We start from the raw sequence: 229352 nt of genomic DNA on the forward strand, positions 1-229352 counted from the left end.
CGACGTAGCGGTGCGTCGGCGGGTCGACGAGCTCGACGTCCACGCCGTCGGAGATCGTCGAGCTGCCTGAGCGGACGTCGCCCCCGATGTAGTCGGTCGCGTAGTAGACGTTGCGCCAGAGCACCGGTCCGATGCCCGCGCGGTCGTCGGTGAGGCCGGCGAGCAACCCGTCGCTGAACAGGGCGGGGAACGCCCACCGGTAGAGCTTGCCCAGGGGCGAGCCGAAGGTGACCACGCCGATCGCCGGCTCCTGCCCGGCCCGGCCCGACGTCCGGCCCACCGCGGCGGCGGCGATGACGCTGCCCTGCGAGTGCGCGCTCACCACGACGCGGCCTCCGTTGTCGTGCAGCCGCCAGATCCGACGGGTCAGCTCCGGCACGGCCCGCTCGGCGTACGCCGGGGGCGCGAAGGGGTGGAACGCCCGCGGGAAGAACGTCCCGACGTCGAAGAGCGAGCCGAGGACCCGGCGCCAGCGCTCGTTGCGCCACGCGAGGGTGAGCACCAGGACGTACAGCGGCGGGAACGCCACCGCGACCTTGGTGCCGATGCCGACGAAGAACATCGGCGGCTCCCGGTGCTGGAGCAGCACCTGGTTGAGGAAGAGCACGAGCCCGACCACGGCGCACACCGTGAGCGCAATGAACAGGATGGCGACGGCACGCGAGTGGTCGCCGACGAAGCGCATCGTCGCGACCTTGTGCACCCACGGCGTCGGCCGGCCCTGCCGCTGCCGGCCGCGGACGCCGAACAGCGGGGGGTCGAACGCCGACCGCCACCACGCGGCCTCGGTGCCCGCGGCGGCGTCCACCTCGATCTCCGGGATACCGGCCCGGGCGTAGCGGTCGCGCAGGTCCGCCTCGACCGCCGGCGCGTTCGCCCTGGTCCGGACGCGGAGCACGACGAGGAAGGCGGCGCCGAACAGGACCACGAGCACGATGAGCCCCAGCGACAGGATCGACGCGAGCGACCCGATGGCCATCGGGACGTAGACGGCGTCAGCCACGACCCTCGTGCCCGGGCCCGGTGCGAACGCCCACTCGATCGTGCCGACGAGGTCCGCGACGTAGACGATCGCCGACAGCAGCACCGTGTTCGCCACCACCATCGCGATGGTGTTCATGACGAAGGGCCCCGCCCACGGGAAGGTGCTGAGGCGAGGCACCGGCCGGCCGGCCCGGCGCAGCTTCCGTGACTGCCACAGGCGGTAGGACCAGGCGAGCGACTGCTGCACGGCCAGGGGGACCAGCAGGACCAGGCTCACGCCCCAGACCACGTTGAGCGACGGGCGTGCACCCGGCAGCATCCCGACCGGACCCGGGTCGGCCGGCAGGCTGACCGCGGCGATGCCCGCCAGGACGAGGGCGGCCGTGGTGAGGGTCAGTGCGATCCAGCCGAGGTCGGGCTGCGCGTCGTCGAACGCCAGCATCCCCAGGAGCACCAGCAGCGCGGCGGCGGCGGCGACGGTGGCGACCTGCCCGTACGAGCCGGCGGCCGTGCCGACCCCGAGGTCCGCCGTCGACCAGCCCAGCATCAGGGCGACGACGCCGAGGCAGGCCGTGAGATGGATCCGGGAGAGGAACCGGTGCCACTCGAGGCCAGCCCAGAAGTCGGCGGCGCGCAGCCCTCCGTCGAGCGCCGCGGCGCACCGCACCGACGGAGCGGGCAGCGCGGTGCTCGTGACGTCGGGTGCACCGGGTTCCGCACTGATCGGCGTGGGCGGCACCACGCTCTCGTACGACGACCGGGAGTGCCGCGCGAGGACCGCGAACACCGCTGCCACCAGGACCGCGGCGAGGGCGCCGAGGACGATGCGGTTGCCGGGGCGGTCGACCGCCGTCCACGTCTCGACGGTCTGGGCCCACCAGGACGTGATGCCGCCCTGCACCCCGTCGGTCGCGGCGGCCGGGTCGGGGCCGGGAAGCGGCTCGGTCCGGCCCCACTGGTAGGCGAGGACGTCGAGGGCGAGGTAGGTGACCATCGCGGCGGTGCTCAGCGTCAGGGCCAGCGCGGTCAGCCGCGCGAACCACCGGAACACCCACAGCGTGGCCGGTCGCTCGACCTCCTCCTCGCCGGACGTCACCCAGCGGCGGGCCATCCACCCGGCCATGTTGGCGAGCATCGACGGCAGCAGGAGCGCCCAGAGCGCCCGCATCCGGCTGCGCGAGGTCAGCCCGCCCCAGGAGTACGCCTCGCGGTGACGGTCCCCGGCGTCGGTGGTGCGATAGAAGCCCGCGACGCGGTCGCCAGCGATGCGGGTGGGCGTCTGGTCGCCGAGCAGCGACTCGGGGCTGGTCCCGCCCACGCCGTGCACGCGGATCTCGGTGAGCCCGCCCAGCTCGACGGCTGCGGGCACGAGCCCGCCGGATCCCGAACCTGTGGACATCGGTGCCTCCGGGTGCCTCGATCACGCGCTTGCTGGGGAAGGGGGTGTCGCAGGGTGCGCAGATACGCGCCGGTCAGCCTGGTGGTGACGTCGAGGCCCACCGCGCCTCGTCCGTCCCCCACACGCTCGGCGGGTGGTCCCACTGCGTGCCGAGCCCGGCGACCCCGAGCGGCGAGCGTGCGTACCGGAGCCGGCCGTACGGCGAGTCCGTCTCGACGAGCCAGCGGTCGGGGTCCTCGGACCCTGCGGGCGTGGGGACGTCGCTGGTCGCCGCGCTCAGCAGCCACGCCGCCGTCCCGGTCAGGGAGGCGCGCACGTGACGACCCGCGCCGGTAGCTGCCCGGTCCGTCAGCCCGCGGAGCACGGCGGCGGCGACGAGGTAACCGGTCCCGTGGTCGAGTGCCTGCGCGGGCAGCGCACCCGGGCGCCCGTCGGCAGCGCGAAGGAGGTCGGCGATCCCGCACCGCGCCTGCACGAGGCTGTCGAACCCCCGCCGGCCGGCCCAGGTGCCCTCCCAGGCCCAGGCGTCGAGCTCGACGACGACGAGGTCCGGCCGGCGCTCGTGCAGAGCGGCGACGCCGAGACCGTGGCGGTCGAGGGCGCCGGGTCGGTAGCCCATGACCACGACGTCGGCGCCGTCCAGCAGCTCGTCGAACGTCGACCGGTCCGCGGGGTCGTCGAGCGCGAGCCGGGTGGACCGCTTGCCGAAGCCGGTGTCGAGGTGGGTACCGACCTCCTCCGGGAGCCAGGGCGGGTCGACCCGGAGCACGTCGGCCCCGAGCAGCGCGAGGCTCCGGGTGGCCACGGGTCCGGCGAGCACCCGCGTCAGGTCGAGCACCCGGATCCCGTCGGCGGGCCGGCTGGGGCGACGTGCCGGCAGGGACCTCCCGGTCCCCGTGGGCCGGCTGGTGACCAGGGGCTCGTCGGACGGTGCCGGGGGTGCGACGGCGACCGCGAGGCCGTCCGCGGCGTAGGCGCGCTCCTGCACCTCGACCGCCGGGAGCTCGGCGACGACCGCGGACAGCCGGTCCACGAGGGACGTCTCGTCGCCCGTGTCGGGGATGCCGAGCGCGGCCAGAAGCCGGTCGCGGTGGTGCGGGTAGTTGGCGTGCGTGCGGACCCACCCGTCCTGCGCCCGCCAGAAGCCCGACAGCGGCGCGAACAGCGGGATCGGTCGTCCGTCGACCCGCAGGTGACGCTCGCTGGTGAACGCGACCGCCACGGCGCCCTCGTCGACCCGGACCTCCGGCAGCGGGCGTCCGGTCCGTGCCGCCAGCAGCTCGGCCGCGGCCAGCGAGCAGACGCCCACGGTCGCGCGCGCGAGCTCGCGCACCGGCAGCGGTGACGCCAGACCGGGAGCGCCGACGAACGTGACGTGACCTGCGAGGTCGGCCGCCCCGCCGAGCGCCTTCCACGCGTGCGTCGTGGCGGCATCCATGTCAACCGTCCGTGCGCTCGGGCCGAGTCTCCTCCGACCGGACGTGGAACGCGGCCACGAGCCGGGCGACGAGGACAGCGAGGAACACCTGACCGACGAGCGCCTCGAACGTGGCGATGCTGCGCCCGGGGAACATGGCCGCGGTGTAGTCGCCGTACCCGAGCGTGGTCAGGGTCGTGTAGGAGAAGTACTGGAACGAGCGCGAGTTCGCCGCCTCGCCCGACGCGAAGAACGGGCCGGGCGTGACGGCGTCCAGCACACCGAACAGGCTGGCGAAGAACATCCCGATGATCAGGTACGCGCTCAGGGCACCGGCCAGCGACTGCACGGTGACGGCGCTCCGCCGCAGGATCCGGTCGAGGATCACGACGAGGGCGGTCATGAGGATCACGCAGACGACCGCGTCCAGGACGCCGTCCGCGGCGGCGCGGGGGAGCGCCACCAGCGCGACGACGCTGACCACGGCCGAGACGACGAGCACGATGCGGACGAAGCGCTTCTGGTGCGGCATCGGCCTCGACGTGCGGACCGCCAGCCCGAGGGTGAACAGGTAGAGCACGAAGACGACGACCTCGACCCACAGGTCCGAGCTCAGCGCGAACGCGACGTAGGCCGTGACCAGCAGCGACAGGACGATCCCGAAGTCGTCGGTGCCCGTCCGGCGAGCGAGGAACGAGCGGCGCCGGGGTGGGACCGCCGTGCCTGGCTCGTCCGGTTCTGTCACGTTCCGGAGGCTAGCAGCGCAGCTCTCAGCCGATCGTCACCAGGTCCCGCACGTCGTCGTCCGGCAGGACGTCCGCGACGGCGGTGACCTCGAGCTCGTCGAGGCCGGCGTACCCGTGGTGCACGTTGAGGAACGCGGTGTCCGACGCGTCGCGGCCCGTCGCGATCCGCACCAGGCTCGTGCGCGGCGCCAGGGTGGTCGCGTCCACCACGTACCACTGACCGTCCAGGTTGGCCTCGGCCACGGCGTGGAAGTCCATCGGGGACAGCCCCGGCGCGTAGACGGAGACCAGCCGGGCGGGCACGTCCAGGGCGCGCAGCAACGCGATGACCAGGTGTGCGTAGTCGCGGCACACGCCCTTGCGGCCCAGCAGCGTCTGCACGGCCCCGTCCGTGGGCAGGCTCGATCCCGGCACGTACGACAGCCGGGACCCCACCCAGGAGCTCACCGCGGAGAGCAGGTCGTACCCGCCCAGGCCGGCGAACTCGGCGTACGCGGTCGGCCCGAGCGTGTCGGACTCGCAGTAGCGGCTCGGCCGCAGGTAGCGCAGCAGGTCCGCCTCGTCGGAGGCGACCGGGGTCGCGCGGCCGTCGACCGACGCCGAGTAGTCGAGGACCAGCCGGCCGACCTCCGCCTGCACCACGTGCAGGCGGGTGCCGTGGTGGTCCGGGACCTCGCGCACCGGGACCGGGGAGCCGTCCAGGGTGACGCGCAGCGACTCCTGGGCCGAGAACTGCGTGGACACGGCGAGCTCGAAGGCGAGGGTGGCCGGTGAGGTGACGTCGAGGGACAGGTGGGCGGTCAGGTCGCGATGCACGCGCTCATCGTGGTGCACGAGCGCTCTGCTCGCCTCCGGGCGCTACCAGGCCGAACGCACGTAGTCCTTGAGGAAGCAGCCGAACAGGTCCTCGCCCGCCTCGCCGCGCACGATCGGGTCGTACACGCGAGCGGCCCCGTCGACCAGGTCGAGCGGCGCGTGGAAGCCCTCCTCGGCCAGGCGGACCTTGGTCGGGTGGGGGCGCTCGTCGGTGATCCAGCCCGTGTCGACGCTGGTCATGAGGATGCCGTCGGTGGCCAGCTCGGTGGCGCTGGTCCGGGTCAGCATGTTCAGCGCGGCCTTGGCCATGTTGGTGTGCGGGTGCCCGGGACCCTTGTAGCCCCGGGAGAAGACGCCCTCCATCGCGGACACGTTCACCACGTACGCCCGGCCGGCCGCGGTCGCCCTCATGGCTCCTCGCAGGCGGCTGACCAGGATGAACGGCGCGGTCTGGTTGCACAGCTGGACCTCGAGCAGCTCCATCGGGTCCACCTGGTCGACCGTGTGCACCCAGCTGTTGGTCTCGGCGGTGTCCGGGACGAGCCCGCCCGCGTCGATCGCGGTCCCGGCGACGAGCCGCTCGAGCGAGGCGTGCTCGGCGGTGAGCGCGAGAGAGGCGACGCCCCCGCCCGCTGCACCTGCCGAGATGCTCGTCAGCTCGGTGACGGAGCCGGCGAGGGCCACGGGGTGCGCGCTGCTGGTCCGGCCGAACGTCGTGATCTGCGGCAGCGGGCGGTCGGGCAGGGGCTCCAGCTCCGCGTCGGCCAGGTGCGTGTACGCGCCGGGGGAGCGGCGGACGGTCTGCGCCGCGTTGTTGATGAGGATGTCGAGCGGCCCCTGCGCCGCGACCGAGTCCGCGAGCGCGACCACCTGGGCGGGGTCGCGCAGGTCGATCCCGACGATGCTCAGCCGGTCCAGCCAGTCGGCGCTGTCGGGCATCGCGGCGAACCGGCGGGCGGCGTCGCGGGGGAAGCGCGTCGTGATCGTCGTCGTCGCCCCGTCCCGCAGGAGGCGCAGCGCGATGTACATGCCGATCTTGGCCCGCCCGCCCGTGAGCAGGGCGCGCCTGCCGGTCAGGTCCGTGCGGGCGTCGCGCTTGGCGTGGTTCAGTCGCGCGCAGGTGGGGCAGAGCTGGTGGTAGAACGCGTCGACCTCGACGTACGGCTCCTTGCAGATGTAGCAGGGGCGGGCCCGCAGGAGCGTCCCCGCGGTGGCGCCCTGCGCGCTGGAGACCAGCGGGATGCCCTGGGTCTCGTCGTCGATCCGGCCGGGGCTGCCCGTGGCCGTCGCGTGGATGACCGAGCGGTCGGCGGCGCTGATGGCGTCGCGCTTCTCGGCGCGGCGCTGCTTCTTGGCCGCCTTGAACAACGCCGACGTCGCCCGGCGGGCCAGGGCCAGGTGCGGGTGGTCGGACGGGAGCCGGCTGATCTGGTCCGCGACCCGGAGGAACACGTCGAGCTCGGCGGGGTCGACGCCGTCGGGCGTCACGGGCGTCACGGGCGTCGTGCTGAGGGCAGTCATCGTGCGGGTCCTAGCTGGTCGTCCGGGGTGGCCGACGGGCAGGGGAGCACGAGAGCCGGGCGCGGGGGGAACGGTTGATCCTACCCGTCGGCCGTCGGGACCTTCCTGGGTCCGTGGCCTCGGGTGCCCCCGAGGAGCTCGCGCAGGCGGTCGTGCCGCGCGGTGCAGGCGGGACCGAGCCCGGCGAGCGTCCGGTGCGTGCACGACGGTCGCGTCGTGCCAGGTCACGACTCGGACCCGACGCGCGGGACATACCGGGACGCATCGCGCTACGTTCGGTCCGCAGGTGCGTACCGGGGGAGGGTAGGCCGGCTCCGGACGGATCAAACTGGAGGAGCACACGTGAGCGCGACGTCCGACCCGTTCGGCCCGATCCACGGCCGGCCCAGCTTCCGCGAGCACATCGACCGCGGCACGTTCCCCGCCCACGGGCTCGAGCCCGACGAGGCCTACGAGCTGCTCCACACCGGCCTGATGCTCGACGGCCGGGAGACGCTCAACCTGGCGTCCTTCGTGACCACGTGGATGGAGCCGCAGGCCGAGAAGCTCATCCACGACTCGCTGCGCAAGAACCACATCGACCACGAGGAGTACCCGGCGGCCTCCCTGATCGAGGAAGCCTGCGTGCACATGCTGGGCGACCTGTTCAACGCCCCCGATTCCACGGCCGTCGTCGGGGTCGCGACGATCGGGTCGTCGGAGGCGATCATGCTCGGCCTGCTCGCGCACAAGCGCGCGTGGCGGGACCGTCGGCGGGACGCGGGGCTGTCGACCGACCGCCCCAACGTGGTGTTCGGCGCGGAGACCCACGTCGTGTGGGACAAGTTCGCCAACTACTTCGACGTCGAGATGCGCAAGATCCCGATGAAGGCGGACCGGTTCGTGCTCAGCGCCGACGACGTCGAGGCGCACATCGACGAGAACACCATCGCGGTGGGTGCGGTGCTCGGCACCACGCACATCGGTGAGGCGGACCCGATCGAGGAGATCAACGACCTCCTCGTCCGGGTCAAGGCGGAGAAGGGCTGGGACATCCCGCTGCACGTCGACGGTGCCAGCGGGGCGTTCATCGCGCCGTTCGCCGAGCCGGACCTGCGCTGGGACTTCCGGCTCGAGCAGGTGGCGTCGATCAACGTGTCCGGCCACAAGTACGGCCTGGTGTACCCGGGCGTCGGGTGGCTGATCTTCCGGGACGCCTCCCGGCTGCCCGAGGACCTGGTGTTCAGCGTCAACTACCTCGGCGGCGCCCAGCCCACGTACACGTTCAACTTCTCGCGCGGCTCGGCCATGATCCAGGCGCAGATGTACAACTTCCTGCGGCTGGGGCGCAGCGGCTACACCTCCATCGTCGAGACGATGCTGGCCAACGCCCGGTTCCTCAACGAGAGCCTGGAGACGAGCGGCCGGTTCGAGATCCTCAACCCCGGGCTGGCGGAGCCCGTGGTCACCTTCTCGATCAAGGGCGACCCCGGGTTCGACGTCTACCACCTGTCGGCGCGGCTGCGGGAGGACGGGTGGATCGTTCCGGCGTACAGCCTGCCGCCCGACGCCGACGCGGTGCACCTGATGCGCGTCGTGGTGCGCCTCGACCTCAGCCGCATGATGATCGAGCAGCTTCTGCGCGACCTGATGAACGCCTGGGACGCGCTCGTCGCCGAGCAGCCCGTGCAGCGGCCGTCGGCCAAGCCGGACCTGTGGACGTCCCCGGCGCACGCCGCCGCGAAGAGCAAGGCGCGCACCGGCCTCCAGCAGTGACGGCGACCGTCCCGGACGTCCCGGCGGGCTGGCGGGTGCTGCGCACCCGCGGCCCGCTGGGGTTCGTCACGCATGCCGTGCTCGTCCGCCCGGACGGCAGCGAGGTGGAGTGGAGCTCCCGGCGGCACCGCAAGGGGCTCGGTCTGCGGCTCGCCGGCGTCCGGGCGGAGGGCGGCCGCGCCAGCGCCATGAGCTGGTGGATCGGGAGCCTGTTCGCCGTCGGGTCGCTCTGCTTCGCCCTCGGGTCGGTGCCGCTGTACGTCGACGCGCTCGACCCGGCCGTGGTGGCCGGCACGTTCTTCGTCGGGTCGATCTTCTTCACGTCGGCCGCCTACCTGCAGTTCCACGAGACGCTGCGGGCTCCCGGCGGGGTGCTCGCCGAGTCGGCGCGTCCGGGGCGGCTCGCGTCGCTGGTGGGCTGGAAGCCCCGGCGGATCGACTTCTGGGCGGTGCTGGTCCAGCTGGTGGGGACGGTCTTCTTCAACATCAGCACGTTCTCGGCCACGCAGGCGGACCTGACGCTCGCACAGGAGAGGCACCTCATCTGGGCGCCGGACGTCTACGGGTCGATCTGCTTCCTGGTGGCCAGCTGGTTCGCGTACGCCGAGGTGAACCGTGGGGTGCTGCCCCGCTCGGACCGCTCGGTCGGGTGGCGCATCGCGGCGCTGAACATGCTCGGCTCGATCGCGTTCGGCGTCTCGGCGGTCGCCGCCCGGTACGTGCCGTCGACGGACCAGGCGGCCAACCTGGAGCTGGTCAACCTGGGCACGTTCCTCGGTGCGGTGTGCTTCCTGCTCGGTGCCGTGCTGCTGCCCGTGGAGTCGGCGAGGGAGCGATCGTCGGCCTGACCCCGCAGACTGCGTCCGTGGAGGACGACCCGATCGCGCGGCTGCTCGCCGACCCGCCGGACCTGCCCGTGCGGGACGGGCTGCCCGACGTCGTCCGTGCCGTGCGCGCGCGGGGGGCCGTGGTCGTCCAGGCGCCGCCGGGCACGGGCAAGACCACGCTCGTCCCGCCGGCGGTCGCGGCGGCGGTGCGCGGACGCGTCGTGGTCACCCAGCCGCGACGGATCGCCGCGCGCGCCGCTGCCCGGCGGCTCGCCCACCTGCTCGGTGAGCCGGTCGGCCGGTCCGTGGGGTTCTCCATCCGGGGCGAGAGCCTGACCGGCCCCGCGACGCGGGTCGAGGTGGTGACCACGGGGGTGCTGCTGCGGCGCCTGCAGCGCGACCCGGAGCTGCCGGGCGTCGGTGCGGTGATCCTCGACGAGGTCCACGAGCGCCACCTCGTCGACGACCTCGGGCTGGCGCTCCTCGTCGACGTGCGCGCCCATCTCCGCGACGACCTCGCCGTCGTCGCGATGTCCGCGACGGTCGAGGCCGAGCGCACCGCCGCGCTCCTCGGCGGCGCCGAGCCGGCGCCCGTCGTGGCGGTCCCGGGCGCCCTGTTCCCGGTCGAGACCGTCTGGTGCCCCGCGCCCGCACGCATCGCCCGTACCGACGAGCGGGGCGTGACACCGCCGTTCCTCGACCACGTGGCGGCGACGGTCCGGCGCGCCCTGGTCGAGCGCCCCGGCGACGTCCTGGTGTTCGTGCCGGGCGCCGGTGAGGTCGACGGCGTGGTGCGGCGGCTCGGCGGCCTCGACGGCGACGTGGACGTCCGTCCCCTGCACGGGCGCCTGCCACCCCACGTGCAGGACCTCGCCCTGGCGGCGGGTGCCCGGCGGCGGGTCGTGGTGTCGACGGCGGTCGCCGAGTCGTCGCTCACGGTGCCGGGCGTCCGGCTCGTGGTCGACGCGGGCCTCTCGCGCGAGCCGCGCACCGACCACCGCCGCGGGCTCGCGGGTCTGGTGACCGTGGGGGTCAGCCGGGCGTCCGCGGAGCAGCGCGCGGGCCGCGCCGGGCGCGAGGGGCCCGGGGCGGTGTACCGGTGCTGGTCGGCGCACGACCACGCGCGCCTCGTCGCGCACCCGCAGCCGGAGATCCTCACGGCCGACCTCACGGCTTTCGCGCTCGAGCTGGCGTGCTGGGGGAGCCCGGACGGGGTCGGGCTCGCCCTCCTCGACCGGCCGCCCGTGGCCGCGATGGCGGTCGCGCGCGAGACCCTCGCCGCCCTCGGTGCCGTGGACCCCGACGGGCACCCGACCGCGCGCGGTCGCGCCGTGTCCGCCGTCCCGGCCGACCCCCGGCTCGCCCGGGGGCTGCTCGACGGGGCTGCGCTGGTGGGTGGGCGACGCGCCGCCGAGGTGGTCGCCCTGCTGTCCGACGACGTGCGGGCGCCCGGTGGGGACCTCGTCGCGGCTCTGCGGGGGCTGCGCCGCGGGGGACCCGGGTCCGGACCGTGGCAGGCGCAGGTGAGCCGGCTGCGGGCGTCGGTCCCGCCGGACGGTGTGCCGGAGCACCTCGGGGACGACCTCGCCGTCGGGCTCGTCGTGGCCCTGGCCCACCCCGACCGCATCGCCCGGCTCCGCCCCGGTGGCTCGACGTACCTCATGACGTCGGGGACGGGAGCGGTGCTGCCACCCGGGTCCGGCCTGACGGGCCTGCCGTGGCTCGCGGTCGCCGACGCCGACCGCGGTGCCGGCCGCCGTGACGCCACGATCCGGTCGGCCGCGCCGATCGACCTCGACCTGGCCATCGAGGCCGCGCCGGCGCTCCTCGGAGAGGACGAGGTCGTCGCCTGGACGGACGGCACGGTGGTCGCGCGCCGCGTGCGACGGCTCGGCGCGATCGAGCTCACGTCCGTGCCGCTCGTCGACCCGCCCCCCGAGCTCGTCGTGGCGGCGCTGCGCGACGGTCTGGCACGCGACGGGCTGGCGCTGCTGCGCTGGACCGACGCCGCCACAGCCCTCCGGCAGCGGATGGCCTTCCTGCACCGCGCGCTGGGTGCACCGTGGCCGGACGTCTCCGACGACGCCCTGCTCGTCGGCCTGCACGACTGGCTGGGCCCGGACCTCGCCCGGGTCCGCGGTGCCTGGGACCTGAGCCGTGTGGACGTCGTGCAGGCGCTGCGCCGGCTGCTGCCCTGGCCCGACGCGACCCGGCTCGACGCCCTCGCACCCGAGCGCCTCACGGTGCCCAGCGGGTCGAGCGTCCGGGTCGACTACGCCGGCGACCAGCCGGTGCTGCCGGTCCGCGTGCAGGAGGTGTTCGGATGGCGCACGACGCCGCGGCTGGCCGACGGGCGGGTCCCGCTGCTGCTGCACCTGCTCTCGCCCGCCGGTCGACCGGCGGCGGTCACCGCCGACCTGGCGTCCTTCTGGAGCACCGGCTACCCGGCGGTCCGGGCGGAGCTGCGGGGCCGGTACCCCAAGCACGCCTGGCCGGACGACCCGCTGGGAGCCGCTCCGGTGCGGGGGGTGCGGCGGTAGGTCAGTCGGCCCGGCCCGCCGCGTCGCACGGGGGCGTGACGTCGAGGCCGACCTCCTTCATCTGGGCGTCGACCATGCGCAGCGTCCGCTCCATGGCGACCGGCTGCAGCTTGCCCACCTGGTCGCCGTGCGGGTGGTCGAAGAAGCCGAGCAGGAGCAGCAGCAGCGTGATCACGACGGTGACGCTGCCCATGAGCAGACCCTGGGTCACGACACCCTCGGCCGAGTCCGCGAAGAACAGCACGTAGACGAAGATCACCGCGGAGATCACGAACAGGACGAGCCACAGCGGCAGCGGGATGAGGCCCTCGGCGCCGTGGACGCGGTCGATGCGCGCCTGCTCCCGGTCCGCCGTCTGGTCCATCCACCGGTCGTACGCCGACTGCTCCACGGGGGTCTGCGGGTCTGTGGCGTCGATCGTCCGGAACAGCGCCGGACCCCACGGGTTGAACGCGTCGTTGAGCGTCCCGTCCTGCATCTGCGGCCACTCGACGGAGAGCACGGCCCGGGCGTAGCAGACCAGCTCGCCGGTGAGGTCGTCGCGGACGTCCGCGGGCAGGAACTGGGCCGTCTGGACCTGCTGCGCGATGAGGACGGCCTCCGTCTCCGCGCCGGCCCGCGCCTGGTCGTAGGACTGGAACGCCAGGAAGATGATGAAACCGAGCAGCACCGAGAAGCCCGTGGCCAGCACCCCGAACACGCCGGACGCTCGGTCGCCGTCGCTGAAGTAGCTGCCGGCGGGCGCCCGCCGGCGCACCAGGAGCATCGCGCCGACGGTGAGTGCGGTGACTCCGAGCGTGATCAGCGCTCCCAGGACGATGTTCATGCGGCAGGGCTCGCGAGGTGGCGGAGTCGGGGCACAGGGCCAACATAGGGCCACACCGGACCCTCCCGTGCGGCACCATGGCGGCATGCCCGATGCCACGTCGTCGCCCGGGGGTCTGCTCCGCCAGACCTGGTGGCGGGCGCGTGACTACGCCGCGGTCCTGGCGTGGCAGGCCGCGGGCATCCTCTCCAGCGTCGACCCGGACGACCTGCGCAACCCTGACCGCCCGGTCGGGCCGCCGGTGGTGCTGGTACCCGGGGTGTACGAGTCGTGGCACTTCCTGCTCCCGCTCGCGACGCTCCTGCACGACCACGGCGTGCGGGTGCACGTGCTGCCCGACCTGGGCAACAACCGCCGACCGGTCCAGCAGGGCGCGACCGTGCTCGGTCGCTACGTCGCGCTGCACGACCTGCGGGACGTGGTGGTCGTCGCGCACAGCAAGGGTGGGCTGATCGGCAAGCTCGCGATGCTGCGCGAGGACCCCGACGGGCGCATCGCCTCGATGGTCGCGGTCAACACGCCGTTCGCGGGGTCCGCCTATGCCCGCTGGTTCGTCGCCCCGGCGGTCAGGGCGTTCATCCCGAGCGACGCCACCATCGTCGCGCTCGGCGCCGAGCGGGACGTGAACCGCCGGATCACGTCCGTGTACAGCCGCTGGGACCCGCACATCCCCGGTGGTAGCGCGCTCGAGGGCGCCGAGGAGGTGGTGCTCGACATGCCCGGGCACTTCCGGCCGCTGGCCGACCCGAGGCTCCACGAGCTCCTGATCCGGCGGCTCGTCAGCTCCGAGGGAGCTGCAGGACCCGCGTGAGGCCGGGGGAGTCGGGGTCGTCGACGATGTCGATGCCGTCGAGCCAGGACCCGATGACGTGCGACAGCTCGCCGGGGTGGCTGAAGTTGATGGCGTGCGCGGCGCCCTCGATGAGCGCGACCGTCGTGTGGTCGCTCGCCAGCCGGCTCACCTCCCGGACACGGACCGGCGGCGGCATCAAGGGGTCCTTGCTGCCGATCACGGCGAGCGTCGGCACGGGTGACTTCACGAGCCGCTCGAGGGAGGGGAAGCGGGTCATCTCGCTGAACAGGTGGAACGTGTTGACCGGCCCGAACCGCAGGTAGTCGGGCACCGCGACCTTCGCCATCCGGCGGTTCTCCCGGGCGCCGTCGATCGCCAGCTGCCGGACGGCGCGGCCCAGACCCTGGTTGTGGACGCCGCCGGCGGGCGAGACCAGCACGATGCGGTCCACCCGCTCGGGCGCGGCGTGCGCGACCTCCAGGCTGATCGGGCAGCCCATCGAGTTGCCCACCAGGACGACCTTGTCGAGGCCGAGCCCGTCGAGGATCTTCAGCAGCGCGAGAGCCAGCGCCGGGATGCCGAGCGTGTACTCCCAGTTATCGCTCTTGCCGTAGCCCGGCAGGTCGGGAACGAGGTTGGTCGCGCGGCGGGCGAGCAGCCGGGCCGTCGGCATGAGGTAGGCCCCGGAGATGGCGAACCCGTGTACGTGCACGATCGGGAGGGCGCCGTCGACCGGGTCGCTCTCGCGGTAGAACACCTTGTGGCCGTCGACCTCGACCGTGCCCTCGGTCCATCCGGCGCTGCTCTCCACCATGCGACAGATCGTGGCAGAGCGGCACCCCGTTGGCGAGCAGGTCGGCCGACGACGCAGGAGCGGCACCCCGGTGGGGGGTGCCGCTCCTGCGGGTGCTCAGTGCCAGGTCAGCGCAGCCAGCCGAACCGCTGCACCAGCGGCAGCCGCCCCCACCGGCTGCCGAGGCCCCAGGTGTCACCGGCGAGCAGCGTCGCGCAGACGACGAGGACGAGCGCGTAGATCACGTGGTAGTCCATGACCGGGTTGGTCGAGCCCTGCAGGAGCGGCCACTCGGCCACCCACATCGACATCATGAGCAGCGACCCGGCGACGGCCGAGACCCGCAGGCCGATGCCGAGCATGACCGCGACGCCGACACCGAGCAGGCAGAGCATGAAGAGCCAGTCGGTGACGGGTCCGGCCATCGAGGCGAAGACGTCCTTGAACGGGCCGACCGTGCCGAACTGCAGGAAGCCCTGGCTCGGCGTGCCGCCGTTGATCCACGACAGGCTCGGGTCGCCCTCGGCCACCGCCGCCCCGGTGCTGTAGTGCAGGCCGAACGTCTTGTCGAGGAACGCCCACAGGAAGATGAACCCCGTGGCAAGCCTCGTGACGGCGAGCCAGCGACGGCCGGTCGAGGACGTGACCAGGTCCTGCTCGACCAGCGTCGCAGGCTGCGTCGAGGTGCTGACCTCGGGATGGGTGGTGGACATGATGGGTGCTCTCCTCCGTGGCGGTCCTGTGAAGGACCTGTGCTGAACCGTTCCGACGGCTCCACACTGCCCCCGCTCGCAGGTGGGCCCCAGGGTCGAAGGTCCCGGACGTGTCAGGACAGCGGGACCGACCAGCGCAGGTGGGTGCCGCCCTCCGGCAGCGCGCTCACGACGACAGTGCCGTCCCGGCGCGCGGCACGGTTCTCGAGGTTGGCCAGGCCGCTCCGGCGCGACACGTCGGCAGGGAGCCCGATGCCGTCGTCCTGCACCTCGACCACCAGGTCCGTCCCGACCTCGACCCGAACCACCACGTCGTGCGCGCGGGCGTGCCGGGCGACGTTCGCCAGCGCCTCGCGGACCACGGCGACCGCGTCCTCCACCACGTCCTCCGGCACCGTGGCGGTCACCCCGTCGGTGCGCAGGCGCGGCAGGAAGCCGAGCGCCTGGCGCGCACCGACCACCTCGGCGTCGATCCGGTTCCGCAGGCCGGTGCCCGCTCCGCCGCCGGAGCGGGCACCGAGCCGGAAGATCGTCGTCCGCACGTCCTTGATGGTCTCGTCGAGGTCGTCGACCGCGGACTCCAGCCGGCGGGCGACCTCGGGTCGCACGGTCTCCTGCGCGGCGCCCTGCACGTCGAGCCCGATGGCGAACAGGCGCTGGATCACCATGTCGTGCAGGTCGCGGGCGATCCGCTCGCGGTCCTCGAGCACCGCCAGCCGCGCCCTGTCGGCCTGAGCGCCCGCGACGTCGAGGGCGAGCGCCAGCTGCTCGCCGAACCCGGCCATGCTGGGCAGGTCGAGCCGCGGTGCGTCGCCCGCGGGCCAGGACACCGCGAGCGCCCCGACCCAGCGCTCGCCGCTGCGCAGCGGCAGGGCGAGCGCCCACGTGCCGTCCGCCAGCTCGCGCAGCACCGGCCAGACGCCCGCGAGCTCCTCCGCGAGCTCGGGCGACAGCTCGTCGCTGTCCCCGAACAGCGTCGCGGTGCTCGCACCCGCGCTCTGCACGACCCTGTCCAGCACCGCGGCCAGCGCCTCGTCGCGGGGCAGGTCGCCCGTGAGCAACGACGTCGAGGCGGCGGCCGTCTCCAGCCACAGCTCGTGCTGGCGCGCCTGGTGGTAGGCGCGGGCATGACCGACCGCCACGCCCGCCGCCGCGGCGAGCGCCACCGCGACCTGCTCGTCGCGCGCGGTGAAGTCGACCGGGAGCCCGTGCGGGCCGCCCACCTTGTCGGTGAGGTAGAGGTTGCCGAACACCGCGCCGCGAGCGCGCACCGGGACGCCCAGGAAGGTCTGCATCGGCGGGTGGTTCGCAGGGAAGCCCACCGACGACGGGTGCTCCGCGATGTTGTGCAGGCGCAGCACGTCCGGGGACGTCGAGAGGTGGCCGAGCACGCCCCGCCCCTCGGGCAGGTGGCCGATGCGGAGGGCGGTCTCGGCGTCGATGCCCTGGTAGACGAACTCCTGCAGGCCACCGCGCTCCCCGAGCACGCCGAGGGCTCCGTACCGGGCGCCCGTCAGGCTGCACCCCGCCGCCACGAACCGCTCCAGGACCGTCGCCATGTCCAGGTCGGTGGTCATCGCGACGACGGCGTCCATCATCGCGCCGAGTCCGTCGTCGGGCTCGGTTCCTGAGTCCAGGGAGTCGGTCCGCATGCTCGGAGCATAGGTCGGGATCAGGGCCTTTCGGCCCTGGGTGCCGGCGCGGGCGAGGCGTTCCCTGGAGGTGATGCAGGACCGAGTCACGAGGAGGTGGGGACGGTGCGCGCACTGGTGGTGTACGAGTCGTCGTTCGGGAACACGGGTCAGGTGGCGGAGGCCGTCTGGGAGGGCATGCGCCGGCGTCTGCCGGACGTGGCGCTCCTCGACGTCGCGTCGGCCCCGCACCGGCTGCCGCCGGAGCTGGAGCTGCTCGTCGTCGGGGCCCCGACGCAGGCGTTCGGCATGAGCCGGCCGAGCACGCGCGAGGACGCGCTGCGGACCGCGGGCAGGGAGCCGGTCGGCCCGACGATCGGCGTCCGGGAGTGGCTCAGAGAGCTGGCACCCCCCGAGCGCCCCGTGCACGCGGCCACCTTCGACACCCGGATCCACACGCCGCACGTGCCCGGCTCGGCGGCCGTGGGGGCCTGGCGGGTGCTGCGGCGCGAGGGCTTCCAGGTCTCCGCCGAGGCGGAGAGCTTCTGGGTCCTGGGGATCCGCGGGCCGCTGCGCGACGGCGAGCTGGACCGCGCGCGCTCCTGGGGAGTCGGCCTGGCCGGCCTGGTGCTCGAGCCGGTGCGCTGACCGGGCTACTCGGGGTGCAGGCGGTTCTGCTCGGTGATGAACAGGGCCGCCTGCGTGCGTCCGCGCACCTCGATCTTGGCCAGCAGGCTCGAGATGTAGTTCTTCACGGTCTTCTCCGCGAGGAACATCCGGTCGGCGATCTCCCGGTTGCTCAGCCCTTCCCCGATGAGGTCGAGCACCGCGCTCTCCTGCGTGGTCAGCAGGTCCAGCCGGGGGTCGCGCTGGTGGGACTCCTGCACCCGTGCCAGGACCCGCGCCGTGGTCCCGGGGTCGAGCAGCGAACGGCCCGACGCCACGAGCCGGATGGAGTCGAGCAGCTGCGAGCCGCGGATCTCCTTGAGCACGTAGCCCGCAGCGCCCGCGGTGATCGCCGCCAGCAGGGCCTCGTCGTCCTCGTAGGAGGTGAGCATGAGGCAGCGGACGCCCGGTGCGAGCGCGGCGAGCTCGCGGCAGACCTCGACGCCGCTGCCGTCGGGCAGGCGCACGTCGAGGAGCGCGACGTCGGGCTCCGCGCGGGGGATGCGGACGAGGGCCTCCTGCGCGGTCGCTGCCTCGCCGACGACGGTGATGTCCGGCGTCGACTCGAGCAGGCGCAGGAGCCCCTGGCGGACGACCTCGTGGTCGTCGAGCAGGAACACCCGGATCTGTGGCATGGCGCCACTGTGCCCCATCATCGCGGTGCGTGGCGGTCGAGAAACGCGTACACCTCGGCATCCTCCACACCGGGGAACGCGCCGGTGGGCAGCGGCGACAGCACGTGGGCGTGCACCGCGGCGCTCGGCCACGCGTGCGGCGCCCAGCGTGCGGCCAGGCTCGGGTCCGGCTGCCGGCAGCACGTCGGGTCCGGGCAGCGGGACTCGCGCCGCCGGGTGGTGTCCCGGCCGCGGAACCACTTCGCCGCACCGAACGGGACGCCGACGGTGATCGAGAAGCCCCCGGCCGACGTCGACCCGGTCTGCGTCGTGCACCAGAACGTGCCCTCGGGCGTGTCGGTGTACTGGTAGTACTCGGTCGCGCGGTCGCGCCGGGTGAACGCCGACCGGGCGGCCCACTCGCGGCAGACGACCTGACCCTCGATCGCGCCGGTGCCGTCGGTGGGGAAGCGGACCGCGTCGTTGCTGTAGCCCTTGAACAGGGTCCCGTCGTCGCCCACGCGCAGGAAGTGCAGCCGGATGTCGAGGTGCTCCGTCAGCAGGTTCGTCAACCGTTGCGCGGCGGCCTCGTGCGTGACGCCGAACGAGTCGCGGAAGTCCTCGACGGCCAGCTCCTTGCGGCGCTTGGCGGCGCTCAGGTGCGCGACGGCCGCGGTCCGCGGCATGAGGCACGCGGCGGCGAAGTAGGTGATCTCGACCCGCTGACGCAGGAAGTCGGCGTAGCTGCGGGGCGTCGAGTGCGCGAGCACGCGGTGGGCGATCGCCTGGAGCGCCAGGGAGCGCAGGCCGTGCCCGCCGGGGATGGACGCCGGCGGCAGGTAGATGCGGCCGTTGGCCAGGTCGGTGACCGTGCGTGTGGAGTGGGGCAGGTCGTCGACGTGGATCAGCGTGAAGCCGAGGTCCGCGGCCATCGACGCGACCGCGCTGTGGGTGAGAGCGCCGGTGGAGTAGCCGGCGCGACGCACGAGGTCCTCGGCGGCCGTCTCGATCTCGGGCAGGTGGTTGTTGCGCTCGCGCATCCACAGGCGCAGGGCCGTCGTGGCCCGACGTGCCTCCTCCGGCGTGGCGATGGCCGCGTCGTCCCGGCGGGCGAGCTCGCGGTGCAGGCCGACGAGCGCCTCCAGGGCCTCGGTCGACAGGTTCTTCGCCGGCCGCACGGTAGGCAGCCCCAGCGCCGCGTACGTCGCGGTGCCCTGCGCGCGGTCGAGGTCGATCTCGAGCGCGGCTCGGCGGGACGGCGGGGCGGCGTCGAGGAGGTCGGTCGTCGTCGTGCCCAGCGCGGCCGCCAGGGACTGCAGGAGGCTCAGCCGCGGCTCCCGCCGGCCGTTCTCCACCAGCGACAGCTGGCTCGCGGTCGAGCCGACCAGCTGCCCGAGCTCGTCGAGCGTGAGGCCCTTCTCGGTGCGCGCGTGCCGGATCCGGCGTCCGAGCAGGAGCATCTCGCTGCCCGCGACGGCCGGCTCGCGCGGGTCGGTCGGCAGGTCGATGACAGGGCGCGGGGCATCGGTGGCCATGCAGTTGACCGTAGGCCAAGAACGGATGTTCTTGCATGCACGGTGACCTTGAGGTTGGCCCGGACGAGCCCGGAGAGTGGAAGGAGGCGGGAATTCCTCGTCAGCCCTGCGAACAGGAGCCTCTCCATGACGAGCTACGTCTCTCGGTTCCGTGACGGTGACAAGGACCAGAAGGACCTGCTGGGGGGCAAGGGCGCCAACCTCGCGGAGATGACCAACCTCGACCTGCCGGTGCCGCCGGGGTTCACCATCACCACCGCGGCGTGCCGTGCGTACATGCGCGACGGGCACGTCCCGCCGGAGCTGCGCGTCGAGGTGACGCTCGCCGTCCGGGAGATCGAGGACACGATCGGCCGGCGGCTGGGCGACTTCCACGAGCCGCTGCTGGTCTCGGTCCGCTCAGGCGCCAAGTTCTCGATGCCCGGGATGATGGAGACGGTCCTGAACATCGGGCTCAACGACGCGTCCGTGAAGGGGCTGACGGAGTTCTCGGGCGACGAGCGCTTCGCCTGGGACTCCTACCGGCGGCTCATCCAGATGTTCGGCAAGACCGTGCTCGGGATCGACGGGGACCTGTTCGCCACGGCGCTCGACGAGCGCAAGAGCGCGGTGGGCGCCGCGACCGACGTCGAGCTGTCGGCCCAGGACCTGCGCGTGCTGGTGCAGACGTTCAAGGAGATCGTCGTCGAGCAGACGGGTCGCGAGTTCTCGCAGCACCCGCGCGAGCAGCTCGACATGGCGATCGAGGCGGTCCTCGACTCGTGGAACACCGACCGCGCGCGGCTGTACCGGCGTCGCGAGCGGATCCCGCACGACCTCGGGACCGCCGTCAACGTCGTGAGCATGGTGTTCGGCAACCTCGGCGAGACGTCGGGGACGGGGGTCTGCTTCACGCGCGACCCGTCGACGGGGGAGACGGGCGTCTACGGCGACTACCTGCCGAACGCGCAGGGCGAGGACGTCGTCGCGGGCATCCGCAACACGCTGCCGCTGGCCGAGCTCGAGGTGCTCGACCCGGTCTCGTTCGACGCGCTCCGGCACGCCATGCGCCGGCTCGAGACGCACTACCGGGACCTGTGCGACATCGAGTTCACCATCGAGCGCGGCAAGCTGTGGCTGCTGCAGACGCGGGTGGGCAAGCGGACGGCGGTGGCGGCGTTCCGGATCGCGACCGAGCTGGTCGACGAGAGCCTCATCACGATGGACGAGGCGATCACCCGCTGCACCGGCGACAAGCTCAGCCAGCTGCTCTTCCCGCAGTTCGACGCCGGCGCCTCCCGGCAGCTCCTCACCCGGGCGATGCCCGCGTCACCCGGGGCGGCGGTGGGGGAGATCGTCCTGGACAACGCCCAGGCCCTCGAGCGCACCGCGGCCGGTGCGCGCGTGATCCTGGTCCGCCGGGAGACCAACCCGGACGACCTGCAGGGCATGATCGTCGCCGACGGCGTGCTCACGGCCCGCGGCGGCAAGACGTCGCACGCCGCGGTCGTGGCCCGCGGGATGGGGACCTGCGCGGTCGTGGGCGCGGAGGACCTCGACGTCGACGTGGCACGCGGCGAGATCCGGGTGCGTGGCGAGGTGCTGCGCGCGGGGGACACCATCGCGATCGACGGCGCCACCGGCGAGGTCTTCCGCGGCGAGGTCCCGGTGGTGGACTCCCCGGTGATGGTCTACGTCGCGGACGGCCTGGACGCCGGTCTCGCAGCCGCCGCCGACCCCGAGGCGCGCGCGCTGGTCACGGCCGTCGACCGTGTGCTTCGGCACGCCGACCACGTGCGCCGCATGCACGTGCGGACCAACGCGGACTCCGCCGACGACGCGCGCCGGGCCCGCGCCCGCGGCGCCGAGGGCGTGGGGCTGTGCCGCACCGAGCACCAGTTCCTCGGGGACCGTCGCCAGCACATCGAGCGCCTCGTGCTGGCGGACACCGACGACGCCCGGCGCGAGGCGCTGGAGGCGTTGCTGCCGCTGCAGCGCGACGACTTCGCGGGTCTGCTGGAGGCCATGGACGGCCTGCCGACCACCATCCGGCTCATCGACCCGCCGCTGCACGAGTTCCTGCCGGACCGCACCGAGCTGGCCGTGAAGGTCGCCGTGGCGGCGGAACCCGACCCGCAGGACGTGGCGCTCCTCGCCGCGGTCGAGCGGATGCACGAGCAGAACCCGATGCTCGGCCTGCGCGGGGTCCGGCTCGGGCTCACGCTGCCCGGGCTGTTCGCCCTCCAGGTCCGCGCGATCGCGGAGGCGACCGTGCAGCTGCGCCAGGCCGGGATGGACCCGAGGCCGGAGATCATGGTGCCGCTGGTCGGTTCCGTGCGGGAGCTGCAGCTGGTGCGCGAGGAGGCGGAGCGCGTGCTCGAGGAGGTCGGCGCATCGTCCGGGACGGCGCTCGAGATCCCCATCGGCTGCATGATCGAGCTGCCGCGCGCCGCGCTCACCGCGCACCGCATCGCCGAGGAGGCCGACTTCTTCTCCTTCGGCACCAACGACCTGACGCAGACCACGTGGGGGTTCTCGCGCGACGACGTCGAGCGCGCGTTCTTCGCGGACTACCTGCAGAACGGGGTGCTCACCATCTCCCCGTTCGAGACCCTCGACGCCGACGGGGTCGGGGCGCTGGTCCGCGCGGGCGCCGAGGGCGGCCGGTCGACCAAGCCGGGGCTGCACCTCGGCGTGTGCGGCGAGCACGGGGGAGACCCCGAGTCGATCCACTTCTTCCACGACGTGGGGCTGGACTACGTGTCCTGCTCGCCGTTCCGCGTCCCGATCGCGCGGCTGGAGGCCGGTCGGGCGGCCGTGGGCGCCAAGCGCTGACACGGCCGCCCGAGCGACGCACTACGGCGTGACGGTCAGCGGCGTGCCGCCGGACGTCAGCCGCCAGTCCGGGTTGGTCGACGAGAACACCGTCGGGTCCACCACCTGGTTGTCGGTCACCCAGTCGATGAGCAGCTGCCGGATCTCGACCTGCCGGTTGTAGACGACCGGGGCCGCCGTGACGCCCGGGAAGTTGCCCCCGCCGGACTGCCGGTAGTTGTTGATCGCGACGACGAACTCCTGGGCGTCGGTCACGGGGACGCCGCCGTAGGCGAGCCCGACGACGCGGCTGCCGACGGGCCGGGCCAGGTCGATGTCGTAGGTCAGCGGCTGGTCCAGCCCGCCCATGACGTCGTAGTTGTAGTCGGGCGTGCCGTTCGGCGCCGTCGGCGTCACCGCGTTGGTGAGGTCGGCGGCCGCGTACGTGCCAGGGGCCGGGGCGGCCTTGAAGTACTCCGCCGACTTCTCCAGGTACGCCTTGACCTGCGCGCCCGTGAGCTTGATGCCCGCGAGCGTGTTGTCGTAGATGTACAGGCCGGCGATGTCCCGGACGGACACGTCGCCCTGCGGGATGGCGGCGTCCTTGTTGAACGGTGCCGCGATCGACAGCACCGGCAGGTCGGCGTCGGCGCCCGTGAGCTCCGCCTTGACCGCCCCTGCCTGCACGTAGTTGATGAAGTCGAGCACCGCGGTGTCCTCGTACCGCGCGGTCGCCGCCGACATCGCCTCGGTCGAGGTGCCGATGACACCGTTGACGTAGTCGACGACGGTCTGCTGCTCGTCGGCGAGCAGGTCGACGATCTTCGGGTCCTCCGGCACGGTGCTGGCGTCGAGCACGGACGCGTCGACGGACTGCACCGTCCACCGGCCGCGGCTGAACGACAGGTCGATGTCGAACACCGAGAGCCGCTGACCCCACTTCAGGGGCTCGGACAGCACGACGGGCTTGCCCGTGGCCGTGTTGGTGACCACGCGCTCGACGATCTCCTGGTGCGCGTGCCCGACGAGGATCGCGTCGATGCCGGGGACCTGCTCAGCCACGAGGGTGGCGGCGTTCTCCGGGAACGGGAGCGCGTCGCCGTAGGACGACGAGGTGTCGGCGCCCGAGTGGGCGGAGACGACGACGACGTCGGCACCCCGGCGCCTCATCTCGGGCACGTACCGGGCGGCCTGCTCCACCAGCCCGCCGAAGCTCAGCTGCCCCTCGACGTTGGCCTTGTCCCAGATCGCGATCCCGGGGTTGGTCAGACCAAGGATGCCGACGTTGACCGGCTTGCCGTTCGGCGTCCTGACCTTCGTGATGACGTACGGCTGGAAGGCCGGCCGGCCGGTGCTGTCGTTCGTGGCGTTCGCCGCCAGCAGCGGGAAGTCGAGCTGCTCCTCGAACGTGCGCAGGTACGGGATGCCGTAGTTGAACTCATGGTTGCCCAGCGCGGCGGCGTCGTAGCCGATCGCGTTCATCGCCGTGGCCATGGGGTGCTCGACGCGCTTCGAGATGGGCTGGATCTTCGCGTAGTAGTAGGCCAGCGACGTGCCCTGGATGGTGTCCCCGGCGTCGAGGAGCAGGGTGTTGCGGTCACCTCGGTCGGCCCGCACCTGGTCGACCAGGGTCGAGATCTTCGCCAGTCCCACGTCGTTGTGTGCGCTGTCGTCGTACTCGGCGTCCTTGAAGTAGTCCCAGTTCAGGGCGTTGCCGTGCAGGTCCGTGGTGCCCATGACGGTGAGCCGGAAGTCGGTGGCGTGCCCGTGCCCCTGGCCGTGACCACGCCCCTCGTCCGCCGTCGCCGGCGCGGCGAGCGCCACGGCGAGGAGCGTCGCTGTGACGACCGTCCCTGCCCTGAGCCTGCCGCGCTGCAGGTTGCTGAAGCTCATGTCCGAGGTCTCCTGTGCTGTCGGTTCTGCACCGGGTTGCGGTGCGCCGCGCACGGTACCCCGCCGCGGTGACACGGGACACATCGGGCGACCCCGCCGACCCGCGTGGCCTCGGCGTTCACGTCATGTTCACGACGATGTGACCTGGGGCACAGACAGATCGGGTGGACAGGGTCAAATCGCCCTGCTTAGCCTGGTCCGCATCACACAGGGCGGCGACGCCTTGCGAGACCGGTTCTCCGGCGCCTCGCAGTCGCCGCCCTTTTGCGTACCCGGCGTCAACGTCGCCGTCGCACCGGTGGGTCGAGCCCTGGCCCACCCTGCCATCCGACGGACGACAGACTGGGGGCCGAGCCGTGGCTACGACGTTCGACAGGCTCGTGACTGAACCGCGACGCACCGAGATCAGGATCCGACCCGGCAGATCGGCTCAGAACGAGTCTGCCCCGAGCCCCTCCCTGATGCTGCTGGTGCTGCTCGCCTGCGCCGGCGTCATCATCTACGCCGCCTTCCTGCTGAACCCGGCCAACCGGGGCGACTGGCTGCCGTACACGCTGGTGATCGTCGCCGAGACGGTCCTGGTGACGCACGCGCTGCTGGCGATGTGGACCGTGCTGTCCAGCGGGCACAACCCCCGGGGCTTCTCGTTCAACCTCGCCCAGGACCGGCTCTACGACGTGGGAGAGATCCTGCGCACGAACACCGAGAAGGCGCCGCAGGAGTGGCGCATGTTCCTCGACGAGTGGCCGATCACCGTCGACGTCTTCATCACCACCTACGGCGAGGACCTCGCCACCATCCGGCGCACCGCCACCGCGGCCGTCGCGATGCACGGCCAGCACGAGACCTGGATCCTCGACGACGGCCGGTCGAACGAGGTGCGGGACCTGGCGGCGGAGGTCGGTGCCCGGTACGTGCGGCGGCTGTCGAGCAACGGCGCCAAGGCGGGGAACATCAACCACGCGCTCACCCTGGCCAAGGGCGACCTCTTCGTCATCCTCGACGCGGACTTCGTGCCCAAGCCGGAGTTCCTGCGCGAGACCGTCCCGTTCTTCGCCAGCGACGACGTCGCCTTCGTCCAGACCCCGCAGGTGTACGGCAACCTCGACTCGGTGATCTCGAAGGGCGCCGGCTACATGCAGTCGGTGTTCTACCGCTTCATCCAGCCGGGCCGGAACCGCTTCAACGCCGCCTTCTCGGTGGGCACGAACGTCGTCTACCGCCGGGCGGCCGTCGACTCGATCGGCGGCATCTACTCGGACTCCAAGTCCGAGGACGTGTGGACGTCGCTCATGCTGCACGAGAAGGGCTGGCGGACGGTCTACATCCCGACGGAGCTCGCCGTCGGGGACACCCCCGAGACCGTCGAGGCCTACACCAAGCAGCAGCTGCGCTGGGCGACCGGCGGCTTCGAGATCATGCTCACGCACAACCCGTTCTCGCGGAAGCGCACCCTCACGATGGATCAGAGGCTGCAGTACCAGGTGACCGCGACGCACTACCTCACCGGGATCGCGCCCCTGCTGCTCATCCTGGTGCCGCCGTTGCAGATCTACTTCAACCTCACGCCGATGAACCTGACGATCACGCCGCTGACGTGGGTCCTGTACTACTCGGGCTTCTACGTCCTGCAGATCGTGCTGGCGTTCTACACGCTCGGCTCGTTCCGCTGGCAGGTCCTCCTGCTCGCGGCGGTGTCGTTCCCGATCTACACGCGGGCCCTGGTCAACGCCATCTTCCGGCGCGACCAGAAGTGGCACGTGACCGGCCAGAAGGGTGCCTACCGCTCGCCGTTCGCCTTCATGATGCCGCAGGTCCTGTTCTTCCAGTTCCTGCTCATCACCACGGTCGTCGGGGTCTGGAAGGACCTCGGCAACGGCTACCCGAGCCTCGCGCTCGCCTGGAACGCCACCAACACCCTCATCCTCGGCAGCTTCGTCCTGACGGCCTGGAGGGAAGGCCACCGCGGCCGCCTGGCCGCCCGGTCGGCACGGAAGTCAGCGCGTGCCGACGCTGCCCCCGCACGTCCCGCCGCTCTCGCGACCGCACCCACCGGAGGTGTCGCATGACCTGGGCCAGCCGCATCCGACTGCTCGTGGGCACCCTGCTGGTGCTCGTCCTGGCCGCCGTGGCCACCTACAACCTCAACGAGAGCCGAGGGGTCGCCGCGAGCGACTCCGCGCAGATCCTCGCCAAGACCTACGAGGTCGGCACGCCCTACGCGGGTCTGGTCGTCGACCAGATGGTCGACGTGGGCGACCCCGTGACGAAGGGCGAGCCGCTGTTCGTCATCGAGTCCGCGAGCCTGCAGTACGACATCACCAACGGGTTCGCCAAGCCGGCGACCGAGGCCACGCAGGTCGACGACCAGGGCCGTCTGGTGGTCCTGGCGGCCGGCGACGGGACGGTCACCACGATCACCTCCGAGCGCGGCACCTTCGTCCAGCCGGCCACCAACCTGGCGACCGTCCAGCGCGCGGACACGCTCTACGTCCAGGCGGAGTACACGCTGACGGCGAACGAGTACGCCCGCGTCTCGGAGGACGCGACCGCGGTCGTCGAGCTGCCGAACCACAGCACGATCCGCGCGTTCGTGTCCGAGGTGAAGGTCGAGACGGTCGCCGGCGAGGCGCAGGCGGTCGTGACCCTCACCGGTGACGCGCTGGACGACGGTGCCCAGAACGGGCTCGTCTCGGCCGGCACCCCCGTCACGGCGGAGCTGCAGCTGCGCAACGACGGCGTCGTGACGCGCACCGCGGACACCGTGAAGACCTACCTGGGAGGACTGTTCGGATGACGGCACGTGTGACTGGACCCACGGCGGCCGTGCGGCCGCCTCCGACCACCCGGCGGCGCTGGTTCGTCGTCACGGGGGCCGCGGCCCTCGTGCTGGTCCTCGGCCTGGCCGTCGTGCTGTGGGCGCCCTGGTCCGCGGACGACGCCGCGTCGCAGGACACCGGTGCGGGCTCCGCCCCGGCGGCCGACGTCAGCGGCCCGCAGGACGCCACGCCCCCGGAGGTGGACCCGGTGGCGCTCGTCGGTGCCGTCCCGGCCGAGCAGGTCGCCAAGATCGACCCGGTGCGCCTGGCTCCCGGCGTGGTCCCGCCGACCAACCGCTGGTACAGCGGTCTGGTGTTCGGCGACGAGCCGCAGCCCGTGTTCGCCGAGCCGCTCTCGTTCGCCCTGACGGACTCGGGGTTCACGCTCGGGCTCCCGACGGCCACGGTGAGCGCGAAGGCGATCGTCGCCCCGCACGTGCCGGCCGTGACCGTGGACGCCGGCGCTGCCTCGGCGCAGGTCAGCGCCGCGGACCCCGTGAGCGTGACCGTCGACCTGCTCGACGCGTCCGGTGCCGTGCTCGGCCACGTGGTGCTCGCGGAGGGCTCGCCCTTCGTCAGCTTCACGGCCGCGCAGGACGTGACGCTGGCCTCGGCCGTGACGGGCGGCTCCTTCGCCGCGTCGTCGGACGGCGCCTCCCTGGCGGATGCCGGCACCTCCCAGTGGGGTCTCGTCGGCGGCACGTCCGACGGCGGGTCGACCACGCTCGGCGCGGGGGAGTCGGCGAGCTGGTACGCGCTGCCCCCGAAGGCGTCCGCCGCGGCGAAGGAGGCCCTCGCCACGGCGGCGGCCGACCCGGTCACCGGCGTCGACGTGACGTACGGGGTGGGCGACGACGTCGCCCGCACGACGCTCACCTACAGGACGGCCGGCGGCTCGCCCACGGCGTACGTGACCATGCCGCACCACCGCGCCGGCGAGCAGCCTGACCGCGAGGACTGCGAGCTCGGGTCCTACCCGAGCGTCTACGGCGACCTGGAGCTCTGCGCCGGGTCGCACCTGAGCTCGTACGCGCCGACCCTCCCGCCGGCCGGGGCGCTGGACCTCGGGGGCATCTCCCAGGAGCAGCGCTCCGCGATCGTCGCGGCGCTCGAGGCGGACGTCGCGGCCACCCCGGCGTTCCCGTCGGACACCTACTTCGGCGGGAAGTCGCTGCATCGCGCCGCGTCGCTCGTGGTGCTCGGCGAGCAGCTCGGGGTGCCTGACGCGGTCGCCGACCTGCGGGCGACGACCGTCGACGCCCTCGTCGAGTGGACGGAGCCGGACGGGTGCACCCAGCGCGACGCCCGGTGCTTCGTCTACGACGAGACCGCCCGCTCGGCCATCGGGCTCACGCCGTCCTTCGGGTCGGACGAGCTCAACGACCACCACTTCCACTACGGCTACCTGCTGGCCGCGGCGGGGCTGCTCGCCACGGACGACCCGGCGCTGGCGGAGCAGCTCGCTCCCGTGATGAACCTGCTCGGCCAGGACATCGCGGCGGCCGAGCCGTCGTCCGAGCTGCCGCAGCTGCGGTCGTTCGACCCGTACACCGGTCACTCGTGGGCCTCCGGGACGTCCCCGTTCGCGGACGGGAACAACCAGGAGTCCTCCTCGGAGGCGGTCACCGCCTGGAACGGCCTCGGGCTGTGGGCGCAGGCGTCGGACCAGCCGGAGCTGGTGACCCAGGCCACCTGGCTGGCGTCGACCGAGGCGCTGACCGCCCGGACCTACTGGACGGCGCCCGACCTCGAGCAGTTCGACGGGTTCGAGCACACGATGGTCTCCCTGAACTGGGGCGGCAAGCGTGACTACGCCACCTGGTTCAGCCCGGAGCCGAGCGCGATCCTCGGCATCCAGCTCATCCCGATGGGGCCGGTGCAGGTCTCGCTGGCGCAGGATGTGGACCCTGCGCAGATCGTCGCCTCCGTCGAGGAGGCGACGCCCGGCGGGTACGGCGTCCAGTTCGGCGGCTACCTGCTGGCGTACCGGGCACTGGCCGGGGCCGACGACGCGGCCGCGGCCTGGCAGGAGGCGACGAGCCTGCCCGACGTCGCGATCGACGACGGCAGCTCGCGTGCCTCGATGCTCGCGTTCATCGCGGCGGCGCAGGCGAACGCCGACGACTGACCGCACCACCGCACGGCGCCCGCTTCCCGGACCAGGGAGGCGGGCGCCGTCGTGCGTCGGGGACCCTGCAGTCGTACACGAAAGTGTCTCCTGTGACCTTCCACTTGACTTTCACCGCGCCGCGTCCGACGCTGAGCGCATTAGTGACACGAGTCACCTAGGGGCGCCCTCATCGTCGAGGGCGGTCCTCCAGGGCGTCTCGTGATCGACACCGGCCAGCGCGCAGAGGTCATGCCGTAGCCAGCTCACTGCAGGGTGTCACCACCTTGCACGCACCCACCGTCGGCTGACGTCGGTCAGCCCGGGCAGGCACGGCCGAGCGCAGCGCTGCGCACGACCCGCCGGCCCGCTCGTCCAGATCGGTCGTCCCCGGACGGCCGCGCCACCGTGCCCCGGGCGTGTGGCGGTCGACCCCCCGGTCGGCTGCGCGCCCCATCCCGAACGGAGACAGCCGGATGTCTGGCCACGCTCAACCGCTCCCGCCCCGTCCCATCCCCGACCGCCGCAGGCTGGTGGCGATGATCGCCGTCGGTGCCCTGCTCGCCTACCTGGTCCAGGCGATCGCCCTGCCCGTGCCCCGCGCGGAGGCGGTGACCGTGGGTTCAGGCAGCTACGCGGAGGGCACGCCGACCGGCGGTGCCGTGCCGACGGAGTGCAACAACACCCCGATCACCAACCCGCGGGCGCACGTGACGTCGAACTTCCCGGCCGGTGCGATCCCGACGAACGACTGGTGGACCTCGCTGCTGTGGCGCAAGTTCAACTGCGCGTCCATCTCCGAGAACCTCATGGCGCACCCGCTCGCGTTCCACGCGTACACGAACGGGCTCGGGGTCAGCTACCCGACCACGGCGAGCATCTCCGGCACGGCCACCGGCGTGGGGGAGTACCACTACAACTACGCCGAGGACTTCCGGCTCGGGATCGCAGGTCTCGACGCGGACGGCAAGGTCGACGGCTACTCCGACTGGACCGTCAGCGAGCTGTGGACCAACGGCAGCAGCAGCCTGCGCACCACCTTCGGCCACGGCCTGCCCTTCGTGTACGCCACGAAGACCGGCGGCAACGCGACCCTCACGGGTGCGGCTGCCCCGACCGTGTGGAGCAACGGCAGCGCGGCGATCGGCTACACGATCAACGGCCACGACTACGCCGCGTTCGGCCCGAGCGGGTCGACGTGGTCGGTCTCGGGGAACACCATCAGCTCGTCGCTGGCCGGCGGGTCGTTCTTCTCCGTCGCGGTCCTGCCCACCACGCCCAGCAGCAGCAACGCCGACCGTGCCGCCGCGCTGAGCGCCTACGCGCCGTACGCGCACAACCACGTGACCGGCACCAAGGTCTCCTGGTCCTACAACGAGTCCACCGCCAAGATGACCGCGACCTACGCGTTCACCACGACGGCACGCCAGGGTTCCGGCACGGGCACGGTGTACGCGCTCTACCCGCACCAGCGCGACAACCTCACCGGCGCGACGCTGAGCAGCTACTCCTACGTCTCACCCCGAGGACCGATGCGGGTGGTGGTCGGCAGCTCGCAGTTCCAGACGGTCTCGACGTTCAACGGCGTCCTGCCCCAGCTGGCGAACACCGGGTTCCCCGCCGGGTCCGCGGACGCCACGCAGCTGAACGGGTACATCTCCCAGGTGGCCTCGGGCGACCCGTTCGCCGGCTTCGGTGAGGACACCTACTGGACCGGCAAGGCGTTCGGCCGTGCCGCCCAGGTCGCCCACATGGCGAACCTCACCGGCAACACCTCCGCCCGGGACAGCCTCGTCGGCGCCATGAAGACCCGGCTGACGGACTGGATGACCGCCTCTCCGGGCGAGACCACCCGGTCGTTCTGGTACAACCCGTCGTGGGGCACCCTGATCGGCTACCCCGCGTCCTACGGCTCGGACACCGACCTCAACGACCACCACTTCCACTACGGGTACTACGTCGTCGGGGCCGCCACGGTCGCCCAGTTCGACCCCGCATGGGCGGCGGACTCCGCCTACGGCGGCATGGTCAACACCGTCATCAAGGACGCGGCCAACTGGGACCGCAGCGACACCCGGTTCCCGTTCCTGCGCGACTTCGACATCTACGCGGGTCACGACTGGGCCGCCGGGCACGGTGCGTTCGGTGCCGGCAACAACCAGGAGTCGTCGTCGGAGGGCATGAACTTCGCCAGCGGCCTCATCCAGTGGGGTCAGGTGACCGGCAACAAGACGGTCCGTGACCTGGGCATCTACCTGTACACGACGCAGGCGTCCGCCATCGAGAACTACTGGTTCGACACCGACGACGAGGCGTTCCCGGCGGCGTTCGGGCACTCGACGGTCGGCATGGTCTGGGGCGACGGCGGCTCCTACTCCACGTGGTTCAGCGCGGAGCCGGAGATGATCCAGGGCATCAACCTGCTGCCCAGCACGGCGGGTCACCTGTACCTGGGCTACAACCCGTCGTACATCACCCGGAACATCGCGGAGCTCGAACGGAACAACGGCGGCCCGGCGACCGTGTGGAAGGACATCATCTGGGAGTTCCAGGCGCTGGCCGACGCCCCGACGGCGCTCTCGCAGTTCCGCTCGCAGGCCGGCTCCTACGCGGTCGAGGAGGGGGAGTCGCGGGCGCACACGTTCTACTGGCTGAAGAACCTGTCGGGTCTCGGCACCGTCGACCGGTCCGTCACGGCGAACACCCCGCTGCACGCGGTGTTCGTGAAGAACGGCGTCCGCACCTACCAGGCGGCCAACATGAGCGGGTCGGCGATCACCGTCACGTTCTCCAACGGCGTCACGCTCGCCGTGCCCGCGCGGTCGGTGGCCAGCTCGAACACCACGGCGCCGACGGACACCACGGCTCCCTCGACCCCGGCGTACCTGACGGCGTCGGGCACGACCGCGACGTCCACCAACCTGTCGTGGACGGCGTCGACCGACAACGTCGGCGTCACCGGGTACGAGGTGCTCCGCAACGGGTCGGTCGTCGGCACGGCCTCCGGCACCACCTACGCAGCGTCGGGGCTGTCGGCGTCGACGACGTACTCCTTCACGGTCCGGGCGCTCGACGCGGCGGGCAACCGCTCGTCCAGCAGCACCGCGGCGTCGGTCACCACGTCGGCGGCCGGCGGTGACACGACCGCACCGTCGACCCCGGCCGGCCTGGCGGCGTCCGGCACCACGTCGTCGGCGACCACCCTGGCGTGGTCGGCGTCCACCGACAACGTCGCGGTCACGGGGTACGAGGTGCTGCGCGGGGGCACGGTGATCGGCTCGACCGCGAGCCGGACGTACACGGCGAGCGGCCTGTCGCCGTCCACCGCCTACTCGTTCACCGTGCGGGCGTACGACGCGGCGGGCAACCGCTCGGCCGTCAGCAGCGCGGTCTCCGTCACCACGACCTCCGGGTCGACGGGCACCGACGCTGCCTCGCGGATCCAGGCGGAGGCCTACTCCGGCATGGCCGGTGTCGCCAAGGAGACGACGTCGGACACGGACGGAGGGCAGAACGTCGCCTGGATCGCGAACGGCGACCACATCCGGTTCGACAACGTCACCTTCGGGAACATCCCGAAGGGCACGTTCAGCGCGCGGGTCGCGTCGGGTGCTGCCGGCGGGATCAGCGGGCTGGTCAACGTGCGGCTCGACAGCCTCACGGGCCCGTCCATCGGCAGCTTCGCCATCGGCAACACCGGCGGCTGGCAGAGCTGGCGGACGGTCCCGGCGAACATCCAGGCCACGACCGGGACGCACACGGTCTACCTGACGTTCGACTCCGGCCAGCCGGCGGACTTCCTGAACATCAACTGGTTCACGTTCAGCTAGGCACCGACGGTCGTCCGACCCCCGGCCCGGCAGCGTCCCCTCGCTGCCGGGCCGGGGTGCGTCACGTCGAGTCGCGGGCGACGACGTGGAAGATGTCGCTCGGCTGGTCCGGCGGCTCGGCCGACTCGTCGAGCGCTGCCAGGACCGCGTCCGCGAGGTAGCGGGCCTGCGCGTCGACGGCCTGCCAGACCGTCGTGAGCGCCGGTGCGGCGAGCCGTGCGGCAGGGATGTCGTCGACCCCGATGACGGCGACGTCCTGCGGGGTGCGCAAGCCTTCGGCGCGCAGCCCCGACAGGACGGCGAGCGCGACCTCGTCGTTGTAGGCGGCGACGGCGGTCACGGGCTCGGGGCCGGCACGCCAGCCCCGGACGGCGGCGGCGGCCGACGCCACGTCGAGGTCGACGGCCTGGACCTGCGGTGCGGGCAGGCCGAGCTGCTCGCACCCCTGCACCACGCCGGCCAGACGACGGTCGGCGAAGGCGGCCAGGCGGTCGTCGCTCGGCGCCGCGTACGCCACGACCCGGTGGCCGCGCTCGGCCAGGTGCTCCACCTGGAGCCGGCCGATCCGCGTCTGCGGGACGGAGAACGTGCCGGGGTGGGTGATCTCGTCGAGCGCGCTGCCGACCACCTGGATGCCGGCCTGGCGCATCGCGCGCTCGTCGTCGGGGGCGAACGGGGCGAGGCCGAGCACGACGCGGGGTGTGACCGCCCGCCACAGCTCGGACAGCGGCCGCGGACCCCGGGACTGGTGGACCAGCACGGACAGGCCGCGGTCCGCCAGGCGCGTGGTCAGGTGGTCGAGCAGGGTGTCGATGACCGGGCCGATGGTCCAGTCGGGCAGCACGCACAGCACGAGGTCGCTGCGTCCGGAGCGCAGGGTGCGGGCCGCCGCAGACGGCGTGTACCCCAGGCGCGCGGCGGCGTCGCGGACCCGCTGCCGGGTGGACTCCGGGATGGTGACGCCGGTCTTGCCGTTGAGCACGTAGCTGACCGTGGTGCGCGAGACGCCGCTCTCCCGTGCCACATCGGCACTCGTCAACCGTGGCACGGTCCCTCGCCTCCCCGTCGCAGCTTCGCCACACCCTAGTCCGCAGCCGTCGCGCTCCGGTTGACGCGGGTCGGCGGGCGGGTGAGTCTGCGAGGGTGACGGACCGACGTGGGGCTCACCCGGAGAGCACCCCGTCGGGGCGCGCCGTCGCCGGCGCCCGGCTGCCCGGCACGACCGATGCGCAGTGGGCCGTCCTGACGGCGCGCTTCGACGAGCACTTCGGGCGGCTGGAGCGCCTCGTCGAGGAGGTGTACGGACCGGGGGAGGACACGACCCGCGAGCTGGCCCTGCTCGCGGGACAGCTGGCGACGAGCTGGCAGGAGCGCCCGGCGGACCTGCACGCGCTCGACGCCGCGCGCGAGGCCGACCCGACGTGGTTCACCTCCCAGCGGATGCTCGGCGGCGTCCTGTACGTGGACCGGTACGCCGGCGACCTGGCGGGTGTCCGGAGCCGGATCCCGTACTTCGAGGAGCTCGGCCTGACGTACCTGCACCTCATGCCGCTGTTCGAGGCGCCGCAGGAGAACTCGGACGGCGGCTACGCGGTGTCCAGCTACCGCGCGGTCGACGCGTCGCTGGGCACGATGACCGAGCTGGCGGACCTGGCTGCCGAGCTGCGGCGGCACGGCATCGCCCTGGTGCTCGACTTCATCTTCAACCACACGTCGGACGAGCACGCCTGGGCACGCGCGGCGCGAGCCGGGGACCCCGAGCACGAGGCGTTCTACTGGATCTTCCCCGACCGCACGATGCCGGACGCGTACGAGCGCACCGTCCGGGAGATCTTCCCCGACGACCACCCGGGCTCGTTCGTCCCGGTCCCGACACCCGACGGGTCCGCCGAGCGGTGGGTGTGGGCCACGTTCCACTCGTTCCAGTGGGACCTCAACTACGCCAACCCGGCGGTCTTCCGGGCGATGGCGGCCGAGCTGCTGTTCCTCGCGAACCAGGGCGTCGACATCCTGCGGATGGACGCGGTGGCGTTCATCTGGAAGCAGCTGGGCACGCCGTGCGAGTCGCTGCCGCAGGCGCACCTGCTGCTGCAGGCGTTCAACGCGGTCTGCCGGATCGCCGCGCCGGCCGTCCTGTTCAAGTCGGAGGCGATCGTCCACCCGGACGAGGTGGTCGAGTACATCTCCGTCGACGAGTGCCAGCTCTCCTACGACCCGCTGCAGATGGCGCTGATCTGGAGCTCGCTGGCCACCCGGGACGGCCGTCTGCTGCAGCAGGCCCTCGAGCGGCGGCACGGGCTGCCCGCCGGGACGTCGTGGGTCAGCTATGTGCGCAGCCACGACGACATCGGCTGGACGTTCGCCGACGAGGACGCCGCCGAGCTCGGCATCGACGCCGCCGCGCACCGCCGGTTCCTCAACCGGTTCTACGTCGACCGGTTCCCCGGCTCGTTCGCCCGTGGCGTGCCCTTCCAGGACAACCCGCGCACGGGGGACTGCCGGATCGCGGGCACGACGGCGTCGCTCGCCGGGCTGGAGGCGGGGGACGCGGGGGCCGTCGACCGGATCGTGCTGGCGCACGCGGTCGTGCTGTCGACCGGCGGGATGCCGCTGCTGTACCTCGGCGACGAGGTCGGTCAGCTCAACGACTACGGCGCCCTGGACGAGCCGGGCCACGGTGAGGACACCCGGTGGGTGAACCGGCCGCGGTACCCGGCGGCCAGGTACGCGCAGCGCGACGACCCGACCACCGACGCCGGCCGGGTCTTCGCGCGCCTGCGCCACCTCCTCGAGGTGCGCCGCCGCACGCCCGAGCTGGCGGGGAACGCGCTCGTCACGTTCGACACCCACAACCCCCACCTGGTGGCCTACCAGCGCCCCGGCCCCGGCACCCTGGTCCTGGTCGTCGTCAACCTGGCCGACGACCCCCAGCACGTGGACGCCACGACGCTGTCGGGCCTGCCCGCGTCGGCCGAGGACCTGATCGCCGGCGCCGTCGTCGACCTGCGCGGCGGTCTCCTGGTGCCCGCGCACGGCGTGCTGTGGCTCCGGGTCGAACGAGAAGGAGGAACACGTGAGTGACACCGGACCGCGCGGCGTGATCGACCCCCGGTACGGCGACGCGTCGGCCACCGCGCCGCCGTGGACCGAGATCGAGCGACGACTGACGGAGGCGCAGCTCTACTGGATCGTCTCCGTGCGCGTCGACGGGCGCCCGCACACGGTCCCGCTGGTGGGCGTCTGGCACGACGGCTCGTTCGCCTTCTGCACCGGCCCGCGCGAGCAGAAGGTCCGCAACCTCGACGCCGACCCGCACGTCGCGGTGACCACGGGCAGCACGGGCGCGGGCGGCTGGGACAGCGGGGTCGAGCTCGTCGTCGAGGGCACCGCGGCGCGCGTCACCGACCGCGGCGCGCTGCAGTCGCTGGCGGACGCCTGGTACGCCAAGTACGGGGACGACTGGGCGTTCGACGTACGCGAGGACCGCTTCGTCGAGCGCGGCGACACGGGTGGCGGCTCGGACGGCGCCTGGGTGTACCGGGTGGAGCCCACCACGGTCCTCGCCTTCGGCGGCAGCCACGGCCAGACGGCGTACCGGTTCTGACCTGGGCAGGACGCCCTACAGGCCGAACACCTCCGTGGGTCGACCGCGGACCAGGTCGACCACGGCCTCGGCCGCCTCGTCCTCGTCCAGCCGGTGCTCGGCCACCAGCCCCGCCAGGTACCCGGCGTCGAGCCGGCGTGCCATGTCGTGCCGTGCAGGGATCGAGCAGATGGCCCGGGTGTCGTCGATGAACCCGCTGGTCCGCGAGAGGCCGGCGGTCTCGGAGACGGCGGACCGCCACCGGCGGATCGCGTCCGGCGCGTCGAGGAACCACCACGGCGCCCCGACGTACACGGACGGGTAGAACCCGGCCAGCGGAGCGAGCTCGCGGGAGAACACCGCCTCGTCGAGCGTGAACAGGACGAGCGTCAGGTTCGGGTGGGTGCCGTACCGGTCGAGCAGGGGCCGCAGGGCATCCGTGAACGCACCGGGCAGCGGCAGGTCGTGACCGGTGTCCGGCCCGAACCGCGCGCCGGTCGGCCGGTGGTGGCCGCGCCGCACGCCCGGGTGCAGCGTCATGGTGAGGCCGTCCTCGGTCGCCATCCGGGCCATCTCGAGCAGCATGTGCCGCCGCAGCGCCGTCGCCTCGTCCTGCGTGACGGTGCCGGCCAGCGCCGCGCGGTAGATGCGCTCGGCCTCGACCGTGCCGAGGGGCTCGGTGCCGACGTCCTCGTGGCTGTGGTCGGTGGACACGCCGCCGTGGCGGCGGAAGTGCGTGCGCCGGTCCTCCATCGCGGCCACCCAGCCCGCGTAGCACCCGGTGTCGACGCCCGCGACGGCGCCCAGGTGCAGCACGTCCCGGGCCCAGTCGGCACGGCCGGCCTCGAGGTACCTGTCGGGCCGGAACGTCGGCACGACCCGCCCCCGGAACGTCGGGTCGTCCCGCAGGGCCGCGTGCGCGGCCAGGTCGTCGGCGGGGTCGTCCGTGGTGGCGAGTACGTCGATCCGGAACCGGTCGAACAGTGCCCGTGGCCGGAACGCGGGGTGTGCGAGCCGGTCGGCGATCGCGTCGAACAGCTCGTCGGCGGTGTCGGGTCCGGGTCGCAGGTCGAGCCCGAACACCTCGACCAACGCGCTCTCCAGCCAGTACTTCACGGGGGTGCCGCGGTACGCGGACCAGTTCTCGCACAGCAGCCGCCAGCCCTCGCGGGCGGCGTCGGGGGAGAGCGGCCCCTGGCCGACCCCGAGCCGGTCGAGCGACACCCCGGACGCGTGCAGCAGCCGCGTGACGTAGTGGTCCGGCGTCACCAGCAGGGTCGTCGGGTCCGGGAACGGCTGGTCCTCGACGAGCAGCCGTGCCTCCACGTGCCCGTGCGGGGAGAGGATCGGCAGGTTGCGCACCTCGTCGTAGAGGCGGCGGGCGATCGACCGCAGCTCCGGTGCGGCCGGCAGCAGCCGGTCGGGGTGCAGGCGCAGCGCCTGCCCGGTGAGCGTCGGCATGCCTCAGCCCTCCCGGGCGGCGCGGCGGGCGGCGGTCTCGGCGACGATCGCCCGGAAGCGCGTCTCGGTCAGCGGGTAGAAGACCATGATGAGGACCCCGACGAGGATGAAGGCGGCCGGGACGAAGCCGGCGATGTACCGGATGCCGTCCTGCGTGGCCTGGCTCTGGACCTCCTGCTGCGCCACGTAGCCGACGAATCCGAGGCCGTACGCCGCGGCCGCACCGCCGACGGCCTGCCCGACCTTGCGGGTGAAGGAGAAGACCGCGTAGGTGGTCCCCTCGGTCCGCACGCCGGTCCGCCACTCGCCGTACTCGACCGTGTCGGCCTCGAGCGCCCACATCAGCGTGTTCACGGCCGCCAGACCGACTCCGTACAGGCCGAAGAAGGCGATCGCCAGACCGGGCATGCTCGACGGCGTCAGTGCGATGCCGACCGCTGCGACGATGGCCAGGGCGCTGCTGGCCACGTAGGCCGGCTTCTTGCCGACGGCCCGCACGATCCGGGGGATGAAGCCGGCGACCACGAACATCACGCCGGTGCTCACGACGGTCAGGATGATGAAGTAGTTGGCGTCGCCGAGCACGTCGCGGGCGTAGTACGCCTGCACGGTCTGCAGCGTGAACATGCCGACCAGGAACGACAGCGCGCTGAGGCACAGCATGAGCAGCGGACGGTTGCCCCGCAGCGTCGCCAGGCTCTGCTTGAGCGTCACGTGGGCGACGTCACGGACCACGCGCTCCTTCGAGGTGGAGAACAGGAGCATGTAGAGACCGAAGCCGATCACCACGAACAGCAGGGTGGTCAGCGTCAGGGACTGCTGCAGGTTGTCGGAGCTCTTGATCTGCGGCGCGACGATGAAGGCGAGCGCGATGATGGTCGCCGCCGTGCCCATCGACCGGAAGCTCGCCAGGCGGGCGCGCTCCACCGGCTCCTGCGTCATGGCCGACGCCAGCGAGCCGTAGGGGATGTTCACCAGGCTGTAGGCCAGCCCGAGCAGCGCGTACGTGGCGTAGGCGTAGATCAGCTTGCCCGTGCCGCCCAGCCCGCCGGGGACCGTGAAGGTGGCCACCGAGAGCAGGAGCAGCGGCAGCGAGCCGAACAGGAAGAACGGCCGGAACTTGCCCCACCGGGTCATCGTCTTGTCGACCTGCCGGCCCGCCCAGATGTCGGCGAACGCGTCCCAGACGCGCACGACGAGGAACAGCGTCCCCGCGGCGGCGGCCGAGATCCCGACGACGTCGGTGTAGTAGAGCAGCAGGAACATCGACGTCATGGAGAACGCCAGGTTGTTGCCCGCGTCCCCGGCGGCGTAGCCGAGGTAGGAGCGGAACCGGAGCTTCGGGGCGGCGCTGGTGCTCGGGGTGGTGATCGGGTCGGACACAGCGACGGTGCTGGTCATGTCGACTCCTCGGTCGGGCCGCGCGGCGGCGGGGGTGGGGGTGGTCACGGCTTGGAGGTCCAGCGGCGGCGCAGCACGTGCGCGGCGGCCTTCGGGCGGCGGTCCCGGGTGAAGACGCCCTTCTTGTTGCCGTCGACCCGGAACACGCTCGTGGACGACGTGGCGAAGTCCGCGAAGTTCCAGACCTGCTCACCGACGACGGCGTCGACCGCGTCGAACACGCGGTGGTTCATGTCCAGGTACTCGACCTGGTACTCCTCGGACCACGGCTGCGGGGTCACGGAGTGCACGCCCGCCACGGTGTCGGCGCCGTACTCGGTGATGATGATCGGCTTGCCGTCCGTCGCCCACTGCTGCAGCTCGGCCAGCCACGCGGCCTCGGCGGCGACCAGGTCGCCGGTGTTGACGTACCAGCCGTAGTAGCGGTTGAGCATGAGCACGTCGCCCAGCTCGGAGACCTGGCACTTCCCGTGCGGCGCGAGCATCACGTTGACGAAGCCGACGGGGCGCGTGGGGTCCAGCTCACGCGTGAGCGCGAACAGCGGCTCGAAGTAGGCGCGCGCCGCGTCGGTGTCCGACTCGGGCTCGTTGGCGATCGACCACAGCACGACGCTCGGGTGGTTCTTGTCCCGGGTGATCAGCTCACGGATCGCCTGCCGGTGCGCCGCCTGGCTGACGTCGTTCACGGTCTCGGGGGAGAAGGTCGTGTAGCTCTGCCCGCCGAAGATCCCGCCCGCGAGGCCCATGTTCTGCCCCACGGCCGCGACCTCGTCGATGACGACGATGCCCTTGCGGTCCGCGTAGTCGTAGACCTCCTCCGCGTACGGGTAGTGCGCCGTGCGGAACGAGTTCGCGCCGACCCAGTCGAGCAGCTCGAAGTCGTGGACCAGGAACGCGTCGTCGTGGCCCTTGCCCCGCACCGCGGTGTCCTCGTGCTTGCCGAAGCCCTGGAAGTAGAACGGCTCACCGTTGATGAGGAACTGCGTGCCGCGCACCTCGACGGTCCGGACGCCGACGCTCTGGTGGTAGCTGTCGAACGAGGTCCCGGACGCGTCGAGCAGCTCGACCTCCGCGTCGTACAGGTACCCGGCGCCCGGCTCCCACCGGTGCACGTCCGGCACGGTCAGCTCGCCGCTCGGCCCGTCGGCGGTCGTGACGGTCCGGCCGTCGGCGTCCCGCAACGTCACCCGCACCGCATGCTCGGCGGCTCCGGCGACGGTCACGTCGTAGGCGACGACGCCCGTGGTGCCCTGCAGGTCGGTCACGACGACCACGTCGTCGACGTAGGTCGTCGGCGTCGCGTAGAGCCAGACCGACCGGTGCAGGCCGGCGAAGTTGAAGAAGTCGTGGAAGTACTGCTGCCGGCGTCCCTGCGGGGTGTCGTGCACGATGCCCGGGGGGATGGTCTGGAAGGTCAGCTCGTTGTTGACCACCACCGTGACGCGGACCTCGTCGCCGGGGGAGACGAGGTCGGTGACGTCGGCCTCGAACGGCGTGTAGCCGCCCTCGTGCCGAGCGACCTCGGCGTCTCCGACCCACACGACCGCGGCGTGCGTCGCGGAGTCGAACCGGAGCGACACCCGCTGCCCGGCCCACCCCCGCGGTACCCGCACGGTGGTCTGGTACCAGGCGTCGCCGACGTGGTCCCGTCCGGTGGTCCCCACGAGCACGTCGTTGTAGCTCGCGGGGACCGGCATGGCCTGCGCCGCGGTCAGCGGGGCGGCGTGCCAGCCCTCGCGCCGACCGGCGCCCGTCGCGTCGAGGCGGAAGTCCCACAAGCCGTTCAGGGTCTTGCGCTCGCGGCTCGCGGTGTCCTGGGGACGAAGCATCGGTGCTCTCCTCTCATCTCCGGCGACGCCTCTGCGCAGTGGCCGGTAGAACCATTGAGGACTGGTGATCACGCCACGACAAGCGGTTGCCACGACTTGTCGCGGTGCCTAGCGTTCGAGGGGTGGTGGACGAGCACCGGGTGCCGACGATCTACGACGTGGCCACGGCCTGCGGCGTCGCCCCGTCGACCGTGTCCCGGGCGTTCTCCCGGCCCGGTCGTGTGAACGCCGAGACGGCGGCGCGCATCCGGCGGGTCGCCGAGGAGATGGGATACCGGGCCAACCCGCTCGCCCGGGCGCTGCCGACCGGAAGGACGTCGCTGCTCGCGCTCGTCGTCTCCGACGTGACCAACCCGTTCTACTTCGAGATCATCCGCGGGGCCGAGCTGGCCGCGAACGCGGCCGACTACACGTTGCTCGTGGCGGACGTGTACGAGTCGGCGGTGGTGGAGCGCAAGGCGCTCGAGCGGGCGCTGCCGCTGGTCGAGGGTGTGGTGCTCGGCACGTCGCGCATGTCCGACTCGGCGATCCGCGTGATGGCGCAGCAGCGGCCGACCGTCGTCCTCAACCGCGTGCTGACCGGGATCCCGAGCGTCATCACGGACAACGCCCGCGGGACACGGCGTGCGATGGAGCACCTGGTGTCGCTCGAGCACCGGAGCATCGGCTACGTCGCAGGACCGGAGGCGTCCTGGGCGGACGGGATGCGCTGGCGGGCCATGCGCGAGGCCGCGGACACGCTGGACGTGCGGGTGCAGAGGTTCGGGCCGGTCGCGCCGACGCTCGCCGGCGGGACCGAGGCGGCGGCTGCCGTCGCCGGCTCCGCCGTGACCGCGGCGGTGGCCTACAACGACCTCGTCGCGATCGGTCTCATGCGCGGGCTGACGGCGAGCGGCCTGCGGGTGCCGCGAGACGTCAGCGTCGTGGGCTTCGACGACATCTTCGGCGCCGAGCTGTGCTCACCCATGCTGACCACGGTGGCTGCGCCGCTGACCGCGCTCGGCCGGTACGCGGTGCAGACGTTGCTGGCCGGGATGGCGTCACGGACACCGCCGCAGGTGCGCCCTGCGCTGCTGCCCGCCGAGCTGGTGGTCCGGGAGTCGACCGCGGTGCGTGCACGACGACGACGGCGGCCTGAGGCAGCCGAGGACAAGTGATGGCAACCGATTGCCATCCACCCCGCTCCAAGCGCTGAATGGTCGAGGACCGACGAGGGTCCGACGACCAGGAGGTGGCGCGGTGCACGACGGAACGAGCTGGGAACGCACGCAGGTACCGGCACCGGTGCGCATCGTGCACCTGGGGCTCGGTGCCTTCGCCCGCGCCCACCTGCTCTGCTACACCCAGTGCGCCAACGAGTCGGGTACCGCTGAGCAGTGGGGCGTGGCAGCGTTCACGGGCCGGTCGGCCGCGGCGGCCGACGCGCTCGCCCGGCAGGACGGCCGGTACACGCTGCTGGTCCGTTCGCCCTCGGGTGACGCCCCGACCACGGTCGACGCGCTGGTGGCCGTCCACGACGGCGCTGACGAGGACGCGTGGCGGGAGTACTTCCGTCGGCCCGAGGTCGGCGTCGTCACCCTGACGGTCACCGAGGCCGGCTACCGACGCTCGTCGACCGGTGGGCTCGACCTGCGCGACGCCGAGGTCGTCGGCGACCTGCGCCGGCTCCGCGCCGGGGACCGCGCCCTGACCGCACCCGGACGTCTCGTCGACGGGCTGCGGGCGCGGCGCTCGGCCGGCACCGGCCCGATCGCCGTCGTGAGCCTGGACAACCTGCCCGAGAACGGGCTCGTCGCCCGTCGGGTCACCCTGGAGCTCGCCGCCGCCGTCGACAGGACGCTCGCCGGCTGGATCGAGCAGCACGTGTCCTTCGTGTCGACGATGGTCGACCGCATCACGCCGGCCGCCACCGAGGCCGACCGGGCGGTCGTCCGCACGCTCACCGGCCGCGAGGACCGGTCGCCGGTGGTCACCGAGCCCTTCCGCGAGTGGGTCCTGACGGGCGAGTTCCCGGCCGGGCGTCCGCCGTGGGAGGCCGCCGGCGCACGGTTCGTCGACGACCTGGAGCCGTACGAGCGCCGCAAGCTCTGGCTGCTCAACGCCGGTCACTCCCTGCTGGCCTACGCGGGCCTGGCACGAGGGCTGACCACCGTGGCCGAGGCGTTCGCGGACCCGACCTGCCGGGCCGAGCTGGAGCAGCTCTGGACGGAGGCCGCCGAGGTGCTCGAGCTCCCGGTGGACGACGCGACCGAGGCGCTCCGTGCGAGGTTCGCCAACGCCCGCATCGAGCACCGGCTCACGCAGATCGCCGCCGACGGGTCGGCCAAGCTCCCGGTCCGCATCATCGCCGTCGCCCAGGCCCGTGCCGCCGCAGGGCTGCCGGTCGGGCGGGCGGGGGCGGGCGTCGTCGCCGCGTGGATCGACCACCTCGACCCGACCGCCGCCGACGCCGGTTCCACCCGCCTGGTCGCGCGGCTGCGCGGTCAGGGCAGCTCGTCGCGGGCCGCGCTGGCGCTCGACACCATCGCCCCGCGGCTGGCCCGCAAGGACGTCTTCGCCCGGCACGTGGCCGAGCGCCTCGCCGTCCGCCGTCCCGTCCGACCCACCCCGAGCAGTCCCACCCGACCCACCCAGGCAGGAGCCCGACCATGAAGATCGTCGCCGCTGACGTCGTCGTCACCAGCCCGAACCGCAACTTCGTCACCCTGAAGCTCACGACCGACGAGGGGCTGACCGGGCTCGGTGACGCCACCCTGAACGGCCGGGAGCTGGCCGTGGTCAGCTACCTGCGGGACCACGTCGTGCCCCTGCTCATCGGTCGCGACGCGTCCCGCATCGAGGACACGTGGCAGTTCCTGTACCGCAGCGGCTACTGGCGCCGCGGCCCGGTCACGATGGCCGCGATCGCGGCGGTCGACATGGCGCTGTGGGACATCAAGGGCAAGGCCGCCGAGATGCCGGTCTACCAGCTGCTCGGCGGAGCCAGCCGGGACGGGCTCATGGCGTACGGCCACGCGTCCGGGGCCTCGCTGCCCGAGCTCTTCGACTCGATCCGGCAGCACCAGGAGCAGGGCTACCGCTCGATCCGGGTGCAGACGGGCGTGCCCGGGCTGAACAAGATCTACGGGATCGCGTCGCAGTCCGGCCCCGTCGACGCGGGTGCCGAGCGCTACGACCACGAGCCCGCGCAGCGCGGTGCCCTGCCGGCCGAGGAGGACTGGGACACGCGCTCCTACCTGCGGCACATCCCTACCGTGTTCGAGGCGGTCCGCCACGAGTTCGGGCCGGACCTGCCGCTGCTGCACGACGGCCACCACCGGATGACCCCGATCCAGGCGGCGAGGCTCGGCAAGTCCCTCGAGCCGTACGACCTGTTCTGGCTCGAGGACTGCACCCCCGCCGAGAACCAGGAGGCGCTGCGGCTGGTGCGTCAGCACACGACCACCCCGCTGGCGATCGGCGAGGTCTTCAACACCGTGTGGGACTTCCAGTCGCTCATCAAGGAGCAGCTCATCGACTACGTCCGGGCCGCGGCCACGCACTTCGGCGGGATCAGCCCGCTGCGCAAGGTCATGGACTACGCCGCGCAGTACCAGGTCAAGTCAGGGTTCCACGGGCCGACGGACATCTCGCCGGTCGGTCTGGCTGCCCAGATGCACGTCGGCCTCGCGATCCACAACTTCGGGATCCAGGAATACATGCAGCACGGTGCCAAGACCGACGCCGTGTTCCAGCAGTCGTTCACCTTCGACGACGGCTACCTGCACCCCGGCGACAAGCCGGGCCTGGGCGTCGACCTCGACGTCGACGAGGCGGGGAAGTACCCCTACGAGGTCGCGTACCTGCCGTTCAACCGGCTGGCCGACGGCACGGTCCACGACTGGTGATCCCCGTCGTCGTGATGGGCGTCTCCGGCTGCGGCAAGTCGACCGTGGGCGCGCTGCTCGCCGACCGGCTCGCGGTCCCGTTCCTCGACGCCGACAGCCTCCACCCCGCCGCGAACCTCCGGAAGATGGCGCGCGGCGCACCCCTGGACGACGACGACCGGTGGCCCTGGCTGCACCAGGTCGGCAGAGCGCTCGCCGCGCATCCCGGCGGTGCGGTCGTGGCGTGCTCGGCGCTGCGGCGGGCCTACCGCGACGTGCTCCGCGATGCCGTCCCCGGCGTGCGGTTCGTGCACCTGGCGGGCACCCGCGAGCAGCTCGCGGCCCGGATGCGTGCCCGCGAGGGCCACTTCATGCCGGTGTCGCTGCTCGACACCCAGCTGGCGACCCTCGAGCAGCTGGACGACGACGAGACCGGGACCGTCCTGGACTGCACCCTCGACCCGGCGACCCTGGCCGGGGCCGCGCAGGCTTGGCTGGCGCGACCGGCCGGCCTTGTGGGCGTTCTGCGCACAGGAGTAGACACGAGGTGACCCGAGGGGTGGCGGCCGTCGCTCCTCGCTCGTGACGAGAGGTACCACCCATGGCTCTCACCCGGGTCGCTGCGGTCCAGGCCGCGCCGGTGCTCATGGACCGGCAGGCGTGCCTCGAGAAGGCGGTGCGACTGATCGCGCAGGCCGCCGCCGAGGGCGCCCACCTCGTGGTCTTCCCCGAGGTGTTCATCCCCGGCACGCCGATCTGGATGGACTCCCGCCCCATCTGGGACGGCGACGAGGAGTGGTTCGCCCTCCTGCTCGACCAGGCGGTCGTCGTCCCGGGGCCGGTGACCGAGGCGCTGGGCGCCGCCGCGGCCGAGGCCGGCGTCTACGTGGTCGTCAACGTCGAGGAGCGCGAGCCCCACGGCTCGACCGTCTACAACACGACGCTCTACCTCGGACCCGACGGCACCCTGCTCGCCACGCACCGCAAGCTCATGCCGACCGGCTCGGAGCGCACGGTCTGGGGGATGGGTGACGGGTCTACCCTGCCCGTCGTCGACACGCCGTTCGGTCGGCTCAGCGGGCTGACGTGCTGGGAGAACTACATGCCCCTGGCGCGCTTCTACCTCTACGCCCAGGGTGTCGACATCTGGACCGCTCCCACGCTGGCCGGCGGTGACGGCTGGGTGGCGACGCTGCGCCACATCGCGCGCGAGGGCCGCTGCTACGTGATCGGCGTGAACCCGTGCACGCACGTCGACCAGATCCCGGCCGACTTCCCCCGCCGCGACGAGGTGTGGACCGTCAAGGACGGCGACGGCGGCTGGGTCGAACCCGGGAACAGCGTGATCGTCGGTCCGAACGGCGAGCTGCTCGCCGGCCCGGCCCGGCACGAGGAGACCATCCTCACCGCGGACATCGACCTCGCCCAGGTCCGCGCCGCGCGCCGCCTCTTCGACCCTGCGGGGCACTACCACCGTCCCGACATCTTCCGGCTCACCGTCGACACCCGGCCGCGACCTGCCGTGACGGTCGCCGACGGCTGACGGACTCCCCATGACGCGCGATCCGCTCCTAGCCTCGGAGGATGGACCCCATCCCGCAGCTGACCGTCGAGGTGCTGGGCGTCGACGACGTGCCCGCGTCGATCACGTGGCAGGCGGTCACCCTGATGCGCAGCGAGTGGCCGTCGCTGTTCGCCGGCAGCCTGCAGTGGATCGACCGGCCGTTCGAGGCGGACGTCGACCCGGTGCACGTCGTCGTCCGGCACCAGGGGGTGCTCGTCTCGCACGCCGTCGTGCTGCGGGTGCCCGGCGACGTGCACGGCACGGGCTGCAGGTCGGGGGCGTCGCCAGCGTCCTCACGTCACCGCCGTTTCGTGGCCAGGGCCACGCGACCGCGGTGCTGCAGGCAGCGAACCGGGTGCTCGACGAGCGGGGCTTCGACGTCGCCGGCCTGTTCTGCGACCCGCCGCTGGAGCCGTTCTACCTCCGGCTCGGGTGGATCACCTGCCCGGGCGGAACGGTCGAGGACGGTGATGCGGAGCTCAGCACCGACCTGCGCATGATGCGCTTCCTCAGCGACGCGGGACGACGTGCGGAGCAGTCGTTGCGGGACGAGACCTTGCGGGTGCGGTGGTCCTGGTAGGGCCTGGACCGCTCGCGTGGCCGCCGGCGCCGGGAGAGGCTGGACACCGGCAGACGGCCGAGCACGAGCGAACGACGAACCTGTCGAGGAGGCCACATGGAGTACCGCCCGCTGGGCAAGACCGGCCTGACCGTCTCGGAGATCGGCTACGGCGCGTGGGGGATCGGCGCCTCGCAGTGGGTCGGCGCTCGTGAGGACGAGTCCGTCGCCGCGCTGCACCGCGCGATCGAGCTCGGCGTCAACTTCGTCGACACCGCCCGCGGCTACGGCGAGAGCGAGCGCATCGTCGGCAGCGTCCTGCGTGACCACCCCGAGGTGCACGTCGCCACGAAGGTCCCGCCGAAGAACGGGGTCTGGCCGGCACCCGGCGGACTGCACCCCGACGAGACGTTCCCCGGCGACCACATCCGGAGCAGCCTCGAGACCAGTCTCGCCGCCTCCGGCCTGGAGGCGTTCGACGTCCTGCAGTTCCACGTCTGGAGCGACGAGTGGGTCGGCAAGGGCGACTGGTTCGAGACGATCAGCGACCTGCGGCAAGAGGGGAAGATCCGCTTCTTCGGCGTGTCCGTCAACGACTACCAGCCCGAGAACGCGCTCGAGCTCGTCCGCAGCGGCACGGTCGACACGGTCCAGGTCATCGACAACGTCTGGCACCAGCAGCCGCAGGAGCACCTCCTGCCGGCCTGCGCCGAGCACGGTGTCGGCGTCATCGTCCGGGTCGCCCTCGACGAGGGCGGACTCACCGGACGCATCACCGCGGGGTCCACGTTCCCCGAGGGCGACTTCCGCACCCGCTTCTTCGGCGGCGACCGACCGGCGCAGGTCGAGCAGCACGTGGCTGCGCTGGTGCAGGACCTGCAGATCGACGCCGACGAGCTGGCTGACGTCGCGCTGCGCTACGTCCTCGACCAGCCGGCCGTCTCCACCGTGATCGCCGGCATGCGCACCGTCCGTAACGTGGAGCGGAACGCGGCGACGAGCGACGGCCGGCGGCTGACCGCGGCACAGCACGAGGTGATCCGGCGGCACCGCTGGGAGCGGAACTTCTACCAGGCCCCCACCGGGTAGTGCGTCGGGTGGTACGAGTCGTCGCGCGCGACCCCGCCCTCGTGCAGGCTGGTGCCATGGACGCAGATCCGCAGGTCACCCGGCCGTCCGTCGGGACGCCGGCGGTGTCGACCGCGGGTGGGTTCCTCGCCTGCGGGATCGGCCGATGACCACGGCGGCGCAGGTGACGCGACCGCAGGCGCTCGCGTGGCGGACGGGCCGGCACCTGCTCGACCCGGTCGGCGCGTCGTCGGTGCAGGACGTGGTGCGCCGACTGACGGCGATCCCCGCCGAGTCCGACACGGAGCTCGCCGTCCGGACCCGGCAGCGCAGCTCCCGTCCGGGGGAGGTCGCCGAGGCGCTCCGGGACGGCCGGCTCCTGCGGACGTTCGCCTTCCGCGGAGCCGTGCACCTGCTGACGCCCGAGGAGGGTGGCATCTACCTCAGGCTGCGCGGTGCCGGCCGGCAGTGGGAGCTGCCGAGCTGGCAGGAGTTCTACGGGCTCGCGCCGCAGGACTGGCCGGCGTTCCGGGAGACCGTCCGAGACGCCCTCGGCGGCCACCCGCTGACGCGAGCCGAGCTCGGAGAGGCCCTCGCCGCCCGGCCCCGGTACGCGCACCTCCGCGCGGTCTTCGCGACGGACCCGTGGACGCTGCTCAAGGCGCTCGCGTGGCAGGGCGACCTGACGTTCGGCCCGTCGCGGGACGGGGAGCCGACGTTCCAGCTCCTCGCCCACAACCCGCGCTGGGCCGGGCTCCCTGACCTGGACGACGCGGGCCGGCTGGCGATCGAGGCCTACGTGCGGGCGTACGGCCCGACGACCGCCGACCACGTGCAGTACTGGCTGGGCGCCGGCCTGAGCGCGGGACGTCGACGGATCCAGGGATGGCTCGCGGAGCTGCTGCGTGACCGCCTCGCGCCTGTCGTGGTCGACGGCACGGCGTCACTCGTGCTGGCCGAGGACGTCGACGAGCTCGTCGGGACCGAGCCGACGGGCGTCGTCCGGCTGCTGCCCGCGTACGACCAGTGGGTGCTCGGCCCCGGGACGGCCGACCCCACGATCGTGCCGCCCGCGCAGCGAGCAGCCGTCAGCCGCGGAGCGAACGTCGTAATCGCGGGGGGAGTCGTGGTCGGGACGTGGTCGGTGCGTCACGACCGGCTCGCGGTGACCTTCTTCGACGACGCGCCGCGGCCCGCGCCGGACGCGCTCGACGAGGGGATCGACCGGCTCGGTGCGAGCCTGGACCGTCCGCTGGTCGACAGCACGGTCGCGTAGACGACGGGGATCCGACCGACGCCCGGAATCGCGATTGCACGCTCACGTCGCGACTCGGTAGCGTCGGCGCCACCCGACCGCAGGAGGTGAGACCCGTGAACGCAGTGTCCGTACCGGGTGCTCCCCGCGGTCGACGACCGCGCGACTGAGCCAGTCGCCACCGGGAGCCCCGCCACGCATCGTGCGAAAGGCGACTCCTATGAACCTCCTCCCTGCCTCACCCCCGCAGCCCGTCGACGCCACCGGCCGCGTCCCGCGCGGCCGGCGAGCGCTGGTCCTCGGCGGCGGCGGATCCACGGGCAACGCGTGGCTGATCGGCGTCGTCGCCGGTCTGTTCGACGCCGGGCTCGACGTGACCACGGCCGACCTGACGGTCGGCACGTCGGCCGGCGCGACCGCCGCGGCCCAGCTCGCCGGTGCGACCCCGCCCGAGCTGCTGGCCGCCGTCCTTGCCACGACCCCGCCGCGGCGGACGGGCCCCGTCGGACCCGACGCACGACGCGGGCCGGCCGCGCCGGTGACGGACCACCTGGACCGGTTCCGGCGGATCATCGCCGACGCGGCCGACGCGGCCGACATGCGGCGCACGATGGGCGCCGCGACGCTCGACGCCGAGGCGTCGTCGGACACCGCCGGGCAGGCGCGATGGCGCGCGACCGTCGCCTCGCGTCTGCCCGGCCGGGACTGGCCGCACCGAGCGGTGCTCATCACCGCAGTCGACGCCCACAAGGGCGACCCGGTGGTGTTCGACCGCCACAGCGGCGTCGACCTCGTCGACGCCGTCGCCGCCAGCACATCCGGAGGTGGTTCGGCGTTCCGCATCCGCGGCAGGGGATACATCGACGGTGGCTACCGGACCAACGCCGAGAACGCCGACCTGGCAGCGGGGTACGACCGGGTGCTGGTGCTGTCCCCGCTCGGCGGCAGGTCGCTCTACCCGCCCGAGTGGGGCACACACCTGAGCACGCAGGTCGACGCGCTGCGCGCCGGGGGCAGCAGGGTGGAGACGATCGTCCCCGAGAGCGGTTCCGAGCACCTGTTCGGTGCGAACGCGATGGACCTGTCGCTGCGACCGCTCGCCGCTCGAGCAGGTGAGGAGCAGGGCCGAGCCCTCGCCGAGCGGCTCGTCGAGCTCTGGCGCTGACGGTGCGAGCCTCGCTCAGCCGGGAACGCCGACCCGGGTGAGCCGGAAGAGGTAGGGCTCCGGCATCCCGCGCGCGTCCATGGCGCCGAGCACGGTGTCGTCGTCGACCGCCCGGAACGCGTCGATGACGGGCAGGTCGTCGTAGACGAGCGCCGCCGACAGCACACCCCGGTACCGCACGTCGCGGAGCCGCGCGTGCGGGCGACGCGTCGAGACCAGCGGCCGGGCGACCGCGAACGCCCTGGCGGCCGCCGACGTGTGCAGCAGAGGAGCCACGCGCAGGACGACGCCGAGGGGCACGAGGGCAGGGTTGATGCTCGTCAGGCCACGCCGGGTCCGGAACACGAGCGGGTGCACCCGCTCGTCGTCCTCGAACCGCTTGCCGAACCAGCCGAGCTGCTCCAGCACGCCGTCGAGCCGGTGCCCGGTCGGCTCGCCCGACCCCCGCCACAAGCCCCGCAGGCGGTCTGCCGGAACCGCAGGGAGCGTGTCGTAGTGGTCCAGGCCAGGGGACACGTCGCCTCCTTCGCTCTCCGTGTGCACGGCACCGGAACGACGACCGCCCCGCGTGCCGACCGTCACTGTGCGCGGACGAGTGGTCACTCGACGGTGTCGTCAAGGTCGGAAAAGAGAATGACGACAAAGGTAGATGGCCTTCGGTCCGACGCAGAACTACGACGACGCGAGTCTCGGGGCATGGAAGGCGCACCCGCTCCTGGCGGCGGCCGTCCGGACCATGATCGCCATCGGCCCCATCGCTCTCTCGGTCGGCCTGGGGCTGGCCGCCGTGACCTGGTTCCCGCCGCGCCGCCTCGGTGTGAACCCGTGGGCCTGGCTGGTCGTCGAGGTTCTCGTCGCGACCGTCGTCCTCGCCGTGGCGACGCGTCTGGGCCGCAAGCTCGTGCCGTTGGCGACCTTGCTCCGGCTCACGCTCTACTTCCCCGACCGTGCGCCGTCGCGCGTCGCCGCGGCGATGCGGCACTACTCGCCGACCACGCTGCACGGAAGGTACGGGAACCCGCGACGGCGTCGAGCGCTGCGCCCTGCCGACGACCACGCGGCTCGCGTCCTCGGCCTCGTCGCAGCCATCAGCGACCACGACCAGCTCACCCGGAGCCACTCGGAGCGTGTGCAGGCCTACTCGGCTCTCATCGCAAAGGAGCTGGGCATGTCCGAGCTCGACGCCACCAGGCTCAGCTGGGCGGCCCTCCTGCATGACGTGGGAAAGCTGCGCGTCCCCGTCAGCGTGCTGAGCAAGCCGGGACAGCCCACGACGCACGAGTGGGCCGTCCTGGCGCAGCATCCGGAGGCCGGCATGGAGGTTGCCGAGCCGCTGCGCGAGTGGCTCGGTCCGTGGCTCGACGTCATCGGCCAGCACCATGAACGCTGGGACGGCGGAGGCTACCCGGCCGGCCTGTCGGGGGAGCGGATCAGCATCGGCGCCCGCATCGTCGCTGTCGCCGACGCCTACGACGCGATCACCTCCGCGCGCTCGTACAAGCGAGCTCTCCCGGCCGCCGCTGCGCGTGAGGAGCTGGCGCGGTGCGCAGGGCACCAGTTCGATCCGCAGGTCGTCCGCGCCCTGCTCGCTGTGGGACTGGGCAAGCTCCGTCGGGTTGCCGGACCGGTCAGCGTCCTCTCGGCTCTCCCGGTCCTGCCGTCGTTCACCCCGGACCTGTCCTCGGTCCTCCAGAAGGTCACCGCTGCGGGCGCCCTCAAGAGCACGGGAGCGATCGGTCTGGTGCTCTCGGCATCGGCCGCGACGGCAGGAGGAGCCCTGGCTGGTGCGCCGCTCGCCCCGGAGCCGCCGCCTGCCGTCCCCACTGACTCGGCGGCGGTCAGCACCCCTCAACCGCCCGACACGGGCGCGACCGTGAGCCCCGTGGCCCTGCCGACGCCGACCGACGAGGCACCGGACATCGTCCCGCCGGCCCCATCTGCACCCGAGGTGCTCCCGCCGACGGCCCAGCCGGGCCCTGTCCCCGGCGGCGCCGGCTCGAGCGGGCCGAAGGACGAGAAGAGCACCCGGGACAAGGAGGCGGACGCTCGCGAGCGGGAGCAGGAGAAGGAGGCCCGGGAGGAGGAGCGGGAGATGGAGGCCCGGGAGAGGGAGCGGGAGAAGGAGGCCCGAGAGGAGGAGCAGCAGAAGGGCATGACGGTGCAGGACGGCGGGAAGGGCGCGAGCGACGAAGGGTCGGCCCAGGGCGAGGCCACGTCGGAGTAGATCCGGCGGAGAACGAGGAGAAGGCCGCCCCGGAGTGTTCCGGAACGGCCTCTGACCTGCGGTGATGCTGGTGGGCGATACTGGGATCGAACCAGTGACCTCTTCCGTGTCAGGCAGAAGAAGCGCGTTCGCCGGAGTTCGCCGATGACCGTCTGCGATGGTCACATGGGCGGGCGGCTACCCACGACCGTCTGCGGACGCCACCGAACGGGAATGGGTTGCTACACGCCATGAGGGGTTTACAGCGCGACTGAGATCGCACGGCTGGTGCATATACATTCATGGACCCACCTTGAACCAGCCAGTGCACGCCTTGCTCAGAGACCCATTGGGCCGCCCCGCTACAGCAAGGTCCTCGACGGTGCATCCGTGATTCGAGGCGGCGTGGATGGCGTAACGCCCTCCACATCATGAACCGGTCGTCATGCGCACCGTGCGCCTCATGCCGCGACAGCGACTCGGCAGGCAGTCTTCAGAGGTGATCATCTGGGCGACGAAAATCTGGTACTGGCTGGTCGATCAGCGTGGCTGCTAACCGAGTTGAGCGTTGGGAGCGACGCAGTGAGTGGCCCCTGTCCATCGCCGCCGTGATCTTCTTGCTCGCCTACGGGTTGCCGATCGCGATCCCGACGATGAGTTACGACGCCCGGGTGGCATGCGAGATAGTGGTCCGCATCACCTGGGTGGTCTTCGCGATCGACTACTTCGGTCGGTTGGCGCTCTCCGAACGTCGGTGGGGCTTCGTAAAGCGGCACCCGCTCGACCTTGCGGTGATCCTCCTGCCGATCTTGCGGCCTCTTCGGTTGCTGCGTCTCGTGGCGCTCGTCGGCGTGCTGAACAGGGTCGGCTCGCACACTCTGCGCGGTCGGGTCGTCACCTACGTCGTCGGCTCTACCGCGTTGCTGATCACCTGCGGTGCTCTCGCTGTCACCGATGCCGAGCGAGGGCAGTCGGGTACGAACATCGCGAACCTCGGTGACGGCTTCTGGTGGGCGATCACCACGATGACGACCGTCGGATACGGCGATCGCTACCCGGTGACGACGACGGGTCGGTTCGTTGCCGCCGCGCTCATGGTTGCCGGAATCGCCCTGCTCGGTGTGGTGACCGCAACGCTGGCGTCGTGGCTGGTCGAGCGGGTCGCCGAGGCGACCGACGACGACCAGGCAGCGACGCGGGTTCAGGTCGAGCAGCTGACCGCCGAGGTGCGACGTCTGGCTGACGAACTTGCTGCATCGTCGGCGGGACCTGGCGGGGATCGGCTACCGCGCTGAGGAAGTCGCTTCCACCCTCCCGGACTTCACCTCCAAACGCGGAGAGCGCGACACGCGGGTGATCTTGCCGATCCGCGGTCTAGCGCACGCGGGAATTGTCCCTCGAGAAGCGCCAGCGATTAGTCCTTTTAGCACGCCGTGGACACGTCGGTCACTCGAATGAGGCGAGCGACCAGGCTGTGCATCGTGCAGTCGCACCAGGATGCTTGCCCCATGACAGATGGCTACGAGCCCCTAGAACTCCTCACGACCCCCCGTGTCCGAGTGCAGGCGGGGGTCGTGCAGTGAGGTCCAAGCTCGAACTCGGGACTCGCTTGATAGCGCACACACGCTCGGGTGAGTCGAGCCAGGACGAAGTTGTGATTGCGACGCTTGATGAGAACGGCGTCGAAGTGGTCTGGCCCGAAGCCATAGACATGTTCGAGGCGTTCACGAGAGACGCCGACCCCTACGTACCCGACCCCCTGATCCTCCGGAACGGCTCTGGCTGGCTCACGGTCCAACAGGGCAGGTCCCTAGGCACGTCGGCCTCGTCCCTTGGTCACTCCGAGCATCGCATCAGGTACTACCGCGCTGTGAGCGCAGGGGCTCGAGGCGTGGACTACGCATCCGTGAACGGGATGCAGTCCAGCACCGACGGGCTTGCGGCCTGGGCGCAGAGGACCCCCGTCACTCAGGAGGTCCGATGGGAGGAGGCCAGCAAAGGAGTCGTCGAGCTAACGATCCGTGCCAGAAACCTGGACGGCGTTCCACTCGGAGGGCCTCTCGGATTGGAACTGACGACGTCGTACACGCACAGCCCCGAGCCAACGGGAGGCGTCTATTCGATCTCGACCGCACTCGAGGTCCGGACCCGAAGTGCAGAGCCAGTCGCGTGGGACACGCACGCTAGTGCCCATCGGATGATCCAGGACCTCATGTGCCTGGTCTACGGGCAAGCCTGCAGCGCCCGGATCGGTTCGGTGATGCATGAGGACGATCAAGAGACTGCGCCTACCGATGAACGGAGACTCTGGCGCGACGCGTACCAGCCGACGTTTGGTCGATCGTCGCGCGGTGCGACGACGTTAACCGACCGCGTTCGGCCGTTGTTCTACCTCAGCGATACCAAGCCCGACAGGGTGTCGACCTGGCTTTCGGAGTACGCGTTGTGGTCGCGCCCCACGTGGATCGGCGTAACTCCGCTCTTCCACCAGGACCTCCCCGTCGAGTCTCGCCTGCTCCACATCGCGGTCGCGCTCGAAGCCCTGGGCGCGGCGATTGCACAACGTGACCGGGTCCCCCCAGCGCGGACGTTCACGCGGCTGCTCACATCCATCATCGACTCGATCGGATTTGCGCCGTCGGCGGTCGTCGGGTCCGAATCGATCGACGGCTGGTGCAGAGCTTTCAATGCGGCATACAAGGGCGTAAAGCACGCCGACAACGCTCTCCCTGATGCCCTCGACGCCTACGAGCGCGCGAAGCAGGGCCTGACGTTGCTCCGTTGCTGGCTCGCTGTCGAACTCGGGGTCTCGCCTGAGGTTCTGCAAACCAATCTGTCCGAAGGACGGTGACCCCGACAGCGACTGCGCAACCCGCGGTGTCGTGCCCCTCGAACCCAATCGGTGGCTCCGCCCGGACGCTCGACGAGCCTGACACGGTCAGCATCGAAGGAGGCTCATGCGTGCGGCCGATCGACGTTCCCGCCGTAAGTTGGCCTGCGCCTCCGCACGCAACAGAACGCAGGGGTGACAGTGACTCCGCTTTGGGCACTCTGTTCGTACGTGCTTCCGGGAGGCGCCACTTCGGCCGCGTCGCTTTCGGTCGCATCCCAGGCCTTCGGTGCGTGGCACGTGCATCCGGCAGTTTCTCCAACTACTGATTGCGGTTCCCGGGTGGAGCGCACCAATCCGCCGCGGGTTTGAGATCCTCGCGCAACCGCGCCGGCGGCCCGCAGGCGAGACGTCGTCGACGAGAAGGCGCTCGCCGCGCTCGGCATGACGCATGCGCAGATCACGCCGCACGTTCCTCGAGGAAGTCAGTCCTAGCGATCTTCGTCGCCGCCTAAGAGGCGTGCCCGCCAGCCCCGTCCGTTCGCGGGGCGGGGGGGCGGGTCGGGGTGCCGACCCGCTGCTGGAACTCCTCGAAGCGAACACGAAGCACGTAAACGTGGTTCAGAAAGGCCTCCGCGAAGTGAAGCGCATCCTCGGCATCCTGCCTACTCACATGATCGCCGAAGTGGGCACCCTTATTGCCCACAATTCGAAGTGCCGTCGACCACTGCATGAGGGTCTCGTCGACGAGACCTCGCTCCTTCATCTTGCCGAGGGCCGTGCTGAGGTTCCGTTCCGTTACGCCCTGCAGCTGGCAGGTCCCTTCGAGCGTCCGACGCACCATAACCACGGTGGCCGCGTAGGCGCTTGCTTCGAAGCACTTGGTTGCCTCAGTCCAGACCTGGCGCAGTGCGTCGGGAACGCCCCAGCCAATTTGCCGCGGAGCGGGGTAAACCGTCACAGGTTGATCCATGCCCTCCCCACCGACATCCTCTCGGACCTGCAAGGTCGCGTCGCCGCACGCGTTGCATCGGAGGAGCGCGTACTCGGCTGGCGGCGACGCCCACTCGCCGCCACTGTCCCGCCCGCTCCAATTCATAGCGGCAACGACGGTGCCTGCCTGAGCGGACTCGCAGATCACGCATCGAACGACGCGAGTCGAGCCAACACGGGCGTCCTGACCTTGAACCACGCGCTCATTTACCACGGCGATGAGTCTCGCGCGTAGATCGAGCCCACCGCGACCGCCAACCGAACGAACGGGAGCTCCGCGTGAACGGCCTCCTCGAGGCTGCCCCTCGAGCCGTTCTCCCCTCGCTACTCCGTCGTCCCCATCAACGACGTCGGCATCAAGGCCTACCGCTGACTACCAGGGAGCAGTACAGCCAGGAGAGCCCAACGGACTGCGTCTGCCGGATCGCTCACCACTTCCCGTACGATTCGTCGCGCAGCTTGAGTGCACAACATCGGCCGGCGCCGACCCGAATGGGCGAGACGATGGCCCGCAGAGCTGGAGCTGCTCGGCTTCATCCAGTCAAAGCTTGAGCGTGGCGAATTTCTTGCCGAGGTTGCTCCGACGTCGATCACCATGTCCACCACGTCGGCCCCTGCTGCATCGCCAGCGCCGCCGGCAGCGCGCCGTGACGCCGATGCCCCGTCCGAGAAGGAGTGGACCAGCGAAGTGCGTCGGAAGCCGATGCGAATCCGGTCTGAGAGCTATGGAGCTGGGAACCAGCCCGTGTGGGGTGTTCTCGACACCTACGCTGAACCGGTCGGCGCGGCAGTCGTGCCGGGAGGAGGCGACGGTGTTCACCCCGATCCACCGCGCGCTCGCTCGTGAGCCCGGCGACTTGACCCACGAACTGTTCGACGCAGCTGTAGTCGCAGGCGTGCTTGAGACGGACGACCTCGACTGGAAGGTTGAGCTCCCGCAGCACTCCGGCGAGCCCGAGTGGAAGGAGAAGTTCGCCAAGGACGTCGCCGCGATGGCGAACAGTGGAGGGGGCTGGCTGGTATACGGAGTTCGCGAACACCGAAAGACGTCCGCGGCCCTTGAGGTGTGCGACGTCGGGCCGCTGGGGCAGGCTGTCGAGCAGCAACTCCGCGGCATTGCCTACGGCAGTATCCGTCCGGCGGTGCGGGACCTGCGTTTCATCACTGTGAGTGCCCCCGAGCGGGGCAACCTCTTGGTGCTGCGCGTGCCAGCCAGCCCTGAAGTGCCGCATCTTCTGAGCAAGGACGAGCGACTCTTCCAGGCCCCCCGTCGGTACGGAGCTCAGACCGCTTGGATGGGCGAGTGGGACCTCGAGCAGGCTTACCGCCACCGATTCGCCGGACAACGCGACCGACAGCAGGCCCTTGACTCGTTGGTCGAGGCGCAGGTCAGGGTTGCTCGCCTGAGGCTGGCCAGCGACTGGCGCGGCCGCGTGGTCTTCGTCGGCGCCGCGGTGCCGGTCGAGGCGCGTCGGGGCGTCGTGATGACCTCCGAGGAGGCCGCCGAGATTCTGCACGAGGCCAAGCAGCTGTACCGCGCGATCGGCAACCTGCCCCTCGAGCCGCACGTTCGTGACTTGCCGCCGAGGCCCGGTCTTCGCCGATTCGCCGCTGGGCCCGATCGCGATCGAACGATCTCGGTCCACCTGGACGGGTCGGCCAGCCTGACTGACGCCTTGGAGGCTCCACGAGTCGGGGCGTACGGCGGCACGGTCGTGCCAGGACTGGAGCTCGAGAAGGACGTAGCCCGCCTTGTCGCCACGATGGGCGCGACGGGCCGTGCGCTCGGAGTCGTCGGTGAATACATGGTGAAAGTCGCTGTTGTGTGGAACCAGCCCGAGGCGCTCCGGTTCGTGTGGCCGGATCCGAACGTCGTAGATCTTCATCACCTGGTGGAGCCGGTCCTGATGGTGCACGAAATCGAGCCGACCGGTATCGAGATCTCTGCCGACGCCGCCTTGCCCGAGTTGGGTGCTGCGGTGCGCCGGCTCGCTTTAGACCTGCTGCATCAGGGCGGTTTGACGCGGACGCGCTTTGTGGCCTGACGTCGTGGCGGTCCCTGGCGTCTGGTCGCGGATGCAAGGCGAGGCCAAGCAGCTGCAGTGACTCCAATTCGTGGCCTCGAGGTCGCCGCGTTTTTGCCGACATCCAGTTCCTCGCGGTGGTTCGCCCCAACGCTGGCGGCGGTGGAGGACGATGATGACCATGGACATCGGCGAGACTCACCACACGCGTTGGTTCCATCCTGGACGAGACGAGAAGGACGGTGCTCCTGGCTCCTACCGGGTCGACGAGGACGGACATGTTGAGGTGCACATCTTTGAGACGTTCGACGGCGAGGGATCGCTCGCCTTCATGCCCGACGAAAGCGTGCCTGACATCCTTCTCGGAGAGGTCTTCCGCGAGGCGGTGACTCTCATTGGGTGCCGCTCAGTTGGGGGCAAGACTGGGGTCACGAGTCAGCAGGACATCCGTATCCGCCCTCAGTACGCCATCGAAGGCAGTATCTATCTGACCTCTGAGGATGAACTACGGGTTACGTCGCTCCGGCTCAGGTTCACCGATCAGGACGCGTGGACGAACTGGAAGCCGTTCTCGGTCGAGAAGATGCGCAAGCCCGAAGGGCTCGAGAGCGCTTCGGTGACGTTCTCCCGCCCCGCCGACCTGGCAGCACTGGTAGATGGCGGCAGGCTCAGTCTGATCGATGACTCCTACGTCCACGAAGACACGATCACCCACAGGACTGAGCTGCAGGCTCAGAGCCGGTTCGAATACGTGCTCGACGAGCCAGTTCCAATCCACGATGCCATGTCGCGTTACGGCTACCCGCTCCAGGTGCTTCTGCTGACGGCAACTGGGCAGATGCCCGGCGCGATATCCGTTCGTGCGACCAACCCGGCTTGGGTTGAAGACGTTGAGGTGTCAGCGTTTCAGACCGCCTGGGTGACGCTCAGGCGCTTCCATGGCGGGCACGCCGGGCTCGCTCCGAACAGCCTCTCGTACCTTCATCGACTTGAAGACTTCGACTTTGCGGTGCAACTGCCGCGTGTGCTGGCAAGTGTGACTAAGCATCGTCTCGCGTTCGAGCGTTACGCCGAGATGCTGTCGAAGCGAGGCGGCGGCGACCAGTCACAGTTCGTGAACCTCACGCAGGTGATCGACGCGTATGACCGCTCGAACCACCCCGGCGAGAAGCGGTCCGGGGCGTTCTACGTCCCAGTCGAGCGCATGGACTTGGAGTTGGATCAGTTCATTTCAGCCCTCGTGGACGGCACCGATCGATGGGGCTTTTACGTCGGCAAGCTCAGGAACATCGTGCTTCATGGCGACCCGCGAGCAAGAGAGTTGGTGGCGGACCCACGCCCCCTCCACGCGGCGTTTGAGGCGCTCTCATTGCTATTTGAGGCGAGCGTCCTCGTCGGATTCGGGTTCACTGTGGCTCGCGCACGCGAGTTGGTTGAGGCGCGCCATCCCTTTTGGGCGCGAGCGAAGAACATCAAGGAGAACTTCCCTGCGCTCATCGACTTCGTTGGCGAGACTCCGCCCGTCCGTTGAATTTAGCTCGATGTGCTCGCGGTGCTGAATTCAGTTGACTCCTCTTAGACAGTCGCTCACTCGGGCTCCCCGCCACGGGCGACGTTTTGGCACGGTGTCAGCGAAGGGTTAGGCGCTGGTCGGATCCTGGCACGGCCAACGGAGGGAACGTGCAGAGGCAATCTCCGCGGGCATGGACGGAATCGAGACGTGGGCGGCCCGATAATTTGCCGTGCTCGCCGTCTTGAAGTTCAGGGAATCGGACCGTTCCGGACAGAACGGAAGTCGCCGACCGCCGGAGCGCTGCAATGTCAGTGGGCGGCGTTACGGTGCCGGCGTGATCGGACATTCCGAGGAAGTGGCAAGCTTCACCAACGGGGAAACGCGCCTCGTGTACGCCCGGTATCGCAACGCGCTCCCAAGTGCGCCGTTGTACTACCTCGAGGACGACACCGTCACCAACGAGGTGCGCGCGTTTGCCCGCCAGCAGCTCATCTGCGTCGTACCCGGGTGCCCTTCAGAGGGACTCACAGCCGCGCACCGTCACAACAAGCGCGACGGGTTCGTTCACCGCGGAACGAATGTCACAGCTGGCCACGCCGCCGAGTCCGTCAACCACCTACAAGGCAAAGCCGCCGTCATGGCGTGGCTTGCTCGCGTCCACCCCGAGCTCGACGCCCGCACTGAGGTGAGCCTCGCCGGGCGGGAACGCGTCGCGGACGTGCTCGTTACCTTCCGTGACGGGCAGCGGGTCGCGATCGAAGTGCAGTACGCCGCCATGAAGGTCGGCGAGTGGGAAGAACGGCACCACTCCTACGCACGCATGGGCATCGTGGACGTGTGGCTGTTTGGGCACACTGGGCATCAGATGAACGTGCGCGACGGAGCGGTGTACCCCAACGATGTGCAACGCAAGGTCATGGAGACCGGGGCGCCGCTGCTGTGGGTCAACCCGGACCTCGACATGATCGCCACCGCGACGGAGCTCGAAGCGGCCATCAGGCCACCGATGCTCGGAGTCGGCTACGCGGTGAGATTCACAGACAGCCACGGCCAGCGCCCCTTCACGGTGCCGGCGTGGCGTGGCCCAGCAGACTTGGCGATCGACTCATTCAACGCCGCCCGCCTGACGCCGCAAGGGGTCAGCTCGCCGCTCCTCCAAGCGCTCGCGCAAGCACGTATAGATCTGGACGCACTCAACGCTGCACGCGAGCGCGTCGTCGCGGAGGTGCAGGCGAGGCAAGAGGCCGACCGCCTCAAGGACGCGCAACGGCGCGCAGCTGACGCGCTACGCGCGAACTACGAGAACGCGGTGCAGAACGGCGAGCGCCAAAAGACCACGGATGCGGCCATTGCTTCCCAGCAAGGGCTGCGTGACTCTCTCACCGCACAGCAAGAAGCCATCGACGCTCGCGACGCGCGCGAGAGGGTCGCCCTGGAAGCGAGCGCGGCCACTCGGCTCTCCTTCGCGCACGACCAGATCGCCGCCGCGTTTGGTGAAGTTCCCGAGTTCCTGCGGGTGCACCTCGAACCGCACAGCCTTGCGATGTGCACGTACTGGCAGTGGGAGACGTACCGGCGGGTCATCCACCAGGCCGTTGGGGCGTCGTTCACCGTGTACGACGCATACGGGCACGCCAAGACGGTGATCGGTTCGGGCAAGCCCACCGGGAACGCTGTGCGAACCTGGCTCCAAGCGCTGACGCGAATGGGGATGCTCGCGACGAGCGATAACACCCGGTTCGCCGTCGTGCGACCCGTACCTGCCACAGTCGAGGTGCCCACGGGACGTAGTGCAGCACCGGAGGTGCAGCGCTGCACCGAGTGTCGTCAGCCGCTTGACCCGCCGTTTACGCGAGAGGGGAGTGGTCGACATTCCGGATGTGGACCAAGCCTGTTTGCTCGTGACGAGCTCGTTCCGCTACCGCGTGCCAGTGCCCCGACATCCGCACGGCTAGGAAAGGTCAAGACGTGCAAGGCGTGCGCGAACCCACTGACTGGCACTGAAACCGACGGGTTCCACGACGGGTGCCAACCATGGCGGGCCAAGGCCGCTCGCTGGGGGCAGCAATAGGTCAGCAAATCGACGGATGCCGTCAAGACGTACCAGCCGTGCGCCCGCGCACGAAGACTGCTGTGGACCCCAATGGATGGGCCTCGTCCCCTCACAAGTGGTGAGCGCGGCCGATCACGATCGCTTCGGGCGTCGGCGAGGGTGCCGATGCGGTGCCGGAATGGTCGGATCCACTGGCGATTCGTTCCGCGGCGTCGCGGTAGTGGCGAAGTGCGCGCTCGTGGAGCGCTGGTGTGACGGCGACGCTCGTCCCTCGCAGCTTCGCGGCGGCGAGCTCGGGAGAGTCGGTGATCTGTTCGCCGGTGAGGTTGGCGGCCCGGATCCGGAGGTGGCCGGAGCAAGCAAGGCGGTTGTAGGTCATCGAGTTCCAGGCGGCGATCTGGCTCATCGTGTCGACAGCCCCGTCTACTACCGCGCCCACAGCGCGTCGATCGAGCTCGCAGCTCGCCGCCCGGCCTACAGAAGCCCCGGTCAGTGGTGCCGTTTGGGCGAGGAGATGGCGCACGGCGATTGCATCGGCCCTAACCGTCGGGGCGCCCGGGCCAGGCGAGATGACATCGTGGAGGTCGCCGAGCACGCGCTGCCATGCTCGAGCGCGGACGATCTGCGGCAGCTGGGCGAGCGCGGGGTCGTCGGCGACCTGTCTCAGGTCGACGCCGTGGAAGGCGGCACAGTGGGCGTTGACCGCGAGACCGACGCCGGCGAAGTCATTCAGTGTCGCGACGGAGAAGTCCGGATGGCGCAGGGCGCCCCAGGCCGACCGGCGGAGCCGGGCGATTCGATCAGCGAGCTCGAGGAGCTCGTTGGCCGTGCGGATGGACGGATTGGCCAGCTCGATATCGTCGAGAGGGCCGGCCCCGGTCCGATCTTTCGCCTGGTGCACTGCATCGGCTGCCCATGCGCGGGATTCGTCGAAGGTTGGGATCCAGCGCCGCACACTCGACCAGTGGGTTCCGGCCTGTCCGACGCGCAAGCCGAGGGTGTCTGCTCCGCTGAGCACGGCCCCCGTCAAGTCCGCGACGCGGCCAAGTGCTCGTCGGCGGGCGGCGAAGTCCCACACGAGGGGACCGTCGGGGGAGCGCGACGTCCCGGCTACGTCGGTGTGCGTCGCGAGCAGGTCAACCGCCGCGCCGAGCGCCCTGGCTGCGTCCGCCCATGGGTGGTCGATCGGTTGCGGGATCGGGGGCAGGCGGTGGTCCTTGTCTTCGAGCGTCGGGATGGCGGTGACCATACGCAGTGCGGCGTACTCGACAGGGTCTGTGCCCTGCGGCGGGGCGCTGGTGCCGTAGATCGTCGTCGCTCGCGCGGGGTCGACCAGGTGCCAGACGTGCCGCTCGATCGCGTCCAGCAGACCGTGGAACGACGCAACAGCGAGGTGGGCATCCCGGAGGTCGTCGAATCGGTGGGCTGCAGTCTGGGAGCCGCCGGCGTGGATGTGTCGCGCTGCCTGCTCCATCAGCGCGCCATATGTGGTCACGGCCGAAGGCCGGCGATCTTCGCGTGGGCGGTTCGCAGGCGGTGCTCGACGCGAGTGAGGCATGAGAGCTCGGCGCCGTCGACGCTCTGTTCCGCGAGGAGGCAGCTGACGTCGAGTGCGCAGTCGATGAGTTTCTGAACGACGTCGCGCGCCGCCTGGTGATCTTCGCCCGGCCGGAGGGGGCCGAGATCCATCGCCGGCGCGTCGGCGGCGAGGCCTTCGTGCAGCCACTCCAGCTCGTCGCGTGCTTCGCGTAGGTCCATCGCGACGTAGGCAAGCTCGACTCCGTCGGCGAAGTACGCGACGAGGCTGAGTCGAAGCGTTGAGTGGCCGGCCGTGTAGAGCAGCGACCAGAGTCCTGACCACGTCACGGGCGTCTGCTCGAGCAGTGCTCCGGCGGGTGTAATCCATCCGACAGACATCGTTCCTCCGTGAAGTCCTCGTTCTGCGTCCGTACTCGAATGCGACTTTGGTGCCAGGTGCCCAACGTCCGTTCGATCGGTACCCGGGCTGTGGACAACCAGTCGCGTGCCTGCCTGTGTGATCGATCGACGGGATGTTGATGACGACGGATCACAGACGTAGGTGCGCCAATAGGCGCGCAACACGCGAGGTCGAGCAGCGACGAGCACGACGACGGTCGCGAGGAAGGAAGTGGGCCATGACACCTCTGGCACCAGTGGTCGATCACGCGGGCTCGGGCTCGCGTGTTACGCGGGACCGGGCGCACTACACGGCATGGGACTCACGTGCTCGACGCCGATCGCTGCTGCGTCATGGTGATGACGCTGCACCGGCTGACGGCGGGAGCCGGCTACCAGTACCTGCTGCGGCACACCGCGTCCGGGGACTGCGACCGTTCCGGTGCCACGTCGTTGACCGCCTACTACACCCAGTCTGGGAACCCGCCCGGACGGTGGCTCGGGGCGGGTCTGCAGGGCGTCGGGGGAGTAGAAGCCGTCGCTATGGAGCGCGGCGACGTGGTGCAGGAGGAACCCATGGCGCGGCTCTTCGGCAAGGGGTGCGACCCCGCGACGGGCGTTCCTCTCGGCCGCGCATACGTCACCGGGGACCCGGTGGCCAAGCGGGTTGAGGCCCAGATCAAGGCGCTCCCCGAAGAACTGGATGCCCACGCGCGGCGGGCAGCGATCGAGGCCATCACCCGCGTTGAGCTCGCGCGGGGTGCGCCGAAGGCCGTGGCTGGGTTCGACCTGACGTTCACTCCACCGAAGTCCGTCTCCACGTTGTGGGCGGTCGCCGACGACCGGACGCAGGCCACGGTTCTGGCGGCGCACCGGGCCGCGGTCGACCAGGCGCTGCAGTTCCTCGAAGACCGGGCGTTGTACACGCGGACCGGGCACGCGGGGTGTCGGCAAGAACCGACCCTGGGTGCGATCGCGGTCGCATTCGAGCACTGGGACTCTCGGGCGGGGGACCCGAACCTGCACACGCACCTAGTGGTCGCGAACAAGGTGCAGGGCCTCGACGGGGCGTGGAGGTCGTTGGACTCGCGGGCGCTGCACCACGCGACGGTCGCGATCTCGGAGGTCTACGACGCGCTAATGGCCGACGAGCTGGCGCGGCGATTGCCGGTGCGGTGGGAATGGCGGCACCGCGGGGCGCGGCGCAGCCCACGCCTTGAGGTCGACGGCGTCGCCGACGCGCTGATGGGGGAGTTCTCCACTCGCTCCACCCGCATCGACGAGGCGATGACCGACGAGGTCGCCCGGTTCGCCGCCACGCACGGAAGGACACCGAACCGGATCGAGATCACGCGGCTTCGCCAGCAGGTCACCCGAGCGACTCGGCCGAGCAAGCACGTGCGCCCCCTGGGGGAACTGCTGGCTACGTGGCGCACCCGTGCGGCCAGCCTGACTGGGCGCAGCCCGGAGCAGCTCACGGCCGCGGCCCTTCGGCGAGAGCAGCGCGTCCCAATAGGTGCCGCGGCGGTGCCGGCGGAGGTCGTCGAGCGCGTGGCGCAGGTTGTGCTCGCTGGGGTGATGGAGCGCCGATCGACGTGGACGCGGTGGAACGTGCTCGCCGAGGCAGCGCGAGTGACGCGCGGCCTCGCGATGGCCAGCGTCGCCGATCGGCTCTACCTGCTCGACTCAGTGACGACGGTGGCGCTGCGGGACGGCGTCTCGACGGCAGCACCTGCCCTGTTCGAGTCCGGCCCACCGTTCCAGCGTCCTGACGGGACGTCGGTCTTCGACCGCCCCGACGAGGAACGCTTCACCGACCGGCGCGTCCTCGACGCCGAAGCCCGCCTGCTCACAGCGGCCGCTGCCGATGACGGTCCAGCGACGTCGTTGGCGGCGCTGGTCATGGCCGCCTCGGACGCCGGCACGCGGCTCGCGTCGGACCAAATGGAAGTCGTCCGGCAGGTTGCAACCTCTGGGCACCGTCTCGACGTGCTGGTCGGCCCCGCGGGGTCGGGCAAGACCACCACCCTGCGCGGCGTACGTCGAGCGTGGGAACACACCTACGGGAGGGGCGCGGTCATCGGGCTGGCGCCCTCGTCGTCTGCGGCAGCCGAACTCGCTCGGGCGCTCGAGATCCCGTGTGAGAACACCGCGAAGTGGACCTTCGAGTCCACCGGGCAGGGCGCTCAACGGCGCACCGACCTCACCGCACGTCTGGCCGGTGCCCGCGATGGTGCCGCACGTGACGGGGACTTGAGAGCGTTGCGGACGATCGAGACGGCGCTTGCCGCGCAGGCCCGTGAGACCGTCCGATGGTCCCTACAGGCGGGCCAGCTCGTGATCGTCGACGAAGCGTCCCTCGCGGGGACGCTGACCCTCGACACCATCGTGGCGCAGGCTGGAACGGCGGGGGCGAAGGTCCTCCTGGTCGGCGACCACGGACAGCTGTCCGCGGTCGACGCCGGCGGGGCGTTCGGGTTGCTGGCCGACCGCACCCGCCCCGCGCGGCTCACATCCCTGTGGCGGTTCAGCCACCCCTGGGAAGCCGCAGCGAGCCTCGGCCTGCGTGACGGGGACCCCAGGGTGGTCGAGGAGTATGTCGAGCACGAGCGGGTGCGCGCCGGGGCTGCCGAGGCGATGCTCGAGGACGCCTACACGGCGTGGGCGGCCGACGTCGAGGACGGCGTCGACGCGATCCTGATTGCGCCCGACGCCCGGACCGTCGCCGCGCTGAACGCCCGAGCTCACCGCGACCGCGTCGCGGACGGCCTCGTGACCGGCGAGGGCGTGACCTCGGCATCCGGCGAACGGCTCGGGGTGGGGGACCGGATCGTCACCCGCCGTAACGAGCGCAGCCTTCGTCCCGCGGCTGCGGGCGCGAACTCGTACGTGCACAACGGCGACCTCTGGACCGTCACGCACACCCACCCCGACGGATCACTGACCGCCACGCGGACACGGTCCGCCACTGGGACAGGGGCGGCATCAGTGCTGCTCCCGGCTGACTACGTGGCGCAGGATGTCGAGCTCGGCTACGCCAGCACCACCCACCGCGCGCAGGGCATCACCGTCGACCGCACGCATGTACTGGCCCACCCCGGCATGGCGCGCGAGAACCTGTACGTCGCGATGACACGTGGACGCCACGCCAACCACGTCTACGTCGCACTGGATGCCGTCGACCCCGAATGCGACGACCTGCCCGACGCCCCGAGCAGCAGCGCCGGCCACGAGGTGCTCGCTGCGATCATCGGCACGCCCAGCGCCGAGCAGTCCGCCACGGCGCAGATCGCCGCCGCGCAGGACGCCGCCGGCTCGATGCACCGGCTGCAACCCATCCGACGGACGCTGCTGGCCGAGGCATCCCGCAACCGGTGGACCCAGGAGCTGGACCGAGCAGGACTTCGCGCCGAGACCATCCGCGACCTGCAGACGGCATCTGAGGCAGGAACGCTGTTCACGAGGCTCGATCGCATCGCCACCCTCACCCCCGATCCAGCCGCCATCGTTGCCGAACTGGTCAAGGCCGCGACCGCCGACGCCTCGGTCGAGGCCTTGACCAGCGAGGCGAACGGATGGCTGCGCGCACACGCGGAGAACCCCCAGGAAGTTCCTGCGTCGAGCAGCAGTGCGGGGCTCGATCACGACGGCCTCGCGATGATCGCGACCGTCGAGCACCTCATCGCCGAACGAGCTGCCGCGCTCACCGGCTCCGTGCTCGACGAGCAGCCTGCCTGGCTCGAGCGACTCGGCCCCGAACCGCGGGACCCCCGCGCACGAGCCGCCTGGCTCGCGGAGATCACCGCCACGGCCGCGCACCTGGACGAACAACGACCGCAGCTGCGCGGGCCGGCGCGAGCACCAAGTGGCCCCCCTGAGAGCGTCGTGAGCCGGGGAGTGTCGGTCCGATGACGCGCATGAGGCGCAAAGCCCCGGCAGCCCAGCAGGACTTCTTTCCTCAGCGCACCTTCCTGGCGCCGATAGGTCCGCCTACCCCGATCGTCTGGTCCGCGTTCACCGCGGCCGAGCAAGAACTGCTGCTCGAAGACCTTGACGGTTGGGTGACCTGGCTGGCCGAGCGCTACCGGCTGGACCACCGCGTGGTGCCGGGATGCTGGACTCAGCACCCAGAACTGATCGAGGAGCTATCCGCGTTGCAGCTCGCGTGGCAGGGCGCCTTCTCCATGAGCGCAGTCCCCGATGCGCCACTGAACTGGCACGAACGATTCGCCGTCGCCCGCCTACGCATCAGTGACTGGGTCTCGCGGTCCGGCTGTAGACCTGACGCCCACCGTTCCCTCTAGGCGCGACGCCGCTGGGCGAGGGGTACGCCGGCCGCGGTCCCAGGCCACGTCCAGGAACTGCTCGCTCGGGACCCATCCGGGCGAACCTCTGTTCCGAACTCCCGGCGTCAGCAACATTTCGACACGAGGCGCCTGCTCGGCCGGGCCGGAACGGAGCCTTCATGGGCTTGCATCAGGAGCCCGAGACTGTCGCCTCCGGCGCCCCCGCTCGGTCCACCAGAAATCACGTCGACCGAGGCTGCCGCGGATGAGCGCGGTGAGGCGAACCCGAATGGGCTCGGGGCTGCTGGCTGCCCTGGCGGGCATCCTTGCTGCGGCGACCACCCTCGCCGTCGCGCAGCTCGTCGCGGTCGTCCTCTCGCCGCAGGCAGCACCGCTCATCGCCGTCGGCGCGGCCTTCATCGATGCCACGCCGCCGGCGCTCAAGGACTTCGCGATCGCCACCTTCGGCACCAACGACAAGCTCGCCCTCCTGGTCAGCATGTCAGTGGTGATCGCTGTGGTCGCCGCCGTCGCCGGGGTGCTCGCGCGCCGCAGATGGGCGCTCGGCGCCGGAGTCGTCCTCGTCCTCGCGGTGGTGGGTGCGGTAGCGGCGGCCGTGCGACCGAACGCCAGCCCTTTTGCCATCGTCCCGAGCCTCGTCGGCGGAGCCGTCGGCCTGCTCACCCTGCGGTTCCTCCTCTCCCGGCTGCCCGGAGGAGGCTTGTCGACCTCACCGAGTGGTGAAGCTCCCGCACACGGCCTCGGACGGCGCTCCTTCCTCGCCGCGGCCTTGGTCACAGCGGCCGTCGCAACCGCAGCCGGCGTCGGTGCCCAGCTGCTCGGCGCCGCGACGCAGACCGTCGAGGCGGCACGCCGCGCCCTGCGCCTCCCGGCACCGTTCCGCAAGGCGAAGCCTCTGCCTGCGGGTGTGGAGTCCGCCGTCGAGGGCTCCGAGCCGTTCGTGACGCCCAACGACGGCTTCTACCGGATCGACACGGCACTGACCATCCCTCAGGTCGACGCCGACTCGTGGCGGCTGCGCGTGCACGGACTCGTCGAGGAGGAGGTCGAGATCTCCTTCCAGGACCTCCTCGAGGCCGACCTGGTCGAGTCCTGGGTGACGCTCACGTGCGTGTCCAACGTGGTCGGCGGGGACCTGGCGGGCAATGCCAAGTGGCTCGGGCTGCCGATCCGAGAGCTCTTGGCTCGGGCGCGGCCAACCACCGATGCCGACATGGTCCTGTCGACGAGCATCGACGGCTTCACCGCTTCGACCCCGCTCACGGCCCTCACCGACGATCGCGATGCTCTGCTGGCGATCGGGATGAACGACGAGCCGCTCCCCGCCGTCCACGGTTATCCCGTCCGCATGGTCGTTCCCGGGCTATACGGGTTCGTCTCCGCCACCAAGTGGGTCGTCGACCTCGAGGTGACCCGGTACGCCGACGCCCGCGCGTACTGGACAGACCGGGGCTGGTCGGAGAAGGGACCGATCAAGACGGCGTCACGCATCGAGGTCCCCGGCCCGTTCGCCCGGATCCCCGCCGGTCAGGTCGCGATCGGAGGCACCGCGTGGGCCCAGCAGCGCGGCATCACCGCCGTCGAGGTGCAGGTGGACGACGGTGACTGGGCGCTGGCGACACTCGCGACGGAAGCCTCCGTTGACACCTGGCGGCAGTGGTCCTTCGTCTGGGATGCGACCCCGGGCCTGCACCAGCTGACGGTCCGCGCGACGGACGCCACCGGAGAGGTCCAGACGGCGGAACGGGTCGACACCGTCCCTGACGGAGCAACCGGCCAGCACTCGATCTCCGTCACGGTGGACTAGCTCCTTTTCGCTGACCAGCCCACTGCGTACGTCGCTCGTTGCGTCCGAGGTGCGGCGGGTGGGTTCCGCAGTGCGCACTACGTGCTTGTTGGCGTCGGCGCGGCGAGGTCAGCGAGGACGTTGTCGACGATCGTGCGCAGCGTCGATCCCTCCGCCAGGCCCACGATGCGTGCCGCGACCCGGCCCTGCTGGTCGAGCACCACGGTCGTCGGCACGGCTTGGACCGGGACAACGGCGGCGAGCTCGGCGATCGCGGCGCCGTCGGTGTCTTCAAGGGAGGGGTAGGGCACGGAGAACTCGCGCTGGAACGCCTGGGCCGTGCCTTTGGCGTCGGTGCGGTTGATCCCGAGGACTCGCACGCCCTGGTCTTCGTAGTCGTTGGCCAATGCGACGAGGTCTGGGGCTTCCTTGCGACAGGGAGGGCATGCCGCATACCAGGTGTTCAGGACAATGACGTTCCCCAGCCAGGCCGACGTGTCAATGGCCTTACCTTCGTAATCGGTCCCGGTGAGGATGACGGCGTCGCCGCGGTCAGCAACCGGCCACGTCTGGGTCGTGCCGTCGCCCGACTGGTAACCCTGATCGATGACGTCGGCGGGTTGGCTGCCCTCCTTGGTGGTGTCTGCAGCGCATCCGCTCCCGAGTACGACGAAGAGGGCCACCACGGCGGCTGCGCGGGTGCTGGCGCGAAGTCGTCCAGGCCCGGCGCCGGTGCGAACGTGGGCGGTGATCATGCTAGTCCTATCAGGGTAGGCCCAGCCGCTCAGCGGCCGAGCGACGGTCGCGGGTCCACCGTCGACCCGTTCACGTGGAGTTCGAAGTGCGGGCGCGGGCACCGGACAAGCCGGTGTTGCCGACGAGCCCGCCCTTGGCCACGCCCTGGCCGGCCTCGACGACCAAGCGGGTCACGTGGTTGAAGCTGCTCGTTAGAGCATTTCGTCGACGGTGCCGTAGTCAAGCATGAACCGGTTGCGAAGCCGTTGCGCCACTGCGACCAGACCGCGGTCCCGTCGCGGCGCGCGGTGTTGCACCCGACCCGGGCGAGCTCGGCCCGAAGTCACGGCTCGTGGGCCACCCGGTCCGGTCAGAGGTCGCTGTGCAGATTGGTCATCTCGGTGATCTCAGCGTTCTGCGCGTCAATGATCGTGCGGGCGAGCGCCCGTGCGTCCGAGTTCTCGCCGTCCGCGATCTCCTGCTCGGACATCTCGATCGCGCCCTGGTGGTGGGCGATCATCAGCTCCAGGAAGCGCTGGTCGAATTCTGTGCCCGAGAGCGATTCGAGCTCAGCCATCGCACCTTCCTGATCCATTCCGTTCATCTCCATGCCCCCGTGGTCCATGCCCCCATGCTCCATCGCGTCCGGTGCCGACTCACCCCAGGCCTCGAGCCACTCAGTCATCTGCTCGATCTCGGGCTGCTGGGCGGCGGAGATCTGTTCGCCGAGGGCCTTGACCTCGGGGTGCGTCCCCTTGCTCACGGCGAGGTCCGCCATCTCGATGGCCCCCTGGTGGTGCACGATCATCATCTGAGCGAACTCGGTGTCAGCCTCGTTGTGCGTCGCAACCTGTGCGTCGGCCGACGTCGTCGCGTCGCCCGAGCCTGCAGATGCGTCGTCCGAGGACGGGTTGCTCGAGCAAGCAGCGAGCGAGAGGGCGAGCGTTGTAACGGCCGCGGCGGCGGCCAGGCGTCGACGTACGGGGGTGGTCATGGTGCAGCTCCTCGAAGTGTTGGTGGTCTGTCGTTGAGGTGTTCTCGTGCGAAAAGATTCGGAGCGAGTGCGCAACGTTGGCGACGAAATCCGGGCAGGGTGGATGGGCTGACTCAATGGGTCCGGCGCCGATCAGCCCGCACGCTCCGCCGTGGCGTGCCGCGCTGTGAGCGCGCGCTCGAGCTTGCGCCGCGGCAGCCGGCCGGCGGAGAAGTACGCCCCGTCCACCAGGACGAGCGGTTGCCGTGGTGGACGGTTGCGTGCCACCAGCTCTCGCCCGACGTCGGACTGCGCGTCCACCACGTCGACACTGATCGGATGGTCCTTGGCGAGCTCAGCCAGGACGGCCGCGGCCTCCTCACACAGGTCGCACGCCGATGTCTGAACGACGGTGATCCGCACGTGCGGACGTACCGCCGCAGACTTGACGCGTTGCCCTTGAATCACCGCAGCAGCCTCACCCCGACGCCTTGCACGACTGCTCGCGGTTCGATCAAGGTTTGATGAAGCCGACCTCCGGCGCGTGGGCGTCGTCGAGGATGGGGCCATGACAACCACGTCAGCGCAGGTCGAGGCCCGCAGGGCGGTTGTCGTCGATGACGAGGTAGCCCTCGCGCGGCTGGTGGCCGGATACCTGGAACGCGATGGTTTCGAGGTGTCCGTGTCCCACGACGGTGCGCGTGCCGTCGAGCTCCTCCGGGCTGTCGATCCGGACGTCGTCGTCCTGGATCTCGGCCTGCCGGGGATCGACGGGATCGAGGTGTGCCGGCAGCTGCGGACCTTCTCCGACTGCTACGTCGTGATGCTGACCGCCCGGGCCGAGGAGGTCGACACGTTGATCGGGCTCTCTGTCGGTGCCGACGACTACATCACCAAGCCTTTCAGTCCGCGTGAGCTCATGGCTCGGATCGCGGTCCTGCTTCGCCGTCCGCGTCGTGCAGCCGCGGTCGCCTCACCGCCGACCGCACCACCGCTGACGATCGGGGCGCTGACGATCGACGTTGAAGGGCGCGAGACGTACGTCGACGGTCGTCCGATAGACCTCACGCGCACCGAGTTCGACATCGTCGCTGCGCTGGCGTCGCGTCCGGGCGCGGTGCTGTCCCGACGGGCGCTGATCGACGCAGTCTGGGGTCCTGGGTGGGTCGGCGATGACCACCTCGTGGACGTTCACGTGCTGCACGTCCGGCAGAAGCTGGGCGACACCGCGCGAGAGCAGCGGTACGTCCGGACCGTGCGTGGGATCGGCTACCGGATCGGCACAGGCACGTGACGACCGGGAGGCAGCGGCCGCTCGGGCTGGCGTCTCGACTGCTCGTCGCCATCGGCATCGTGCTGGCCACTGCTGCGCTGACTGCGTGGGCGGTGATCGCCATCGTGGGCCCTGCCGTCTTTCATGAGCACCTTGCGCGGGCAGGCGTCAGCGACCATGAGCTGGCCGATCTCCACGTGGAGGAAGCCTTCCGCTCGTCGTCTACCGTCGCCTCGGCGCTTGCCTTTGTCGCAGCAGCAATCGCGTCTGCCGCGGTGAGCATCGTGCTGACACGACGAATCGGGGGCTCGCTTGCGGCGGTCTCCACGGCGGCCACCTCCCTCGGGGACGGGCACTACGACGTGCGGGTGCCGTCCCCGGGCCTCGGTGCCGAGTTCGACGGCCTGGCCGGATCGTTCAACCGGCTCGCCGACCGACTCGAGGACGCACACCGGCTGCGTGGACGGTTGCTTGCGGACCTGGCTCATGAGGTCAGAACTCCCGTCGCCACGATTGCGGGCTATCTGGAAGCCATCGAGGACGGCGTGCAGCCACTGGACAAGACGACCCTGGCAGTCCTGCGTGATCAGGGCGATCGACTCACTCGGCTCGCGCATGACCTCGCGGCTTTGACCCACGCCGAGGCCGGTGACGTCATGCTCGATGCAGCCCCCGTCCCTCCCGGTGAGCTCGTGGACGCCGCGCTGCACGCAGCGCGCGAGCGTGCCGCCGCGCGGAGCATCGATCTCACCGGTTCGGCAGAGCCGGGCCTCCCGGACGTCCTCGCCGACCGTCACCGAATCGCGCAGGTTCTGGACAACCTTCTGACCAATGGCCTGCGCCACACGCCGAACGGCGGCGCCCTCACTGTTCGGGCGGTCGGAGGCGACGCCGGGCACGTCAACCTGACGGTCACGGACACGGGGGAGGGGATCGGCGCCGAGCACCTCCCGCACGTCTTTGAACGGTTCTACCGTGCGGGCACCGCACGCGACCGTGCGAGCGGAGGATCAGGCATCGGCCTGGCGATCAGCAAGGCCCTCGTCGAGGCGCACGGTGGAACGATCCGCGCCTCAAGTGGGGGACCCGGCCAGGGCGCCACGTTCACCGTGACGTTGCCGACCGCCTGAGCCTGTCGCGACGTGAGTGGCGACGCAGAGGCGACGCCACCGCCGCCCGATCGACTGCAGGCATCCTCGGGACCGCCAATCATGGTCTCAATCGAATCTTCATCGTCCAGAGGACTAAACGACATCAGTCGCCGGTTAACGTCGACATACCCCATGGGGGTATCCCGTCTCCGCCTCTGCACGGTGCTCATGAGCGTCGAGGCGCGACGGAACTGGAGACCGAAGGGATCTGGAAATGTCCAACCAGACGACGGTTCTCGAAGTAGGAGGACTCCACTGGGCGACGTCCGCACCAGTGGTCGAGCGGACGCTGGCCCGGCGGCCCGGGGTGGTAAGCGTGGAGGCCAACGCGGCGGCCCAGACCGCCACCGTGACCTTCGACGAGGCGCAGACATCTGTCGCTCAGCTCGCCGGCTGGATCCGCGATTGCGGCTACCACTGCCGGGGAGAGTCCGTTCCCGATCACGTGTGCGAACCGATGGGCGCTGCGGCCCACCCCGATGGCGCACCGGTCGACAGCACGCCGCTAGCGCACGCCGGTCACGGCGGTACTGCCGTGGCACACGATCACCACGCCGACCACGTCACCGCCCCGGGCGCTGCGCCGTCACCCCACGACGCGATGGGGCACGGCGGCCACCACGGCAGCGGCTCCATCGCTGACATGGCGCGAGACATGCGCAACCGGTTCCTCGTCGCGCTCGTGCTCTCGGTACCCATCACGCTGTGGTCACCGATCGGTCGGGAGATCATCGGCTTCGATGCCCCGGCACCATTCGGCCTGCGCGACGACGTCTTCGCCCTGATCCTGTCGCTGCCCGTCATCTTCTATTCGGCCTGGATCTTCTTCGACGGCGCCTACCGTGCCCTGCGAGCCAGGACGCTCGACATGATGGTCCTGGTCGCCGTCGGTGTTGGCACTGGGTGGCTGTACAGCCTGGGCGTGACGCTCACCGGAGGCGGCGAGGTCTTCTACGAAGCGGCGAGCGTGCTGGCCACGTTCGTCCTGCTCGGACACTGGGTCGAGATGCGCGCCCGAGGTGGAGCCAACGACGCTGTGCGCACTCTGCTCGAGCTCGCTCCGGCGACCGCTGTCGTGCTCCGCGACGGAGCCGAGGTCGAGGTTCCGACCGCGGACGTGCATGTCGGCGAGCTCCTCCTCGTTCGCCCCGGCGCCAAGATCCCGGTCGATGCGGTGGTGGAGTCGGGCGAGTCCGAGGTCGACGAGTCCATGGTCACCGGGGAGAGCCTTCCTGTGGCCAAAGCTCACGGTGACGAGCTCATCGGCGCTTCGATCAACACCACCGGTGTCCTGCGGGCCCGTGCAACCAAGGTCGGCGCCGACACCGCGCTGGCGCAGGTCGTCTCCATGGTTCAACAGGCTCAGAACTCCAAGGCGCCCGGCCAGCGCCTGGCGGACCGCGCCGCTTCGTGGCTCGTTCTCGTCGCGCTCGCCGGCGGTGCGATTACTTTTGCCGCCTGGATCGTGGCCGGAGCAACCGTGCCAACGGCGATGCTCTTTGCGATCACGGTGGTCGTGATCACCTGCCCCGATGCCTTGGGACTGGCCACGCCGACCGCGATCATGGTGGGCACCGGCCTCGGCGCGAAGCGAGGAATCCTGTTCAAGAGCGCCTCCGCGCTCGAGGGCGCGGCCAGCATCGACACGGTGGTGCTCGACAAGACCGGCACGCTCACGACCGGCCAGCCCCAGGTGACTGATGTGGTGGTCGCCGGCATCGACCGGGCGGACCTGATGACTGCTGTCCGAGCAATCGAACGGGAGTCCGAGCACCCACTCGCCAAGGCCATATCGGCGTACGCGGCAGAGCAGGGCGCCGAGGAGGCATCCGCGTCAGAGTTCCGCAACGTGCCCGGGCACGGTGCCACCGCGGTGGTCGGCGGCAAGCGCGTCCTGGTCGGCAACAGCCGCCTCATGGCCGCCGAAGGGGTATCGCTCGGGACGCTCGACGCCGCGCGCGCCCAGCTGGCGGCCTCCGGGCGCACCGCCGTGCTGGTCGCCGTGGACGGGCAAGCGGTCGCCGTCTTTGCCCTGGCCGACGAGCCGCGGCCGACCGCGGCCGCCGCGATCGCAGCCCTGCACGACTCAGGCGCCCACGTCGTCATGCTGACGGGCGACAACCAGGACACCGCTCGGCGAATCGCCGACGAGCTCGGCATCGACGCGGTGATCGCGGAGGTGCTGCCCGGGGACAAGGCCGCCAAGGTGTCCGAGCTGCAGAGTGCGGGCCGCCGCGTCGCCATGGTGGGTGATGGCGTCAACGACGCTCCTGCACTCGCCACGGCCGACCTCGGCATCGCGATCGGTGCCGGCACGGACGTCGCCATCGAGACGGCCGACGTCGTGCTCATGCGGTCCGATCCGCTCGACGTCCCCGTCGCCCTGCGTCTGGGCCGGGGGACTGTGCGCAAGATGCGCCAGAACCTCGGTTGGGCGATCGGCTACAACGCGATCGCGCTCCCGATCGCCGCTGGTGTCTTCTACCCGTCACTCGGACTATCGCTGAGTCCGGAGATCGCGGCACTGGCCATGTCAGGCTCCTCGGTGATCGTCGCCGTCAACGCCCTGCTACTGAAGCGCCTGCACCTACCGACGCCGGCAGAGGACGCGCCGGTCGTGCCCGCATCACAGCCAGCGCCAACGCCGACGGCACACACAGCGCACAACCGTTGACCCCTGTCCTCACGAGAGCTGAGCAGTCGTGCGGCGACCCCGCCGCAACCCGCGTTGACCATCTGGTCGGCGTACCGAGCAACTAGAAGGAGTCGAGATGAGCACCACGACGACGTATGGAGTCACCGGAATGACGTGCGGACACTGCGTCGCGACGGTCACCGAGGAGGTCCGCAAGGTCACCGGAGTGAAGGACGTGACGGTCGAGCTCGTCAACGGCGGAGAGTCGAAGGTCACCGTTGCCAGCGACGGCGAGGTCGACGTCAACGATGTCCGCGCCGCCGTCGACGAGGCCGGGTACGTCCTGATCGCCGCCTCCGCCTAATCGCGGTCGGCTCGCCGGGGCGAGGTACGTGCGCGCAGCCTCTGAGTGCATCGCATTCGGCGGCCACGACGCCCCCACGGCCCTCGCCAGGCGAGCCGACCCTCCACTGGACGTGTACTTCCGCCGCCCCCACGGCAACGCAGCAATCCTGAGGGCTTCAGGTGAGCGCGGCCTCGTGGTGATGGGAAGCCTCGTCGAGGTCACAGCGGTGTGGGAAGCCAGCCGGCTCGACTTGGGCTGATGCGGCAGCTCAGTGTCGGTGCCGCACGTGCTGCACGTCCGCCGACGACGTCATCGCCGGACCACCTGGCTGCAGGCTGGCCAAAACGAGCGTGGAAACGGTGCGCGGAGCCTCGGGGGACGCCATCCGTGACGCAGCGCGCAGGGCCTGGGCACAGTAGATGACGAGGTCGTCGACGGAGACGTCGCCGCGCACGTGACCGTCCCGCACTCCATCGGCCACCAGGTCGCGCAGGAGGACGTGGAGCTCGCGCTCGGCGCCCTGCATATGGTCAGCCGCGTGTAGCGCAGTCGCCGACTCTCCCAGCGCATGGCCTGAGGAGAGCACGGCGTATGTCTCGAGGACGTCGCGTAGCGCGATGTCCGTACTCCCGGCGCGTGCACGCACCTCGCGCAGCTGATCGAGGTGTGCGCGCACCTGCCGCTCGTGCCAGGCCAGCAAGATCTGCCGACTGTCGGAGAAGTACCGGTAGAGCGCTGCCCTGCCAATGCCAACGCGCTCGGCGACTGACGACATCGTCACCGCCGTCGGGCCTGCTTGTTCAAGGATCTCGCCCGCCGCGTCCAGAACCGAGTCGTGCACCGCGTGGCGGTGAGCGTCGATGGAGTCGCGCCAGAGGGAAGGCATCTCCGCATCCTACCGGCCCCGTGACACTACGTCTTCTATGTGACACTGTGTATCGCAAAACTCGAAGAGGAGCGTTCCATGGAAGTCACGCCCGGTTCGACCAGTTCCGATGCCTCGGGGAATGGTGTTCGCGCGCGCCCACCGACACCGCGATGGGTAAAGGCCCTCGCTGCGCTCGGTGCCGTTGCGGTCGTCCTGCTCGTCGCCGCTCTTCTGTTTGGCGGCGAGCACGGTCCCCAGCGCCACGGCTCACAAGGCGCCCTGTCAGTGCCGGCCGCTGGTCTATGGACATGACGATGTCTCCGGGACTGCGCAAGGCGGCGTTGTGCGTGCACATCAGCTGCTCGGTCGGCTGGACTGGAGCAGTCGTGACGTTCCTCGGTCTCGCGCTGATCGCCCTCACCACGCACGACGAGGTGACCGCACGCGCGATGTACGTGGCGATGGATGCGTTGGCTTGGACCGTTCTTGTGCCACTGGCCGTTGGCTCACTCGTCACCGGCCTCGTGCAGTCGCTGGGAACGGTGTGGGGACTGACCCGCCACTACTGGGTCGTCACCAAGCTAGTCATCACCCTGGTCGCCACCGTCGTACTGGTCCTCTACACGCAGACACTCGCAGGGCTGGCCAAGCTCGCGGCCGCCACCGGTCAGGAAGATCAAGCTCTGACGTCGGCGTCGCCGCTCGTGCACGTCGTCCTGGCCCTGCTGCTGCTCCTGGGTGCCACAGTGCTCTCCGTATTCAAGCCCAAGGGCCTGACCGCGCGGGGTTGGCGGCTGCAGCAGCAGGCGCGCTCCGCCTGATCGGGTCCGATGGATATGCACGCCGGCCCCGGCACGCGGCGGCGGTTGGTACGGCGCCTCAAGTCGGCCGGATGTCGCGAATCGCATCGCCTAGGGCCGAGACTGGTGACGTGAGTCTCGACCGCCCCGACTGGGATGCCATGGACTTCTCAGCCGCGCGCAGGCTTGCCGCCTCCGGGGCGCGGGTCGGAAGTTCGCTCATCGCACAGGATCGGACCGGCGCGGGCGCTCTTGCCTTGGTTCGTGACGAGAGAACGGGCTGGCTCGTTATCGTGCTGACGGACCTCCTGACGGGCCAGTCCTTCATCCCGACCGTTGTCGATGCCGCGGAGACCGAGACCCGCTTGCAGGGATCTGTCGCTGCGACCGATGGTCCGACACTTCACTACGTGGTCGCGCGAGCCGAATCGGTGGAGAGCCTCCGGATGCGAGTTCCCGATCGCGTGTGGGCAGTCCATGAGGCCAACGCAGAAGGCTGGGCGGTCGGATGTCTGTCAATCGACGACTCCTCCACGTGCCCCAGAGTCGAAATTCTGGCCGGGGGCGTTTGGATGACGTTCGACTAGCTGTGGCGGGGGAGGCTCGTTCTACGCAGGCGGACGCTTCGACCGGTTGATCAGCCGCGAGTCGAACGATCGGGGCATCGGCGCATGTCCCGGCCCTCCGGCGGCGAGCCACATCGCCAGGTCCTCGGTCAGCTCGTCCCCAGCTACTCTCTCGAGCCAGACAGGCCGCGCCACCCGGCCGCGAGATGATGCCGTCGGTCGAACGACGATGACGTCGCCGCGGTTGCACTCGTCGAGGCACTCCGACAGCGTCAAGCGGGTCACGCCGCGTGCTTCAAGTCGTCGCAGGCGCTCCAGCTGACCGCCGCTGGCGGTATCTGTGTCACCGAGTGTCTCGCCCACACAGAGGGAGCACGCGGTCAGGCCCGGGCTCACGGCCATACCGGATTCGTAGACGTGCTCACGGTCAACGGCGTCAGCCAACCCGGATGAACGTGGGGCTGGACTGCCAGATCTCTCGCACCTGGATCGTCTTGCCGGGACGCGGGGAGTCGATCTGGAGGTTGTCTCCGATGTAGATCGAGATGTGGCCCGGCGACCAGATCAGGTCCCCCGGCTGAGCGTCCGCCCGGGATACGACTGTGCCGGCGTTGCGCTGTGCCGACGAGGTGCGCGGCAGGGAGATGCCTACCTGAGCAAAGACGTAGGACGTGAAGCCGGAGCAATCGAAGCCGTCGGGCGTCGTGCCGCCTGCCACGTAGGGAACTCCGACGTACCGCATACCGATCTCGACGATCGCATTGCCGTTGGCGCTGGCCGGGAGCGCGACGGCGGGCGCAGATGACTCGGCAGGCGTTGCAGCGGCCGAGTCAGCGGGCGCCGCGGCAGCCGCCCGTTCGCGCGATCGCGAAGCAGGGGCAGGAACCTCCGGCACCGGAGGCGGTGGAGGCGCGACCGCAGTGACGGCCGGCACCTCAAAGGTCCATGCCACGTCCGTCGGGACGACCACCTGGGACGCGAGTGCGGCACGCGCAGGCTCGGTCAGCGCAGCGGTGTCCACCGACCCGAAGGCCCATGCTGATTCGGTGCTCTGGGCCGCATGGCTTGGGGTCCCGGCCATCGAGACCACGAGCCCGGACGTGAGCACGGCCGCCGCAGAGCGACGACCGGCCGTCGCCATCCCTTCGGCCGACGCTGCGGCGATGTCATCAAGCGCGGTCAATGAGCGGCCGGTGGCGCGGTGGCGCGCGGCGGAGCGAGCGAGCATGGAGCCTCCCTGACGCCTTCGAGGTGAGCTGTCGGGTTCGGGAGAGAGTCGCCCGGCCAGACGTGCTGGCTTCACCCCAAGGACGCCGGTTCGGCGTCCACGTTCTTGGTTCCCCCGTCCCTGCCATCACTGTTGCGGGCCCGCAGTGGTGGCAGGGCTCGGCGCCCAGCTGCGGGTGTGTCGGACGGTCGCCGACCCCGTGATCCTAAGGAGTGCGCCGGTCAGATCGGCCCGTCGGCCGGCAGACTTCATTGAACCTTCATCGTTGTCCCGCTGACCGGCTGTCGACACGCACGACAGATTGACCGCGGCCGGCGTGGCTCCTGACCGATCAGCCCATCCGGCAAACCCTGGTTGAGAGTGCGGACCGGTCATGCCCGGCAGTGGAGGCTCTTGAACGCCGATGCAACGATGGTCCCGTGGACGTGACGCTTCGCTACTTCGACGGATGCCCGAACTGGCGGCTGGCACAGCAGCGACTGCGGGCGGCGCTGGACTGCACCGGCCACGGGGACGTCGCGATCGTCCTCGAGCGTGTGGAGACCGCGGCCGACGCAGCGCGTGTCGGCTTCATCGGGTCGCCGACGATCCTCCTAGATGGTGTCGACCCTTTCGGCCGCCCGGGTGCGACTGGCTCGCTTAGCTGCCGGCTCTACTCGACGGCCGACGGGCTGGCAGGGTCGCCTTCTGTCGACCAGTTGGTCGAGGTGCTCTCATGACCGCGATCCCCGAGTCGCCGCTGGAGACGCTCGACGATCTGTGCTGGTGCTGCGGCGGCACCTTCGCACAGGACGCTCTGTGGCACCTTGGCGCGCATCCGGAAGTGGCGGTGTGTGCGGGTTGCGCTAGGTATCTGAGCCGGCGAGCGACCGAGGCCGCCGACCGTCGGCAGGCGTCAGCGGCAGGTCGCGGACGCGCCGTGGTCCGGCGCGTGCGCGCGTTCGTCGTGCAGCGTGGATGGCACGAACGTCGTGTGATCGGACCGGTCCTGAGCTGGATCGACCGATTCCTTCCCTGACGCGCAAGCACGGGGAAGGCGAGGGCCTCCGTGCCGCCAAGGCGGACTCGCATTCTGGATTCAGCAATAGACGTGCGTGTCGGGGGGCGGGTCTCTGGGCGCTCGAGGTCGCGACGTGTGCGGCGGTTCCACCGGAGGGTGGAGTACTCGGGTTGACGTCGAACTGCGTCGACGCACTCTTGGAGCCGGTCGAAACTGCGGGCTCTGCCGTCGTAGGAGTAGTTACGCGGGTGTGATCGCAGCGCTGAACTGCATTCACCAGACGAACAGTGGGGCGCCTTGGGGGCGCATGCCTGCCGGAAGAACGAGATGCTGCGGTCCGCAAGGTGCAGGCGGACTGCATGAAAAGTAGGCCGCGCCGATGCGGCGCGTGTCGGACCGTCCGCGTTGCTACTCGCGCGTAGCCTGCCCAGGGCCGCACCTAGACCGTCCTGTCCCCGAACCGGCCCTCACGCACATGTCGCTGTTCTCTCGCGGTACGCCAACTCCGTTCAGGTCGACGCCCACACCGGTGGCGATCACCGGTCTGCTGCGGCACCGGACGGGAGCCGTCTTTCTCGCCGCCGTCATCACGGTGACGGGCACAGGAGGGGCCAGCTACGCAGACGGCATCGACGACCGGCGTGCCGAGGCGGAACGCCGCAGCAGCGCGGCCGACCGTCGGGCCGAGGAGCTGGAAGCTTCCATCGAGGGCCTCAGCAGCGACCTCGGCCGGGCCGCGCTCGACCTGGAGGCGACCCAGGCGCGCTTGCCAGCCGCACAGGCCGAGCTCGAGGAGGCTCGCGTGGCGCTGGAGGCGACCCAGCGTGAGGCAGCCGCGGTCGCAAGTCGGCTCCAGGACGCGACGGATCTGCGGGGGAGCCTGGTCGCCACCATCGCCGCCGATCGTGCCGACGAGGAGGAGCTTCGCGAGGCCGTCGGGATGATGGCGAGGGAGGCCTACCGGGGTGCTCCGGGGGTCTCGCCCTTGGACGTGATACTCGACGCAGAGGACGCCACGGACTTCCTCGACAACGCACGCCTCGTCGACGCGGCGCTGCGCACGCAGGCGCGTGTCCTGGACGAGCTGCGCCAGGTCGACGCGAACAACCGCAACAGTGAGGCACGACTCGGCGCGGTCTCCGACCGCGTCGCGGAGCTGAAGGAGCAGGCGGAGGCCAACGTCGTCGCCGCCGAAGCCGCCCGGAAGGTTGCGGAATCGCGCGAGGACGAGATCGAGCGGCTCATCGCTGACCAGAGCGCCAAGCAGGAAGCAATTGCGTCGCTCAAGGCGCAGGCCGAGGCGGAGCAGTCCGAGATCGACGCCCAACGCGCGGCCATCGAGCGCGAGCTCGTTGCGATCATCGCTGAGCAGCGAGCCGCCCGTGAAGCCGCCGAGGCGGCGGCACGTGCCGCCGAGGCCGCCGCGCGTGCCGCTGCCGACGCCGCAGCGCGCGCAGCCGCCGAAGCAGCCGGCCGGGAACCGCCGCCGCCACCACCTGCTCCGGTTCCGGCGCCGCCACCGTCCGGCCCCGTGTCCGGAGCGCTGTTCGCCAACCCGACGTCGATCAACCCGATGTACATCACCTCCGAGTACGGGATGCGACTGCACCCGATCCTCGGCTACGTGCGCCTGCACGCCGGCATCGACCTCCGCACCGGGTGCAACACGCCCCTGTACGCCCCGCGCGACGCCACCGTGCTGTGGTCGCAGTGGCGCAACGGCTTCGGCAACCAGGTCATGCTCGACTACGGCACGGTCGAGGGGAATGCCGTCATGAGCAGCTCCAACCACCTCACCCGGTCGGTCGTCAGGGCGGGACAGGACGTGGGCAAGGGGCAGCTGATTGGCTACGCCGGCAACACGGGTCTCTCGGGCGCGTGCCATCTGCACTTCGAGGTCTACGTGAACGGTGCGACCGTGAACCCGCGACCTCTGCTGGGCCGCTGAGGGACAGCTCGAAGGGGAGGCCACCGCGCCGATGCCAAGAGCTGCACGAGCGCGTCTTGACGTCGCCCCGTGGGGCCGAGTTATCATCGTCGAATGGCGATGATAACTGCGGAATCCGATGCTGCCGCACCGGAGCTAGCCGCGCTGGACGCAGCCAGTTGCCTGTTCCGTGGGTTCGGCGACCGGTCCAGACTGGCGATCGTGCAGCACCTGTTGGGTGGCGAGCACCGGGTGGTCGACCTGACTCGGCACTTGGGTCTGGCGCAGTCCACGGTGAGCAAGCACCTGGCATGCCTCGTCGACTGCGCGGTCGTCGAAGTTCGGCCGCAGGGGCGAGCATCCGTGTACTCCCTAGCCCACCCCGCGCAGACGCTCGCTCTGCTGCGCGCCGCGGAGAATCTCTTGGCGGTCACCGGCGACGCTGTCACGCTGTGCCCCACCTTCGGTTCGACATCGGACCCGGCGATGGACGCCCGATGACGACACCTCGCCCGTCAGCGCCGACCTCCCGCTTGACCGACATGGACGTGGAGCGGCTTACGCGGCGCGGCCTCCGTCTTGCACAGTTCACCGTCGCGTACAACGTCGTCGAAGGCGCGGTAGCCATCACCGCGGGTGTTCTGGCGGGTCTGGTCTCGGTGATCGGGTTCGGCATCGACTCGGCGATCGAGTCCATCGCCGGCATCCTGGTCGCCCTTCGCCTGTCGGCGCGACTCCGCCACGGACACGCGGACGAGGCAAAGGAGAAGTTGGTCCTGCGACTGGTCGCGGTGACCTTCTTCGTCCTGGCCGGCTACGTTACCGTCGAGGGCGTACGCAGCCTCTTGGACGGCGAGGCGCCCGACAGCTCCCCGGTCGCCCTCGTCCTGCTGACCGCGTCGCTGATCGTGATGCCGCTGCTGGCAGCCGCCAAGCGTCGAGTGGGCCTCGCCCTGCGCGACAACCTGATCCTGGCCGATGCGGCCGAGACGAAGATCTGCGTCCTGCTGAGCATCTCCACCCTGATGGGGGTCGGGCTCTACGAGCTGACCGGTGCGGCGTGGCTCGATCCCGTCGCCGGGTTCGTCATTGCTGCGTTCGCCATCCACGAGGGCAAGGAAGCCTGGGAAGGAGAGCTCGTCGAGGATGACGACGATGACGACGATGACGGTGGCGGTGATGAGGGGCGGTGACGTCCTGACCGGCTTCACGCTTGTGCTGTTGACCACGGGCGTGGCGATCACGTTCGGTGTTCGCACCACGATGCAATGCCGGCGCACCGGATCGTCCGGGTTCAACGGCCTCACCGGCGTCCCTCTCGAAACGGTGGTCTGATGGGCCACGATCACGACCACAGTGCGGCCGGCGGTGGCGATCACCGCGCTCGACTCACGATCGCGTTCGCGATCAGCGCGGCGATCCTGCTCGCCCAGGCGGTCGGTGCGCTCATCACCGGCAGCCTCGCGCTGCTGGTCGACACGGCGCACATGCTGACCGACGTCGGTGGCCTGGCCCTCGCGCTGTTCGCGGCGAACCTGTCACTGCGCGCCGCTTCCTCCAAGCGCACCTGGGGCTTCCGCCGCGCTGAGGTACTCGCCGCCCTGGCCCAGTCGGCCGTGCTGCTCGCCGTCGGCGTCTACGTGCTCGTCGAAGGCGTCCGACGGCTGTCCAGACCACCGGAGATCGCCGCGGGCGAGCTGGTGATCTTCGGCATCATCGGCCTGGTCGGCAACCTCGCTGCGCTCCTGGTCCTCGCCGGGCGCCGATCGGCGAACTTCAACCTGCGCGCCGCGTTCCTCGAGGTCCTCAACGACGCCCTCGGCTCCGTGGCGGTCATCGTGGCCGCCATCGTCATCGCCACCACCGGCTGGCTGCAGGCCGACGCCGTCGCCGGCCTGGTGATCGGCGCCTTGATCCTTCCGCGGGCGATCAAGTTGCTACTGGAGACCGCCGCTGTCCTGCTCGAGTCGACCCCCGCCGGCCTCGACCTCGACGACGTGCGCCGACACCTGCTCGAGGTCGACCACGTGCGCGAGGTCCACGACCTGCACGCCTCCTTGATCGCCACTGGTTTGCCCGTGCTCAGTGCGCACGTCGTCGTGGAAGAAGGCTGCTTCAACGACGGCCACGCCGGTCGGATCCTCGACCAGCTCCAGGAGTGCCTCGCCACCCACTTCGACATCCCGGTCGAGCACTCCACCTTCCAGGTGGAACCAGCAGCGCATCGGAACCACGAGCACTCCAGCCACGCCTAAGAGAGGGCTTGACCTTCGACTCGGGTCGAAGGTTTACGGTCGCTGCATGAGCTACCGCATCGCAGAAGTCGCAGACCTCGTCGGGGTGCCCGCCACGACGCTGCGCTACTACGAGGACATCGGCCTGGTCGACCAGCCCGCCCGAGGCAGCAACGGGTACCGGTCCTACGACGACGCTGACCTCGCGCGGCTGCGGTTCATCACCGCGACCAAAAACCTCGGCATCCCGCTGGCCGACGTCGCCGAGCTGGTGCAGGCCTACGACGTCGAGGACTGCTCCACCGTCGCTCACCACGTCGTCGAGATGGTCGCCCTGCGCTTGGCCGAGACGCAGACACGCATCGGCGACCTCGTCGCGCTGGCCGCCCAGCTGCAGACCGTCTCCGCCCGACTCGACGCAGCTCCGGCCTCGGGTCCCTGCGGGGACGGGTGCCCGTGCACGACAGCAGCGCCCGAGCCGCTGGCCGACCGACGCACCTTCGTCCCGCTGACCCGCGCTCCGGCCGTCGCTGTGCCGGACGTGCCGCTGATCGCGTGCTCCCTCGACGCCGGGGCGGTGCCGGACCGCATCTCCGACTGGCAGGCGCTGGTCGCCCGCGCCGTCAAGCGCGAGCCGATCGCCGACGGCGTTGCTCTCAAGTTCGTCGCCTCGCCCGAGTTGGTCGTCGAAGTCGCTCGGCTCGCCGCCGCCGAGCAAGACTGCTGCACGTTCTTCACCTTCACCCTGACGATGACCACCGGCCACGTCCGCCTCGAAGTCGAGGCGCCCGGGGAAGCTGCCGACGTGGTCGCGGCGATGTTCGGCACCGCTGCCTGAAATCCGCACGTTCGACTCGACCGGTATCCGCACAGTTCCGGCCGCGATCCGCCCTGCCCGAGACCCACCGAGGAGCCGCCATGAGCACCCCGACCACCCACGACCACGCGACCACCACCCCCACGACCAGCAACAAGAAGAAGGGCGTCCTGGCCGGCATCGGGATTGCCGCGGCGTGCGCCCTGGCCTGCTCGCTGCCCCTGATCGCCGCCGGCGGGCTCGCCGCCGGGCTGGGGGCGTTCCTTGCCGGCGGGGAGGCCGTCGCGCTCGGGGTGGTCGTGCTCGTCGGTGCGCTGGTCGGGACCGGGCTCTGGATCCGTCGGCGACGTCGGGCCGCCGCGGTGACCGCCTGCAACACCGGTTGCGGCTGCGGCGGAGGCTGCTGACCACGCCCGGACTCGCCACGACCTCGCCGAAAGGACCCACCATGACGACGGCCATCACCCGCCAGGAGCTGGTGCGCGCGATGAGCGAGGGCAGCATCACTCTCGTTGAGGCGCTGCCCGCAGCGCACTACGACGCTGAGCACCTGCCCGGCGCCATCAACGTCCCTGGCCGCCAGGTCACCGCCCAGGACGCAGCCCGCATAGTCCCCGACCTGCACCGGACGGTGGTCGTGTACTGCTCTGGTCCTGGATGCGGCCGCTCGAAGATCACCGCGGCGGCGCTCACCGACCTCGGCTACACCGACGTGCGCGTGTATGTCGGCGGCAAGGCCGACTGGTTCAGCGCCGGTCTCCCGATGGAACGCACCGCAGCCGCGAGCTGACGGGCGAGACTGCTCCCATGACCCTGCTGCGCTCCTTCCTTCTCTTCGTTGTCGCGGCCCTCGCTGAGATCGGCGGAGCATGGCTGATCTGGCAGGGCGTGCGAGATCACCGCGGTGTGCTGTGGATCGGTGCGGGCGTAGTCGCCCTCGGCGCGTACGGGTTCATCGCCACACTGCAGCCCGACGCGAACTTTGGCCGGATCCTGGCCGCGTACGGCGGGATCTTCGTCGCCGGCTCTCTCGCTTGGGGCATGGCCGTCGACAAGTTCCAGCCCGACCGTTGGGACATCATCGGCGCCGCGATCTGCCTCCTTGGGGTCGCCGTGATCATGTACGCGCCGCGCACCTGAGCCCCGGTTAGGCCGGTGTCGCGCGGTGGTGACATAGCCGTTGAGGAAGGTCAGCATCACGAGGGTGTCCATGTCGTTCTCCGTTCGGGTGATCAGCTCAGAAGGATCCGCACGAAGGCGGGGTAGCCGAGCAGGGCCATGAAGCACAGGCCGAGCAGGGAGACGGGGACGACCATGTGCTCAGAGGCGGCGTTCGCCTTCGCGGTCGAGGTGGCGAGCAGCTGGTTGCGCAGGGAGGCAGCGCGGGCGCGCAGGGTGGAGTAGACGGCGGCGCCGTCCTGGCCGGCGATGCGGATGATGTCGGCCAGGTCGCCGAGCTCCGTGACACCGGTCGTTGCCGCGAGCTGGGTCAGACCGGTCCACGACGGGTCGCCGCCGAGCTCTGCGCGCAGGAGTGCGTCGCGGATGCGGGCGAACTCGGCGGATCCGCCGATCGCGGCAGCGCGGTCGAGCGCTTCGGTGGGTCCGGCGTCGGCGATGCGCTCCATCGCGACCAGCTCGAGGAAGACGCAGGTAGCCGCACGCATGGAGGCCCGGGCCGCCGTGGCTTGAGTGCGAAGGCTCAGGTCCGGCAGCAGGAAGAACACGCCTCCCAGCACCAGCCCGGCAATGGCGGGGACGGCGAACGGCAGGTGGACGCCGGCTGCCAGCAGGAGGGTGGCCATCAAGGCTGGGAAGACTAGACCGAGCATGCCGTACCCGATCTTGCGGGCGGCGAGGTCCTCGGGCTGTTGGTTCAGCATGTTGAGGTCTGCGCCGTACCGGCGCAGCCCGAACGTCTGAACGGCCTGCGGCAGCACCGCTCGCCGGACCCCGTCGAGGCGCCCGGGCACGCCTTCTGGGGCCACGGTGGCGACGGCACCGTTCGCAGGCAGGAGTCGTTCGACGGCGGCCGCCAGGTCGGGGCGCGTCGGTGTCGCACCGGCGATGGTGACGACGATCCCGCCGCCGACGAGGGCCCCGGCAAGCAGCACGATCCACGTCGTCATGAGGCACCCCCGGTGCCGACGTCGTGTCGTGTCAGGAAGCGAGGTTCCGGTGGGGTGAGGGTCAGGGCTCGGATCCACAGAAGGCATCCCGCGAACGCTGCCGCGATGACGGCCAGGACGAGCTGGCCCAGGCCGTCGCCGTAGGGCTGCAGGTAGGTGCCGTTGAGCATCAGCAGGCCGGCGACAACGAGCGTGATCAGAGTGACCAGGCGCGCGGTGGAGCGGGGTCGGGCGCGTTCGGCCTCCACCTTGCGCCGCACGGCCACTTCATCTGCGACCGAGCCGGCCACGGCGGTCAACACCCCCGACAGACCAGGTCCGCGGCGGCGCGAGGCCAGCAGCAGCGAGGCGACGACGAAATCCCCGGCGGCGTCGTTCAGATCGTCGGCGAAGGCGCGCAGAGCCTGATCGGTCGGCCACCTGGCGGAGATCCGTGCGACCAGCGCTCCGACGTCCTGAGTCAACGGCGGAGGGCACGTGGTGGCGGAGGCAAGGATTCCTTGCTCGAGACCCACTCCCGTAGCCAGGACGTCGGCCAGGCGGCGGGTCCACTCCTCGATGGCCTCGACTCGATCGATCGCGCGCGCGGCGACCTTCGCCGAGCCGAGCAGGTACGGGAGTCCGATCACGGCGGCCACGACGATGAGCGCTGCGACCGGCCACTGGGTGACCGCCCAACCCAGCAGCCCGGCAGCTGCCGCGAGTGGCCACCGCCAGCGACCCCACCATCCGTCCACCGAACGCCGTGAACGGGTGCGTCGCACTCGAACGGTCTCGGCTTCGACTCGCTGCAGCCCCAGCGAGGCGACCAGTACCCCGGCAACGAGTAGGGCACCGCTGAGGGCGGCGAGCACCGGAGTCATGGCCGGGCTCCGAGCGGAAGCGTCCACGTGCCATTGCGCTGGTCCAGTAGCGAAGGGTCGAAGCCGACGCGGACGAGCTCGGGCAGGCACTGTGGCCGGTGCAGGGGGACCGCCCGACCGTCGGATCCGGGTCCGAAGACCGTCGTGTTGGCTGGACGGTTTGTCTCCCCGAGGCCGACGATCTCCACGACCTGCGACACGAACCGGTGCCGCCGTCCGCCCGTCGACGTGTCATCGATGAGCTCGATGTGCACGAAGAGGTCGACCGACCCGGCCAGTAGCCGGTAGGCGAACGTGTCGGTCATCGAGACTCCGGCGGACAGGCACAGCGTCACGATGCGGTCCACGGCGTGCTGGGCGGAGCGGGAGTGCACGGTGCACAGCGATCCGTCGCCGGTCGACATCGCCTCGAGCATCGGCAGGACCTCGGGGCCCCTGACCTCCCCGACGATGATCCGGCGCAAGTTCAACCGCAGCGCATCGACGACGAGGTCCGACAGCGTGATCTCTCCGGCGCGCCGACCGGCCGCGTCCCTCTCCGCGGAACCCTCGCGGGCCTCCAGGGCCACGACCCGGGGATGGCGGTGGGGCAGGTCGTGCAGGTGGAGCTCGTACTCCTTCTCGATGGTGGCAAATCGCTCCATCGGGGCGAACTCGTTGGCCAATGCGCGGATCAGGGTCGTCTTGCCCGCGTTCTGCAGCCCCGTGACCACCACGTTCTTTCCGGCCCGCACGGCTGCCCGCAGGAACTGCGCCAGCACGCTGTCGAGGGTGCCGAGGTCAATGAGGTCGTCGAGGTCGACGTCGCGAACGCGGTGCCGGCGAATCACGACGTGTGGTTTAGGGGTTGTCCAAGCCACTGCCGCGAGGCGTGACCCATCCTCGAGACGCAGGTGCAGTGCCGGGTGGGCGGAGGAGAACGTCCGCTCCGCATTGCCGGTGCGAGCGGCGAGCAGCTGCAGGATCTCGATCAACTCGGCGTCCGAGTCGGCGATGGGTGGAACCCGTTCGTCGCGTCCATCGGCGTAGGACACCCAGACGGTGTCGTACCCGTCGACCTCGATGTTCTCCACCGTCGGGTCCTCGATCAGAGGCTGCAACCGGCCGAGACCGAACAGCGCCGCCATCACTGCGCGCGAGGTAGCCATCTCCGTGTCGATGGGCCATGGATCCTCCCCCCGGCGCACGCGCTCCCGCCCTCTTTCGGACAGCTCCGCAGCGACCAGGGAGCGCGCGAGCTCGCGGCGCGCTGCGGGTGAGTCGACATGCTGGGCCTGCAGTCGTTCCGCCAAGCGGTCCGCGACCGTTCGGCGGACGTCGCGCACCACCGACAGATCGGGCGCCGGGAGGACTGGGCCGGCCGCGTTCGCCACATGCGTCGCTGTCGGACCTGAGCCATTCGTGGACGCTCCGAGGCGGATGGTCTCGTCCAGCCCAGTCACGACGACACCGCCAGGGACGGGGACGGCGCCAGTTCGGCCAACCGCTCGATGACGCCACGGATCGACCGCAGCAACGGGGACCTGTCGAATCGCCATCCTTGGGCGCCACCGGTTGCTAGCGCGGACGCCGCCCATTGGTCTCGCGCGACGGAGACGGCGCAACCCGCACGCAGCGCGGTCGCGACTTCGACGGGGGAGTAACCGTCCCCGATCACCATTGCCACGGGTGCGATGCGCGCCCCACGGGCCTCCTGCAGCGTCAGCACAGCTGCGGCCGCGGGCACGACGGAGGCGAGATCCGGCCGCACGGCGACGGCGACGACATCGGCGCCGACCAGGAGCGGGGTGGGCTCGTAGCGATGGCCCACCCGGCCGACATCGATCACCACGTCGATGCCTACCCTTCCGAGGTCGCGGGTGGCGTCGACCAAGGCGTTCCACATCGCAGCGAGGGGGCGGGCCTGCCTCGGATCCGCAATACCCGCCAAGACCATGCGCGTAGAGCCTGCATCGATGGCCACGGAGCACTCGATGATCTGTTCGACCGACAGCGGGCCGCGATTCACCGCGAGCGCCACCGTTCCGCCTGCGGCAGGCACACTGCCGTGGAGGTACCCCGTGAGCAGCCCGGAGCCGGCTGGGTCTGCGTCGACCAACAGCACGCGGCGATCCGGATGAACCAATGGCCACACCCAGGTCATCGCGAGCGCCGTCGTGGTCACTCCAGGCGCGCCGTGGGTGGAGCACACGGCCACGACGCTCACTTCGCACCTTGAGCAGGGACCACGACAAGCGCGAAGCGGCCGGTCGCCGCCCGCATGGCCACCGCCGGCCCGTCCTCCACGTCGGTCATCACGTCGACGATCACCAGGCCGTTGATATCCGGAACACCGACGCGCACGACCGTCGCCGACAAGGACAGCGGTTCTTCCGGCACCGGATCAGCTCCTTGCGGCGGCGCATCCACGATCCCGAGATGCTCACCTGCCGTGAGGCCTCCCGCGGGCATCTTCTCGACCGTCAACGGCAGGGGCACGAGCACCTCGCCTGGCTGTACAACCCCGGTCGTTGTGACTTCCGCGGGAGAGAGCAACGACCCCTTCGCAAGGACCGTGGCGGCCGTCTGTCCGACGACATCGCGAAGGTCCCTGGCGGAAACCGTCGCAACCGTTGCCTCGACCGAGACGGCGGCGGTTGTCAGGTCGTCACGGGTGATGGTGGAGCCGTACGGGACGTCTCGGGCAAGGACGACAACGTCGACCCGCTGTCCGGAGCTCGACACCAGCCACACCGCGGCCAACGCACCGATCACGGCCATCGCCACACCGGCCACGACGAGTGCCGGCCTGCGTCGCCCTCGCGGTGCGACGACGTTCGGCGCGCGGAGGGCAGCGCCAGCGGACCCGTTCACCTTCGCCTTCTCACTCGTCGCCGTCATGGCAACCTCCCCCTGCAAGGCGGGCGCGCCGCCGGTGACTACTCCTGGGTGATGAGCACCTGCAACTCACCGATGCGCACACTCGCCGTGGACTGCCGCGTGACCGTCAGCGCGCCCGAGGCGCCACCGCCGGTCCACGTCACGTCCCACGTCGTCGTCGCGGTGACCGGGAACGCCTCGTTGGCCTGCCCGGCGGATGACTGCTCGTAGATGTGCTGGCACGTCGGGGACGTGACACCACCGGTGTAGTAGGGCGTGCCGGGGTTCTTGCACGTCTCGGTGCGTCCGTCGCCCATGTCCCACACGATCAGCCGCGCCTGCGCGGTAGCAGTCACCGACAAGCCTGGTACGGAGGCGGTCGCCGAACTGGGGCCCCAGGTTGTCGGTCCGACCTCCGTCCACAGCCACAACGGGATCCCGACCAAACCGTCCTCGTCGCCCTCGATCGTCATCCGGATCGCCGGCCCGGTGAGCGCCAGCTGGGCCACCGCGCGCTGCGCCAACTGCGCCGGCGTGACCCCGGTTCCGCCGTAGCCGGGCGGGTCCGTTGGTGCCCACTCCCACCCGTCCGAACCGCCCGGGTGGGTAGGCGCGCAAGCCACGGAGTACACGGCCCCCTCTGGGTAGTGCCCCGCCCAGATGGGATCTGTCGCCGGCGGTTGTGCCTCTACTCGCCGCCAGTAGCAGTCATCCCCGTCGTTGAACCAACCGAACACATCGCTGTGGCATGGCACGTCCTTGCCGGTCGCTGAGACGGTACAACGGCGCTCGATCACTTCGGTTCCACCTGGATCCGGGGTGCCGGGATCAATCGGATCGCCCGGTTTTTCGACCTCGATGACGCACACGGGAGTACCCGGCGGACAGTTCACGCCGCCGGCCGCGAGTGCCGGGGGATCGCTGAACGCCACGGCCGCGATCGCTGCACATCCGATCGCGATCAGCCGTCGCACGGCGTTCCCCGGTCCACGTCGGAGGTCCGAATCGTCCAATGATCGAGATACCAGTAGGCGGTCGAATTGGTCAGGGCAGTCATGGCCTGTCCCGGCGCTGCAGCGGACTCACCCGTTGCGGTGTAGACGGGCTGCCACTCGGTGCTATCGACGCAGTCGGTGATCGTGGCACTGCCGAGCTCACCGATGACGATGTTGGAGACGGTCGGGTTCAGACTCGGTGCGCCGGTGAATGCGATGCCGCTGTCGCGGAAGGTGAAGAGTGCAGTGCCGACGTCCGAGAACGCCTTGTCTACGGCGAACCTCTCGAGCTCTGGACCCGGATCCTTCGTGGGGTTGGCGAATGCAGCGACCTTGGCATCCCAGTAGCCCTGATACGCCTCGAGGATCGCCGCCTCGGCCTGAGCGATGGTCGGGTCGACTGACGGAGTGGGACTGGGCGTCGGCGTCGAAGTAGATGGTGTCGCGGACGGGGCTGGTGTCGGCGTCGGCGCGGGATCCGTGCACGCGCCGAGTAGAGCCGCGACGACGATCAGCGCTGTGGCAGTCGCGGCCCCCTTGGTGATCTGTCGATTTCTCATCGGCAAACACCCGCCCCTGTACGGCCTCCGCTTGCGCGGGGACCGCTCGACGACAGCGTCGGAGCGCCCATTCCATACCCAAACGGGTGATGGGCGCGAGTCGGAGCGGTCGGCCGATCCGTGACTGGATGCATCCCCATGCCGATAGGTGTGCCACACCGTGCGTAAGACGCGAGGTCGTCTCGAGGAATCTGTGGACAAGACTCAGCCGACACGGCGCTGTGGAAGTGCGTCGGCCAGAGCTTCCTCGACGTTTCGTGCGGCGAGGACCGGGGACCGGTAGGAGTGCCTGCGGGTTGCCATGAGCGCCGTTCGCACGACCGGTGAGTCGATGACTTGCGGCCCCTCCGCGACGATCCGCGCCAGCACACCGGGCCAATCGCTCGTGCCTCGCAGGGCGATCGTGAGTCGGCGGGCTTGCCAGGCGGGAATGCCGACGCTGGACGCCATGGCCCGCCAGCCCGGGAACCGCGTCCTGTCGTCCACCCGCGTACCCGGCGCCTCGAGCACCGCCGAGAGGATCGAGCTCGCTTCCTGCTCGTTCCATCCCACCAAGACGAGGGCTCTGCGTGCCGCGGTCTCCAGCCCTGCGTCATCGGTGGAGTTCCCCGGGTCTGTCTCGTCCGCGACCGGCTCCCAGCCGGCCTCCAGCAGGAGGTCGAGGCTGATCGCCGGCCCAACCGTGCCCTCCCGGGACGCGACCTCGAGCTTCCAAGCGCGTCGGTCGTTCGTCGCGAACCTCGCGGCGACGATCTCGCCGAGAAGCTGGCGGCGAGCGACCTGCCCAAGCACACCCCACGGCGAGGTCGCGTGCCGCAACCCAGGCTTGGTGAGCTCAACCCACAATGCCTGCCATGCAGTCGACTCGGCCTGGGATGCGGCGGCGCCGCGCAGCCCGACACTGATCGCCAACGGTCGGACGACTCGCTCGCGCAGATAGGTCAGCAGCGTCGTGCCCGTCGGGCCGTCCCAGCCCTCCCGATCGATGTCGTCGAGCATCTGCAGGAGCGATGCTCGATTCCGGACGACGCTGCCGCCGTGCTCGGGTTCGGGGTGCGGTGTCGCCGCCATGGTCGCCTCCGGTGTCGTGGGTGGACGACACCTGAGGCTTCTCAGAGGCAATAGACAGACGAATCACGCGGTCTTTCACAGCGCGATGTGATCGATTTGTCTATCGATGACGAGCATCGATCACACAGTGGACGTGGCGATCACATCGAACTTGACCTGGGAGTTTGCGTCCCGCTCCGTGGCTGAAGCTGCCGTTGGATCTACTTACGCGACACAGCGGATGCCCAGACCCAGACGAACCCCTCGCGGCCGCCGGCGTCGAGGTAGCGGACATTCACCGCCCGGCTCGTCCACGCCACCGCGACACCGTCGACCTCGAGATCCCTACCCTTGCCATCGACGATCCACACCCGAACCGGGAGCGGTCGCTCGGGCCGGACGATCGCCACGGCGCGGATCGAGGCCGGCACATCGCGGGCGGCATCGCGGAGCGGGACGCGCTCAAGCGGCACAGCACACCAATAGAATCGAACGCATGTTCGATAGCGTACAGCGCCGCCAGCAGCTCGAACCCGCTCGGGCGGATCAAGCGGCCGCGACCCCGAGAGAATCGAGGAGTCGAAGGACGCGGCGTTCGATGTCATCGCGAACGGTGCGAACAGCGTCGAGCGCAAGGTCCGCGGGGTCGGCGAGTTCCCATTCCTCGTAGCGCTTGCCGGGGAAGATCGGGCACGCGTCGCCGCATCCCATGGTGATGACGACGTCCGCGGCGCGGACGATCTCGTCAGTCCAGGGCTTGGGGTACTCGCGGGCGATGTCGATCCCACGTTCGGCCATGACCGCGACGGCGCCGGGCTCGATGGCGTCGCCGGGTTGTGAGCCCCCAGACCACCCGACGACGGAGTTTCCGGCGTGGTGCTGCAGGAAGCCCAGGGCCATCTGGGAGCGGCCGGCATTGTGCACGCAGAGGAACAGGACGACGGGCCGTCCGTCATGGGTCTTGCCTTCGACCTTGGCCAGGGCGTGCAGGCGCTGGCGGGCAAAGCGTTCTGCGAGCAGCGGCAGGAAGTGGGGGATCGTCGCGCGGCCGGCGAACTGGTCGTAGGACGAGGTCAGGAACCGGTCGATCGTCTCGACGCCGAAGATCCCCTGGAACTCGGTCGCAAGCCGTGCCGCGGCGCTCATCACCGCGTGCCGCTGGTCGATGCTGAGGTCGTGGTGCTCGGGCGTGGTCATGGCTTCGTCTCCTTCGACGCAGTCACGCATGGGCGATGCGGGGGGCAAGGTCCTCGACTCGGCGGGCGATCTCCTCGAAGGCCGCGTCGAACGCGGCGTCGTCGGCGGCCGGGACCGGGTCGGGCACCGACCAGTGCACGTCGGCGACGGTGCCCATCTCCTCGTGCGCGTTGTCGCAGACAGTCACCACCAGGTCGTCGTCGCGGCGGACGTCGTTGAACGGTCGAGGCTTGACGTTCGGCAGAGGGAGGTCGTGCCGCGCTGCGGCTGCGAGCGCTCCTGCTGCCACGGCCGTGGCCGGATGTGTGCCGGCCGAGGTCGCAGTGATCGGGCTGGCGCGGTGCCACAGTGCTGCGGCCAGGTGCGATCGTGCGGAGTTCGCGGTGCAGACGAACAGCACGCGACGCGGGCGAGGCATCGTCCAACCCGACGGAACCATCGCTGCATTAGCGGTCAGGTGCAGGTAGGTCCTGCGCCGGTCGCCCTCCGATCGGCGACGGGAGACTAGGCCGTGGTCGACCAGCACCCCGACGTGGTGCGCGACCAGGTTGGAGGCCATCCCGAGCTCGGCGGAGAGCTCCGAGGGGGAGTGGTCGCCCAGCGAGAGGAGCTCGACGACGGCGAGACGTCCGGGATCGGACAGCACGGCGTGCAGCGTCGCGCGCCGCTCGATCTCTGCCTGCCACTCAGTGTTCATTGAGTCAATATTGACTGAGTGATTGTCGCCGGGTCAAGATGCCGCCGTGACCCAAGCATCCGACCCCGTTCCCTTGTCCCTCCCGCGCCGGCTGGCGGCGGAGTTTGTCGGCACCGCGCTGCTCGTGGCCGTCGTCGTGGGGTCGGGGATCATGGCCCAAGCCCTGACGGCAGATGTCGGCATCCAGCTGCTGGCCAACTCTCTGGCGACGGTGTTCGGACTGGCCGTTCTGATCGTGGTGTTCGGTCCGGTCTCCGGGGCGCACTTCAACCCCGTCGTCACCGCGGCCGAGTGGGTGCTGTCGCGGGGCAGTGCGGCGCAGCGGTCGCCGCTCGAGGTCGTCGGCTACGTGCTGGCCCAGTGCATTGGCGGCATCGCCGGGGCGCTGCTGGCCAACGTGATGTTCGACGTCGCACCGGCGATCTCCACCACCGAGCGCACCGGCACTGGACTGCTGGTCGGCGAGGTCGTCGCGACCGCCGGGCTCGTGCTGGTGATCTTTGCGCTGGTCCGCAGCGGCCGCGCCGCCATCGTGCCGGCCGCATTGGCGGCGTGGATCGGGGCGGCGTACTGGTTCACGTCCTCGACGTCTTTCGCCAACCCCGCGGTGAGCATCGGCCGGATGTTCTCCGACACGTTTGCCGGCATCGCACCCGCCTCTGTCCCGCCGTTCCTGCTCGCGCAGGTGATCGGCGCCGCGCTCGGCCTCGGCGCCGTCCTGGCCTTCTACCCGCTGCGGATGGGCCGCGACGCCGCTGTGACGGAGGCGACCGAGCAGCTCGATCCCGTGCCCGCACACTGACCCAGGAAGGCACACCCATGCATCTGGTCGTGGTCGGCGGCAGTGACGCCGGCATCAGCGCGGCGCTGCGCGCCCGCGAGCTCGACGAGACGACCGAGGTCACCGTCGTGGTCGCCGACGCCTACCCCAACTACTCCATCTGCGGCATCCCGTACTACATCTCCGGTGAGGTTACGCACTGGCGCAACCTCGCCCACCGCACGCGCCAGGACCTCGAAGCCACCGGCATGCGGCTGCGCCTGGACACCCTGGCGACCGAGATCGACGTCTCCGGCCGCCGCCTGCGCGTCCGCGACAGCAGCGGCCAGTCGTGGATCGGCTACGACGCTCTCGTGGTCGGCACGGGCGCCGTGCCGGTGCGGCCACCGATCGACGGGCTCGACGACGTCGGTCCGCAGGACGGCGTCCATCTGTTGCACACCATGGGTGACACGTTCGCGCTCGAGGAATCGATCGAACGCACCGCCCCACGTCGCGCCTTGATCGTCGGCGCCGGCTACGTCGGCCTGGAGATGGCCGAAGGACTCACCGCTCGCGGGATCCACGTCACCCAGGTGGAGCGACTCCCCGAGGTGCTGCCCACCGTCGATCCCGAGCTCGGCGCCCTCGTGCACGCGGAGTTGGTCCGCCACGGCGTCGACGTCCACACCGACACCACCGTCACCCGGATCACCAAGCGCGACGCCGCTCTCCACGTCGAGGGACGCGGGCCTGACGACGCACCAGCCGCATGGGACGTCGACCTCGTCCTTGTCGTCGTGGGGGTGCGACCCGACACCAAACTGCTAGTCGCAGCCAGCGCTACCACCGGACCGGCCAACGCCGTCGATGTCAGCCCAGACATGCGCACGAGTCTCGACGCCGTGTGGGCGGCAGGGGACTGCGTGATCACGCACCACCGCCTGCTCGGCCGCTCGTACCTCCCGCTGGGCACCACCGCCCACAAGCAGGGCCGTGTCGCCGGAGAGAACGCGATCGGTGGGTCCGCCCGCTACGCGGGCAGCGTCGGGACCCAGGTCGTCAAGGTCTTCGACCTCGTCGCGGCCCGCACAGGACTACGTGACCACGACGCCAGTGGTGCCGGTTACCCCGCCCTCACGACGCAGTCGACTCCCGACGACCACAAGCGCTACTACCCGGGCGCGGAACCGATCTCTATCCGGATCACCGGTGACGCGGACACCGGGCGGCTGCTCGGCGCGCAACTCGTCGGCGGTCTGACCACTCAGACCGCCAAGCGGGTCGACACCTTGTCCACCGCGCTCTTCCACGAGATGACCGTCGAGGCCGTCAGCGAGCTCGACCTGTCCTACACCCCACCCCTCGGCTCACCGTGGGACGCCGTCCAGATGGCCACCCAGGACTGGGTGGGCCACCACCGATCGACCTTCACCATGGGAGCACCCGCATGACCACGATCCTGTTCGTCTGCGTCCACAACGCCGGGCGGTCCCAGCTGGCCGCCGGCCTCGCCGCAGCACGGGCCGGCTCGGACGTCACCGTCATCTCCGCCGGCACAGAGCCCGACGCCGCGGTGAGCCAGAAGGTCCTCGCCTCGCTCGCTGAGGTCGGCATCGACCGCAGGAGCGAAGTGCCCCAGCTTCTGACCGAGCAGCTCGCCGCCCAGGCTGACGTGATCGTGGCGCTTAAGCCCGCGCTCGACCTCCCCGCCCACGCCCGCGTCGAGGTCTGGCCGCTGCCCGACCCCGCGTCGTGGGACGTCGACGGCATCCGCCCTCTTCGCGACCACATCGATGGCCTCGTCGCCGACCTGCTCGAGCGCGAGAAGGCGCCGAGCTAGCACCCCGCTGCCCTTCGGTTCGTGGTCCCGTCCGCTCCCGCGAGGCCGCTGTGATTGTTCTGTCTATCGAGGTTGGATCGGCTCTCACTCCCGGTTGCCACTCACTTGGGTATCCGGCGCGTCAGCGAAGGCGAAGCAGCCTGATGGCGTCCTGGCGTGTCGCGGCCCGCGTCGTGCACGATCTCGCCATGAGCAAGCCGCTGGATGTCGAGTGCCCACGCTGCGGCGCAGCGCGCGGTAAGTCCTGCCGAACTGGCGACCGCGTCAAGCGCGACCCTCACGGCCGGCGAGTCAAGGCGGCCGCGAACAAGGGCTGAGGTCACGCGAGACTCGTCGATCTTCTGTCATCGTGCGGACCGGTCTCCGTTTCGGTACAGGCGAATGCTAGACATTCCGCTGACGAGTCCTGGTGGCAGACGGTGTGATCGATCCGTCTATCGGCGCGGCAGACGGTGGAGCCCTCCCAACGCGAAGGGCGAAGCCAATGTCCACACCAACGCTGAGAACTCCGCCACGCGATGCACCAGAAGGTGAGCGCGGCTCGCGCGATCGCGTCCAGTCCGTGACACCGCGGATCCTGTTGAGTGTCAATGAGGCGGCCGCCGCGCTCGGAATCGGGCGGACTCTGATGTACGAGCTCCTCGGCTCGGGACAAGTCGAGTCGGTGTTCGTCGGCCGGCTCCATCGGGTGCCGGCGGACGCGTTGATGGCCTTCGTCGACAAGCTCCGCTCGGAGAGCCAGGGGGACGCGTCCACAAGCGGCGGGACGACCGATCCTTTCCACAGAAACGACGACGGTCTGCGCTGATCAACCACCGGAGACCTACCCTCCCGCGAGGATGCACGGAGCGGAGGTGCGGACGTGGCCAAGCGGGCCAACAACGAGGGTTCGGTCTATCGCCGTGCCTCCGACGGCAAGTACGTTGCTGCGCTCTCGGTGCGTGATCCCGAGACCGGGCAGCTCGTGCGCACGACCTTCTACGCCAGCACGCGCGCAGACGCGCGCAGGAAGCTGCGCGAAGCGACCAACCGCGTAGCTGAGGGAGCGCCGCCGAAGGACGCGAGCATCCTGGTGGGGGACTGGCTCCGAACCTGGCGCGAGACCACCCTCGAGGTCAGCGCGCGCAAGCAGTCCACGAAGGACCTCTACCGGTACCTGATCGACGGTCACCTCGTGACTGCCCCCATCGGGCGACGACGCCTGGACCAGGTTCGGCCAGCCGACGTGGAGGCCCTGATCCTGCACCTGCGAGCCAAGGTCAAGGCCCCGCACCGACAGCGCCCGGGCTCCGACACCCAGCGCGCGCTGTCCGACGCGACCGTGCAGCGGATCTTCTCCGTGCTTCGTCTCGCCCTCGACGGTGCTGTACGCGACGGCCACATCGCCCGAAACCCCGCTGCCCTCGTGAAGCAGCCCGGCGTTGAACGCCACGAAGCACGCTTTCTCTCCACGCTGGAAGTCACCGCACTTCTCGGTGCCGCCGCCGGCTCCCGCTACGGGCCAGTCCTGTCCTTCATCGCGCAGACGGGCGTCCGCAAGGGCGAGGCTCTGGCGCTGCGATGGGCCGACATCGACCCGAGCGCGCGAGTGATTCGCATCCGCGCGACGCTGACGCGAGTCGACGGCGAGTGGGGTCCGACATCGCCGAAGACAACGAAGTCCCGACGTTTGCTTCCGGTGACTCCCGCGGTCCATCGTCTGCTGCTCGAGGTTCAGGAGGCCCAGGCCGTGCAGCGCGAGCATGCCGGCAATCTCTGGCAGGAGAGCGACTTCGTCTTCACCTCGCCGACGGGCCGACCGCTCGACCCCCGCAACGTCCTGCGCGCGCTGTCGACGGCTTCCACGGCAGCCGGGATCCCGAACGTGACGGTGCACACCCTGCGGCACTCGGCAGCTACCGCGATGCTCGAGGCCGGCATCCACATCAAAGCCGTCTCCGAGCTCCTCGGTCATTCCGACATCCGCATCACGGGCGATGTCTACGGTCACGTGAGCACTGAGGTCGCCCGCTCGGCCATGGAGGCGCTGTCCCAGCTCATCGACCCACAACCGGTCGATGACCTGGTCCGACGGGACTCCGGCAACTAGCCCTGAACCCGGCCCGGACGATCGAGTGCATCGAATTGCGGGCGCTAGAAGAACTATTCACGCCCAACGAAGGCGCTCCGGGGCGACGTTGCTACACCCGTTGCTACACCGGTTGCTACATCTGCCCCTCTGGCAAGCAGAAAGGCCGCCTCGGAATCTTCCGAAACGGCCTCTGAACTGCGGTAATGCTGGTGGGCGATACTGGGATCGAACCAGTGACCTCTTCCGTGTCAGGGAAGCGCGCTACCGCTGCGCCAATCGCCCATGGTGAACCACGGGTACTGCTGTCGTGATACGAGGTGGAGATGGGATTCGAACCCACGTATACGGCTTTGCAGGCCGCTGCCTCGCCACTCGGCCACTCCACCGTGAGACCGCAGTCCTCAGCGGCTACGGTCAGCCGATCAGGAGTGTCTGCCTCCGAGCGGACGACGGGATTCGAACCCGCGACCCTCACCTTGGCAAGGTGATGCTCTACCACTGAGCCACGTCCGCACAGCACGTCCCCCCGGCTTTCACCGGTGTTCCGTGTGCGTCCCGAACTCTAACTGACGATCTCCGCGAGAGTCCAACTGGCTCCGGGCACCCGGGTGATCGCGCGGATTCTCGTGCCGATCCGGGGACCTCGCAGGTGAGCGGGCCGGTGCTGGGTAGCGTGTGGGCGTGCCCGAGCAGACCGTCAGTCGGCGTGGCGTCGCATGGTTCGCCGGTGTGGAGGCGACCGGCGTCGTCGAGGTCGTGGACGTCCGGGCGCAGCCGGAGAGGCTCCGGCAACCCGGCTGGTGGGCGGTCGTCGGCGACTTCGAGGGCACCGTCCGCGCGTGGAGGTTCGCGCAGGTCGCGGCCGCGGAGCCTGCGCCCGCGGGGGACTGGCACGGCCCACCGCCGGAGTCGTGGAGGTCCTCGCTTGTTCGCTCCCGGTACGTCGCCGCGGTCGGCCGCGTGCGCGCCCACATCCAGGAAGGGGACGTCTACCAGGCCAACCTCTGCCGGGTGCTGAGCGCCCCGCTGCCCGGGGAGCCCGACGCACGGGCGCTCGGCGCGCTGCTGGGCGCGGGCAACCCGGCGCCGTACGCCGGCGGGGTGCAGGTGCCGGGGGAGGTGTGGGTGGTCACCGCGTCGCCGGAGCTGTTCCTGCGGGTCGAGGACGGCGTCGTCACCAGCGGACCGATCAAGGGGACGGCCGCCACCCCGGACGCGATGACGGACAAGGACCGCGCGGAGAACGTCATGATCACTGACCTCGTCCGCAACGACCTGCAGCGGGTCTGCGCGCCGGGCACGGTCGAGGTGACCACCCTGCTGGGTGAGGAACGTCACCCTGGTCTTGTCCACCTGGTGAGCACCGTGCAGGGCGTGCTGGCCGACGACGTCGCGACCGCCCCTGACCTGTGGGCGCGGCTGCTCGACGCCACCTACCCGCCCGGGTCGGTGTCGGGTGCCCCGAAGTCGTCCGCGCTCGACGTCATCGCCTCGTTGGAGACGTCCCCGCGCGGTCCCTACTGCGGGGCCGTCGGATGGGTCGAGGTCGCTCCCGACGGGAGCGTGCGGGCCGAGCTCGCGGTGGGCATCCGAACCTTCTGGTGGGCGGACGACGTGCTGCGCTTCGGTACGGGTGCGGGCATCACGTGGGGCAGCGACCCCGAGGGGGAGTGGGCCGAGACCGAGCTGAAGGCGGCGCGGCTCGTCGGCCTGGCGTCCGGTGTGCCCGCCGAGTCGATGACAGACTGACCCGATGGGTGTCGTGATCTGGTCGAACGGTCGTCTGCACGGTCCCGAGGACCTTCTCCTGTCCGGTGTCGACCACGGGCTCACGGTGGGTGACGGTGTCTTCGAGACGTGCGCGGTGTACGACGGGACGGCGTTCGCGCTGACGCGTCACCTGCGCCGCCTGAAGCGGTCGGCCGAGGGCATCGGACTGGCCGCACCCGACGAGGCAGCGGTCCGTGAGGGCGTCGCGGCGGTGCTCGCCGACGCCGGACCGGACGTCGGTCGCCTCCGGATCACGCTCACCGGCGGACCGGGGCCGCTCGGGTCCAACCGTTTCGCGCCCGAGGAGCAGCGCCAGAGCATCCTCGTGCTCGCCGGGCCGGGCGCGCGGTCCGAGGTCTCCCGGGTGATCCGCGTGCCGTGGGTGCGCAACGAGCGCTCGTCGGTGGCCGGACTGAAGACGACGTCCTACGCGGAGAACGTCGTGGCCGTCTCGGAGGCGTACCGGCGCGGTGCCGACGAGGCCGTGCTGGCCAACACGGTCGGCGAGCTCTGCGAGGGCACCGCCTCGAACGTCTTCGTCGAGCGCGACGGCGAGCTGGTGACACCGCCGCTCTCCAGCGGGTGCCTGGCCGGCATCACCCGCGAGCTGCTGCTCGAGTGGTCGGCGGCCGCGGGTCTTCCCGTCCGCGAGGCCGCGCCGGGCGAGCTGCGGTACGAGGTCCTCGACGACGTCGCCGACGGGTCGGCCCACCTGATGATGAGCGGCTCGATCCGGAACGTCTCGCCGGTGGTCAGCCTCGACGGGGTGGACGTCGACGCCGGACCGGTCTCCCTGGAGGCGCAGCGGCTCTTCCAGGCACGGCTGGCCGACGACCTCGACCCGTGACAGACGACGACCGGCCCCGCCCGAGGCGGAACCGGTCGCAGTGAGGAAGTGTCAGGCGGTCAGGAGAGCGGCGATGAGCGCCGTGATCTCGCCTTCCATCCGGTCGCTCTCCGTGCCCAGGGGCACGAGTGCCTCGGTTCCGGCGAGGAAGCGCTCGATCGGCTCCGTGGGAGCGGCAAGCAGTGCGCTGCCCTCGACCCCGCTGAGCGACACGAGCGTGTAGTCGGGGTCTTCGTCGCGCCACACCTGCACGTCACCGGTCCCGGCAGGGGCATCGGCCGTCGCGTGCATCCCCAGGGAGAGGAGCTCGCGGCCGATGAGCCAGGTCGACATGGTGTGCGGGCCGGTGAAGACCGCGCGCACCGTGTACGGATCAGTAGTCCTGAAGGAGAACTCGGCACTCACGGGGATGACGCTGGCGTCGGATCCGATGAGCTGCATGGCGACGACCTCGACGACGTCATAAGTCGAGCTCGGCATCGGGTCCTCCTGTTCGCAAGGGCTGGAGGTCCCATCATGGCAGGCCAGGTGCCCGATTGGACCGGTAGTAGGCCCGAGTTCACCCGGAGGGACGCGCACCGAAGTGTCGACGACACGCGACTGCACCCATCCTGGCGACCACGGGTCCCTTGACTTCGGCGCGATGACCTGCAGGGAACGGTCGTGAGCCCGGTTCGGAATTGTGACCCGAGCCGGGTAGCATCCTCCTCGATGTCACCCGCGGGTGGTCGTCATTCGCGGCACCAGGTGTGTTGCGGGTCGTCGGCTCCGCGCACGACGGGCGATTGGCTCAGTTGGTAGAGCGCCTCGTTCACACCGAGGAGGTCATCGGTTCGAGTCCGGTATCGCCCACTCGATCAGGAGGGGTCGGCCCATCGGGCCGGCCCCTCCTGTCGTGCATAAGAGGTCCGGTGCCCGACGAGCCCGCCGGTAGCATCGAGGGGCTCGCCGCCAGGGCGAGCAGCCACGAAGGAGGCTGTACCGGTGCCCGAGCTCATCACCCTCACCGTCGACGGGATCGCGACCACGGTGGAGCCGGGGACGACGGGTACCGACCTGTACTCCTCCCGGCGCGACGTCGTCGTCGCCCGCGTGGACGGCGAGCTGCGCGACCTGCACCTGCCGCTCGACGACGGTGCGGTGGTCGAGGCGGTGACCATCGACTCGCCCGACGGCCTGGCGGTGCTGCGGCACTCGGCCGCGCACGTGCTCGCGCAGGCCGTGCAGGAGGTCAACCCGAAGGCACGCCTCGGGATCGGGCCGCCGATCACCGACGGCTTCTACTACGACTTCGACGTCGACACCCCGTTCACCCCCGACGACCTCAAGGCGATCGAGAAGGTCATGGGCCGGATCGCCAAGGAGGGCCAGACCTTCCGTCGCTGGGACGTCACCGAGGAGCAGGCCCGCGCCGAGCTGCGCGACGAGCCGTACAAGCTCGAGCTCATCGGCCTCAAGGGTGACCCGCAGGCGGCCGACGGCGCGTCGGTCGAGGTCGGTCTCGGTGGGCTGAGCATCTACCAGAACGTGCGGGGAGCCGGCCGCGAGAGCGAGCAGGTCGTCTGGCAGGACCTCTGCCGCGGCCCGCACGTCCCCAGCACCCGGGTGCTGGGCAACGCGTTCCAGCTGACCCGGTCCGCTGCCGCCTACTGGCGTGGCTCGGAGAAGAACCCGCAGCTCCAGCGCGTGTACGGCACCGCGTGGCCGACGAAGGACGAGCTGCGCGCCTACCTCGAGCGCGTGGCCGAGGCGGAGCGCCGCGACCACCGCAAGCTCGGCAACGAGCTCGACCTGTTCTCCTTCCCGGAGGAGATCGGCTCCGGGCTGGCCGTGTTCCACCCCAAGGGCGGCATCATCCGCATGGAGATGGAGCACTACTCACGTCGCCGCCACGTCGAGGCGGGGTACTCGTTCGTCAACACCCCGCACATCACCAAGGAGCAGCTCTTCCAGATCTCGGGGCACCTCGACTGGTACGCCGACGGCATGTACCCGCCGATGACCCTGGACGAGGAGCGCGACGCCGAGGGCAACATCCGCAAGCAGGGGCAGAACTACTACCTCAAGCCGATGAACTGCCCGATGCACAACCTGATCTTCGCGGCGCGGGGCCGGTCGTACCGGGAGCTGCCGCTGCGGCTCTTCGAGTTCGGCACCGTGTACCGGTACGAGAAGTCGGGCGTCGTGCACGGCATGACCCGGGCGCGCGGGTTCACCCAGGACGACGCGCACATCTACTGCACCCGCGAGCAGATGAAGGACGAGCTGACCAGCCTGCTGACCTTCGTCCTCGACCTACTCAAGGACTACGGCCTCGACGACTTCTACCTGGAGCTGTCCACCAAGAACCCGGACAAGTCCGTCGGCTCCGACGCGGTCTGGGACGAGGCGACCGAGACCCTGCGCCAGGTGGCCGAGGCGTCGGGCCTCGACCTGGTTCCCGACCCGGGCGGCGCCGCGTTCTACGGCCCGAAGATCTCGGTGCAGGCCAAGGACGCGCTGGGTCGCACGTGGCAGATGTCGACCATCCAGCTCGACTTCAACCTGCCGGAGCGGTTCGAGCTCGAGTACACCGCGCCGGACGGCACCCGGCAGCGCCCGGTGATGATCCACCGCGCGCTCTTCGGGTCCATCGAGCGGTTCTTCGCCGTCCTCACCGAGCACTACGCCGGGGCGTTCCCCGCGTGGCTGGCACCGGTGCAGGTGCTCGCCGTGCCCGTCGCGGAGCCGTTCGAGGGGTACCTCGACGACGTGGTGAGCCAGCTGCGGGCACAGGGGATCCGGGCCGAGGTGGACCGGTCCGACGACCGGTTCGGCAAGAAGATCCGCAACGCCAGCACGCAGAAGATCCCCTTCGTGCTCATCGCCGGGGGTGAGGACGCCGACGCCGGCGCCGTCTCGTTCCGGTACCGCGACGGGCGCCAGGACAACGGCGTGCCCGTGGCGGAGGCGATCGAGCGGATCGTCTCGGCGGTGCGCGACCGCGTGCAGGTCTGATGGGCACCGAGTCCGCCGACGACCTCGCGGGCGTCCCGGACGGGTTCCAGCGCCTCTGGACCCCGCACCGCATGGCGTACATCGGTGGCCAGGACAAGCCCGTCGACCGCGAGCCCGGCGACGGCTGCCCGTTCTGCCGCATCCCGACGCTGAGCGACGAGGACGGTCTGGTCGTCGCGCGCGGTGCCGTGGCGTACGTCGTGCTCAACCTCTACCCGTACAACGCAGGTCACCTGCTGGTGTGCCCGTACCGGCACGTCGCCGACTACACGGAGCTGACGGAGCCGGAGGTCGCCGAGGTGGCGGCGCTCACGCGCACCGCCATGGAGGTGGTGCGCGAGGTGTCGGCGCCCCAGGGCTTCAACCTGGGCATGAACCAGGGCGAGGTCGCCGGCGCCGGCATCGCGGCGCATCTCCACCAGCACGTCGTTCCGCGGTGGTCGGGCGACTCGAACTTCCTGCCCATCGTCGCCCGCAGCCGAGCGCTCCCCGAGCTGCTGGGCGACACGCGGGCACGCCTGGCGGCCGCGTGGCCGACCACACCGAAGGGATGATCGCCACGTGCTGAACGGACTGCGCGGCGCCATGACGCGCTTCTTCACGCCCATCGCCAAGGGCCTCCTGCGGCTGGGCGTGTCACCGGACGCGGTGACCATCACCGGCACGCTCGTGGTGGTCGTCACCGCGCTCTGGGCGTTCCCGACCGGCCACCTGCTGCTCGGCACCCTCGTCATCGCCGTGTTCGTCCTGACGGACTCGCTCGACGGCGTGATGGCTCGGCAGGCCGGCACGTCCGGCCGGTGGGGCGCCTTCCTCGACTCGACGCTCGACCGCTTCGGTGACGGGGCGATCTTCGCCGGTCTGGTCCTGTGGTTCACCGCGGGCGGCGACGACCGGCTGAGCGCGGTCCTCGCGCTGGCGTGCCTCGTCCTCGGGTCGATCGTGCCGTACGCCCGGGCACGCGCGGAGGGGCTCGGCATGACCGCGTCCGGCGGCATCGCCGAGCGGGCCGACCGCCTGGCGCTCGTCCTGGTGGCCACCGCCGCGGTGGGCGTCGGCGCCCCCGACGTGGTCCTCACGGTCGTCCTGGGGCTGCTCACGGTGGCGTCGGCCGTGACGATCGTGCAGCGCATGAGCAAGGTGCACCGTCAGGCGATGGCGAGCGTGGCCGAGTGAGGGTGGACGTCGCGCGAGCCTTCGCCTTCGCCTGGAAGACGGCCGGCCGCCTGCCCGGCCCGGTGCTGCGGTCCCTGTTCGGCGCCGCGGCGGACGTCGCGTGGCTGCGCCGCGGGGGCGGTGTGCGCCAGCTCGAGAAGAATCTCGCCCGCGTCCGGCCCGAGCTGGACGCGCGCGCCCTGCGGCGGCTGAGCCGGGCGGGCATGCGCTCCTACATGCGCTACTTCGGGGAGTCGTTCGCCCTGGCGCGCATGGACAAGGAACGCATCGACGCGCGCGTGCGCGTCGTCGGCATCGAGAACGTCCGCGTCTTCACCGACAACGACCAGCCCATCGTCCTCGCGCTCGGGCACACGGGGAACTGGGACCTCGCCGGGGCGTGGTGCACGCGCGAGATCGCACCGGTCACCACCGTCGCGGAGCGGCTCGAGCCCGAGGAGCTGTACCAGGAGTTCCTGGCGTTCCGGGAGAGCATCGGGATCACGATCTTCCCGCTCACCGGCGGGGGAGACGTCTTCCGCGGACTGGTGCGTGCCGCCCGCCAGGGAGCGGCGATCCTGCCGCTGCTCGCCGACCGCGACCTCACGTCCAAGGGCCTCGAGGTGGACCTGTTCGGGCACCGGGCACGGGTGGCCGCAGGTCCGGCAGCGCTGGCGATCACGACCGGTGCAGCGTTGGTGACCACCGTCATCTCCTACGAGAGGCTGACGGGCGCCCAGCGGCGGGCGGCCGGCTCGCCGTGGGGCATCGTCATCCAGTTCAATAAGGCCATCGAGATGCCGGCGGACGTGCCGCGCGCCGACCGGGTCCGCGCGATGACGCAGGCGTGGGTCGACGAGTTCGCCGCCGGCGTCCGGCAGCACCCGCAGGACTGGCACATGCTGCAGAAGGTGTTCGTCGAGGACCTCGACCCCGAGCGGTACGCCGCCACCCTCGCGGCCCAGGGGAGCGCCGGGTGAGCGCCGACCGTGCCGAGCGTCCGCTCCGGGTGGGCATCGTCTGCCCGTACTCCTACGACGTGCCCGGCGGGGTCCAGTTCCACGTGCGAGACCTGGCCGAGGCGCTCATCGCGCGCGGCCACACCGTCTCCGTCCTCGCCCCGGCCGACGACGACACACCCATACCGGAGTACATGACGGCGGCCGGGCGTGCGATCCCCGTGCGCTACAACGGTGCCGTCGCCCGCATGACGTTCGGCCCGGTGACGGCGGCACGCGTGCGCAAGTGGCTCGCCGCGGGGGAGTTCGACGTCCTGCACCTGCACGAGCCGGTCACACCGAGCCTCGGCATGCTGGCGCTCTGGATCGCCGACGGGCCCATCGTGGCGACGTTCCACACCGCGCTCATCCGCTCGCGCCCGCTGCAGATGGCGTACCCGCTGGTGCGGCAGTCGCTGGAGAAGATCTCTGCCCGGATCGCCGTCTCCGAGGACGCCCGGCGCACGCTCGTGGAGCACATGGGCGGCGACGCGGTCGTCATCCCCAACGGCGTCTACGTCGACCAGTTCACGGCCGCGACGTCCGACCCGCGCTGGACGGGGACGCCCGAGCGCCCCACCATCGCGTTCCTGGGCCGGCTCGACGAGGCGCGCAAGGGGCTCCCCGTGCTGCTCGAGGCGGTGCCGCGCGTGCTCGCCGAGATCCCCGGCGCGCGCTTCCTCGTCGCGGGACGTGGGGAGACCGGTCCGGACGAGGTCCGCGAGCTGCTGGGCGACGAGGCGGCAGCCGCCGTCGAGTTCCTCGGCGGGATCTCCGACGAGGACAAGGCGAACCTGCTGGCGTCGGTCGACGTGTACTGCGGACCGCAGACCGGCGGGGAGAGCTTCGGCATCGTGCTGGTCGAGGCGATGAGCGCCGGCGCGACCGTCGTCGCCAGCGACCTCGGGGCGTTCTCGCGCGTCCTGGACGAGGGCGCCGCCGGGGTCCTGTTCCGGACCGGCGACAGCGCGGACCTCGCCGCGACGCTGGTCCGCGTCCTGCACGACGCCGACCTGCGGGCACGGGTCTCGGAGCACGCGCTCGAGGTCGTGCGCCAGTACGACTGGGCGACCGTGACCGACCAGGTGCTCGCCGTCTACGAGATGGTCGTGGCCGGTCGGGACGCGCCGGTGCGCGAGGACCCGTCGTCGGTGCGCGGGGCGCGGCTGCTGGAGCTGCGCAGGGGCCGGGGTGAGTCCCGATGAGGTGGTCGGAGATCACCGTCTACGTGACCATCGTGCTCGCGCTGGCACTGTGGTGGGTGTGGGTCGCGGCGTCGCGCCTCGACCGCCTGCACCGCAAGGTCGGTACGTCCCGGGCGGTCCTCGACGCGCAGCTGGTGCGCCGCGCGACGGTGGCGGCCGAGCTGGCCACCTCCGGCCTGCTGGACCCGGTGAGCTCGGTGCTCGTCGGTGAGGCTGCCTGGGCCGCGTTGTCGACGGGCACGGACGAGCTCCCTGCCGACCTGCTCGCGCTCGTCGGACCCGACGAGCTGCCCGTGGGCGGGGCCGCCCTGCTGGCGGTCGACCGCGGCGGGATCGAGAGCGAGCTGTCGGCGACGCTGCGCGAGGCGCTCGACGATCCCGACGAGGTGGCCGCCCTGCGCGCGGACCCGGCGGGTGACGAGCTCGTGGACCTGCTCGCGTCGTCCTGGTACCGGGCCCAGCTGGCACGCCGGTTCCACAACGAGGCCGTCGCGCAGACGTCGCGCGCACGACGCGGACGGCTGGTCCGCCTGCTGCGCCTGGCCGGGCACGCCCCGGAGCCCCGGAGCCTCGAGCTCGACGACGCGTGGCCGGAGAACCTCGGACGCCCCGGGACCCGCCGTGGACCGGTCGAGAGCGCCCCTCCCGCCTGAGACGGGGGCCCGGGACCACGTCCGCGACGGACTACGATTGACCGACCAGGCCGTCGAGGCGGCCGACCCCACACCGTACGAGGATCTGCGAGGCTCGACGTGACCAGCGAGAACAGCCAGCCCACCACCGCGACGCACGCCGGCGTCATCGGCACCGCCCGCGTGAAGCGGGGGATGGCCGAGATGCTCAAGGGCGGCGTCATCATGGACGTCGTCAACGCTGAGCAGGCGAAGATCGCCGAGGACGCCGGCGCGGTCGCCGTGATGGCGCTCGAGCGCGTCCCGGCCGACATCCGGGCCCAGGGCGGCGTGGCGCGCATGAGCGACCCCGACCTGATCGACGGCATCATCGAGGCCGTCTCCATCCCCGTCATGGCGAAGGCGCGCATCGGCCACTTCGTCGAGGCGCAGGTGCTCCAGTCCCTCGGTGTCGACTACGTCGACGAGTCCGAGGTGCTGACCCCCGCCGACTACGAGCACCACATCGACAAGTGGGCCTTCACGGTCCCCTTCGTCTGCGGTGCGACCAACCTGGGCGAGGCCCTGCGCCGCATCACCGAGGGCGCGGCGATGATCCGCTCCAAGGGCGAGGCCGGCACGGGCGACGTCTCCAACGCGACGACGCACATGCGCACGCTGCGTGACCAGATCCGCCGCCTCACCTCGCTCCCGGAGGACGAGCTGTTCGTCGCCGCCAAGGAGCTGCAGGCCCCGTACGACCTGGTCAAGGAGGTCGCCCTCGCGGGCAAGCTCCCCGTCGTCCTGTTCACCGCGGGCGGCATCGCGACCCCGGCCGACGCGGCGATGATGATGCAGCTCGGCGCCGAGGGCGTGTTCGTCGGCTCCGGCATCTTCAAGTCGGGCAACCCGGCCGAGCGCGCCGCCGCGATCGTCAAGGCGACCACGTTCTACGACGACCCGGACGTCATCGCCAAGGTCTCGCGCGGACTGGGTGAGGCCATGGTCGGCATCAACGTCGAGGACGTCCCGGAGCCGCACCGCCTCGCCGAGCGCGGCTGGTGACCCAGGACCCCGTCACGTCGGAGGCCGCGGACGAGTCGTCCGCGGCCTTCGCCGTCGCTGCCGACGTCCCGTCCCGGTCGAGCGCGCACGGCGGCGGCCCGGTGCACGGGCTCGGGCCGGAGTGGCGACGGGGCGACGACGGCCTGCTGTTCCGGGAGGCCGCGCGCGTCATCCTGCTCGACGAGGACGACCGGGTGCTGCTCATCCGTGGCCACGACGTCGACCAGCCTGACCGCAGCTGGTGGTTCACCGTCGGCGGCGGCATCGACGACGGCGAGGACTCTCTCTCGGCGGCCGTGCGCGAGGTCCGCGAGGAGACCGGCATCCAGCTCGCCGCGGCCGACCTGGTCGGGCCGGTGTTCACCAGGTCGGCGATCTTCGATTTCTTCGCCGAGCACTGCCGGCAGGACGAGATCCTCTACCTCGCGCGGGTGCCGGCCTCGGCGTTCGGCACGGTCGACCGGGCCGGCTGGACCGAGCTCGAGCACAACGTCATCGACGAGCTGCGCTGGTGGTCGCTGGACGACCTCGACACCGTGGACATCGAGGTGTTCCCCGAGCGTCTCGTCGACCTGGTCCGCGGCCTGCTGCCCGTGTGGGATGGCGAGACGCGGCACCTCGGTCTCGTCCGCGAGTAGCTCAGGTGACGGCGTTGCGCGTCGTCCAGGCCGGGTCGCGGTGCTCGCCGCGCTCGAGCACCTCGTGCAGGGCCCGGACGGCCGTGACCAGGTCCGTGTGCGTCAGGTACGGCGCGGCGACGCCGAGCCGGACGACGTCGGGCGTCCGGAAGTCGCCGACCACCCCGCGGGCCGCGAGCGCCTGCACGATCCCGTAGGCGTCCGGGTGCCGCAGGGCGACCTGCGACCCTCGGCGCTCGTCCGCCTCCGGTGAGGCGAACGCGGACCCCGGCACGACGTCGGCGATCGCGTCGCGCAGGAACCGGGTCAGGCTCAGGGACCGGGCGCGGACGTCGCCGATCTCCACGCCGTCGAACGCCTGCAGCGCCGCCTCGAGAGCGAGCAGCGACAGCATCGGCGGCGTCCCGATCCGGGCGCGCGAGATCCCGGGGGCGCCGACGTAGTCGTCGGCCATCGCGAACGGCTGCGCGTGCCCGTGCCACCCGGGGACCACGTTGACGAACGCGTCCTGGTGGCGAGCGGCGACGTAACCGTACGCCGGTGCGCCGGGTCCGCCGTTGAGGTACTTGTACCCGCACCCCACCGCGAGGTCCACGTGGTGCTCGTCGAGACCCACCGGCACCGCGCCGGCCGAGTGGCACAGGTCCCAGAGGACGAGGGCGCCGGCGTCGTGGGCCGCGGCCGTGATGCCCGGCAGGTCGAGCAGCTCGCCGGTGCGGTAGTCCACGTGGGACAGGACGACCACCGCGACGTCCGGGGTCAGCCGCGCGGCGAGCTCCGCCGGCGTGGCGTGCTCGACCCGCCACCCGACCTGGTCCGCCACGCCCGCGATGACGTACTGGTCCGTGGGGAACGACCCGGGTTCCGTGAGGACGACGGACCGACCGGGGCGCAGGGCGGCTGCGGCGTGCAGGGACTGGTGCAGGCGCACGCTCGTCGAGTCGCCCACCACCACCTGCCCCGGTGCCGCGCCGACGAGCCGACCGATCGCGTCCCCCACGCGCACCGGCGCGTCCCACCACCCGTGCGTGTTCCAGGACGCGACGAGGTCGTGCCCCCACTGCTGCTCGACCGCGTCCCGCACGGCGGCGGGCACGGACCGGGGGAGCGCGCCGAGGGAGTTCCCGTCGAGGTAGACCGTTCCCGGCGGCAGCAGGAACCGCTCGCGCAGGTCGGTCGCGGCGTGCGCGGCGTCGAGGGTCGCCGCGCGGGCGTCGAGCTCGTCGAAGGTCACGAGCCGCGAGCCTACGTCGCCACCGTCTGCGGCGGGCAGCCACCGCGCGTGCCCGGGGTCCCGGCCCGTGGTCGCGGCGCCGGCCGGGTCCGAGCCCCGCCTAGAATCGCCCGTCGTGACCGTGACCGTCGGAGTGCTCGCCCTGCAAGGAGACGTGCGTGAGCACGTGCACGCCCTGGAGTCCGTGGGTGCCCGGGCCGTGCCGGTGCGCCGCCAGCGGGAGCTCGACGCCGTCGACGCCCTGGTGATCCCCGGCGGCGAGTCGACGACGATCGACAAGCTCCTGCGGGCGTTCGAGCTGTTCGAGCCGGTCCAGCAGCGGCTGCGGTCCGGCCTGCCCGCCTACGGGTCGTGCGCTGGGATGATCCTGCTGGCCGACCGGGTGCTCGGCGGCATCGAGGGCCAGCAGACGCTCGGCGGCGTGGACGTCACGGTGCGCCGCAACGCGTTCGGGCGCCAGGTCGAGTCGTTCGAGACCGACCTCGACATCGCCGGCGTCGACGGCTCCGTCCACGGGGTCTTCATCCGGGCGCCGTGGGTCGAGGAGGTCGGCCCGGGCGCGACGGTGCTGGCCCGGGTGGAGTCCGGTCCGGCCGCCGGTAGGATCGTGGCGGTCCGCCAGGGGCCGTTGCTCGTGACCTCGTTCCACCCGGAGGTCACCGGAGACACCCGGGTGCACCAACTGTTCGTAGAGATCGTCCGCGAGAGCCTGTGACCGCCGGGGCAGCAGCCGGCGCGTGCCACAGGAGACGAAGGGGTAGCTGAAGCGATGTCGGGTCACTCCAAGTGGGCCACCACCAAGCACAAGAAGGCCGTGGTCGACGCCAAGCGGAGCAAGCTCTTCGCCAAGCTGATCAAGAACATCGAGGTCGCAGCCCGCACCGGCGGCGGTGACCTCGCGGGCAACCCGACGCTCTTCGACGCGGTCCAGAAGGCCAAGAAGAACTCGGTCCCCATCGACAACATCAACCGCGCGGTCAAGCGCGGCTCCGGCCAGGAGGCCGGCGGCGCCGACTACTCGACGATCATGTACGAGGGCTACGGCGCCGGCGGGATCGCGGTGCTGGTCGAGTGCCTCACCGACAACCGCAACCGTGCCGCGTCCGACGTGAGGGTCGCTTTCACGCGCAACGGCGGCCAGATGGCCGACCCCGGCTCGGTCTCCTACCTGTTCTCCCGCAAGGGCGTCGTCATCGTGCCCAAGGACGGCACCGACGAGGACGCCGTGATGGAGGCGGTCCTGGACGCCGGCGGCGAGGAGGTCAACGACCTCGGCGAGGCGTTCGAGATCCTGTCCGAGGCCACGGACCTGGTCCCCGTCCGGACCGCGCTGCAGACCGCCGGCATCGAGTACGACTCGGCCGACGTCGTCTTCTGGCCCGCCACGCAGATCGAGGTCGACGCCGAGGGTGCACGCAAGATCCTGCGCCTCATCGACGCGCTCGAGGACTCCGACGACGTGCAGAACGTCTACGCGAACTTCGACGCGTCCGACGAGGTCATGGCGGAGCTCGAGGAGGACTGAGCCGAAGCGCAGCGGAGGTCGAGGGGCGCGCGGAGCGTCACTCGGCGGCCCCTCCGTCGTGCCGGGCGTGGCCTCCCGGGATCGCGCCCGTCGGGCTGCGACCATGACGGCGTGCGCGTCCTCGGAGTCGACCCCGGCCTGACCAGGTGCGGCCTCGGCGTCGTCGACGGGCTGCCGTCGCGGCAGCTCGCCATGGTCGCGGTCGGTGTCGCCACGTCCGACGCGCTGTGGGACGTGGACCAGCGGCTGCTGTCGATCGAGCGGCAGATCGAGGAGTGGCTCGAGGAGCACGCCCCCGACGCGGTGGCGGTCGAGCGGGTGTTCGCGCAGCAGAACCTGCGCACCGTCATGGGGACCGCGCAGGTCGCGGGGATCGCCATGGTCGCCGCCGCCCGTCGTCGGATCCCCGTCGCGCTGCACACGCCCAGCGAGGTCAAGGCGGCGGTCACCGGGAACGGCCGGGCGGACAAGGCGCAGGTCCAGACGATGGTCCAGCGACTGCTGCGGCTCGACGTGCTGCCGCGGCCGGCCGACGCAGCCGACGCCCTCGCCCTCGCGGTGTGCCATCTATGGCGTCCGGCGGGAGCGCTCGGCACCCCCCAGCGCGCACCGGGGTCGCTGACGGCCGCGCAGCGCGCCTGGGCCACCGCCGAGCAGGCGGCCCGGCGCCGCGGCTGAACCGCGTGTCTTCGTACACCTGTTCGTCTGCGTGTGCCAGAGTGTCCGGCAGCAGACCCGTTCTCGACTGATGGAGGTGGCCGGTGATCGCGTCGGTCCACGGCACGGTGCAGGTGGTGCGGCTCGACGCCGCCGTGGTGGAGGTCGGGGGAGTGGGCCTGCTGGTGCACGCCACGCCGGCCACGCTGGCGGGGCTGCGGGTGGGGTCCACCGCGCAGCTGGCCACGTCGCTGGTCGTCCGGGAGGACGCGCTGACCCTGTTCGGGTTCGCCGACGCGGACGAGCGCGAGATCTTCGAGACCGTCCAGACGGTCAGCGGCGTCGGCCCACGGCTGGCGCTGGCCATGCTCGCGGTGCACACGCCGGACGGCTTGCGTCGCGCGGTGCTCGACGAGGACTTCAAGGCGCTGCAGCGGGTCCCCGGCATCGGCCTCAAGGGTGCGCAGCGGATCGTGCTGGAGCTCAAGGACCGGATCGGTGCGCCCGCCAGCGTGACGGCGCCCGCCGCGGCCGTCTTCGGCGGCGACCGGCGCGACCAGGTGGTCGAGGCCCTCGTCGGTCTCGGCTGGAACGCGCGGGCGGCGGGCGACGCCGTGTCGACCGTCCTGGAGGGGACCGAGGGGCCGGTGGCCGCCGACGAGGTCGCCGGGGTGCTCCGCGCAGCCCTGCGGACCCTGGGCGGCGGGCATGGCTGACGAGCACGAGGAGCTGGTGACCGAGCGGTTCGCTGCCGAGTCGCTGGTCCAGTCGGGAGCCGACGACCTGGAGCGTGCCGCCGAGGCCGCGCTGCGTCCGCGCAGGCTCGAGGAGTTCGTGGGTCAGCGCGTGGTGCGCGACCAGCTCTCCCTGGTGCTCGACGCCGCACGAAACCGGGGCAAGGCGCCCGACCACGTGCTGCTCTCAGGTCCGCCGGGGCTGGGCAAGACCACCCTCGCGATGATCATCGCGGCCGAGATGGGCGCCCCGCTGCGGGTCACCAGCGGCCCCGCCATCCAGCATGCGGGCGACCTGGCCGCGGTCCTGTCGTCGCTCGAGGAGGGCGAGGTCCTCTTCCTCGACGAGATCCACCGCCTGGCGCGCCCGGCCGAGGAGCTCCTCTACATGGCGATGGAGGACTTCCGGGTGGACGTGATCGTCGGCAAGGGCGCGGGTGCCAGCGCGATCCCGCTGACGCTGCCGCCGTTCACGGTCGTCGGGGCGACCACCCGCGCCGGACTGCTCCCGGCACCGCTGCGCGACCGCTTCGGGTTCACCGCGCACCTGGACTTCTACGCGGCCGACGAGCTCGAGCGGGTGCTCGTGCGGTCGGCGGGACTCCTCGGCGTGCCGTTGGATCCCGCGGCCGCGGCCGAGCTGGCGTCCCGGTCCCGGGGCACCCCCCGCATCGCGAACCGCCTGCTCAGGCGCGTGCGGGACTGGGCGGAGGTACGCGGCGACGGCACGTTGAGCCTCGTCGCAGCACGGTCCGCGCTCGACGTCTACGAGGTCGACGGGCTGGGCCTCGACCGTCTCGACCGGGCGGTCCTCACGGCGCTGTGCACGCGGTTCGGCGGCGGGCCGGTGGGCCTGACGACGCTGGCGGTGGCCGTCGGCGAGGAGCCCGAGACCGTCGAGACGGTCGCCGAGCCGTTCCTCGTCCGCGAGGGCCTGGTCGGCCGCACACCCCGTGGTCGCGTCGCGCTCCCGGCTGCCTGGACGCACCTCGGCCTCGAGGTTCCGCACCCCTCGGGCACGCTCTTCGGCTGATCCGCCCACATCGCGGAACCAGGACCGGACCCTGTGCGTTGGAGCGGCGAGCCGCTGCGCCTAGACTGCGGCGGACACACCACCCGATCGGAGCCGTACCGCTGTGGAACTCATCCTCATCCTGGCCATCGCCCTGGGCGCTCTCTGGCTCATGTCCAGCCGCACCCGCAAGCAGCAGCGCGCGGCGCAGGAGTTCCGGAACAACCTCGTCCCCGGCGACGAGGTCATGACAGCGTCGGGTCTGCTGGGCACGGTCGTGACCGTCGAGGACGACGTCATCACGCTCGAGTCGAGCCCTGGCGCGCACACGCGCTGGATCCGGGCCGCGATCGCGAAGAAGATCGACCCGCCGGTCGACGAGGTCGACGACGTCGAGGATGACGTCGACGACGAGCTCGACGAGCAGGACGAGGTGGTGACCGATGCCGACCGCATCAGCCGCGCGAACGACGACGTGATCGACGTCCCGGACGACCTGTCCTCGCTGCCGCCCGCCCGCAAGGACGGGGAGCCGGACACCAAGTAGACCGTTCGGTCCGGGTGACGACGCCCGGACCTCGACCCCACCGGCCGCCTGCGCGGCCGGTGCGCGCACGAGAGAAGAAACTCCGTTGGCTCCTCCTACACGCCGTCAGAGGCCCGTCCGCACGCTGGTCGTGCTCGGCTTCATCATCTTCGCGCTGCTCGGCACCATCGCGGCGGGGACCAAGTGGTCCACCGCCACGTGGACGCCGAACCTCGCTCTCGACCTCGAGGGCGGCACGCAGATCATCCTGACGCCGGTCGCGGACAGCGGTGAGGAGGTGTCGTCGGCGCAGATCCAGCAGGCGATCGACGTCATCCGCCAGCGCGTCGACTCCTCGGGGGTCGCCGAGGCCGAGATCACGAGCCAGAGCGGCGGGAAGATCGTCGTGGCGCTGCCGGGCAACCCGAGCGAGGAGACTCTCGACCTCGTCAAGACCTCCGCGCAGATGGCGTTCCGGCCGGTGCTCGCGATCGGGAACCCCACGCCCACGGACACCACGCCGACGCCGGAGCCGACCGCGTCGGCCGGCGCGACGGACCCTGCCGCACCGGCCCCGACCCCGACGCCCACCGTGGCGGCCGAGGAGCCGTCGGACGAGCCCACCAAGGCGGCGCCGGACAACCCGAGCGACACCGCGTACTACATCACCCCCGCCGTCCAGGCGGAGTTCGACGCCCTGGACTGCACGGACCCCGCCAACCTCACCGGTGGCACCAACGGGGACCCGGACAAGGCCTTCGTCACGTGCGGCCAGGACGGCAGCGCGAAGTACATCCTCGGTCCGGTCGAGATCGAGGGGGCGCGGATCTCCAGCGCCACCTCGGGCCTGAACCAGCTGCCCAGCGGTGGTCAGGGCAACCTGTGGGTCGTCAACATCGCGTTCGACGGCCCCGGCACCACGGCGTTCACCGACGTGACCACGCGTCTGCAGGGACTCGCCGCGACACCGCCGCTGAACCAGTTCGCGATGGTGCTCGACGGCCTGGTGATCTCCGCCCCCAGCCTCGCCTCCGGCGTGATCATCGCGGACGGCAAGGCGGAGATCTCCGGCACGTTCACCCGTGAGTCCGCGGCCAGCCTCGCCAACCAGCTCAACTTCGGCTCGCTCCCGCTCACGTTCACCGTCGAGAGCCAGGAGCAGATCTCGGCCACCCTCGGGTCCGAGCAGCTCCAGATGGGCCTGCTCGCAGGGCTCATCGGGCTCGGTCTGGTCGTCGTGTACTCGCTGCTGCAGTACCGCGCCCTCGGCCTGGTGACCGTCGCCTCGCTGGTCGTCGCGGGACTCCTCACGTACAGCGTGATCACGCTGCTGTCCTGGCTCCAGGGCTACCGGCTGTCCCTGCCTGGCGTCGCCGGTCTGATCGTCGCCATCGGTATCACCGCCGACTCGTTCATCGTCTACTTCGAACGCATCCGCGACGAGCTGCGGGAGGGCCGCACGCTGGTCGCTGCCGTCGACCGTGGCTGGGAGCGCGCCCGCCGGACCATCCTGGCGTCCGACGCGGTGAACTTCCTCGCCGCGATCGTGCTCTACGTCCTCGCGGTCGGCAGCGTCCGAGGCTTCGCGTTCACCCTCGGTCTGACCACCCTGATCGACGTGCTCGTGGTCTTCATGTTCACGCACCCGGTCATGCAGCTGGTCGCGCGCACGAAGTTCTTCGGGCAGGGTCACCGGCTCTCGGGGCTGGACCCCCGGCGTCTCGGTGCTCCCGAGGGCAGCGCGCGCTACGTGGGCCGTGGCCGCGTCGTGCACGGCCCTCGACCCTCGGGGGTCGACGACGCGCCCGTGGAAGACGCTGTCGTCGAGGACGAGCCGACACCACGTGTGCCGGTCGCCGTCGGCGGGGGCACCGCCGGGCTGACCATCGCCGAGCGTCGGGCGGCCGCGCGCGCCGCGGAGCAGAAGGCGACGACGTCGGACGCCCCGGTCGACGCACCCACGTCCGAGTCCGAGCCCGAGTCTGGGCGCACCGAGGGGAACGAGCACTGATGGCCGCCGGATTCGCCCAGTGGGGCAACGACCTCTACACCGGCCGCCGGTCCTACGACATCGTCGGCCGCCGCAAGATCTGGTTCACGATCTCGACGGTCCTCGTGATCCTGTCGGCCATCTTCCTGGTCAAGCCCGGGCTCAACCCCGGCATCGAGTTCCGTGGCGGCTCCGAGTTCGTCGTGTCGGACGTCTCCGACACGTCGCAGCAGATCGCGATCGACACGGTCGTCGAGATCGCCCCGGAGGAGCAGCCGAAGGTCACGACGGTGGGCGCCAACGCGCTGCGCATCCAGACGTCGACGCTCACCAACGACGAGGTCACCGAGGTCAAGACCGCCCTCGCCGAGGCCTACGACGTGCCGGTCACCAGCGTCACCAGCTCGTTCATCGGGCCGTCGTGGGGTGCCGACATCTCGCAGAAGGCCATCACCGGGATCCTGGTCTTCCTGCTCTTCGTCACGATCGTCATGACGATCTACTTCCGGAACTGGCGGATGGCCGCCGCGGCGCTGATCGCGCTGTTCCACGACCTCATCATCACGGTCGGCGTCTACGCGGCGATCGGCTGGGAGGTCACGCCGGCGACGGTCATCGGCTTCCTGACGATCCTCGGGTACTCCATCTACGACACCGTCGTCGTGTTCGACAAGGTGCGGGAGAACACCGCGGACACGCTCCAGCAGTCGCGCTACACGTACGGCGAGAAGGCCAACCTCGCCGTCAACCAGACGCTGGTCCGCTCGATCAACACGTCCGTGGTCGCGCTGCTGCCGGTCAGCGCGATCCTGTTCGTCGGGGCGTTCCTCCTCGGTGCAGGCACGCTGCGCGACATCGCGCTCGCCCTGTTCGTGGGCATGCTCATCGGCACGTTCTCGTCGGTCTTCCTGGCGACCCCGTTCGAGGTGGCGCTGCGCGAGCGTGAGCCCGCGATCCGCGAGCACACGAAGCGGGTCCTGGAGGCCCGTGCGGCGCGTGCAGCCGGCGGCGAGGCCGAGCCGGCCCCGGGCGAGGACCTCCGTGTCGCGGTCGGTGCGCTCAAGCCGGGCGCCCACCAGGGGATCGCGGCGCAGCCGAAGCGCAAGCGATGACGGTTCCGGAGAGCGTTCCGGACAGCGCGGCGGGGGTGCCCACGGGCGCCCCCGCGGCGCGTGCGGACCTCCTGCGGCGCATCGACGAGCTCGTCCGGCTCGTGCCCGACTACCCCAAGCCGGGGATCCTGTTCCGCGACATCATGCCGCTGCTCGCGGACCCCGCGGCCTTCGCCGACGTCATCGCCGAGATTGCCGGTCGCGTCGACGGTCCCGTCGACCTCGTCGCCGGGATGGAGGCACGTGGGTTCCTGCTCGCCGCTCCCGTCGCGGTCGCGCTCGGCGCCGGCGTGCTGCCGGTGCGCAAGGCGGGCAAGCTCCCCGGTCCGACCGCGGCGCAGTCCTACGAGCTGGAGTACGGCACGGCGACGATCGAGATCCACCCTGCGACGGTCCCCGCCGGCGCGCGCGTCCTCGTGATCGACGACGTGCTGGCGACGGGCGGCACCGCTGCCGCGACGGTGGCGCTGCTGCAGCGGTGTGGCGCCGAGGTCGTCGGTCTCTCGTTCCTCGTGGAGCTCGAGGCGCTGCGTGGGCGTGACCTGCTGGGCGGGCACCCGATCGACGTCCTGCTCGCAGTGCCCTGACCAGCCCGGCCGTCACCCCCGTGCACGTCGCACTCCTCCCACGGTCGTAGACTGTCGCCTCGACCGTGGGAGGGGGTGTGATGAGCGAAGACGTCCGCGTGCCTGACACCGGCCTCCCGCCCGCGCAGAGCGACTCCCCGTCGAGCCGCATGCGCTCGCGCCTGGGCCGCTTCGGTGCCCGCAGCGGGGCCGCGTTCCCGGCGATCGAGCCCGTCCTGCAGGCAGCGCGCACCAACCACCCGAAGGCCGACCTCGCCGTCGTCGAGCAGGCGTACGTGGTGGCGGAGAAGGCCCACCGGGGCCAGCTGCGCAAGAGCGGCGACCCGTACATCACGCACCCCGTCGCCGTCGCGACGATCCTGGCCGAGCTCGGCATGACGCCGTCGACGCTCGCTGCCGCGCTGCTGCACGACACCGTCGAGGACACCGACTACTCGCTCGACCAGCTGCGGCGGGAGTTCGGCCCCGAGATCGCGATGCTGGTCGACGGCGTGACCAAGCTGGACAAGGTCACGTACGGCGACGCCGCGCAGGCCGAGACCGTCCGCAAGATGGTCGTCGCGATGTCGCGGGACATCCGGGTGCTCGTCATCAAGCTCGCCGACCGCCTGCACAACGCTCGCACGTGGAAGTTCGTCGCGGCGGCCTCCGCGGAGAAGAAGGCGCGCGAGACGCTCGAGATCTACGCCCCGCTGGCCCACCGGCTCGGCATGAACACGATCAAGTGGGAGCTGGAGGACCTGTCGTTCGCGACCCTCTACCCCAAGGTCTACGACGAGATCGTGCACCTCGTGGCCGAGCGCGCGCCGGCACGTGAGGAGTACCTGGCGACGGTCCGCGAGCAGGTCGGCGCGGACCTGGGCAAGGCCAAGATCCGCGCGACGGTGACCGGCCGGCCGAAGCACTACTACTCCATCTACCAGAAGATGATCGTGCGCGGCCGCGACTTCGCGGACATCTACGACCTGGTCGGCGTCCGTGTCCTGGTCGACTCGGTGCGGGACTGCTACGCGGCGCTCGGCGCGCTGCACGCGCGGTGGAACCCCGTGCCGGGGCGGTTCAAGGACTACATCGCGATGCCCAAGTTCAACCTGTACCAGTCGTTGCACACGACGGTCATCGGGCCTGGCGGCAAGCCGGTCGAGATCCAGATCCGCACGCACGACATGCACCGTCGGGCCGAGTACGGCGTCGCCGCGCACTGGAAGTACAAGGAGAGCGCGAAGAACGCCACGACGGACAAGGACTCCGCCGGCAACGACATGCAGTGGCTGCGTCAGCTGGTCGACTGGCAGAAGGAGACCGCCGACCCCAGCGAGTTCCTCGACTCGTTGCGCTTCGAGATCGCCGGCTCCGAGGTCTACGTCTTCACGCCGAAGGGCGACGTCATCGGGCTGCCGTCCGGCTCGACGCCCGTCGACTTCGCGTACGCGGTGCACACCGAGGTCGGCCACCGGACCATGGGCGCGCGCGTCAACGGTCGGCTGGTGCCGCTGGACTCCTCGCTCGAGAACGGCGACGTGGTCGACGTGTTCACGTCGAAGTCCGAGACGGCGGGGCCGTCGCGCGACTGGCTCGGCTTCGTCAAGAGCCCACGTGCGCGCAACAAGATCCGCCAGTGGTTCTCCAAGGAGCGCCGCGAGGAAGCGATCGAGCACGGCAAGGACGCCATCGCCAAGGCGATGCGCAAGCAGAACCTGCCGATCCAGCGCCTCCTGTCGCACGAGTCGCTCGTGGCCCTGGCCAACGAGATGCGCTACGCCGACGTCTCCGCGCTCTACGCGGCGATCGGCGAGGGACAGGTGTCCGCCGGCACGGTCGTGCAGCGGCTCGTGCAGTCGATGGGCGGGGAGCCGGCGGCCGAGGAGGACCTCGCGGAGGTCGCCCGGCCCGGTCAGACGCAGCGGCGGGTCCGCACCGGGGACCCGGGCGTCGTGGTCAAGGGCGTCGACGACATCTGGGTCAAGCTGGCCAAGTGCTGCACCCCGGTGCCCGGCGACGACATCGTGGGCTTCGTGACGCGTGGTGCGGGCGTGAGCGTGCACCGCAGCGACTGCATCAACGTGACGAGCCTGCGCTCCGAGCCCGAGCGCATGGTCGATGTCGCGTGGAGCCACAACAGCACGTCCCTGTTCCTGGTGCAGATCCAGGTCGAGGCCCTCGACCGGAGCCGCCTGCTCTCGGACGTGACGCGGGTGCTGTCCGACTCGCACGTCAACATCCTCTCGGCGTCCGTCTCGACCTCGCGCGACCGCGTGGCCCTGTCGCGGTTCGTCTTCGAGATGGCGGAGCCGTCCCACCTCGCGTCGGTGCTCGCCGCCGTGCGCAAGGTGGAGGGTGTGTTCGACGTCTACCGGATCACCGGGGCCAAGGCGGCTGAGGAGCCGGCGATCCGCGCCTGACGCTCACAGGTCCTGCAGGGTGGAGTACGCCCGGCGGATGCCGCGGTGGCCCCGCAGGTCGGCGAGACGGTCCAGGGCGTGGGTGGGCTCGAACCCGACGTCCAGCAGCGCGCGCAGCGTGGGCACGGCGTCGACCTGGGGCAGCATCCGGGCGACGTCGATCCCGGTGCGCTGGACGGACGTGGCGCGGTGCACCCCGACGCGCACGACGTCCGACGGCGGCAGGGTCGCCTCCGCCGCGACGCGTGCGGGATGCGGGTCCGTCCGTCGCTCGCCCGTCCTGACGAGCACCTCGACCCGCACCGGCGGGTACCGGCCGGTGTGCACCCACGCGGCGGTGCCGCGCCCGATGACACCCCGGGCGGGGACCAGCGCAGCCAGCGCGGTCGCACGCACCTCCGGTGTGTCGGACAGGTCTGCCGCGATGGCCACGTCACCCCAGACGACGCGGACGACCCCGTCGCGCAGCAGGCCGAACCAGGCGGCGGCGCCGACGTCGTCCCGGCTGACCGTGCGGGGCAGATTGGGGACAGGAGTGCGGTACGCGTCGAGACGGGTGCTCACGGCAGCAGCATGGCGGCCGGACGGGCGGCTCAGGGCGACGCGTGCGGATCTGTGGACGAACGAGGCCCCCGCCCACACGGGACGAGGGCCTCGGCCGGTCGACGGTCGCGGGTCAGCCGCGTGCGTCCTGCGCGGCGCGCTGTACCTGCTCGAGCCAGGCACGACGGGCGTCGAGCGCCGCCTGCGCGTCGGCGATCTTGCGGGCGTCACCCGCCGCCTTGGCGCGGTCGAGGTCCGCCTCGAGCCCGGCGATCGCCTGCTCGAGCTGCGCCGCAGCACCCTCGGCGCGGGCCCGCGTCTCCGGGTTGGTGCGTCGCCACTGCGCCTGGTCGGTGTCGCGGATCGCCGTCTCGACGGCGCGCAGTCGGCCCTCGACGCGCTGGACGTCGGCGCGCGGGACCTTGCCGGCGGCCTCCCAGCGGTCCTGGATCCGGTGCAGCGCCGACTTGGCCGCAGCCAGGTCGGTCACGGGCAGGAGCGCCTCCGCCTCGGTGAGCAGCGCCTCCTTGACCTGGAGGTTGGCGCGGAACTCCTCGTCCGTCGCCGCGGACTGCGCGTCACGGGCCGCGAAGAACGCGTCCTGCGCGGCCCGGAACCGTGCCCACAGGGCGTCGTCGTCGGCCCGGCTGGCACGGCCGGCTGCCTTCCACTGGACCATGAGGTCCCGGAACACGCCCGCCGTGGCACCCCAGTCGGTGCTCGCCTGCAGCCGCTCGGCCTGCGCCACCAGGCCCTCCTTGACCTGCTTGGCCGACGCGTTGCGCGACTCCAGCTCGGCGAAGAAGTGTCGACGCTCGCGGTCGAACGTGGTGCGGGCGTGGCTGAACCGCTTCCAGAGGGACTCCTCCGTCGGCCGGTCGAGGCGCGGACCGCTGCGCTGGGCTTCCTTCCACTGGTCCAGCAGGAGGCGGAGCTGCTCGCCGGCGGGCCGCCACTGGATGCGCGACGGGTCGGTCGAGGCGATCTTCTCCGCCTGCTCCACGATCTCGGTCCGGGCCTGCACGGCGGCCTCGCGGGCCGCGGCCCGCTCGGCCTCGGCCACTGCCCGCCGCTCCGCAGCCGTGGCGCGCAGTGCGTCGAGACGGGCGCGCAGCCCGTCGAGGTCGCCGACGGCGGCCGGCTCGGCCACCTCCTCGGTCAGGCGGGCCAGCGTCTGGTCGATCTCCTTGACGGACAGGTCCGTCGCGGTGAGGCGGGCTTCGAAGAGCGTGACCTTCGCCTGCAGGTCGAGGAAGCGACGCACGTACAGGCCGAGCGCCTCCTCGGTCGTCGCGCCGGGGTACTGACCGACGACCCGCTCGCCCGCGGCCTCGCGGACCGAGACGTTGCCCTCGTCGTCGACGCTGCCGAACGTCGCGGCGTGCGCCGCCTCAGCGGCGTCCTGCGGGGGTGCGACCGGCGCGGCCGGAGCGGCTGCGGCAATCGTCGACGGCGCGGGGTGCGCCGGCGGGTGGGGGACCGGACGCGGACGCGGGACGGGACGCGCGGACGAGGGTGTCGGCACGGGGGCCGGCGCTGCGCTCGGCTCGGACGCCGGCGTCGTCCCTGGCTCGCCGGGCGCCTCGGAGGCGGCTGCCTCAGGCTCGGCGACGGCGTCGGTCGCGACGGTCGCGACGGTCCCAGGCTCCTCGGCTGCCGCCTCGGGCGCCTGCGCAGCGTCGGTCGCCGCGGTGCCGGGCTCGTCGACGGTGTCCGTCGCCGCGGCCTCGGGCGTCTCCGCCGTCTCGGCCGACGCGGTCTCCGGGGCGTCGACCGTGTCGGCCGCCGCGGTCTGCGGCTCCTCGACGGCGTCGGCTGCCGCGGCCTCGGGCTCCTCGACGGCGTCGGCTGCCGCGGCCTCAGGCTCCTCGATGGCGTCGGCTGCCGCGGTTTCCGGGGCGTCGACCGTGTCGGCTGCCGCGGTCTGGGGCTCCTCGACGACGGCGTCGGCTGCCGCGGGCTCCTCGAGCGCGCCGGACGACGCGTCGTCGGCGACGGCCTCGTCAGCGGCGTCGCCGACCGGCTGTGCCTCCGACGCCTCGGGCGCTTGAGCGTCGTCCGTGACCGTCTCGGCAGCCGCAGCGTCGACCTCGTCGGCCACGGCGGGTGCCTCGGCCTGCTCGGCGTCTGCTGCCGGCACGGAGTCGTCGGGCACGGGTCCGGACGTCGGGGTCTGCGTCACTGGATGTTCACTCCCTCGATGATGACGTCGGACACCGGGACCTGGGTCCCTTCGACGGTGCCCGCGTCGGCGATGGCCTGCAGCACGTCCATGCCGGACGTGATGTGGCCGAACACGGTGTAGCCACCCGCAGTGTCTGCGGGAATGGGTGAGTCCTCGTAGACCAGGAAGAACTGGCTGCCCATCGAGCTGCCGTCGTTGCTGGTCCGCGCCATGGCGATGGTGCCGGCGGGGTACACGTCGTCGCTCGGCGCGTTCTCGATCGGGCCCCAGGTGTAGCCCGGGCCGCCGGTGCCGCCCGTGGTCGGGTCGGCCGTGCCGAGCGCCGTCGGGTCGCCGCACTGCAGGACGAAGATCCCCTCCTCCGTCAGCCGGTGACACTTCGTGGAGTCGAAGTAGCCCTCGCCGGCGAGGCTGACGAAGTTGGCGACGGCCTGCGGCGCGGCGGCGCCGTCGAGCTCGATGCCGAGGGCCCCCTGCGAGAGCGCGATGTCACCGGTCCAGGTGCGCCCCTCGGCGAGCGACGGGTCGGGTACCTGCGCCGAGTTCGCCGCGGGCGTGTCCGAGGCTGTGGGCGAAGCGGCCGGGTCGTCGTTGGTGAGGGCGAGCGCAGCGGCGACACCGGTGGCGAGCACGAGAGCGGCGACGACGCCTCCCGCGACGATGCGCTGACGGTGACGTCGCGCGGCACGCGCCTTGGTCTGGCGCTCCTGCCACTTCTCGTACCGGCGGCGCTCGTACTCACGCTCGCTCTTGGTGGACACGCACACGCTCCTCGCGTCGTCGTGCGGTGCGGCAGGTCGTCCGCCAGCCGCACTGCATGAAGGGGACCCGGGACAGTCTAGGCAAGCCTTGGCGACGGGCCACCAGCGGCGCCGCCGTGCGACATCACAGTCCGGACACGCCGGGCGGCTACCGTGCGTGCCATGCAGGTCATCACGATCGTGTCCGCGGTCTTCGGGGCCCGGTGCTCCGTGCTCGTCGACGACGACGGGTCGTGCGTCGTCATCGACGCCGGGGCCGGCATCACGGACGACGTGCTCGCGGTCGTCGAGGAACGGCAGCTGTCCCCGGCGGCGGTGCTGGCCACGCACGGCCACGTCGATCACACGTGGGACGCGGGGCCGTTGTCGCACGCGCTCGACGTGCCCGTCGTCCTGCACGCCGCGGACGAGTACCGGCTCGCGGACCCGTTCGGCACCCTGGGGCTGCTGGGGACGTCCGGCCGCCCCGCGCACGACCCGTCCGGACCGCTGGCGCAGGCGATCGCCGCCACCGGGATCGACCCGTCGAGCTACGTGGCACCCCGGCGCGTGGAACCGTTCGGTGCGGTGGGCGACGTGCGGTCGGCCGACACGGTGCTCGAGCTCGGCGCCCTGCGCGTCGTCGCACGGCACGCTCCCGGGCACACCGAGGGCTCGACGCTCTACCTGGTCGGCCCGCTGGCCTTCACGGGGGACGTCCTGTTCGCCGGGTCGATCGGGCGCACGGACCTGCCCGGTGGCGACGACGCGACGATGCAGCGGACGCTGCGGGAGGTTGTCACCACCCTGCCCCCGGAGACGGTCGTCGTCCCCGGGCACGGGCCCACCTCCGACATCGCGACCGAGCTCGTCCACAACCCGTACCTCGCGCGTCTCTGACACCGCGGCGGGTCTGGAAGGATCGGGCCCCATGGCACGACCGACCCCCCTGTCCGGATTCCCCGAGTGGCTGCCCGAGGGCCGCCTCGTCGAGCAGCACGTCCTCGACGTCCTGCGCCGCACCTTCGAGCTGCACGGGTTCGCGGGCATCGAGACCCGCGCCGTCGAGCCGCTCGACCAGCTGCTGCGCAAGGGGGAGACCTCCAAGGAGGTCTACGTCCTGAGGCGGCTTCAGGAGGAGGCCGCCGCGGAGCCGGACCGCGCGGGGACGCTGGGGCTGCACTTCGACCTGACCGTGCCTTTCGCGCGCTACGTGCTCGAGAACGCCGGGCACCTCGCGTTCCCGTTCCGTCGGTACCAGATCCAGAAGGTGTGGCGTGGCGAGCGTCCCCAGGACGGCCGCTTCCGCGAGTTCGTGCAGGCGGACATCGACGTTGTCGGTGCCGGGACGCTCCCGTACCACTACGAGGTCGAGCTCCCGCTCGTCATGGCGGAGGCGCTCGGCGCGCTCCGCGAGATCGGTGTGCCGCCGGTGCGCATCCTGGTGAACAACCGCAAGGTCGCCGAGGGCTTCTACCGCGGGCTCGGGCTGACCGACGTCGAGGCCGTGCTGCGGAGCATCGACAAGCTGGACAAGATCGGCGCCGACGCCGTGGCCGGGCTGCTGGTGGCCGAGGCGGGGGCGACCGAGGACCAGGCGCGTGCGTGCCTGGCGCTCGCGTCGATCAGCGGGTCCGACGAGTCCGTCGTCGAGCGGGTGCGCACGCTGGCGGGGGAGTCGAACGAGTTGCTCGACGAGGGGCTGGCCGAGCTGGGGGCGCTCATCCGTGCCGCGGCCGTCCGCGCGCCCGGCGTCGTCGTCGCCGACCTGAAGATCGCGCGCGGGCTCGACTACTACACGGGGTCCGTCTACGAGACGGTCCTCGTCGGGCACGAGCAGCTCGGGTCGATCTGCTCCGGCGGGCGCTACGACACGCTGGCCTCGGACGGCGCGAACACCTACCCCGGGGTGGGCCTGTCCATCGGCGTGTCCCGGTTGGTGTCGCGGCTCATCGGCAAGAACCTCGTCACCACCACCCGGTCGGTGCCCAGCGCCGTCCTCGTCGCGGTCGGCAACGAGGACGACCGCAGCCGTTCCGACGTCGTGGCGGCGGCTCTGCGGTCGCGGGGGATCCCGGTCGAGGTGGCGCCGTCCGCCGCGAAGTTCGGCAAGCAGATCCGGCACGCCGACCGCCGGGGCATCCCGTTCGTGTGGTTCGTCGGTGACGACGACCAGGCGGCGGACCAGGTCAAGGACATCCGGTCGGGCGACCAGGTGGACGCGGACGCGTCGACGTGGGCTCCGCCCGAGGCCGACCTCTGGCCGCGCGTCGTGCCTGCTTGACACCGATTCGAACACGTGTTCGCATGGCGACATGCGATGGGACGCGCAGAAGCTCGGCACGCAGGACTCCACGGCGCTGCCCGGGCTGGCGCTCGCCGGGCTGCAGCGCAGCGTCCGCACGCCGGAGTTCGCCGGCGTCACGTTCCACGAGGTCACCTGCAAGAGCGCGCTGAACAAGGTGCCGGCGGCGTCGCAGATGCCGTTCAAGTGGACGGTGAACCCGACGCGGGGATGCCTGCACGCCTGCTCGTACTGCTTCGCCCGGCCGACGCACGAGTACCTCGAGCTGGACGCCGGACGCGACTTCGAGACCCAGATCGTCGTCAAGACCAACGTCGTCGACGTCCTGCGGGCAGAGCTCGCGCGGCCGTCGTGGGCGCGCGAGCACGTCGCCCTCGGCACCAACACGGACCCGTACCAGCGGGTCGAGGGCCGCTACCGGTTCATGCCGGGGATCCTCGAGGCGCTCGCCCACAGCGGAACGCCGCTGTCCATCCTCACCAAGGGGACGCTCCTGCGGCGCGACCTGCCCCTCCTCGCGGAGATCGCGCGCACGGTCCCGGTGGGGATCGGCGTCTCGCTCGCGATCGGGAACGAGACCCTGCAGCAGGCCGTGGAGCCCGGGACGCCGACGCCGCGGGCACGGCTCGACCTGATCCGCGCGGTGCGGGACGCCGGGCTGCCCTGCGGGGTGATGGTGGCCCCGGTCCTGCCGTGGCTGACCGACGACCGGGCGCACCTGGACGCGCTGCTGCGCGACCTCGCCGTCGCCGGGGCCACCGGCGTGACGGTGCTCCCGCTGCACCTGCGCGGGCCGGTCAAGCCGCTGTTCCTCGCCTGGCTGCGCGAGCACGCCCCTGCGCTCGTGCGCCGCTACGAGGACCTCTACGGCCGGGGCGCGTACGCACCGCGGGAGTACGTGCGGTGGCTCCACGAGCGGGTCGATCCGCTCCTCGTGCGGCACGGCTTCGCCGACCGTTCGGGACACCGTGCGGGACGCCGCGGCGCGCCCGGCGAGGGGGCGTACCCCGAGGGGAGCATCGCGTCGGGTCACCTGCCGGTGCACGAGCCGACGGTCGTGGCGGCGCAGCCGGTGCTCTTCTGAGGCGCCACGGGCGGCGGGACGGGCTCGATGCCGCGACGATGAAGCGCACAGCCGCCACCGGCGGACCCGTCCGACCCCGAGGTGTGACTCCATGACCAGCCCGGCCGTCCGCGAGCGAGCAGGGAGCGCCGCACCGCACCGCATGACGTTCGACGGCCACATCGCCGGGCTCGGCACCACGGAGGGCACGCGGATCGTCGTGGGGCGGTGGCGGGTCTCCCCGCTCGGTTCGTTCACCGACGTGATGGTCGAGCGTGCCGACGGGCTGCGGGTGCTGCTCGCCCCGCGCGACGACGTCGCGGAGCTCGTCGCCGCCACCTACTCGTTCGACGCCGTGCACGTGGTGCCGGTGGGGCTCCGAGCCGACGAGGCACGCCGACGCTGGCGGCTCCGGGCCGGCCCGCTGACGGCGGACCTGACGCTCGGCGCACGCACGCGCCTCGGGCACCTGCTCCGGGCGGTGCCGCGCCATCCCGCCCTCGCTCCGTTCGTCGCGACCGCCGCCGACCCGGTGGCCCGCCTGCTGCTGGACGGGGTACGCACCCGCGGCACCGCCGGGCAGGGGAGGCGGGAGTGGTACACCGCGAGCGACCAGCACGCGATCACCGCGGTCCGGGCCCTGTGGGGGTCGGCCGACCTCGGCGCCCTCACCCCCGTCGTGCCCGCGGTGCGGTTCGGGTTCTCGTCCGTGCCGGCGGCGCCGACCGTGACACGGGTGCGGACGACCATCGAATTGTCGGAAGGCCGCACGCGGCCCGGGCACTAGGATCGTGCGGGTGCCCGCAAGGGCGCCCCACACCCCCGACCCCGAAGGATCTTCCGTGCTCCGCACCCACACGGCCGGCTCGCTGCGAGCCGAGCACATCGGCACCACCGTCACCCTCACGGGCTGGGTGGACCGGCGTCGCGATCACGGTGGGGTTGCGTTCGTGGACCTGCGGGACGCGTCGGGCATCGCCCAGGTGGTGATCCGCGACGAGGCCGTCGCCCACGGGCTGCGCGCGGAGTACGTGCTCCAGGTGACGGGGGAGGTGGGTCGTCGGCCCGCGGGGAACGAGAACCCGAACCTGGCCACGGGTGAGGTCGAGCTCGTCGCCACCCAGGTGGTCGTGCTGAACGAGTCGGAGCCCCTGCCGTTCCAGGTCTCGTCGTCGCTCGACGAGACGGTCGGCGAGGAAGCACGGCTCAAGTACCGCTACCTGGACCTGCGCCGGCCCGCGCCCGCCCGAGCCATGCGTCTGCGCGCCAAGGCGAACCAGGCCGCGCGTCGCGTGCTCGACGCCCAGGACTTCGTCGAGGTCGAGACGCCCACCCTGACGCGGTCGACGCCCGAGGGTGCGCGTGACTTCCTCGTGCCGGCGCGCCTGTCGCCCGGGTCCTGGTACGCGCTCCCGCAGTCGCCGCAGCTGTTCAAGCAGCTCCTCATGGTCGGCGGCCTCGAGCGGTACTACCAGATCGCCCGGTGCTACCGGGACGAGGACTTCCGCGCGGACCGCCAGCCCGAGTTCACCCAGCTCGACGTCGAGATGAGCTTCGTCGAGCAGGACGACGTCATCGCGCTAGGCGAGCAGATCCTCGTCGCGCTCTGGGACCTCATCGGCGTGACCGTCCCGACGCCGATCCCGCGCATCACGTTCGCCGAGTCCATGGCGCGCTACGGCAACGACAAGCCGGACCTGCGGTTCGGGCTCGAGCTCGTCGAGCTGACGTCCTACTTCTCGGAGACGCCGTTCCGCGTCTTCCAGGCACCGTACGTCGGCGCCGTCGTGCAGCCGGGCGGCGGCTCGACGCCGCGGCGCGGGTTCGACGCCTGGCAGGAGTGGGCCAAGCAGCGCGGCGCCAAGGGCCTCGCGTACGTCACGGTCGGGGAGGACGGCGAGCTGGGCGGCCCGGTGGCCAAGAACCTCTCGGAGTCCGAGCGCGCCGGTCTCGTGGCGGCGGTCGGCGCGAGCCCGGGCGACGCCGTGTTCTTCGCCGCGGGCTCGGTCAACGACGCCCGCGCGCTGCTCGGAGCCGCTCGGCTCGAGATCGGGCGCCGCGGCGGTCTGATCGACGAGAACGAGTGGAAGTTCGTCTGGGTGGTCGACGCCCCGCTGTTCAAGCCCACGGGCGAGGACGACGACGTGGCCGTCGGCGGGGGAGCCTGGACCGCGGTGCACCACGCGTTCACGTCCCCGACGCCCGAGTGGATCGACACCTTCGAGCAGGACCCGGGCGCCGCGCTCGCGTACGCGTACGACATCGTCTGCAACGGCAACGAGATCGGCGGCGGCTCGATCCGTATCCACCGCCGCGACGTGCAGGAGCGTGTGTTCGACGTCATGGGCATCGGGCCGGAGGAGGCCCAGGAGAAGTTCGGCTTCCTCCTCAACGCGTTCCAGTTCGGCGCACCGCCGCACGGCGGGATCGCGTTCGGCTGGGACCGCATCCTCGCGCTGCTGACGGGCTCGGAGTCCATCCGCGACGTCATCGCCTTCCCGAAGTCGGGCGGCGGGTTCGACCCGCTCACGGCCGCGCCGGCCCCGATCACGCCGGAGCAGCGCCGCGAGGCCGGCGTCGACGCCAAGCCGAAGGCGACCCCCGAGGCCTGATGTCCGACCTGCTCGAGGTCCTCCCGCCGCGGTGGCGGGAGGACCGGATGATGCTCGCCGACCGTCCGCGGTGGGACGCCATGGAGGTGCACGGCGACGGTGACGGCCTCGTCCTGGTGTTCCCGGGACGACGCGGTCCGGTGCTGCTCGGTCGCGGTGACCCAGGGACTGTGGGTCGGGTGCTTGAGCAGATCGACGTCGGACACGTCGGCTGGCTGAGCGTCCCGCGCGGCTGCGACGTGGCCCCGGACGTGCTGGCGCGCCTCGGGCTCGTGCCGTACTCGACGTGGGACTGGCTGTCGTCGAGCACGCCGCCTCCCGTCTCCGACGCCGAGGCGGCCGTCGTCCGGCTCGACCCCGGCGCCGACGCGGACGCGATCCGCGGCTGCCTCGCGGTCGCCAACCCGTCCACGTCCGCCGACCCGACGGCCCCGGACGAGGCCGGCTGGTGGGGGATCCGCGTCGACGGTCGGCTCGCCGGCGTCGTCGGCGCGGCCGTGCGTGGTGGGCCGGACGCAGGGCACTCGTGGCACGTCCACGGGCTCGGCGTCGTGCCCGAGCTGCGGGGGACCGGGTCGGGGACGGCACTCGCGGCGGCCGTGACGCGGGCCGGGCTGGCGAGCGGCGCCGCGTGGGTGTCTCTCGGCATGTACGCGGACAACGACGTCGCCCGCCGGATCTACGAGCGGCTCGGCTACCGCGTCGACGCCCGGTTCACGTCCTTCTCCCCGCGGGGCGCCACCCGACCACCGGGCTGAGTCACCAGCGCCGCGGGGCCGGCTGCTCCTCGTCGAGTGCCCGGTGCGTCGCGTGCTCGGCCCGGGGCACGTCGACCCGGGACGTCCCGGCGCGCGCCCACCGCCACAGGTCCGGCAGGAACCTCAGCGCGAGCCCGAGGCCCATGCGGTGCGGAGCGTCCGGGGCGACCCACGTCGGCGTCACCCACAGCGCGACCGCCACGGCGCTGAGGACGAGCCACGCCCAGGTGCCGAACGACGCGACCGCGACCACCGCGAGCACCACCAGCGAGCCGACCACGATCAGCGTGACGAGGGTGGCGAGGGTGGTGCGCAGCCAGGTCCGACTCGTCGTCACCATGGCCGCGTGGGCCAGTCTTCACGGCTGATCGCGTGGTGGTCACGCGGTCCGACCCCGGGCGGGGGCGACGGAGGCGGAGGGTCGTCACGGCGTGCCCAGCGCCAGAGCTCGGCGAGGTTCCTGACCCAGAGGCCGGCGATGGTGGGCGACAGGACCAGCCAGTACCTCGGTGTCAGCCACGCGAGGGACAGCACGACGCCGATGACCAGCGCTACCGCGAGCTGCGCGACCCGTGGCAGCAGCACGGTGGACGCCACCGCGACGGGCCCGGCCACCACCGTCACCAGCGTCGCGATGAGGAGGCGGCGTCGGCGGGGAGAGAGGGTCGGCACGGGTCACCTGGGATCGGCTGAGCTCGGTCGGATGCACGGTAGCAACGGCCCGGACGCACGGGTGGACCGTTCACCCGTCCGCCGCGGCTACCAGCGGCGCGGGGGAGCCGGCGCGTCGGGACCGGCGAAGGAGCTGTGCGGGGACGGCCCGACGTCCTCGGCGTCCGGCAGGACCGGCCCGGACGCGCGCGGTCGGGCGTCCAGGGCCCAGCGCCAGAGCCGGGGGAGCGCGGCGAGCAGCACCAGGGTGACGACGGCCTGCACCACCCAGGCCATGGTGCCGCCCGGGCTCGGCTGCCGGAGTGCGAGGACGAGGGTCAGGACGAGGAGCGCCTCGAGGAACGTGAGCGCGGCGACGACGACGAGGCGCAGGGCGAGAACACCTCGGCTCGCGCCGGGACTGGTCTGGAGGCGGTGGCTCACGTCAGTGGGTCACCGCGAGGCGGTCGTAGGCGCGTCGCAGGAACGGCGGGGCCCACCAGTTGGCGCGCCCGAGCAGCGTCATGGTCGCGGGCACGAGCAGCATCCGCACGAGCGTCGCGTCGATCAGCACGGCCACAGCCAGCGAGAAGCCGACCTCCTTGATCACGAGCAGCTCACCGGCCACGAAGCCCGCGAACACCACGATGACGATGAGCGCCGCCGAGGTGATGATGCGGCCGGACCGCTGCAGGCCGAGCCGCACGGCGCGGTCGTTGGGCACACCCTGGTCGACGAGCTCCTTGATCCGCGACAGGAGGAACACCTCGTAGTCCATGGCCAGCCCGAACCCGAAGGCGATCACCAGGGCGATCACGTAGGTCTCGATGCCACCGGTCGGCGTGAAGTCCAGCAGGCCGGCCAGGTGGCCGTCCTGGAACACCCAGACGAGCACGCCGAGCGACGCGGCCAGCGAGATCACGTTGGTCAGCAGCGCCTTGACCGGCACGACGACGGAACCGGTCATGAGGAACAGCAGGACGAGGCAGGTGACGGCGACGATGCCCACCGCCCACGGCGCCCGTTCGACGACGGCAGCGGTGAAGTCGATCTGGGACGCCGCCTGACCGGTCACCCAGGTCGGGAAGGGGGCGTCCAGCGCGCGGAGCTGGTGGACGACGTCACGAGCCACGGCATCACCGGGGTCGTCGGTGTCGGGCCGCACCCCGATCACCACGTAGGAGTTGACCGCGGACGGCGGGTCGACGGACGCCACACCGTCGAGGTCCTCCAGCGTCGCGGCCCAGGCCGTCGCCCCGTCGAGCGACGTCTGCGTGACGACGGTGATCGCCGGGGTCGAGGCGGCCGGGTAGTCGCGGGCGAGCGTCTCGACGAACTCCCGCTGCGCGCTGTCCGACGGCAGCAGCTCGGTGGTCGAGTTGCGCAGCTCGAGGTGGGCCAGCGGGAGCGCGAGGATGCCGAGCACCGCGAGGCACGCGAGCAGGACGGTCCACGGGCGGCGCTGCACCCGGGCGGCCAGGCGCGAGAAGATCCCCTCCTCGGTCTGCACGTCGGCGGTGCGCGCGAGGATCCCGCGCAGCCCGGGGACGCGCGCGAGGATGCTGGGTCGGATCATGCGACGACCGGCGAGCACCAGCAGCGCGGGGACGAGGGTCAGCGCGGTCGCGACGGCCACCACGATGACGGCCACACCCGCTGCGCCGAACGCACGCAGGATCGGCGGCTCGAAGACCAGCAGCCCGGCGATCGAGATGGCGACGATCAGCGCCGAGAACGTCACCGTGCGGCCGGCGGTGGCCATGGTGCGCTCGATCGCGGTGAGGACGGCCCCGTCACCGCGTCGCCGTCGGCTCCGGGCACCCCCGTCGTCGTCGACCAGGTGGTGCAGCTCCTCACGGAACCGCGACACCATCAGCAGGCCCCAGTCGATCGACAGACCGAGGCCGAGCACCGTCACGATGTTGACGACCGACGAGTCGAGGTCGAGCACGTAGGAGAAGCCGAGCAGGGCCGCGAGACCGCCGGCGATCGACGCGACCGCGCCGACCATGGGCATCCCGGCGGCGAGGAACCCGCCGAAGACGAGGATCATGATGAGCAGCGCGACCGGCAGGGCGATGGTCTCGCCGGTGCGCAGGTCGGTCTCCACCTGGTCCGTGATCGCCTCGACGATGAGGGTGGTACCGCCGACGATCCCGGTCACGTCCGGTGCGACGGCGTCGAGGTCCGAGGGGATGTCGAGCAGACGGGCCTCGACGGCGTCGAGCGCTTCCTCCTGCGCCTGCTCCGACAGGTCGGGTGCGAGCTCGACCACCACGAGGAAGCCGTCGCCGTCCTGCGCCACCAGCGGCGCGGCGGCCGGGTTGGCGGCGCCGTCGGGCAGGGCGAGGGGATCGATCACGGACTCGACCCCGTCGATGGCGACGAGGTCCTCCCGCGCGGGCGCGAGGGCGGTCGCCACCTCGGGGTCGGCGGGGTCGACGCCGTCGAGGACCAGGGTCAGCGACGGACCGCTGTCGTCGGCCTCGTCGAGGATCGCGAACGCCTCCGAGCTCTCCGACCCCGGCACGCCGGGCGCACCGGTGCTCAGCCGCTCGAACAGGTTCTCGCCGTGCACGCCGAGGACGGCCAGGCCGTAGCCGAGCACGGCGAAGACCAGCCACGCCACGACGGTGAGACGGGGGTGGTGGGCGACAGCGCGACCTACTCGGGCGAACACGCGGGCCATCGTCGCAGGTGGAGCGGGCGTCCCGCACACGCTGTCACCCGGAAGCCGCCCGCGGTCGGTGGCGCGACCGGCGTCCGAGCGGTCGGACGTCGGTGCGCGTGCGTACCCTGCCCGCATGGACCTGTTCGATGCGGTGACGTCGACGGCCTCCGGGCTGCCTGCCGTCGGGGCGGGTGCACCGCTCGCTGTCCGCATGCGGCCACGGGACCTGAGCGAGGTCGCCGGCCAGGAGCACCTGCTCGTCGGCGGCTCCCCGCTGCGCCGGCTGGTCGAGCCCGCCAACGAGGCGGCTCGTCGCGCCGCGCCCACGTCCGTCGTGCTGTGGGGTCCGCCCGGCACAGGCAAGACGACGCTCGCGTACCTGATCGCCGCCACGTCCGGACGTCGGTTCGTGGAGCTCTCGGCCGTGACCGCGGGGGTCAAGGACGTGCGGGCGGTGATCGAGGACGCCCGCCGCCGCCTGGCCACCGACGGCACCGAGACCGTCCTGTTCATCGACGAGGTGCACCGGTTCACCAAGGCCCAGCAGGACGCCCTCCTGCCGAGCGTGGAGAACCGCTGGGTCACGCTGGTGGCCGCCACGACGGAGAACCCGTCGTTCTCGGTGAACTCGCCGCTGCTGTCGCGCTCGTTGCTGCTCACGCTCCAGCCGCTCGACACGGACGACGTCCGCCGCCTGGTCCGCCGTGCGGTCGTGGACGAGCGGGGGTTGGACGGCTCGATCGCGCTGACCGACGACGCGGAGGAGCACCTGCTCCGGCTGGCGGGCGGGGACGCGCGCAAGGCGCTGACCATCCTCGAGGCGGCCGCCGGCTCCGCGCTCTCCGAGGACGGTGCCGTCCCGCCGGTCCCGGTCGACCTGGCGACGATGGAGCGCGCCATCGACGTCGCGGCGGTGCGCTACGACCGCGACGGCGACCAGCACTACGACGTGATCAGCGCCTTCATCAAGTCGGTGCGCGGGTCGGACGTCGACGCCTCCCTGCACTACCTGGCCCGGATGATCGCGGCGGGGGAGGACCCGCGGTTCATCGCCCGCCGGATCGTGATCTCCGCGGCCGAGGACGTCGGCATGGCGGACCCGAGCGCGCTCCAGACGGCGGTCGCCGCCGCGCAGGCGGTCGCGCTGATCGGCATGCCCGAGGCCCGGATCATCCTCGCGGAGGCCGTCGTGCACCTGGCGACGGCGCCGAAGTCGAACGCGGCCTATCTCGGCATCGACCGGGCCCTGGCGGACGTGCGGGCCGGGCGGATCGGCTCGGTCCCGCCGCACCTGCGCGACGCGCACTACTCCGGCGCCAAGGCGCTGGGCCACGGCGCCACGTACGTGTACGCGCACGACCAGCCGCACGCCGTGGCGGCCCAGCAGTACCTCCCGGACGAGCTCACCGGCACCCGCTACTACGAGCCGAGCGACCGTGGGTTCGAGCGGCAGGTCACCGAGAGGCTCGACCGGATCCGCGCGATCCTCGACGAGGGGTCGGACGCCGGGCACTGATTCGGGGATCGGGGGCGTCGCAGGGTAGAGTGTCGAGGTCGTCCACAGGACGGGTGTGCCTTCGTGCCCCTGTCCCGGACGGCCACCTGGGGCCTTAGCCAGCGTCGAGAACAGACGCGACGCATTCACGGTCGGCCCCACGCCCGTCGGAACATCTCCGTCATCGGGTGTGACGTCTACAACGACAGGAAGTAACTCTGTGAGCAGCGTGACCCGCTCGCGTCGCCAGGTGCGCCTTTCCCGCGCCCTCGGCCTCGCGCTGACGCCCAAGGCCGTCAAGCACTTCGAGAAGCGGCCGTACCCCCCCGGCGAGCACGGCCGTGCGCGTCGTCGCACCGAGTCCGACTACGCCGTCCGTCTGCGCGAGAAGCAGCGTCTGCGCGCGCAGTACGCCCTGCGCGAGAAGCAGATGGCCCGTGCGTACGAGGACGCCCGCAAGGCCCCGGGCCTGACCGGTGAGGCGCTCGTCGAGAACCTCGAGACCCGCCTGGACGCCCTCGTCCTGCGCTCCGGCTTCGCCCGCACCATCCTGCAGGCGCGCCAGGTCGTCGTGCACCGTCACGTGCTCGTCGACGGCAAGATCGTGGACCGTCCCTCCTTCCGCGTGAAGCCGGGCCAGACGCTCCAGGTCAAGCCGAAGAGCCAGGCCACCGTGCCGTTCCAGGTCGCCGCCGCCGGCGCGCACCGCGACGTGCTCCCGACGGTCCCGGGCTACCTCGACGTGCAGCTCGAGAAGCTCAGCGCCGTCCTGGTGCGAGCCCCGAAGCGCGCGGAGATCCCCGTGACGTGCGAGGTCCAGCTGGTCGTCGAGTACTACGCCCGCTGATCCAGCCGTTCCCCGGACGCCCCGCCGCGCACCTGCGCCGCGGGGCGTCCGTGCGTTCCGGACGGGTAGGGTTTCCGCGGGGTCGAGGGCCCCAGGACCAGGAGGCTGGACATGTCGGTGGGTGACGTCGCGGGTCTGATCGCCGCGATCGCGTTCGTGCTGCTCGTGGGCTTCTTGGCGGTGCCGCTGATCAAGCTCGGGCGGGTGCTCGACGAGACGCGGTCGTCGGTCAAGGAGATCACCGACCACACGGTCCCGGTGCTCGACGAGACGGCGACGCTCGTCGCGTCCTCGAACACGCAGCTGGAGAACATCGACACCGTGACCACGGCCGCCGCCCAGGTCTCGGAGAACGTCTCGGCGCTCACCTCCCTGTTCGCCGCGACGGTCGGCGGCCCGATGATCAAGGCGGCCGCGTTCTCCTACGGTGTGCGCACCGCGCTGTCGGGTCTCGCGGCGAGCGCGCGCCGGGGCCGATGATGGCGCGCCGGCTCACCTGGCTCGCGATCGGGGTCGTCGTCACGGTCGTCGTGATCCGCAAGGGGCGGTCGGTCGTGGACGCCTACCTGCCCGCGGGGACGACGGACGCGATCGACGGCGCCCAGCGGGTGTCGCGCGCGGTCGCGACGCTCAAGACCGACTTCCTGGCGGCGATGGCCGAGCGCGAGCAGGAGCTGCGGCACGACCTGGTGGGAGACATGGACGTCGACGCGCTCCGCGCCGAGCGCCCGGAACGGGTCGCCAGCCTGCGTCGGTCGTGGTCCGCCCGCCATGGCGACGACTGGGCGGGTGGTCCGACCGAGGACCCCGACGACGACGACGGCTACACCTTCTTCTGACGCACGAGCACGTGCACCACCAGCAGCACCCGAACACCACCTGACAGACGAGGACACGATGCGTACCGCCGAGATCCGCCAGCGCTGGCTCGACTACTTCGAGGGCAACGGCCACGCCGTCGTGCCCTCGGCCTCGCTGATCTCGCCGGACCCGTCGACCCTGTTCGTCATCGCCGGCATGGTGCCGTTCATCCCGTACATGCTCGGCGAGCAGACCCCGCCGTGGCCGCGTGCGACCAGCGTGCAGAAGTGCGTGCGCACCCTCGACATCGAGGAGGTCGGCAAGACGACCCGGCACGGCACGTTCTTCCAGATGAACGGCAACTTCTCGTTCGGCGACTACTTCAAGCACGGTGCGATCACCTACGCCTGGGAGCTGGTCACCGGGTCGCGGGAGACCGGCGGCTTCGGCTTCGACCCGGACACCATCTGGGTCACCGTCTTCCACGACGACGACGAGGCGGCCGGCCTCTGGAAGGAGATCGCGGGCCTGCCCGACGAGCGCATCCAGCGCCGCGGCTGGAAGGACAACTTCTGGTCCACCGGCGCGCGCGGTCCGTCGGGCCCGTGCTCCGAGATCTACGTCGACCGCGGCCCGGAGTACGGCGCGGAGGGCGGTCCCGTCGTCGACGAGGACCGCTACCTCGAGATCTGGAACCTCGTCTTCATGCAGTACGAGCGGGGTGACGGGGGCGGCAAGGAGAACTTCCCGATCCTCGGGGACCTCAAGCAGAAGAACATCGACACCGGGATGGGTCTCGAGCGCGTCGCGTACCTGCTGCAGGGCGTCGACAACCTCTACGAGATCGACGAGGTGTTCCCCGTCATCCAGGGCGCGCAGGAGCTCTCCGGCAAGCGGTACGGGGCGGTGCACGACGACGACGTCCGGATGCGCGTCGTCGCCGACCACGTGCGCAGCGCGCTGATGCTCATGGGCGACGGCGTCACGCCGTCGAACGAGGGCCGCGGGTATGTCCTGCGCCGGCTGCTGCGCCGCTCCATCCGGGCGATGCGGCTGCTCGGGGTGGACGACCTCGCGCTGCCCACGCTGCTGCCGCTGAGCAAGGACGCGATGAGCCCCTCCTACCCGGAGCTGGCGGCGAACTTCGAGCGGATCAGCCAGGTGGCGTACGCGGAGGAGGACACGTTCCGGCGCACGCTCGCCGCGGGCACGACGATCCTCGACACCGCGGTGCAGGCGGCGAAGTCCACGCCGGCACCGGTGCTCACCGGACACCAGGCGTTCCAGCTGCACGACACGTACGGGTTCCCGATCGACCTGACGCTCGAGATGGCGGCGGAGCAGGGCGTGTCCGTCGACGAGACGGCGTTCCGCACCCTGATGAAGGAGCAGCGGGACCGTGCACGTGCGGACGCGCTGGCGAAGCGTGCCGGCCGGGCGGACACCGCGGCCTACCAGGACCTGCACAGCACCCTGAGCAGCGAGAACGCCAAGCCGGTGCAGTTCATCGGCTACACCGACTCGACCGCGCGCTCGCGCGTCGTCGGCCTGCTCGTCGACGGAGTCCCCGCGCCGGCGGCGACGGCCCCGGCCGACGTCGAGGTCGTGCTCGACGTGACGCCGTTCTACGCGGAGTCGGGCGGGCAGCTGGCCGACACGGGCGTCATCGTGCTCGACGGCGGAGCGCGCATCGAGGTGGACGACGTGCAGGCGCCGGTCAGGGGCCTGTCGGTGCACCACGGTCGGTTGGTCGACGGCACCGTGACGTTCGGCGAGGCCGCGACGGCGACGATCGACCTCGACCGGCGGCGCGCGATCGCGCGCGCCCACACGGCGACGCACCTGGTGCACAAGGCGCTGCACGAGTCCGTGGGGGAGACCGCCACGCAGGCGGGCTCGCTCAACGCGCCGAGCCGGCTGCGCTTCGACTTCCGCTCGCCCTCGGCGACGCCGTCGCAGGTCGTCGCGGAGATCGAGGCGCGCGTCAACGAGCGGCTCCAGGACGACCTCGAGGTCACCGACTCCGTCATGCAGATCGACGAGGCTCGTGGCAAGGGCGCGATGGCGCTGTTCGGCGAGAAGTACGGCAACGAGGTCCGCGTCGTCGACATCGGCGACGGCTGGTCGCTGGAGCTGTGCGCGGGCACGCACGTCAAGCGGTCGGGCGAGCTCGGTCTGGTGACCCTCCTGTCCGAGTCGGCGATCGGCTCGGGCGTGCGGCGCGTCGACGCTCTCGTCGGCGCGGGTGCGTACGGGTACCAGGCGAAGGAGCGCGCCCTGGTCGGACAGCTCTCCGGGCTGCTCGGTGCGCGTCCCGACGAGCTCTCCGAGCGGGTGTCCTCGCTGATCACGCGGCTCAAGGAGTCCGAGAAGGAGCTCGCGGCCATGCGGCAGGCGACCCTGCTCGCGCAGGCGGGCACGCTCGCGGCCGGAGCGGTGACGGTCGGCGAGACCCGGGTCGTCACGCACGACGCGGGCGAGGTCGGCGGGGACGAGCTGCGCACGCTCGTCCTCGACGTGCGTGCGCGGCTGGGTGAGGCGTCGCCCGGGGTCGTCGCGATCGGTGGTGTCAGCAAGGGCCGCCCGGTGGTGGTCGTCGCGACCAACGCCGCGGCGCGCGAGCAGGGCGTCCGCGCGGGCGCCCTCGTGCGCACCGCCTCGGGGATCCTCGGCGGCGGCGGGGGCGGCAAGGACGACCTGGCGCAGGGCGGCGGGACCGACCCGACGCGGCTGGCCGACGCACTGGCGGCGGTGGCCACGGCGGTGGGCGGCTGACGTGAGCGCCACCCCCGACCACGGCGCCGTCGTGCGCGGGCCCCGGCTCGCCGTCGACGTCGGGACCGTGCGCGTCGGCCTCGCGAGCAGCGACCCGGACGGCCTCATCGCCACGCCCGTCGCGACGCTCGCACGCTCCACCGGCGTGAAGGGGCGGCTCCCGGCCGACATCGCGCAGGTGGTGCACGAGGTGCAGGAGCGGCGTGTGGGTGTTGTGTACGTCGGGCTGCCCGTCCACATGTCGGGGGCCGAAGGTTCCGCATCCGACGCCGCTCGCGCGTACGCTGTCCAACTGGCGCAGGCCATCGCACCGGTCACGGTGCGGCTGGTCGACGAGCGGATGAGCACGGTGTCCGCCCATCACGCGCTGCAGGCGTCCGGCCGATCCGGGCGCCGCCACCGTCAGGTCGTCGACCAGGCAGCCGCGGTGGTGATCTTGCAGTCCGCGCTGGACGCGGAGCGTGCGTCGGGACGACGACCCGGAGAGCGGGTCGCGGTCGATCCGGCACAGCACGCTCCAGCGGCGCGCGGGGGGGCTGCGGGCGACGCACGGACGACGGTGGAGTGACGCGCACGTGACCAAGAGCCAGACCGAGTGGTGGACCCCCGTGGAACGGAGCGACGAGGTGAGCGACCTGTTCGCCGGCGACACCCGCGTCGCCGCCACGGAGCCGAAGCCGTCGCGCTCGCGCGGCCGGGCCAAGCAGCAGCGTGAGCGCAAGCGCCGTCGGCGCCGCTCGATCTGGGTGCTGGTCGTCGCGGTCCTCATGGTCGCGGGCGCCGGGTATGTCGTCGTCGAGCTGATGGGCGGCATGTTCCAGGGCGGCGGCAGCGCGGACGAGGGCGTCGAGGACTACAGCGGAGTCGGTCACGGCGCTGCCGAGGTCGTCATCAAGCCCGGCGACACGGGCGCGGACATGGCGGCGACGTTGGTCGGCGCCGGTGTCGTCGCGACCGAGAAGGCGTTCAACGAGGCGTTCGCCGCCAACCCGCAGGCGGCGTCGATCCAGCCGGGCACCTACAACATGCTCCTCGAGATGCCCGCCTCCGACGCCGTGATCGCGCTCCTCAACCCCTCGAGCCGCGTGTCCTTCAAGCTCGGGATCCCCGAGGGCCTCACGGTGAACCAGATCGCCACGAAGATCAGCGAGAAGCTCGCGATCCCCGCCGAGGAGGTCACCGCGGCACTCGCCGACCCGGCCGCCATCGGCCTGCCCGCGGAGGCCAACGGCAACCCGGAGGGCTGGCTGTTCCCGGCGACCTACGACATCGAGCCGGACGCGACCCCGACGAGCGTGCTCGCGAAGATGACCGCGCAGACGGTGGCCGTGCTCACGCAGAAGGGCGTCCCCCAGGACCAGTGGGCGACCGTGCTGAACAAGGCCTCGATCGTCGAGCGCGAGGCCAAGCTTCCCGAGGACCGGCCGAAGGTGGCGCGTGCCATCGAGAACCGGCTCGAGAAGGAGATCGCCCTGCAGGTCGACGCGACGGTCGCCTACGGGCTGGGCATCTCGGGCATGGACCTGACCACCGAGATGCTGCAGGACGACTCCAACCTCTACAACACCTACCGCCACCTCGGCCTGCCGCCCACCCCGATCGCCTCGCCGGGGGCGACGTCGATCGACGCCGTCCTCAACCCGGAGCCGGGTGACTGGCTCTTCTGGGTCGCCATCAACCTCGACACCGGTGAGACGCGCTTCGCCGTGACGAACGCCGAGCACGAGGCGAACAGGGAGCTCCTTCGCCAGTGGCAGGCCGAGCAGGACGGCTAGTCCGCGCGACCCACGGCGCCGTCTGACGGCGACGTAAAGTTCCTGCGGCCATCCGCGAGGCGAGACGGCCGATCGTGTCAGTCGACACGGTCGGCCGCTCGTCGCGCGGCAGGGGACGTGCGCGCAGGAGCTTCTGACCGCGATCGACATCACCGAGGGGACCCGATGGAGAGCACGGAGCTGCGAGAGGCCTCGTCGCACAGGGCGGCCGTCCTCGGGCACCCGGTGGCGCACTCGCTGTCGCCGGCGCTGCACCGTGCCGCGTACGCGGCGCTCGGTCTGTCGGGCTGGCGCTACGACGCCGTCGACGTCACGGAGGACGAGCTCGCGGGCTTCATCGCCGGCCTGGACGACACGTGGGCGGGGCTGAGCCTGACCATGCCGCTCAAGCAGACCGTCATCCCGCTGCTCGACCACGTCGAGCCGCTGGCGGAGGTGGTCGGTGCGGTCAACACGGTGCTGTTCCAGGGGCGCACGCTCGTCGGCGCCAACACGGACGTGCACGGCATCGTCGCCGCGCTGGGGCTGGACCACCCGATCGGGAGCGCGGCCGTGCTCGGCGCGGGTGCCACCGCGTCGTCGACGCTGGCCGCGCTCGCCCAGCTGGGCTGCACGTCGCCCGTCGTCTACGTGCGGGCCGTCGCGCGCGCGGGAGGCCTCATGCGGGCGGCCCACCGGATGGGCGTGACCCCGGTGTACCGCACTCTGGACGAGGCACCCGCGGAGATCGGCCGGGCGGACGTCGTCGTGTCGACCCTCCCGCCGCACGCCGCCGACCCGCTCGCGGAGCGCGTCGAGGTGGTCAAGGGCGTGCTCCTCGACGTCGCGTACGACCCCCGCCCGACGGCGCTGTCGGTCGCGTGGGCGGCCGCCGGGGGAGTCGTCGTCAGCGGTGAGCAGATGCTCCTGCACCAGGCCGCCGAGCAGGTCCGGCTCATGACGGGGCACCCCGCCCCGCTCGCCGCGATGTCCGCCGCGCTCGAGGACAAACTGACTGCCTGAGGGGCTCACCCCGCTCGTCGTTCCTGCCGATTGATCCGGAGACACCCGCGCAGCCATCGCTCGGCTGCCGGTCGACCGGAAGGACGCGCGTGAAGCAGCTCGGGGAGATCCTGCTCGATGACGGTCTGGTCACGGAGGCGCAGCTGCTCGCTGCCCTCGACGAGACACAGGCCCGAGGTTCGTCGCTGGGACGCACGCTCGTCGAGCTGGGGGTCCTGACCGAGGGCCAGCTGGTCAAGGCGCTGGCCAACCAGGTGGGGATGAACTTCGTCGACCTCGACGAGTTCCCCGTCGACCGCGCCGCGGTGTCCCTGGTGCCGGGGGCTCTGTGCCGGCGCTACACCGTGCTCCCGGTGTCGCTCGAGGGCGGCTCGATCGTCCTGGCCACCGCCGACCCCGGCAACGTCATGGCGGTCGACGACGTCCGGAGCGTCACGAACCGGCCCGTGATCCCCGTCATCGCCACGCACGACAACCTCATGCGCGCGATCGACCGGTTCTGCCGTGCGGACGACGAGATGGAGGACCTGTCCTCGGCGTTCAACGAGCAGAACGCCGAGCCGGAGCAGGACCTGTCCAAGCTGGGCGAGATGTCGGTCGACGACGACGCCCCGATCGTGCGGTACGTCAACCTGCTCGTCACGCAGGCGATCACCGACCGCGCGTCGGACATCCACATCGAGCCGGCGGAGCACGACCTGCGCGTGCGGTACCGCATCGACGGTGTGCTGCACGAGACGCAGCGGTCGCCCAAGCAGATCCAGCAGGGCGTCATCAGCCGCGTGAAGATCATGAGCGACATCGACATCGCCGAGCGGCGCAAGCCCCAGGACGGCCGCATGTCCGTGGTGCACAACGGCCGCAAGATCGACCTCCGGGTGGCCACGCTGCCGACCGTCTGGGGCGAGAAGATCGTCATGCGCATCCTCGACAACTCCACGGCGAGCCTCGACCTGCGCGACCTGTCGTTCCTCGACGAGAACTACGAGACGTACAAGGAGTCGTACACCAAGCCCTACGGGATGATCCTCGTCACGGGCCCGACGGGGTCGGGCAAGTCGACCACCCTGTACGCCACGCTCAACGCGGTGTCGAAGCCGGAGATCAACGTCATCACCGTCGAGGACCCGGTCGAGTACCGGCTCCCCGGCATCAACCAGGTGCAGGTGAACCCGAAGGCCGGTCTGACCTTCGCGGGGGCGCTGCGCTCGATCCTGCGGTCCGACCCGGACGTGGTGCTCCTCGGTGAGATCCGTGACCACGAGACGGCGCAGATCGCCATCGAGGCGGCCCTCACCGGTCACCTCGTGCTGTCCACCCTGCACACCAACGACGCACCCTCGGCGATCACGCGTCTGACCGAGATGGGCATCGAGCCCTTCCTCGTCGGCTCCGCCCTCGACGCCGTCGTGGCCCAGCGGCTCGCGCGGCGCCTCTGCGGCAAGTGCAAGGTGCCGTACCAGCCGTCGCCCGAGGAGATGGCCGCAGCGCGGTTCCCGTGGGTGCCGGGGGAGCCGCTGCCCGAGCTCTTCCGTCCCGGTGGCTGCGTCACGTGCTCCAAGACCGGCTACCGCGGCCGCCTGGCCCTGCACGAGGTCATGCGGGTCACCGAGGAGATCGAGCGTCACGCGGTGGCGCACTCCTCCAGCGCGGACATCGCCGCCACGGCCGTGGCCCAGGGGATGATCTCGCTCCGCAACGACGGCTGGCAGAAGGTCGCGCTCGGTCAGACGTCGATCGAGGAGATCATGCGCGTCGTCGCGTGACCTGCACTCAAGTCGGGCGGTTCATCCGCCGATGAGATCCGAGATACCGAGCTGCTGCGCAGGGGCCGTGCCCGTGCGTGCGAACGAACGCGGTACGACAACGTGGAGGCTGTGACGTGACCGAGTCCTACTCAACCGGCCGGGGTGAGCCCACCCGCCCGTTGCCGCCCTACCGCACGGCAGGCCCGCAGGCTGGCGCGCCGCCGGTGTACTCGCCCGTCCCCTCGATGAGCCACGTGCCCGACGAGGGCCGGGGGAGCGTCACGCAGGCCTTCACGCCGGTGCCGCCGCAGGCGTCCGGGGGCCAGACCTTCCTGCCCGCAGGCGGTCCTGGACCGGGCGGACCCTTCCAGCCCGCTCCGGTGCCCCCGCCCGTCGCACCGGCCGTCGCCGGTCAGCCGGCGTACTACGTCCCCGCCCAGGCTGGTCCGCCTGCGCCCGTCGTCGCACCGGCGCCGCCCGCTGCCGAGCCGCCGCGCCCGCCGGCCCGCGCTGCCGCGCCGGCTCGCGACCGCGCTGCGCGGTCCGGCCTGGGTCAGGAGTCGCAGGAAGGCGACATCCAGCTCGACTCGGCGCTCATCGCGATGATCGAGGCCGGCGCCTCCGACCTGCACCTGACGGTCGGCTCGCCGCCGATGATCCGGTCGCACGGTGCGCTCAAGGCCCTCGACGGGTTCGAGAGCATCCGGCCCGACGGCCTGCGCCGCAGCATCTACTCGATCCTCACGCAGCGTCAGCGCGAGACGTTCGAGGCCAACCTCGAGCTGGACTTCGCCTACGCGGTCCGCGGCAAGGCGCGGTTCCGCGTCAACCTGTACCAGCAGCGCGAGTCGATCGGCGCCGCGTTCCGCGTGATCCCCTACGAGATCAAGCCGCTCGAGGACCTCGGCGTCCCGCCGGTCGTGTCCAGCTTCGCGGGGCTCCCGCGTGGGCTCGTCCTGGTCACCGGCCCCACGGGCTCCGGCAAGTCGACCACCCTCGCCGCGGTCATCGACCTGGCCAACCGCACCCGTGCGGACCACATCATGACCGTCGAGGACCCCATCGAGTTCCTGCACCGGCACAAGAAGTCGCTGATCAACCAGCGCGAGGTCGGCGCGGACACCCACTCGTTCGCCAACGCCCTCAAGCACGTGCTGCGGCAGGACCCCGACATCATCCTCGTCGGCGAGATGCGTGACCTGGAGACCATCTCCGTCGCGCTGACCGCGGCCGAGACCGGTCACCTGGTCTTCGCGACCCTGCACACGCAGGACGCCGCGCAGACCATCGACCGTGTCATCGACGTGTTCCCCGCCGAGCAGCAGAGCCAGGTGCGCACCCAGCTCGCGTCCGCGATCCAGGGCGTCGTCTGCCAGACGCTGTGCAAGAAGGCGAACGGCACCGGGCGTGCGGTCGCGACCGAGGTCATGGTGGCGACGCCCGCCATCCGCAACCTCATCCGCGAGGGCAAGACGCACCAGATCTACTCCGCCATGCAGGCCGGCGCCGACCACGGGATGTACACCATGGACCAGCACCTGGCCGACCTGGTGAAGAAGGGCACGATCACGTACGAGGTCGGCGTGGAGAAGTGCCACCACATCGAGGACTTCAACAAGCTCGTCGGCCGGACCGCCCGGACCAACCAGGGTGCGTCCACGCTGAACTCGGGCACGATGGGCTACTCGCCTGCGGGGAACGGGATGCGCTGATGGCGATCACCAGGACGTACGAGTACTCGCTGAGCGACAAGAACGGCAAGATCGTCAAGGGGCGCATCGACGCCCAGAACGAGGCCGCCGTCGCCAACCGCCTGCGCGCCATGGGCGTGGCCCCGCTGACCATCAAGGAGGTCGTCGGCGGGGGACTGCAGACCGAGATCAACATCCCCGGCTTCTCCGACCGGGTGACCCTGAAGGACCTCGCGGTCATGGCCCGCCAGATGGCGACCATGATCTCGGCCGGCCTGTCTCTGCTGCGGACGCTGTCGATCCTCGCGGACCAGACGGAGAGCAAGCCGCTGGCCAAGGTGCTGGCGCAGACCCGCAACGACGTCGAGACGGGCGGGTCGCTGTCGGAGTCGCTCGGCCGGCACACGCAGATCTTCCCGCCGCTGATGGTCAACATGATCCGCGCCGGCGAGGTCGGCGGCTTCCTCGAGAAGGCTCTCGTCTCCGTGGCGGAGAACTACGAGAGCGAGGTCAAGCTGCGGTCGCAGATCAAGTCCGCGATGACCTACCCGGTCATGGTGTTCTGCATGGCGATCCTGGCCGTCGTCGGCATGCTCCTGTTCATCGTGCCCGTGTTCGAGAAGATGTTCATGGACCTCGGCGGCGAGCTCCCGCTGCCCACGCAGTTCCTCGTGCTGCTCTCCGGCATGATGAAGTGGATGGCGCCCCTCCTGCTGGTGGCGACGATCGTGTTCGCCATCTGGTGGAAGCGGCACAAGAACGACCGCGCGGTGCGCGCGTTCGTGCAGCCGCTGACCCTGCGGATCCCCATCTTCGGGCCGCTGTTCAAGAAGGTCGCCATCGCCCGGTTCACCCGGAACTTCGGCACCATGCTGGGGGCCGGCGTGCCCATCCTGCAGGCCCTCGACATCGTCGGCGAGACCAGCGGCAACTACGTCATCGAGCTCGCCGTCAAGGACGTGCAGGAGAGCGTGCGCACCGGGCAGTCCCTGTCCGCCCCGCTCGCTCAGCACGCGGTGTTCCCGCCCATGGTCGTGCAGATGATCTCCACCGGTGAGGACGCCGGTGCGCTGGAGACCATGCTGGAGAAGATCTCCGAGTTCTACGACGAGGAGGTCACGGCGACGACGGAACAGCTCACGTCCTTGATCGAGCCCCTCATGATCGCCATTCTCGGGACGATCATCGGCGGCATGATCGTCGCCCTGTACATGCCGATCTTCTCGATCTTCGAGCTCGTCGGCTGACCTTTCTGCGGCTTTTTCCCGCGCGCTTCGGCCCGGTGATCGGACATCTCGGTCACCGGGCCGACGCATGTCCGACCGCGTCTGTGACCTGCGACGACGCGGACTGGTGCGAACGGGTGACACCACGAAAGAGTTCCCGGAATCGCCTCAAGGCCGCCCCGCCCGCGCCCGATGAACCAGACGCAGCACCGAATGCCGGGCGACCGGCACTGACCCACGACATCGAAAAGGGGCTTCACCGTGATCGCTCGTATTCAGAAGACGATGGACGACCGCGCCAAGGGGGAGAAGGGCTTCACGCTCATCGAGCTCCTCGTCGTCATCATCATCATCGGCATCCTCGCCGCCATCGCCATCCCGGCGTTCCTGAACCAGCGCCAGAAGGCCTGGGCCTCGCAGGTCGAGTCCGACCTGAAGAACGCCGCCATCGCGGCCGAGTCCTTCGCGGTCGACGCGAACGGCTCCTACGACGGCATGACCGCGACGGACCTGGCCGACAACGGCTTCAACGCGACCGCCGACGTCACCGTCACCATCGAGTCCGCCACGGCCGACGAGTACACGCTGCAGGGCGTGAACAGCAACCTCGACGCCGCGCGCACCTTCACGTACGACAGCACGACCGGCGTCATCACGGACAGCGACGACTGACCGTAGGCCACTGAACGACCCGGTGTGGGGTGCCGTCCCGGACGGCGCCCCACACCGGCGTACCACCCCCCGGCACAGACGAGAGGACGACGACCGTGCGCACACTCCGCCAGCGACTCGCGCAAGCGCGGGACGAGGAGGGCGTGAGCCTCGTCGAGGTGCTCATGGCGATGCTGATCTTCGCCATCGTCAGCACCGGTCTCATCTACACCATGCTGTCCGTCCTGTCGCTGGGCCGGGACTCCCGTGCTCGCCAGGTGGCGGCCAACCTCGCGGCGGAGGACATCGACCGCACGCGCGAGGAGAAGAACATCTTCGACCTGCAGGACAAGAGCTACTCGCGGGACCTCAACGGGGACACGTTCCACGTCGACCGTGAGACGTCCTGGGTCTCGGACCCGAACCTCGAGTTCGCCTGCGGCGCCGGCGGTGGTGCCCTGCGCTACAAGCGCGTGAACATCACGATCACCTGGGACAGCATGCGCACGGGCACCGAGCCGGTCCGCGCCGACACCGTCCTGGACGCCAAGGACCGCATCAACGACCCGACGCGCTCCACCCTGCTCATCTCTGTCCTCAACGGCGAGGGCCTGGGATCCCCGGGGGTGTCCGTCGTCGCCCAGCCGACCACCGCGGCAGGAGTCCCGGTCGGTGCGGCTCTGCCGACGGCCACCACGGACTCCGAGGGCTGCGCGTACGTCCTCAAGGCGCCGCCCGGCAGCTACAAGGTCACGGTCACCAAGGCCGGGTACGTCGACATCAACCAGGCGACGGCACCGTCCGTCCTGCTGAGCGTCGCCGCGAACGCCACGGCGTCCGCCGCCTTCGCGTACGACCGGGCCGCGGTCTACACGCTCCGGTTCGGCAACAACGTCGCCGGCGTCACGCCGAGCGTGCCTGCCGGGTCCATGCTGACGACCTTCGACAGCACCTACGGCCCGAAGAACCCGTCGGTGTCGACCGGCTCGAACACGCCGCGCACGTACAGCATGTTCCCGATCAGCTCGGGCTACTCGATCTTCGCCGGCACGTGTGACCTCTCGACCCTCAAGACCGGCCCGGCCGACCCGGCCAACTGGACCGGCGGGGTGCGACAGCCGGAGGCCGCCGCGGCGCCGGGCGGGTCCGTGACGGTCGAGGTGCCCATGGGCATCGTCAACGTGGCCGTGGGCCCGCTGTCCGTGACCAACGGATTCATCAAGGCCGTCGCCGTGGCCGCACCGGCCGGTGCCGGCGCGTCGGGCTGCACGACACCGGTCCAGACGCTGACCTTCTCCTCGGCGGTCCTGAACGCCGCGGGCAACGCCACGATCGCGCTGCCGTACGGGTTCTGGAAGCTCTACCGCGGCAGCAGCTCCTCGCAGACGACCGCCATCACGACCGCCCAGGTCACGCCGGTCACCGGCGGGAACGTCCACCCCGACAGCACCGTCGAGCTCGACCCGCGTTCGCCGCTCTGGGAAGGACCGTGACATGCGCCGCATCCGCGCACGCCTGAGCTCGCCGGCCGAGCGCGCCGAGGCCGGGTTCAGCCTCCCGGAGCTGATCGTGACGATGGGGCTCATGAGCATCATCAGCATCCTCGTGGTGTCGTTGTTCTCGACCTTCACCCGGTCGATGACCAGGGACCGCAGCGCGTCGGAGAGCACGAACGTCGCCGCGGTGGGCATGTCCGAGCTGACGCGTGTGCTGCGGTCCGGCACGGAGATCCGGCGCACCGGCAACGCCGACAACATCCCGGTCTTCCTCTTCGCCGGCCGCGAGAGCCTGATCATGCACGGCTTCCTGGACACGTCCTCGGCATCGCCGAAGCCCGTCAAGGTCCAGTTCGCCGTCAACAGCCAGCGTCAGCTCATGGAGACGCGGTGGAACTCGGTCGCGGCGTCGAACCCGTACTGGACGTTCGCGTCCGCGGTCGCCTCGAACCGGCGGATCGCCAGCAAGATCGTCGTGCGGACCGGTACCGATCCCTGGCTGTTCACCTACCGCACCGCGGCCGTGTGCGCGGCGACGCTGCCCAACTGCAACGTGATCACCGTGCCCAGCACGGGGATCACGGACCCGAACGTCCTGAAGAGCATCGCCCTCGTCGAGGTGCGACTGCAGGTCCAGGCCGACAGCACCGGCCGGGCGGCACCCGTGCTGCTGACCAACCAGGTCGGCCTGCCGAACCGCGGTATCGACCGAGTAGGAGCGTCCAGGTGATGCGTCGCATTCTCGCGGCCAGGATCGGCCCGCGGCGGGACGAGGGCATGGCCCTCATCATGGTCATCGGCGTCTCGATGGTGCTCGCCCTGCTCGCGATCTCCGCCGTGTCCTACGCCATCGGCTCCCAGCGCAAGGCCCGGGGGGACCAGGACTGGAACGCCGCCATGGCGGCCGCCTACGCGGCGGTCGAGGAGTACCAGAGCCGGCTGGCCAACGACCCCGGCTACTTCGTCTACGGCAACCCCGCGGCGACGTTCGCCCCGACGAGCGTCCTGAACCTGCCCACCGGTGCGTCGGCCAACCCGGCGTTCGGCCTCGGCGCGTCCGGGAGCTGGGCCAACATCGCCGGGTCCGGCGGCGCCGCCCAGTTCCGCTACGAGGTGGACAACTCGAAGTACTACGCGTCGGGCACCCTGCGGCTGCGGGCCACCGGCCGCGCCGGTGGGGAGACGCGATCGCTGGTGGCCGACCTGCGCCAGCGCGGCTTCATCGACTTCCTGTACTTCACCAACTACGAGATCATCGACCCGGTGATCTCGGGAGCGACGGGAACCTGCGAGATCTACCGTTACGCGGGGCGCAACACGGCCAGCCCGCCGACCGGCTGCGGCGCGATCAACTTCCGTACCGGCGACGTCATCGACGGTCCGCTGCACACGAACGACGCGTTCCAGATCGACGGGTCCCCGACGTTCAAGGGCTGGACCACGACGTCCTACAACCCGACCTCCGGTCTCAACTACTTCGGTACGGGCACCCCCTCCTTCCCGGCGATGCCCGCGGGCAAGCCGGTGTACGAGCCGATCCTCGCGATGCCGGCGACGAACACCGAGCTGAAGAAGGAGACCCGGCCGGACCTGCCGCTCGACGTGCCGCGCCCTGGCTGCCTCTACACGGGCCCGACGTCGATCGTGCTCAAGGCCAACGGCAAGATGCAGGTCCGCTCGCCGTGGACCAAGTGGACCAGCCCGATCTCCGGTGTCAACAACTCGGGCTGCGGCACGCCGGGTGCGACCGGCCTCGGATCGTCCACGGGCCAGGAGATCAACGCGCCCGACAACAACGTCGTGTACGTGCAGAACGTGCCGTCGCTGTCCACCGACGCCAACTACTGGGCTCCGGGTGCCACGGGCACCCCCGTGTGCCTCGCGGAGAGCCACGCGCCCACCGGGACCAACGTCCGGAACGCCGCGGGCAACCCCGTGGGCTATCCCGCGACCGGTGAGTACATCGCGAACGCCAGCGTCTACGGGTGCCGCAGCGGAGACCTGTTCGTCGAGGGCGTCGTGAACGCCAAGGCGACCCTCGCGGCGGAGAACTACATCTACATCACCAACGACATCGTCTACGACAACTCCGAGGACGACATCCTCGGGCTCGTGGGCCAGAACGCCGTCTGGGTGTGGAAGCCGGAGAAGCAGACCGTGTCCTCGGCCACGACCCTCACCAACCAGACGTCGGCACAGCGGACCTCCCTCGAGGCCATCGGGTACACCTGCGTCCCGTCCGGGACGCGGTTCAACTGCACCGGTCGAACCTTCACCCCCTCGGGCGACGAGCTGGTGGCCGACACGCACCGGCGCATCGACGCCGCCATCCTGTCGGTCGCGCACACGTTCATGGTGCAGAACTACGACCGCGGCGACCCGCGCGGCACCCTGACCGTCAACGGTGCCATCGCGCAGAAGTTCCGCGGCACCGTCGGCACGGGTAGCGGCGCCACGGTCTCCACCGGGTACCTGAAGGACTACAAGTACGACAAGCGCTTCAGCTACGTCGCACCGCCCAAGTTCCTCTCGCCCACCTCGACCACCTACGGTGTCAACGTCTGGGTCGAGATTGCGCCGGTGTTCGGCGCGGACGGGACGTACCGGTAATCCTCGTGACTGTCGTGCTGTACGCCCTCGTCGGCCTGCTCGGTCTGGCGGTCGGCTCGTTCCTCAACGTCGTCATCTGGCGCGTCCCGCGGGGCGAGTCGATCAGCCACCCGCCCAGCGCCTGCCCCAGGTGCGGGCACGCGATCCGCGCCCGGGACAACGTGCCGCTGGTGTCGTGGCTCGTGCTGCGGGGGCGGTGCCGGGACTGCGCGGCGCCGATCTCGGCCCGCTACCCGTTGGTGGAGCTGGCCACCGGGGTGCTCTTCGTCGCCGTGGCGCTGGGCGTCGGGTTCGACGCGCCGGAGGTCTGGGCCCTGCCCGCGTTCCTGTACCTCACGGCCGTGTCGGTGGCACTCGCCCTCATCGACATCGACACCAAGACCCTGCCGAACAGGATCGTGCTGCCGTCCTACGTGGTCGCGATCGTGCTGCTGGCCCTGGCGACGTGGGGGACCGGCGACTGGGGTGACCTGGTGCGCGCCGGGATCGGCTGCGTCGTGCTGTGGACGTTCTACTTCGTGGTGGTCTTCGCGTACCCGAAGGGGATGGGCTTCGGCGACGTCAAGCTCGCCGGCCTGCTCGGGCTGTACCTGGGCTGGGTCGGCTGGGGCGCGCTGGCGGTCGGCTCGTTCGCGGCGTTCGTCCTCGGCGGCGTCTTCTCGGTGGGTCTGCTGATGCTGCGTCGCGCCGGGCGCAAGACCGGCATCCCCTTCGGCCCGTGGATGCTGCTCGGCGCTGCCGTCGGCATCGTGTGGGGCGAGCAGATCTTCCAGGCGTATCTCGACCTGATGCTCTGATCTGCGCCGATTCGTCGGTGCCCTCGGCCTCAAGACCTGGACCTTCCCGGCCGATAGTCCATTCGGAGTCATTGCTCACGGTCGAAGGGAAAGTCACGTGGCCAAGTCGAGAGTCATCGGACTCGACATCGGCACCACGCATGTGCGTGCTGCCGAGGTCGAGTTCGGGAGCGGCGGCCCTGCGCGCACCGCGCAGCCGACCGTCGTCCGGTACGGCGAGGTGGCACTGCCGCCCGGCGCGATCCGCGACGGCGAGGTCGCCGAGTCGTCGACCGTGGCCACCGCGATCCGACGCCTGTGGTCGCAGCACAAGTTCAGCCACAAGAACGTGGTGCTCGGCGTGGGCAACCAGCGCGTGATCGTGCGCGACCTGGACCTGCCCTGGATGCCGATCGCGCAGATCCGGTCGTCGCTGCCCTTCCAGGTGCAGGACATGCTCCCCGTGGCGATCGAGGACGCGGTCCTCGACTACGTGCCGACGGGCTCCTTCGACGGCGAGCACGGCCGGATGCTGCGCGGGCTGCTCGTCGCCGCCACCAAGGACACCGTCCACGCCAACACCGAGGCCGTCGAGTCTGCCGGCCTGCGGCCGATGATGGTCGACCTCGGCGCGCTCGCCCTGACCCGGGTGATGGCGCGTGGGGACCTGGCGGGCCGGGAGTTCGCGCTCGTCGACGTCGGCGCCCGCGTGACCACCGTCGTGATCGTGGCCGGCGGACAGCCGCGCCTGATCCGCATGCTTCCCTCCGGTGGCCAGGACGTCACCGAGGCGGTCGCCGGTGCCCTCGGCATCACGATGGCCGACGCCGAGGTGGCCAAGCGCCAGATCGGGATCGGCTACGCCGTCGGGCCCGAGCTCGAGCGCGGCGTCGAGGCGATCCGCACGGTGACGACCTCGCTCATCGAGGCGATCCGCAACACGTTCGTCTACTACGCGAGCAGCAACCCGGGCTCGTCGGCCGAGGTCGTCGTCCTGACCGGTGGCGGCTCGCAGCTGCCCGGCCTCGGGCAGTACCTCTCGAGCGCGTGCCGCGTCCCGGTGACCGTCGGCCAGCCGCTCAGCACGCTCAAGGTGGCGCCGGGGGCGGGGCTCCAGGACGGGCACCACGACAACCAGCACCTCCTGGCGATCCCGCTGGGCCTCGCGTTCGGAGTGGCAGCATGACATCCCTGCTCGAGCGGACCGCCAAGCCGGCCGCCAAGGGGTCGGTGACCAACCCGAACGCCCTGTCCCAGGTCAACCTCCTGCCTCCGGGCATCCGGGCGCGACGCGCGCTCGGCCGCACGAAGCGGCAGCTCGCCCTCGGGCTCGTCGTGGTGCTGGCCGTCGTCGTGGCGGCGTCCGTCGCCGCGCTCGCCCAGCTGACGCTCGCCAACGCGCGCCTGTCGGACGCCCAGGCCGAGACCGCGCAGCTGACGGAGCAGCAGGCCAAGTACGCCGAGGTCCCGCGCGTCCTCGGCGAGCTGCGGCGCGCGACGGAGGCGCAGCAGCTCGGCTTCTCGACCGACGTCGCGTGGACGCCCTACATCTACGCCGTCGTCGCCGTCATGCCCGTCGACACGAAGCTCACGTCGTTCGAGATGTCCGGCGCGACCCCGATGCTGGCGCCCGAGATCGCCGCGGACCCGCTCCAGGCGCCGAGCGTCTCCCGGCTGTCCTACACCGCGCGCAGCAAGACCCTCCCCGACACGGCGGCGTGGATCGACGGCCTGAACTCCGTCTACGGCTTCAGTGACGCCTGGGTGTCCGAGGTGCTCATCGCCGAGGACGAGGACAAGAACGTCTACTACGAGGTGACCGGCTCCGTCCAGATCACCGAGGACGCCTACAGCGACCGCTTCAGCTCGGAAGGTGAGTGACATGGGTGGTAAGACCTCCACCTGGATCGGTGGCGCTGTCTTCGTCGCCCTGCTGATCATGGTCGGCGGATGGTTCATCGCCATCTCGCCCACGCTCGACTCGGCGGCCTCCGCGACGTCGGACGCCGAGGACGCCGAGGCGCGCAACGACCAGTTGCGGCTGCAGCTGGCCACGCTGAAGAAGCAGTTCGAGAACCTCGACGAGTACAAGGCCGAGCTGGCCGCCGCGCAGGTCGAGATCCCCACGCAGGCTGACCTGGCCGGCTTCACCCGCCACGTCGACACCCTCGGTGTCGCAGCCGGACTCACGGTCGTCTCCGTCGTCCCGGGCCTGCCCACCGATGTCGCGCCGGTGCTCGCGACGGAGCCTGAGGCCGCCCCGGTGGACCCCGCGGCGACCGCCGAGGGTGAGGCTGCTCCCGCTCCTGCAGACGGCGAGGTCGTCGAGCCGGCGGCCCCGACGGGGCCGGCGCCGATCGAGGGCTTCGTGGCCGTCCCGGTGGACGTCACCGTGCTCGGCACGGTGGCGAACGCGACGACGTTCCTGACCAACCTGCAGGCCGAGGGGCAGCGACTGTTCCTGGTCACCGGGTTCCGCGGTACCGGGCAGGGTCAGGCGGACGCCTCGGGCGGCCGCCCGGCGACCGTGGTCGGCGACGTCGAGCTGACCATCACGGGCTACATCTACGTGCTGAAGCCGCCTGCGGCCTCGTCCGAGACGGGCGCCGAGACCGAGACGGAGACTGGGCCGCGGCCGGCGCTGCCGGTGCCGCCGGGGGCCACGGACCCGTTCACCGGGGCCTGACGAACGACACGAGGGCCGGGTCCGCCACCAGGCGGACCCGGCCCTTCGTCGTGCCCCCGACATGGGAGGATGCGCTTCATGCTGCGTTGGTTGACCTCTGGTGAGTCCCACGGTCCGGCGCTCGTCGGCATCCTCGAAGGCCTCCCGGCCGGCGTCGAGGTGCAGAGCTCCGACATCCAGGACGCCCTGGCCCGGCGCCGCCTCGGCTACGGCCGCGGTGCGCGCATGAAGTTCGAGCAGGACGCCGTCCGCGTCCTCGGCGGCGTGCGGCACGGCGTCTCGCAGGGCGGGCCCGTCGCCATCGAGATCGGCAACACCGAGTGGCCCAAGTGGGTCGACGTCATGGCGTCGGACCCCGTGGACGACCCGGAGGTGCTGCAGCGTGCACGCAACGCCCCGCTCACCCGGCCGCGCCCGGGGCACGCCGACCTGGTCGGCATGCGTAAGTACGGTTTCGACGACGCCCGGCCGGTCCTCGAGCGCGCCAGCGCCCGGGAGACGGCGACGCGGGTGGCGCTCGGTACGGTCGCGGCCCGGTTCCTCGAGCAGGCGGCCGGCGTCCGGCTCGTGTCGCACGTCGTGAGTATCGGTCCCGTCTCGGCTCCCGACGACGCGGCGCAGCCCACGCCCGACGACACCGCGGCGCTGGACGCCGACCCGGTGCGCTGCTTCGACGCGGCCACGTCGGCCGCGATGGTCGCGGAGATCGACGAGTGCCACAAGGACGGCGACACGCTCGGCGGTGTCGTCGAGGTGCTGGCCTACGGCCTGCCCTCCGGCCTGGGCTCGTACGTGCACTCCGACCGCCGGCTCGACGCGCAGCTCGCTGCCGCGCTCATGGGTATCCAGGCCATCAAGGGCGTCGAGGTGGGTGACGGGTTCCGCACGGCCGCCCGTCGCGGCTCGCAGGCGCACGACGAGATCGCGCGCGACGCCTCCGGCCGCATCGTGCGGCGCACCAACCGGGCGGGTGGCCTGGAGGGCGGCATGACCAACGGCGAGGTCCTGCGGGTGCGCGCCGCCATGAAGCCCATCTCGACGGTCCCGCGCGCCCTGGACACCGTCGACACCGCCACGGGCGAGGCCACCAAGGCCCAGCACCAGCGGTCGGACGTGTGCGCGGTCCCGCCCGCCGCGGTCGTGGCCGAGGCGATGGTCGCGCTCGTGCTGGCGGACGCCCTGCTGGCCAAGACCGGGGGAGACTCCGTCCCCGAGGTCAGGCGCAACCTCGAGGCCTACGTCGCCGCCATCCCGGACCTGCTCAGCTGACGTCACCGCGCGGTACGACTAAGGCCCGGCCCCCTGGAGGGACCGGGCCTTCGTCGTGCCGGGCGGCTCAGCAGCCGACGCCCGGCGAAGGGTGGATCACGACCAGCCCGAGCTCTTCGCCTTCATCCCGCTCGTCGTGCTCGGCGGCTTGGCCGGGGTCGCCTGTACGGAGGACGACGGCGACCCGGTGCCGAGCGCCGTCTTCGCGCGGACGCGGAGACCGTAGGTCGTGCCGTTGGTGAGACTTGCCACCTTGTAGGTGAGCGTGGTGCCGGGCACCGTGACCCTGGTGGACCAGGCACCCCACGTGGCTGTCGTGCGGTTGTACTCGCGCTGCTCGATCACGAAGCCGGTCAGCGGCGAGCCCCCCGTGCTCGTCGGAGCCTTCCACGACAGCTGGACGAAGCCGCTGCCACGGGTGTACGTGATCCCGGTCGGCACCCCCGGCGGGGTCGCGACGATCGCGTCGGCCGTCGCCGCCGGGCCGGTGCCGATCGCGTTGCTGGCCATGACCTCGACGAGGTAGCCGGTGTTCGCGGTCAGGTCGTTGATCGTGTAGCTGGTGCTGCTCGGGAGCAGCGGGACCTCGGTCCACGCGCCGCCCGACGTGCGCTGGTAGCGCAGCAGGATCCCGGTGAGGGGGGACCCGCCGTTGGCCGGGAGCTTCCACGCCACCTTCAGGGTGTTCGCGCCCGGCGTGAGGACGAGCGCCGTCGGAGCCGCGGGGGGACCGGCGGTCGTGTTGACGACGGTCGTCGACCACTGGCCCTGGCCCTCGGCCGAGACCGCACCGACACCCACCTCGTACGTGGTGTTCGGCTCCAGGCCGGTGAGCAGCTTGCTCGCCGCGACCGTCGACGACGTCGGGTAGAGCAGCGTCCACTCGTTCTCCGGCGTGGCCTTGACGCGGTACCGGACGACGTAGCCCGTCACGCCGCTCTGCGTCCCTGCGGCGGACCCCGTGAGCAGCGTCCAGGCGACGTTCAGGTCGCGACCGCTGACGGTCGGCTTCTGGACCGTCGGGATGCCGGGAACGGTGCGGGTGCCGAACGTGCTCTCGGCGGACGTCCCCAGCGAGACGCGCGTCGTGCCGGTCGAGGAGCTGTACTTCTCGTAGACCGCCCGGACCTTCCACGAGTACGTCGTGCCGTAGGCGACGGCTGTCGGGAGGGCGAAGGACGTCGCGACGGTCTCGTAGCCGATCGCGGTCGCCACCCCTCCCGACGTGTTCGCCCACTGGACGATGTAGCGCGACGCGCCCGGTACGGGCTCCCAGTCGAGGACGCGGTGGGCGGTCGACAGCACCGTCCCGTCACCCGTCGTCAGCAGGGGGCTCCGCTGCGCGATGACCGCCGTCGCGTCGTTGCTCCACGGGGAGAACCCGCCGGCCTCGTCGACGGACCGGACGTGCCACCCGTACGTGCCGGGCGCCAGCTCCTTGACCGTCATCGCGGTCTGCTTGTTGAGGTTCGTGCCGCCGACCTTGATCTTGGTGCCGGGCGTCGCCGCGTTCCAGTACTCGACCTCGTAGCGCGTGGCAGCCGTGGGCGTGGTCCAGCGCAGCATCACGCTGGACGACCCGACCACCGGGCTGGCCGCCACGGGCTTGGGCGTCGCCACGGTGAAGTCGCGGGGCGGCGCGAACGCCCGGCCCGGGGTCCCGTTGGCGTCGAGCGGTGCGACGGTGAACTTGTACGAGCCGTCCTTGAGGGGCTTGCCCGTGGCGGGGTTCTGGGCCACGTACGAGGGGTACTCGACCTTCTCGGTGCCGACCGAGGTGCCGTCGGCGTTGAGGATGGAGACGAGGTACCCGCGCGAACCGCCGTCCAGCGGTGCGCTCGCGCCCTGGGGGCGCCAGGACAGGACCGTGGTGCCGTCGGCCGAGACCGCGACAGGGTTGGCCACGCCGACGAGGTCGGTCGCGGTGGACCCCTTGACCCAGCTCGGGTGGCTCGACGACCCGTCCGCGATGTACGCGATCGAGTTCCCGATGTGCACCAGCGGGCGCACCTGCCAGTAGTAGGGCAGCCCGGTCGTGTTGTCGTCGAAGACCCCGGTGGCGCGCAGCACGGTGCCCTGCGTGCGGATCGTCGCGACCTGCGTCGTCATGGCGGCGTTCGTCGCGATCGTGACGTCGTACCCGTCGGCACCGGCGGTGGGGTTCCAGGAGAACACCGGCGAGGGCTGACCGGCCACGTACTGCGCCGCGAACGCCTCCGTGTCGGGCTCGGAGCCGAGCGCCGACGTCACCACACGGTCCGTCACCCGCACGTAGCGAGCACGGTCGGGGTGACCGGCGTCCTCGGGGTCGGACCAGTCGCTGACCACCGTGCCGACCGGCATCGAGTTCTTGATGGAGGTCGTCGCGGCCCCGGAGTAGTCGACCGCGCGCACGCGCCAGCGGTAGGTGTTGCCTTCCTGGATGCGCTCGGTCGGGGTCTGGGTCCACAGGCAGTCGTCGGCGCCGTCGAGGGCGCTGGGCAGACCCGCACCGGAGATGTACTCCTCGATCACCGTCACGGACGTCGACGCCGTGTGACAGGTCAGGCGGGGGTCGCCGTTGAGGGGAACGACCTCGACCTCGTACATGGTGGCGCGGGGGACGGGCTTCCACGAGAGGTGGAGGTTGTCGATGCTCACCGCGGGCGCGTTGAACATGTCAGGACCGCCGACCTCGGGCACGGGGTACGTCGTCGGCGCGCCGACGGTGACGGTCGGGGTCGTCTGCCCGCCCCACTGCTTCTGGAACTGGCGGATCGCCGACGGGGCGCCTGCACGGCCGGCGGTGTCATAGGCGACGACCTGCCAGAAGTAGTTCTGGTCCAGCAGAGCGACCTCGGGGACGAGCGTGGTCGCCGAGGTGGTGCCGCCCGCGCCGGGGAGCGTGCCCGTGACGAGGGTCCCGGCGTCGTTCTTGGAGACGCCGACGACGACCTCGTACTTCGCGGCCCCGGCCACCGGGGACCAGGAGAACACGACGTCCGAGATGGCGGGGTTGCTCGGCGAGGTCCAGTTCGCGGGCGTGAGCAGCGACGGCCGCGAGGCGGCCGCCGGCCAGTCGACCGTGAAGGTCGAGCCGGTCGACCAGCGACCGACGATCTCGGTCGCGGTGCCGGAGTAGAAGTTGGCGCGGACGCGCCAGTTCCAGGTGATGATCTCGCCGCCCGTGGTGCGCTCGAGCGGGACGTCCGGGGTGTAGCTCGTGGCCGTGGTCGTCACGAGCGGACGGACGGTCTCGGTGGGGAACGAGCTGTCGGGGGAGTGCTGCAGCGTGTAGCTGACCGCGCCGGGGACCGGCTCCCACCCGAACGTGACCGGCGTCGGGTAGTTCACGGTGCCGGCGTCTGCCGGGCGCACGAGCTCGGGGACCGCCATGGCGTCGGTGTCGAAGGACTGGGCCGCGGAGTAGCTGCCCCGCGAGGTCGCCGAGGTCCCGCTGCTGAACGCGGCGACGCGCCAGTAGAGCGTGCGAGCCTCCGTGGCGCTGAGCACCGTGGACGGCACCCACGTCACCGCGTACGTCTCGACGCCGCCGATGACGGTGCCCGCGTCGAACGTGGGCGTCGTCGCGACCTCGACCTTGTAGGCGCTGGCGCCCGGGGTCGGCTCCCAGCTCAGCCGGAGGTCGCCGTCGGAGTCGACGGCCGCGTCGCGCGTCTGCGGGGCGTCGACGGCGGCGGCCTGGGCCGGGAGCGCGCCGGCGACCATGAGCGACGCCGCCAGGGCACCGGTCACGATCGCGGCAAGGGGACGTCTCAACACAGCGTGGCCTCCGAGGCGCGCGTAGATACAGCGGTCCCGTCTCTTCTCGGCATTCCGGGCGACCGTGTTGAGCGCCCCGGGCAAACTTTCTCCGGCGGTCGCCCGTGCGGCGGTGCCCCCACGGCGCACTACCCTGCTGGCTGTGCCCGCTGCTGCCTCGACCGCCCCGCGACTCGTCCTCGTCGGCCCGCCGGGGTCGGGCAAGTCGTCCGTCGCCCTCGCCCTCGCCGAGCGCTGGCAGCTCGCCTCGCGGGACACCGACGGCGACGTCGAGACGACCGCGGGCAAGACCGTCGCGGAGATCTTCGTCGACGACGGCGAGCCGCACTTCCGTGCCCTGGAGCGCGACGCCGTCGTGACCGCTCTCGCCGAGCACGACGGGGTCCTCGCCCTGGGCGGGGGAGCCGTGCTCGATCCCGCCAGCCGCGCCGCGCTCGAGGCGTACCGGGACGCAGGCGGGGTCATCGTGTTCCTCGACGTCTCGTTGGCCCATGCGGCCCCGCGCGTCGGCTTCAACCAGTCCCGACCACTGCTGCTCGGCAACCCGCGCGCCCAGTGGCAGGCGCTCATGGACGCGCGCCGCCCGGTCTACGAGTCGCTCGCGACCCTCACGGTGGTGACGGACGCCCTGCGACCGATCGACGTCGCCGAGCGGATCGAGCAGGAGCTCGCCGCCGCCCGTACCGCTGCCACCGAGGAGGCCGACCGTGGTTGAGACCCGCACCGTGCACGTCGCCGGTGAGCACCCGTACGACGTGGTCCTGGGCCGCAACCTGCTCGGGGCGCTCCCGGGGCTGGTCGGCCCCGACGCCCGTCGGGTCCTGGTGGTCCACCCTGCGGCGCTGGCCGCCACGGCCGACGTGATCCGCGAGGACCTCCGGGCGCACGGCTACGAGGCGTTCGTCGCACAGGTGCCGGACGCCGAGGAGGCCAAGACCGCGCAGGTCGCCGCGTTCCTGTGGCAGGTGCTGGGGCAGGCCGACTTCACGCGCTCGGACGCGATCGTGGCCGTGGGCGGGGGTGCGACGACCGACCTCGGCGGGTTCGTGGCGGCGACCTGGCTGCGGGGGATCCGGGTGGTCCAGGTGCCGACGACCGTCCTGGCGATGGTCGACGCGGCCGTCGGAGGCAAGACGGGCATCAACACTGCGGAGGGCAAGAACCTGGTCGGCGCCTTCCACCCGCCGGCGGGCGTCCTGTGCGACGTGGCCGCGCTCGAGTCGATGCCGCGGCACGACTTCGTGGCCGGCCTGGCCGAGGTGGTCAAGTGCGGGTTCATCGCCGACCCGCGGATCCTCGAGCTGGTGGAGGAGCACGCGCAGACGCTGACCGACCCGGCGACCGCCGTGGCCTCGCCGGTCCTCCTGGAGCTCATCGAGCGGGCCGTCGTGGTGAAGGCCCGGGTGGTCGAGCAGGACCTGCGCGAGGGCGGGCTGCGGGAGATCCTCAACTACGGCCACACGTTCGCGCACGCCATCGAGCACGTCGAGCGGTTCCAGTGGCGGCACGGCGCGGCCGTCTCGGTCGGGATGGTCTACGTCGCCGAGCTGGCCCGGCTCGCGGGCCGGCTGCCCGACGAGGTGGTGGACCGGCACCGGTCGATCCTGACGTCGCTCGGGCTGCCCGTGACCTACCGCGGTGACCGGTGGGAGCGCCTGCTCGCCGCGATGCGCCGCGACAAGAAGACGCGTGGTGACCTGCTGCGGTTCGTCGTCCTGGAGGACGTCGGCAGGCCGGTCCGCCTCGAGGGTCCCGACCCGACCCTGCTGGCCGCCGCGTACGCCGAGGTGAGCGAGGGCGCGCCGGCACCCTCACGAGCGATCTCCCTGTGACCCGCGCGGCTCGCTGCGTCCGGGCCCGGGTCGCCCTAGGCTCCCGACCATGACGCGCGTCCTGGTGCTCAACGGTCCGAACCTCGGGCGCCTGGGCGTGCGCGAGCCCGAGGTCTACGGCTCGACCACGCACGACGAGCTCGCGTCGGCGGTCGAGAAGTGGGCCGCCGACCTGGGGCTCGACGCGCAGGTGCGGCAGACCGACGACGAGTCGGCGCTGGTCGGCTGGCTGCACGAGGCCGTGGACGCGCGGGCGCACGTCGCCCTGAACCCGGCGGCCTTCACGCACTACTCCTACGCGCTGCGGGACGCGGCGGCCCAGATCACGCACGCGGGACTGGTGCTGGTCGAGGTGCACCTGTCCAACCCGTACGCCCGTGAGGCGTTCCGGCACGTGTCCGTCATCGGTCCGATCGCGACGGGCACGATCGCGGGGTTCGGCGTGGAGGGCTACCGGCTGGCGCTGGAGGCGATCGCCTCCCGCCTGTGAGGGGGCATCCCGCCTGCACGGGTACGATGGTAGGCGGTCTGCGGCCGTCGACGCCGCGCACGCCCTTCGCCAGCGCCTGAGAGCGCCGGACGGGGCCGCGCCTCGGGCGGACCACCCAGAAGCTCACTCGACAGGAAGCGACGATCGTGGCGACCACCAACGACCTCAAGAACGGCACCGTGCTGAAGATCGACGGCCAGCTGTGGACCGTGATCGAGTTCCAGCACGTCAAGCCCGGCAAGGGTGGCGCGTTCGTCCGCACCAAGCTGAAGAACGTCCTGTCCGGCAAGGTCGTCGACCGGACGTTCAACGCCGGCCTGAAGGTCGAGACGGCGAACGTCGACAAGCGCGACATGCAGTACCTGTACAAGGACGGCACGGACTTCGTGTTCATGGACACGGACAACTACGACCAGATCCACGTCTCGGAGACCACGGTCGGCGACGTCGCCCACTTCCTCCTGGAGAACCAGAACGCGATGGTCGCCACCAACGAGGGCGTGCCGCTCTACGTCGAGCTGCCCCCGTCGGTGATCCTCGAGGTGACCTACACCGAGCCGGGCCTCCAGGGCGACCGCTCGTCCGCCGGCACCAAGCCCGCGACGCTGGAGACGGGCTACGAGATCCAGGTGCCGCTGTTCCTCGAGGCCAACACGAAGGTCAAGGTGGACACCCGCGACGGGAGCTACCTCGGCCGCGTGAACGACTGAGGTGGGCGCTCGCTCCAAGGCCCGCAAGCGGGCCCTCGACGTCCTCTTCGAGGCGGACCAGCGCGGGATCGACCCCGCCGTCCTGCTGGCCGACCGCATCGCCCAGCCCGGCACCGAGACGTCGTTGCCCCAGTACTCCGTCGACCTGGTCGAGGGTGTGATCGCGGAGCAGGACCGCATCGACGAGCTGCTGGCGACGCACGCGCACGGCTGGACCATCGACCGCATGCCCGCCGTGGACCGGGCGCTGCTGCGCCTGGGCACCTGGGAGGTCCTCTTCAACGAGGACGTGCCGGACGCCGTGGCGGTGGACGAGGCGGTCGAGCTCGCCCGGTCGCTGTCCACGGACGAGTCCCCGCAGTTCGTCAACGGTCTGCTGGGCCGGATCGTGGACCTGAAGCCGACCCTTCTGGCCTGACGCCTGGACGACGCCCGCGCACCGCTGTCGGTGCGCGGGCGTCGTTGCGTCCGGAGACGGGCGAAAGGTCGCGTTGACCGGGTCGGCGGCCGTCCGGGTGATCGTCGGCGGCCGTCGGCGAGCGAACCCGCAGGTGCGGGCCGGAAGTTCACGAGCACGCGCGCTTGCAAGTTGCAGCAACTTGTTGCGCAGGTGCCGCGGCGTCCCTAGCGTCAGCACGCGACAGCCCGACGACGGGTCGTCGCCCGCCGACCCACCTGGAGCGCCCGATGCACCGTCGCATCCGTCACCTCGCCCTCGTCGCCACCGTGCTGCCCCTGGCCGCCTGCTCGGCGGACGCCGCGCAGGACCCGTGGCAGCTCGACCCGGTCATCACCGTGTGGGCCGACGAGTCGCGCGCCGCGGCGCTGGAGACACTGGGCCAGCAGTACACCGCCGCGACCGGGATCGCCGTCGAGGTCGTCGGCCGGGACAACGAGACGATCCGTGACGACTTCGCCCGCGCCGCGGAGAGGAGCGACGGCCCGGACGTCCTCGTCGGTGCGCACGACTGGCTGGGCGCGCTCGTCGTCGCCGGCAGCGTCCTGGCGATCGACCTCCCCGACCCCGCCGCGTTCGTGCCGGTCGCGGTCGAGGCCATGGCGTACGACAACGTCACCTACGGCGTCCCCCTGTCCACCGAGAACGTGGCGCTCGTGCGCAACGACGCGCTGGCCTCCACGACGCCCGCCGCGTTCGACGAGCTCGTCGCGCAGGGCGAGGCGCTGGTGCGGGAGGGTGCCGCCGACTACCCGGTGCTGGTGCAGCAGACCGAGGCGTCGAGCGACCCGTACCACCTCTACCCGCTGCAGACCTCGTTCGGTGCGCCGGTCTTCGCCACCCACGAGGACGGCTCGTACTCCGACGAGCTGGCCCTCGGAGGAGACGCCGGGCACGCGTGGGCGGACTACCTCGCGTCGCTGGGGGAGCGCGGCGTGCTGAGCCCGGCGATCACCGCGGACGTGGCCAGGGCGGCGTTCCTGGCGGGCCGGTCGCCGTACATCGTGACGGGACCGTGGAGCACGGGGGAGTTCCTGGACGCCGGCCTGCGGATCAGCGTGCTGCCGGTCCCCGCGGCGGGGCCGCTGCCGTCCCAGCCGTTTGTCGGCGTTCAGGGCGCGTTCGTCAACAGCGGGAGCCTGCGCCCGACGGAGTCCGTCGACTTCGTGACCCGCTTCCTGACCACCCCGGAGGCGCAGGTGGCGCTCTACCAGGACAGCGGGCGCGCACCCGCTCTGCGCGCGGCGGTCGAGCAGATCACCGACGACGCGGTGGTGCGCGGGTTCTCCGCCGCCGGGGCCGACGGTGCGCCGATGCCGTCCATCCCGCAGATGGCCGCCGTCTGGACGTACTGGGGAGGCGCGGAGCACCTCGTGATCGCCCGGGACGGCGACCCGCACCTGCTCTGGGACGACCTGGTGTCCAGCATCTCGGGTGCCATCGCCTCGGGGGCGGTCGGCGAGTAGCCGTCAGCCGCGCCGCCGCACCGTCGCCAGCCGCGAGCCGTCGCGGCTAGCGTTCGGCGTGGGCACCCCGATCGCCCGCAGGGAGCGGGAGCGCTCGGGCACGATCGCGGTCGCCCCGGTGGCCGGCCGCGGTCCGCGGACGGGGAGGTTCGGTGCCGCCCGACCGAGGAAGTTGCCCTGCACGCGCGTGACGCCCATGTCGGCGAGCGCGGTGAGCTGGTGCGGTGTCTCGACGCCCTCGGCGACGACGGCCAGGCCGTGGGTGCTCGCCAGCGCCACGATCGCGCGCACGACCCCGCGGCCGCGCTCGGTGCCCATGTCCCGCACGAACGACCTGTCGATCTTCAGCTCGTCGACGGGGAGGCGGGCGATGCGGGCCAGCGAGCTGTACCCCGTGCCGAAGTCGTCGACGGCGATCCGGGCGCCCCGGGCCCGCAGCTCGGAGAGCACCGGCACGGCCGACGACGTCTGCACCAGCGCGCTCTCGGTGATCTCGAGGGTCAGGTGCTCCCAGAAGGCGTCGCCCCAGGCCGTCTCGATCTGCTCGAGCGCGTCCGGCTCCGCCAGCTGCCGCGCGGCGATGTTCACCGAGACGGGCATCTGGAAGCGCTCGAGGGCGCGCCGGCCCTGCCGGAGGATCTCGAGCCCGATCGGCACGATGAGGCCGGACTCCTCGGCCAGCTCCAGCCAGTCGGCGGGGAGGATGAGGTTGCCGTGGTGGTCCCACCGCGCGAGCGCCTCGACCTGGACGATCTCCAGGGTCTCGGCGTCGACGATCGGCTGGAAGTACGCGGTGAAGTGACCCTCGGCGACGGCGGCCTCGAGCGCCGCCCGCTGGTGCCGCTCCGCCTCGACGCGGCGCCGGAGCGCCCGGTCGAAGACGCGGAACCCGGACCGCGACCGCTTGGCCTCGAGCATCGCCGTGTCCGCGTGCCGGACCAGCGCATCCGCGTCGACGACGTCGCCCGGCAGCCAGGTGGCCACGCCGACCGTGAGGCGCGCGGGGCGGCTGCCTCCGTTGCGGTCGATGAAGCCTTCCCGGATCGAGCGCGCGATGACGACCAGGTCGACGTCCTGGGGAGCGCGAGCGAGCACGATGACGAACTCGTCGCCGCCGACCCGTCCGACGTAGGAGTCGTACTCCGCGAGCGCGTTGCGCAGGTACTCCGCGACCCGCACCAGGAGCGCGTCGCCGTGCGCGTGGCCGAACGAGTCGTTGACGCGCTTGAACCCGTCGAGGTCGCAGTAGATGAGCGACACGCGCGTGCGCTCGACGTTCGCCCGCTCGAGCATCGCCAGCAGGTGCTCCTCGACGGCCCGCCGGTTCGGCAGGCGCGTGAGGGGGTCGGCGAACGCGGTGACGTGCAGGCGTTCGCCCAGCTGGTAGCGCTCGGCAGCGGCGGAGACGATCTGGGCGAGGTCGATGAGGAACGTCCGGGCCTGCGGCGGGTGCTCGACCTTCTCCGACGAGAACAGCTCGGTGACGAAGCGGTCCCGCGCGATCGGCCGCAGGGAACCCTCGATGCTGGGGTCGCTCAGGATCGTGCGGGCCTCGTCCCGTGCCGTGAGCAGCAGGGCGTCGGCGTCCTTGATGAACCAGGCCGAGTTGGCCAGACGGGCCAGGGCGTCGCGCATCTGGTTCTGCCGGGCCGCGTCGTCCTGCGCGTCACGGAGCCGCTTGAGCGCGAGCACCTCGATGCCGACGGCCAGCGGGATGGCCCACAGCGCACCGAACATGGCACCCGAGGCGTGGTCGTGGACGACGACGCTCGCGGTGAACAGCGCGAGGGACTCGGCGCCGGCGACCACGAGCAGCGAGCCGAGCCTGGTCAGGCTGGTGCGGCCGACGGCGACGACCACGTACGACACGACCACGGCCGTCGGCACGAGCAGCAGCGCCGCGGCGAGGACCTCGGCGTCGGCGATGTACCGGTCGAGAGGGACCCACCACAGGACGGCCCGGGTGACGAACAGCGCGACCGCCGCCCAGAGCCAGTAGCGGATCCTGGGTCCGCCCGCGATCGCCCGCGTCACGGGGATCGCCATGACCACGAAGGCCGCCACCAGCTGCGCGTGGACGAAGACGAGGACGTCGCGCACCGAGCCGGGCGTCGTCAGCGCGTACAGCCCACCGCCGAGCAGGATGAGCGACATCACCAGCGACCAGGCGAGCGACCACGCGGCGCTGGCGGGCCGGACCTCGCCGCGCCACCACACCCACTGGAGCGCGCAGAAGCCGGCGACCAGACCTGCAGCGAGCAGCTGCAGCACGGTGACCCACGCGGGAACGGTTCCGAGCACGAAGGAGGAATCGTCACCTGCCCACCGCGGGATGACGTGGCATCCGGGTGACGGGGACAACCGTGCTGGCATCATGCAGCGGTGACCTCGACCTCCGTCCCCGTCGTGCTGCCGCGGCGCACCGTCGTCGGCTACGCGCTGGGTTCCGTCGGCACCGGCGGGTTCGGGACCCTGCCCGGCCTGGTGCTCGCGTACTACCTGACGGACACGCTCGGGGTGGCTGCCGGTCTCGCGAGCCTGGTCGTGACGGTGCCGAAGATCTGGGACGTCGTGATCGACCCCCTGATCGGCGCGCGGTCCGACGTCTCCGCGGCACGGCACGGGAGCCGGCGCCGGTTCCTGCTCGCGGGCGCCCTCTGCCTCCCGTTGCTGTTCGCGGCGCTCTTCGCCACGCCGAGGGCACTGAGCGGCCCGGCCGCGGCCGCGTGGGTGGTCGTCGCGTTCGTCGCCGCGGCGACCGCGTTCAGCGTGTTCCAGGTGCCGTACATAGCGCTCCCGGCCGAGATCGCGCCCGACTACGACTCCCGGACCCGGCTGCTCGCGCCCCGGATCGCGGTGCTCGCCGTCGCGATCCTCGCGTTCGGTGCGGGCGGTCCGCTCGTGCGCGACGCAGCGGGCGGCGGTCGCGCGGGCTATGCCGTGATGGGACTGGTCGGCGGGCTCGTCATCGGGTTGGGGATGCTCGCGGCCTGGTGGGGTGCACCCCGCCGAGCGGGCATCGCCGTGGCCGCGGCCGCGCCGCCCGTCGCGCCCCGCCCGGAGCGCCGCGGTGACGCGCTCCGGCTCGGGGTCGCGACGCTGCGCGAGCTGCCCGCGTTCCGCCGCCTGCTGTCGACCTTCGTGCTCCAGGCGCTCGCCACCGGAGCGATGCTCGCCGGTGCGCAGTACGTCGCCACCTACGCGCTCGGCTCCGAGGGGGCGGTGACGTTCCTGTTCGCCGCGCTCGTCGCTCCCGCGCTGCTGGTGATGCCGCTGGCGACCCGGCTGAGCCGCCGGATCGGCAAGCGGAGGGCGCTCGCCGGCGCGACGACGCTCTTCGCGGTCGCCGCCCTCTCGCTGCTGCCCATGCGCTGGGCGCCGGGCGGCTGGGTCTACGTCTCCGTCGCGCTGGCGGGTCTCGCGTACGCGGGGATGCAGCTGTACCCGCTGGCGATGCTGCCGGACGTGGCCTCGGTGGACGCCCGCGAGCGCGGGGTCGACCGCGCCGGCGTCCTCAGTGGGGTCTGGACGGCGGGGGAGACCGCCGGGCTCGCCCTGGGGCCGACGCTCGTGCTCGGCATGCTCGCCGTCACGGGCTTCGTGTCCCGTACCGGTGACGCGGTCGTCGACCAGCCCGCGTCCGCACTGACCGGGATCGTCGTGGCCTTCTCCGTGCTGCCCGCTGCCCTCGCGTTCCTGAGCCTGCTGCCGCTGGCGCGCTACCCGCTGTCGGAGGCTGTCGTCGACGCGTCCGTCATCCCCTCGAAGGAGACCCGCTCATGAGCACCGGACGCCCGGCCGACGACGTCCTGGCCGACCTCGCCGCGCTGCGGGCCGCCGACCCTCCGACGCACGGCGGGCGCGTGCTGTCCTACGTGTACGACCCCGGTCGTCCCGACCTGGACGAGGTCGCCGCGCAGGCGGTCCGCCTGTTCCTGCCCGTGAACGGGCTCGACCCGACGACGTTCACGTCGGTCGCGGCGCTCGAGCGGCGGATCGTCGCGTTCGCGCGCGACGTGCTGCACGGCGACGAGGGGACCGTCGGGTCCGTCACGTCCGGCGGCACCGAGTCGTGCATGCTCGCGGTGAAGTCCGCCCGCGACCTGTGGCGCGCGGCGGAGCCCGAGCGTGCGCACGCGCGGCCCACGCTCGTCCTGCCGACCACCGCGCACCCGGCGTTCCACAAGGCCGCGCACTACCTGGACCTCGACGTCGTCCCCGTGCCGGTGGACCCGGCGACGGGCACGCCGTCGGCCGCCGACGTGCTTGCCGCGGTCGACGGGCGGACGGCCCTCGTCGTCGTCAGTGCGCCGAGCTACCCGTTCGGCGCCATCGACCCGGTCGCCGAGGTCGCTGCGGGCGCGGCCGCGCGAGGTGTCGCGTGCCACGTGGACGCGTGCGTCGGCGGCTGGGTCCTGCCCTGGTGGGGCGGCGTCGACCAGCCGTGGGACCTCGCCGTGCCCGGTGTCACGTCGATCTCGGCGGACCTGCACAAGTTCGGCTACGCGCCCAAGGGTGCGTCGGTGGTGCTGTACCGGGAGCGCGGCAGGCACCACGCCCAGTACTTCGCGACGACGGCCTGGCCCGGGTACCCCGTGGTCAACCCGACGATGCTGGGCTCGCGCGGTGCCGGCTCGATGGCCGCCGCGTGGGCGGTCCTGCAGGTGCTGGGGACGGACGGGTTGGCGGACCTCGTCGGCGTCACGCGGACGGCCACCGACCGCCTGGTCGAGGTGGCCGCCGCCATCCCCGGGCTGCGCGTCGTCGGAGCTCCCACCGGTCCGCTGGTCGCCCTCGCCGCCGACGGCTCCGCGGCCGAGCAGGTCGACCCGTTCACGCTCGTCGACGCCGTCCGGCGCCGGGGGTTCCTGCTCCAGGCGCAGCCGGCCATGGTCCAGGCGGACGGCTCGGTCCTGCCGCGAACCGCCCACCTGACCGTGACCGCCGTGACGCACCGCGTCGTCGAGGAGCTTGTGCAGGCTCTGGTCGCGGCTGCCGACGAGGTGCGTGGCCGGCCGGCCGCCGTGCCGGACGCCTCGCTCGCCGGGCGCGTGCTGACCGAGGGGCTGCCCGACGAGCTCGCGGGGGTCATGGCCACGCTCGAGGCGTTGCCGGGCGAGGTCGTGCACCCCCTCCTGGTCGCGGTGCTGGCGGCGGCGATCGACCCGTCGCAGGAGTGAGGCTCCGGGCACGCTAGAGTGCTCGGCGAGACATTCCTTTAAGACCCGTCCTGTGAGGCGGGGAAGGAGCCTGCGTCACATGAGCAGTGGCACGCCCGCGCCCGGATCTGCACCCGCACCCGACAGCGTCGACGACGACGCCAACGTGGTCCTCGGCGCCCCGGAGATCAACCGGGCCCTGACCCGCATCGCGCACGAGATCCTCGAGCGCAACAAGGGCGGCTCCGACGTCGTCCTGCTGGGCATCCCCACCCGTGGCCTGCCGCTCGCCCGCCGGCTGGCGGAGCGCCTCGTCGCCGTCGAGCCCGGTCTGGACCCGGCCCTGCTGGTGGGCAGCCTCGACGTGACGATGTACCGCGACGACCTCGCGCACCACCCGACCCGGACCATCGGCGCCACGGACATCCCCGGCGGCGGCCTGGACGGCAAGGTGGTCGTGCTGGTGGACGACGTCCTCTACTCGGGCCGCACCATCCGTGCCGCCCTCGACGCGATCAGCGACCTCGGCCGCCCGCGCGCGGTGCAGCTGGCGGCCCTGGTGGACCGCGGCCACCGCGAGCTGCCGATCCGCGCCGACTACGTCGGCAAGAACCTGCCCACCTCGACCAGCGAGCGGGTGCGGGTGCTGGTCGCGGAGTGCGACGGTCGCGACGCCGTCCTCATCGAGGGAGGCGCGCGATGAAGCACCTGCTGTCCACCGCCGACCTCGACGTCGCCGACGCCGTCCGCATCCTCGACACGGCCGGGTCGATGGCCGCCACGCAGGGGCGCGAGATCAAGAAGCTCCCCACGCTGCGGGGTCGCACGGTGGTCAACCTCTTCTTCGAGGACTCCACCCGCACGCGCATCTCGTTCGAGACGGCCGCGAAGCGCCTGTCCGCGGACGTCATCAACTTCTCCGCCAAGGGCTCCAGCGTCTCCAAGGGGGAGTCGCTCAAGGACACCGCGCTCACCCTGCAGGCGATGGGCGCGGACGCCGTCGTGATCCGGCACCACGCGTCCGGGGCGCCGCACACGCTCGCGACGTCGGGCTGGACGGACGGTGCGGTCATCAACGCGGGCGACGGGATGCACCAGCACCCCACGCAGGCGCTGCTCGACGCGTACACGCTGCGCCGGCACCTGGCGGGCCCCGGCGACGTGACCGGACGCGACCTGGCCGGCCTGCGGGTCGCCATCGTCGGTGACGTGCTGCACAGCCGCGTCGCGCGGTCGAACGTGCACCTCCTGCACACCCTCGGCGCCGAGGTCGTCCTGGTCGCGCCGCCGACGCTGCTCCCCGTCGGGGTCGGCGCCTGGCCGGCCCGTGTCTCGTACCACCTGGACGAGGTCCTGGCCGACGAGAAGCCGGACGCGATCATGATGCTGCGCGTCCAGCGCGAGCGGATGTCGAGCGCGGGCGGCGGGTTCTTCCCCAGCCCGCTGGAGTACACCCGTCGCTACGGGCTCGATGCGCGCCGCCTGGCCCTGCTTCCCGAGCACGCGATCGTGCTGCACCCCGGCCCGATGAACCGCGGCCTGGAGATCTCCGCCGACGCGGCGGACTCCACGCGTGCCGTCATCGTCGAGCAGGTGGCCAACGGCGTGGCGGTCCGCATGGCCGTCCTGTACCTGCTGCTCGCGGGCGGCGACGCCCCCGCTCGAGCAGCTGCCACGACCGACGAGACGAAGGTGGACGCGTGACGAAGAACTACCTGCTGCGGGACGTCAGCCCGCTGGGCGAGGGCACGACCGACGTGCTCCTCGCCGGCGGCGTGATCGCAGCGATCGGGGCCGACGCCGAGCCGCAGGCCGGTGCGGACGCGGTCATCATCAACGGCAGCGGTCTGATCCTGCTGCCCGGGCTGGTCGACCTGCACACGCACCTGCGCGAGCCGGGCCGGGAGGACGCCGAGACCGTCCGCTCGGGTACCCGTGCCGCGGCGATGGGCGGGTTCACCGCGGTGCACGCGATGGCCAACACGACACCCACCCAGGACACGGCGGGCGTCGTGGAGCAGGTCTGGCGCCTCGGTCGCGACGCCGGCTGGGTCGACGTGCGCCCCGTCGGCGCGGTCACCGTCGGCCTGGAGGGCGAGCGGCTCGCCGAGCTCGGCGCCATGGCCGAGTCCGCCGCCCAGGTGCGCGTGTTCTCCGACGACGGCCGGTGCGTCCACGACCCGGTGGTGATGCGGCGCGCGCTGGAGTACGTCAAGGCGTTCGACGGCGTCATCGCCCAGCACGCCCAGGAGCCCCGGCTCACCGAGGGCGCCCAGATGCACGAGGGCGTCGTCTCCGCCGAGCTCGGGCTGGCCGGCTGGCCCGCGGTCGCCGAGGAGGCGATCATCGCCCGGGACGTGCTGCTCGCCGAGCACGTCGGCTCGCGCCTGCACGTCTGCCACCTGTCGACGGCCGGGTCCGTCGAGATCATCCGCTGGGCCAAGTCGCGGGGCATCGACGTCACGGCCGAGGTCACGCCGCACCACCTGATCCTCACCGACGAGCTGGCCCGTGGGTACGACCCGGTGTTCAAGGTGAACCCGCCCCTGCGCACGCAGCGCGACGTCGAGGCGGTCCGCGAGGGCTTGGCCGACGGCACGATCGACATCGTCGCCACCGACCACGCGCCGCACACGCGCGAGGACAAGGACTGCGAGTGGGGCGCCGCGGCGTTCGGCATGACCGGGCTCGAGACGGCGCTCTCGGTGGTGCAGGAGACGATGGTCGACACCGGTCGCATGACCTGGGCCGACGTCGCGCGGGTGCTCTCGACCACCCCCGCGCGCATCGGCCGCGTCACCGACCACGGCCGCCCCATCGCGGTGGGGGAGCCTGCCAACGTGACCCTCGTCGACCCGGGCATCCGCCGGGTCGTCGTGCCGGAGGAGCAGGCCACGCACAGCGTCAACTCGCCGTTCCGGGGACGCGAGCTGTCGGGCTGCGTCATCGCGACCTGGTTGCGCGGCCGCGCGACCGTCATGGACGGGTCGGCGTGCGACGAGAGCGTGGTGGTCAGCTCGTGACCCGCCAGGCGCTCTCGACGGTCGTCCTGCTCCTGGTGGTCCTGGTCGTGTTCTGGGGGATGCGCGCCGGCTGGCGTGCACGGACCCGACGGTCCTCGGCGCTGGTCACCTCGCTGCCGGAGGCGCCGTCCGACCTCGGGGCGGCCCGCCTCGGGCCGGTCGACGCCACGTACGTGTCGACCACCCGGGCGGGGGACTGGCTCGACCGCGTCACCGCGCAGGGCCTGGGCGTGCGCAGCCCCGCACAGGTCGCCGTGTTCGACGCCGGCGTCCGGATCAGCCGCCAGGGCGCCACCGACCTCTTCGTGCCCGCCGCGGCGCTGCGCGCGGCGGCCGGTGCACCCGGCATGGCGGGCAAGGTCGTCGGGGGAGAGGGTCTCGTCGTGCTCACCTGGCAGGCCGACCCGGCCGACTCACGCGGCCTCGACACGGGGCTCCGCCCGAAGCACGCCGCCGACCGCGAGCGGCTCCTCGCCGCACTCGAGACGTTGACCCCGGGCCAGGCGCCCGCGCAGGAGGGAAGCTGATGACTGACGCCGTGCTGATGCTGGAGGACGGCCGGACCTTCCGGGGCCGCGCCTACGGTGCCGAAGGGTCCACGCTGGGCGAGATCGTCTTCAACACCGGCATGACCGGGTACCAGGAGACGCTCACCGACCCGTCGTACCACCGGCAGATCGTCGTGATGACCGCGCCGCACATCGGCAACACGGGGGTCAACGACGAGGACGACGAGTCGACCCGGATCTGGGTCGCGGGCTACGTGGTCCGCGACCCCGCACGGCGGGCGTCCAACTGGCGTTCGCTGCGCACGCTCGACGACGACCTGGTCGCCCAGGACGTCGTGGGGATCAGCGACGTCGACACCCGCGCGCTCACCCGCCACCTGCGTGAGCGCGGCGTGATGCGCGCCGGCATCTTCTCGGGTGCCGCCCTGCTCGACGAGAACGGTGAGCGGCGTCCCGACGACGAGCTCCTCGACGACGTGCTGGCGGCACCGGCGATGGCCGGCGCCGACCTGGCGGGCGAGGTGTCCACCGACTCCGCGTACGTCGTCGAGCCCGTCGGCGAGCACGTCGCCACGGTCGCTGCGGTCGACCTCGGCATCAAGTCCATGACGCCGCAGCGCCTGGCGGAGCGCGGCGTCCGGGTCCACGTCCTGCCGTCGCACGCGACCATCGACGACGTCCTCGCGACCGCACCGGACGGCGTGTTCTTCTCCAACGGCCCCGGCGACCCGTCGGCGGCGACGCACGAGATCGAGCTGCTCCGCGACGTGCTGGACCGCAGGATCCCGTTCTTCGGCATCTGCTACGGCAACCAGCTGCTCGGCCGGGCGCTCGGCTACGGCACCTACAAGCTGGGCTACGGCCACCGCGGCGTGAACCAGCCGGTCATGGACCGTGCCACGGGCAAGGTCGAGATCACCGCGCACAACCACGGCTTCGCGGTGGACGCGCCCCTCGACGGGGAGTCCGTCGCACCGCACGACGGCGGCCGGTACGGCCGGGTCGTCGTCAGCCACGTCGACCTCAACGACGACGTGGTGGAGGGCCTGCGGGCGCTCGACCTGCCGGCGTTCTCGGTCCAGTACCACCCGGAGGCCGCGGCCGGCCCGCACGATGCCGCCTACCTCTTCGACCGCTTCGTCGACCTGATGGCCGATCCCACGAACCAGAAGAAGGGTGACGCCTGATGCCTCGGCGCACAGACATCAACAGCGTCCTGGTCATCGGGTCCGGCCCGATCGTCATCGGCCAGGCCTGCGAGTTCGACTACTCGGGGACGCAGGCGTGCCGCGTGCTCAAGGAGGAGGGCCTGCGGGTCATCTTGGTCAACTCCAACCCGGCCACGATCATGACGGACCCGGAGTTCGCCGACGCCACCTACGTCGAGCCGATCACCACGGAGATCCTCACGACGATCATCGCCAAGGAGCGCCCCGACGCGATCCTGCCCACCCTGGGCGGCCAGACGGCGCTCAACGCGGCGATCGCGCTCGACGAGGCCGGCGTGCTGGAGAAGTTCGACGTCGAGCTCATCGGCGCCAACATCGCCTCCATCCAGAAGGGCGAGGACCGCGAGCAGTTCAAGGAGGTCGTGGAGGTCTGCGGCGCCGAGAGCGCCCGCTCCGCCATCGTGCACACGATCGAGGACGCCCTCGCCGCCGTGGACGACCTCGGGTACCCGGTCGTCGTCCGCCCGTCCTTCACGATGGGCGGTCTCGGCTCCGGCATCGCCTACGACGAGCAGGACCTGCGCCGCATCGCCGGCCAGGGCCTGCACTACTCGCCGACCACCGAGGTGCTCCTGGAGGAGTCGATCCTCGGCTGGAAGGAGTACGAGCTCGAGCTCATGCGGGACAAGCACGACAACGTCGTGGTCGTCTGCTCGATCGAGAACGTCGACCCCGTCGGCGTGCACACGGGCGACTCGGTGACGGTCGCGCCGGCGCTGACCCTGACCGACCGCGAGTACCAGCGGCTGCGCGACATCGGCATCGCGGTCATCCGCGAGGTCGGGGTCGACACGGGCGGCTGCAACATCCAGTTCGCCATCGAGCCGTCCACCGGCCGCATCGTCGTCATCGAGATGAACCCGCGCGTGTCGCGCTCGTCGGCGCTGGCGTCGAAGGCGACGGGCTTCCCGATCGCCAAGATCGCCGCCAAGCTCGCCGTCGGCTACACGCTGGACGAGATCCCCAACGACATCACGGGTGGCTCCACGCCCGCCTCGTTCGAGCCCACGCTCGACTACGTCGTCGTCAAGGTCCCGCGGTTCGCGTTCGAGAAGTTCCCGGCCGCGGACGACACCCTGACCACCACCATGAAGTCGGTCGGCGAGGCCATGGCCCTGGGCCGCAACTTCAGCGAGGCGCTCGGCAAGGCCATGCGCTCGATCGACAAGAAGGACTCGGTCTTCCACTGGGCCGGCGACGCGCTGACGGGCGACGCGCTCGACGCGCTCGTCGCGACGATCTCCCGGCCGACCGAGCACCGCCTGGTCGACGTGCAGCAGGTGCTCCGCTCCGGGGTGTCGCTGGAGAAGGTCTACGAGCTCACGGGCATCGACCCCTGGTTCCTCGACCAGATCCAGCTGATCAACGAGGTGGCGGAGCAGACCCGCACCGCCGGCGCGCTGACCCGTGAGGTGCTGCTCCACGCGAAGCGGCACGGCCTGTCGGACGCACAGGTCGCGACGCTGCGGCGCACGTCGGAGGACGCCGTCCGTCGCGTCCGGCACGCGGTCGGGCTGCGGCCGGTGTTCAAGACCGTGGACACCTGCGCGGCGGAGTTCGCCGCCAGCACGCCGTACCACTACTCGTCCTACGACGAGGAGACGGAGGTCGCCCCGCGCACGCGGCCCGCGATCCTCATCCTCGGCTCCGGGCCCAACCGGATCGGCCAGGGCATCGAGTTCGACTACTCGTGCGTGCACGCCGCACTGGCGCTCAAGGGCGAGTACGAGACCGTGATGGTCAACTGCAACCCCGAGACGGTCTCGACCGACTACGACACGTCCGACCGCCTGTACTTCGAGCCCCTCACGTTCGAGGACGTGCTCGAGGTGTACCACGCGGAGCTGGCCGCGGGGCCGGTCGAGGGCCTCATCGTCACGCTCGGCGGGCAGACGCCGCTGTCGCTCGCGCAGCGGCTCGCCGACGCCGGCCTGCCGATCCTGGGGACGTCGCCGTCGGCCATCGACGCCGCCGAAGACCGCGGCGAGTTCGGCAAGGTCCTCGAGGCCGCCGGGCTGCCGGCCCCGGCCTTCGGGACCGCGACGACGCAGGCCGGGGCGCGCGACACGGCGCGCCGGATCGGCTTCCCCGTCCTGGTGCGCCCGAGCTACGTGCTGGGCGGACGCGGCATGGAGATCGTCTACGACGAGCCCCAGCTCAACGAGTACGTCCAGCGCGCGCTCGACAACGCCGCCGACGGTGGGCGCGCGGGGACCCTGCCGCCCCTGCTGATCGACCGCTTCCTCGACGACGCCATCGAGATCGACGTCGACGCGCTGTTCGACGGGACCGAGCTGTTCCTCGGCGGGGTCATGGAGCACATCGAGGAGGCCGGCATCCACTCCGGCGACTCGGCCTGCACCCTGCCCCCGGTGACGCTGTCGGCGTCGGAGCTCGAGCGGATCCGGCTGTCCACCGAGGCCATCGCCCGCGGTGTCGGCGTGCACGGGCTCCTCAACATCCAGTTCGCGCTCGTCTCCGACGTCCTCTACGTGCTCGAGGCCAACCCCCGCGCGTCGCGCACGGTGCCGTTCGTCTCCAAGGCGACGGGCGTCTCCCTGGCGAAGGCGGCGGCGCTGGTCATGGCCGGCCGGTCCATCGCGGACCTGCGGGCCCTGGGCATCCTCCCGGTCGACGACGCGAGTGTGCTCGACCTCGACTCGCCCATCGCGGTGAAGGAGGCGGTGCTGCCGTTCAAGCGGTTCCGCACCAAGGAGGGCGTGGTCGTCGACACCGTGCTCGGGCCGGAGATGCGCTCGACCGGCGAGGTCATGGGCTTCGACGTCGACTTCCCGACCGCGTTCGCCAAGTCTCAGGACGCCGCGTTCGGTGGCCTCCCCACGGGCGGGCGTGCCTTCATCTCGGTGGCGGACCGCGACAAGCGCTCGATCGTCTTCCCGGTCAAGCGCCTGGCCGAGCTGGGCTTCGAGATCCTCGCGACCGAGGGCACGGCGGCCGTCCTGCACCGGAGCGGCATCTCGTCGACCGTCGTGCGCAAGTACTCGTCGGGACGCGGCGAGTCGGGGGAGCCGACGATCGTCGACCTCATCACCGCGGGAGAGGTCGACATCGTCGTGAACACCCCGTCGGGACAGGGCGCGCGCGCCGACGGCTACGAGATCCGCGCGGCGAGCACCGCGGCGGACAAGGCCATGGTGACCACCGTGCAGCAGCTCGGCGCGGCGGTGCAGGCCATCGAGGCGCGGCAGGCGGGGCCGTTCCGCGTCACCAGCCTCCAGGAGCACGACGCCGCCGCCCTGGTGCGGCGGCAGGCGCGCGCGGCGGCCCGCGCATGATCGTGCCGTTCGGGGCGCGCCTCGCCGCCGCCATGGACGCCTCCGGGCCGCTCTGCGTCGGGATCGACCCGCACCAGAGCCTCCTCGAGGCGTGGGGGCTCCCGGACGACGCGTCCGGGGTCCGCTCGTTCGCCCTGCGCGTCCTGGAGGCGGTCGGTGGGCGGGTGGCGGCGGTCAAGCCGCAGGCCGCCTTCTTCGAGCGCCACGGCTCCGCGGGGGTCGCGGTCCTCGAGGAGGTCGTCGCGGCGGGCCGCGACACGGGGACGCTCGTGATCGTCGACGCCAAGCGCGGCGACATCGGCTCCACGATGGGTGCGTACGCGGACGCGTTCCTGCGCGACGGCTCCCCGCTCGCCGGCGACGCGCTGACCATCTCGCCGTACCTGGGGTTCGGCTCGCTCGACCCTGCGATCGACCTGGCGCTGTCCTCGGGACGCGGTCTGTTCGTGCTGTGCCTCACCTCCAACAAGGAGGGCCACGAGGTCCAGCACGCGCGGACGGACGACGGTGTGACGGTCGCCGCCCGTGTCGCGGCACGCGCGGGTGCGCTGAACGAGGGCGTCGAGCCGCTCGGCTCGATCGGTCTGGTCGTCGGCGCCACCATCGGCGACGCGGCGCGTCGCACCGGCGTGGACCTCGCGGCGGTCAACGGTCCGCTGCTGGCGCCCGGCGTGGGCGCCCAGGGCGGGGGAGCGCGCGAGCTGGCGCAGGTCTTCGGCGCCGCACGCCGGCAGGTGCTCGCCTCCTCGTCGCGCGGCGTGCTCGCCGCCGGACCGGACGTCGCGTCGCTGCGGGCCGCCGCCCGACGGGCCTCGGACGAGGCGGCCGCGGCCCTGTCCTGAGCTCGTGTCACGGTGTCGCTGCAGGTCCGGGGGCGCTGGACGCCCGTCCGCATTGCCGATCGGGGTGGTGCTCGCTAGTTTCGTTCTCACGATCCCGCGCACTTCACGTGGGTCGCCGGCCCACTGACGAGAAGGTGACGCGCGTGGCACTCCCTCCGCTGACTCCCGAACAACGAGCGGCAGCGCTCCAGAAGGCCGGCGCCGCCCGCCAGGCCCGCGCTGAGGTCAAGAACCGCCTCAAGTACTCCCAGGGCACGCTCTCCGAGGTGATCGCGCAGGGCCAGGCGGACGAGACCATCGGCAAGCTGAAGGTCCTCGCTCTCCTCGAGTCCCTGCCCGGCGTCGGCAAGGTCAAGGCGCGTGCGATCATCTCCGAGATCGGAATCTCCGAGACCCGACGCGTGCGTGGGCTCGGACCGCACCAGGTGAAGGCTCTCGTCGACCGCTTCGGGTGAACATCTCGAGGAGCGGCGGGCCACGCCGTCCATCTCGAGGAGCACTGCACCACCCATGACGACGACGCCTGCCCGGCTGACCGTTCTCGCCGGACCGACCGCCGTCGGCAAGGGGACGGTGTCCGCCGACGTCCGGTCCCGCTACCCGGAGGTCTGGCTCTCCGTCTCCGCCACCACCAGGCCCCCTCGACCCGGCGAGGTCGACGGGGTGCACTACCTCTTCGTCACCGGTGACGAGTTCGACGCCATGGCCGAGCGGGGCGACCTCCTCGAGTGGGCCGTGGTCCACGGGCGGAACCGCTACGGCACCCCGAGGAGGCCCGTCGAGGAGCGACTGGCGCAGGGCGAGCCGGCCCTCCTCGAGATCGACCTGCAGGGCGCGCGGCAGGTGCGCGAGTCCATGCCCGACGCGCACTTCGTGTTCCTCGCGCCCCCGTCGTTCGCCGAGCTCGAACGGCGGCTCGTGGGGCGGGGGACCGAGGACGCGGAGGAGCGCGAGCGCCGGCTGAGCACGGCACGGGTCGAGCTGGCCGCCGCGGCGGAGTTCGACCAGGTGATCGTCAACGACGACGTCCACCGCGCGACGGACGAGCTCGTCCGCGGGATGGGGATCCGCACCAGGTAGGATGGGGTCAGAGCACGTCACTGCCACCCCCCTCTGCTTCCTGGGAGATCACCGTGTCCGGAACCGTCGCCGCCCCCACGGGCATCACCGACCCGCCCATCGACCGTCTGCTCGAGCGTGCCGACTCCAAGTACGCGCTCGTCCTGTACTCGGCCAAGCGTGCGCGTCAGATCAACGCCTACTACTCGCAGCTCAACGAGGGCCTGCTCGAGTACGTCGGCCCGCTGGTGGACACCCGCCCGCAGGAGAAGCCGCTGTCGATCGCGATGCGCGAGATCGACGCCGGCCTGCTGACGTCCGAGGCCACCGAGGGCTGACCCTCCCTCCCATGCACATCGTCCTCGGCGTCGCGGGCGGCATCGCCGCCTACAAGGCGGTGCTCCTGCTGCGCCTCCTGCGCGAGCAGGGCCACGCCGTCCGCGTCGTCCCCACCCGCGCGGCGCTCGAGTTCGTCGGGCGCGCGACGTGGGAGGCGCTGTCCGGGCAGCCCGTGACCACCGACGTCTTCGAGGACGTCGACCAGGTGGCGCACGTCGCGGTCGGCAAGCAGGCCGAGCTGGTGATCGTTGCCCCGGCCACCGCGGACCTGCTGGCCCGGGCGGCGACGGGACAGGCCGACGACCTGCTCACCGCCACGCTCCTGGTGGCCCGCTGCCCGGTGCTGCTGGCACCCGCGATGCACACCGAGATGTGGGAGCACGCCGCCACGGTCGCCAACGTGGAGACGCTGCGGGCGCGCGGCGTGCACGTCCTCGACCCGGCCGCCGGGCGCCTCACGGGCTCGGACACCGGCCCGGGACGCCTGCCGGAGCCGGAGGAGATCGCCGCCGCCGCGCTCACGCTGGTCAGCGACCGGCCGCAGGACCTCGCGGGCACGCACGTCGTGGTCTCCGCCGGCGGCACCCGCGAGCCGCTCGACCCGGTCCGGTTCCTGGGCAACCGCTCCTCCGGTCGGCAGGGTGTCGCGCTGGCCCGGACGGCCCACGCCCGCGGTGCCCGGGTCACGCTGGTCGCCGCGAACATCGACGTGCCCGTGCCGAGCGGGGTCGACGTGGTCCACGCCGAGACCGGCGCCGAGCTGCGGGACGCCGTGCGCGCGGCGGCGAAGGACGCGGACGTCGTCGTCATGGCTGCCGCCGTGGCCGACTTCCGCCCTCGCACCAGCGCGGAGTCCAAGATCAAGAAGCAGGCCGACGGTGCGCCGACCGTGCTCGAGCTCGTCGAGACGGTCGACATCCTCGCCGAGCTCGGTGCGCAGCGGCTACGGCCGGGTCAGGTCGTCGTCGGCTTCGCCGCGGAGACCGGTGACCAGGCGGGCAGCGTGCTCGAGCACGGGCGTGCGAAGGCGCGCCGCAAGGGTGCCGACCTGCTCGTCGTGAACGCCGTCGGTGACGGGCGCGGGTTCGGCACCGACGTCAACGACGTGACGATCCTCGACGGCGCCGGCACGGTGGTCGGCGAGGCCTCCGGGTCCAAGTCCGAGGTCGCCGACGCGGTCTGGGACGCGGTGCTCGCGCGCCGCTGAGACGTCGCGCGGGCGTGGGCGGCGGCCCATTACGCTGTCCGCCATGACCGAGCCTGACATGCGCCTCTTCACGTCCGAGTCCGTGACCGAGGGGCACCCGGACAAGATCTGCGACCAGATCTCCGACGCCATCCTCGACGCGATGCTCGAGCAGGACCCCCAGGCGCGGGTCGCGGTCGAGACCATGGTCACCACGGGTCTCGTGCACGTCGCGGGCGAGGTCACCACGAGCGCGTACGTCGAGATCCCGCAGATCGTCCGCGAGGTGGTCCGGGGGATCGGCTACACCTCGTCGGCGATCGGCTTCGACGGCGACTCCTGCGGCATCTCCGTCTCGATCGGTCAGCAGTCCCCGGACATCGCGGCCGGCGTCGACAAGGCGCTCGAGATCCGCGAGGACTCCGCCGACCTCGACCCGCTGGACGCGCAGGGCGCCGGCGACCAGGGCCTCATGTTCGGCTACGCCTCCGACGACACCCCCACGCTGCTGCCGCTGCCCATCTGGCTCGCGCACCGGCTGGCGGAGCGCCTCACGCTCGTGCGCAAGGAGGGGATCCTGCCGGGGCTGCGTCCCGACGGGAAGACGCAGGTCACCATCGGCTACGACGGCGACCGCGCGGTCCGGCTCGACACCGTCGTCCTGTCCACGCAGCACGACCCGGACGTCCAGCTGGCCGCGACGCTGCGGCCGGCGGTCGCCGAGCTCGTCGTGGCTCCCGTCCTGGAGCAGCTGGACCTGGACGCGACCGACTACCGCCTGCTGGTGAACCCGACCGGCACGTTCGTGGTCGGCGGTCCGCAGGGGGACGCGGGCCTGACCGGGCGCAAGATCATCGTCGACACGTACGGGGGGATCGCCCGGCACGGTGGCGGGGCGTTCTCCGGCAAGGACCCGTCGAAGGTCGACCGCTCGGCCGCCTACGCGATGCGCTGGGTGGCCAAGAACGTCGTCGCCGCCGGCCTCGCCCGGCGCTGCGAGGTCCAGGTCGCCTACGCCATCGGCAAGGCGAACCCGGTCGGCCTGTACGTCGAGACGTTCGGCACCGAGACGGTGCCGCTGGACCGCGTGTCGGCCGCCATCCGCGAGGTCTTCGACCTGCGGCCGGCAGCGATCGTGCGGGACCTCGACCTGCTGCGCCCGATCTACCGCAAGACCGCCGCGTACGGGCACTTCGGCCGGGAGCTGCCGGAGTTCACGTGGGAGCGCACGGACCGCGTGGCGGACCTCCAGTCCGCGGTGGGCTGACGCCGGTCGTCGGCGAGGGCGGCCCAGCACGTCGGACGGGCGCGTGGACATGAGTGCGGACGGCGAGCAGCTGATGCTCGAGGGCCTGCCGCAGCCGAGGCGACGCACCCGGCCGGCTGTCGGTGGTGTCCCGCCGGCGGAGCACCTGCCGGTCGCACGGGTGTGCGTCGACCTGGTGCCGGCTCACCTGGACCGCGTCTTCGAGTACCTGGTCCCGGCGACGCTCGCGGACACCGCAGTCCCGGGGACCCGGGTCAAGGTCAGGTTCGGTGCCCAGGACGTCAACGGCTACGTGCTCGACCGCGTCGCCGAGTCGGAGCACGACGGTGCTCTGCAACCCGTGCGCAAGGTCGTCTCGACGGAGCCGGTGCTCACGCCGCGGGTCGCCAGGCTCGCGCGGGCCGTCGCCGACCGGTGGGCGGGCACGCTGAACGACGTGCTGAGGCTCGCGATCCCGGCGCGGCACGCCCGCGTCGAGGCCGAGGCTCCTGCACCGGCGGACGCCGGTCCGACGCCGTCACCGTCGGCCACGGCGTGGGCCCCGTACCGCGGAGGGTCGGCGTTCCTCCAGCACGTGACCGCCGGCGGTGCCCCCCGGGCGGTGTGGACCGCGTTGCCCGGCGCCGCGGGGGAGCGCTGGCCGGACGCGATCGCCCAGGCGGTCGCCGCGTGCGTGCTGGGTGGACGCGGTGCGCTCGTCGTCGTGCCGGACGCGCGGGACATCGACCGCGTGCTCGCTGCCCTGGAGGACGGGGGGATACCACGCTGGACGCCCGGGACCGCCGGCGGAGCGGTCCGGCTCGCCGCCGACGACGGCCCGGCGGCGCGATACCGGTCGTTCCTCGCGGCCCTGCGCGGTCGTGCGAGGGTCGTCGTCGGCACCCGCGCGTCCGCGTTCGCCCCCGTGGCGGACCTCGGGCTCGCCGTGGTGTGGGACGACGGTGACCCGCTGCACGCCGAGCCGCGAGCGCCGTACCCGCACGTCCGCGAGGTGCTGGCCCTGCGCTCCGAGCTGGAGCAGTGCGCGCTGCTCGTGGCCGCGCACGGTCGCAGCGTCGAGGCGCAGGCGCTCGTCGAGTCGGGGTGGGCGCGCGAGGTCGTCGCGGACCGTCCCACGACGCGGGCCCGTGCCGCCCGGGTGCTGGCCCTGACCTCGGTCGAGCTGGCGCGCGAGGGGCCGGCGGCAGCCGCGCGGCTCCCCGCGCCGGCCTGGCGGACCCTGCGTGACCGGTTGGCCGACGGACCCGTCCTGGTGCAGGTGCCGCGGGCGGGCTACGTGCCCGCGGTCGCGTGCGGGCGCTGCCGGGCGGCGGCGCGCTGCGGCGTCTGCCACGGACCGCTCGGGCTGACGACGGCCGACGGCGTCCCGACGTGCGGGTGGTGCGGGCGGCTGGCCACGGACTGGCGGTGCACCGAGTGCGGGGCCGGGGTGCTGCGCTCCGTGCGGGTGGGCTCGGAGCGGACGGCCGAGGAGCTGGGCCGCGCGTTCCCCGGCGTCCCGATCCGCGTGTCCGGGGCCCGCGCGGCCGGTGGCGTGCTGGCGACCGTCGCCGACGTGCCCGCGGTCGTCGTCGCGACGCCCGGCGCCGAGCCCGTCGCGCCGGGCGGCTACGCCGCGGCCCTGCTGCTCGACGCGGCCGTCAGCACCGCGGGCACGTCCCTGCGGACCGGCGAGGACGCGCTGCGCAGGTGGCTGGCGGCCGCCGCCCTGGTGCGTCCGGCGTCGGCAGGGGGGACCGTCGTGCTCGTGGGCGACGCCGAGGAACGGGTCACGCAGGCGCTGGTGCGGTGGGACCCCTCGGGCTACGCCTCCCGCGAGCTGGCCGAGCGCGTGGAGCTCGCCCTGCCGCCCGCGGTGCGGATGGCGTCGGTGACGGGTCCTCGCGACGCCGTCGACATCCTGCTGTCCCGGCTCGACCTGGCCGACGCCGAGATCCTCGGCCCGGTCCCGGTGGACGCCGCCGAGCAGGACGCGCTCGAACCCGCCGTCCGTGCGCTCGTCCGGGTGCCCCGCGCAGGCGGCGCCGCCCTGGCGCGCGCGCTCTCCGCGTCGCTGGCGGTGCGCAGCGCTCGTCGCGAGGGCGGCACCGTGCGCGTCCAGATGGACCCGGCGGAGCTCGGATGATCGACACGGTGGTCTTCGACCTCGGGAACGTGCTGGTCCGGTGGGACCCGTACCGGCCGTTCGTCGGGCGTCTCCCGGCTGCGCAGACGGAGGCCTTCCTCACCGGGTTCGACTTCATGGCCTTCAACCACCTGCAGGACGCCGGGCGCTCCTGGGCCGACGCGCGGGCGGAGCTGGCCGCGAGCGCGCCCGAGCACCTGCCGGCGCTCGACGTGTACGTCGAGCACTTCGCGGAGACGCTGACCGGACCGGTCGAGGGCTCGTACGACGTCGTGCGCGACCTGCGTGCCCTCGGCGTCCGGCTGCTCGGGCTGACCAACTGGTCGGCCGAGACGTTCCACCTGGCCGAGCCGGCGGCGCCCGCCATCGGGCTGCTGGAGGACGTGCTCGTGTCGGGGGAGGTCGGTCTCGCGAAGCCGGACCCGAGGGTGTTCGCCCTGCTGACGCAGCGGTTCGGCCTGCACCCGGCACGCACCGTGTTCGTCGACGACTCCGCGGCGAACGTCGACGCGGCCGCGGCGGCCGGGTTCGACGCCGTGCTGTTCACGACGGCCGAGGCCCTCCGGGCTGACCTCGCGGCGCGCGGGGTGCGTCTGCCGCGCACCTAGGATCGACGCCATGCGACTGCTCTTCGCCGGAACTCCCGCGGCCGCGGTGCCGTCGCTCGAGGCGCTCCTCGCCTCCCGCCACGAGGTGGTGGCCGTGCTCACCCGGCCCGACGCCCGGTCGGGACGGGGGCGGTCCTCCGCGCCGAGCGAGGTCAAGGCCCGCGCCCTGGAGGCCGGGCTCGAGGTCCTGACGCCGCAGCGCCCGCGCGACGAGGACTTCCAGGCGCGGCTGGCGGAGCTCGCGGTCGACGCGGCTCCGGTCGTGGCCTACGGCGCCCTGATCCCTCCGGCGCTGCTGGACGTCCCGACCCACGGCTGGGTCAACCTGCACTTCTCGGTGCTGCCGGCGTGGCGTGGAGCCGCCCCCGTGCAGCACGCGATCATCGCCGGCGACGAGGTGTCCGGGGCGTCCACGTTCCGGCTCGAGGCGGGCCTGGACACGGGCCCGGTGTTCGGGTTCCTCACCGAGACGATCCGCGCGCGGGACACCGCGGGTGACCTGCTGGGGCGACTGGCGGTCGCCGGTGCCGGGCTGCTGGTGCAGACGCTCGACGCCCTCGAGGAGGGGATCCTCAGCCCGGTCGTGCAGTCCACCGACGGCGTGAGCCTCGCGCCGAAGCTCGAGGCCGAGGACGCGCGGGTGCGCTGGACCCACCCGGCGCACGCGGTCGACCGGCTCGTCCGGGGCTGCACCCCCGCACCCGGTGCCTGGACGACGCTGCCGGACGGGTCCCGCCTCGGCCTGGCACCCGTCGTCCCGGTCCCCGACGTCACCGACCTGGCGCCGGGGAAGCTGCGGGCCGGCAAGAAGGAGGTGCTCGTCGGGACCGGCGGGCACGCGGTGCGGCTGACCGACGTGACCCCGCAGGGCAAGCGGGCGATGGCCGCGGCGGACTGGGTCCGGGGCGCCCGCCTCGATGCCGGCACGGTGCTGGGGAGCGCCGCGTGAGCGCCGCCGACGACCGTCGCGACGCGAGCGGCCGCCAGCGCGGCGCCGCCCGGTCGCAGGGCCGGACGCAGCGGTCGGCCGCCGCACCGTCGCGGCGCCGCCGGGGGAGCGACCCCGCCCGTACCGCGGCCTACGACGTCCTGCGGTCGGTGGACGGCTCCGACGCGTACGCCAACCTGGTGCTCCCGCCCCTGCTGCGCGAGCGCCGGATCTCCGGCCGGGACGCCGCGTTCGCCACCGAGCTCGCCTACGGCACGCTGCGGCTGCGCGGCCGGTACGACGCGATCATCGCCCAGGCGGCGAACCGCGAGGTCGGCACGATCGACGCCCCGGCGCTCGACGTGCTGCGGCTCGGCGTCCACCAGCTGCTCGGCATGCGCGTCCCCGCGCACGCGGCCGTGTCCGAGACCGTGGGGCTGGCCCGCGAGCAGCTGGGTACCGGGCCGTCGCAGTTCGTCAACGCGGTGCTGCGGACGGTCGGGCGCGCCTCGTCGGAGGAGTGGCAGGACCGGATCGCCGCCGCCGCGGGCGACGACGAGCTGGGCCGCCTCGCGGTCGTGCAGAGCCACCCGCTGTGGGTCGTCCGAGCGCTGCGCGAGGCGCTCGTGGGCAACGGCCGGTCCGCCGACGAGATCGAGGCGCTGCTCGCGGCGGACAACGAGGCTCCCCGGGTGACCGTGGTGGCGCGTCCGGGGCTGGTGGACCAGGAGCAGGTGGTCGAGGAGACCGAGGGGGCCGGCCTCGTCGGCGCGCTCGCGCGGACCGCGGTGGTCCTCACCGGCGGTGACCCCGCGGCGCTGCCGAGCGTCCGGGACGGTCGCGCCGGTGTCCAGGACGAGGGCAGCCAGCTCGTCGCGCTCGCGCTGACCGAGGCCCCGCTCGACGGTCCGGACGAGCGCTGGCTCGACCTGTGCGCGGGTCCCGGAGGCAAGGCCGCGCTGCTCGCCGCCGTCGCCGGCGAGCGAGGCGCGCGGATCGTCGCCAACGAGGTGCAGCCGCACCGGTCGCGGCTCGTCGAGCAGGCGCTGCGCGCGGTGCCCGCCGATGCGGTCGAGGACGTCCGGACGGGTGACGGACGCACGCTCGGTGCCGACGGGCCCGGCTCGTACGACCGCGTGATGGTCGACGCGCCCTGCACCGGCCTCGGAGCGCTGCGGCGTCGGCCGGAGGCCCGGTGGCGGCGGACGCCGGCCGACCTTGCGGCGCTCAGTGCGCTCCAGCGCGACCTCCTGGTCTCGGCGCTCCAGGCGGTACGCGTCGGCGGCGTGGTCGCCTACGTGACCTGTTCGCCCCACCTCGTCGAGACGCAGCTCGTGGTCAAGGACGCGCTGCGCGCCGCGGCCCGGACGGGCACCGACGTGGAGCGGCTCGACACGCCCGCGGTCGTACGTGGCATCGCGGCGGGTGGGGTCGACCTGGACGACGAGCGCACCGACGTGCAGCTGTGGCCGCACGTCCACGGCACGGACGCGATGCACCTGACGCTGCTGCGCCGCACCAGCTGAGGAGCCCTAGGCTGGCCGCGTGCCTGCGCTGATCAACCCGAGCATCCTGTCCGCCGACTTCGTCAACCTCGAGCGCGACCTCCAGGCGATCGCCGCGGCCGACTTCGTGCACGTGGACGTCATGGACAACCACTTCGTGCCCAACCTCACGCTCGGCCTGCCGGTGGTGAAGCGGATCGCGGAGGTGTCGCCCGTCCCGCTGGACCTGCACCTGATGATCGAGGACGCCGACCGCTGGGCGCCGGAGTACGCCGCGCTCGGGGCGGCCTCGGTGACGTTCCACGCGGAGGCCACCCAGGCGCCGGTCCGCCTGGCACGCGAGCTCCGCTCGCGTGGCGTGCGTGCGGGGATCGCGCTGCGGCCCGCGTCGCCGGTCGAGCCGCTGCTGGACCTGCTGCCGGAGTTCGACATGATCCTCGTGATGACGGTCGAGCCCGGGTTCGGCGGCCAGTCGTTCATCGAGGGGATGCTGCCCAAGATCCGCCGGGCACGGCGGGCCATCGAGGAGTCCGGTGCCGACACCTGGATCCAGGTGGACGGGGGCGTCGCGCGGGACACGATCGGCCGGATCGCGCAGGCGGGGGCGAACGTCTTCGTCGCCGGCTCCGCCGTCTACGGGGCCGAAAGCATCGCGGACGAGATCGCCGCGCTGCGGGGCCTCGCCGACTCCGGGGCGGACGCGAACGCCTGACGGGCGGGAATGCCGTGTGTGGCATGATCGTTGGCGCAGTACGAACACATACACGTGCTCCGGGGTCGGTGTAATTCCGAGCCGGCGGTGACAGTCCGCGACCCGCACGGTCCGCAAGGACCGGGCGGTTGACCTGGTGGAACTCCGGGACCGACGGTGAAAGTCCGGATGGGAGGATCACGTGGCGGCGCCTGTGCGCCGTGGCTACGGGACCCTTCCTGTTGCCCTCACCCCGGAGCCCCGCGCGTCCGGAGGTGAGCATGACCAGCATCGAGAGCGTCGTGCGTGCCGCCCCCGCAGAGCTCGACGCCATGCGCCACGCGCTGGAGATCGCCCGGCGTGGACCGGCGAAGGGCCCCAACCCCCGCGTGGGGTGCGTCCTGCTGAGCGCGGCGGGTGACGTCCTCGGCGAGGGCTGGCACCGGGGCGCCGGCACGCCGCACGCCGAGGTGGCCGCGCTGGCCGACGCTGCAGGGCGCGGGACGTCCACGCGTGGCGCGACGGCCGTCGTCACGCTCGAGCCGTGCAACCACACCGGCCGCACCGGCCCGTGCTCCGAGGCGCTCCTGGCTGCCGGGGTCGCGCGCGTCGTGGTGTCGGTCCCGGACCCGAACCCGGTCGCCGCCGGAGGAGCGCAGAGGCTGCGCAGCGCGGGGGTCGAGGTGGAGGTCGGTGCGCTGGCCGACGAGGGACGCGCCCTGCTGGGTGCCTGGCTGCCGTCGGTCGAGCGCGGCCGCCCGTTCGTCACGCTGAAGCTCGCCACCTCGCTGGACGGTCGCGTCGCGGCGGCCGACGGCTCCAGCCGGTGGATCACCTCGGAGGTCTCGCGGCACCACGCGCACGACCTGCGCGCCGAGGTCGACGCCATCGTGGTCGGCACCGGCACCGCGCTCGTCGACGACCCCTCGCTGACCGCACGCAACGCCGCGGGGGAGCTGCAGCGCCAGCAGCCGCTGCGCGTCGTCGTGGGCCACCGGGACCTTCCGCCGCACGCCCGCCTGCACGGCCCTGGCGGCGAGCTGGTCCACGTGCGCACGCACGACCCGGCCCGCGTGCTGACCGAGCTCGCGGCGCGGGAGGTCCGGCACGTCCTCGTGGAGGGCGGACCCACGCTGGCCGCGGCGTTCCTGGCTGCCGGGCTGGTCGACGAGGTGCACGCCTACGTCGCGCCGGTCCTGCTCGGCGCCGGGCGCCCCGCCATGGCTGACCTCGGCGTCACGACCATCGGCGACGCCGTCCGCCTCACCACCCGGTCCGTCATCCCGCTCGGTCCCGACGTCCTCGTCGTCGCGACCCCTGATCGGCACATCGACCCGCACAGCACCACGGAGGAGCACTGATGTTCACCGGAATCGTCGAGGAGATCGGCACCGTCGAGGCCATCGAGCACCGCGGGGAGGGGTTGGACGCGCGCCTGCAGGTCCGCGGGCCTCTCGTCGTGTCCGACGCCCGCCTGGGCGACTCGATCAGCGTCTCCGGCGTCTGCCTGACGGTCACCGAGCTCCCCGGCGACGGCACGTTCTCCGCCGACGTCATGCCCGAGACCCTGCGGCGCAGCGCGCTGGAGGACGTCGGGGTGACCAGCCCGGTCAACCTCGAGCGCGCGCTGCCGGTGGGCGGCCGGTATGGCGGGCACGTCGTGCAGGGGCACGTCGACGGGGTCGGCACGATCCTGTCCCGGTCGCCCGGACCGCGCTGGGACGACGTGGAGATCGGCCTCGCACCGGAGCTCGCCCGGTACGTGGCGGAGAAGGGGTCCATCGCCGTCTCCGGCATCTCCTTGACGGTCACGCACGTGACCGACGACTCGTTCGGCGTCTCGCTCATCCCCACCACCCTCGAGGCGACGACCCTCGGCACGCTCGCTCCCGGAGCCCGGGTCAACCTGGAGGTCGACGTGCTGGCCAAGTACACCGAGCGGCTGCTCTCGACGGCGGGGGTGCTGCGGTGACGGCCCCCGCAGGCGTGCGCCTCGGCACCGTCGAGGACGCCCTGGAGGCCCTGCGTGCCGGGCGCCCGGTGCTCGTCGCGGACTCGCCGGACCGCGAGAACGAGGCCGACGTCATCCTCGCCGCGCAGTCGGCGACGCCCGAGTGGATCGCCTGGACCATCCGGCACTCGTCCGGGTACCTGTGCGCGCCGATGCCGGCCGCGCGGGCCGACGCGCTCGACCTGCCGCTGATGGTCCCGAGCAGCCAGGACCCGCGGCGGACCGCCTACACGGTCACGGTCGACGCCGCGACGGGCGTGACGACGGGCATCTCCGCCTCCGACCGGGCGCGCACGCTCCGGGTCCTCGCGGATCCCGCGTCGGGCCGTGAGGACCTGATCCGTCCCGGGCACGTCCTGCCGCTGCGCGCCGTCCCCGGTGGCGTCCTGCACCGGGCGGGGCACACGGAGGCGGCCGTCGACCTGTGCCGGCTAGCCGGCCTGGAGCCGGTCGGTGCCATCGCCGAGCTGGTCAACGACGACGGGTCGATGACGCGGCTCGACGTGGCGTCGGCGCTGGCGGAGGCCGAGGGGCTCGTGCTCCTGACCATCGAGGACATCGTCGCGTGGCGCACCCGGCACGGCGACGACGTGACCGCGGAGGTCGCCGTCGCGGCGCCGCCGAAGGAGCGGGTGCACGCGACGCACACCGCGTACCTGCCCACGAGGCACGGCGACTTCCGCATCCACGGCTTCCGCGACCTGCGCACGGGCGCGGAGCACGTCGCGCTCGTGCCGACGGCCGGCCTGGCCGAGGTGCCCGTCGTGCGCGTGCACTCCGAGTGCCTCACCGGCGACGCCTTCGGCTCGGCCCGCTGCGACTGCGGTCCCCAGCTCGACGCGGCCCTCGAGCTCGCCGCCGAGCAGGGCGGTGCCGTCGTCTACCTGCGCGGGCACGAGGGCCGCGGGATCGGCCTGCTGGCCAAGGTGGCGGCGTACGCGCTGCAGGACCAGGGTCGGGACACGGTCGAGGCCAACCTCGACCTCGGCTGGCCCGCGGACCGGCGCGAGTACGGCGCGGCCGCGGCCATCCTCACGGACCTGGGCGTGGAGCGGGTCAGCCTGCTGACCAACAACCCCGCGAAGGTGGCCGGGCTGCGGGCCCACGGCATCGACGTCGCGGAGATCCGCAGCCTCGAGGTCGGGCGCACGCCGCAGAACGAGGCGTACCTGCGGACCAAGGCCACGTCGATGGGGCACCTGCTCCACCTGACCCCGGGCACGGAGCGGGAGCCCATCCCGGTCTCGCCCGTGCACGCCACGCCGGCCACCCCCGGCGCCGACCACGACGACCACGCGTTCGAGAACCTGGAGGACCTGGCATGAGCGGTGCTGGAGCACCCACCCTGACCGTCGACGGCACCGGCCTGAAGGTCGTCGTCGTCGCCGCGAGCTGGCACACCGTCGTCATGGACGGCCTGCTCGCCGGATCGCAGCGCGCTCTCGCCGCCGCGCACGTCGAGGACGTCACGATCGTGCGCGTCCCCGGCACGTTCGAGCTCCCTGTCGCGGCGCAGGTCGCTGCCGAGAGCGGTGCCGACGCGGTGGTCGCGCTCGGCGTCGTCATCCGCGGCGGCACCCCGCACTTCGAGTACGTGTGCCAGGGCGCCACCCTCGGCCTCACGGACGTGGGGATCCGTACGGGCGTGCCGGTCGGGTTCGGCGTCCTCACCTGCGACAACGAGGAGCAGGCGCTCGACCGCGCGGGCCTCGAGGGGTCGCACGAGGACAAGGGTGCCGAGGCGGCCGAGGCAGCGGTGGCGACCGTGGTCGCGCTGCGCGCACTGCGGTCCGCTCCGTCTAGAGTCTCCGCGTGAAAACCTTCGACACCCTGTTCGCCGAGCTCTCCGAGAAGGCCGCGACCCGCCCGGCAGGCTCCGGCACGGTCGCGGAGCTGGACACCGGCGTGCACGGCATCGGCAAGAAGGTCGTCGAGGAGGCCGCCGAGGTCTGGATGGCCGCCGAGCACGAGTCCGACGAGCGGACGGCCGAGGAGATCTCCCAGCTCCTCTACCACCTGCAGGTGCTGATGATCGCCCGCGGGCTGACGCTCGCCGACGTCTACACCCACCTCTGAGGAGAACGACCGTGCTGAGGATCGCCGTCCCGAACAAGGGCTCCCTGTCGGAGCCCGCCGTCGAGATGCTCAAGGAGGCCGGCTACCGGCAGCGCCGCGACTCGCGCGAGCTGGTGCTGCCCGACCCGGACAACGACGTCGAGTTCTTCTTCCTGCGGCCGCGCGACATCGCCGTGTACGTCGGCGCGGGGACCGTCGACGTGGGCATCACCGGCCGCGACCTGATGCTCGACTCGGAGTCCGCAGCCGTCGAGCACCTGCCGCTGGGGTTCGCCCGGTCCACCTTCCGGTTCGCCGGGACCGCGGGGGAGTGGACCGACGTGAAGCAGGTCGGCGGGCGCCGCGTCGCCACGTCGTACCCGGTGCTCGTGCGGGCCTACCTGCGCTCGCTCGGCATCGAGCCGGCGGGCGTCGTGCGCCTGGACGGTGCCGTCGAGTCCGCGATCAAGCTCGGCGTGGCCGACGTCATCGCGGACGTCGTCGAGACCGGGACGACGCTGCGCGCGGCCGGTCTGGAGATCTTCGCCGACCCGATCCTGCGTTCCGAGGCCGTGCTGGTGCGGCGTGCCGACGGCGACGAGCCCGCGGGCCTCGACGTGCTCACGCGCCGGATCCAGGGCGTGCTGACCGCGCGCGAGTACGTGCTCATGGACTACGACGTGCCGCTCGACCTGGTCGACGCGGCCGTCGCGATCACCCCCGGCCTGGAGTCACCGACCGTCTCGCCGCTGCACAACCGCGACTGGGCGGCCGTGCGGGCGATGGTCCGGCGGGACCAGACCAACCGGGTCATGGACTCCCTGTACGACATCGGTGCGCGTGCGATCCTCGTGACGTCGATCCACGCGTGCCGGCTCTGAGGAGGGCGGCCGTGGACGAGCTCACGGCACCGTTCCGCCCGCGGTTCGCGCGGGTCGTCGCGCTCGGGCTGGCGGTTCTCGTCCTGGCGGCGACCGCGGCCATCATCCTGGCCATGTCCGAGCTCTCGACGGGCGACCGGATCGGCTTCGTGCTCGTGGGCGGTCTGATCGCCTGGTTCCTGTGGCGGCAGGCGTCGGTCGCGGCGGTGGTGCGCGACGACGGGCTGACGGTGCGGAACCTCGTCTTCACACGGCGGCTGGCGTGGGCAGAGATCGTGTCGGTGCGGTTCGGCTCCGGTCGGCCATGGGTCCAGCTCGACCTGTCCGACGGCGACACGCTCGCCGTCATGGGGATCCAGCGGGCGGACGGCGAGCGCGCCGACGCCGAGGCCCGCCGGCTGGCGACGCTCGTCGCGATGCACACCGCGACGCCCCGGGACGACTGAGGGCTACGGCCCGACCGCGTGGACGCCCGCCGCCGCGGCGGCCAGGAACGCCTCCGGGTCCTGGTCGAGCCCACGGCCCATGGTCGAGAGCCGGACCGGGGAACCGGCCAGTGCGCTGCGCAGGTCCGCTCCGGCCGGGACCTCCACGAGCCGGTGCCGCCGGGCGAGGGGCGCGGCCTGTTCACGGACGCGCACGCCGAGGTCGCCGTCGAGCAGCGGCACGACGACGTCCGCCGGGGCCAGCGCGACGCGGCCGTATGCGGTCAGCGAGTGGTGCGAGACGCCGAGATGGCGTTCGCGCTGGTCCGCCCCGGACACGCGCAGCGACGCGACGGGCCGACCGCCCAGCGCGCCGACGGCGTTCACGGCCTCCCCGGCGGCGACCCCCGAGAAGCCCCAGCGCGTCCCGGTGCCGAGGTTGCCCGGCCCTTGTGCCACGACGACGAGGTCCGCGCCGACCACGTGCTTGGCGGCGAGCAGGCCGGTGTGCACCGTGACCGCCTCCAGGTCGCCACCGAACGACTGCCCGGTGGTGACGCAGGCCTCGATCCACCCGGCGGAGCGCAGCCCGGCGACCGTGCGCGAGAACCACGCGGGCAGGGCGCCGCCGTCGGTCATCACGTACGCGACGCGCGGCACAGGACGGCCCGCCCGGGCGGCGGCGAACCGGGCGCCGGCGACGATCGCGGGCAGGGCCGAGTGCAGGTCCGCGACGACGACGGGAAGCCCGGCGAGGTCCTCGGCGTCGCGCAGCAGCTCGTGGTGCGGCGACTCCTGGTCGTCGACCCCGAGGACCATCGCCTGCAGCGGGGTGTACCGCGCCTTGACCAGGTGACCCGGTCCGGCGGGCGGGTCGGCGGGCGTGCGGTCGGGCAGCGCGATGACGAGCGCGTACCCGCCGGTCCCCAGCCCGCGGGCGAGCGCCGAGACGTTGAGCAGCACCCGGTCGCCGATCTCCGGGCTCCCGACCAGCGCCGGGAACGCCAGCGCGCGGACCGTGTCACCGGCCGTCGCGGTGCCGACAGGAGCCTCCAGCTCGACCGTCACCTCGGCGGCCCCGGGCCACGTGGCCCCGAGCGACACCACGACACCCGCACGCCACGTGATCACGCGCCCACGCTACCGGCCACTACGGTGGTCCTCGATGGCCGCCCAGATCGCCCCCGCAGAGCGCCTGCTCAACCTCGTCATCGCCCTGGTGAACACCGCCGGGCGCATGACGAAGGAGCAGGTGCGCACCAGCGTCGCCGGGTACCAGGAGGCACCGTCCGACGACGCCTTCGAGCGGATGTTCGAGCGGGACAAGGACACGCTGCGCGACCTCGGCATCCCGATCCTGACCGTCACGGACGCCGGGCACGGGGACGACATCGGGTACCGGGTCGACCTGGACGCGTACGCGCTGCCCGCGCTCGAGCTGACCGCCGCCGAGCTGGGCGTGCTCGCGATGGCGGCGCAGGTCTGGCAGGACCAGGCGGTCCGCGCCGACACCACGCGGGCACTGACCAAGCTGCGGGCGGTCGGGGACGCCCCGGAGTCGACGGACCTCGTCGCCGGCCTGGCCCCCCGGGTGCGGGCCGGCGGGGGTGCGTTCGGGCCGCTGGTGGACGCCGTGCAGGCTCGCCAGGCCGTCCGCTTCACGTACCGCGCGGCCACCACCGGCGAGGTGCGGGAGCGCACCGTCGAGCCGTGGAAGCTGCTCGCACGCCGTGGCGGCTGGGTGCTCGTGGGCCGCGACCGCGACCGCGACGCCAGCCGGTCGTTCCGGCTGAGCCGTATGGAGGGCTCGGTCCGGACGGTCGGTGAGCCCGGCTCGTTCACGGCCCCGTCGGCGGACGAGCTCGCGGAGGCGCTGCAGACGTGGGGGAGCGGGCCGGAGCGGATCGCGACGCTCGCGATCCTGCCGGAACGGGCCAGCGCACCGCGCGCCCGTGCCGTGCTCGCGCCTCCCGGCGAGCCGGACCGGTCCGGCGACCCAGTGCTCGCGCAGCGCGACCTCGTGCACGTGCCGTTCCGGGCCGAGTGGGAGCTTGCCGAGGAGCTCGTCGGCTACGGCGACGCGGTCGTGGTGCTGGCACCGCCCGGACTGCGGCAGTCCGTGCTGCACCTCCTGCGCACGGCCGCGACGCTCGACCAGGGGGTGGACGGCGATGGCTGAGCGGGCGAGCGACCGGCTGCTGCGGATGCTCGGCATGATCACCTACCTGGACCGCCACGAGGGCGTCCCGGTGGAGGCGATCGCCGAGCAGTTCGGCGTGAGCACGCGCCAGGTCATGGACGACATCGACACCCTGTGGGTCACCGGCACCCCCGGGTACTACCCGCACGACCTCATCGACTTCGACGCGGCGTCCTACGAGCAGGGCGTGGTCCGCCTCACCGAGTCGCGGGGGATGACGCGGCCGCTGCGCCTCGGTGCGCGCGAGGCGGTCGCCCTCGTGGCCGCCCTGCGCGCCGTCGAGGCGGCGCTCGGCGACGCGATGGACCCGGAGCGCGCCGACGTCCTGCGCTCCGCCCTGGCCAAGCTGACCGCCGCGACGGGTGACGCGGCCGCCGCCGTCGACGTGCAGCTCGCGGTCGACGCCGCTCCCGACGTGGCGGCGGCGGTGGCCACCGCGCTGCGGCACGGTCGCCGGCTGCACCTGCGGTACGTCAACGCGTCCGACGTGACCACCGAGCGCGACGTCGACCCGATCCGCCTGGTCACCGACGACGAGCGCTCCTACCTGCTGGCGTGGTGCCGGCTCGTGGACGGGGAGCGCCTCTTCCGGGTGGACCGCGTGCTGTCCGCCGAGGTCCTCGACGCCGACGCGGAGGACCACCAGGTCCGGCCCGGCGCCGAGGTGTTCTCACCGGGCCCGGAGGGCGAGCTGGTCACCCTCCACCTGACCAGCCGCGCGCGGTGGGTCGCCGAGACGACGCCCGTCGACGCGGTGCGCAACCTGGACGACGGGTCGTTCGAGGTGGACGTCCGCGTGGTCCAGCACGCCTGGCTGCGGCACCTGGTGCTCCAGGTGGCGGACGACGTGCTCGAGATCCGGCCCGCGCGCATCGCGCAGGAGGTGGCGGCCGCCGCACGCGCCGCGTTGCGCGCCTACGGGGAGACGATCTGACGATGCTCTGGTTCTCGGTCTGGACGGTGCTGGTCCTCGCGACGCTCGGTGGGGCGTTCCTGCTCGGCCGCAGCCTGTGGCGCTCCACGGTCGCGCTCGGCCACGAGCTGTCGCGCGCGGCGGACGTGACGGCGCAGCTGGCGGACCGGGTCGACGAGCTCCAGGCGGCTGCCGGGACCCGGGACACCGGCTCCACGCTGTTCGCCGACCGCGACGTGCTGCGTGCCCGACGCGACGCGCTGCGCGAGGCCGCCGCCGGCCGGCGCGCCGAGCGCGAGCAGCGCCACGTAGCCACGCGGCTGCGGTGGCAGGCGTTCTGGCGCTAGCGGCCTGCGCTGCATCCCCAGGTGACGCGGGTAGGATCACCCGGTCATCGAGATTCCGACGGAGGACCCTGACGTGTTCCGGAACATCAGCGCCTGGCACGTGGTGATCGTGCTGCTCGTGGTCGTCCTGCTCTTCGGCGCGAAGCGGCTGCCCGACCTGGCCAAGAGCGTCGGCCAGTCGATGAAGATCTTCAAGCACGAGGTCAAGGACCTGCGGGACGACGACGCCCCCGCGACGACCACGACCACCACCACGACGGCGGTGCCCCCGGTCGCCCCCTCCGGCGTGACGCCGGTCGGCGCCCCGCCCGCCGTCCCGCCCACGGTCGACCCTCAGTACGTGACCCCCGTCCGGCCCGTCACGGAGCCGTCCGAGGGCAACGCCCCGCCGAAGGCCTGACCGTCACGTGAACGCACGCCGCGGGGATGAGCCCGGCGGCCGGATGCCGCTGCGCGCACATCTGGTCGAGCTGCGCCGACGCGTGTTCCTGGCCGCGCTCGGTGTCGTGGTGGGTGCGGTCATCGGGTGGTTCCTCTACGACCCCGTCTTCACGGCGCTCCAGCGGCCGATCGAGCTCGTCGCCGCCGAGCGTGACGACCTCATCACGCTCAACTTCGCCGGCATCGCGACGTCGTTCGACATGCGCGTCAAGGTGTCGTTCTTCCTCGGCGTGATCCTGTCGAGCCCGTGGTGGCTGTACCAGTTCTGGGCCTTCGTCACGCCCGGCCTGACCCGTCGGGAGCGCGGCTACGCCATCGGGTTCGTGGCGGTGGCCGTGCCGCTGTTCCTCGCGGGCGCGTTCATGGCCTGGTGGGTGCTGCCCAACGCGGTGCGGCTGCTCACCGAGTTCACACCCACCGGTGCGACGAACATCATCGACGCCCAGACGTACCTCGGGTTCGTCATGCGGATCATGCTCGCGTTCGGCATCGCGTTCCTGCTGCCCATCATCATGGTCGCGCTCAACTTCGCCGGGATCGGCACGGCGGCCACCTGGCGCAAGGGCTGGCGCTGGGCGGTGCTGCTGTCCTTCGTGTTCGCCGCGATCGTGACCCCCACGCCCGACGCGATCACCATGCTCGCCGTCGCGATCCCGATGAGCGCGCTGTACTTCCTGGCTCTCGGCGTGTGCGTCCTGCACGACCGCCGCGTCGATCGCCGGCGGGTGGCCGCCGGGCTGCCGCGGCTGGACGGGACCATGGCCGACGAGCCGGGCACCGCGTGATCCACCTCGGTCTGGTCATCAACCCGACCGCGGGCAGGGGCCGTGGCACGCAGGCCGGTCGACGGGTGCACGAGCTCCTGCGGGCACGCGGCCACAAGGTCGAGGACCTCTCGGCGGTCACCCTCGCGCAGGCGACCGACCGGGCGCGTGCCGCGGCGGTACAGGGTCTCGACGCGCTGGTCGTGGTCGGCGGCGACGGGATGGTGCACCTCGGCGTCAACGTCGTGGCCGGGACCGGTCTGCCGCTGGGCGTCGTCGCCGCAGGCACTGGGAACGACATCGCCCGCAGCCTCGCGCTCCCACGCGGGGACGTCGAGGCGTCGGTCGCCGCCGTCGAGCGGGGTCTGCTCGACGGTCCTCGGCGCGTGGACGCCGTCCGGGTCGGGTCGCCGGAGCACGCGGCCCACGAGTGGTATCTGGGCGTGCTGTCGTGCGGGTTCGACGCGGCGATCAACGCGCGCGCCAACGAGATGACCTGGCCGAAGGGGGCCGGCCGCTACGTGCGGGCGCTGCTCGCCGAGCTGGGCACGTTCCAGCCGTACGGGTACCGCGTGACGCTGGACGACGTGGTGTGGGAGTCGGCGGGCACCCTGGTCGCGGTCGCCAACACGCCGTGGTTCGGGGGCGGCTTCCAGATCGCCCCGGACGCGCGGGTCGACGACGGCCTGCTCGACGTCGTCGTCGCGGGTCCGTTCACCAAGCCGGGCATCATGAAGATCTTCCCGGGCATCCCGCAGGGCAGGCACATCGGCCACCCCGCGGTCGAGGTCCACCGCAGCCGGTCCGTGCTGATCGAGCCGCTCGCCGACCTCGGGCCGGTGCCACCCGTCGCGTTCGGGGACGGGGAGCGCATCGGTCCGCTTCCCCTGCGAGTCACCGTCGACCCCGGAGCGCTCTCGGTCCTGTGCTGAGCGCGCCGCGGGAGTGCGTCGGACGGTGGTGTGCCTAGGGTGTGCAGGTGGTATCCCGCTCCCGGAGATCCGTCCCGCCGTCCTCGTCTCGCAGCGCGAGCGCCCCGCCGGCCGAGCCGTCACCGGCGGAGCGGTACGCCGCGGCCCGGCGGCGCGCGGAGATCGACCGCAGCGAGCTCGGGCAGTTCCGCGAGCTCCTCGGCTTCCCCCTGGACCCGTTCCAGATCGACGCCTGCCAGGCGCTGGAGCGGGGGAGCGGCGTGCTCGTCGCCGCACCGACCGGGGCCGGCAAGACGGTGGTCGGGGAGTTCGCCGTGCACCTCGCGCTGGCCGCCGGCCGCAAGGCCTTCTACACGACGCCCATCAAGGCCCTGTCCAACCAGAAGTACTCGGACCTGGTGCGCCGCTACGGTGCCGACCAGGTCGGGCTGCTGACCGGGGACACCACGATCAACGGCGACGCGCCCGTCGTCGTCATGACCACCGAGGTCCTGCGCAACATGCTCTACGCGGGCTCGACCGCCCTGCAGGGTCTCGGGTTCGTGGTCATGGACGAGGTGCACTACCTCGCCGACCGCTTCCGCGGCCCGGTGTGGGAAGAGGTGATCATCCACCTCACCGACGACGTGCAGCTGGTCTCGCTGTCCGCCACCGTGTCGAACGCGGAGGAGTTCGGCGACTGGCTGTCGACGGTGCGCGGCGACACGGCCGTGGTGGTCAGCGAGCACCGGCCTGTCCCGCTGGGCCAGCACGTCCTCGTGCACGGGGACCTGCTGGACCTGTACGCGGGCCACGTGGACCCGACCGCGCCCGGGGTCGACCCGCCGATCAACCCCGACCTGACCCACCTGCTGCGGCGCAGCAACCGCGAGGAGGTCGGCCAGCCGCGGCGCGGTCCGCGCGACCGGGGCGGACGGCAGCGTCCCGGCGCACGTCCGGGCGGAGGTCGTCCGACGCCGAGGTTCGCGGTGGTCGACGCGCTCGACCGCGACGGCCTGCTCCCGGCGATCGTCTTCATCTTCTCCCGGGCCGGGTGCCAGGGCGCCGTGCAGCAGTGCCTGGCCGCCGGCGTGCGGCTCACCACCCCGGCCGAGGTCTCCGAGATCCGCCGGATCGTCGAGGAGCGCTGCGCCGCCGTCCCGCCCGAGGACCTCGACGTGCTCGGCTACTGGGAGTTCAGCGACGCGCTCCAGCGCGGGCTCGCCGCGCACCACGCCGGGATGCTGCCGCTGTTCAAGGAGACCGTGGAGGACCTCTTCTCCCGCGGCCTGGTCAAGGTCGTGTTCGCCACCGAGACGCTCGCGCTCGGCATCAACATGCCCGCGCGGTCCGTGGTCATGGAGAAGCTGGTCAAGTGGGACGGGTCGAACCACGTCGACGTCACGCCCGGCGAGTACACGCAGCTGACCGGACGGGCGGGTCGGCGGGGGATCGACACGGAGGGCCATGCGGTGGTCGTCGCGCACCCCGGCCTGGACCCCGTGCAGCTGGCCGGCCTGGCCTCCAAGCGGCTGTACCCGCTGCGCTCGAGCTTCCGGCCGACGTACAACATGGCCGTCAACCTGGTGGCCCAGGTGGGCCGCGACCGCGCGCGAGAGGTCCTCGAGACGTCCTTCGCGCAGTTCCAGGCCGACCGGGGCGTGGTCGGCCTCGCGAGGCAGGCACAGGGCCACGCAGAGGCCCTGGAGGGGTACGCACGCGCGATGGTGTGCCACCAGGGCGACTTCGCGGAGTACGCGGCGCTCCGGCGCGAGATCACCGCGCGCGAGAAGGACCTGACCCGCGCCGAGGCGTCCGCCCGACGTGCCGAGGTGGCACGCACGCTCGAGGGCCTGCGGGTCGGCGACGTGCTGGAGATCCCGATCGGGCGGCGGTCGGGGCACGCGGTCGTCATCGACCCCGGGGGCGCTGCCGGGTTCGACGGGCCGAAGCCGACCGTGCTGACCATCGACCGGCAGGTGCGCAAGCTCACCGTCGCGGACGTCGGGACGGGCGTCAGCACCGTGGGGTTCCTGCGCGTGCCGAAGGGGTTCTCGGCCCGGGTGCCCGCCGCCCGTCGCGACCTCGCCGCCGCGCTGCGGTCCTCCGTCGGCACGGGGACCGGACCGACGCGCAAGGACCGGCCGAAGGGCAACCGTCGTGCCGCGCAGGACGACGCCGAGATCGCCGCCCTGCGCCGCCGGCTCCGGGCGCACCCGTGCCACAGCTGCCCCGACCGCGAGGAGCACGCCCGCTGGGCGGAGCGCTGGGCGCGGCTGTCCAGCGAGCACGACGCCCTCGTCGCGCGCATCGCCGGCCGGACGGGTTCCATCGCCGCCGTGTTCGACCGCATCTGCGACATCCTGCTGCGGCTCGGCTACCTGGAGACCACGACCGACGACGCCGGGCGCGGGGCGCTGCAGGTGACCGACGACGGCCGGTGGCTGCGGCGGCTCTACGCGGAGAACGACCTGCTCCTGGCCGAGTGCCTGCGTCGCGGCGTCTTCGACGAGCTCGACGCCCCGGGGCTCGCCGCAGCGGTCTCGACCCTCGTGTACCGGTCCCGCCGCGACGACCAGGCCGAGCCGCGCATCCCGGGCGGCCCGAGCAGCCGGCTGGGCGTCGCGCTCGACGGCTGCGTCCGGGCATGGTCGGAGCTGGACGACCTCGAGACGGCGCACAAGGTGGAGACCATCCAGCCGCTGGACGCCGGCCTGGTGGAGGCGGTGCACCGGTGGGCCGCGGGGCGGAGCCTCGACGCGGTCCTCAAGGGCGGCGAGCTGTCCGCGGGCGACTTCGTGCGGTGGTGCAAGCAGGTCATCGACGTGCTCGACCAGGTCTCCCAGGCGGCACCGCACCAGCGGCTGCGGACCACCGCCCGCCAGGCCGTCGACGCCCTCCGGCGCGGGGTCGTGGCGTACTCGTCGGTCTAGCGCCGGGCGTTCACCCGGGCACGTGTCCGGTTCGGGGCGCTTCGTCGTACTGACCTGCCCTATCGTGTGCCTCTGTGAGCTCGACCCTGTACCGGCACGGCGTGGTGCACTCCGCCGCCGACCCCTTCGCCGAGGCGCTGCTCGTGGACGACGGCACGGTCGTCTGGCTGGGCGCGGACGACACCGCCGACGGCATGGTGTCGCGCGCCGACGAGGTGGTCGACCTCGACGGGGCGCTGGTGGCACCCGGCTTCGTCGACGCGCACGTCCACGTCCTGGAGACCGGGCTCGCCCTGGAGTCGGTCGACCTGTCGCCCGAGGGCGGTGTGCACTCGCTGGCGGACGCCCTCGACGCCGTGCACCGGGCCGCGCGCGCCAGGACGTCGGAGGCGCCCGTGCTCGGCTTCGGCTGGGACGAGCTGCGCTGGACGGAGGGCCGGCCGCCCACGCGTGAGGAGCTCGACGCCGCGGCGGGCGGGGCACCGGTCTACCTCGCGCGCGTCGACGTGCACTCCGCGGTGGTGTCGAGCGCCCTCTCGGACGCCGCGGGCCTCGACCGGCTGCCGGGCTGGAGCTACGACGGCCGGGTCGAACGGGACGCCCACCACGCCGCGCGCGACGCCGCCCGCCAGGTGAGCCCGGAGCGGCGGACCGCCCTGTACCGCCGCGCGCTCGAGCACGCGGCGGCCCGCGGCGTCGTGTCCGTGCACGAGCACTCGGCACCGTCCATCGACACCCGGGCCGGGCTGGTCGAGCTGCTGAAGCTGACCGCCGACGCCGCCGGCGGGCTGCCGCACCTCGTGGCCTACCGCGGCGAGCAGTGCGTCACGGTCGACGACGCACGCGAGATCCTCGCGGCGATCCCGGGCCTAACCGGCATCGGCGGGGACCTCAACGTCGACGGCTCGATCGGCTCGCACACCGCCGCCGTCCGCTCGCCGTACACCGACGCACCGGACACCTCGGGCGTGCTCTACCTGACCGCCGAGCAGATCTGCAACCACCTCACCGCGGTGACCCGCGCGGGCGTGCAGGGCGGTTTCCACGTGATCGGCGACCGCGCGATGGACGAGCTCCTGCTCGGCCTGCGCGCCGCCGTGGACGTCGAGGGTCCGGACGCCATCGCGCGGATGGGCCACCGGCTGGAGCACGCCGAGATGGTCGACGCGCCGACGCTCGCGGCGCTCGTGCTGCTGGGCGTCCGGCTCAGCATGCAGCCCGCGTTCGACGCGGCGTGGGGCGGTCCCGACGGCATGTACGCGACCCGGCTCGGTGCGGGGCGTGCCGCTGCGCTCAACCCTCTCGCCGACCTGGCCGCCGCGGGCGTGCCACTCGCGTTCGGGTCCGACTCGCCGGTGACCGCGGTGGACCCGTGGGCGGGCGTCCGGGCGGCCGTCCGGCACCGCGCCGTCGACCAGCGGATCTCCGCACGAGCGGCGTTCCGGGCGTCCACCCGGGGCGGCTGGCGGGTAGCGGGGCTCGACCACACGGGCGCCGGTGAGCTGCGCGTGGGCGCACCTGCCCACCTCGCGGTCTGGCGGGCGGACAGCCTCACGGTGCAGGCCGCCGAGGGGCAGTTCTCCTCCTGGAGCACCGACGCGCGGGCCGGCATCCCGCTGCTGCCCGACCTGGGACCCGACGTGCCGGAGCCGGTCTGCCTGCGGACGGTCCGCGCCGGCGTCGTCCTGCACGACGCCCTCTGAGCGGGTCCGTCCGCGGACCGGGTGAAATCTGCGCCGCGCGCCCGCGACCGGATCCGCCCGCTTCGACCGGATCTGCCGACACGCGCGACGACACGCCGAGCCGAACCGGTCAGACGGGACCGATGGTGCGCTGATGACCTGCGACTACGGCTCCCACCTGCACCGACGCGGCCTTGACACTCCTGTGGATCTCGGTAGGTTCCTCAGGAGATCCACCGCTGCGGACATGCGTCCAACGACGTCGTCGGCGCCTGTGAGGGCAGCGGTCGGGGGAGGGCTCCGACCGGGCCCGCGTGTTCAGTAGACAACGGTCCGTGCGCCTGCACGCCGACCGGTACGAAGGACACGCGGGCCGGTCGGTCGGACCCGTCGAGGCCCTGCGCGGCCGACGAGTGAGAGCCTCAGCCCACTGACGTACCCTCCAGGGGTGCCCGCCCGTGAACCCGCCCGCTGGTGGACTCTCGTCCTGGCCGTGACCGGTGGCCTGCTCACACGGCTCGCGTTCCCGGAGCCCGGCTGGTGGGGGACCGCCTTCCTCGGCGTCGCCCTCCTGTACCTGGCCCTGCGGCGCGACAGCGCCCGCTGGAACGCCCTCGTCGGGCTCCTGTGGGGGCTCGCGTTCTTCCTGCCGCTGATCACGTGGGCCGACGAGGCCGTCGGGCTGGTGCCGTGGCTGGCGCTCAGCACGCTCGAGGCGGGGTACGTCGCGCTGTTCGGCGCCGCGTGGAGCTGGGCGCGGCGCGGCAACGCGGTGTGGCGCAGCATCGGCCTGCAGGTGGTCGTCTTCACGATCCTCTTCGTCGCCACCGAGGAGCTCGCCGCGGCCTGGCCGTTCGGCGGCTTCCCGTGGGGACGTCTCGCGTTCTCCCAGGCCGACTCGCCCCTGGCCGCGCTCGCGTCGCTGGGTGGCACCCCTCTGCTGACCGGCGCTGTAGTCGTCGTCGGCGTGCTGCTGGCCCGGATCATGCTCGCCGCGCGCCGCTTGGAGCTGGCGCGGCTGGCCGCCGCCACGGCCGTCGTGGGCGCCGTCCTGGTGGTCGGCATGATGATCCCGCTCGACACCCAGGCGCAGTCCGGCAACCTGCGGGTCGGCGCCGTCCAGGGCAACGTGCCCGGTACCGGGCTGGACGCGTTCGGTCAGCGCCAGGCCGTCCTGGACAACCACGTCGCCGGCACGCTCGCGCTGCTCGACCAGGTGGAGCCCGGCGAGCTCGACCTCGTGCTGTGGCCCGAGAACGGGACCGACATCGACCCGCAGGTCGACCAGGGCGCGGCCGAGCTCATCGACGGCGCCGCCCAGGCGATCGACGCCCCCATGCTCGTGGGCACCGTCGAGTACCCGCCGAGCGGCGGGCGCTACAACACTGCCGTCCTGTGGGAGCCCGGTGTGGGCGTCACCGCGACGTACACCAAGCAGCACCCGGCGCCGTTCGCGGAGTACATCCCCATCCGCTCGTTCGTGCGGCAGTTCTCGTCGGCGGTGGACCTGGTGACGCGGGACATGCTCCCCGGCACCGAGCCGGGCTACGTCCCGCTGGACTCCGAGCGCCTCGGCCGGACGGTCGGCATCGGCGACGTCATCTGCTTCGAGGTCGCGTACGACGGGATCGTGCGGGAGGCGGTCCGGTCCGGCGGCGAGCTGCTCGTGGTGCAGACGAACAACGCGTCCTTCGGCGTGTCCGACGAGTCGACGCAGCAGCTGGCCATGTCCCGCATCCGTGCGATCGAGCACGGTCGGGCGACCGTGCAGATCTCGACCGTCGGCGTCAGCGCAGTCATCGATCCCAACGGGGTGGTCACCCACCGGACCGGGCTCTTCACCGCGGAGCAGATGGTGGCTACCCTTCCTCTGCGCGACACGCTGACGCCCGCAACGAGGCTGGGCTCGTGGCCCGCATGGATCATCGACGCCCTCGCGGTGTGCGTGGTGCTCGCCGGTGCAGCCGGGGCGCACCGGGTGCGTCGCGCCGACCGGATCGAGACAGCCGTATGACCCAGGCCCCGTCGCGTGTGCTCGTCGTCGTCCCGACGTACGACGAGCGCGAGAACCTGCCGGGTGCGCTGGACCGCCTGCGCAGCCACGTCCCCGACGCCGACGTCCTGGTCGTCGACGACGGCTCGCCCGACGGGACGGGTGAGCTGGCCGAGAAGATCGCCGAGGCGGAGGCCGTCGAGGGGCGGCAGCGCGTCCACGTGCTGCACCGGGCGGGCAAGCTCGGGCTGGGCACCGCGTACGTGGCGGGGTTCGGCTGGGCGCTGGAGCGCGGGTACGACGTGGTAGTGGAGATGGACGCCGACGGGTCGCACCGGGCGGAGGACCTCCCGCGGCTCCTGGCGGCGCTGACCGACGCCGACCTCGTGCTGGGCTCGCGGTGGGTACCCGGTGGGAGCGTGCTCAACTGGCCCGTGAGCCGTCACGTGCTCTCGCGTGGCGCCAACACCTACACCCGCATCGTCCTCGGCATCCCGTTGCGCGACGCGACGGGCGGCTTCCGCGCCTACCGCTCGGACCTGCTCCGCGCGCTCGCCCTCGACGACGTGGCGTCCCAGGGCTACTGCTTCCAGGTGGACATGGCCTGGCGCGCGGTCCGCACCGGTGCACGAGTGGTGGAGGTGCCGATCACGTTCGTCGAGCGGGAGCTCGGCCAGAGCAAGATGAGCCGCGCCATCGTCGTCGAGGCGCTGTTCAGCGTGACCCGGTGGGGGATAGCAGAACGCTCCCGCCGTGTGGCGGGAGCGTTCCGTCGCTCTGGGGGCTGAGCGGGTCCTAGGCGCTGCGGCGCAGCTTGCCCGACCGGAGGAGGTCGAGGCGCTCGTCGAGGAGCTCCTGGAGCTCACCGACCGTGCGGCGCTCGAGCAGCATGTCCCAGTGGGTGCGCGGCGGCTTGCCGGCCTTCACCTCGGGCTTGGACGCGTCGCGGAGCAGCGCCTCCTCGCCACAACGGCACTCCCACACCACCGGCACGTCGGCCTCGACCGAGAACGGCAGGATGATGGTGTGCCCGTTGGGACAGTCGTAGTGAGCCTGGAGCCGGGGGGCGAACTCGACGCCGTCTTCCGTCTCCATGCTGTGGGACCCGATGCGCATGCCGCGCAGGGACCGGTTTGCCATCTGGGGAACCTCCGTGCCGTTGTACGGCCGTCGAGAGTGAGAACTTCCACCGGTGTCAACGGCGGGCGCCCCTCCAGTGTTCCAGGGGGACGTGAAGGTCTCGTGAACGCGGGTGGTGTGCGGGGGAGAGGCTTAGAGTTGCCCGGGTGAGCAATCCGACCCCTTCCGCCCCTCAAGCCTCCCGCACCGACGGCGAGATGTCCTTTCGACAGCTCGGAGACAGCGGCCTGGTGGTCTCGGTGGCCGGTCTCGGGTGCAACACCTTCGGTGCGACCCTGGCGCCGGACGACGTCCCCGCCCTGGTCGCGGCAGCGCTCGACGCCGGGATCACCTTCTTCGACACCGCGGACGTGTATGGCGGGGTGCCGGGGCAGAGCGAGGAGCTGCTGGGCGCAGCGCTCGCAGGGCACCGGGACGACGTGGTGGTCGCGACCAAGTTCGGGCTCGACACCGGCGGGCTGAACGGTCCGGACTGGGGCGTCCGCGGGTCCCGGCGCTACGTGCGGCGGGCCGTCGAGAGCTCGTTGACCCGGCTGCGCACCGATCACGTGGACCTGCTCCAAATGCACGCCCCGGACCCGGTGACCCCGATCGAGGAGACCCTGGCCGCTCTGCACGAGCTGGTGGTGGAGGGCAAGGTGCGCTACCTCGGCTCCTCGAACTTCGCGGCGTGGCAGGTGGTCGACGCCGACTGGTCGGCCCGCACCGCGGGAGTGACGCCCTTCGTGTCGGCGCAGAACCGGTACAACCTGCTGGACCGCGCCGCGGAGGCCGAGCTGGTGCCCGCAGCCGAGCAGGTGGGCGTCGGGCTGATCCCGTACGTGCCGCTGGCGTCCGGGCTCCTCACCGGCAAGTACCGGCGCGGCGAGTCCGCCCCGGACGGGACGCGGCTCACCCGGATGCCGGACCGGCTGGCGCGCGCCGACTTCGACCGGATCGAGGCGCTGGAGTCGTTGGCCGTCGCGTGGGGGATCGACCTGCCCACCCTGGCGCTCGGCGGGCTCGCGGCACAGCCCGCCGTGGCGACCGTCATCGCGGGGGCACGCACCCCGGAGCAGCTGCGCGCGAACGTCGCCTCGATCGCGTGGGAGCCGACCCTCGAGCAGCTCGCGGCGATCGACGAGGCGGCACCGGGCCCCGCGTCCTGACCGGCGAACGCCCGTCCTCACCACTCGAGCACGCGCGCCCGGCTCTCGCCGATCGCCACGACCGCCCACAGGCGCACCCCGGCGTCGTCCGCGGCGTCACGCAGCGCGGGGACCCACTGCGCCTCGAACGCCCCCAGGTCTCCGCCCGCCGCCCGCACGAGCCCGACGACCACCGACCCGCCGGGCGCCTCGGTCCGCAGGTACCCGTCGAAGAGCCCGAGGAGGCGCCGGGCGACCGTACGGTCGGCACGCACCGGCACGTCGGCGATCGGCAGGACGACGGGCAGAGCGCGGTCCTCGGAATCGAGCAGGACGAACCACAGCGCCGGCCCGCCCGCTCGCCCGGGACCGACGAGGTCCAGCAGGACGGCGAGGGCGTCGCTCCCCGACCGCAGCGCCCCGGGAGGCCGGGGCAGGTCGGTCGCGAGTCCGTGCCCCTCGGACCTCGTCGTGGGGACGTCCCAGACGTCGTCGCCGTCGTCGTCCCAGTCCTCGTCGAACCACCCGTGCTCCGTCATGCCGACAGCGTCGGCCGCGCCGGAACGCCGCGAGGGCCGGCTCAGCAGAACCGTGGAGGGTCACCCCGCCGGAGGGGCTGTGGGCGGCTCAGCCCAGGTGGGCGGCGAGCGCCTCGACGACGAGCGCGTGGTCGTCGGCCTGCGGCAGTCCGGAGACGGTCACCACGGCCACGATCCCGACGTCGCGGACCCGCACGGGGAAGGCGCCACCGTGCGCGGCGAACTGCTGCAGCGGAAGGTCGTGCTGCGAGGCGAACGTGCTGCCCTTCGCCCGGGCACGCAGGCCGACGAGGTACGACGACGCGCCGAACCGCTCGACCACCCGGACCTTGCGCTCGACCCAGCTGTCGTTGTCCGGCGTGGTCCCCGGCCGCGCGGCGTGGAACAGCTGCTGGGTGCCGCGCCGGATGTCGACGGTGACCGGCAGGTCCCGCTCCTGTGCGAGCTCGACGAGCAGGCAGCCGAGCCGCCAGGCGTCGTCGTTGGTGAAGGTGGTGAAGAGGAGGTCGTGCTCCTGCTGCTCGACCTGCGCGATGACGCCGTCGATGTCGTCGGTGCTCATGTCGTCATCGTGGCACGGTCCACGTCCGGCGTCGGTGTCACGCCGAAGTTGCCGTCGAACACCCGGTCGGGGTCGTAGAGCGACTTGAGCCGGCCGAGGCGGGCGAGGGTCTCCGGCGGGAAGACCTCCGCGAGCCGCGCGGGGGACTGGTTCGTCTCGAAGCTGAGGTAGACGCCGTGCAGGTGGGGCGAGAGGCGCTCCCACCAGGCATCGATCCCTGCGCGACGGCTGCCGCGCGCCGCGGCCAGCAACGAGAAGTTCTGGGTGCGGTGGGCGTAGGCGGTCGCGGCCGGGTCGACGTCGTTCACGGCACCGCCGACCGCCCTCAGCTGCAGCATGTCGGCGTCACCCGCGGCGAGCAGGTCCGCGAGCAGCGCGGCCAGCTCCGGCGTCACGTGGTCGACGAGCCCGCCACGCGTGGCCGGCGCCGAACCACCCGTGTGCTCGCCGTGGTGGGCTGCCACGGTCGCGGCGTAGGGGACCAGCTGCGCCTGCTGCTGGAGCACCGGCGCCAGGTCGAGGAACCGCTCGAGCGCCACGACGGCCGCATCGGTGTCGTCGTCCGCCCACACGACGATCGTGTACCCCACGGCGGGATCGTTGCCGCGGGCCGGCACGAGGGTCAGGAAGCTGGTCAGCTCCCGGGGTGAGGACTCCACGAGCTCGGCCCACGCCTGCACGAACGGTGCGGTGTCGGTGGCGTCGAAGATGATCGTCGCGTGGACGACGTCGCCCACCTCGGCCGCCTCGATCTCGACCGCGGTGAGGATGCCGAAGTTCGCCCCGGCGCCCCGGACGGCCCACAGCAGGTCGGGCTCGTGGACCGCGTCCGTCCGCACGAGCCGCCCGTCCGCGAGCACCAGCTCGGCGGCGACCACGTGGTCGAGCGTGAGCCCGTACGACCTGCCGAGGAAGCCTTGACCACCCGCGGTCACCAGCCCGCCGACCCCGACGTCGCCGTAGTCGCCCGAGCTGATCGCCAGCCCGTGCGGGGACAGCGCGGCCGCCACGTCGCCCCAGCGTGCGCCCGCACCGAGGCGGACGAGCCCCCGGTCCCGGTCGAGCACCTCGACGGTGTCGAGCGCGCCGACGTCGACGACGACGCCGCCGTCGTTGGTGGACCGGCCGCTGATGCCGTGCCCGCCGCTACGCACCGCGAACGGCACCTCCTGCGCCCGGGCGAACAACACCGCGTCGCGCACCGCCTCGGCGTCCTGGGGCCGGAGCACGAGCCCGGGGGAGCCCGCGTAGACGTAGGACGACCGGACGCGGCCGTACTCGCGGTCGCCCGGTTCCACGGCCGTCGCGACGAGGGAGTCGGGGATGCCGTCGTAGTCGATCCCGGTCCGGCGCCGGGCCAGGGCGGCCGCGGGTCGGACCGAGCCGGTCACGGTGCCGGCCGTGCCGCGCGCCGAGGCCACGGCCTCGCGCAGCGCCGGGGCCACCTCCTCGCCGAAGCGCGCGATGGTCGCGGCGTCGTCGCTGCCGAGGACGAACGTCGAGATGCCGTCCTCGAGCACCAGCGGAAGCAGGCCGTCCACCCACCGCTCGGGCGGTCCCTGGAGGAAGCCGGCCCCGGAGAACGACCCGCCGCCGAGGTTGAGCAGGCGGCGGATCTCCCGGGGGTCCCGGCCGGCAGCCTGCGCCGACTCGTCGATCCGGGCGTTGCCGACGGCCAGGTCGCCGTCCTTGAGGTAGCCGAGGCTCGGCAGCCAGCCGTCGGCCTTGCGACCCACCAGAGCGAGCATCCGTGGCTTGTACGCGCCCACCCAGATCGGGATGTCGTGCGCGGGCGCCGGGCCGCGCTTGGCGCCGTCGACACGATGGTGGGTCCCGTGGATCCGCAGGGGCGCGCGCTCGTCGGTGTCCCAGATGCCGCGGATGATGTCGAGGGCCTCGTCCAGCGCATCCACGCCCTCGCCGGGCGTGAGTCGCGGCGAGCCCATCGCGACGATCGCGTCCCAGAACGCCCCGGATCCCAGACCGAGGGCGAACCGTCCGCCCGACAGCAGGTCCAGGCTGGCCGCGGCACGCGCGAGGACGGCGGGCGGGCGCAGCGGGAGGTTGAGCACGTTGCCTGCCACCTGCACCCGGCTCGTCGACGCGGCGACCCAGGCGAGCAGGGTCCACGTGTCGAGGAACGCCGGCTGGTACGGGTGGTCCTGGAACGTCACGAGGTCGAGCCCCGCACGCTCGGTGGTCTGCGCGAGGGCGACCACCTGCTGGGGGTTCTTCGCCGCGGGCGTGAGGAAGGTACCCAGGACGAGGTCGTGGCCGTAGTCGGGCATGCACCAGCTCCTATGGTTGAGAGTTCAACTATAACCCTGACGGCGCGCGGTGCGTGGCACGATCAGGTGGGTGAGCACCGCGCCCGCCACGGCACAGCACCTGAACGACCTCGTCCGCCTGCGACGCGTGCGGGACCGGATCGACCGCGAGTACGCCCAGCCCCTCGACGTCGAGGCCCTGGCGCGGGGGGCGCACATGTCCGCCGGGCACCTCAGCCGCGAGTTCCGCCGCGCGTACGGGGAGTCCCCGTACGCGTACCTCATGACGCGCCGCATCGAGCGCGCCATGTCGCTGCTCCGCCGGGGTGACCTCAGCGTGACGGAGGTCTGCTTCGCGGTCGGCTGCTCCTCGCTCGGCACCTTCAGCACGCGTTTCACCGAGCTGGTCGGAGTACCCCCGAGCGTCTATCGGCGCGAGCACGCGGGCGTGACCGAGGGGATGCCCTCGTGCGTCGCGAAGCAGGTCACCAGACCGGTCAGGAATCGAGAAGCGCGGACCGCGCAGCCCCACCTAGCGTGACCGTCATGGATCTCGCCCTGCACTACGCCTTCCTGCCGCACGACGACCCCGACGCCGCGCTGGCGTTCTACCGCGACGCCCTCGGCTTCCACGTCCGCAACGACGTCGGCTACAACGGTCTGCGCTGGATCACCGTCGGGCCCGCGGACCCGTCGGCGCCGGCGATCGTCCTGCACCCGCCGGCCGCCGAGCCAGGCCTGACCGACGACGAGCGCCGCACGATCGCCGAGATGATGGCGAAGGGCAGCTACGGCGCGATCACGCTGGCCACGCACGACCTCGACGAGGTCTTCGCGCGGCTCGTGACCAATGGTGCCGAGGTCGTCCAGGAGCCGACCGACCAGCCGTACGGGGTGCGCGACTGCGCCTTCCGCGACCCTGCGGGCAACCTGCTGCGCATCAACGAGCTCCCGTGACGCACCCCGCCGACAGCCACGACCTCATCCGGGTGCACGGGGCACGCGAGAACAACCTCAAGAACGTCAGCGTCGAGATCCCGAAACGCCGGTTGACGGTGTTCACCGGCGTCTCCGGCTCGGGCAAGAGCTCGCTCGTGTTCGACACCATCGCCGCCGACTCGCAGCGGATGATCAACGAGACCTACAGCGCCTTCGTCCAGGGCTTCATGCCGACGCTGGCGCGCCCCGACGTCGACGTCCTCGACGGTCTGACGACGGCGATCATCGTCGACCAGGAGCGCATGGGTGCGAACCCGCGCTCGACCGTCGGCACCGCGACCGACGCGAACGCGATGCTGCGGATCCTGTTCAGCCGGCTCGGCACCCCGCACATCGGCTCGCCGCAGGCGTTCTCGTTCAACGTCGCCTCGATCAGCGGTGCCGGGGCCGTCACCCTCGAGCGCGCGGGTCGGGAGACCAAGGAGCGCCGCAGCTTCAGCATCCTCGGCGGCATGTGCCCGCGGTGCGAGGGCCGCGGCTCCGTCAACGACATCGACCTGACCCAGCTGTACGACGCGAGCCTGTCGCTGAACCAGGGCGCACTCACCATCCCCGGCTACAGCATGGACGGCTGGTACGGCCGGATCTTCCGGGGCTGCGGCTTCTTCGACCCGGACAAGCCGATCGCCCGGTTCACCAAGCGCGAGCTCGACGCGCTCCTCTACAAGGAACCCACCAAGATCCAGATCGAGGGCATCAACCTCACCTACGAGGGTCTGATCCCGCGGCTGCAGAAGTCGTACCTGGCCAAGGACGTCGACGCGCTGCAGCCGCACATCCGCGCCTTCGTCGAGCGCGCGGTGACGTTCTCCACGTGCCCGGAGTGCGACGGCACCCGCCTGAGCGCGGAGGCCCGCTCGTCGACCATCGACGGGAAGAGCATCGCCGACGTCTGCGCCATGCAGATCAGCGACGTCGCCGGGTGGGTCCGGGGGCTGGACGAGCCGTCGGTCGCACCGCTGCTGACGGGCCTGCAGCTGCTGCTGGACTCGTTCACGGACATCGGGCTGGGCTACCTGTCGCTCGACCGGTCGTCCGGGACGCTGTCCGGGGGAGAGGCGCAGCGCACCAAGATGATCCGCCACCTCGGGTCGTCCCTGACCGACGTCACCTACGTCTTCGACGAGCCGTCCATCGGCCTGCACCCGCACGACATCCAGCGGATGAACCAGCTGCTCCTGCAGCTGCGGGACAAGGGGAACACCGTCCTCGTCGTCGAGCACAAGCCGGAGATGATCACCATCGCCGACCGCGTCGTCGACCTCGGCCCCGGCGCAGGCACGGCCGGCGGCACGGTCTGCTTCGAGGGCACGGTCGACGAGCTGCGGACCAGCGGGACCCTGACGGGCAAGCACCTCGACGACCGGGCCGCCGTGAAGGACTCCGTCCGCGCACCGACCGGCCGGCTCGAGATCCGCGGCGCGTCCGCGAACAACCTGCGCGACGTCGACGTCGATGTCCCGCTCGGCGTCCTCGTCGTCATCACCGGCGTCGCCGGGTCCGGCAAGAGCTCGCTGGTGCACGGCTCGATCCCCGCCGGCGACGGCGTCGTGTCCATCGACCAGGGAGCCATCCGCGGGTCCCGCCGGAGCAACCCCGCCACGTACACCGGGCTGCTCGAGCCGATCCGCAAGGCGTTCGCCAAGGCGAACGGCGTGAAGCCGGCACTCTTCAGCGCCAACTCGGAGGGTGCGTGCCCGGCCTGCAACGGCGCGGGCGTCATCTACACCGACCTGGCCATGATGAGCGGCGTCGCGACGGTGTGCGAGGTCTGCGAGGGAAAGCGTTTCCAGGCGTCCGTCCTGGAGTACCACCTGGCCGGCCGCGACATCAGCGAGGTGCTGGCCATGTCGGTCACGGAGGCCGAGGAGTTCTTCGCCGCGGGGGAGGGCCGGACGCCTGCCGCTCACGCCGTCCTGGCGCGCCTGGTCGACGTCGGGCTCGGCTACATCAGCCTCGGTCAGCCGCTGCCGACGCTCTCGGGCGGCGAGCGGCAGCGGCTCAAGCTGGCGACGCACATGGGGGAGAAGGGCACGGTCTACGTGCTCGACGAGCCGACCACCGGCCTGCACCTGGCCGACGTGGAGAACCTCCTCGCCCTGCTCGACCGGCTGGTCGACGCCGGCAGGTCCGTCATCGTGATCGAGCACCACCAGGCCGTCATGGCGCACGCCGACTGGATCATCGACCTGGGCCCCGGCGCCGGCCACGACGGCGGTCTCGTCGTCTTCGAGGGCACGCCCGCCCAGCTCGTCGCCACCCGACCCACCCTGACCGGCGAGCACCTCGCCGCCTACGTCCGCAGCTGACCGAAGAGAGGTTCTGAGATGACCGAGAGCACCAAGGCCGGAGCGTTCACGGCCGAAGAGCGCGACGCCATGAAGGAGCGCGCGAAGGAGACCCGCCGAGGGTCGAAGGCCGCGGCGAACGGTGAGAAGGACCTGCTCGCCAAGATCGCGGAGATGGACCCCGACGACCGGGCGATGGCGGAGCGGATCCACGCGATCGTCACCGAGACGGCGCCGGAGCTCGCCCCGAAGACCTGGTACGGCCAGCCCGCCTACGCCAAGGACGGCAAGGTTGTCGTGTTCTTCCAGGCCGCGTCGAAGTTCAAGACGCGGTACGCGACGCTCGGCTTCAACGAGGACGCGGCGCTCGACGACGGCTCGATGTGGCCGACGGCCTTCGCGCTGGTGTCGCTGACCACGGCTGACGAGAAGCGCATCGCCGCGCTCGTGAAGAAGGCCGTCGGCTGACGCGAGGGCTACGGCGTGCGGGCGCGCAGGACCTGCCGGGCGGGGGAGAGGAGCGCGGCGTCGCGGACGTCGGCCGCCGTGGCCTTCACGTAGATGCCCGTGGTCTTGAGGTCCTCGTGGCCGAGGAGCGCCTGCACCGCGGGCGCCGGCACGCCGGAGCGGATCAGTCCCTTGGCGTACGTGTGCCGGAACCCGTGCGCCGACTCGCCCTCCTGCTTGGGCACGCCCGAGCGCGCGATCCAGCCGTCGACCAGGTGCCGCAGGGCGCCGCGCGTCAACGGCACACCGTCGGCCCGGCGGAGCAGGGGAGAGGCGGCGGGGAGCGTGCCGAACCGCACCGTCCGCTCCTGCAGGTACTCCTCGACGAAGGTGATCGCCTCCGGTGGGACGGGGACGATGCGCTGCCGGTTCCCCTTGCCGATCACGGAGACGACGACCTCTCCGCCGGAGTCGCGGCGCAGCGACTGCTCGGTGATGGCGCACAGCTCGGCCGCGCGCACGCCCGTCGTCGACAGCAGCGCGAAGGTCGCGCGCTCGAGCGCCGGCCAGCGCCGGGCGTGCGCCTTGCGCTCCTCCCAGACGGCGTCGGCGAGGCGCTCGAGCTCGTCGTCGTTCCAGCCCGCCGGTAGCCGCACGGGGCGTTCGGGTGCCTCGATGCGCAGCGTCGGGTCGACACCCAGGTGGCCCTCGAGCTGGAGCCAGTGGCACAGCAGTCGCAGGGTGCCCACCCGGCGCTGCGTGGTGCTCACGGCTTCCTGGAGCCGGATGACGCGGTACGCGTTCTTGATCTGCGTCTCGGTCAGGTCGTCGACCAGCACGACGTCCAGCGGGGCGGGGTCCTCCGGCGTGGGCCGGTCACCGAGCCGGCCGGCCTGGCGGGCGATGACCGTGGCCCACACGACGATGTCGCGCCGGTAGTTCTCACGCGAGCTCTCGGTCAGGCCGCGGCGCGTGAGGGTCGCACGGTCGATGAGGAACTGGTCGACGACCTCGCTCAGCGGAACACCCATGCAGCGCACGTTAGGTCGGCTCTCTGCGCCGCGGGCGGCGACGCGCCGCCGGTTGCGCGCATAGTGGCGCGGCCGACCCGCAGGAAGCCCTCGCGCGTGGAGCAAAGCCGATCGTGGCGGGCGACGCAGCACCGCCGTCGAACTCGGTCCAGCGGACTTTCGTCATGACGACCGGAGGAGTCAGGACCGTTGCGACGAAGGGAACCCCGCCAAGCGAGCATCCGGAGCCTGATCGGCGCACACGAGGGGTTCAGATGTTTCTTGCATAGTGCCGCCTATGTGCGTAACACTACGATTCTGCCGTTCGGAAGGGGTGTCAAGTCGTCGCCGCGTCGCGCAGGGTCAGCACGTAGCGCTCCTCGGTCTGCGACGGGTCGCGCGGCACCACCTGACGCTCACCCGTGCGCGTGAAGCCTGCCCGGACGAACAGGTCGCCGGCGGCATGGTTGCCGTCCAGCAGCCACAGCGAGACGGTCCGGGCGTCCTGTGCGACGGCAGCCTGACGGACGGCGTCCAGCAGCGCCCAGCCGACGCCGTGGCGCCGGGACTCCGACGCCACCCACAGCGCGACGATGTGCCGGTCGTCCACCGGCGAGCCGGGCTCCTGCATCATCGTGACGATGCCACGACCGACGCCGTCGTCGTCCACGGCGACCCAGGTGGTGGTCGTCCGGATGCGCATCCGCCAGTGGGACTCGGTGAACCGTTCCTCCCTGGCCAGCGACGCCCCGAACACGTCCGGGTCCTCGCGCAGGGCGCGCAGCCGGACATCCTGGACAAGCTTCCAGTCGTTCTCCACCACCTGTTGGACAAGCACAGACACAGGATGCCTCACGTCGGCCGAAAAGAGCGCTCAGGGCTCGTCGCGCGCCGTCGGCTCACCCGGTGGCGTTCCCCCGTGCCCGGCAGGATCCGGGACGGACCGTGCGACGTCGGCGATCTCCTCCTCGGGTCGCGGCGGCACGGTCTCGTCGTACTCGAGCTCGGGCACCTCGTGCCCCACGGACTCCGTCACCTGGTTCTCCTTCCGATGTGACACACCGCACGGGCGGTGCATGTACGAGATGCGTGCAGGTTCACAGGTCGATGCCCTCGCCCGGGTCGAGAGAGATCGGCTCGCCCGCACCACCCAGCCGGCCGAGCAGCCCGTTCGCCATGCCCTGGCCGATGGCGCTGAGCAGCGCGTCGTGGACGACGACGACCCGGTCGGGCCCCACGCTGCGCACATAGTCCACGACCTCACCGAGCTTGAGCCACGGCGCTCCGATCGGTGTGCAGAGCACCGCGACGTCGGCGCCCGCCGGGTCGACGTAGGCGTCCCCCGGGTGGAGGATCCCCTCGACGAGATAGCCGACGTTGTGGATGCGCGGGACGTCCTCGTGGACCAAGGCGTGCCACTCCCCCAGTGCCGCGACCTCGAAGCCGCCGGCGCCGAACGTCTCCCCGGCACGGACCGCGTGCACACGGTCGGCGGGTGCACCGGCCCCGACGAGGGCGTCGACGACCGCCTGCGGTGCCCACACCTGCACGCCGCCCTGGACGGCCTCGACCACGGGCTCCGTGGCGAGGTGATCGGGGTGCTCGTGCGTGACGAGGACCGCCTCCACGCCGTCGAGCGCACCGGGCAGCTCGGAGAAGACCCCGGGGTCGATGACCAGGCGGTCCGTGCCCCGGTCGAGTCGGATGCAGGCATGTCCCCAGCGCGTCAGACGGATGCTCATCCGTGCAGTCTGTCCTGACCAGCGCGAACGCGCGCGGCGTTTCGCTCCCGACGCGTCGCCCGGATACGGTTGCGCACGTGCTGGTGCTCGGGGTGTGCAGTCTCAAGGGTGGCGTGGGAAAGACGTCGATCACCCTCGGTCTGGCGTCGGCAGCCCTCGAACGCGGTCTGCGCACGCTCGTCATCGACATGGACCCGCAGGGCGACAGCACCATGGCGCTCGGGGCACGCCCACAGGCCGGCGACGTCGCCTCGGTGCTCGACCAGCCGGACGAGTCGACGATGCGGGCAGCGACCGTCCTGTCGTCCTGGGCCGACGACGGTCTGGACGTCCTCGCCGGCTCGGAGCGGTCCGCGGTGCACGACCGGCTGGACGGTACCGACGTCGACCGCCTCCGGTACGCGCTGTCGTGGGTGCACGGGTACGACCTCGTCATCGTCGACTGCCCGCCGTCCCTCGGCGGGCTCACCCGCACAGGCCTGGCGGCCTGCGACCGCGCCCTCGTCGTCACCGAGCCCGGCCTGTTCGCGGTGATGGCGGTCGGCCGCGCGATGCGCACCATCGACGAGCTCCGGCGCGGACCCGCGCCCGCACTCCAGCCGCTCGGCATCGTCGTCAACCGGGTCCGCTCGCGCTCCATCGAGCAGGCGTTCCGGCTCGAGGAGCTGCAGACCCTCTACGGGCCCCTCGTCCTCACTCCCCCGGTGCCGGAACGGGCAGCGCTCCAGCAGGCCCAGGGTGCCGCCCAGCCCGTGCACGCGTGGCCGGGCGCCGCGGCCGCCGAGCTGGCGCGCACGTTCGACGCGCTGCTCGACCGCGCCCTGCGCGCACCGCGGCACTGACGCACCGCGGAACCCGGGCGCCGACGAACCGCGTACCCGGCGCTGACGCGCAGCGAGCGGCCACCCTGACGGGCAGCCGCTCGGGAGGTGCGTGGGTCAGCCGGCGGTTCGCGCCTGCCGACGCAGCGCCAGCTCGTCCTGTGCCGACGGCTGGACGGCGAGCTCGTCCTCTTCCTCGGCCCGTTCGGTGGGCAGAGCGGCGAGGGTGCCCTCCACCTCGCGCCAGACCCGGCCGACCGCGATGCCGAAGACGCCCTGGCCGCCCTGGACGAGGTCGATGACCTCATCGGCCGAGGTGCACTCGTAGACGCTCGCACCGTCGGACATCAGGGTGATCTGGGCGAGGTCGTCGACACCGCGCTCGCGGAGGTGGCTCACCGCGGTCCGGATCTGCTGCAGCGAGACCCCCGTGTCGAGCAGCCGCTTGACCACCTTGAGGACCAGGATGTCGCGGAAGCTGTAGAGGCGCTGGGTGCCCGAACCGGTGGCCGGGCGGATCGACGGCTCGACGAGCCCGGTCCGGGCCCAGTAGTCCAGCTGCCGGTAGGTGATCCCGGCGGCCCGGCACGCGGTGGGTCCCCGGTAGCCGGTCGCGGTGTCGAGGTCAGGGAGGTCGTCGTCGAACAGCATGCCCTGAGCGCGCTGCGGCACTACCCCGCTGACGCTCTCGGCGCTCTCGTTGCTGGTCACGGATCCTCCACTCGTCGCGCGCCGGTCGGCGGACATCTCCCCCGGCTGCTTGTCAGACTAGGCCCGTGGAGGTGTGGACGCCATGACGCCCTCCGGGCGTGTCGCGGCTGGCGAGTCTTACCTTCGACCTGAACGCGAAGGTTCACCCGCTTGCCGCGGCCGGCCCGTCGCCGCGACGACTCATCGGCCCTCGGGGCCACCCTGGTCGTCCGGCTCCACCCCGGTGGTGAAGTCCTCCGGCGTCACGGCGTCGAGGAATCGGCGGAACCGCTCGAGGTCCTGCTCCGACGTGGTCGTCCGCACCTCGACCCCGGCCACCGCCACGACCTCCGCCGAGCACAGGACCGGGCACCCGAACCGCAGCGCCATCGCGATCGCGTCCGACGCCCGCGAGTCCACGCGGGGCCCGGTGCGCAGCACCAGCGCGGCGTGGAACACACCGTCCTCGAGGCGGGTGATCTCGACCCGGGTCAGGCCGGAGCCCACCGCGATGAGCACGTCACGCAGGAGGTCGTGCGTCATGGGCCTCGGCGGCACGATCCCGGCCTGGGCGGAGGCGATGGCGCTCGCCTCGGCGGCACCGATCAGGATCGGCACCAGGAGCTCGGAGTCGGGGTCGAGCAGCAGCACGACGATCTCCTCGTCGGCGAGATGCTGGCGCACGCCGACGATCTCGACCGGAACCAGCTCGGCGTCCTCTCCCATGCAGCCCACGCTACGACGCCGACGCCGATCCGGCGCCCCCCACAGGCTGTGAGGTCTCCAGGAGGCGCTACGGGGTCAGGTCGGAGACGGCGGCGCGCACGAGCGCGGTGTGCATCTGCGTGCACAGCTCGCCCACCTCGGCCGCCAACGTGCCCGCCCGGGCGCGCGACGACGCGCTGCGCTGCCCCCGCCACGGCGCGACCACCTGCTCGACCAGGTCCGCCTGCCGGTCCGCGGCCGTGCGGAACTGCCGCAGGTGCCGAGCGTCGATACCGTGCTCGGCCAGCGCGGCGGCGGCCACCACGATCTCCCGCGCCCACAGGTCGAACGACCCGGAGCGGTGCACCCGCAGGACGCCCGCGGTGACGAGCTCGTCGATGAAGCCCACCTCCACGCCGGCCTCACGGGCGAGCACGTCGATGGTCCAGCGCGTCCCCGGGACCTCGCGGACCCCGTCACGCGTGGCGAGGCGTGCCCGCGGTGCCGGCTCGTCCTCCTCGCCGGCGTCCAGAGCCGCGAGGCGGTCACCGATGACCTTCAGGGGCATGTACCTGTCCCGCTGCTGGCGCAGCACGAACCGCAGACGCTCGATGTCCGCCGGGGAGTACTGCCGGTAGCCGGCCGCGGTCCGGACCGGCTCGACGAGCCCCTGCTCCTCGAGGAAGCGGAGCTTGGACGTGGTGACGGCCGGGAACTCGATCTGCAGCGATGCCAGCACGTCGGAGATCCGCATCGACGCCCGGCGCGAGATGCCGCGGGGCCACGGCTCGTGCTCGCCGTCGGGTGCGGGGACCTCCGGAGCCTGGACGCGCTGCGAGCGAGCGCTCGTCACGTGAGGGCTCCCCTCGGGCCGAGCGTCCGGGACCGGCCCTTCACGCGCCGGCCGCGTCGCGGTGCGGGCTGGGGTGGAACGTCATGCGGTACTTGCCGATCTGGACCTCGTCACCGGACCGCAGCACGGTCTGGTCGATGCGCGACCGGTTGACGTAGGTGCCGTTCAGCGACCCGATGTCCCGCACCGCGAACGTCGTCCCCTCGCGGACGAACTCCGCGTGCTTGCGCGACACGGTGACGTCGTCGAGGAAGATGTCGGCCCCCGTCGACCGGCCGGCGACGGTCCGCTCGGCGTCGAGCAGGAACCGCGCGCCCGCGCTGGGACCGCGCTGCATCACCAGGAGGGCCGACGTCGGCGGGAGCGCGTGCACCGCGGCGACCTCGTCCGGCGTCAGTCCGACGGGCGCCGACGCCTCGATCTCGACCGGTTCGATCGCTCCGAAGCTCATCGTCGTGTCGGGTCCGTGGGCCGGACGCCCGACCTGCGGGTCCTCGCCGCTCATGCCACCTCCCGGGCCCGTTCTTCACGTCGACCACCGGCGTACCTCGGGGTCAGGCACACACCCTATGCGGACCGGGCGGGTCGGCGCAGCACGTCCCAGGCTCCCACCAGGCACGATCGTGCCGACCGACCACGCAGACCGGGACTAATCGCCCTGCGGAGGAACGGGGGTCGCGTAGACCGGCTCGGGCACGATGCGCACCGCGTCGACCTGGACCAGGTCGAGCTGGTCGACGGTCCCCTTGCCGCCGCTGTTGCGCACCTGGGCCATCGCTCCGCCAGGGATCTGCAGCGCCGGTGCGATGGCGTCCGGGTCGCCGATCGCGATCCAGCGGTACGGCGCGCTCAGCTCCACCCCGTCGAGCACCACGGCCCCACCGGTGCCCGTGAACGCACTGCTCGCGGTGATGCGCTGGCCGTTGAGCTGGATCGCCTCCGCCCCGGCGTTGCGCATCTCCTCGAGCATGTTGAGCATCGTGTTCGGCTTGATGAACCTGTCCGGCTCCGTGAGCGTCACGATGACGCCGGGCCCCTCGGCGGGCAGCCGACCCGCGAGGATCCCCTGCGTCTCCGCGCTGCGCCGCAGGGCGTCGAGCGCGGCCTGCCTCCGGTCCGACCCGGACAGCAGGTCGTCACGCTCGCGCGCCAGGTCCGCCGCCTCGCGGGCCAGCGCGTCGCTCCGGTTCGTGGTCTCGTCGAGGATGCGCACGAGGTCGCCCTGGCGCATGCCGGCCAGGTCGGTCTCACCCGACTGGCGCACCTGCGCCACAACGGCGAAACCGAGGACCGCGCACAGCACCCCGGCGACGATCTGTGCACGGGTCGCCCGCGGCGCCAGCGCCCGTCGCAGGACGGCCCACCCGCTCGGAGACGACGCAGCGGCCTCCGCGGTCGGGACGTCACCTTCCGTCACGTCCTGCACGTCGGACGCGTCGTCCGGCGCCACGAAGATCCTGACGTCCTGGGGCCGGGCCGCGCGGTCGCCCGGCGCGTCCGCGGCCGGCGGGGCCATCTCCTCGGTCTGCGCCTCGTCGAGCACGGCCGGCGGCGGGAGCGCGTCGGCCTCCAGCTTGTCGGGAGGCGCGGAGTCGAGGTCAGCGGGTCCGTCCTCGTCCGGCACGACCGGCGGCAGGGAGTTCGGCTCCCCCGGGTCAGGCTCGTCCGGGACGACCGGCGGGAGCGAGTTCGGCGCCTCGGTCTCGGACGCGACCGACGGGAGCGGGCTCGGCTCGTCGGCGGGCTCGGCCCCGTCCGGCAGGACCTGCGGCACGGAGCTCGGCTCCCCCGGGTCAGGCTCGTCCGGGACGACCGGCGGCAGGGAGTTCGGCACCTCGGCGTCGGACGCGAGCGACGGGACCGAGCTCGGCTCGTGGGCCTCCTCCGGCACGACCGGCGGCAGGGAGTTCGGCGCCTCGGCGTCGGACGCGAGCGACGGGACCAAGCTCGGCTCGTCGGCCTCGTCCGGGACGACCGGCGGCAGGGAGTTCGGCTCGTCCGCAGGGGGCATGGGGTCTCCCGCGTCTCGTCCGTCCTGGGGCCGCATCGTCACGCCTTGAACAGGTGACGGCGGATCGAGGCGGCGTTCGAGAAGATCCGGATGCCGAGCACGACGACGACGGCGGTGGACAGCTGCGTGCCGACGCCCAGCTGGTCACCGAGGAAGACGATCAACGCGGCGACGACCACGTTGGACAGGAAGGAGATGAGGAAGACCCGGTCGTCGAAGATGCCGTCGAGCATGGCGCGCAGGCCCCCGAAGAGAGCGTCGAGGGCCGCCACCACGGCGATCGGGAGGTAGGGCTGGAGCTCCAGGGGCACCGTGGGCTGCAGCAGCAGACCCCCGACGACCCCGATGACCAGGCCGATGACTGCGATCACGTGCCGTCCCTCCCTGTCGGACCAGCAGACCCTGCCACATCGCCCTCGTCCAGCGCACCCTCCGCTGGTCCCGGCTCGGGGACGGGGTCCGCGCTGGTCACAGGGACCCGCGCCGAGTACATCGTGACGAGGCCGGTGCCCGGGAGCTCGAGCTTGCTCTGCGACGACAGCTGGACGCCGATGCCGAAGGTCGTGCGCAGCGTCGCGAGGTGCTGTCCCGCGGCCGCTCGGGCGAGCTCCGTCTGCATGTGGGTGGCGTCGCCGACGACCTCGACGGTGTACGGGCTGGCCAGGGGCACGAGATCGACGAGCACGGCGTCGCCGGCGC

Annotated in this window: 209 protein-coding genes, 4 tRNA genes and 2 riboswitches (2 of these 215 only partly in view); of the genes, 148 read left to right on the forward strand and 65 right to left on the reverse strand. The window is 71.8% G+C overall.

The window, feature by feature from the left end:
* From CXY01_RS01740 to CXY01_RS01760, 5 genes are all read right to left on the reverse strand, one after another.
* Positions 1-2383, reverse strand: the 5' portion of a protein-coding gene (locus CXY01_RS01740) for a hypothetical protein (protein ID WP_146925324.1). The gene continues 251 nt to the left of window position 1, outside the view; the window shows 2383 of its 2634 coding nt (coding positions 1-2383); the start codon lies at positions 2381-2383; the stop codon falls past the left edge of the window.
* A gap of 73 nt (positions 2384-2456) precedes the next feature.
* Complete coding sequence (locus CXY01_RS01745) at positions 2457-3821, reverse strand: CoA transferase (protein WP_146925325.1); 1365 nt, start codon at positions 3819-3821, stop codon at positions 2457-2459.
* A gap of 1 nt (position 3822) precedes the next feature.
* Positions 3823-4545 (reverse strand): potassium channel family protein, encoded by a 723-nt coding sequence (locus CXY01_RS01750; RefSeq protein WP_146925326.1) that lies wholly within the window; start codon positions 4543-4545, stop codon positions 3823-3825.
* A 25-nt stretch (positions 4546-4570) separates the two neighbouring features.
* Positions 4571-5362, reverse strand: coding sequence for a transglutaminase-like domain-containing protein (locus tag CXY01_RS01755; RefSeq protein WP_146925327.1), 792 nt, complete (start codon positions 5360-5362; stop codon positions 4571-4573).
* Between the two features lie 42 nt (positions 5363-5404).
* A complete protein-coding gene (locus CXY01_RS01760; RefSeq protein ID WP_146925328.1) occupies positions 5405-6883 on the reverse strand; it encodes an SDR family NAD(P)-dependent oxidoreductase in 1479 nt (492 codons plus the stop codon).
* A 342-nt stretch (positions 6884-7225) separates the two neighbouring features.
* Between CXY01_RS01760 and gad the strand changes: the two genes are divergently transcribed.
* Genes gad through hrpB form a run of 3 tightly spaced genes read left to right on the forward strand, consistent with a single transcriptional unit; the run spans position 7226 to position 12005 of the window.
* Positions 7226-8638, forward strand: coding sequence for a glutamate decarboxylase (gad, locus tag CXY01_RS01765; protein ID WP_186813255.1), 1413 nt, complete (start codon positions 7226-7228; stop codon positions 8636-8638).
* Positions 8635-9486 (forward strand): YrhK family protein, encoded by an 852-nt coding sequence (locus CXY01_RS01770; protein ID WP_146925330.1) that lies wholly within the window; start codon positions 8635-8637, stop codon positions 9484-9486. Before gad ends, CXY01_RS01770 begins: the two co-directional genes overlap by 4 nt.
* Before the next feature lie 17 nt (positions 9487-9503).
* Positions 9504-12005, forward strand: coding sequence for an ATP-dependent helicase HrpB (gene hrpB, locus CXY01_RS01775; RefSeq protein WP_222594464.1), 2502 nt, complete (start codon positions 9504-9506; stop codon positions 12003-12005).
* Between the two features lies 1 nt (position 12006).
* On the opposite strand, the gene CXY01_RS01780 is transcribed toward hrpB, so the two are convergent.
* Positions 12007-12831, reverse strand: coding sequence for a bestrophin-like domain (locus tag CXY01_RS01780; RefSeq protein ID WP_186813256.1), 825 nt, complete (start codon positions 12829-12831; stop codon positions 12007-12009).
* An 85-nt stretch (positions 12832-12916) separates the two neighbouring features.
* On the opposite strand from CXY01_RS01780, the gene CXY01_RS01785 reads away from it, so the two are divergent.
* The gene (locus CXY01_RS01785) at positions 12917-13642 is read left to right on the forward strand and encodes an esterase/lipase family protein (protein ID WP_146925332.1); all 726 of its coding nucleotides are present in this window, start codon (positions 12917-12919) and stop codon (positions 13640-13642) included.
* On the opposite strand, the gene CXY01_RS01790 is transcribed toward CXY01_RS01785, so the two are convergent.
* The 3 genes from CXY01_RS01790 to CXY01_RS01800 form a co-directional block, all read right to left on the reverse strand.
* Positions 13611-14438 carry an alpha/beta fold hydrolase gene (locus tag CXY01_RS01790; protein WP_146925333.1) on the reverse strand — a complete coding sequence of 276 codons (828 nt, stop codon included), beginning with the start codon at positions 14436-14438 and terminating at the stop codon, positions 13611-13613. The genes CXY01_RS01785 and CXY01_RS01790 overlap by 32 nt on opposite strands.
* A gap of 107 nt (positions 14439-14545) precedes the next feature.
* Positions 14546-15130 (reverse strand): DoxX family protein, encoded by a 585-nt coding sequence (locus tag CXY01_RS01795; RefSeq protein WP_146925334.1) that lies wholly within the window; start codon positions 15128-15130, stop codon positions 14546-14548.
* A gap of 113 nt (positions 15131-15243) precedes the next feature.
* Entirely contained in the window at positions 15244-16782 is a 1539-nt protein-coding gene (locus CXY01_RS01800; RefSeq protein WP_146925335.1) for a GAF domain-containing sensor histidine kinase, read from the reverse strand.
* A gap of 105 nt (positions 16783-16887) precedes the next feature.
* Between CXY01_RS01800 and CXY01_RS01805 the strand changes: the two genes are divergently transcribed.
* Positions 16888-17409, forward strand: a complete 522-nt coding sequence (locus tag CXY01_RS01805) for a flavodoxin/nitric oxide synthase (RefSeq protein WP_146925336.1) — start codon at positions 16888-16890, stop codon at positions 17407-17409.
* Positions 17410-17414: 5 nt separating this feature from the next.
* Here CXY01_RS01805 and CXY01_RS01810 read toward each other — a convergent pair whose 3' ends face one another.
* Both CXY01_RS01810 and CXY01_RS01815 read right to left on the reverse strand, forming a co-directional pair.
* Positions 17415-18062: a response regulator gene (locus CXY01_RS01810; protein WP_146925337.1), complete on the reverse strand. Its 648-nt coding sequence runs from the start codon at positions 18060-18062 to the stop codon at positions 17415-17417.
* 17 nt (positions 18063-18079) lie between these two features.
* Positions 18080-19576, reverse strand: a complete 1497-nt coding sequence (locus CXY01_RS01815; RefSeq protein ID WP_186813257.1) for a helix-turn-helix domain-containing protein — start codon at positions 19574-19576, stop codon at positions 18080-18082.
* A gap of 126 nt (positions 19577-19702) precedes the next feature.
* Here CXY01_RS01815 and ppdK point away from each other — a divergent pair, with 126 nt between their 5' ends.
* A complete protein-coding gene (gene ppdK / locus CXY01_RS01820) occupies positions 19703-22390 on the forward strand; it encodes a pyruvate, phosphate dikinase (RefSeq protein WP_146925338.1) in 2688 nt (895 codons plus the stop codon).
* Between the two features lie 21 nt (positions 22391-22411).
* On the opposite strand, the gene CXY01_RS01825 is transcribed toward ppdK, so the two are convergent.
* Positions 22412-24262 carry a bifunctional metallophosphatase/5'-nucleotidase gene (locus CXY01_RS01825; protein WP_146925339.1) on the reverse strand — a complete coding sequence of 617 codons (1851 nt, stop codon included), beginning with the start codon at positions 24260-24262 and terminating at the stop codon, positions 22412-22414.
* Between the two features lie 461 nt (positions 24263-24723).
* On the opposite strand from CXY01_RS01825, the gene CXY01_RS01830 reads away from it, so the two are divergent.
* The 4 genes from CXY01_RS01830 (at position 24724) to CXY01_RS01845 (ending at position 33018) form a co-directional block, all read left to right on the forward strand.
* Positions 24724-26331, forward strand: a complete 1608-nt coding sequence (locus CXY01_RS01830; protein ID WP_246124933.1) for a glycosyltransferase family 2 protein — start codon at positions 24724-24726, stop codon at positions 26329-26331.
* On the forward strand, positions 26328-27059 hold the full coding sequence (locus CXY01_RS01835; protein ID WP_146925341.1) for an efflux RND transporter periplasmic adaptor subunit: 732 nt from the start codon (positions 26328-26330) through the stop codon (positions 27057-27059). Before CXY01_RS01830 ends, CXY01_RS01835 begins: the two co-directional genes overlap by 4 nt.
* The gene (locus tag CXY01_RS01840) at positions 27056-29209 is read left to right on the forward strand and encodes a glycosyl hydrolase (RefSeq protein ID WP_146925342.1); all 2154 of its coding nucleotides are present in this window, start codon (positions 27056-27058) and stop codon (positions 29207-29209) included. The genes CXY01_RS01835 and CXY01_RS01840 overlap by 4 nt, the downstream gene beginning before the upstream one ends.
* A 518-nt stretch (positions 29210-29727) precedes the next feature.
* Complete coding sequence (locus CXY01_RS01845) at positions 29728-33018, forward strand: glycosyl hydrolase (RefSeq protein WP_246124935.1); 3291 nt, start codon at positions 29728-29730, stop codon at positions 33016-33018.
* Between the two features lie 61 nt (positions 33019-33079).
* Here CXY01_RS01845 and CXY01_RS01850 read toward each other — a convergent pair whose 3' ends face one another.
* Positions 33080-34042 (reverse strand): LacI family DNA-binding transcriptional regulator, encoded by a 963-nt coding sequence (locus CXY01_RS01850; protein ID WP_246124936.1) that lies wholly within the window; start codon positions 34040-34042, stop codon positions 33080-33082.
* A gap of 119 nt (positions 34043-34161) precedes the next feature.
* Here CXY01_RS01850 and CXY01_RS01855 point away from each other — a divergent pair, with 119 nt between their 5' ends.
* Positions 34162-36099, forward strand: a complete 1938-nt coding sequence (locus CXY01_RS01855) for an amylosucrase (RefSeq protein ID WP_186813258.1) — start codon at positions 34162-34164, stop codon at positions 36097-36099.
* Positions 36092-36622 (forward strand): pyridoxamine 5'-phosphate oxidase family protein, encoded by a 531-nt coding sequence (locus CXY01_RS01860; protein WP_146925345.1) that lies wholly within the window; start codon positions 36092-36094, stop codon positions 36620-36622. The genes CXY01_RS01855 and CXY01_RS01860 overlap by 8 nt, the downstream gene beginning before the upstream one ends.
* Before the next feature lie 15 nt (positions 36623-36637).
* On the opposite strand, the gene uxaC is transcribed toward CXY01_RS01860, so the two are convergent.
* Genes uxaC through uidA form a run of 3 tightly spaced genes read right to left on the reverse strand, consistent with a single transcriptional unit; the run spans position 36638 to position 41292 of the window.
* On the reverse strand, positions 36638-38062 hold the full coding sequence (gene uxaC, locus CXY01_RS01865) for a glucuronate isomerase (RefSeq protein ID WP_146925346.1): 1425 nt from the start codon (positions 38060-38062) through the stop codon (positions 36638-36640).
* Between the two features lie 3 nt (positions 38063-38065).
* On the reverse strand, positions 38066-39463 hold the full coding sequence (uidB, locus tag CXY01_RS01870) for a glucuronide transporter (RefSeq protein WP_146925347.1): 1398 nt from the start codon (positions 39461-39463) through the stop codon (positions 38066-38068).
* A 44-nt stretch (positions 39464-39507) separates the two neighbouring features.
* On the reverse strand, positions 39508-41292 hold the full coding sequence (gene uidA / locus CXY01_RS01875) for a beta-glucuronidase (RefSeq protein ID WP_146925348.1): 1785 nt from the start codon (positions 41290-41292) through the stop codon (positions 39508-39510).
* Between the two features lie 122 nt (positions 41293-41414).
* On the opposite strand from uidA, the gene CXY01_RS01880 reads away from it, so the two are divergent.
* The 9 genes from CXY01_RS01880 to CXY01_RS01920 all read left to right on the forward strand — a co-directional run bounded on the left by CXY01_RS01880 (position 41415) and on the right by CXY01_RS01920 (position 50769).
* Positions 41415-42449 (forward strand): LacI family DNA-binding transcriptional regulator, encoded by a 1035-nt coding sequence (locus CXY01_RS01880; protein ID WP_146925349.1) that lies wholly within the window; start codon positions 41415-41417, stop codon positions 42447-42449.
* 82 nt (positions 42450-42531) lie between these two features.
* Positions 42532-43944 (forward strand): mannitol dehydrogenase family protein, encoded by a 1413-nt coding sequence (locus CXY01_RS01885; RefSeq protein WP_222594465.1) that lies wholly within the window; start codon positions 42532-42534, stop codon positions 43942-43944.
* A complete protein-coding gene (manD, locus tag CXY01_RS01890) occupies positions 43941-45179 on the forward strand; it encodes a D-mannonate dehydratase ManD (RefSeq protein ID WP_146925350.1) in 1239 nt (412 codons plus the stop codon). The genes CXY01_RS01885 and manD overlap by 4 nt, the downstream gene beginning before the upstream one ends.
* A gap of 14 nt (positions 45180-45193) precedes the next feature.
* Entirely contained in the window at positions 45194-45709 is a 516-nt protein-coding gene (locus CXY01_RS01895) for a gluconokinase (RefSeq protein ID WP_146925552.1), read from the forward strand.
* Positions 45710-45759: 50 nt separating this feature from the next.
* A complete protein-coding gene (locus CXY01_RS01900; RefSeq protein WP_146925351.1) occupies positions 45760-46701 on the forward strand; it encodes a carbon-nitrogen hydrolase family protein in 942 nt (313 codons plus the stop codon).
* Positions 46702-46711: 10 nt separating this feature from the next.
* Complete coding sequence (locus CXY01_RS01905) at positions 46712-47302, forward strand: GNAT family N-acetyltransferase (protein ID WP_146925352.1); 591 nt, start codon at positions 46712-46714, stop codon at positions 47300-47302.
* A gap of 96 nt (positions 47303-47398) precedes the next feature.
* Entirely contained in the window at positions 47399-48370 is a 972-nt protein-coding gene (locus CXY01_RS01910; RefSeq protein ID WP_146925353.1) for an aldo/keto reductase, read from the forward strand.
* A gap of 145 nt (positions 48371-48515) precedes the next feature.
* A complete protein-coding gene (locus tag CXY01_RS01915; RefSeq protein ID WP_146925354.1) occupies positions 48516-49625 on the forward strand; it encodes a DNA glycosylase AlkZ-like family protein in 1110 nt (369 codons plus the stop codon).
* A 199-nt stretch (positions 49626-49824) separates the two neighbouring features.
* Positions 49825-50769, forward strand: a complete 945-nt coding sequence (locus tag CXY01_RS01920; RefSeq protein ID WP_146925355.1) for a patatin-like phospholipase family protein — start codon at positions 49825-49827, stop codon at positions 50767-50769.
* 15 nt (positions 50770-50784) lie between these two features.
* Here the strand turns inward: CXY01_RS01920 and CXY01_RS01925 are convergent, their stop codons facing one another.
* Positions 50785-51285 (reverse strand): DUF4334 domain-containing protein, encoded by a 501-nt coding sequence (locus CXY01_RS01925; protein WP_146925356.1) that lies wholly within the window; start codon positions 51283-51285, stop codon positions 50785-50787.
* 133 nt (positions 51286-51418) lie between these two features.
* On the opposite strand from CXY01_RS01925, the gene CXY01_RS01930 reads away from it, so the two are divergent.
* The 3 genes from CXY01_RS01930 to CXY01_RS01940 all read left to right on the forward strand — a co-directional run bounded on the left by CXY01_RS01930 (position 51419) and on the right by CXY01_RS01940 (position 55823).
* Positions 51419-52993: an HD-GYP domain-containing protein gene (locus CXY01_RS01930; RefSeq protein WP_146925357.1), complete on the forward strand. Its 1575-nt coding sequence runs from the start codon at positions 51419-51421 to the stop codon at positions 52991-52993.
* 587 nt (positions 52994-53580) lie between these two features.
* Complete coding sequence (locus CXY01_RS01935) at positions 53581-54267, forward strand: potassium channel family protein (RefSeq protein ID WP_246124938.1); 687 nt, start codon at positions 53581-53583, stop codon at positions 54265-54267.
* A gap of 284 nt (positions 54268-54551) precedes the next feature.
* Positions 54552-55823 carry an ApeA N-terminal domain 1-containing protein gene (locus CXY01_RS01940; protein WP_146925359.1) on the forward strand — a complete coding sequence of 424 codons (1272 nt, stop codon included), beginning with the start codon at positions 54552-54554 and terminating at the stop codon, positions 55821-55823.
* A gap of 490 nt (positions 55824-56313) precedes the next feature.
* On the opposite strand, the gene CXY01_RS01945 is transcribed toward CXY01_RS01940, so the two are convergent.
* A complete protein-coding gene (locus CXY01_RS01945) occupies positions 56314-56763 on the reverse strand; it encodes a DUF4145 domain-containing protein (protein WP_186813261.1) in 450 nt (149 codons plus the stop codon).
* Between the two features lie 844 nt (positions 56764-57607).
* On the opposite strand from CXY01_RS01945, the gene CXY01_RS01950 reads away from it, so the two are divergent.
* The 3 genes from CXY01_RS01950 (at position 57608) to CXY01_RS01960 (ending at position 62403) form a co-directional block, all read left to right on the forward strand.
* Complete coding sequence (locus CXY01_RS01950) at positions 57608-58840, forward strand: AlbA family DNA-binding domain-containing protein (protein WP_186813262.1); 1233 nt, start codon at positions 57608-57610, stop codon at positions 58838-58840.
* 160 nt (positions 58841-59000) lie between these two features.
* Complete coding sequence (locus CXY01_RS01955; RefSeq protein ID WP_146925362.1) at positions 59001-60350, forward strand: ApeA N-terminal domain 1-containing protein; 1350 nt, start codon at positions 59001-59003, stop codon at positions 60348-60350.
* A gap of 316 nt (positions 60351-60666) precedes the next feature.
* Positions 60667-62403, forward strand: a complete 1737-nt coding sequence (locus CXY01_RS01960) for a competence protein CoiA family protein (RefSeq protein ID WP_186813263.1) — start codon at positions 60667-60669, stop codon at positions 62401-62403.
* A 91-nt stretch (positions 62404-62494) separates the two neighbouring features.
* Here CXY01_RS01960 and CXY01_RS01965 read toward each other — a convergent pair whose 3' ends face one another.
* Positions 62495-63859 carry a hypothetical protein gene (locus CXY01_RS01965; protein ID WP_146925364.1) on the reverse strand — a complete coding sequence of 455 codons (1365 nt, stop codon included), beginning with the start codon at positions 63857-63859 and terminating at the stop codon, positions 62495-62497.
* Positions 63860-63876: 17 nt separating this feature from the next.
* Positions 63877-64302: a hypothetical protein gene (locus tag CXY01_RS01970; RefSeq protein ID WP_146925365.1), complete on the reverse strand. Its 426-nt coding sequence runs from the start codon at positions 64300-64302 to the stop codon at positions 63877-63879.
* 327 nt (positions 64303-64629) lie between these two features.
* Between CXY01_RS01970 and mobF the strand changes: the two genes are divergently transcribed.
* From mobF to CXY01_RS01985, 3 genes are all read left to right on the forward strand, one after another.
* Entirely contained in the window at positions 64630-68214 is a 3585-nt protein-coding gene (mobF, locus tag CXY01_RS01975; protein WP_146925366.1) for a MobF family relaxase, read from the forward strand.
* Between the two features lie 5 nt (positions 68215-68219).
* Positions 68220-68606 (forward strand): hypothetical protein, encoded by a 387-nt coding sequence (locus CXY01_RS01980; protein WP_222594466.1) that lies wholly within the window; start codon positions 68220-68222, stop codon positions 68604-68606.
* Positions 68607-68853: 247 nt separating this feature from the next.
* Complete coding sequence (locus CXY01_RS01985; RefSeq protein WP_146925367.1) at positions 68854-70416, forward strand: molybdopterin-dependent oxidoreductase; 1563 nt, start codon at positions 68854-68856, stop codon at positions 70414-70416.
* A 77-nt stretch (positions 70417-70493) separates the two neighbouring features.
* Here CXY01_RS01985 and CXY01_RS01990 read toward each other — a convergent pair whose 3' ends face one another.
* The 3 genes from CXY01_RS01990 to CXY01_RS02000 all read right to left on the reverse strand — a co-directional run bounded on the left by CXY01_RS01990 (position 70494) and on the right by CXY01_RS02000 (position 72526).
* A complete protein-coding gene (locus CXY01_RS01990; RefSeq protein WP_146925368.1) occupies positions 70494-71150 on the reverse strand; it encodes a TlpA family protein disulfide reductase in 657 nt (218 codons plus the stop codon).
* Between the two features lie 350 nt (positions 71151-71500).
* Complete coding sequence (locus CXY01_RS01995; protein WP_146925369.1) at positions 71501-72124, reverse strand: DUF305 domain-containing protein; 624 nt, start codon at positions 72122-72124, stop codon at positions 71501-71503.
* 132 nt (positions 72125-72256) lie between these two features.
* Positions 72257-72526, reverse strand: a complete 270-nt coding sequence (locus tag CXY01_RS02000; protein WP_146925370.1) for a glutaredoxin family protein — start codon at positions 72524-72526, stop codon at positions 72257-72259.
* A 145-nt stretch (positions 72527-72671) separates the two neighbouring features.
* Between CXY01_RS02000 and CXY01_RS02005 the strand changes: the two genes are divergently transcribed.
* From CXY01_RS02005 to CXY01_RS02020, 4 genes are all read left to right on the forward strand, one after another.
* Entirely contained in the window at positions 72672-73397 is a 726-nt protein-coding gene (locus CXY01_RS02005; RefSeq protein WP_146925554.1) for a response regulator, read from the forward strand.
* The gene (locus CXY01_RS02010) at positions 73394-74506 is read left to right on the forward strand and encodes a HAMP domain-containing sensor histidine kinase (RefSeq protein ID WP_146925371.1); all 1113 of its coding nucleotides are present in this window, start codon (positions 73394-73396) and stop codon (positions 74504-74506) included. Before CXY01_RS02005 ends, CXY01_RS02010 begins: the two co-directional genes overlap by 4 nt.
* Positions 74507-74741: 235 nt before the next feature.
* Positions 74742-77201: a heavy metal translocating P-type ATPase gene (locus tag CXY01_RS02015; protein WP_146925372.1), complete on the forward strand. Its 2460-nt coding sequence runs from the start codon at positions 74742-74744 to the stop codon at positions 77199-77201.
* Between the two features lie 97 nt (positions 77202-77298).
* Entirely contained in the window at positions 77299-77526 is a 228-nt protein-coding gene (locus tag CXY01_RS02020; RefSeq protein ID WP_146925373.1) for a heavy-metal-associated domain-containing protein, read from the forward strand.
* A gap of 250 nt (positions 77527-77776) precedes the next feature.
* On the opposite strand, the gene CXY01_RS02025 is transcribed toward CXY01_RS02020, so the two are convergent.
* The gene (locus CXY01_RS02025) at positions 77777-78394 is read right to left on the reverse strand and encodes a TetR/AcrR family transcriptional regulator (RefSeq protein ID WP_146925374.1); all 618 of its coding nucleotides are present in this window, start codon (positions 78392-78394) and stop codon (positions 77777-77779) included.
* A gap of 368 nt (positions 78395-78762) precedes the next feature.
* Here CXY01_RS02025 and CXY01_RS02035 point away from each other — a divergent pair, with 368 nt between their 5' ends.
* Both CXY01_RS02035 and CXY01_RS02040 read left to right on the forward strand, forming a co-directional pair.
* Entirely contained in the window at positions 78763-79197 is a 435-nt protein-coding gene (locus CXY01_RS02035) for a DUF2269 domain-containing protein (protein WP_246124939.1), read from the forward strand.
* A 110-nt stretch (positions 79198-79307) separates the two neighbouring features.
* Positions 79308-79763, forward strand: coding sequence for a hypothetical protein (locus tag CXY01_RS02040; RefSeq protein ID WP_146925376.1), 456 nt, complete (start codon positions 79308-79310; stop codon positions 79761-79763).
* Between the two features lie 415 nt (positions 79764-80178).
* Here CXY01_RS02040 and CXY01_RS02050 read toward each other — a convergent pair whose 3' ends face one another.
* A complete protein-coding gene (locus CXY01_RS02050; RefSeq protein ID WP_146925378.1) occupies positions 80179-80970 on the reverse strand; it encodes a C40 family peptidase in 792 nt (263 codons plus the stop codon).
* Positions 80969-81121, reverse strand: a riboswitch (cyclic di-AMP (ydaO/yuaA leader). It overlaps the preceding gene by 2 nt.
* A 268-nt stretch (positions 81122-81389) precedes the next feature.
* Between CXY01_RS02050 and CXY01_RS02055 the strand changes: the two genes are divergently transcribed.
* The 11 genes from CXY01_RS02055 to CXY01_RS02105 all read left to right on the forward strand — a co-directional run bounded on the left by CXY01_RS02055 (position 81390) and on the right by CXY01_RS02105 (position 88088).
* Positions 81390-81689, forward strand: a complete 300-nt coding sequence (locus CXY01_RS02055; protein ID WP_146925379.1) for a thioredoxin family protein — start codon at positions 81390-81392, stop codon at positions 81687-81689.
* Complete coding sequence (locus tag CXY01_RS02060) at positions 81686-81988, forward strand: hypothetical protein (protein ID WP_146925380.1); 303 nt, start codon at positions 81686-81688, stop codon at positions 81986-81988. The genes CXY01_RS02055 and CXY01_RS02060 overlap by 4 nt, the downstream gene beginning before the upstream one ends.
* Before the next feature lie 511 nt (positions 81989-82499).
* A complete protein-coding gene (locus CXY01_RS02065) occupies positions 82500-83918 on the forward strand; it encodes a M23 family metallopeptidase (protein ID WP_246124940.1) in 1419 nt (472 codons plus the stop codon).
* Between the two features lie 93 nt (positions 83919-84011).
* Positions 84012-84398 (forward strand): ArsR/SmtB family transcription factor, encoded by a 387-nt coding sequence (locus CXY01_RS02070; RefSeq protein ID WP_246124941.1) that lies wholly within the window; start codon positions 84012-84014, stop codon positions 84396-84398.
* A gap of 41 nt (positions 84399-84439) precedes the next feature.
* Positions 84440-85090, forward strand: a complete 651-nt coding sequence (locus CXY01_RS02075; RefSeq protein ID WP_246124969.1) for a cation diffusion facilitator family transporter — start codon at positions 84440-84442, stop codon at positions 85088-85090.
* A complete protein-coding gene (locus CXY01_RS02080) occupies positions 85053-85232 on the forward strand; it encodes a hypothetical protein (RefSeq protein ID WP_146925383.1) in 180 nt (59 codons plus the stop codon). Before CXY01_RS02075 ends, CXY01_RS02080 begins: the two co-directional genes overlap by 38 nt.
* Positions 85232-86152 (forward strand): cation diffusion facilitator family transporter, encoded by a 921-nt coding sequence (locus CXY01_RS02085; protein WP_146925384.1) that lies wholly within the window; start codon positions 85232-85234, stop codon positions 86150-86152. Before CXY01_RS02080 ends, CXY01_RS02085 begins: the two co-directional genes overlap by 1 nt.
* A gap of 46 nt (positions 86153-86198) precedes the next feature.
* Positions 86199-86969, forward strand: coding sequence for a MerR family transcriptional regulator (locus CXY01_RS02090; RefSeq protein ID WP_146925385.1), 771 nt, complete (start codon positions 86199-86201; stop codon positions 86967-86969).
* Positions 86970-87049: 80 nt separating this feature from the next.
* Complete coding sequence (gene merT / locus CXY01_RS02095; protein WP_146925386.1) at positions 87050-87355, forward strand: mercuric ion transporter MerT; 306 nt, start codon at positions 87050-87052, stop codon at positions 87353-87355.
* A 41-nt stretch (positions 87356-87396) separates the two neighbouring features.
* Positions 87397-87738: a rhodanese-like domain-containing protein gene (locus tag CXY01_RS02100; RefSeq protein ID WP_146925387.1), complete on the forward strand. Its 342-nt coding sequence runs from the start codon at positions 87397-87399 to the stop codon at positions 87736-87738.
* Between the two features lie 17 nt (positions 87739-87755).
* Positions 87756-88088, forward strand: coding sequence for a YnfA family protein (locus CXY01_RS02105; protein ID WP_146925388.1), 333 nt, complete (start codon positions 87756-87758; stop codon positions 88086-88088).
* Positions 88089-88180: 92 nt separating this feature from the next.
* Here the strand turns inward: CXY01_RS02105 and CXY01_RS02110 are convergent, their stop codons facing one another.
* From CXY01_RS02110 to CXY01_RS02155, 10 genes are all read right to left on the reverse strand, one after another.
* The gene (locus tag CXY01_RS02110; protein ID WP_146925389.1) at positions 88181-89077 is read right to left on the reverse strand and encodes a type II secretion system F family protein; all 897 of its coding nucleotides are present in this window, start codon (positions 89075-89077) and stop codon (positions 88181-88183) included.
* Positions 89074-89940: a type II secretion system F family protein gene (locus tag CXY01_RS02115; protein WP_146925390.1), complete on the reverse strand. Its 867-nt coding sequence runs from the start codon at positions 89938-89940 to the stop codon at positions 89074-89076. The genes CXY01_RS02110 and CXY01_RS02115 overlap by 4 nt, the downstream gene beginning before the upstream one ends.
* Positions 89937-91382, reverse strand: a complete 1446-nt coding sequence (locus CXY01_RS02120; RefSeq protein ID WP_222594468.1) for a TadA family conjugal transfer-associated ATPase — start codon at positions 91380-91382, stop codon at positions 89937-89939. The genes CXY01_RS02115 and CXY01_RS02120 overlap by 4 nt, the downstream gene beginning before the upstream one ends.
* The gene (locus tag CXY01_RS02125) at positions 91379-92146 is read right to left on the reverse strand and encodes a ParA family protein (protein ID WP_146925392.1); all 768 of its coding nucleotides are present in this window, start codon (positions 92144-92146) and stop codon (positions 91379-91381) included. Before CXY01_RS02125 ends, CXY01_RS02120 begins: the two co-directional genes overlap by 4 nt.
* The gene (locus CXY01_RS02130) at positions 92143-92820 is read right to left on the reverse strand and encodes an SAF domain-containing protein (protein ID WP_146925393.1); all 678 of its coding nucleotides are present in this window, start codon (positions 92818-92820) and stop codon (positions 92143-92145) included. Before CXY01_RS02130 ends, CXY01_RS02125 begins: the two co-directional genes overlap by 4 nt.
* 38 nt (positions 92821-92858) lie before the next feature.
* On the reverse strand, positions 92859-93773 hold the full coding sequence (locus CXY01_RS02135; protein ID WP_146925394.1) for a hypothetical protein: 915 nt from the start codon (positions 93771-93773) through the stop codon (positions 92859-92861).
* Positions 93761-94354: a hypothetical protein gene (locus CXY01_RS02140; RefSeq protein ID WP_146925395.1), complete on the reverse strand. Its 594-nt coding sequence runs from the start codon at positions 94352-94354 to the stop codon at positions 93761-93763. Before CXY01_RS02140 ends, CXY01_RS02135 begins: the two co-directional genes overlap by 13 nt.
* A gap of 204 nt (positions 94355-94558) precedes the next feature.
* Entirely contained in the window at positions 94559-95425 is an 867-nt protein-coding gene (locus CXY01_RS02145) for a hypothetical protein (RefSeq protein WP_146925396.1), read from the reverse strand.
* Between the two features lie 525 nt (positions 95426-95950).
* Positions 95951-96601: an arsenate reductase ArsC gene (locus CXY01_RS02150; protein WP_146925397.1), complete on the reverse strand. Its 651-nt coding sequence runs from the start codon at positions 96599-96601 to the stop codon at positions 95951-95953.
* A 22-nt stretch (positions 96602-96623) separates the two neighbouring features.
* Positions 96624-97298 (reverse strand): arsenate reductase/protein-tyrosine-phosphatase family protein, encoded by a 675-nt coding sequence (locus tag CXY01_RS02155; protein WP_146925398.1) that lies wholly within the window; start codon positions 97296-97298, stop codon positions 96624-96626.
* Positions 97299-97344: 46 nt separating this feature from the next.
* On the opposite strand from CXY01_RS02155, the gene CXY01_RS02160 reads away from it, so the two are divergent.
* The 6 genes from CXY01_RS02160 (at position 97345) to CXY01_RS02180 (ending at position 101990) form a co-directional block, all read left to right on the forward strand.
* Positions 97345-98100 carry an aquaporin gene (locus tag CXY01_RS02160; RefSeq protein WP_246124942.1) on the forward strand — a complete coding sequence of 252 codons (756 nt, stop codon included), beginning with the start codon at positions 97345-97347 and terminating at the stop codon, positions 98098-98100.
* A 17-nt stretch (positions 98101-98117) separates the two neighbouring features.
* Positions 98118-99512: an FAD-dependent oxidoreductase gene (locus CXY01_RS02165; RefSeq protein ID WP_146925399.1), complete on the forward strand. Its 1395-nt coding sequence runs from the start codon at positions 98118-98120 to the stop codon at positions 99510-99512.
* Entirely contained in the window at positions 99509-99901 is a 393-nt protein-coding gene (locus CXY01_RS02170) for an arsenate-mycothiol transferase ArsC (protein ID WP_146925400.1), read from the forward strand. The genes CXY01_RS02165 and CXY01_RS02170 overlap by 4 nt, the downstream gene beginning before the upstream one ends.
* 188 nt (positions 99902-100089) lie before the next feature.
* On the forward strand, positions 100090-100218 hold the full coding sequence (locus tag CXY01_RS21415; protein WP_443092697.1) for a zinc finger domain-containing protein: 129 nt from the start codon (positions 100090-100092) through the stop codon (positions 100216-100218).
* Between the two features lie 245 nt (positions 100219-100463).
* Complete coding sequence (locus CXY01_RS02175) at positions 100464-100709, forward strand: helix-turn-helix domain-containing protein (protein ID WP_246124943.1); 246 nt, start codon at positions 100464-100466, stop codon at positions 100707-100709.
* A gap of 54 nt (positions 100710-100763) precedes the next feature.
* A complete protein-coding gene (locus CXY01_RS02180) occupies positions 100764-101990 on the forward strand; it encodes a tyrosine-type recombinase/integrase (RefSeq protein WP_146925402.1) in 1227 nt (408 codons plus the stop codon).
* A gap of 189 nt (positions 101991-102179) precedes the next feature.
* Here CXY01_RS02180 and CXY01_RS02185 read toward each other — a convergent pair.
* The 3 genes from CXY01_RS02185 to CXY01_RS02195 all read right to left on the reverse strand — a co-directional run bounded on the left by CXY01_RS02185 (position 102180) and on the right by CXY01_RS02195 (position 102485).
* Positions 102180-102254 (reverse strand) — tRNA-Val (locus CXY01_RS02185).
* Positions 102255-102287: 33 nt separating this feature from the next.
* Positions 102288-102358: transfer RNA gene (locus tag CXY01_RS02190), tRNA-Cys, on the reverse strand.
* A 55-nt stretch (positions 102359-102413) separates the two neighbouring features.
* Positions 102414-102485 (reverse strand) — tRNA-Gly (locus tag CXY01_RS02195).
* A gap of 168 nt (positions 102486-102653) precedes the next feature.
* On the opposite strand from CXY01_RS02195, the gene CXY01_RS02200 reads away from it, so the two are divergent.
* Together CXY01_RS02200 and CXY01_RS02205 are read left to right on the forward strand one after the other, a co-directional pair.
* Entirely contained in the window at positions 102654-103721 is a 1068-nt protein-coding gene (locus tag CXY01_RS02200; RefSeq protein ID WP_246124944.1) for a chorismate-binding protein, read from the forward strand.
* A gap of 4 nt (positions 103722-103725) precedes the next feature.
* A complete protein-coding gene (locus CXY01_RS02205; RefSeq protein ID WP_146925404.1) occupies positions 103726-104589 on the forward strand; it encodes an aminotransferase class IV in 864 nt (287 codons plus the stop codon).
* 51 nt (positions 104590-104640) lie between these two features.
* Here CXY01_RS02205 and CXY01_RS02210 read toward each other — a convergent pair whose 3' ends face one another.
* Positions 104641-105069 carry an SsgA family sporulation/cell division regulator gene (locus CXY01_RS02210; protein ID WP_146925405.1) on the reverse strand — a complete coding sequence of 143 codons (429 nt, stop codon included), beginning with the start codon at positions 105067-105069 and terminating at the stop codon, positions 104641-104643.
* Positions 105070-105368: 299 nt separating this feature from the next.
* On the opposite strand from CXY01_RS02210, the gene CXY01_RS02215 reads away from it, so the two are divergent.
* From CXY01_RS02215 to CXY01_RS02255, 9 genes are all read left to right on the forward strand, one after another.
* Positions 105369-105441, forward strand: a tRNA-Val gene (locus CXY01_RS02215).
* A gap of 132 nt (positions 105442-105573) precedes the next feature.
* Positions 105574-107586, forward strand: coding sequence for a threonine--tRNA ligase (thrS, locus tag CXY01_RS02220; RefSeq protein ID WP_146925406.1), 2013 nt, complete (start codon positions 105574-105576; stop codon positions 107584-107586).
* Positions 107586-108140 carry an HIT family protein gene (locus CXY01_RS02225; RefSeq protein WP_146925407.1) on the forward strand — a complete coding sequence of 185 codons (555 nt, stop codon included), beginning with the start codon at positions 107586-107588 and terminating at the stop codon, positions 108138-108140. Before thrS ends, CXY01_RS02225 begins: the two co-directional genes overlap by 1 nt.
* 7 nt (positions 108141-108147) lie before the next feature.
* Positions 108148-108762: a phosphatidylinositol phosphate synthase gene (gene pgsA / locus CXY01_RS02230; protein WP_146925408.1), complete on the forward strand. Its 615-nt coding sequence runs from the start codon at positions 108148-108150 to the stop codon at positions 108760-108762.
* Positions 108759-109721, forward strand: a complete 963-nt coding sequence (locus tag CXY01_RS02235; protein ID WP_146925409.1) for a phosphatidylinositol mannoside acyltransferase — start codon at positions 108759-108761, stop codon at positions 109719-109721. The genes pgsA and CXY01_RS02235 overlap by 4 nt, the downstream gene beginning before the upstream one ends.
* Entirely contained in the window at positions 109718-110944 is a 1227-nt protein-coding gene (locus tag CXY01_RS02240) for a glycosyltransferase family 4 protein (protein ID WP_146925410.1), read from the forward strand. The genes CXY01_RS02235 and CXY01_RS02240 overlap by 4 nt, the downstream gene beginning before the upstream one ends.
* On the forward strand, positions 110941-111597 hold the full coding sequence (locus CXY01_RS02245; protein ID WP_146925411.1) for a hypothetical protein: 657 nt from the start codon (positions 110941-110943) through the stop codon (positions 111595-111597). The genes CXY01_RS02240 and CXY01_RS02245 overlap by 4 nt, the downstream gene beginning before the upstream one ends.
* A 99-nt stretch (positions 111598-111696) precedes the next feature.
* Complete coding sequence (gene pdxS / locus CXY01_RS02250) at positions 111697-112620, forward strand: pyridoxal 5'-phosphate synthase lyase subunit PdxS (protein WP_146925412.1); 924 nt, start codon at positions 111697-111699, stop codon at positions 112618-112620.
* On the forward strand, positions 112617-113258 hold the full coding sequence (locus CXY01_RS02255; protein ID WP_186813264.1) for an NUDIX hydrolase: 642 nt from the start codon (positions 112617-112619) through the stop codon (positions 113256-113258). Before pdxS ends, CXY01_RS02255 begins: the two co-directional genes overlap by 4 nt.
* Position 113259: 1 nt before the next feature.
* Here CXY01_RS02255 and kynU read toward each other — a convergent pair whose 3' ends face one another.
* Positions 113260-114492 (reverse strand): kynureninase, encoded by a 1233-nt coding sequence (gene kynU / locus CXY01_RS02260; RefSeq protein WP_146925414.1) that lies wholly within the window; start codon positions 114490-114492, stop codon positions 113260-113262.
* Between the two features lie 115 nt (positions 114493-114607).
* Here kynU and pdxT point away from each other — a divergent pair, with 115 nt between their 5' ends.
* From pdxT to CXY01_RS02310, 10 genes are all read left to right on the forward strand, one after another.
* Entirely contained in the window at positions 114608-115207 is a 600-nt protein-coding gene (gene pdxT / locus CXY01_RS02265; RefSeq protein ID WP_146925415.1) for a pyridoxal 5'-phosphate synthase glutaminase subunit PdxT, read from the forward strand.
* Between the two features lie 54 nt (positions 115208-115261).
* Positions 115262-116017, forward strand: a complete 756-nt coding sequence (locus tag CXY01_RS02270; RefSeq protein ID WP_146925416.1) for a YebC/PmpR family DNA-binding transcriptional regulator — start codon at positions 115262-115264, stop codon at positions 116015-116017.
* A 111-nt stretch (positions 116018-116128) separates the two neighbouring features.
* Positions 116129-116695 carry a crossover junction endodeoxyribonuclease RuvC gene (ruvC, locus tag CXY01_RS02275; protein WP_146925417.1) on the forward strand — a complete coding sequence of 189 codons (567 nt, stop codon included), beginning with the start codon at positions 116129-116131 and terminating at the stop codon, positions 116693-116695.
* An 83-nt stretch (positions 116696-116778) separates the two neighbouring features.
* The gene (ruvA, locus tag CXY01_RS02280) at positions 116779-117390 is read left to right on the forward strand and encodes a Holliday junction branch migration protein RuvA (protein ID WP_146925418.1); all 612 of its coding nucleotides are present in this window, start codon (positions 116779-116781) and stop codon (positions 117388-117390) included.
* Positions 117383-118441 (forward strand): Holliday junction branch migration DNA helicase RuvB, encoded by a 1059-nt coding sequence (gene ruvB / locus CXY01_RS02285; RefSeq protein ID WP_146925419.1) that lies wholly within the window; start codon positions 117383-117385, stop codon positions 118439-118441. The genes ruvA and ruvB overlap by 8 nt, the downstream gene beginning before the upstream one ends.
* A 103-nt stretch (positions 118442-118544) precedes the next feature.
* Entirely contained in the window at positions 118545-118967 is a 423-nt protein-coding gene (gene yajC / locus CXY01_RS02290; RefSeq protein WP_146925420.1) for a preprotein translocase subunit YajC, read from the forward strand.
* Between the two features lie 130 nt (positions 118968-119097).
* On the forward strand, positions 119098-120957 hold the full coding sequence (gene secD / locus CXY01_RS02295) for a protein translocase subunit SecD (protein ID WP_246124945.1): 1860 nt from the start codon (positions 119098-119100) through the stop codon (positions 120955-120957).
* Positions 120957-122048, forward strand: coding sequence for a protein translocase subunit SecF (secF, locus tag CXY01_RS02300; protein ID WP_146925422.1), 1092 nt, complete (start codon positions 120957-120959; stop codon positions 122046-122048). The genes secD and secF overlap by 1 nt, the downstream gene beginning before the upstream one ends.
* Positions 122045-122635, forward strand: a complete 591-nt coding sequence (locus CXY01_RS02305; protein WP_146925423.1) for an adenine phosphoribosyltransferase — start codon at positions 122045-122047, stop codon at positions 122633-122635. The genes secF and CXY01_RS02305 overlap by 4 nt, the downstream gene beginning before the upstream one ends.
* 80 nt (positions 122636-122715) lie before the next feature.
* Complete coding sequence (locus CXY01_RS02310) at positions 122716-125037, forward strand: RelA/SpoT family protein (protein ID WP_146925424.1); 2322 nt, start codon at positions 122716-122718, stop codon at positions 125035-125037.
* A gap of 3 nt (positions 125038-125040) precedes the next feature.
* On the opposite strand, the gene CXY01_RS02315 is transcribed toward CXY01_RS02310, so the two are convergent.
* From CXY01_RS02315 to CXY01_RS02325, 3 genes are all read right to left on the reverse strand, one after another.
* A complete protein-coding gene (locus CXY01_RS02315; protein ID WP_146925425.1) occupies positions 125041-125601 on the reverse strand; it encodes a hypothetical protein in 561 nt (186 codons plus the stop codon).
* A 112-nt stretch (positions 125602-125713) separates the two neighbouring features.
* Entirely contained in the window at positions 125714-127453 is a 1740-nt protein-coding gene (locus CXY01_RS02320) for a DUF349 domain-containing protein (RefSeq protein ID WP_146925558.1), read from the reverse strand.
* 305 nt (positions 127454-127758) lie between these two features.
* Complete coding sequence (locus tag CXY01_RS02325; protein WP_146925426.1) at positions 127759-128526, reverse strand: peptidylprolyl isomerase; 768 nt, start codon at positions 128524-128526, stop codon at positions 127759-127761.
* A 162-nt stretch (positions 128527-128688) separates the two neighbouring features.
* Here CXY01_RS02325 and CXY01_RS02330 point away from each other — a divergent pair, with 162 nt between their 5' ends.
* From CXY01_RS02330 to CXY01_RS02355, 6 genes are all read left to right on the forward strand, one after another.
* Complete coding sequence (locus tag CXY01_RS02330) at positions 128689-129405, forward strand: MBL fold metallo-hydrolase (RefSeq protein WP_146925427.1); 717 nt, start codon at positions 128689-128691, stop codon at positions 129403-129405.
* A 31-nt stretch (positions 129406-129436) separates the two neighbouring features.
* A complete protein-coding gene (hisS, locus tag CXY01_RS02335; RefSeq protein WP_146925428.1) occupies positions 129437-130789 on the forward strand; it encodes a histidine--tRNA ligase in 1353 nt (450 codons plus the stop codon).
* A gap of 31 nt (positions 130790-130820) precedes the next feature.
* Positions 130821-131894 (forward strand): Rv2578c family radical SAM protein, encoded by a 1074-nt coding sequence (locus tag CXY01_RS02340; RefSeq protein ID WP_146925429.1) that lies wholly within the window; start codon positions 130821-130823, stop codon positions 131892-131894.
* A gap of 91 nt (positions 131895-131985) precedes the next feature.
* Positions 131986-132660: a hypothetical protein gene (locus CXY01_RS02345; RefSeq protein WP_246124949.1), complete on the forward strand. Its 675-nt coding sequence runs from the start codon at positions 131986-131988 to the stop codon at positions 132658-132660.
* Between the two features lie 55 nt (positions 132661-132715).
* Complete coding sequence (gene aspS / locus CXY01_RS02350; RefSeq protein WP_146925430.1) at positions 132716-134485, forward strand: aspartate--tRNA ligase; 1770 nt, start codon at positions 132716-132718, stop codon at positions 134483-134485.
* A complete protein-coding gene (locus CXY01_RS02355) occupies positions 134485-135243 on the forward strand; it encodes a GNAT family N-acetyltransferase (RefSeq protein WP_146925431.1) in 759 nt (252 codons plus the stop codon). The genes aspS and CXY01_RS02355 overlap by 1 nt, the downstream gene beginning before the upstream one ends.
* Before the next feature lies 1 nt (position 135244).
* Here the strand turns inward: CXY01_RS02355 and CXY01_RS02360 are convergent, their stop codons facing one another.
* The 4 genes from CXY01_RS02360 to CXY01_RS02375 all read right to left on the reverse strand — a co-directional run bounded on the left by CXY01_RS02360 (position 135245) and on the right by CXY01_RS02375 (position 138583).
* On the reverse strand, positions 135245-135583 hold the full coding sequence (locus CXY01_RS02360) for a hypothetical protein (RefSeq protein WP_146925432.1): 339 nt from the start codon (positions 135581-135583) through the stop codon (positions 135245-135247).
* Positions 135577-135915 carry a hypothetical protein gene (locus tag CXY01_RS02365; protein WP_146925433.1) on the reverse strand — a complete coding sequence of 113 codons (339 nt, stop codon included), beginning with the start codon at positions 135913-135915 and terminating at the stop codon, positions 135577-135579. Before CXY01_RS02365 ends, CXY01_RS02360 begins: the two co-directional genes overlap by 7 nt.
* 87 nt (positions 135916-136002) lie before the next feature.
* On the reverse strand, positions 136003-136338 hold the full coding sequence (locus tag CXY01_RS02370; protein WP_146925434.1) for a hypothetical protein: 336 nt from the start codon (positions 136336-136338) through the stop codon (positions 136003-136005).
* A 1-nt stretch (position 136339) separates the two neighbouring features.
* Entirely contained in the window at positions 136340-138583 is a 2244-nt protein-coding gene (locus CXY01_RS02375) for an MMPL family transporter (protein ID WP_146925435.1), read from the reverse strand.
* Between the two features lie 115 nt (positions 138584-138698).
* Between CXY01_RS02375 and CXY01_RS02380 the strand changes: the two genes are divergently transcribed.
* The 20 genes from CXY01_RS02380 to aroC all read left to right on the forward strand — a co-directional run bounded on the left by CXY01_RS02380 (position 138699) and on the right by aroC (position 161413).
* Positions 138699-140081 carry a replication-associated recombination protein A gene (locus tag CXY01_RS02380; RefSeq protein ID WP_146925436.1) on the forward strand — a complete coding sequence of 461 codons (1383 nt, stop codon included), beginning with the start codon at positions 138699-138701 and terminating at the stop codon, positions 140079-140081.
* Positions 140082-140280: 199 nt separating this feature from the next.
* A complete protein-coding gene (rpsD, locus tag CXY01_RS02385) occupies positions 140281-140907 on the forward strand; it encodes a 30S ribosomal protein S4 (RefSeq protein ID WP_146844703.1) in 627 nt (208 codons plus the stop codon).
* 111 nt (positions 140908-141018) lie between these two features.
* Positions 141019-141387, forward strand: coding sequence for a DUF948 domain-containing protein (locus CXY01_RS02390; protein ID WP_146925437.1), 369 nt, complete (start codon positions 141019-141021; stop codon positions 141385-141387).
* A complete protein-coding gene (locus tag CXY01_RS02395) occupies positions 141387-141746 on the forward strand; it encodes a hypothetical protein (protein WP_146925438.1) in 360 nt (119 codons plus the stop codon). Before CXY01_RS02390 ends, CXY01_RS02395 begins: the two co-directional genes overlap by 1 nt.
* Before the next feature lie 58 nt (positions 141747-141804).
* Entirely contained in the window at positions 141805-144483 is a 2679-nt protein-coding gene (gene alaS, locus CXY01_RS02400; protein WP_146925439.1) for an alanine--tRNA ligase, read from the forward strand.
* 67 nt (positions 144484-144550) lie between these two features.
* A complete protein-coding gene (gene ruvX, locus CXY01_RS02405; RefSeq protein ID WP_246124950.1) occupies positions 144551-145051 on the forward strand; it encodes a Holliday junction resolvase RuvX in 501 nt (166 codons plus the stop codon).
* Positions 145052-145058: 7 nt separating this feature from the next.
* On the forward strand, positions 145059-146258 hold the full coding sequence (gene mltG / locus CXY01_RS02410; protein ID WP_146925441.1) for an endolytic transglycosylase MltG: 1200 nt from the start codon (positions 145059-145061) through the stop codon (positions 146256-146258).
* 165 nt (positions 146259-146423) lie between these two features.
* A complete protein-coding gene (locus tag CXY01_RS02415) occupies positions 146424-147260 on the forward strand; it encodes a shikimate dehydrogenase (RefSeq protein ID WP_146925442.1) in 837 nt (278 codons plus the stop codon).
* Between the two features lie 89 nt (positions 147261-147349).
* Positions 147350-149026: a GspE/PulE family protein gene (locus CXY01_RS02420; protein WP_146925443.1), complete on the forward strand. Its 1677-nt coding sequence runs from the start codon at positions 147350-147352 to the stop codon at positions 149024-149026.
* Positions 149027-149253: 227 nt separating this feature from the next.
* Positions 149254-150720 (forward strand): type IV pilus twitching motility protein PilT, encoded by a 1467-nt coding sequence (locus CXY01_RS02425; RefSeq protein WP_281285284.1) that lies wholly within the window; start codon positions 149254-149256, stop codon positions 150718-150720.
* Positions 150720-151946 carry a type II secretion system F family protein gene (locus tag CXY01_RS02430; RefSeq protein WP_146925445.1) on the forward strand — a complete coding sequence of 409 codons (1227 nt, stop codon included), beginning with the start codon at positions 150720-150722 and terminating at the stop codon, positions 151944-151946. The genes CXY01_RS02425 and CXY01_RS02430 overlap by 1 nt, the downstream gene beginning before the upstream one ends.
* A gap of 240 nt (positions 151947-152186) precedes the next feature.
* Positions 152187-152597, forward strand: a complete 411-nt coding sequence (locus CXY01_RS21370; protein WP_371862741.1) for a prepilin-type N-terminal cleavage/methylation domain-containing protein — start codon at positions 152187-152189, stop codon at positions 152595-152597.
* Positions 152598-152692: 95 nt separating this feature from the next.
* Positions 152693-154069 (forward strand): type IV pilus modification PilV family protein, encoded by a 1377-nt coding sequence (locus CXY01_RS02440; protein WP_281285285.1) that lies wholly within the window; start codon positions 152693-152695, stop codon positions 154067-154069.
* A gap of 1 nt (position 154070) precedes the next feature.
* A complete protein-coding gene (locus CXY01_RS02445) occupies positions 154071-154802 on the forward strand; it encodes a PulJ/GspJ family protein (protein WP_146925447.1) in 732 nt (243 codons plus the stop codon).
* Positions 154802-156682 (forward strand): hypothetical protein, encoded by a 1881-nt coding sequence (locus CXY01_RS02450; protein ID WP_146925448.1) that lies wholly within the window; start codon positions 154802-154804, stop codon positions 156680-156682. Before CXY01_RS02445 ends, CXY01_RS02450 begins: the two co-directional genes overlap by 1 nt.
* A 5-nt stretch (positions 156683-156687) precedes the next feature.
* The gene (locus CXY01_RS02455) at positions 156688-157479 is read left to right on the forward strand and encodes a prepilin peptidase (protein WP_146925449.1); all 792 of its coding nucleotides are present in this window, start codon (positions 156688-156690) and stop codon (positions 157477-157479) included.
* Between the two features lie 97 nt (positions 157480-157576).
* The gene (pilM, locus tag CXY01_RS02460) at positions 157577-158644 is read left to right on the forward strand and encodes a type IV pilus assembly protein PilM (protein ID WP_146925450.1); all 1068 of its coding nucleotides are present in this window, start codon (positions 157577-157579) and stop codon (positions 158642-158644) included.
* On the forward strand, positions 158641-159339 hold the full coding sequence (locus tag CXY01_RS02465) for a PilN family protein (protein WP_146925451.1): 699 nt from the start codon (positions 158641-158643) through the stop codon (positions 159337-159339). The genes pilM and CXY01_RS02465 overlap by 4 nt, the downstream gene beginning before the upstream one ends.
* 1 nt (position 159340) lies before the next feature.
* A complete protein-coding gene (locus tag CXY01_RS02470) occupies positions 159341-160144 on the forward strand; it encodes a hypothetical protein (RefSeq protein ID WP_146925452.1) in 804 nt (267 codons plus the stop codon).
* A 78-nt stretch (positions 160145-160222) separates the two neighbouring features.
* Entirely contained in the window at positions 160223-161413 is a 1191-nt protein-coding gene (gene aroC, locus CXY01_RS02475) for a chorismate synthase (RefSeq protein WP_146925453.1), read from the forward strand.
* Between the two features lie 96 nt (positions 161414-161509).
* Here the strand turns inward: aroC and CXY01_RS02480 are convergent, their stop codons facing one another.
* Positions 161510-165172: a fibronectin type III domain-containing protein gene (locus tag CXY01_RS02480; protein WP_186813266.1), complete on the reverse strand. Its 3663-nt coding sequence runs from the start codon at positions 165170-165172 to the stop codon at positions 161510-161512.
* Between the two features lie 145 nt (positions 165173-165317).
* On the opposite strand from CXY01_RS02480, the gene CXY01_RS02485 reads away from it, so the two are divergent.
* From CXY01_RS02485 to CXY01_RS02510, 6 genes are all read left to right on the forward strand, one after another.
* Entirely contained in the window at positions 165318-165890 is a 573-nt protein-coding gene (locus CXY01_RS02485; protein WP_371862742.1) for a shikimate kinase, read from the forward strand.
* Entirely contained in the window at positions 165883-167007 is a 1125-nt protein-coding gene (gene aroB, locus CXY01_RS02490; protein WP_146925455.1) for a 3-dehydroquinate synthase, read from the forward strand. Before CXY01_RS02485 ends, aroB begins: the two co-directional genes overlap by 8 nt.
* A gap of 49 nt (positions 167008-167056) precedes the next feature.
* Entirely contained in the window at positions 167057-167497 is a 441-nt protein-coding gene (gene aroQ, locus CXY01_RS02495) for a type II 3-dehydroquinate dehydratase (protein WP_146925456.1), read from the forward strand.
* A gap of 146 nt (positions 167498-167643) precedes the next feature.
* On the forward strand, positions 167644-168207 hold the full coding sequence (gene efp, locus CXY01_RS02500) for an elongation factor P (RefSeq protein WP_146925457.1): 564 nt from the start codon (positions 167644-167646) through the stop codon (positions 168205-168207).
* Between the two features lies 1 nt (position 168208).
* A complete protein-coding gene (nusB, locus tag CXY01_RS02505) occupies positions 168209-168625 on the forward strand; it encodes a transcription antitermination factor NusB (RefSeq protein ID WP_146925458.1) in 417 nt (138 codons plus the stop codon).
* A 269-nt stretch (positions 168626-168894) separates the two neighbouring features.
* Positions 168895-170130 (forward strand): sugar ABC transporter substrate-binding protein, encoded by a 1236-nt coding sequence (locus CXY01_RS02510; RefSeq protein WP_146925459.1) that lies wholly within the window; start codon positions 168895-168897, stop codon positions 170128-170130.
* A 3-nt stretch (positions 170131-170133) separates the two neighbouring features.
* On the opposite strand, the gene CXY01_RS02515 is transcribed toward CXY01_RS02510, so the two are convergent.
* Positions 170134-172431, reverse strand: a complete 2298-nt coding sequence (locus CXY01_RS02515) for a putative bifunctional diguanylate cyclase/phosphodiesterase (protein ID WP_246124953.1) — start codon at positions 172429-172431, stop codon at positions 170134-170136.
* A gap of 81 nt (positions 172432-172512) precedes the next feature.
* Here CXY01_RS02515 and CXY01_RS02520 point away from each other — a divergent pair, with 81 nt between their 5' ends.
* The 26 genes from CXY01_RS02520 to CXY01_RS02645 all read left to right on the forward strand — a co-directional run bounded on the left by CXY01_RS02520 (position 172513) and on the right by CXY01_RS02645 (position 199289).
* Entirely contained in the window at positions 172513-173913 is a 1401-nt protein-coding gene (locus CXY01_RS02520) for an MFS transporter (protein WP_186813267.1), read from the forward strand.
* The gene (locus CXY01_RS02525) at positions 173910-175310 is read left to right on the forward strand and encodes a pyridoxal phosphate-dependent decarboxylase family protein (RefSeq protein ID WP_146925460.1); all 1401 of its coding nucleotides are present in this window, start codon (positions 173910-173912) and stop codon (positions 175308-175310) included. The genes CXY01_RS02520 and CXY01_RS02525 overlap by 4 nt, the downstream gene beginning before the upstream one ends.
* A 79-nt stretch (positions 175311-175389) precedes the next feature.
* Positions 175390-175992, forward strand: coding sequence for a bifunctional pyr operon transcriptional regulator/uracil phosphoribosyltransferase PyrR (pyrR, locus tag CXY01_RS02530; protein WP_146925461.1), 603 nt, complete (start codon positions 175390-175392; stop codon positions 175990-175992).
* Positions 175989-176993 carry an aspartate carbamoyltransferase catalytic subunit gene (locus CXY01_RS02535; protein ID WP_146925462.1) on the forward strand — a complete coding sequence of 335 codons (1005 nt, stop codon included), beginning with the start codon at positions 175989-175991 and terminating at the stop codon, positions 176991-176993. Before pyrR ends, CXY01_RS02535 begins: the two co-directional genes overlap by 4 nt.
* On the forward strand, positions 176990-178312 hold the full coding sequence (locus CXY01_RS02540) for a dihydroorotase (protein WP_146925463.1): 1323 nt from the start codon (positions 176990-176992) through the stop codon (positions 178310-178312). Before CXY01_RS02535 ends, CXY01_RS02540 begins: the two co-directional genes overlap by 4 nt.
* Positions 178309-178839, forward strand: coding sequence for a PH-like domain-containing protein (locus CXY01_RS02545; RefSeq protein WP_222594469.1), 531 nt, complete (start codon positions 178309-178311; stop codon positions 178837-178839). The genes CXY01_RS02540 and CXY01_RS02545 overlap by 4 nt, the downstream gene beginning before the upstream one ends.
* Entirely contained in the window at positions 178839-180008 is a 1170-nt protein-coding gene (carA, locus tag CXY01_RS02550) for a glutamine-hydrolyzing carbamoyl-phosphate synthase small subunit (protein WP_146925464.1), read from the forward strand. The genes CXY01_RS02545 and carA overlap by 1 nt, the downstream gene beginning before the upstream one ends.
* Positions 180008-183346, forward strand: coding sequence for a carbamoyl-phosphate synthase large subunit (gene carB, locus CXY01_RS02555; RefSeq protein ID WP_146925465.1), 3339 nt, complete (start codon positions 180008-180010; stop codon positions 183344-183346). The genes carA and carB overlap by 1 nt, the downstream gene beginning before the upstream one ends.
* Positions 183343-184188 (forward strand): orotidine-5'-phosphate decarboxylase, encoded by an 846-nt coding sequence (gene pyrF, locus CXY01_RS02560; RefSeq protein WP_146925466.1) that lies wholly within the window; start codon positions 183343-183345, stop codon positions 184186-184188. The genes carB and pyrF overlap by 4 nt, the downstream gene beginning before the upstream one ends.
* Positions 184189-184331: 143 nt before the next feature.
* Positions 184332-184643, forward strand: a complete 312-nt coding sequence (mihF, locus tag CXY01_RS02565; RefSeq protein WP_056587928.1) for an integration host factor, actinobacterial type — start codon at positions 184332-184334, stop codon at positions 184641-184643.
* Between the two features lie 55 nt (positions 184644-184698).
* The gene (gene gmk / locus CXY01_RS02570; protein ID WP_146925467.1) at positions 184699-185268 is read left to right on the forward strand and encodes a guanylate kinase; all 570 of its coding nucleotides are present in this window, start codon (positions 184699-184701) and stop codon (positions 185266-185268) included.
* Positions 185269-185321: 53 nt separating this feature from the next.
* Positions 185322-185585, forward strand: coding sequence for a DNA-directed RNA polymerase subunit omega (rpoZ, locus tag CXY01_RS02575; protein WP_028046344.1), 264 nt, complete (start codon positions 185322-185324; stop codon positions 185583-185585).
* Positions 185586-185596: 11 nt separating this feature from the next.
* Positions 185597-186793: a bifunctional phosphopantothenoylcysteine decarboxylase/phosphopantothenate--cysteine ligase CoaBC gene (coaBC, locus tag CXY01_RS02580; RefSeq protein ID WP_146925468.1), complete on the forward strand. Its 1197-nt coding sequence runs from the start codon at positions 185597-185599 to the stop codon at positions 186791-186793.
* Positions 186794-186836: 43 nt separating this feature from the next.
* Entirely contained in the window at positions 186837-188039 is a 1203-nt protein-coding gene (gene metK, locus CXY01_RS02585) for a methionine adenosyltransferase (protein ID WP_146925469.1), read from the forward strand.
* A 49-nt stretch (positions 188040-188088) separates the two neighbouring features.
* Positions 188089-190164 (forward strand): primosomal protein N', encoded by a 2076-nt coding sequence (locus CXY01_RS02590; protein WP_146925565.1) that lies wholly within the window; start codon positions 188089-188091, stop codon positions 190162-190164.
* Positions 190161-190772: an HAD-IA family hydrolase gene (locus CXY01_RS02595; protein WP_146925470.1), complete on the forward strand. Its 612-nt coding sequence runs from the start codon at positions 190161-190163 to the stop codon at positions 190770-190772. Before CXY01_RS02590 ends, CXY01_RS02595 begins: the two co-directional genes overlap by 4 nt.
* A 10-nt stretch (positions 190773-190782) precedes the next feature.
* Positions 190783-191721, forward strand: coding sequence for a methionyl-tRNA formyltransferase (gene fmt, locus CXY01_RS02600; RefSeq protein ID WP_146925471.1), 939 nt, complete (start codon positions 190783-190785; stop codon positions 191719-191721).
* A complete protein-coding gene (locus tag CXY01_RS02605; RefSeq protein WP_146925472.1) occupies positions 191718-193226 on the forward strand; it encodes an RsmB/NOP family class I SAM-dependent RNA methyltransferase in 1509 nt (502 codons plus the stop codon). The genes fmt and CXY01_RS02605 overlap by 4 nt, the downstream gene beginning before the upstream one ends.
* 19 nt (positions 193227-193245) lie before the next feature.
* Positions 193246-193917: a ribulose-phosphate 3-epimerase gene (gene rpe, locus CXY01_RS02610; RefSeq protein WP_146925473.1), complete on the forward strand. Its 672-nt coding sequence runs from the start codon at positions 193246-193248 to the stop codon at positions 193915-193917.
* A 51-nt stretch (positions 193918-193968) separates the two neighbouring features.
* Positions 193969-194101, forward strand: a riboswitch (FMN riboswitch).
* 76 nt (positions 194102-194177) lie between these two features.
* Positions 194178-195257 carry a bifunctional diaminohydroxyphosphoribosylaminopyrimidine deaminase/5-amino-6-(5-phosphoribosylamino)uracil reductase RibD gene (gene ribD, locus CXY01_RS02615; RefSeq protein WP_146925474.1) on the forward strand — a complete coding sequence of 360 codons (1080 nt, stop codon included), beginning with the start codon at positions 194178-194180 and terminating at the stop codon, positions 195255-195257.
* Entirely contained in the window at positions 195257-195868 is a 612-nt protein-coding gene (locus CXY01_RS02620; protein ID WP_146925475.1) for a riboflavin synthase, read from the forward strand. Before ribD ends, CXY01_RS02620 begins: the two co-directional genes overlap by 1 nt.
* On the forward strand, positions 195865-197232 hold the full coding sequence (gene ribA / locus CXY01_RS02625; protein WP_222594470.1) for a GTP cyclohydrolase II: 1368 nt from the start codon (positions 195865-195867) through the stop codon (positions 197230-197232). Before CXY01_RS02620 ends, ribA begins: the two co-directional genes overlap by 4 nt.
* On the forward strand, positions 197229-197723 hold the full coding sequence (gene ribH / locus CXY01_RS02630) for a 6,7-dimethyl-8-ribityllumazine synthase (RefSeq protein WP_146925476.1): 495 nt from the start codon (positions 197229-197231) through the stop codon (positions 197721-197723). The genes ribA and ribH overlap by 4 nt, the downstream gene beginning before the upstream one ends.
* Complete coding sequence (locus CXY01_RS02635; RefSeq protein WP_056094875.1) at positions 197720-197983, forward strand: phosphoribosyl-ATP diphosphatase; 264 nt, start codon at positions 197720-197722, stop codon at positions 197981-197983. Before ribH ends, CXY01_RS02635 begins: the two co-directional genes overlap by 4 nt.
* Positions 197984-197994: 11 nt before the next feature.
* Positions 197995-198843 (forward strand): ATP phosphoribosyltransferase, encoded by an 849-nt coding sequence (hisG, locus tag CXY01_RS02640; RefSeq protein WP_146925477.1) that lies wholly within the window; start codon positions 197995-197997, stop codon positions 198841-198843.
* Positions 198844-198854: 11 nt separating this feature from the next.
* Positions 198855-199289, forward strand: coding sequence for a PH domain-containing protein (locus CXY01_RS02645; RefSeq protein WP_246124954.1), 435 nt, complete (start codon positions 198855-198857; stop codon positions 199287-199289).
* 3 nt (positions 199290-199292) lie between these two features.
* Here CXY01_RS02645 and CXY01_RS02650 read toward each other — a convergent pair whose 3' ends face one another.
* Positions 199293-200399 carry a DUF3866 family protein gene (locus CXY01_RS02650; RefSeq protein ID WP_146925478.1) on the reverse strand — a complete coding sequence of 369 codons (1107 nt, stop codon included), beginning with the start codon at positions 200397-200399 and terminating at the stop codon, positions 199293-199295.
* A gap of 34 nt (positions 200400-200433) precedes the next feature.
* Here CXY01_RS02650 and CXY01_RS02655 point away from each other — a divergent pair, with 34 nt between their 5' ends.
* The 10 genes from CXY01_RS02655 (at position 200434) to CXY01_RS02700 (ending at position 212240) form a co-directional block, all read left to right on the forward strand.
* Positions 200434-201447, forward strand: a complete 1014-nt coding sequence (locus tag CXY01_RS02655) for a helix-turn-helix transcriptional regulator (RefSeq protein ID WP_146925479.1) — start codon at positions 200434-200436, stop codon at positions 201445-201447.
* A complete protein-coding gene (locus tag CXY01_RS02660; protein ID WP_146925480.1) occupies positions 201440-202402 on the forward strand; it encodes a helix-turn-helix transcriptional regulator in 963 nt (320 codons plus the stop codon). The genes CXY01_RS02655 and CXY01_RS02660 overlap by 8 nt, the downstream gene beginning before the upstream one ends.
* 2 nt (positions 202403-202404) lie before the next feature.
* A complete protein-coding gene (locus CXY01_RS02665; protein ID WP_146925481.1) occupies positions 202405-202728 on the forward strand; it encodes a hypothetical protein in 324 nt (107 codons plus the stop codon).
* 73 nt (positions 202729-202801) lie between these two features.
* Complete coding sequence (gene tatA / locus CXY01_RS02670; protein ID WP_146925482.1) at positions 202802-203128, forward strand: Sec-independent protein translocase subunit TatA; 327 nt, start codon at positions 202802-202804, stop codon at positions 203126-203128.
* A gap of 43 nt (positions 203129-203171) precedes the next feature.
* On the forward strand, positions 203172-203954 hold the full coding sequence (tatC, locus tag CXY01_RS02675) for a twin-arginine translocase subunit TatC (RefSeq protein WP_146925568.1): 783 nt from the start codon (positions 203172-203174) through the stop codon (positions 203952-203954).
* Positions 203951-204865 carry a diacylglycerol/lipid kinase family protein gene (locus tag CXY01_RS02680; protein ID WP_146925483.1) on the forward strand — a complete coding sequence of 305 codons (915 nt, stop codon included), beginning with the start codon at positions 203951-203953 and terminating at the stop codon, positions 204863-204865. The genes tatC and CXY01_RS02680 overlap by 4 nt, the downstream gene beginning before the upstream one ends.
* Positions 204866-204912: 47 nt before the next feature.
* Positions 204913-207777, forward strand: a complete 2865-nt coding sequence (locus tag CXY01_RS02685; RefSeq protein WP_146925484.1) for a DEAD/DEAH box helicase — start codon at positions 204913-204915, stop codon at positions 207775-207777.
* Between the two features lie 74 nt (positions 207778-207851).
* Positions 207852-209480: an amidohydrolase gene (locus CXY01_RS02690; RefSeq protein ID WP_146925485.1), complete on the forward strand. Its 1629-nt coding sequence runs from the start codon at positions 207852-207854 to the stop codon at positions 209478-209480.
* Between the two features lie 427 nt (positions 209481-209907).
* Complete coding sequence (lnt, locus tag CXY01_RS02695) at positions 209908-211473, forward strand: apolipoprotein N-acyltransferase (protein ID WP_146925486.1); 1566 nt, start codon at positions 209908-209910, stop codon at positions 211471-211473.
* The gene (locus tag CXY01_RS02700) at positions 211470-212240 is read left to right on the forward strand and encodes a polyprenol monophosphomannose synthase (protein ID WP_146925487.1); all 771 of its coding nucleotides are present in this window, start codon (positions 211470-211472) and stop codon (positions 212238-212240) included. Before lnt ends, CXY01_RS02700 begins: the two co-directional genes overlap by 4 nt.
* 7 nt (positions 212241-212247) lie before the next feature.
* Here the strand turns inward: CXY01_RS02700 and CXY01_RS02705 are convergent, their stop codons facing one another.
* Positions 212248-212592, reverse strand: a complete 345-nt coding sequence (locus CXY01_RS02705; protein WP_055914529.1) for an RNA polymerase-binding protein RbpA — start codon at positions 212590-212592, stop codon at positions 212248-212250.
* A 197-nt stretch (positions 212593-212789) separates the two neighbouring features.
* On the opposite strand from CXY01_RS02705, the gene CXY01_RS02710 reads away from it, so the two are divergent.
* Positions 212790-213740, forward strand: coding sequence for an aldo/keto reductase (locus CXY01_RS02710; RefSeq protein WP_146925488.1), 951 nt, complete (start codon positions 212790-212792; stop codon positions 213738-213740).
* Between the two features lie 17 nt (positions 213741-213757).
* Here CXY01_RS02710 and CXY01_RS02715 read toward each other — a convergent pair whose 3' ends face one another.
* The 3 genes from CXY01_RS02715 to CXY01_RS02725 all read right to left on the reverse strand — a co-directional run bounded on the left by CXY01_RS02715 (position 213758) and on the right by CXY01_RS02725 (position 217108).
* Positions 213758-214258 (reverse strand): hypothetical protein, encoded by a 501-nt coding sequence (locus CXY01_RS02715; RefSeq protein WP_146925489.1) that lies wholly within the window; start codon positions 214256-214258, stop codon positions 213758-213760.
* 88 nt (positions 214259-214346) lie between these two features.
* Entirely contained in the window at positions 214347-214820 is a 474-nt protein-coding gene (locus CXY01_RS02720; protein ID WP_146925490.1) for a heme-degrading domain-containing protein, read from the reverse strand.
* A complete protein-coding gene (locus CXY01_RS02725) occupies positions 214817-217108 on the reverse strand; it encodes an LLM class flavin-dependent oxidoreductase (RefSeq protein WP_146925491.1) in 2292 nt (763 codons plus the stop codon). Before CXY01_RS02725 ends, CXY01_RS02720 begins: the two co-directional genes overlap by 4 nt.
* A 70-nt stretch (positions 217109-217178) precedes the next feature.
* Here CXY01_RS02725 and CXY01_RS02730 point away from each other — a divergent pair, with 70 nt between their 5' ends.
* The 4 genes from CXY01_RS02730 to CXY01_RS02745 are packed head-to-tail and all read left to right on the forward strand — an operon-like array spanning position 217179 to position 220842.
* Positions 217179-217628 (forward strand): helix-turn-helix transcriptional regulator, encoded by a 450-nt coding sequence (locus tag CXY01_RS02730; RefSeq protein WP_146925492.1) that lies wholly within the window; start codon positions 217179-217181, stop codon positions 217626-217628.
* Between the two features lie 5 nt (positions 217629-217633).
* Positions 217634-218044 (forward strand): VOC family protein, encoded by a 411-nt coding sequence (locus CXY01_RS02735; RefSeq protein ID WP_146925493.1) that lies wholly within the window; start codon positions 217634-217636, stop codon positions 218042-218044.
* Complete coding sequence (locus tag CXY01_RS02740) at positions 218041-220395, forward strand: ATP-binding cassette domain-containing protein (RefSeq protein ID WP_246124956.1); 2355 nt, start codon at positions 218041-218043, stop codon at positions 220393-220395. The genes CXY01_RS02735 and CXY01_RS02740 overlap by 4 nt, the downstream gene beginning before the upstream one ends.
* 18 nt (positions 220396-220413) lie before the next feature.
* A complete protein-coding gene (locus CXY01_RS02745) occupies positions 220414-220842 on the forward strand; it encodes an iron chaperone (RefSeq protein ID WP_146925495.1) in 429 nt (142 codons plus the stop codon).
* Positions 220843-220850: 8 nt separating this feature from the next.
* Here CXY01_RS02745 and CXY01_RS02750 read toward each other — a convergent pair whose 3' ends face one another.
* The 4 genes from CXY01_RS02750 to CXY01_RS02765 form a co-directional block, all read right to left on the reverse strand.
* Positions 220851-221852 carry a tyrosine-type recombinase/integrase gene (locus CXY01_RS02750; protein WP_146925496.1) on the reverse strand — a complete coding sequence of 334 codons (1002 nt, stop codon included), beginning with the start codon at positions 221850-221852 and terminating at the stop codon, positions 220851-220853.
* Between the two features lie 316 nt (positions 221853-222168).
* A complete protein-coding gene (locus CXY01_RS02755) occupies positions 222169-222669 on the reverse strand; it encodes a GNAT family N-acetyltransferase (protein WP_146925497.1) in 501 nt (166 codons plus the stop codon).
* A 36-nt stretch (positions 222670-222705) separates the two neighbouring features.
* Positions 222706-222867, reverse strand: a complete 162-nt coding sequence (locus CXY01_RS02760) for a hypothetical protein (RefSeq protein ID WP_186813268.1) — start codon at positions 222865-222867, stop codon at positions 222706-222708.
* Between the two features lie 61 nt (positions 222868-222928).
* Positions 222929-223573: an MBL fold metallo-hydrolase gene (locus CXY01_RS02765; RefSeq protein WP_246124958.1), complete on the reverse strand. Its 645-nt coding sequence runs from the start codon at positions 223571-223573 to the stop codon at positions 222929-222931.
* A gap of 77 nt (positions 223574-223650) precedes the next feature.
* On the opposite strand from CXY01_RS02765, the gene CXY01_RS02770 reads away from it, so the two are divergent.
* Positions 223651-224415: a ParA family protein gene (locus CXY01_RS02770; RefSeq protein WP_146925498.1), complete on the forward strand. Its 765-nt coding sequence runs from the start codon at positions 223651-223653 to the stop codon at positions 224413-224415.
* 96 nt (positions 224416-224511) lie between these two features.
* On the opposite strand, the gene CXY01_RS02775 is transcribed toward CXY01_RS02770, so the two are convergent.
* From CXY01_RS02775 to CXY01_RS02805, 7 genes are all read right to left on the reverse strand, one after another.
* Positions 224512-225105 carry a MerR family transcriptional regulator gene (locus tag CXY01_RS02775; RefSeq protein WP_281285287.1) on the reverse strand — a complete coding sequence of 198 codons (594 nt, stop codon included), beginning with the start codon at positions 225103-225105 and terminating at the stop codon, positions 224512-224514.
* A 180-nt stretch (positions 225106-225285) separates the two neighbouring features.
* Entirely contained in the window at positions 225286-225810 is a 525-nt protein-coding gene (locus CXY01_RS02780; protein WP_146925500.1) for a bifunctional nuclease family protein, read from the reverse strand.
* A 67-nt stretch (positions 225811-225877) separates the two neighbouring features.
* Complete coding sequence (gene ftsR / locus CXY01_RS02785) at positions 225878-226642, reverse strand: transcriptional regulator FtsR (RefSeq protein WP_146925501.1); 765 nt, start codon at positions 226640-226642, stop codon at positions 225878-225880.
* A gap of 40 nt (positions 226643-226682) precedes the next feature.
* On the reverse strand, positions 226683-227147 hold the full coding sequence (locus CXY01_RS02790; protein WP_146925502.1) for an FHA domain-containing protein: 465 nt from the start codon (positions 227145-227147) through the stop codon (positions 226683-226685).
* Positions 227148-227291: 144 nt separating this feature from the next.
* The gene (locus CXY01_RS02795; RefSeq protein WP_146925503.1) at positions 227292-228653 is read right to left on the reverse strand and encodes a DUF881 domain-containing protein; all 1362 of its coding nucleotides are present in this window, start codon (positions 228651-228653) and stop codon (positions 227292-227294) included.
* A gap of 38 nt (positions 228654-228691) precedes the next feature.
* On the reverse strand, positions 228692-229024 hold the full coding sequence (locus tag CXY01_RS02800) for a small basic family protein (RefSeq protein ID WP_056027523.1): 333 nt from the start codon (positions 229022-229024) through the stop codon (positions 228692-228694).
* On the reverse strand, positions 229021-229352 hold the end of the coding sequence (locus CXY01_RS02805) for a DUF881 domain-containing protein (RefSeq protein WP_146925504.1). The gene runs 613 nt beyond the window's last position; only the last 332 of its 945 coding nucleotides appear in the window; its start codon lies beyond the right edge, outside the window; its stop codon occupies positions 229021-229023. The genes CXY01_RS02800 and CXY01_RS02805 overlap by 4 nt, the downstream gene beginning before the upstream one ends.

This window comes from Cellulomonas xylanilytica (assembly GCF_007989805.1).
Taxonomy (GTDB): Bacteria; Actinomycetota; Actinomycetes; order Actinomycetales; family Cellulomonadaceae; genus Cellulomonas; species Cellulomonas xylanilytica.

Excerpts from the sequence above, each read along its gene's own strand:
- CXY01_RS02535 (WP_146925462.1), top strand. The coding sequence starts at position 175,989 with ATGAAGCACCTGCTGTCCACCGCCGACCTCGACGTCGCCGACGCCGTC.
- CXY01_RS02150 (WP_146925397.1), bottom strand. The coding sequence starts at position 96,601 with ATGACCACGCCCGAGCACCACGACCTCAGCATCGACCAGCGGCACGCG.
- CXY01_RS01810 (WP_146925337.1), bottom strand. The coding sequence starts at position 18,062 with ATGCCACAGATCCGGGTGTTCCTGCTCGACGACCACGAGGTCGTCCGC.
- CXY01_RS01990 (WP_146925368.1), bottom strand. The coding sequence starts at position 71,150 with ATGATCACCGCCCACGTTCGCACCGGCGCCGGGCCTGGACGACTTCGC.
- CXY01_RS02210 (WP_146925405.1), bottom strand. The coding sequence starts at position 105,069 with ATGCCGAGCTCGACTTATGACGTCGTCGAGGTCGTCGCCATGCAGCTC.
- CXY01_RS02105 (WP_146925388.1), top strand. The coding sequence starts at position 87,756 with ATGACCCTGCTGCGCTCCTTCCTTCTCTTCGTTGTCGCGGCCCTCGCT.
- CXY01_RS02790 (WP_146925502.1), bottom strand. The coding sequence starts at position 227,147 with ATGAGCGGCGAGGACCCGCAGGTCGGGCGTCCGGCCCACGGACCCGAC.
- CXY01_RS02470 (WP_146925452.1), top strand. The coding sequence starts at position 159,341 with ATGGGTGGTAAGACCTCCACCTGGATCGGTGGCGCTGTCTTCGTCGCC.
- CXY01_RS01980 (WP_222594466.1), top strand. The coding sequence starts at position 68,220 with ATGAGGCGCAAAGCCCCGGCAGCCCAGCAGGACTTCTTTCCTCAGCGC.
- CXY01_RS02100 (WP_146925387.1), top strand. The coding sequence starts at position 87,397 with ATGACGACGGCCATCACCCGCCAGGAGCTGGTGCGCGCGATGAGCGAG.
- CXY01_RS01745 (WP_146925325.1), bottom strand. The coding sequence starts at position 3,821 with ATGGATGCCGCCACGACGCACGCGTGGAAGGCGCTCGGCGGGGCGGCC.
- CXY01_RS02145 (WP_146925396.1), bottom strand. The coding sequence starts at position 95,425 with ATGGCGGCGACACCGCACCCCGAACCCGAGCACGGCGGCAGCGTCGTC.
- uidA (WP_146925348.1), bottom strand. The coding sequence starts at position 41,292 with ATGCTTCGTCCCCAGGACACCGCGAGCCGCGAGCGCAAGACCCTGAAC.
- ribD (WP_146925474.1), top strand. The coding sequence starts at position 194,178 with ATGACCAGCATCGAGAGCGTCGTGCGTGCCGCCCCCGCAGAGCTCGAC.
- pyrR (WP_146925461.1), top strand. The coding sequence starts at position 175,390 with ATGAGCAGTGGCACGCCCGCGCCCGGATCTGCACCCGCACCCGACAGC.
- CXY01_RS02155 (WP_146925398.1), bottom strand. The coding sequence starts at position 97,298 with ATGAACACTGAGTGGCAGGCAGAGATCGAGCGGCGCGCGACGCTGCAC.
- CXY01_RS02765 (WP_246124958.1), bottom strand. The coding sequence starts at position 223,573 with ATGAGCATCCGTCTGACGCGCTGGGGACATGCCTGCATCCGACTCGAC.
- CXY01_RS02725 (WP_146925491.1), bottom strand. The coding sequence starts at position 217,108 with ATGCCCGACTACGGCCACGACCTCGTCCTGGGTACCTTCCTCACGCCC.
- CXY01_RS01780 (WP_186813256.1), bottom strand. The coding sequence starts at position 12,831 with ATGAACATCGTCCTGGGAGCGCTGATCACGCTCGGAGTCACCGCACTC.
- CXY01_RS01955 (WP_146925362.1), top strand. The coding sequence starts at position 59,001 with ATGGACATCGGCGAGACTCACCACACGCGTTGGTTCCATCCTGGACGA.
- CXY01_RS02245 (WP_146925411.1), top strand. The coding sequence starts at position 110,941 with ATGAGGTGGTCGGAGATCACCGTCTACGTGACCATCGTGCTCGCGCTG.
- CXY01_RS01920 (WP_146925355.1), top strand. The coding sequence starts at position 49,825 with ATGAACCTCCTCCCTGCCTCACCCCCGCAGCCCGTCGACGCCACCGGC.
- CXY01_RS02450 (WP_146925448.1), top strand. The coding sequence starts at position 154,802 with ATGCGTCGCATTCTCGCGGCCAGGATCGGCCCGCGGCGGGACGAGGGC.
- CXY01_RS02380 (WP_146925436.1), top strand. The coding sequence starts at position 138,699 with ATGGACCTGTTCGATGCGGTGACGTCGACGGCCTCCGGGCTGCCTGCC.
- CXY01_RS02780 (WP_146925500.1), bottom strand. The coding sequence starts at position 225,810 with ATGGGAGAGGACGCCGAGCTGGTTCCGGTCGAGATCGTCGGCGTGCGC.
- CXY01_RS02655 (WP_146925479.1), top strand. The coding sequence starts at position 200,434 with ATGGCCGCCCAGATCGCCCCCGCAGAGCGCCTGCTCAACCTCGTCATC.
- CXY01_RS02360 (WP_146925432.1), bottom strand. The coding sequence starts at position 135,583 with ATGGTGACGACGAGTCGGACCTGGCTGCGCACCACCCTCGCCACCCTC.
- metK (WP_146925469.1), top strand. The coding sequence starts at position 186,837 with ATGACCGAGCCTGACATGCGCCTCTTCACGTCCGAGTCCGTGACCGAG.
- CXY01_RS02465 (WP_146925451.1), top strand. The coding sequence starts at position 158,641 with ATGACATCCCTGCTCGAGCGGACCGCCAAGCCGGCCGCCAAGGGGTCG.
- CXY01_RS02270 (WP_146925416.1), top strand. The coding sequence starts at position 115,262 with ATGTCGGGTCACTCCAAGTGGGCCACCACCAAGCACAAGAAGGCCGTG.
- CXY01_RS01970 (WP_146925365.1), bottom strand. The coding sequence starts at position 64,302 with ATGTCTGTCGGATGGATTACACCCGCCGGAGCACTGCTCGAGCAGACG.
- CXY01_RS02075 (WP_246124969.1), top strand. The coding sequence starts at position 84,440 with ATGGACGTGGAGCGGCTTACGCGGCGCGGCCTCCGTCTTGCACAGTTC.
- CXY01_RS02115 (WP_146925390.1), bottom strand. The coding sequence starts at position 89,940 with ATGACTCCGGTGCTCGCCGCCCTCAGCGGTGCCCTACTCGTTGCCGGG.
- CXY01_RS02080 (WP_146925383.1), top strand. The coding sequence starts at position 85,053 with ATGACGACGATGACGGTGGCGGTGATGAGGGGCGGTGACGTCCTGACC.
- CXY01_RS01815 (WP_186813257.1), bottom strand. The coding sequence starts at position 19,576 with ATGGCCACCGATGCCCCGCGCCCTGTCATCGACCTGCCGACCGACCCG.
- CXY01_RS02510 (WP_146925459.1), top strand. The coding sequence starts at position 168,895 with ATGCACCGTCGCATCCGTCACCTCGCCCTCGTCGCCACCGTGCTGCCC.
- CXY01_RS01965 (WP_146925364.1), bottom strand. The coding sequence starts at position 63,859 with ATGGAGCAGGCAGCGCGACACATCCACGCCGGCGGCTCCCAGACTGCA.
- CXY01_RS02665 (WP_146925481.1), top strand. The coding sequence starts at position 202,405 with ATGCTCTGGTTCTCGGTCTGGACGGTGCTGGTCCTCGCGACGCTCGGT.
- CXY01_RS02305 (WP_146925423.1), top strand. The coding sequence starts at position 122,045 with ATGACGGTTCCGGAGAGCGTTCCGGACAGCGCGGCGGGGGTGCCCACG.
- CXY01_RS02525 (WP_146925460.1), top strand. The coding sequence starts at position 173,910 with ATGAGCACCGGACGCCCGGCCGACGACGTCCTGGCCGACCTCGCCGCG.
- CXY01_RS01930 (WP_146925357.1), top strand. The coding sequence starts at position 51,419 with ATGGCCTTCGGTCCGACGCAGAACTACGACGACGCGAGTCTCGGGGCA.
- CXY01_RS02110 (WP_146925389.1), bottom strand. The coding sequence starts at position 89,077 with ATGACGACGTGGATCGTGCTGCTTGCCGGGGCCCTCGTCGGCGGCGGG.
- CXY01_RS01845 (WP_246124935.1), top strand. The coding sequence starts at position 29,728 with ATGATCGCCGTCGGTGCCCTGCTCGCCTACCTGGTCCAGGCGATCGCC.
- ruvB (WP_146925419.1), top strand. The coding sequence starts at position 117,383 with ATGGCTGACGAGCACGAGGAGCTGGTGACCGAGCGGTTCGCTGCCGAG.
- CXY01_RS02170 (WP_146925400.1), top strand. The coding sequence starts at position 99,509 with ATGACCACGATCCTGTTCGTCTGCGTCCACAACGCCGGGCGGTCCCAG.
- CXY01_RS02415 (WP_146925442.1), top strand. The coding sequence starts at position 146,424 with ATGGAGAGCACGGAGCTGCGAGAGGCCTCGTCGCACAGGGCGGCCGTC.
- CXY01_RS02050 (WP_146925378.1), bottom strand. The coding sequence starts at position 80,970 with ATGCTCGCTCGCTCCGCCGCGCGCCACCGCGCCACCGGCCGCTCATTG.
- CXY01_RS01825 (WP_146925339.1), bottom strand. The coding sequence starts at position 24,262 with ATGAGCTTCAGCAACCTGCAGCGCGGCAGGCTCAGGGCAGGGACGGTC.
- CXY01_RS01985 (WP_146925367.1), top strand. The coding sequence starts at position 68,854 with ATGAGCGCGGTGAGGCGAACCCGAATGGGCTCGGGGCTGCTGGCTGCC.
- merT (WP_146925386.1), top strand. The coding sequence starts at position 87,050 with ATGAGCACCCCGACCACCCACGACCACGCGACCACCACCCCCACGACC.
- CXY01_RS02620 (WP_146925475.1), top strand. The coding sequence starts at position 195,257 with ATGTTCACCGGAATCGTCGAGGAGATCGGCACCGTCGAGGCCATCGAG.
- CXY01_RS01840 (WP_146925342.1), top strand. The coding sequence starts at position 27,056 with ATGACGGCACGTGTGACTGGACCCACGGCGGCCGTGCGGCCGCCTCCG.
- CXY01_RS01790 (WP_146925333.1), bottom strand. The coding sequence starts at position 14,438 with ATGGTGGAGAGCAGCGCCGGATGGACCGAGGGCACGGTCGAGGTCGAC.
- CXY01_RS02165 (WP_146925399.1), top strand. The coding sequence starts at position 98,118 with ATGCATCTGGTCGTGGTCGGCGGCAGTGACGCCGGCATCAGCGCGGCG.
- CXY01_RS01995 (WP_146925369.1), bottom strand. The coding sequence starts at position 72,124 with ATGACCACCCCCGTACGTCGACGCCTGGCCGCCGCCGCGGCCGTTACA.
- CXY01_RS02430 (WP_146925445.1), top strand. The coding sequence starts at position 150,720 with ATGGCGATCACCAGGACGTACGAGTACTCGCTGAGCGACAAGAACGGC.
- alaS (WP_146925439.1), top strand. The coding sequence starts at position 141,805 with ATGCGTACCGCCGAGATCCGCCAGCGCTGGCTCGACTACTTCGAGGGC.
- CXY01_RS02130 (WP_146925393.1), bottom strand. The coding sequence starts at position 92,820 with ATGACGGCGACGAGTGAGAAGGCGAAGGTGAACGGGTCCGCTGGCGCT.
- CXY01_RS02310 (WP_146925424.1), top strand. The coding sequence starts at position 122,716 with ATGAGCGAAGACGTCCGCGTGCCTGACACCGGCCTCCCGCCCGCGCAG.
- CXY01_RS02020 (WP_146925373.1), top strand. The coding sequence starts at position 77,299 with ATGAGCACCACGACGACGTATGGAGTCACCGGAATGACGTGCGGACAC.
- CXY01_RS02340 (WP_146925429.1), top strand. The coding sequence starts at position 130,821 with ATGCGATGGGACGCGCAGAAGCTCGGCACGCAGGACTCCACGGCGCTG.
- CXY01_RS01800 (WP_146925335.1), bottom strand. The coding sequence starts at position 16,782 with ATGCGGACCGACTCCCTGGACTCAGGAACCGAGCCCGACGACGGACTC.
- CXY01_RS02715 (WP_146925489.1), bottom strand. The coding sequence starts at position 214,258 with ATGACGGAGCACGGGTGGTTCGACGAGGACTGGGACGACGACGGCGAC.
- uxaC (WP_146925346.1), bottom strand. The coding sequence starts at position 38,062 with ATGCCGACGCTCACCGGGCAGGCGCTGCGCCTGCACCCCGACCGGCTG.
- CXY01_RS02330 (WP_146925427.1), top strand. The coding sequence starts at position 128,689 with ATGCAGGTCATCACGATCGTGTCCGCGGTCTTCGGGGCCCGGTGCTCC.
- CXY01_RS02225 (WP_146925407.1), top strand. The coding sequence starts at position 107,586 with ATGGGCACCGAGTCCGCCGACGACCTCGCGGGCGTCCCGGACGGGTTC.
- CXY01_RS02060 (WP_146925380.1), top strand. The coding sequence starts at position 81,686 with ATGACCGCGATCCCCGAGTCGCCGCTGGAGACGCTCGACGATCTGTGC.
- CXY01_RS02015 (WP_146925372.1), top strand. The coding sequence starts at position 74,742 with ATGTCCAACCAGACGACGGTTCTCGAAGTAGGAGGACTCCACTGGGCG.
- CXY01_RS01910 (WP_146925353.1), top strand. The coding sequence starts at position 47,399 with ATGGAGTACCGCCCGCTGGGCAAGACCGGCCTGACCGTCTCGGAGATC.
- CXY01_RS02205 (WP_146925404.1), top strand. The coding sequence starts at position 103,726 with ATGGGTGTCGTGATCTGGTCGAACGGTCGTCTGCACGGTCCCGAGGAC.
- CXY01_RS02720 (WP_146925490.1), bottom strand. The coding sequence starts at position 214,820 with ATGAGCACCGACGACATCGACGGCGTCATCGCGCAGGTCGAGCAGCAG.
- CXY01_RS02390 (WP_146925437.1), top strand. The coding sequence starts at position 141,019 with ATGTCGGTGGGTGACGTCGCGGGTCTGATCGCCGCGATCGCGTTCGTG.
- carA (WP_146925464.1), top strand. The coding sequence starts at position 178,839 with ATGACTGACGCCGTGCTGATGCTGGAGGACGGCCGGACCTTCCGGGGC.
- secF (WP_146925422.1), top strand. The coding sequence starts at position 120,957 with ATGGCCGCCGGATTCGCCCAGTGGGGCAACGACCTCTACACCGGCCGC.
- aroQ (WP_146925456.1), top strand. The coding sequence starts at position 167,057 with ATGACGCGCGTCCTGGTGCTCAACGGTCCGAACCTCGGGCGCCTGGGC.
- CXY01_RS01830 (WP_246124933.1), top strand. The coding sequence starts at position 24,724 with ATGCTGCTGGTGCTGCTCGCCTGCGCCGGCGTCATCATCTACGCCGCC.
- CXY01_RS01915 (WP_146925354.1), top strand. The coding sequence starts at position 48,516 with ATGACCACGGCGGCGCAGGTGACGCGACCGCAGGCGCTCGCGTGGCGG.
- CXY01_RS02705 (WP_055914529.1), bottom strand. The coding sequence starts at position 212,592 with ATGGCAAACCGGTCCCTGCGCGGCATGCGCATCGGGTCCCACAGCATG.
- CXY01_RS02375 (WP_146925435.1), bottom strand. The coding sequence starts at position 138,583 with ATGGCCCGCGTGTTCGCCCGAGTAGGTCGCGCTGTCGCCCACCACCCC.
- CXY01_RS02445 (WP_146925447.1), top strand. The coding sequence starts at position 154,071 with ATGCGCCGCATCCGCGCACGCCTGAGCTCGCCGGCCGAGCGCGCCGAG.
- CXY01_RS02595 (WP_146925470.1), top strand. The coding sequence starts at position 190,161 with ATGATCGACACGGTGGTCTTCGACCTCGGGAACGTGCTGGTCCGGTGG.
- gmk (WP_146925467.1), top strand. The coding sequence starts at position 184,699 with ATGACGACGACGCCTGCCCGGCTGACCGTTCTCGCCGGACCGACCGCC.
- CXY01_RS02345 (WP_246124949.1), top strand. The coding sequence starts at position 131,986 with ATGACCAGCCCGGCCGTCCGCGAGCGAGCAGGGAGCGCCGCACCGCAC.
- CXY01_RS01760 (WP_146925328.1), bottom strand. The coding sequence starts at position 6,883 with ATGACTGCCCTCAGCACGACGCCCGTGACGCCCGTGACGCCCGACGGC.
- CXY01_RS02005 (WP_146925554.1), top strand. The coding sequence starts at position 72,672 with ATGACAACCACGTCAGCGCAGGTCGAGGCCCGCAGGGCGGTTGTCGTC.
- CXY01_RS02660 (WP_146925480.1), top strand. The coding sequence starts at position 201,440 with ATGGCTGAGCGGGCGAGCGACCGGCTGCTGCGGATGCTCGGCATGATC.
- CXY01_RS02355 (WP_146925431.1), top strand. The coding sequence starts at position 134,485 with ATGTCCGACCTGCTCGAGGTCCTCCCGCCGCGGTGGCGGGAGGACCGG.
- CXY01_RS02590 (WP_146925565.1), top strand. The coding sequence starts at position 188,089 with ATGAGTGCGGACGGCGAGCAGCTGATGCTCGAGGGCCTGCCGCAGCCG.
- CXY01_RS01835 (WP_146925341.1), top strand. The coding sequence starts at position 26,328 with ATGACCTGGGCCAGCCGCATCCGACTGCTCGTGGGCACCCTGCTGGTG.
- CXY01_RS01795 (WP_146925334.1), bottom strand. The coding sequence starts at position 15,130 with ATGTCCACCACCCATCCCGAGGTCAGCACCTCGACGCAGCCTGCGACG.
- CXY01_RS02395 (WP_146925438.1), top strand. The coding sequence starts at position 141,387 with ATGGCGCGCCGGCTCACCTGGCTCGCGATCGGGGTCGTCGTCACGGTC.
- CXY01_RS01905 (WP_146925352.1), top strand. The coding sequence starts at position 46,712 with ATGACGCGCGATCCGCTCCTAGCCTCGGAGGATGGACCCCATCCCGCA.
- carB (WP_146925465.1), top strand. The coding sequence starts at position 180,008 with ATGCCTCGGCGCACAGACATCAACAGCGTCCTGGTCATCGGGTCCGGC.
- CXY01_RS01895 (WP_146925552.1), top strand. The coding sequence starts at position 45,194 with ATGGGCGTCTCCGGCTGCGGCAAGTCGACCGTGGGCGCGCTGCTCGCC.
- CXY01_RS02425 (WP_281285284.1), top strand. The coding sequence starts at position 149,254 with ATGAGCCACGTGCCCGACGAGGGCCGGGGGAGCGTCACGCAGGCCTTC.
- uidB (WP_146925347.1), bottom strand. The coding sequence starts at position 39,463 with ATGACCAGCACCGTCGCTGTGTCCGACCCGATCACCACCCCGAGCACC.
- CXY01_RS02700 (WP_146925487.1), top strand. The coding sequence starts at position 211,470 with ATGACCCAGGCCCCGTCGCGTGTGCTCGTCGTCGTCCCGACGTACGAC.
- pyrF (WP_146925466.1), top strand. The coding sequence starts at position 183,343 with ATGATCGTGCCGTTCGGGGCGCGCCTCGCCGCCGCCATGGACGCCTCC.
- CXY01_RS02140 (WP_146925395.1), bottom strand. The coding sequence starts at position 94,354 with ATGAGAAATCGACAGATCACCAAGGGGGCCGCGACTGCCACAGCGCTG.
- CXY01_RS01900 (WP_146925351.1), top strand. The coding sequence starts at position 45,760 with ATGGCTCTCACCCGGGTCGCTGCGGTCCAGGCCGCGCCGGTGCTCATG.
- CXY01_RS02070 (WP_246124941.1), top strand. The coding sequence starts at position 84,012 with ATGGCGATGATAACTGCGGAATCCGATGCTGCCGCACCGGAGCTAGCC.
- CXY01_RS02745 (WP_146925495.1), top strand. The coding sequence starts at position 220,414 with ATGACCGAGAGCACCAAGGCCGGAGCGTTCACGGCCGAAGAGCGCGAC.
- CXY01_RS02025 (WP_146925374.1), bottom strand. The coding sequence starts at position 78,394 with ATGCCTTCCCTCTGGCGCGACTCCATCGACGCTCACCGCCACGCGGTG.
- aroC (WP_146925453.1), top strand. The coding sequence starts at position 160,223 with ATGCTGCGTTGGTTGACCTCTGGTGAGTCCCACGGTCCGGCGCTCGTC.
- CXY01_RS21415 (WP_443092697.1), top strand. The coding sequence starts at position 100,090 with ATGAGCAAGCCGCTGGATGTCGAGTGCCCACGCTGCGGCGCAGCGCGC.
- CXY01_RS02795 (WP_146925503.1), bottom strand. The coding sequence starts at position 228,653 with ATGCCCCCTGCGGACGAGCCGAACTCCCTGCCGCCGGTCGTCCCGGAC.
- coaBC (WP_146925468.1), top strand. The coding sequence starts at position 185,597 with ATGCACATCGTCCTCGGCGTCGCGGGCGGCATCGCCGCCTACAAGGCG.
- CXY01_RS02735 (WP_146925493.1), top strand. The coding sequence starts at position 217,634 with ATGGATCTCGCCCTGCACTACGCCTTCCTGCCGCACGACGACCCCGAC.
- manD (WP_146925350.1), top strand. The coding sequence starts at position 43,941 with ATGAAGATCGTCGCCGCTGACGTCGTCGTCACCAGCCCGAACCGCAAC.
- CXY01_RS02090 (WP_146925385.1), top strand. The coding sequence starts at position 86,199 with ATGAGCTACCGCATCGCAGAAGTCGCAGACCTCGTCGGGGTGCCCGCC.
- CXY01_RS02750 (WP_146925496.1), bottom strand. The coding sequence starts at position 221,852 with ATGGGTGTTCCGCTGAGCGAGGTCGTCGACCAGTTCCTCATCGACCGT.
- CXY01_RS01785 (WP_146925332.1), top strand. The coding sequence starts at position 12,917 with ATGCCCGATGCCACGTCGTCGCCCGGGGGTCTGCTCCGCCAGACCTGG.
- ribH (WP_146925476.1), top strand. The coding sequence starts at position 197,229 with ATGAGCGGTGCTGGAGCACCCACCCTGACCGTCGACGGCACCGGCCTG.
- CXY01_RS02710 (WP_146925488.1), top strand. The coding sequence starts at position 212,790 with ATGTCCTTTCGACAGCTCGGAGACAGCGGCCTGGTGGTCTCGGTGGCC.
- CXY01_RS02085 (WP_146925384.1), top strand. The coding sequence starts at position 85,232 with ATGGGCCACGATCACGACCACAGTGCGGCCGGCGGTGGCGATCACCGC.
- tatC (WP_146925568.1), top strand. The coding sequence starts at position 203,172 with ATGCCGCTGCGCGCACATCTGGTCGAGCTGCGCCGACGCGTGTTCCTG.
- ppdK (WP_146925338.1), top strand. The coding sequence starts at position 19,703 with ATGACGAGCTACGTCTCTCGGTTCCGTGACGGTGACAAGGACCAGAAG.
- fmt (WP_146925471.1), top strand. The coding sequence starts at position 190,783 with ATGCGACTGCTCTTCGCCGGAACTCCCGCGGCCGCGGTGCCGTCGCTC.
- hisS (WP_146925428.1), top strand. The coding sequence starts at position 129,437 with ATGGCACGACCGACCCCCCTGTCCGGATTCCCCGAGTGGCTGCCCGAG.